This is a genomic window from Acidimicrobiales bacterium (assembly GCA_041394245.1).
Lineage (GTDB): Bacteria > Actinomycetota > Acidimicrobiia > Acidimicrobiales > Aldehydirespiratoraceae > JAJRXC01.
Window position 1 is genome coordinate 2,516,088 of the sequence record JAWKIR010000002.1, and the last position, 229,317, is coordinate 2,745,404.

At 68.0% G+C, this 229,317-nt stretch carries 219 protein-coding genes and 1 tRNA gene (2 of these 220 running past the window's edge); 135 read left to right on the top strand and 85 right to left on the bottom strand.

The window, feature by feature from the left end; genetic code table 11:
- The 4 genes from guaA to R2707_12575 all read left to right on the top strand — a co-directional run.
- Positions 1-786, top strand: partial view of a glutamine-hydrolyzing GMP synthase gene (guaA, locus tag R2707_12560; GenBank protein MEZ5245922.1) — the 3' portion only. The gene continues 768 nt to the left of window position 1, outside the view; 786 of the gene's 1,554 nt are visible here — the last part of the coding sequence; its start codon lies beyond the left edge, outside the window; its stop codon occupies positions 784-786.
- A 10-nt stretch (positions 787-796) separates the two neighbouring features.
- Entirely contained in the window at positions 797-1,384 is a 588-nt protein-coding gene (locus R2707_12565) for a hypothetical protein (protein ID MEZ5245923.1), read from the top strand.
- A 66-nt stretch (positions 1,385-1,450) separates the two neighbouring features.
- A complete protein-coding gene (locus R2707_12570) occupies positions 1,451-2,728 on the top strand; it encodes a neocarzinostatin apoprotein domain-containing protein (GenBank protein ID MEZ5245924.1) in 1,278 nt (425 codons plus the stop codon).
- A complete protein-coding gene (locus R2707_12575; protein ID MEZ5245925.1) occupies positions 2,725-4,047 on the top strand; it encodes a neocarzinostatin apoprotein domain-containing protein in 1,323 nt (440 codons plus the stop codon). The genes R2707_12570 and R2707_12575 overlap by 4 nt, the downstream gene beginning before the upstream one ends.
- Before the next feature lies 1 nt (position 4,048).
- On the opposite strand, the gene R2707_12580 is transcribed toward R2707_12575, so the two are convergent.
- On the bottom strand, positions 4,049-4,981 hold the full coding sequence (locus R2707_12580; protein ID MEZ5245926.1) for a TIGR03621 family F420-dependent LLM class oxidoreductase: 933 nt from the start codon (positions 4,979-4,981) through the stop codon (positions 4,049-4,051).
- A gap of 122 nt (positions 4,982-5,103) precedes the next feature.
- On the opposite strand from R2707_12580, the gene R2707_12585 reads away from it, so the two are divergent.
- The 8 genes from R2707_12585 to R2707_12620 all read left to right on the top strand — a co-directional run bounded on the left by R2707_12585 (position 5,104) and on the right by R2707_12620 (position 14,810).
- On the top strand, positions 5,104-6,243 hold the full coding sequence (locus tag R2707_12585; protein MEZ5245927.1) for a substrate-binding domain-containing protein: 1,140 nt from the start codon (positions 5,104-5,106) through the stop codon (positions 6,241-6,243).
- Positions 6,234-7,634 (top strand): phosphate ABC transporter permease subunit PstC, encoded by a 1,401-nt coding sequence (pstC, locus tag R2707_12590; protein MEZ5245928.1) that lies wholly within the window; start codon positions 6,234-6,236, stop codon positions 7,632-7,634. Before R2707_12585 ends, pstC begins: the two co-directional genes overlap by 10 nt.
- A complete protein-coding gene (gene pstA, locus R2707_12595) occupies positions 7,634-8,557 on the top strand; it encodes a phosphate ABC transporter permease PstA (protein MEZ5245929.1) in 924 nt (307 codons plus the stop codon). The genes pstC and pstA overlap by 1 nt, the downstream gene beginning before the upstream one ends.
- A 5-nt stretch (positions 8,558-8,562) precedes the next feature.
- The gene (gene pstB / locus R2707_12600) at positions 8,563-9,417 is read left to right on the top strand and encodes a phosphate ABC transporter ATP-binding protein PstB (GenBank protein ID MEZ5245930.1); all 855 of its coding nucleotides are present in this window, start codon (positions 8,563-8,565) and stop codon (positions 9,415-9,417) included.
- Positions 9,418-9,436: 19 nt separating this feature from the next.
- Positions 9,437-10,894 carry a phosphate signaling complex protein PhoU gene (phoU, locus tag R2707_12605; protein MEZ5245931.1) on the top strand — a complete coding sequence of 486 codons (1,458 nt, stop codon included), beginning with the start codon at positions 9,437-9,439 and terminating at the stop codon, positions 10,892-10,894.
- A gap of 23 nt (positions 10,895-10,917) precedes the next feature.
- Positions 10,918-11,589, top strand: a complete 672-nt coding sequence (locus R2707_12610) for a response regulator transcription factor (protein MEZ5245932.1) — start codon at positions 10,918-10,920, stop codon at positions 11,587-11,589.
- 101 nt (positions 11,590-11,690) lie between these two features.
- A complete protein-coding gene (pcrA, locus tag R2707_12615; protein MEZ5245933.1) occupies positions 11,691-13,925 on the top strand; it encodes a DNA helicase PcrA in 2,235 nt (744 codons plus the stop codon).
- A 120-nt stretch (positions 13,926-14,045) separates the two neighbouring features.
- A complete protein-coding gene (locus R2707_12620; GenBank protein MEZ5245934.1) occupies positions 14,046-14,810 on the top strand; it encodes a hypothetical protein in 765 nt (254 codons plus the stop codon).
- Positions 14,811-14,816: 6 nt separating this feature from the next.
- Here R2707_12620 and R2707_12625 read toward each other — a convergent pair whose 3' ends face one another.
- Positions 14,817-15,383 carry a hypothetical protein gene (locus tag R2707_12625; GenBank protein ID MEZ5245935.1) on the bottom strand — a complete coding sequence of 189 codons (567 nt, stop codon included), beginning with the start codon at positions 15,381-15,383 and terminating at the stop codon, positions 14,817-14,819.
- 125 nt (positions 15,384-15,508) lie between these two features.
- Here R2707_12625 and sucC point away from each other — a divergent pair, with 125 nt between their 5' ends.
- The 4 genes from sucC to R2707_12645 all read left to right on the top strand — a co-directional run bounded on the left by sucC (position 15,509) and on the right by R2707_12645 (position 19,716).
- Positions 15,509-16,648, top strand: a complete 1,140-nt coding sequence (gene sucC / locus R2707_12630; GenBank protein MEZ5245936.1) for an ADP-forming succinate--CoA ligase subunit beta — start codon at positions 15,509-15,511, stop codon at positions 16,646-16,648.
- An 11-nt stretch (positions 16,649-16,659) separates the two neighbouring features.
- Positions 16,660-17,544 carry a succinate--CoA ligase subunit alpha gene (sucD, locus tag R2707_12635; protein MEZ5245937.1) on the top strand — a complete coding sequence of 295 codons (885 nt, stop codon included), beginning with the start codon at positions 16,660-16,662 and terminating at the stop codon, positions 17,542-17,544.
- A gap of 115 nt (positions 17,545-17,659) precedes the next feature.
- Positions 17,660-18,745, top strand: a complete 1,086-nt coding sequence (locus R2707_12640; GenBank protein MEZ5245938.1) for an N-acetylmuramoyl-L-alanine amidase — start codon at positions 17,660-17,662, stop codon at positions 18,743-18,745.
- Entirely contained in the window at positions 18,742-19,716 is a 975-nt protein-coding gene (locus R2707_12645; GenBank protein ID MEZ5245939.1) for an N-acetylmuramoyl-L-alanine amidase, read from the top strand. The genes R2707_12640 and R2707_12645 overlap by 4 nt, the downstream gene beginning before the upstream one ends.
- A gap of 9 nt (positions 19,717-19,725) precedes the next feature.
- On the opposite strand, the gene R2707_12650 is transcribed toward R2707_12645, so the two are convergent.
- Positions 19,726-20,160 (bottom strand): hypothetical protein, encoded by a 435-nt coding sequence (locus tag R2707_12650; protein MEZ5245940.1) that lies wholly within the window; start codon positions 20,158-20,160, stop codon positions 19,726-19,728.
- 105 nt (positions 20,161-20,265) lie between these two features.
- On the opposite strand from R2707_12650, the gene purH reads away from it, so the two are divergent.
- From purH to R2707_12680, 6 genes are all read left to right on the top strand, one after another.
- Entirely contained in the window at positions 20,266-21,801 is a 1,536-nt protein-coding gene (gene purH, locus R2707_12655) for a bifunctional phosphoribosylaminoimidazolecarboxamide formyltransferase/IMP cyclohydrolase (GenBank protein MEZ5245941.1), read from the top strand.
- A 7-nt stretch (positions 21,802-21,808) separates the two neighbouring features.
- Entirely contained in the window at positions 21,809-22,531 is a 723-nt protein-coding gene (locus R2707_12660) for a lysophospholipid acyltransferase family protein (protein ID MEZ5245942.1), read from the top strand.
- Between the two features lie 71 nt (positions 22,532-22,602).
- Positions 22,603-23,454, top strand: a complete 852-nt coding sequence (locus R2707_12665) for a methylenetetrahydrofolate reductase (protein MEZ5245943.1) — start codon at positions 22,603-22,605, stop codon at positions 23,452-23,454.
- Between the two features lie 39 nt (positions 23,455-23,493).
- The gene (icd, locus tag R2707_12670; protein MEZ5245944.1) at positions 23,494-24,690 is read left to right on the top strand and encodes an NADP-dependent isocitrate dehydrogenase; all 1,197 of its coding nucleotides are present in this window, start codon (positions 23,494-23,496) and stop codon (positions 24,688-24,690) included.
- Positions 24,691-24,732: 42 nt separating this feature from the next.
- Positions 24,733-26,508 (top strand): ABC transporter ATP-binding protein, encoded by a 1,776-nt coding sequence (locus R2707_12675; protein ID MEZ5245945.1) that lies wholly within the window; start codon positions 24,733-24,735, stop codon positions 26,506-26,508.
- Positions 26,505-28,334: an ABC transporter ATP-binding protein gene (locus R2707_12680; GenBank protein ID MEZ5245946.1), complete on the top strand. Its 1,830-nt coding sequence runs from the start codon at positions 26,505-26,507 to the stop codon at positions 28,332-28,334. The genes R2707_12675 and R2707_12680 overlap by 4 nt, the downstream gene beginning before the upstream one ends.
- Here R2707_12680 and R2707_12685 read toward each other — a convergent pair.
- The gene (locus R2707_12685; GenBank protein MEZ5245947.1) at positions 28,280-29,515 is read right to left on the bottom strand and encodes a glycosyltransferase 87 family protein; all 1,236 of its coding nucleotides are present in this window, start codon (positions 29,513-29,515) and stop codon (positions 28,280-28,282) included. The two genes, R2707_12680 and R2707_12685, sit on opposite strands and share 55 nt — an antisense overlap.
- Positions 29,516-29,666: 151 nt before the next feature.
- Here R2707_12685 and R2707_12690 point away from each other — a divergent pair, with 151 nt between their 5' ends.
- Both R2707_12690 and R2707_12695 read left to right on the top strand, forming a co-directional pair.
- On the top strand, positions 29,667-30,653 hold the full coding sequence (locus R2707_12690; GenBank protein MEZ5245948.1) for a malate dehydrogenase: 987 nt from the start codon (positions 29,667-29,669) through the stop codon (positions 30,651-30,653).
- Between the two features lie 34 nt (positions 30,654-30,687).
- Positions 30,688-31,041, top strand: coding sequence for a helix-turn-helix transcriptional regulator (locus tag R2707_12695; GenBank protein ID MEZ5245949.1), 354 nt, complete (start codon positions 30,688-30,690; stop codon positions 31,039-31,041).
- Here R2707_12695 and R2707_12700 read toward each other — a convergent pair.
- Together R2707_12700 and R2707_12705 are read right to left on the bottom strand one after the other, a co-directional pair.
- Entirely contained in the window at positions 30,994-31,626 is a 633-nt protein-coding gene (locus tag R2707_12700) for an ATP-dependent Clp protease proteolytic subunit (GenBank protein ID MEZ5245950.1), read from the bottom strand. The two genes, R2707_12695 and R2707_12700, sit on opposite strands and share 48 nt — an antisense overlap.
- Positions 31,623-32,234 (bottom strand): ATP-dependent Clp protease proteolytic subunit, encoded by a 612-nt coding sequence (locus tag R2707_12705; protein MEZ5245951.1) that lies wholly within the window; start codon positions 32,232-32,234, stop codon positions 31,623-31,625. The genes R2707_12700 and R2707_12705 overlap by 4 nt, the downstream gene beginning before the upstream one ends.
- Positions 32,235-32,318: 84 nt before the next feature.
- On the opposite strand from R2707_12705, the gene R2707_12710 reads away from it, so the two are divergent.
- Entirely contained in the window at positions 32,319-33,158 is an 840-nt protein-coding gene (locus R2707_12710; protein MEZ5245952.1) for a DNA-formamidopyrimidine glycosylase family protein, read from the top strand.
- Here R2707_12710 and R2707_12715 read toward each other — a convergent pair.
- A complete protein-coding gene (locus tag R2707_12715) occupies positions 33,151-33,507 on the bottom strand; it encodes an SCP2 sterol-binding domain-containing protein (GenBank protein ID MEZ5245953.1) in 357 nt (118 codons plus the stop codon). The two genes, R2707_12710 and R2707_12715, sit on opposite strands and share 8 nt — an antisense overlap.
- Positions 33,508-33,545: 38 nt before the next feature.
- Between R2707_12715 and R2707_12720 the strand changes: the two genes are divergently transcribed.
- Positions 33,546-34,037: an RDD family protein gene (locus tag R2707_12720; protein ID MEZ5245954.1), complete on the top strand. Its 492-nt coding sequence runs from the start codon at positions 33,546-33,548 to the stop codon at positions 34,035-34,037.
- Positions 34,038-34,041: 4 nt separating this feature from the next.
- Complete coding sequence (locus R2707_12725; GenBank protein ID MEZ5245955.1) at positions 34,042-35,499, top strand: di-heme oxidoredictase family protein; 1,458 nt, start codon at positions 34,042-34,044, stop codon at positions 35,497-35,499.
- A gap of 16 nt (positions 35,500-35,515) precedes the next feature.
- Here the strand turns inward: R2707_12725 and R2707_12730 are convergent, their stop codons facing one another.
- Genes R2707_12730 through R2707_12740 form a run of 3 tightly spaced genes read right to left on the bottom strand, consistent with a single transcriptional unit; the run spans position 35,516 to position 38,299 of the window.
- The gene (locus R2707_12730; protein ID MEZ5245956.1) at positions 35,516-36,907 is read right to left on the bottom strand and encodes a hypothetical protein; all 1,392 of its coding nucleotides are present in this window, start codon (positions 36,905-36,907) and stop codon (positions 35,516-35,518) included.
- A gap of 57 nt (positions 36,908-36,964) precedes the next feature.
- Positions 36,965-37,480, bottom strand: coding sequence for a hypothetical protein (locus tag R2707_12735; GenBank protein ID MEZ5245957.1), 516 nt, complete (start codon positions 37,478-37,480; stop codon positions 36,965-36,967).
- A gap of 21 nt (positions 37,481-37,501) precedes the next feature.
- Positions 37,502-38,299: a thioesterase family protein gene (locus tag R2707_12740; protein ID MEZ5245958.1), complete on the bottom strand. Its 798-nt coding sequence runs from the start codon at positions 38,297-38,299 to the stop codon at positions 37,502-37,504.
- 44 nt (positions 38,300-38,343) lie between these two features.
- Between R2707_12740 and R2707_12745 the strand changes: the two genes are divergently transcribed.
- Positions 38,344-39,018, top strand: a complete 675-nt coding sequence (locus tag R2707_12745) for a hypothetical protein (GenBank protein MEZ5245959.1) — start codon at positions 38,344-38,346, stop codon at positions 39,016-39,018.
- Here the strand turns inward: R2707_12745 and R2707_12750 are convergent.
- Positions 39,015-39,920: a DUF368 domain-containing protein gene (locus R2707_12750; GenBank protein ID MEZ5245960.1), complete on the bottom strand. Its 906-nt coding sequence runs from the start codon at positions 39,918-39,920 to the stop codon at positions 39,015-39,017. The two genes, R2707_12745 and R2707_12750, sit on opposite strands and share 4 nt — an antisense overlap.
- Positions 39,921-39,949: 29 nt before the next feature.
- On the opposite strand from R2707_12750, the gene R2707_12755 reads away from it, so the two are divergent.
- From R2707_12755 to R2707_12770, 4 genes are all read left to right on the top strand, one after another.
- The gene (locus tag R2707_12755) at positions 39,950-40,846 is read left to right on the top strand and encodes an alpha/beta hydrolase (protein ID MEZ5245961.1); all 897 of its coding nucleotides are present in this window, start codon (positions 39,950-39,952) and stop codon (positions 40,844-40,846) included.
- A complete protein-coding gene (locus R2707_12760; protein ID MEZ5245962.1) occupies positions 40,834-41,346 on the top strand; it encodes a hypothetical protein in 513 nt (170 codons plus the stop codon). Before R2707_12755 ends, R2707_12760 begins: the two co-directional genes overlap by 13 nt.
- A gap of 417 nt (positions 41,347-41,763) precedes the next feature.
- Positions 41,764-45,567, top strand: coding sequence for an AAA family ATPase (locus R2707_12765; protein ID MEZ5245963.1), 3,804 nt, complete (start codon positions 41,764-41,766; stop codon positions 45,565-45,567).
- Between the two features lie 36 nt (positions 45,568-45,603).
- A complete protein-coding gene (locus tag R2707_12770; GenBank protein ID MEZ5245964.1) occupies positions 45,604-46,431 on the top strand; it encodes a hypothetical protein in 828 nt (275 codons plus the stop codon).
- Between the two features lie 12 nt (positions 46,432-46,443).
- Here the strand turns inward: R2707_12770 and R2707_12775 are convergent, their stop codons facing one another.
- The 4 genes from R2707_12775 to R2707_12790 form a co-directional block, all read right to left on the bottom strand.
- The gene (locus tag R2707_12775) at positions 46,444-47,205 is read right to left on the bottom strand and encodes a succinate dehydrogenase/fumarate reductase iron-sulfur subunit (protein MEZ5245965.1); all 762 of its coding nucleotides are present in this window, start codon (positions 47,203-47,205) and stop codon (positions 46,444-46,446) included.
- 5 nt (positions 47,206-47,210) lie between these two features.
- Positions 47,211-49,130 carry a fumarate reductase/succinate dehydrogenase flavoprotein subunit gene (locus tag R2707_12780; GenBank protein MEZ5245966.1) on the bottom strand — a complete coding sequence of 640 codons (1,920 nt, stop codon included), beginning with the start codon at positions 49,128-49,130 and terminating at the stop codon, positions 47,211-47,213.
- Positions 49,130-49,954 carry a succinate dehydrogenase cytochrome b subunit gene (locus tag R2707_12785; GenBank protein ID MEZ5245967.1) on the bottom strand — a complete coding sequence of 275 codons (825 nt, stop codon included), beginning with the start codon at positions 49,952-49,954 and terminating at the stop codon, positions 49,130-49,132. Before R2707_12785 ends, R2707_12780 begins: the two co-directional genes overlap by 1 nt.
- An 83-nt stretch (positions 49,955-50,037) precedes the next feature.
- Positions 50,038-52,143 carry a hypothetical protein gene (locus R2707_12790; GenBank protein ID MEZ5245968.1) on the bottom strand — a complete coding sequence of 702 codons (2,106 nt, stop codon included), beginning with the start codon at positions 52,141-52,143 and terminating at the stop codon, positions 50,038-50,040.
- Between the two features lie 69 nt (positions 52,144-52,212).
- On the opposite strand from R2707_12790, the gene R2707_12795 reads away from it, so the two are divergent.
- On the top strand, positions 52,213-53,631 hold the full coding sequence (locus tag R2707_12795) for a sigma 54-interacting transcriptional regulator (GenBank protein MEZ5245969.1): 1,419 nt from the start codon (positions 52,213-52,215) through the stop codon (positions 53,629-53,631).
- A 148-nt stretch (positions 53,632-53,779) separates the two neighbouring features.
- Here R2707_12795 and R2707_12800 read toward each other — a convergent pair whose 3' ends face one another.
- The 3 genes from R2707_12800 to R2707_12810 are packed head-to-tail and all read right to left on the bottom strand — an operon-like array spanning position 53,780 to position 56,460.
- Positions 53,780-54,988 (bottom strand): family 1 glycosylhydrolase, encoded by a 1,209-nt coding sequence (locus R2707_12800; protein ID MEZ5245970.1) that lies wholly within the window; start codon positions 54,986-54,988, stop codon positions 53,780-53,782.
- On the bottom strand, positions 54,969-55,808 hold the full coding sequence (locus R2707_12805) for a MaoC/PaaZ C-terminal domain-containing protein (protein ID MEZ5245971.1): 840 nt from the start codon (positions 55,806-55,808) through the stop codon (positions 54,969-54,971). Before R2707_12805 ends, R2707_12800 begins: the two co-directional genes overlap by 20 nt.
- Positions 55,809-55,854: 46 nt before the next feature.
- Positions 55,855-56,460 carry a helix-turn-helix domain-containing protein gene (locus R2707_12810; GenBank protein MEZ5245972.1) on the bottom strand — a complete coding sequence of 202 codons (606 nt, stop codon included), beginning with the start codon at positions 56,458-56,460 and terminating at the stop codon, positions 55,855-55,857.
- A gap of 114 nt (positions 56,461-56,574) precedes the next feature.
- Between R2707_12810 and R2707_12815 the strand changes: the two genes are divergently transcribed.
- The 6 genes from R2707_12815 (at position 56,575) to R2707_12840 (ending at position 65,749) form a co-directional block, all read left to right on the top strand.
- A complete protein-coding gene (locus R2707_12815) occupies positions 56,575-58,608 on the top strand; it encodes a hypothetical protein (GenBank protein MEZ5245973.1) in 2,034 nt (677 codons plus the stop codon).
- Positions 58,609-58,642: 34 nt separating this feature from the next.
- A complete protein-coding gene (locus R2707_12820) occupies positions 58,643-63,742 on the top strand; it encodes an EAL domain-containing protein (GenBank protein ID MEZ5245974.1) in 5,100 nt (1,699 codons plus the stop codon).
- A 115-nt stretch (positions 63,743-63,857) separates the two neighbouring features.
- Positions 63,858-64,145 carry a WhiB family transcriptional regulator gene (locus R2707_12825; GenBank protein MEZ5245975.1) on the top strand — a complete coding sequence of 96 codons (288 nt, stop codon included), beginning with the start codon at positions 63,858-63,860 and terminating at the stop codon, positions 64,143-64,145.
- Between the two features lie 61 nt (positions 64,146-64,206).
- Positions 64,207-64,380 carry a twin-arginine translocase TatA/TatE family subunit gene (locus R2707_12830; GenBank protein ID MEZ5245976.1) on the top strand — a complete coding sequence of 58 codons (174 nt, stop codon included), beginning with the start codon at positions 64,207-64,209 and terminating at the stop codon, positions 64,378-64,380.
- Positions 64,381-64,427: 47 nt separating this feature from the next.
- Entirely contained in the window at positions 64,428-64,913 is a 486-nt protein-coding gene (locus R2707_12835; GenBank protein ID MEZ5245977.1) for a sigma-70 family RNA polymerase sigma factor, read from the top strand.
- Positions 64,910-65,749, top strand: coding sequence for a zf-HC2 domain-containing protein (locus R2707_12840; protein MEZ5245978.1), 840 nt, complete (start codon positions 64,910-64,912; stop codon positions 65,747-65,749). The genes R2707_12835 and R2707_12840 overlap by 4 nt, the downstream gene beginning before the upstream one ends.
- Positions 65,750-65,753: 4 nt before the next feature.
- Here R2707_12840 and R2707_12845 read toward each other — a convergent pair whose 3' ends face one another.
- Positions 65,754-65,999, bottom strand: coding sequence for a WhiB family transcriptional regulator (locus tag R2707_12845; GenBank protein ID MEZ5245979.1), 246 nt, complete (start codon positions 65,997-65,999; stop codon positions 65,754-65,756).
- A gap of 276 nt (positions 66,000-66,275) precedes the next feature.
- On the opposite strand from R2707_12845, the gene R2707_12850 reads away from it, so the two are divergent.
- Genes R2707_12850 through R2707_12870 form a run of 5 tightly spaced genes read left to right on the top strand, consistent with a single transcriptional unit; the run spans position 66,276 to position 71,666 of the window.
- Positions 66,276-66,560, top strand: coding sequence for a hypothetical protein (locus R2707_12850; protein ID MEZ5245980.1), 285 nt, complete (start codon positions 66,276-66,278; stop codon positions 66,558-66,560).
- A 19-nt stretch (positions 66,561-66,579) separates the two neighbouring features.
- Entirely contained in the window at positions 66,580-67,515 is a 936-nt protein-coding gene (locus R2707_12855) for an ROK family protein (GenBank protein ID MEZ5245981.1), read from the top strand.
- Complete coding sequence (gene ppk1 / locus R2707_12860; GenBank protein ID MEZ5245982.1) at positions 67,512-69,599, top strand: polyphosphate kinase 1; 2,088 nt, start codon at positions 67,512-67,514, stop codon at positions 69,597-69,599. The genes R2707_12855 and ppk1 overlap by 4 nt, the downstream gene beginning before the upstream one ends.
- The gene (locus tag R2707_12865) at positions 69,592-70,047 is read left to right on the top strand and encodes an NUDIX hydrolase (protein MEZ5245983.1); all 456 of its coding nucleotides are present in this window, start codon (positions 69,592-69,594) and stop codon (positions 70,045-70,047) included. The genes ppk1 and R2707_12865 overlap by 8 nt, the downstream gene beginning before the upstream one ends.
- Positions 70,044-71,666, top strand: coding sequence for a hypothetical protein (locus tag R2707_12870; protein ID MEZ5245984.1), 1,623 nt, complete (start codon positions 70,044-70,046; stop codon positions 71,664-71,666). Before R2707_12865 ends, R2707_12870 begins: the two co-directional genes overlap by 4 nt.
- Here the strand turns inward: R2707_12870 and R2707_12875 are convergent.
- A complete protein-coding gene (locus R2707_12875) occupies positions 71,663-72,853 on the bottom strand; it encodes a zinc-dependent metalloprotease (protein ID MEZ5245985.1) in 1,191 nt (396 codons plus the stop codon). The two genes, R2707_12870 and R2707_12875, sit on opposite strands and share 4 nt — an antisense overlap.
- Before the next feature lie 67 nt (positions 72,854-72,920).
- Between R2707_12875 and R2707_12880 the strand changes: the two genes are divergently transcribed.
- Positions 72,921-73,982, top strand: coding sequence for an NAD-dependent epimerase/dehydratase family protein (locus R2707_12880; protein MEZ5245986.1), 1,062 nt, complete (start codon positions 72,921-72,923; stop codon positions 73,980-73,982).
- Here R2707_12880 and R2707_12885 read toward each other — a convergent pair.
- Complete coding sequence (locus R2707_12885) at positions 73,959-75,233, bottom strand: S1C family serine protease (GenBank protein MEZ5245987.1); 1,275 nt, start codon at positions 75,231-75,233, stop codon at positions 73,959-73,961. The genes R2707_12880 and R2707_12885 overlap by 24 nt on opposite strands.
- 91 nt (positions 75,234-75,324) lie before the next feature.
- On the opposite strand from R2707_12885, the gene R2707_12890 reads away from it, so the two are divergent.
- From R2707_12890 to R2707_12900, 3 genes are read left to right on the top strand one after another with little or no spacing between them, the layout of a single operon-like run.
- Positions 75,325-75,813, top strand: a complete 489-nt coding sequence (locus R2707_12890) for a molybdenum cofactor biosynthesis protein MoaE (protein ID MEZ5245988.1) — start codon at positions 75,325-75,327, stop codon at positions 75,811-75,813.
- Positions 75,810-76,019 (top strand): hypothetical protein, encoded by a 210-nt coding sequence (locus R2707_12895; protein MEZ5245989.1) that lies wholly within the window; start codon positions 75,810-75,812, stop codon positions 76,017-76,019. The genes R2707_12890 and R2707_12895 overlap by 4 nt, the downstream gene beginning before the upstream one ends.
- Positions 76,020-76,022: 3 nt before the next feature.
- Positions 76,023-77,036 carry a rod shape-determining protein gene (locus R2707_12900; GenBank protein ID MEZ5245990.1) on the top strand — a complete coding sequence of 338 codons (1,014 nt, stop codon included), beginning with the start codon at positions 76,023-76,025 and terminating at the stop codon, positions 77,034-77,036.
- Position 77,037: 1 nt separating this feature from the next.
- Here the strand turns inward: R2707_12900 and R2707_12905 are convergent, their stop codons facing one another.
- On the bottom strand, positions 77,038-77,643 hold the full coding sequence (locus R2707_12905; GenBank protein ID MEZ5245991.1) for a HEAT repeat domain-containing protein: 606 nt from the start codon (positions 77,641-77,643) through the stop codon (positions 77,038-77,040).
- Positions 77,644-77,755: 112 nt separating this feature from the next.
- On the opposite strand from R2707_12905, the gene R2707_12910 reads away from it, so the two are divergent.
- Positions 77,756-78,199 (top strand): hypothetical protein, encoded by a 444-nt coding sequence (locus R2707_12910; GenBank protein MEZ5245992.1) that lies wholly within the window; start codon positions 77,756-77,758, stop codon positions 78,197-78,199.
- A 20-nt stretch (positions 78,200-78,219) separates the two neighbouring features.
- Here R2707_12910 and R2707_12915 read toward each other — a convergent pair whose 3' ends face one another.
- Positions 78,220-78,612, bottom strand: a complete 393-nt coding sequence (locus tag R2707_12915; protein MEZ5245993.1) for a hypothetical protein — start codon at positions 78,610-78,612, stop codon at positions 78,220-78,222.
- On the opposite strand from R2707_12915, the gene R2707_12920 reads away from it, so the two are divergent.
- The 5 genes from R2707_12920 to R2707_12940 all read left to right on the top strand — a co-directional run bounded on the left by R2707_12920 (position 78,605) and on the right by R2707_12940 (position 87,315).
- On the top strand, positions 78,605-79,753 hold the full coding sequence (locus R2707_12920; protein MEZ5245994.1) for a S16 family serine protease: 1,149 nt from the start codon (positions 78,605-78,607) through the stop codon (positions 79,751-79,753). The genes R2707_12915 and R2707_12920 overlap by 8 nt on opposite strands.
- A 71-nt stretch (positions 79,754-79,824) precedes the next feature.
- On the top strand, positions 79,825-81,708 hold the full coding sequence (locus tag R2707_12925; GenBank protein MEZ5245995.1) for a hypothetical protein: 1,884 nt from the start codon (positions 79,825-79,827) through the stop codon (positions 81,706-81,708).
- A 61-nt stretch (positions 81,709-81,769) separates the two neighbouring features.
- Entirely contained in the window at positions 81,770-84,781 is a 3,012-nt protein-coding gene (locus tag R2707_12930) for a UPF0182 family protein (GenBank protein ID MEZ5245996.1), read from the top strand.
- A gap of 77 nt (positions 84,782-84,858) precedes the next feature.
- On the top strand, positions 84,859-86,460 hold the full coding sequence (locus R2707_12935; GenBank protein ID MEZ5245997.1) for an alpha-amylase family glycosyl hydrolase: 1,602 nt from the start codon (positions 84,859-84,861) through the stop codon (positions 86,458-86,460).
- Between the two features lie 225 nt (positions 86,461-86,685).
- Positions 86,686-87,315, top strand: a complete 630-nt coding sequence (locus tag R2707_12940; protein ID MEZ5245998.1) for a hypothetical protein — start codon at positions 86,686-86,688, stop codon at positions 87,313-87,315.
- A gap of 9 nt (positions 87,316-87,324) precedes the next feature.
- On the opposite strand, the gene R2707_12945 is transcribed toward R2707_12940, so the two are convergent.
- The 4 genes from R2707_12945 to R2707_12960 form a co-directional block, all read right to left on the bottom strand.
- Positions 87,325-88,830 (bottom strand): FMN-binding glutamate synthase family protein, encoded by a 1,506-nt coding sequence (locus tag R2707_12945; protein ID MEZ5245999.1) that lies wholly within the window; start codon positions 88,828-88,830, stop codon positions 87,325-87,327.
- Positions 88,831-88,868: 38 nt separating this feature from the next.
- Positions 88,869-89,621 carry a hypothetical protein gene (locus R2707_12950; protein MEZ5246000.1) on the bottom strand — a complete coding sequence of 251 codons (753 nt, stop codon included), beginning with the start codon at positions 89,619-89,621 and terminating at the stop codon, positions 88,869-88,871.
- 33 nt (positions 89,622-89,654) lie between these two features.
- Positions 89,655-89,957 carry a hypothetical protein gene (locus R2707_12955; protein ID MEZ5246001.1) on the bottom strand — a complete coding sequence of 101 codons (303 nt, stop codon included), beginning with the start codon at positions 89,955-89,957 and terminating at the stop codon, positions 89,655-89,657.
- Between the two features lie 65 nt (positions 89,958-90,022).
- Positions 90,023-90,538 (bottom strand): GNAT family N-acetyltransferase, encoded by a 516-nt coding sequence (locus R2707_12960; protein MEZ5246002.1) that lies wholly within the window; start codon positions 90,536-90,538, stop codon positions 90,023-90,025.
- A gap of 125 nt (positions 90,539-90,663) precedes the next feature.
- Here R2707_12960 and R2707_12965 point away from each other — a divergent pair, with 125 nt between their 5' ends.
- Together R2707_12965 and R2707_12970 are read left to right on the top strand one after the other, a co-directional pair.
- Positions 90,664-91,482 carry a TauD/TfdA family dioxygenase gene (locus R2707_12965; protein MEZ5246003.1) on the top strand — a complete coding sequence of 273 codons (819 nt, stop codon included), beginning with the start codon at positions 90,664-90,666 and terminating at the stop codon, positions 91,480-91,482.
- Between the two features lie 24 nt (positions 91,483-91,506).
- Positions 91,507-92,352 (top strand): sulfurtransferase, encoded by an 846-nt coding sequence (locus R2707_12970; GenBank protein ID MEZ5246004.1) that lies wholly within the window; start codon positions 91,507-91,509, stop codon positions 92,350-92,352.
- A 5-nt stretch (positions 92,353-92,357) separates the two neighbouring features.
- On the opposite strand, the gene R2707_12975 is transcribed toward R2707_12970, so the two are convergent.
- Positions 92,358-92,981 (bottom strand): nuclear transport factor 2 family protein, encoded by a 624-nt coding sequence (locus R2707_12975; protein ID MEZ5246005.1) that lies wholly within the window; start codon positions 92,979-92,981, stop codon positions 92,358-92,360.
- 70 nt (positions 92,982-93,051) lie between these two features.
- On the opposite strand from R2707_12975, the gene R2707_12980 reads away from it, so the two are divergent.
- Entirely contained in the window at positions 93,052-94,020 is a 969-nt protein-coding gene (locus tag R2707_12980) for a D-2-hydroxyacid dehydrogenase family protein (protein MEZ5246006.1), read from the top strand.
- A 19-nt stretch (positions 94,021-94,039) separates the two neighbouring features.
- On the opposite strand, the gene R2707_12985 is transcribed toward R2707_12980, so the two are convergent.
- Genes R2707_12985 through R2707_12995 form a run of 3 tightly spaced genes read right to left on the bottom strand, consistent with a single transcriptional unit; the run spans position 94,040 to position 97,258 of the window.
- Positions 94,040-95,137 carry an alcohol dehydrogenase catalytic domain-containing protein gene (locus tag R2707_12985; protein ID MEZ5246007.1) on the bottom strand — a complete coding sequence of 366 codons (1,098 nt, stop codon included), beginning with the start codon at positions 95,135-95,137 and terminating at the stop codon, positions 94,040-94,042.
- Positions 95,137-96,396 carry an amidohydrolase family protein gene (locus R2707_12990; GenBank protein MEZ5246008.1) on the bottom strand — a complete coding sequence of 420 codons (1,260 nt, stop codon included), beginning with the start codon at positions 96,394-96,396 and terminating at the stop codon, positions 95,137-95,139. Before R2707_12990 ends, R2707_12985 begins: the two co-directional genes overlap by 1 nt.
- 46 nt (positions 96,397-96,442) lie before the next feature.
- Positions 96,443-97,258: a class II aldolase/adducin family protein gene (locus tag R2707_12995; GenBank protein ID MEZ5246009.1), complete on the bottom strand. Its 816-nt coding sequence runs from the start codon at positions 97,256-97,258 to the stop codon at positions 96,443-96,445.
- Between the two features lie 65 nt (positions 97,259-97,323).
- On the opposite strand from R2707_12995, the gene R2707_13000 reads away from it, so the two are divergent.
- Both R2707_13000 and R2707_13005 read left to right on the top strand, forming a co-directional pair.
- Entirely contained in the window at positions 97,324-98,184 is an 861-nt protein-coding gene (locus R2707_13000) for a GntR family transcriptional regulator (protein MEZ5246010.1), read from the top strand.
- Positions 98,181-98,999 (top strand): phytanoyl-CoA dioxygenase family protein, encoded by an 819-nt coding sequence (locus R2707_13005; GenBank protein ID MEZ5246011.1) that lies wholly within the window; start codon positions 98,181-98,183, stop codon positions 98,997-98,999. Before R2707_13000 ends, R2707_13005 begins: the two co-directional genes overlap by 4 nt.
- Positions 99,000-99,011: 12 nt before the next feature.
- Here the strand turns inward: R2707_13005 and R2707_13010 are convergent, their stop codons facing one another.
- Together R2707_13010 and R2707_13015 are read right to left on the bottom strand one after the other, a co-directional pair.
- Entirely contained in the window at positions 99,012-100,676 is a 1,665-nt protein-coding gene (locus R2707_13010; GenBank protein MEZ5246012.1) for a class I adenylate-forming enzyme family protein, read from the bottom strand.
- An 88-nt stretch (positions 100,677-100,764) separates the two neighbouring features.
- Positions 100,765-101,517: an N-acyl homoserine lactonase family protein gene (locus R2707_13015; GenBank protein MEZ5246013.1), complete on the bottom strand. Its 753-nt coding sequence runs from the start codon at positions 101,515-101,517 to the stop codon at positions 100,765-100,767.
- A gap of 19 nt (positions 101,518-101,536) precedes the next feature.
- On the opposite strand from R2707_13015, the gene R2707_13020 reads away from it, so the two are divergent.
- Positions 101,537-101,842 (top strand): DUF1905 domain-containing protein, encoded by a 306-nt coding sequence (locus tag R2707_13020; GenBank protein MEZ5246014.1) that lies wholly within the window; start codon positions 101,537-101,539, stop codon positions 101,840-101,842.
- 34 nt (positions 101,843-101,876) lie between these two features.
- Here the strand turns inward: R2707_13020 and R2707_13025 are convergent, their stop codons facing one another.
- Positions 101,877-103,175 carry an acetyl-CoA hydrolase/transferase C-terminal domain-containing protein gene (locus R2707_13025; protein ID MEZ5246015.1) on the bottom strand — a complete coding sequence of 433 codons (1,299 nt, stop codon included), beginning with the start codon at positions 103,173-103,175 and terminating at the stop codon, positions 101,877-101,879.
- Positions 103,176-103,272: 97 nt separating this feature from the next.
- Between R2707_13025 and R2707_13030 the strand changes: the two genes are divergently transcribed.
- Positions 103,273-103,349: transfer RNA gene (locus R2707_13030), tRNA-Met, on the top strand.
- 129 nt (positions 103,350-103,478) lie between these two features.
- On the opposite strand, the gene R2707_13035 is transcribed toward R2707_13030, so the two are convergent.
- Both R2707_13035 and R2707_13040 read right to left on the bottom strand, forming a co-directional pair.
- Positions 103,479-104,408 carry a tyrosine-type recombinase/integrase gene (locus R2707_13035; protein MEZ5246016.1) on the bottom strand — a complete coding sequence of 310 codons (930 nt, stop codon included), beginning with the start codon at positions 104,406-104,408 and terminating at the stop codon, positions 103,479-103,481.
- 263 nt (positions 104,409-104,671) lie between these two features.
- On the bottom strand, positions 104,672-105,292 hold the full coding sequence (locus R2707_13040) for a TetR family transcriptional regulator (GenBank protein MEZ5246017.1): 621 nt from the start codon (positions 105,290-105,292) through the stop codon (positions 104,672-104,674).
- Between the two features lie 71 nt (positions 105,293-105,363).
- Between R2707_13040 and R2707_13045 the strand changes: the two genes are divergently transcribed.
- Positions 105,364-107,592, top strand: coding sequence for an MMPL family transporter (locus tag R2707_13045; protein MEZ5246018.1), 2,229 nt, complete (start codon positions 105,364-105,366; stop codon positions 107,590-107,592).
- Positions 107,589-107,912: a DUF1971 domain-containing protein gene (locus tag R2707_13050; protein MEZ5246019.1), complete on the top strand. Its 324-nt coding sequence runs from the start codon at positions 107,589-107,591 to the stop codon at positions 107,910-107,912. Before R2707_13045 ends, R2707_13050 begins: the two co-directional genes overlap by 4 nt.
- 7 nt (positions 107,913-107,919) lie before the next feature.
- On the opposite strand, the gene R2707_13055 is transcribed toward R2707_13050, so the two are convergent.
- The 5 genes from R2707_13055 to R2707_13075 are packed head-to-tail and all read right to left on the bottom strand — an operon-like array spanning position 107,920 to position 109,855.
- Complete coding sequence (locus R2707_13055; protein MEZ5246020.1) at positions 107,920-108,189, bottom strand: hypothetical protein; 270 nt, start codon at positions 108,187-108,189, stop codon at positions 107,920-107,922.
- Positions 108,179-108,598 carry a group III truncated hemoglobin gene (locus R2707_13060; GenBank protein ID MEZ5246021.1) on the bottom strand — a complete coding sequence of 140 codons (420 nt, stop codon included), beginning with the start codon at positions 108,596-108,598 and terminating at the stop codon, positions 108,179-108,181. The genes R2707_13055 and R2707_13060 overlap by 11 nt, the downstream gene beginning before the upstream one ends.
- A complete protein-coding gene (locus R2707_13065; protein ID MEZ5246022.1) occupies positions 108,595-108,963 on the bottom strand; it encodes a VOC family protein in 369 nt (122 codons plus the stop codon). Before R2707_13065 ends, R2707_13060 begins: the two co-directional genes overlap by 4 nt.
- Positions 108,960-109,430 carry a DUF4149 domain-containing protein gene (locus R2707_13070; GenBank protein ID MEZ5246023.1) on the bottom strand — a complete coding sequence of 157 codons (471 nt, stop codon included), beginning with the start codon at positions 109,428-109,430 and terminating at the stop codon, positions 108,960-108,962. The genes R2707_13065 and R2707_13070 overlap by 4 nt, the downstream gene beginning before the upstream one ends.
- Positions 109,427-109,855, bottom strand: a complete 429-nt coding sequence (locus R2707_13075; protein MEZ5246024.1) for a hypothetical protein — start codon at positions 109,853-109,855, stop codon at positions 109,427-109,429. Before R2707_13075 ends, R2707_13070 begins: the two co-directional genes overlap by 4 nt.
- Before the next feature lie 44 nt (positions 109,856-109,899).
- Between R2707_13075 and R2707_13080 the strand changes: the two genes are divergently transcribed.
- Genes R2707_13080 through R2707_13130 form a run of 11 tightly spaced genes read left to right on the top strand, consistent with a single transcriptional unit; the run spans position 109,900 to position 118,151 of the window.
- Entirely contained in the window at positions 109,900-110,313 is a 414-nt protein-coding gene (locus R2707_13080; GenBank protein MEZ5246025.1) for an Rrf2 family transcriptional regulator, read from the top strand.
- A complete protein-coding gene (locus tag R2707_13085) occupies positions 110,313-111,137 on the top strand; it encodes a YwiC-like family protein (protein ID MEZ5246026.1) in 825 nt (274 codons plus the stop codon). The genes R2707_13080 and R2707_13085 overlap by 1 nt, the downstream gene beginning before the upstream one ends.
- 23 nt (positions 111,138-111,160) lie before the next feature.
- Positions 111,161-111,886 (top strand): iron-sulfur cluster repair di-iron protein, encoded by a 726-nt coding sequence (ric, locus tag R2707_13090; GenBank protein MEZ5246027.1) that lies wholly within the window; start codon positions 111,161-111,163, stop codon positions 111,884-111,886.
- Complete coding sequence (locus tag R2707_13095; protein MEZ5246028.1) at positions 111,883-112,365, top strand: hypothetical protein; 483 nt, start codon at positions 111,883-111,885, stop codon at positions 112,363-112,365. The genes ric and R2707_13095 overlap by 4 nt, the downstream gene beginning before the upstream one ends.
- On the top strand, positions 112,362-113,474 hold the full coding sequence (locus R2707_13100; protein ID MEZ5246029.1) for a hypothetical protein: 1,113 nt from the start codon (positions 112,362-112,364) through the stop codon (positions 113,472-113,474). Before R2707_13095 ends, R2707_13100 begins: the two co-directional genes overlap by 4 nt.
- Entirely contained in the window at positions 113,474-115,726 is a 2,253-nt protein-coding gene (locus R2707_13105) for a molybdopterin oxidoreductase family protein (GenBank protein MEZ5246030.1), read from the top strand. The genes R2707_13100 and R2707_13105 overlap by 1 nt, the downstream gene beginning before the upstream one ends.
- Positions 115,723-116,331 carry a 4Fe-4S dicluster domain-containing protein gene (locus tag R2707_13110; GenBank protein MEZ5246031.1) on the top strand — a complete coding sequence of 203 codons (609 nt, stop codon included), beginning with the start codon at positions 115,723-115,725 and terminating at the stop codon, positions 116,329-116,331. The genes R2707_13105 and R2707_13110 overlap by 4 nt, the downstream gene beginning before the upstream one ends.
- 15 nt (positions 116,332-116,346) lie before the next feature.
- The gene (locus R2707_13115; GenBank protein MEZ5246032.1) at positions 116,347-116,868 is read left to right on the top strand and encodes a Rieske (2Fe-2S) protein; all 522 of its coding nucleotides are present in this window, start codon (positions 116,347-116,349) and stop codon (positions 116,866-116,868) included.
- Positions 116,865-117,074, top strand: a complete 210-nt coding sequence (locus R2707_13120) for a DUF6755 family protein (protein MEZ5246033.1) — start codon at positions 116,865-116,867, stop codon at positions 117,072-117,074. The genes R2707_13115 and R2707_13120 overlap by 4 nt, the downstream gene beginning before the upstream one ends.
- A 52-nt stretch (positions 117,075-117,126) precedes the next feature.
- Entirely contained in the window at positions 117,127-117,735 is a 609-nt protein-coding gene (locus R2707_13125) for an HPP family protein (protein ID MEZ5246034.1), read from the top strand.
- Positions 117,732-118,151: a group III truncated hemoglobin gene (locus tag R2707_13130; protein ID MEZ5246035.1), complete on the top strand. Its 420-nt coding sequence runs from the start codon at positions 117,732-117,734 to the stop codon at positions 118,149-118,151. The genes R2707_13125 and R2707_13130 overlap by 4 nt, the downstream gene beginning before the upstream one ends.
- Positions 118,152-118,334: 183 nt before the next feature.
- Here the strand turns inward: R2707_13130 and R2707_13135 are convergent, their stop codons facing one another.
- The 3 genes from R2707_13135 to R2707_13145 are packed head-to-tail and all read right to left on the bottom strand — an operon-like array spanning position 118,335 to position 120,099.
- Entirely contained in the window at positions 118,335-118,919 is a 585-nt protein-coding gene (locus R2707_13135) for a MarR family winged helix-turn-helix transcriptional regulator (GenBank protein ID MEZ5246036.1), read from the bottom strand.
- A 35-nt stretch (positions 118,920-118,954) separates the two neighbouring features.
- The gene (locus R2707_13140; protein ID MEZ5246037.1) at positions 118,955-119,536 is read right to left on the bottom strand and encodes a protoglobin domain-containing protein; all 582 of its coding nucleotides are present in this window, start codon (positions 119,534-119,536) and stop codon (positions 118,955-118,957) included.
- Entirely contained in the window at positions 119,533-120,099 is a 567-nt protein-coding gene (locus R2707_13145) for a TlpA disulfide reductase family protein (protein MEZ5246038.1), read from the bottom strand. The genes R2707_13140 and R2707_13145 overlap by 4 nt, the downstream gene beginning before the upstream one ends.
- A gap of 119 nt (positions 120,100-120,218) precedes the next feature.
- Here R2707_13145 and R2707_13150 point away from each other — a divergent pair, with 119 nt between their 5' ends.
- The 7 genes from R2707_13150 (at position 120,219) to tcmP (ending at position 129,474) form a co-directional block, all read left to right on the top strand.
- Positions 120,219-121,739: an alpha/beta hydrolase domain-containing protein gene (locus R2707_13150; GenBank protein ID MEZ5246039.1), complete on the top strand. Its 1,521-nt coding sequence runs from the start codon at positions 120,219-120,221 to the stop codon at positions 121,737-121,739.
- Between the two features lie 35 nt (positions 121,740-121,774).
- Positions 121,775-122,008, top strand: coding sequence for a hypothetical protein (locus R2707_13155; protein MEZ5246040.1), 234 nt, complete (start codon positions 121,775-121,777; stop codon positions 122,006-122,008).
- A gap of 346 nt (positions 122,009-122,354) precedes the next feature.
- Positions 122,355-125,054: a helicase C-terminal domain-containing protein gene (locus tag R2707_13160; GenBank protein ID MEZ5246041.1), complete on the top strand. Its 2,700-nt coding sequence runs from the start codon at positions 122,355-122,357 to the stop codon at positions 125,052-125,054.
- 817 nt (positions 125,055-125,871) lie between these two features.
- On the top strand, positions 125,872-126,357 hold the full coding sequence (locus tag R2707_13165) for a YbjN domain-containing protein (GenBank protein ID MEZ5246042.1): 486 nt from the start codon (positions 125,872-125,874) through the stop codon (positions 126,355-126,357).
- A gap of 558 nt (positions 126,358-126,915) precedes the next feature.
- Positions 126,916-127,098, top strand: a complete 183-nt coding sequence (locus tag R2707_13170) for a hypothetical protein (GenBank protein MEZ5246043.1) — start codon at positions 126,916-126,918, stop codon at positions 127,096-127,098.
- Between the two features lie 450 nt (positions 127,099-127,548).
- Positions 127,549-128,295, top strand: a complete 747-nt coding sequence (locus tag R2707_13175; protein MEZ5246044.1) for a phage Gp37/Gp68 family protein — start codon at positions 127,549-127,551, stop codon at positions 128,293-128,295.
- 12 nt (positions 128,296-128,307) lie between these two features.
- The gene (gene tcmP / locus R2707_13180; GenBank protein ID MEZ5246045.1) at positions 128,308-129,474 is read left to right on the top strand and encodes a three-Cys-motif partner protein TcmP; all 1,167 of its coding nucleotides are present in this window, start codon (positions 128,308-128,310) and stop codon (positions 129,472-129,474) included.
- Between the two features lie 359 nt (positions 129,475-129,833).
- On the opposite strand, the gene R2707_13185 is transcribed toward tcmP, so the two are convergent.
- Both R2707_13185 and R2707_13190 read right to left on the bottom strand, forming a co-directional pair.
- A complete protein-coding gene (locus tag R2707_13185) occupies positions 129,834-130,109 on the bottom strand; it encodes a tyrosine-type recombinase/integrase (GenBank protein MEZ5246046.1) in 276 nt (91 codons plus the stop codon).
- Positions 130,110-130,130: 21 nt separating this feature from the next.
- A complete protein-coding gene (locus R2707_13190) occupies positions 130,131-130,364 on the bottom strand; it encodes a hypothetical protein (protein ID MEZ5246047.1) in 234 nt (77 codons plus the stop codon).
- A gap of 343 nt (positions 130,365-130,707) precedes the next feature.
- Here R2707_13190 and R2707_13195 point away from each other — a divergent pair, with 343 nt between their 5' ends.
- Complete coding sequence (locus tag R2707_13195; protein ID MEZ5246048.1) at positions 130,708-131,502, top strand: methyltransferase domain-containing protein; 795 nt, start codon at positions 130,708-130,710, stop codon at positions 131,500-131,502.
- A gap of 26 nt (positions 131,503-131,528) precedes the next feature.
- Here the strand turns inward: R2707_13195 and R2707_13200 are convergent, their stop codons facing one another.
- A complete protein-coding gene (locus R2707_13200; GenBank protein MEZ5246049.1) occupies positions 131,529-132,383 on the bottom strand; it encodes a type II CAAX endopeptidase family protein in 855 nt (284 codons plus the stop codon).
- Between the two features lie 236 nt (positions 132,384-132,619).
- On the opposite strand from R2707_13200, the gene R2707_13205 reads away from it, so the two are divergent.
- Positions 132,620-133,756 (top strand): sensor histidine kinase, encoded by a 1,137-nt coding sequence (locus R2707_13205; GenBank protein ID MEZ5246050.1) that lies wholly within the window; start codon positions 132,620-132,622, stop codon positions 133,754-133,756.
- Complete coding sequence (locus tag R2707_13210; protein ID MEZ5246051.1) at positions 133,753-134,418, top strand: response regulator transcription factor; 666 nt, start codon at positions 133,753-133,755, stop codon at positions 134,416-134,418. Before R2707_13205 ends, R2707_13210 begins: the two co-directional genes overlap by 4 nt.
- Before the next feature lie 850 nt (positions 134,419-135,268).
- Here the strand turns inward: R2707_13210 and R2707_13215 are convergent.
- From R2707_13215 to R2707_13245, 7 genes are all read right to left on the bottom strand, one after another.
- On the bottom strand, positions 135,269-135,814 hold the full coding sequence (locus tag R2707_13215; GenBank protein ID MEZ5246052.1) for a hypothetical protein: 546 nt from the start codon (positions 135,812-135,814) through the stop codon (positions 135,269-135,271).
- Positions 135,811-137,325: a dynamin family protein gene (locus R2707_13220; protein MEZ5246053.1), complete on the bottom strand. Its 1,515-nt coding sequence runs from the start codon at positions 137,323-137,325 to the stop codon at positions 135,811-135,813. The genes R2707_13215 and R2707_13220 overlap by 4 nt, the downstream gene beginning before the upstream one ends.
- The gene (locus R2707_13225) at positions 137,325-139,151 is read right to left on the bottom strand and encodes a GTPase (protein ID MEZ5246054.1); all 1,827 of its coding nucleotides are present in this window, start codon (positions 139,149-139,151) and stop codon (positions 137,325-137,327) included. Before R2707_13225 ends, R2707_13220 begins: the two co-directional genes overlap by 1 nt.
- Positions 139,148-140,986 (bottom strand): Hsp70 family protein, encoded by a 1,839-nt coding sequence (locus tag R2707_13230; protein MEZ5246055.1) that lies wholly within the window; start codon positions 140,984-140,986, stop codon positions 139,148-139,150. The genes R2707_13225 and R2707_13230 overlap by 4 nt, the downstream gene beginning before the upstream one ends.
- Complete coding sequence (locus R2707_13235; GenBank protein ID MEZ5246056.1) at positions 140,979-143,669, bottom strand: hypothetical protein; 2,691 nt, start codon at positions 143,667-143,669, stop codon at positions 140,979-140,981. The genes R2707_13230 and R2707_13235 overlap by 8 nt, the downstream gene beginning before the upstream one ends.
- Before the next feature lie 112 nt (positions 143,670-143,781).
- Positions 143,782-146,088 carry a LuxR C-terminal-related transcriptional regulator gene (locus tag R2707_13240; protein MEZ5246057.1) on the bottom strand — a complete coding sequence of 769 codons (2,307 nt, stop codon included), beginning with the start codon at positions 146,086-146,088 and terminating at the stop codon, positions 143,782-143,784.
- A 611-nt stretch (positions 146,089-146,699) separates the two neighbouring features.
- Positions 146,700-147,209 (bottom strand): N-terminal phage integrase SAM-like domain-containing protein, encoded by a 510-nt coding sequence (locus R2707_13245; GenBank protein ID MEZ5246058.1) that lies wholly within the window; start codon positions 147,207-147,209, stop codon positions 146,700-146,702.
- A gap of 135 nt (positions 147,210-147,344) precedes the next feature.
- Here R2707_13245 and R2707_13250 point away from each other — a divergent pair, with 135 nt between their 5' ends.
- Complete coding sequence (locus tag R2707_13250; protein MEZ5246059.1) at positions 147,345-147,974, top strand: response regulator transcription factor; 630 nt, start codon at positions 147,345-147,347, stop codon at positions 147,972-147,974.
- A gap of 660 nt (positions 147,975-148,634) precedes the next feature.
- On the opposite strand, the gene R2707_13255 is transcribed toward R2707_13250, so the two are convergent.
- The 3 genes from R2707_13255 to R2707_13265 all read right to left on the bottom strand — a co-directional run bounded on the left by R2707_13255 (position 148,635) and on the right by R2707_13265 (position 150,537).
- Positions 148,635-148,781, bottom strand: coding sequence for a hypothetical protein (locus tag R2707_13255; GenBank protein MEZ5246060.1), 147 nt, complete (start codon positions 148,779-148,781; stop codon positions 148,635-148,637).
- Positions 148,782-148,987: 206 nt separating this feature from the next.
- A complete protein-coding gene (locus R2707_13260; protein MEZ5246061.1) occupies positions 148,988-149,905 on the bottom strand; it encodes an NUDIX domain-containing protein in 918 nt (305 codons plus the stop codon).
- On the bottom strand, positions 149,902-150,537 hold the full coding sequence (locus R2707_13265) for a TetR/AcrR family transcriptional regulator (protein MEZ5246062.1): 636 nt from the start codon (positions 150,535-150,537) through the stop codon (positions 149,902-149,904). Before R2707_13265 ends, R2707_13260 begins: the two co-directional genes overlap by 4 nt.
- A gap of 19 nt (positions 150,538-150,556) precedes the next feature.
- On the opposite strand from R2707_13265, the gene R2707_13270 reads away from it, so the two are divergent.
- Positions 150,557-151,012: a hypothetical protein gene (locus R2707_13270; protein MEZ5246063.1), complete on the top strand. Its 456-nt coding sequence runs from the start codon at positions 150,557-150,559 to the stop codon at positions 151,010-151,012.
- A gap of 1,092 nt (positions 151,013-152,104) precedes the next feature.
- Here the strand turns inward: R2707_13270 and R2707_13275 are convergent.
- Genes R2707_13275 through R2707_13285 form a run of 3 tightly spaced genes read right to left on the bottom strand, consistent with a single transcriptional unit; the run spans position 152,105 to position 156,141 of the window.
- Positions 152,105-154,591, bottom strand: a complete 2,487-nt coding sequence (locus R2707_13275) for an FtsX-like permease family protein (GenBank protein ID MEZ5246064.1) — start codon at positions 154,589-154,591, stop codon at positions 152,105-152,107.
- 28 nt (positions 154,592-154,619) lie between these two features.
- Complete coding sequence (locus R2707_13280; GenBank protein MEZ5246065.1) at positions 154,620-155,402, bottom strand: ABC transporter ATP-binding protein; 783 nt, start codon at positions 155,400-155,402, stop codon at positions 154,620-154,622.
- 43 nt (positions 155,403-155,445) lie between these two features.
- Positions 155,446-156,141 (bottom strand): DUF4386 family protein, encoded by a 696-nt coding sequence (locus R2707_13285; GenBank protein MEZ5246066.1) that lies wholly within the window; start codon positions 156,139-156,141, stop codon positions 155,446-155,448.
- 221 nt (positions 156,142-156,362) lie between these two features.
- On the opposite strand from R2707_13285, the gene R2707_13290 reads away from it, so the two are divergent.
- A complete protein-coding gene (locus tag R2707_13290; GenBank protein ID MEZ5246067.1) occupies positions 156,363-157,553 on the top strand; it encodes a histidine kinase in 1,191 nt (396 codons plus the stop codon).
- Complete coding sequence (locus R2707_13295) at positions 157,550-158,242, top strand: response regulator transcription factor (protein ID MEZ5246068.1); 693 nt, start codon at positions 157,550-157,552, stop codon at positions 158,240-158,242. Before R2707_13290 ends, R2707_13295 begins: the two co-directional genes overlap by 4 nt.
- 880 nt (positions 158,243-159,122) lie before the next feature.
- On the opposite strand, the gene R2707_13300 is transcribed toward R2707_13295, so the two are convergent.
- Both R2707_13300 and R2707_13305 read right to left on the bottom strand, forming a co-directional pair.
- Positions 159,123-159,908 carry a polyphosphate polymerase domain-containing protein gene (locus R2707_13300; protein MEZ5246069.1) on the bottom strand — a complete coding sequence of 262 codons (786 nt, stop codon included), beginning with the start codon at positions 159,906-159,908 and terminating at the stop codon, positions 159,123-159,125.
- Positions 159,905-160,513: a DUF4956 domain-containing protein gene (locus R2707_13305; protein MEZ5246070.1), complete on the bottom strand. Its 609-nt coding sequence runs from the start codon at positions 160,511-160,513 to the stop codon at positions 159,905-159,907. Before R2707_13305 ends, R2707_13300 begins: the two co-directional genes overlap by 4 nt.
- A 163-nt stretch (positions 160,514-160,676) precedes the next feature.
- Between R2707_13305 and R2707_13310 the strand changes: the two genes are divergently transcribed.
- The 10 genes from R2707_13310 to R2707_13355 all read left to right on the top strand — a co-directional run bounded on the left by R2707_13310 (position 160,677) and on the right by R2707_13355 (position 169,622).
- Positions 160,677-161,978, top strand: coding sequence for a CotH kinase family protein (locus R2707_13310; protein MEZ5246071.1), 1,302 nt, complete (start codon positions 160,677-160,679; stop codon positions 161,976-161,978).
- Positions 161,975-162,664 (top strand): response regulator transcription factor, encoded by a 690-nt coding sequence (locus R2707_13315; protein ID MEZ5246072.1) that lies wholly within the window; start codon positions 161,975-161,977, stop codon positions 162,662-162,664. The genes R2707_13310 and R2707_13315 overlap by 4 nt, the downstream gene beginning before the upstream one ends.
- Positions 162,661-164,067, top strand: a complete 1,407-nt coding sequence (locus R2707_13320) for a HAMP domain-containing sensor histidine kinase (GenBank protein MEZ5246073.1) — start codon at positions 162,661-162,663, stop codon at positions 164,065-164,067. The genes R2707_13315 and R2707_13320 overlap by 4 nt, the downstream gene beginning before the upstream one ends.
- A 115-nt stretch (positions 164,068-164,182) precedes the next feature.
- On the top strand, positions 164,183-165,253 hold the full coding sequence (locus R2707_13325; protein MEZ5246074.1) for a YHYH protein: 1,071 nt from the start codon (positions 164,183-164,185) through the stop codon (positions 165,251-165,253).
- A complete protein-coding gene (locus R2707_13330; GenBank protein MEZ5246075.1) occupies positions 165,250-165,855 on the top strand; it encodes a DUF305 domain-containing protein in 606 nt (201 codons plus the stop codon). The genes R2707_13325 and R2707_13330 overlap by 4 nt, the downstream gene beginning before the upstream one ends.
- Positions 165,856-166,013: 158 nt before the next feature.
- The gene (locus tag R2707_13335) at positions 166,014-166,616 is read left to right on the top strand and encodes a TetR/AcrR family transcriptional regulator (protein MEZ5246076.1); all 603 of its coding nucleotides are present in this window, start codon (positions 166,014-166,016) and stop codon (positions 166,614-166,616) included.
- Positions 166,603-167,298 (top strand): crotonase/enoyl-CoA hydratase family protein, encoded by a 696-nt coding sequence (locus tag R2707_13340; protein ID MEZ5246077.1) that lies wholly within the window; start codon positions 166,603-166,605, stop codon positions 167,296-167,298. The genes R2707_13335 and R2707_13340 overlap by 14 nt, the downstream gene beginning before the upstream one ends.
- Positions 167,295-167,720, top strand: coding sequence for a hypothetical protein (locus R2707_13345; GenBank protein MEZ5246078.1), 426 nt, complete (start codon positions 167,295-167,297; stop codon positions 167,718-167,720). Before R2707_13340 ends, R2707_13345 begins: the two co-directional genes overlap by 4 nt.
- 136 nt (positions 167,721-167,856) lie before the next feature.
- Positions 167,857-168,495 (top strand): TetR/AcrR family transcriptional regulator, encoded by a 639-nt coding sequence (locus tag R2707_13350; GenBank protein ID MEZ5246079.1) that lies wholly within the window; start codon positions 167,857-167,859, stop codon positions 168,493-168,495.
- Positions 168,492-169,622 carry a PHB depolymerase family esterase gene (locus tag R2707_13355; GenBank protein ID MEZ5246080.1) on the top strand — a complete coding sequence of 377 codons (1,131 nt, stop codon included), beginning with the start codon at positions 168,492-168,494 and terminating at the stop codon, positions 169,620-169,622. The genes R2707_13350 and R2707_13355 overlap by 4 nt, the downstream gene beginning before the upstream one ends.
- A 6-nt stretch (positions 169,623-169,628) precedes the next feature.
- Here the strand turns inward: R2707_13355 and R2707_13360 are convergent, their stop codons facing one another.
- The 3 genes from R2707_13360 to R2707_13370 all read right to left on the bottom strand — a co-directional run bounded on the left by R2707_13360 (position 169,629) and on the right by R2707_13370 (position 171,221).
- Entirely contained in the window at positions 169,629-170,150 is a 522-nt protein-coding gene (locus tag R2707_13360; GenBank protein MEZ5246081.1) for a patatin-like phospholipase family protein, read from the bottom strand.
- A gap of 250 nt (positions 170,151-170,400) precedes the next feature.
- Positions 170,401-170,889, bottom strand: coding sequence for an SRPBCC family protein (locus tag R2707_13365; GenBank protein MEZ5246082.1), 489 nt, complete (start codon positions 170,887-170,889; stop codon positions 170,401-170,403).
- Positions 170,886-171,221 carry a metalloregulator ArsR/SmtB family transcription factor gene (locus R2707_13370; GenBank protein ID MEZ5246083.1) on the bottom strand — a complete coding sequence of 112 codons (336 nt, stop codon included), beginning with the start codon at positions 171,219-171,221 and terminating at the stop codon, positions 170,886-170,888. The genes R2707_13365 and R2707_13370 overlap by 4 nt, the downstream gene beginning before the upstream one ends.
- 507 nt (positions 171,222-171,728) lie before the next feature.
- On the opposite strand from R2707_13370, the gene R2707_13375 reads away from it, so the two are divergent.
- From R2707_13375 to R2707_13470, 20 genes are all read left to right on the top strand, one after another.
- Positions 171,729-171,899 carry a hypothetical protein gene (locus tag R2707_13375; GenBank protein MEZ5246084.1) on the top strand — a complete coding sequence of 57 codons (171 nt, stop codon included), beginning with the start codon at positions 171,729-171,731 and terminating at the stop codon, positions 171,897-171,899.
- Positions 171,900-171,909: 10 nt separating this feature from the next.
- Positions 171,910-172,473 (top strand): dihydrofolate reductase family protein, encoded by a 564-nt coding sequence (locus tag R2707_13380; protein ID MEZ5246085.1) that lies wholly within the window; start codon positions 171,910-171,912, stop codon positions 172,471-172,473.
- A gap of 98 nt (positions 172,474-172,571) precedes the next feature.
- Positions 172,572-172,841 (top strand): MoaD/ThiS family protein, encoded by a 270-nt coding sequence (locus R2707_13385; GenBank protein MEZ5246086.1) that lies wholly within the window; start codon positions 172,572-172,574, stop codon positions 172,839-172,841.
- A gap of 2 nt (positions 172,842-172,843) precedes the next feature.
- On the top strand, positions 172,844-173,950 hold the full coding sequence (locus tag R2707_13390; GenBank protein MEZ5246087.1) for a hypothetical protein: 1,107 nt from the start codon (positions 172,844-172,846) through the stop codon (positions 173,948-173,950).
- A 95-nt stretch (positions 173,951-174,045) separates the two neighbouring features.
- Entirely contained in the window at positions 174,046-174,384 is a 339-nt protein-coding gene (locus tag R2707_13395; GenBank protein MEZ5246088.1) for a metalloregulator ArsR/SmtB family transcription factor, read from the top strand.
- Positions 174,381-174,845, top strand: a complete 465-nt coding sequence (locus R2707_13400) for an SRPBCC domain-containing protein (GenBank protein ID MEZ5246089.1) — start codon at positions 174,381-174,383, stop codon at positions 174,843-174,845. Before R2707_13395 ends, R2707_13400 begins: the two co-directional genes overlap by 4 nt.
- Before the next feature lies 1 nt (position 174,846).
- Positions 174,847-175,191 (top strand): hypothetical protein, encoded by a 345-nt coding sequence (locus R2707_13405; GenBank protein ID MEZ5246090.1) that lies wholly within the window; start codon positions 174,847-174,849, stop codon positions 175,189-175,191.
- Positions 175,188-175,886 carry a DUF2461 domain-containing protein gene (locus R2707_13410; protein MEZ5246091.1) on the top strand — a complete coding sequence of 233 codons (699 nt, stop codon included), beginning with the start codon at positions 175,188-175,190 and terminating at the stop codon, positions 175,884-175,886. Before R2707_13405 ends, R2707_13410 begins: the two co-directional genes overlap by 4 nt.
- A 172-nt stretch (positions 175,887-176,058) precedes the next feature.
- Complete coding sequence (locus tag R2707_13415; protein ID MEZ5246092.1) at positions 176,059-176,538, top strand: ASCH domain-containing protein; 480 nt, start codon at positions 176,059-176,061, stop codon at positions 176,536-176,538.
- A 152-nt stretch (positions 176,539-176,690) separates the two neighbouring features.
- On the top strand, positions 176,691-177,503 hold the full coding sequence (locus R2707_13420) for a methyltransferase domain-containing protein (protein ID MEZ5246093.1): 813 nt from the start codon (positions 176,691-176,693) through the stop codon (positions 177,501-177,503).
- Between the two features lie 133 nt (positions 177,504-177,636).
- A complete protein-coding gene (locus R2707_13425; GenBank protein MEZ5246094.1) occupies positions 177,637-178,953 on the top strand; it encodes a sensor histidine kinase in 1,317 nt (438 codons plus the stop codon).
- 88 nt (positions 178,954-179,041) lie between these two features.
- A complete protein-coding gene (locus tag R2707_13430) occupies positions 179,042-179,614 on the top strand; it encodes a response regulator transcription factor (GenBank protein MEZ5246095.1) in 573 nt (190 codons plus the stop codon).
- A 26-nt stretch (positions 179,615-179,640) separates the two neighbouring features.
- Positions 179,641-179,982 carry a hypothetical protein gene (locus tag R2707_13435; protein MEZ5246096.1) on the top strand — a complete coding sequence of 114 codons (342 nt, stop codon included), beginning with the start codon at positions 179,641-179,643 and terminating at the stop codon, positions 179,980-179,982.
- A complete protein-coding gene (locus R2707_13440; protein ID MEZ5246097.1) occupies positions 179,979-181,169 on the top strand; it encodes a glycosyltransferase in 1,191 nt (396 codons plus the stop codon). The genes R2707_13435 and R2707_13440 overlap by 4 nt, the downstream gene beginning before the upstream one ends.
- Positions 181,166-182,422, top strand: a complete 1,257-nt coding sequence (locus R2707_13445; protein MEZ5246098.1) for a glycosyltransferase family 4 protein — start codon at positions 181,166-181,168, stop codon at positions 182,420-182,422. The genes R2707_13440 and R2707_13445 overlap by 4 nt, the downstream gene beginning before the upstream one ends.
- The gene (locus tag R2707_13450; protein MEZ5246099.1) at positions 182,419-183,519 is read left to right on the top strand and encodes a glycosyltransferase family 4 protein; all 1,101 of its coding nucleotides are present in this window, start codon (positions 182,419-182,421) and stop codon (positions 183,517-183,519) included. Before R2707_13445 ends, R2707_13450 begins: the two co-directional genes overlap by 4 nt.
- Complete coding sequence (locus R2707_13455; protein ID MEZ5246100.1) at positions 183,516-185,270, top strand: ABC transporter ATP-binding protein; 1,755 nt, start codon at positions 183,516-183,518, stop codon at positions 185,268-185,270. The genes R2707_13450 and R2707_13455 overlap by 4 nt, the downstream gene beginning before the upstream one ends.
- On the top strand, positions 185,267-186,571 hold the full coding sequence (locus tag R2707_13460; GenBank protein ID MEZ5246101.1) for a phosphotransferase: 1,305 nt from the start codon (positions 185,267-185,269) through the stop codon (positions 186,569-186,571). The genes R2707_13455 and R2707_13460 overlap by 4 nt, the downstream gene beginning before the upstream one ends.
- Positions 186,568-187,557 carry a phosphotransferase gene (locus R2707_13465; protein MEZ5246102.1) on the top strand — a complete coding sequence of 330 codons (990 nt, stop codon included), beginning with the start codon at positions 186,568-186,570 and terminating at the stop codon, positions 187,555-187,557. Before R2707_13460 ends, R2707_13465 begins: the two co-directional genes overlap by 4 nt.
- Positions 187,558-187,588: 31 nt before the next feature.
- Positions 187,589-188,239, top strand: coding sequence for an HAD hydrolase-like protein (locus R2707_13470; protein ID MEZ5246103.1), 651 nt, complete (start codon positions 187,589-187,591; stop codon positions 188,237-188,239).
- Between the two features lie 32 nt (positions 188,240-188,271).
- Here R2707_13470 and R2707_13475 read toward each other — a convergent pair whose 3' ends face one another.
- From R2707_13475 to R2707_13515, 9 genes are all read right to left on the bottom strand, one after another.
- Entirely contained in the window at positions 188,272-190,455 is a 2,184-nt protein-coding gene (locus R2707_13475) for an EAL domain-containing protein (GenBank protein MEZ5246104.1), read from the bottom strand.
- Between the two features lie 132 nt (positions 190,456-190,587).
- Positions 190,588-191,223: a TetR/AcrR family transcriptional regulator gene (locus tag R2707_13480; GenBank protein ID MEZ5246105.1), complete on the bottom strand. Its 636-nt coding sequence runs from the start codon at positions 191,221-191,223 to the stop codon at positions 190,588-190,590.
- A complete protein-coding gene (locus R2707_13485) occupies positions 191,220-191,687 on the bottom strand; it encodes a VOC family protein (protein MEZ5246106.1) in 468 nt (155 codons plus the stop codon). The genes R2707_13480 and R2707_13485 overlap by 4 nt, the downstream gene beginning before the upstream one ends.
- A 108-nt stretch (positions 191,688-191,795) precedes the next feature.
- Complete coding sequence (locus R2707_13490; protein MEZ5246107.1) at positions 191,796-194,471, bottom strand: EAL domain-containing protein; 2,676 nt, start codon at positions 194,469-194,471, stop codon at positions 191,796-191,798.
- 61 nt (positions 194,472-194,532) lie between these two features.
- On the bottom strand, positions 194,533-195,165 hold the full coding sequence (locus tag R2707_13495) for a peroxiredoxin (GenBank protein ID MEZ5246108.1): 633 nt from the start codon (positions 195,163-195,165) through the stop codon (positions 194,533-194,535).
- Positions 195,166-195,301: 136 nt separating this feature from the next.
- Positions 195,302-195,787 carry an SRPBCC domain-containing protein gene (locus R2707_13500; GenBank protein MEZ5246109.1) on the bottom strand — a complete coding sequence of 162 codons (486 nt, stop codon included), beginning with the start codon at positions 195,785-195,787 and terminating at the stop codon, positions 195,302-195,304.
- Positions 195,784-196,161: a metalloregulator ArsR/SmtB family transcription factor gene (locus R2707_13505; protein MEZ5246110.1), complete on the bottom strand. Its 378-nt coding sequence runs from the start codon at positions 196,159-196,161 to the stop codon at positions 195,784-195,786. Before R2707_13505 ends, R2707_13500 begins: the two co-directional genes overlap by 4 nt.
- A 155-nt stretch (positions 196,162-196,316) precedes the next feature.
- Positions 196,317-197,243 (bottom strand): hypothetical protein, encoded by a 927-nt coding sequence (locus R2707_13510; GenBank protein ID MEZ5246111.1) that lies wholly within the window; start codon positions 197,241-197,243, stop codon positions 196,317-196,319.
- A 2-nt stretch (positions 197,244-197,245) separates the two neighbouring features.
- Positions 197,246-198,631: an MBOAT family O-acyltransferase gene (locus R2707_13515; GenBank protein MEZ5246112.1), complete on the bottom strand. Its 1,386-nt coding sequence runs from the start codon at positions 198,629-198,631 to the stop codon at positions 197,246-197,248.
- 125 nt (positions 198,632-198,756) lie between these two features.
- Here R2707_13515 and R2707_13520 point away from each other — a divergent pair, with 125 nt between their 5' ends.
- On the top strand, positions 198,757-199,569 hold the full coding sequence (locus R2707_13520; protein ID MEZ5246113.1) for a GGDEF domain-containing protein: 813 nt from the start codon (positions 198,757-198,759) through the stop codon (positions 199,567-199,569).
- A gap of 30 nt (positions 199,570-199,599) precedes the next feature.
- Here R2707_13520 and R2707_13525 read toward each other — a convergent pair whose 3' ends face one another.
- Positions 199,600-199,845 carry a metal-sensitive transcriptional regulator gene (locus R2707_13525; protein ID MEZ5246114.1) on the bottom strand — a complete coding sequence of 82 codons (246 nt, stop codon included), beginning with the start codon at positions 199,843-199,845 and terminating at the stop codon, positions 199,600-199,602.
- Positions 199,846-199,908: 63 nt separating this feature from the next.
- Between R2707_13525 and R2707_13530 the strand changes: the two genes are divergently transcribed.
- Genes R2707_13530 through R2707_13540 form a run of 3 tightly spaced genes read left to right on the top strand, consistent with a single transcriptional unit; the run spans position 199,909 to position 203,397 of the window.
- Positions 199,909-201,672 (top strand): solute carrier family 26 protein, encoded by a 1,764-nt coding sequence (locus R2707_13530; protein MEZ5246115.1) that lies wholly within the window; start codon positions 199,909-199,911, stop codon positions 201,670-201,672.
- On the top strand, positions 201,669-201,965 hold the full coding sequence (locus tag R2707_13535) for a rhodanese-like domain-containing protein (GenBank protein MEZ5246116.1): 297 nt from the start codon (positions 201,669-201,671) through the stop codon (positions 201,963-201,965). Before R2707_13530 ends, R2707_13535 begins: the two co-directional genes overlap by 4 nt.
- 52 nt (positions 201,966-202,017) lie before the next feature.
- Complete coding sequence (locus R2707_13540) at positions 202,018-203,397, top strand: rhodanese-like domain-containing protein (GenBank protein ID MEZ5246117.1); 1,380 nt, start codon at positions 202,018-202,020, stop codon at positions 203,395-203,397.
- A gap of 13 nt (positions 203,398-203,410) precedes the next feature.
- Here the strand turns inward: R2707_13540 and R2707_13545 are convergent, their stop codons facing one another.
- The 4 genes from R2707_13545 to R2707_13560 form a co-directional block, all read right to left on the bottom strand.
- A complete protein-coding gene (locus R2707_13545) occupies positions 203,411-204,016 on the bottom strand; it encodes a class I SAM-dependent methyltransferase (protein MEZ5246118.1) in 606 nt (201 codons plus the stop codon).
- The gene (locus R2707_13550; GenBank protein MEZ5246119.1) at positions 204,013-204,465 is read right to left on the bottom strand and encodes a rhodanese-like domain-containing protein; all 453 of its coding nucleotides are present in this window, start codon (positions 204,463-204,465) and stop codon (positions 204,013-204,015) included. The genes R2707_13545 and R2707_13550 overlap by 4 nt, the downstream gene beginning before the upstream one ends.
- Positions 204,466-204,547: 82 nt before the next feature.
- Positions 204,548-205,567 carry a potassium channel protein gene (locus tag R2707_13555; protein ID MEZ5246120.1) on the bottom strand — a complete coding sequence of 340 codons (1,020 nt, stop codon included), beginning with the start codon at positions 205,565-205,567 and terminating at the stop codon, positions 204,548-204,550.
- A gap of 25 nt (positions 205,568-205,592) precedes the next feature.
- Complete coding sequence (locus R2707_13560) at positions 205,593-207,344, bottom strand: adenylate/guanylate cyclase domain-containing protein (protein MEZ5246121.1); 1,752 nt, start codon at positions 207,342-207,344, stop codon at positions 205,593-205,595.
- Between the two features lie 66 nt (positions 207,345-207,410).
- Between R2707_13560 and R2707_13565 the strand changes: the two genes are divergently transcribed.
- From R2707_13565 to R2707_13580, 4 genes are all read left to right on the top strand, one after another.
- Complete coding sequence (locus R2707_13565; GenBank protein ID MEZ5246122.1) at positions 207,411-208,322, top strand: DUF4231 domain-containing protein; 912 nt, start codon at positions 207,411-207,413, stop codon at positions 208,320-208,322.
- A 12-nt stretch (positions 208,323-208,334) separates the two neighbouring features.
- Complete coding sequence (locus R2707_13570) at positions 208,335-209,534, top strand: toll/interleukin-1 receptor domain-containing protein (protein MEZ5246123.1); 1,200 nt, start codon at positions 208,335-208,337, stop codon at positions 209,532-209,534.
- A gap of 68 nt (positions 209,535-209,602) precedes the next feature.
- Positions 209,603-213,727: an Ig-like domain-containing protein gene (locus tag R2707_13575; protein ID MEZ5246124.1), complete on the top strand. Its 4,125-nt coding sequence runs from the start codon at positions 209,603-209,605 to the stop codon at positions 213,725-213,727.
- An 11-nt stretch (positions 213,728-213,738) separates the two neighbouring features.
- Positions 213,739-214,515, top strand: a complete 777-nt coding sequence (locus tag R2707_13580) for a hypothetical protein (protein ID MEZ5246125.1) — start codon at positions 213,739-213,741, stop codon at positions 214,513-214,515.
- Between the two features lie 15 nt (positions 214,516-214,530).
- Here R2707_13580 and R2707_13585 read toward each other — a convergent pair whose 3' ends face one another.
- Complete coding sequence (locus R2707_13585; GenBank protein MEZ5246126.1) at positions 214,531-215,691, bottom strand: patatin-like phospholipase family protein; 1,161 nt, start codon at positions 215,689-215,691, stop codon at positions 214,531-214,533.
- Between the two features lie 30 nt (positions 215,692-215,721).
- On the bottom strand, positions 215,722-216,141 hold the full coding sequence (locus R2707_13590) for a CBS domain-containing protein (protein MEZ5246127.1): 420 nt from the start codon (positions 216,139-216,141) through the stop codon (positions 215,722-215,724).
- A 124-nt stretch (positions 216,142-216,265) separates the two neighbouring features.
- Here R2707_13590 and R2707_13595 point away from each other — a divergent pair, with 124 nt between their 5' ends.
- The 3 genes from R2707_13595 (at position 216,266) to R2707_13605 (ending at position 218,693) form a co-directional block, all read left to right on the top strand.
- Complete coding sequence (locus R2707_13595; GenBank protein ID MEZ5246128.1) at positions 216,266-216,835, top strand: hypothetical protein; 570 nt, start codon at positions 216,266-216,268, stop codon at positions 216,833-216,835.
- A gap of 47 nt (positions 216,836-216,882) precedes the next feature.
- Positions 216,883-217,599, top strand: coding sequence for a hypothetical protein (locus tag R2707_13600; protein MEZ5246129.1), 717 nt, complete (start codon positions 216,883-216,885; stop codon positions 217,597-217,599).
- 173 nt (positions 217,600-217,772) lie between these two features.
- Complete coding sequence (locus tag R2707_13605) at positions 217,773-218,693, top strand: dihydrodipicolinate synthase family protein (GenBank protein MEZ5246130.1); 921 nt, start codon at positions 217,773-217,775, stop codon at positions 218,691-218,693.
- 8 nt (positions 218,694-218,701) lie between these two features.
- On the opposite strand, the gene R2707_13610 is transcribed toward R2707_13605, so the two are convergent.
- Both R2707_13610 and R2707_13615 read right to left on the bottom strand, forming a co-directional pair.
- Complete coding sequence (locus tag R2707_13610; GenBank protein MEZ5246131.1) at positions 218,702-219,478, bottom strand: SDR family NAD(P)-dependent oxidoreductase; 777 nt, start codon at positions 219,476-219,478, stop codon at positions 218,702-218,704.
- A gap of 13 nt (positions 219,479-219,491) precedes the next feature.
- Positions 219,492-220,601, bottom strand: a complete 1,110-nt coding sequence (locus R2707_13615) for an amidohydrolase family protein (GenBank protein ID MEZ5246132.1) — start codon at positions 220,599-220,601, stop codon at positions 219,492-219,494.
- A gap of 101 nt (positions 220,602-220,702) precedes the next feature.
- Here R2707_13615 and R2707_13620 point away from each other — a divergent pair, with 101 nt between their 5' ends.
- From R2707_13620 to R2707_13635, 4 genes are read left to right on the top strand one after another with little or no spacing between them, the layout of a single operon-like run.
- The gene (locus R2707_13620) at positions 220,703-221,866 is read left to right on the top strand and encodes a hypothetical protein (protein MEZ5246133.1); all 1,164 of its coding nucleotides are present in this window, start codon (positions 220,703-220,705) and stop codon (positions 221,864-221,866) included.
- Positions 221,863-222,276, top strand: coding sequence for an OB-fold domain-containing protein (locus R2707_13625; GenBank protein ID MEZ5246134.1), 414 nt, complete (start codon positions 221,863-221,865; stop codon positions 222,274-222,276). The genes R2707_13620 and R2707_13625 overlap by 4 nt, the downstream gene beginning before the upstream one ends.
- Complete coding sequence (locus R2707_13630) at positions 222,273-223,079, top strand: enoyl-CoA hydratase/isomerase family protein (protein MEZ5246135.1); 807 nt, start codon at positions 222,273-222,275, stop codon at positions 223,077-223,079. Before R2707_13625 ends, R2707_13630 begins: the two co-directional genes overlap by 4 nt.
- Positions 223,076-224,641 (top strand): AMP-binding protein, encoded by a 1,566-nt coding sequence (locus tag R2707_13635; protein ID MEZ5246136.1) that lies wholly within the window; start codon positions 223,076-223,078, stop codon positions 224,639-224,641. Before R2707_13630 ends, R2707_13635 begins: the two co-directional genes overlap by 4 nt.
- Here R2707_13635 and R2707_13640 read toward each other — a convergent pair.
- Positions 224,638-225,408 carry an FCD domain-containing protein gene (locus tag R2707_13640; GenBank protein MEZ5246137.1) on the bottom strand — a complete coding sequence of 257 codons (771 nt, stop codon included), beginning with the start codon at positions 225,406-225,408 and terminating at the stop codon, positions 224,638-224,640. The genes R2707_13635 and R2707_13640 overlap by 4 nt on opposite strands.
- A gap of 96 nt (positions 225,409-225,504) precedes the next feature.
- On the opposite strand from R2707_13640, the gene R2707_13645 reads away from it, so the two are divergent.
- Positions 225,505-226,449, top strand: coding sequence for a DUF808 domain-containing protein (locus R2707_13645; GenBank protein MEZ5246138.1), 945 nt, complete (start codon positions 225,505-225,507; stop codon positions 226,447-226,449).
- Positions 226,450-226,461: 12 nt separating this feature from the next.
- On the opposite strand, the gene R2707_13650 is transcribed toward R2707_13645, so the two are convergent.
- Positions 226,462-227,076, bottom strand: a complete 615-nt coding sequence (locus R2707_13650) for a hypothetical protein (protein MEZ5246139.1) — start codon at positions 227,074-227,076, stop codon at positions 226,462-226,464.
- A 71-nt stretch (positions 227,077-227,147) separates the two neighbouring features.
- On the opposite strand from R2707_13650, the gene hrpA reads away from it, so the two are divergent.
- A protein-coding gene (gene hrpA, locus R2707_13655) for an ATP-dependent RNA helicase HrpA (protein MEZ5246140.1) crosses the window boundary here: on the top strand, positions 227,148-229,317 show its 5' portion. It continues 1,544 nt past the right edge of the window; 2,170 of the gene's 3,714 nt are visible here — the first part of the coding sequence; its start codon is at positions 227,148-227,150; its stop codon lies beyond the right edge, outside the window.

Below are 229,317 nucleotides of genomic sequence, written 5' to 3' on the forward strand. Positions count from 1 at the left end.
ACCGGGCTGATGCGGCTCAACGAGGGCGACCAGGTCGTCGAGACCTTCGAACGCAACTTCGGTGTCGAGCTCATCCATGTCGAGGCCGGTGAGCGGTTCTTCGCCGCCCTCGCCGGGATCACCGAACCGGAAGCGAAGCGCAAGGCGATCGGCGAGCTGTTCATCCGGGTGTTCGAGGATGCCCAGTCGAAGGTCGAGGGCGCCGACTTCCTCGTGCAGGGAACCCTCTACCCCGACGTGATCGAGTCGGGTTCCGAGCACGCGTCGACGATCAAGAGCCACCACAACGTGGGCGGTCTCCCCGACGACATCGACTTCGAACTCGTCGAGCCGCTGCGGAGCCTCTTCAAGGACGAGGTCCGCCAGGTCGGCCGTGAGCTCGGTCTGCCCGACGAGATCGTCGAGCGTCAGCCGTTCCCCGGCCCGGGACTCGGCGTCCGGATCATCGGTGAGGTCACCCCCGACAAGGTGGCGACGCTCCAGCACGCCGACTTCATCGTGCGGGAAGAACTCCGCAACGCCGGGCTCGAGCGCGAGATCTGGCAGTCGTTCGCGGTGCTGCCCGACATCCGCAGCGTCGGTGTGATGGGCGACGAACGCACCTACGGCTACCCGATCATCATCCGTGCCGTCACCAGCGAGGACGCCATGACCGCCGACTGGGCGCGGATCCCCTACGACGTGCTCGAGACGATGAGCAGCCGGGTGATCAACGAGGTGCCCGGTGTGAACCGTGTGGCCTACGACATCACGTCGAAGCCACCCGGCACCATCGAATGGGAGTAGGCGAAAGGCAGTGGGCGAGTGGGGTGACTCCGTGGTGTTGACCGCGGCCGACGCATACCAGCGCGCCGCGGCGCTCTTCGGCGAGAAGATCGCCGCCCTCGCCGATCACGAGTGGGAAGCGCAGACGGGCGACGACTGGACCGTCGTCACGACCGTCGCGTGGGTGGTGGTGGGCGACTCCCACATCGCCTCGGCGGTGGCGGGCCAGTCACTGCGATTGGTCGGAGAGTTCGACGCCGCGGTGCTCGGCAACGCGCCGGTCGCCGCCTGGCGCGGCACTGCCGTCGCGGCGATCGCCGCGCTGCGCGAGCCCGGCGCACTCGAACGGGTCGTCGACCACCCCCAGGGGTCCTTGGCCGTCGCCGACCTGGTCGGTCAGCGCGTCACCGAGAACCTCGTGCGGGCCTGGGACATCGGCCGCGCCCTCGCTGCCCCCGTCGAGATCCCCGAGGATCTCGCCGAATGGTGTCTCGACTTCTGGGCCGCCCACGCCGACGCCGTGATCGCGGGTGGCGTGCTGCCCGAGCGACCGGTCGAGCCGGCGCCCGATGCCGATGCCGCAGCCCGGCTTCTCGCCCTCACCGGCCGGTCTGTCTGAACGGGCGACCGGCAACGGGTGCGGCGACGTGTCAGACTCGTCTGGTCGACTTGAGCGGGGGACGACATGGCGGACGAACAGCAGATCGACATCGACATCGATCTCGCGCCCCCATCGCGGCCGCGGGGAGGACGCCTGCTGGCGATCCTGGGCCTGCTGCTCCTCGTGGCGCTCGGCGGCTTCGCGATCGCCAACGCCGGCGGTTCGTCGCCCGACGGCACGACCGACCGGGCCGATCCCGACGATCCCGACGATCCCGACGATCCCGAGCCGGTGGCGGTCGATGCCGCCGGTCGCTACGACGGACTCGACTCCGTCCGTCTTCCCTTGGAGGTCACCCCCGACACCGATCTCGTCGACGGGTCGGAGGTCCGCGCACGCGGCGCGGGCTACACCCCGAACGCGACGGTGGCGATCGTCCAGTGCGCCGGAATCGTCGGCCCCGAGCGTGACGGTTCGGTCGACAACTGCGACCTGTCGAACTATCTCCTCGGGAATGCGGACGAGAACGGCTACGTCGACATGACGCTCATCGTCCGGCGCTACATCGGCACGGGCGAGGGGGAGATGGATTGCGCACTCAGCTCGGTCGATTGCGCGATCGCGATCGGCAACATCGACAACTACGACGAGTCCGGCGTCGCGAACGCATGGTTCGACGGCAATGTCGAAGGTGTGCGGTCCCCGGTGATCACGGTCACGCCGACCGTCGGTATCCGCGATGGTGACCAGCTCACGGTTGTCGGTGCGAACTTCGAGCCGAACGACGAGGTGCGTCTCGGTCAATGTGTGATCGGCGGCGCCCACTCGTTCTCCGGCTGCTTCTCCAGTGGCTACCTGATCGACACGGTGATGGCGGACGCGGACGGCGCGTTCACCGCCGTGGTCACCGCTCGGCGGGAGCTCGGGTCGGGAATCGACTGCTTCGACGATGTCTACGGATGCCGGCTGGCCGCGCACGGCACCACCGACGCACCCAACCCGGTCGGGCTGTTCTTCGACGGATCGACCCGGCCGGCATCCGGAGTCTCGCTGGTCCTCGATCCCGGCTTCGATCTGTTCGATGGCGCGTTCGTCACGGTCTCGATCGACGAGGTCGCCCGCGACGGCGAGCTGTTCCTCCAGCAATGCGTCGATCAGGGGGATCTCGGAGTGACGTGCGGACCCGAGATCACGACGACGGTCATCGACGGATCGGCGTCCACCACCTACGTGATCGAACAGTTCCTCGTGAACGGGGCCGGCGACAGTGTCGACTGCGCCGCCGACGGCCGGGTCTGCGAGTTCCGCGTGAGCGGGGTCCACGAACAGACGGTGCCGCTGCGATTCCGAGGTGAGCCATGAACCGCGGCCCGGTCGTCGAACGCGTGGTGTTGCTGGGAGCGTTGGCGCTCCTTCTCGGGGTCGGCGTGTGGCTCGTGACGGCGGGCGGGTCGAACGAGGCCTCGGCACCCGACGACACGGAAGCCGACGACACGGAAGCCGACGACACGGCACCCGACGACACGGCACCCGACGACACGGAAGCCGACGAGGTCCTGATCGACGAGGCCGGCCCGCTCGATGGCCTCGAGTCCCTGCGCCTTCCGATCACGGCCACCCCGGCCACCGATCTCGTCGACCAGCAGGATGTGGAGATCGCCGGCTCGGGCTTCACCGCCGGTGCGACCATCGCGATGGTCCAGTGCTGGCTGGGTGACGGCACCGGGTCCCGCGACGACTGCGACCTCGGAAACATCGCGATCGCGTCTGCCGACGACCAGGGTGCGTTCATCTCGTACATGACCGTCAACCAGCTGATCGACACCGCCAACGGGGTGCGCGATTGTGCGACGGGTGGTACCGATGCCGGCTGCCGGATCGGGGTGGGCAACACGCTCGATCTCGATGAATCGGGCGCGGTCGAGATCGTCTTCCGCGTCGCCGACGGCATCGCCCCGCCATCGATCGAGGCCACACCCACCTCCGGTCTCCGCGACGGCGATGCGATCTCGGTCAGCGGGGTCGGCTTCGATCCCGACAGTCAGGTGATGGTGACCCAGTGCCCGGTGGGCGGGCTCGACGACGCGAGCTGGGGATGCGTCAACCGCAATCCGGGCGAACTGGTCGACGTCGACGCGGCGGGGAGCTTCTCGATGACGGTGGCCGCCCAGCGCCAGCGCGTCTCCGAGGACGGCGCCCACGACTGTGCGCTCGAGGTCTACCGGTGCATGCTCGTGGTCCGGACCGTCGCACCACCTCCGGTCGCGGGCGACGGAGACGACCAGGTGGTCGAGTTGCTGGCTGCGGGACGCTCGCCCAACCCCATTCCTCTCGACTTCGATCCTGCCGAGCCACCGAGTCGGCCGCCGGAGTACACCGTCAGCCCGAGCCAGGATCTGGTCGCGGGGGCGGTGGTGCGGCTCGATGTCTTCGACATGCCGGTCGACGGTTCCTTCACGGTGCGCCAGTGCGCCGACGGGGGACCGCGCGGTCTGTTCTGTGAACCGCTCGGCAACGTCGACGTTGTCGATGGCACCGGTGGCGTGGATCTCGTGGTGGTGGAGACCCTGAGCCTGGCCGACGACACGATCGACTGCACGGAACCGGCCCGACGCTGCTATCTGACGCTCGACGGCGAACTCGCCGATGCCGTGCGCGGGCCGCTGCGCTTCGCAAGCTGACTCAGCGGCCCGCCAGGCGCTCGACCACGGGTGCCATCGTGTCGATGGCGTCTGCGCTCCAGCTGACGTAGGAGATGCCCCAACGGTCGCGCCAGCGCCGTATGTCGTTGCACATCTCGTCGACCGTGCCGACCAGGACGTGGGGCATCTCGGCGGCCTCCTCGGCGCTCAGGTGGAAGCCGGGGGCCATCGACTCGATCAACGACTGCCGATCGTCGCTCGGCAGCACCATGTGGATGCGCGTCTGGAGGACGAGGTCGTCGAACCGTGGGCCGGCGGCGTCGCGAACTGCGGCGACCTTGGCATCGGTTCGGCTCGGCGAGCCGCTGGCACCGGCGGACGCGTCGAGCGTGCCGGAGGCGAGCGAGAGGTTGATCCCGACGATGTCGGCCTCGCGTCCGGCGAGACCGAGGACTCGGGGCCCGCCGCCGGCGATCATGAGTGGGGGATGGGGACGCTGCACCGGTTTCGGCAGACCTTCGTGGGCGACGATGCGGTAGTGGCTGCCGTCGAACGAGAACTCGCCGTCGGCGAAGGACCGCTTCATCACCGAGATCGCCTCGGCGAGACGATCGATGCGCACGCCCGGGCGATCGAGGATGATGCCGGCCTTTTCGTAGTCGGTGATCTTCCAGCCCGCACCGATGCCCCACTCGAGTCGCCCACCGGAGAGCACATCGAGCGTCGCCAACTCCTTCGCGAGCACCGCCGGGTTGCGGAAGTCGTTGGCCAGCACGAGCGTGGCGAGTCGGATCCGCTCGGTCGCCATCGCCGCGGCGGTGAGCGCGACGACCGGGGCACACCCCTCGTCGAGATGGTCGCTGATGGCGACGGCGTCGTAGCCCAGGTCCTCGGCGCGGACGGCGAGGGCGACGAGCTCCGTGGGATCGGCGACGGCGCCCACGGAGACACCGAACCGGAAGGGGTGCGACATGGTCGGCACGCTAGTCAGCGGCTGGCGGCGGCCACCTCGTTTACCGACTGTTCAGCTTCATTGCCTGATCGGTTCACCGTTCGGCCCCTCGCCCGCAAAGCTGGCTTCGTACCGTGCCGAGCATGCACAACAACCCATACAAGCGACGCTCCCTGTTCGCCGTCACGTTGCTCGTTGTCCTCGGTGTCTTCGCTGCGGCCTGTGGCGATGACAGCGGCGCGACGGATTCCAGCGACACGACGATCGACGCCAACAGTTCGGGCGACACGAGTTCTGGCGACACGAACACCATGGATGACACTTCGATGGACGGTCTCGAGGGCGAGTATCTCGTCTCGGGTTCGTCGACCGTCTTCCCGATCGTGCAGCAGCAGGCGGAGGAGTTCGCGGCCCTCGCTCCCGGTGTCGCGATCACCGTGGAAGGCCCGGGCTCGGGCGACGGCGCGAAGAAGTTCTGCGCCGGCGAAGCACCGATCGCGAATGCCTCGCGGCTGTTCAAGGACGAAGAGATCGAGATCTGCGAGGCCAATGGCATCGAGTTCATCGAGATCCGGCGGGGCATCGACGGCATCTCGGTGATCACCTCGTCGACCAATGATGCGATCGAGTGTGTGTCGTTCAATGACCTGTATGCGTTGTTGTCCGAGGAAGCGTTCGGGTTCGAGAGTTGGGCCGACGCGAATGCGTTGACGTCGGGCTGGGGCGGTACGACGTTCCCGGACGCGCCGCTCGACGTGTTCGCGCCGGGTGAGGAGTCGGGCACGTACGACTCGTTCGGCGAGATCGTGATCGAGTCGGTGGCGAGCGGCAAGACCGGGCTCGATCCCGAAGCCCGCGAGTTCGTCGAGACCATCCGACCCGACTACGCCGCCAATGCCAACGACAACGTCATCATCGAAGGCATCGCCGCGAGTCAGTACTCCCTCGGATGGGTGGGCTACGCCTTCGCCCACGAGGCGGCCGAGGCCGGCGACGTCAACCTCTTGGCAGTCAGCGTCGAGGACGGCGGCGAGTGCGTCACACCGACGCCGGAGACGATCGCTGACGCTTCCTTCCCGATCGCCCGCTTCCTCTACACGTACGTCAACGCCGAGGCCGCGGCGACCGACCCGTCGGTCGCCGCCTTCGTCGACTACATGATGAGCGACGTCGGCCTCGAATCGGTGCGAGCGGTCGGCTATGTGGACCTCGCCGCGTCGGATCAGGTGCGAGCCCAGGCCGTGTGGAACAACCGTCTCGTGGGGGCGGGCCAGTGGGAGTAGTCACCACGCCTGCGCTGTCCCGTCGTGCGACCGCCGCGTTGAGTGAGCCGCTCGCGTTCATCCTCGTTGCGATGGGAATCGCGTTGGTGGAGTACTTCGTCGCCGGGCCGGTGACCGACTTCGGGCCCTCGAACTTCTGGCTCGCCTTCGTGATGATGGCGATCTGGAATGGCTGGGAGTTCGCCGGGGCGACGACTGCGATCGGAGCGCTCACTGGGCAGCACATCGCACTCACCGACGGTACTCCCGCGCCCGTTCTGACGATCGTCATCCGTCAACTCGGCCGCTTCGGCGTCCTCTACGGCCTACCGGTCCTCGCCCTCGACTTCAGCGTCGTGGTCGTGCTGGTCATCTGGTCCATCGTCGGGATCGTGGTGTGGCGAACTCCTGCCCATCGGGCGCCGTGGGACCTCCTGGCCGGCACGCTCGTGGTCGACGGGTTCGAACGCTCCACGTCGGTCATCGATTTGCCCGAGATCCACGGCGCCGACGATCTGCGCCTCGAACCCGGCCGGGCCCGCGGCAACCGCCGCGCCGCGCGTGCGATGTTCGCGGCCGGCCTCGCCTCGGTCGTCGTGAGTGTCCTCATCATCTGGAACATCTTCACCGAGGCCGCGAAGTTCGTTTCCGACAGCGAGTTCGAGTGGGGGATCCTTACCGAACGCGGATGGTTCCCCCGCGGGGGCGAGTTTGACCTCTCGACATTGTTCGTCGGGACCCTCTGGGTCACCGGCATCGCCATGCTGGTGGCCGGACCCGTCGGTCTCGGCGTGGCCTTCTACCTCTCCGAGTACGCGTCTCCCCGGGTCCGTCGATTCGTCAAGCCGCTGATCGAGACGCTGGCGAGCATCCCCAGCGTTGTGATCGGTCTCTTCGCCATCAGCTTCATCGCGCCGACGGTGCTGTCCCGAATCTTCGACGACATCGGCATCTTCTCCATCCTGGCCGCCGGCATCGGTGTCGGTGTCCTCACCGTGCCGATCATCGCCTCGATCTCCGAGGATGCGATGCGGGCGGTTCCCATGGAACTTCGCGAGGCGAGTTACGGCCTCGGCGGGCGGAAGGTCACGACTGCCCTCCGGGTGGTGTTCCCGGCTGCGCTCTCGGGCATCTCGGCGGCGGCGATCGTCGGGGTCTCACGAGCGGTCGGCGAGACGATGGTCGTGTTCATCGCCGGCGGTGGCAATGGCATCTTCAACACCGATCCGATCCAACCGGGTCAGACGATCACGGCGGCGATGGCGTCGCTCGGGGCGGGCACCGATCAGGTCGCCGGCTCGGGCCTCGCGTTCCAGAGCCTCTACTTCCTCGGCGCAGTGCTGTTCGTGATGACCATGTTGTTGAACATCCTCTCCGATGCCGTCGTCCGCCGCTTCCGGCAGGTCTACTGATGGCGGTCGCCCGTTCGTCCGTGGTCGATCTCGCCGACCTGAAAGCGAGGAAGGGCGCGGACATCAAGGGCCAGATATTCCTCGGCCTCCTTCTGATCTCGGTAGCTCTTGCCTTTGCCATGGTGGGAGCCGTCTTCTGGAATGTGATCGTCGAGGCCTGGGACGTCCTGTCCGGGCGCCTCTGGGACTTCGTCCGGTCGCCGTCGTCGTCCGATCCGGCTCAGGCCGGCGTTGCCCAGGGAATCCGCGGCAGTCTCCTGATCGCCGGGATCGTGATGCTGACCTTCCCGATCGGCATCGCAGGCGCGGTCTATCTCGAGGAGTACGCGAACGACACGATCGCGACCCGGCTGATCCAGGTGACCGTCCGAAATCTCGCCGGCGTTCCCTCGATCGTCTACGGCCTGCTCGGTCTGGCCGTCTTCGTGCAGGGACTTCGCGGACTGACGGGCGGCTCCTCCGTGGTCGCCGCCGGCATCACGCTCGCCGTGCTCGTGCTGCCCGTGGTGGTGATCACCTCGGCCGAGGCTGTCCGGGCGGTGCCGGCGTCGTTGCGCGAGGGAGCTTACGGGCTCGGGGCCACCCAGTGGGAAGTGATCCGCTCGCAGGTGATCCCGGCAGCGATGCCCGGCATCCTCACCGGCACGGTTCTCGCCATCGCCCGGGCCCTCGGCGAAGCGGCTCCGTTGCTCGTGATCGGGGCGGCGGGCTTCTACACGACCGGCAACAACGACTTTCTCGAACAACTCCAGGGCGCTTTCACCGCCCTGCCGATGAACATCGCCAATTTCTCTCGACTCCCGGCCCAGACCTGGCGCGGCCACGCTGCGGCCGCGAGTGTGGTGCTGCTGGCGATGGTCTTCCTGATCAATCTCGTGGCGATCGTCGCTCGAGCCCGAATCTCCAAGAAACTCGGACGCTGATGCACATGACCGAATCCGAAACCCGTCCCGTCACCCGGCTCGCGCCCGACCTCGAAGTCATCGCGGACGACACCGCGGTCGCCGACCACGTGTTCAGCGTCCGCGATCTCAGCGTCTTCTACGGCGATCTGCGTGCGGTGGCCGATGTCAACCTCGATGTCCGTGAGCGAGAGATCACGGCGTTCATCGGCCCTTCCGGGTGCGGGAAGTCGACGGTTCTGCGTTGCTTCAACCGCATGAACGACCTGATCGACATCGCCCGCGTCGAGGGCAGCGTGCTCTATCACGGCGTCGATCTCTACGACCCCAGAGTCGACCCTGTCGCAGTGAGGCGTCGGGTCGGCATGGTGTTCCAGAAGCCGAATCCGTTCCCAAAGTCGATCTACGACAATGTCGCGTACGGTCCCAAGGTCGCGGGACAAAAGGGCAACCTCGACGAGGTGGTCGAGAAATCCCTGCGAAGCGCCGGCTTGTGGGACGAGGTCAAGGACCGGTTGGGTGAATCGGCGCTCGGGATGTCGGGTGGCCAGCAACAACGGCTGTGTATCGCTCGTGCGATTGCGATCAACCCGGACGTCCTCTTGATGGACGAGCCCTGCTCCGCGCTCGATCCGATCGCCACCGGGCGAATCGAAGAGCTCATGAAGGAGATCCAGAACGACTACACGATCGTCATCGTGACCCACAACATGCAGCAGGCAGCGCGAGTGAGCGACCGTACCGCCTTCTTCACCGCCGAGCTGGATGAGGGCACCGGCCAGCGACGGGGCAAACTTGTCGAACTCGGCGAGACCGGCACCATCTTCTCGAACCCGACCGACGAGCGGACCGAGGCGTATGTGACCGGCCGGTTCGGCTGAGTGGTCGTTAGGAGACCCCGTGAACGAGATCCGCACCAGCCTGGACGAACGCCTCCACCTGATTGAGGACCGGCTGTTGGCGATGACAGAACTGGTCGCCGAGCGGGTCGGCACCGTCACCTCTGCCATGCTCGAAGGCGACGTGGACACGGCAGACACGCTCGTGGCTGCCGACGACGACATCGATCTGCTCTCCCTGCAGGTCGAAGAGGGCTGCATCGACACGCTCGTGCGAGAGCAGCCGGTCGCCACCGACTTGCGCTTCGTCGTCGCGGCGATGCACATGAACATGGACATCGAGCGCAGTGGCGACCTCGTGAGCAACATCGCGAAGGCGATCGGTCGTCTCCAGGGCGCACATCCCGACGATCATGTCCGCGACCTCGTTGCTCGGATGAGCTCGCAGGCCCAGCTGCTGCTGCGGCGCGCCGCAGAGGCGTTCCGCAGTCGCGACTCTCAGCTGGCCGGTTCCATCAACGAGCTCGACGATGTGCTCGACGATCTCCACTACCGCTACATCCAGCATGTGATCGCTGACGCGCGGCGCGGTGCGCTCGATCCTCAGCAGTCGCTGCAGCTTGCGCTCGTGGGACGCTTCTACGAACGGATCGGGGACCATGCCGAGAATCTCGGCGAACGAGTTCGCTACATCATCGACGGATGGCTCCCCGAGGCGCAGGCTGCCGAGCGCGCCCGCGCCCGCCAGGAGACAGGTGAGCAGCGGCCGACCCGCGGTTTGGCGGTGATCGATTCGATCGCGGCGGAGCGGCGAATCGATGCAATCCGCCGAGACTTCGTCGCCAACGTGTCGCACGAGCTCAAGACTCCCGTCGGGGCGATGTCGTTGCTGGCCGAGACGCTCGTGAACGAGGACGACCCGACAGATCGACTCCGACTCTCCGAGATGCTGCAGAAGGAAGCGCAGCGCGTCGAGGACATCATCGATGACCTCCTCGAGCTGACCAGGCTCGAGGAAGCCGCAACCGGTGAGGACGACATCGACGTCGACGAGCTCGTCCAGAGCGCCGTCGACAAAGTGAGGGCGTTCGCGGGCACGCACCGCGTGGAGGTCGCGACCGTCGGACTTCCCTCGGGTTTGCGGCTGCGGGGTGAGCGCCGACAACTCGTCCGGGCGCTCACCAATCTGCTCGACAACGGCGTCCGCTACTCCGAGGCCGATCAGCGCATCACGATCACCGTAGAGCCGCGCGAGGGTTCCGTTGCCATCATCGTGAAGGACGAAGGCGTCGGCATTCCCCGCGCCGAACTCGAGCGGGTGTTCGAACGGTTCTACCGCGTCGATCGGGCGCGCAGCCGCGAGACTGGTGGTACCGGGCTCGGCTTGGCCATCGTCAGGCATGTCGCGCAGAACCACGGCGGGCGGGTGCTGGTCGAGTCGAAGCCGGGCGAAGGATCCAGCTTCTCGATGCAGCTGCCGCTCGCGGGCGCGGATGCGGCCGACGCCGAGTCGACGTGAACCCGGGCATCAGCATTCTCGTGGTGGACGACGAACCGTCGTTTCGCGAGGGGCTGCGTCAAGCACTCAAGCAGGAGGGCTTCATCGTCCACCTCGCCGCAGACGGCGAGGAGGCGCTCGAGGTGTGGCGGGCTCACAAGCCCGACCTCGTCCTCCTCGACGTGATGTTGCCCAGGATGTCAGGAATCGACGTCTGCCGCGAGATCCGCTCCGTGGACGAGACGCCGGTGATCATGGTGTCGGCCCGCAACGAGGAGATCGATGCAGTGGTCGCGCTCGAAGTCGGCGCCGATGACTATGTGGCCAAGCCGTATCGGGTCCGGGAGCTCGTGGCCCGTATGCGTACCGTGCTGCGACGAGCGAGCGCGGCGGCGCCGGGAGTCGGCGGCGACGTCGTCGTGCTCGAGGCCGGGGAGCTGCGTCTCGACCGTGAGCGCCATGAGGTGACGGTCAAGGGTGAAGAAGTGCAGCTCCCGCTGAAAGAGTTCGAACTGCTCGCCCTGCTGATGGACAACAAAGGACTGGTGGTCACCCGTCAGACGCTCATCGACCGGGTGTGGGGCTACGACTACGTCGGCGACACGAAGACGCTCGACGTCCACATCAAGCGTCTCCGGGCCAAGGTCGAACCCAACCCCGACACCCCCGAGCTGATCGTCACCATCCGCGGCCTCGGCTACAAACTCGTCGCCTGAGAAAGTATCCGGGGGTCAGACACCCATACCTTCTCGTGTAGCGGGTGTCTGACACCGGTGTGGCGGGGCAGGGTGTCAGATGTCGTCGGTAGGGTGGCCGGGTGCCCGACTCGTCCCTCTTCGATGGCCTGAACCCGGCCCAGTTCGATGCCGTCGTCCACACCGGTGGGCCGCTGCTGGTCGTCGCCGGCGCGGGATCGGGCAAGACGCGTGTGCTCACCCATCGCATCGCCCACCTGATCGACGAGGGACTGTCGCCGTTCGAGATTCTCGCCATCACCTTCACCAACAAGGCCGCGGGGGAGATGAAGCACCGGGTCGGTGGGCTCGTCGGGCCTGTCGCCGAGCGGATGTGGGTCTCCACGTTCCACTCGGCCTGCGTTCGCATTCTGCGCCGCGATGTCGAGCGGCTCGGATTCCCGTCGCGGTTCTCGATCTACGACCAGGCCGACGCCGTACGCCTCGTGGGCTACGTCATCCGCGATCTCAACCTCGACCCGAAGCGGTTCCCGCCCCGCTCGGTCCACGCCGCCATCTCTGCGGCGAAGAACGACAACATCAGCGCGATGGTCTACGCCGAAGAGGCACAGCAGATCTTCGAGCGCAAGATCGCCGACGTCTACTTCGAATACCAGAAGCGTCTGCTGACGGCCGGGGCGATGGACTTCGATGATCTGCTGCAGCGGACGGTCGAGCTCTTCCGTACCCATCCCGACGTGCTCGACAGTTGGCGACGCCGGTTCGGCCACGTCCTCGTCGACGAGTACCAGGACACCAACCCGGTCCAGAACGATCTGGTGCTGATGCTCAGCGAGGAGCACCGTCAGGTGACCGTCGTGGGCGACAGTGACCAATCGATCTACCGGTTCCGCGGCGCCGACATCCGCAACATCCTCGAGTTCGAGGAGGCGTTCCCCGACGCGAGCGTGGTCGTGCTCGAGCAGAACTATCGCTCCACACAGTCGATCCTCGATGCTGCGAACGCGGTCATCGCCAAGAACATCGGCCGCAAGCCCAAGGACCTCTGGACCGACCAGGGGCCGGGCGAGAAGATCGTCCGCTACCACGCCGACGACGAGTCCGACGAGTCGCAATACGTCGCCAACGAGATCGCCCGGCTCCACGATCACGAGCAGGTCCGCTACGACGAGATCGCGGTCTTCTACCGAGCCAACGCCCAGTCCCGTGTGCTCGAGGAGTTCCTGCTGCGGGTCGGCATCCCCTACAAGGTCGTCGGCGGCACCCGTTTCTATGACCGTCGTGAGATCAAGGACGCCATCGCCTACCTGCGGGCCATCGTCAATCCCACCGACGAGGTGTCGGTCAAGCGGGTGATCAACGTCCCAAAGCGCGGAGTGGGCGATTCCTCCATCGGCAAGCTCGATGCGTGGGCCAACGCGACCGGCGAGTCCTTCGACCAGGCCGTGGTCCGATTCGACGAGGCCGGGGTCACCGGGCGAGCCGCCACGGGTCTCGAGAAGTTCCTCGTGCTGACCACCGAGATCCGCAAGCTCGATGCCGGTCCCGCCACGATCATCGAGGAGGCGCTCGATCGGTCGGGCTACCTCGAGGAGCTGCAGGCCGAGCGTTCGGTCGAGGCCGAAGGCCGGCTCGAGAACCTCTCGGAGCTCGTCGGTATGGCCCGCGACTACGAGACGGTCGACGAGTTCCTCGAGCAGATCTCGCTCGTCAGCGACACCGACGACACCGATGACGACGAGTCGACCGTGACGCTCATGACCCTCCACTCGGCCAAGGGGCTCGAGTACCCGTACGTGTTCATCATCGGGATGGAGGACGGCGTCTTCCCCCACATCCGTTCGCTCGGTGAACCCCACGAGCTCGAGGAAGAACGGCGTCTCGCCTACGTCGGGATCACCCGGGCGATGCAGAAGCTCTATCTCACCAACGCGTGGAGCCGGATGCTCCACGGGACGACGCAATACAACCCGCCGAGCCGGTTCCTCGACGAGATCCCGTCAGAGCTGGTCGAAGAGGTCGGCGGCTCGCGACTGCGCAGCCGACGCGACCGGAGTTCCTACGGAAGCAGCGGCACCAGCTACGGCGGCGATCGTCAGCGGATCGGCGCCGAGCGTGAGCGTGCGCACCGCGACCGAGTGGTCGAGCAGGCCATGGCCGCAGGCAGCGCACCGACACCGTCGGGGGCGGAAACCATGGGCCTGCGGATCGGCGACGATGTGCGTCACGCTCAGTGGGGCGAGGGGATCATCATCGACATCGAGGGATCGGGCGACAAGGCCGAGGCCAGCGTGCATTTCCCCAGCGTCGGCGAGAAGCGACTCCTGCTCTCGTGGGCTCCGCTCGAGAAACTCTGACGGCCTCGTAGGCTCCGGCGGAGGTTTTCTGGGGCTTTTGACTCATATCCGTTGATGACACACGACATCGGCCGACACGAAGAGTGACATGTCACTGTTCCCCGAGCGCTCGGCGCTGCGATGACGGGCGTACGCGCACCGTTGCCGGTCACCTCATCGACGATGGGGCGGCGTACCTTCCTCGGCCGCACGGCCCTGGCCGGTGCTGCGGTCTGGGCCGCGCCCACCGTGATCTCGATGGACCCGGTCGCGGCTGCGGTCGGATCCTGCTCCGGCGTCTCCGTCTGTGAGTTCTCGTCCGGACTCGAGGGATGGACGATCGACAACTCGTGGGGAAGCGGGGTCAACGGGCTCTGGAACCACAACACGGAGGCCTCACGAGACGGTGGGTCGCTGCACTACGGCCGAGGGACGAACGGCAACTTCCGCACCGGCAACAACCGCAACAGCGGTCGCGTCCTCTCGCCCGAGTTCGAGATCCCGAGCACGGGGCCGAACACCGTCAAGTTCACGGTGTGGCGCGAAGTGGAGAAGCAGGACCCCGGCTACGACCGGTTGCGCTTGCTCATCCTCGGCTCGTCCACGAACACGCTCTACCAGGTGTCGTCGATCGGAGACACGAGCGGCTTCGAGTCGTACACCATCACGATCCCGTCGTCGTTCAACGGTCAGACCGTGCGGTTCCAGTTCGATTTCGACACTCGTGACGGCCTCTACAACGACCACGAGGGGATCTATGTCGGGCGGTTCGAGGTGACGGCGTGCCCGCCTGCGGGTGCCGATGCGGGTGCGTCTCCCGGGTTGGCGCCCGCCGGCTTCTCGTCCTTCGCGCCGTCATCCGCCTCCTTGTCGACCGAGGCCGACGACCCCGTCCCGGCGCGCTGACCGCGACTATTCAGGGCAGCTCAGGTTCGGGCCATCGGGGGCCGGCTGCTCGGTGTCGGGATCGGCGAGTCGTGCGTCGACCTCTTCCTGGGTCTCGTTGAGGAAGACGATGACCTTGTCGTCGATCACCGCGACCGGTAGACGTTCGAGCCCGCATCCGAGTTCGTTGAATGTGACGGTGTCGCATTCGAAGTCGGTGCTCGAGACGAGCGTGAACGTGCGTCGCTCCGGGTTCCACACTGCAGAGCAGTCTCGCGGGTCGATTCCCCGGCGGGCTTCGAATGCCAGCCACCCGACTGCGGGATCGTCGCCGATGTGCTGGAGGAAGATGTCGCGAGCGCCTCTCGAACCGGCATCGGCGTAGAGGATCGGGCCCCGCGCCGCGATCTCCTCGCTGATGCGACCCGTGAACCCGGCGTCGAAACTCGTGTCGCCGAGCTGCACCGTCACGGTGTCGCTCGATTGCGCGACCCACACCACCATCGCCCCGAGGAGGAGGGCGATGACGACACCGGTGATGCCGACGAGCACTGCACTGCGGGCATTGATCTGGGGGCCTCTCGCGACGGGCATGATTCCTTGCTCCCAGCAGTGGGCGAATGTGGAGGGGACGGGCGGACCCGCCTAGTATCGCCGGTGTGCCGCCGCTGAGCCGCCTCGGCCGGTGATGGCACTTTTCGCGTCAGCAGGAGGAAGCGATGGATCTGTTCGAGCATCAGGGCAAGGAGTTCTTTGCCCAGTACGGCATGCCGGTCTCACCCGGTGAGGCCGCCTTCAGCGTCGACGAGGCGGTCGCCGCCGCCGAGCGCCTGGGAACCCCCGTGATGGTGAAGGCGCAGGTCCACACGGGCGGGCGGGGCAAAGCCGGTGGCGTGAAGTTCGCCGCCGACATCGACGCCGTGCGCGAGCACGCCGGCAACATCCTCGGCCTCGACATCAACGGCCACATCGTGCAGCGCCTCTGGATCGAGAAGGCCTCCGACATCGCCGAGGAGTACTACGCGAGCTTCACGCTCGATCGCTCGGCGAAGAAGCACCTCGGCATGCTCTCGAAGGAGGGCGGGGTCGAGATCGAGACCGTCGCCGAGGAGAACCCCGATGCGATCGCCAAGATCTGGATCGACCCGGTCGACGGCCTGACCGAGGCCGCCTGTCGCGAGTGGGTCGCCGCGGCCAACCTGCCGGACGCCGCGGTCGAAGGCACGGTCGACATCCTCCAGAAGCTCTACACCGCCTATACCGAAGGTGACGCCGACCTCGTCGAGATCAACCCGCTGATCCTCACCCCCGAGGGCAGGGTCCACGTGCTCGACGCCAAGGTGACCCTCGACGGCAACAGCGAGTTCCGTCACCCCGACTATGCGCAATACGACGCGACACAGCCGCGCGACGAGCGCGAGGAAGCGGCCCACGCGAAGGGGCTGCAATACGTGGGTCTCGAAGGATCCGTCGGCGTCATCGCCAACGGTGCCGGTCTCGCGATGAGCACGGTCGACGTGGTCAACCAGGTCGGCGGCAAGCCCGCCAACTTCCTCGACATCGGCGGCGGTGCCAATGCCGATGTCATGGCCGGCGCGCTCGAGGTGATCAACAACGACCCCAACGTGAAGTCCATCTTCATCAACATCTTCGGCGGCATCACCCGTGGTGAAGAGGTGGCCAACGGCATCCTCGAAGCCATGAAGCGGGTCGACATCGATTCGCCGATCGTGATCCGCCTCGACGGCACCAACGCCGACGAGGGCCGCGAGATCCTGCGCCCCAACCTGAACGACAAGTTGATGATGGAAGAGACCATGCTCGATGCAGCCCGCAAGGCTGTGGAACTGGCGAGCTGAGGAGACCCGAGATGAGCATTTTCGTAGACGAGAACACCAAGGTCATCTATCAGGGCCTCACCGGTTCCCAGGGCAGCTATTACGGCCGCCTCAACGCCGAGTACGGCACGCAGGTGGTCGCCGGCACGCATCCCACGAAAGCCGGCACCGACGTCGACGGCGTGCCGATCTTCGCCAGTGTCGCCGACGCCGTCGCAGCCACCGGCGCGACCGCCAGCTGCATCTTCATCCCGGCACCGGGCGTTCGAAGCGCAGTCATGGAAGCGGCCGAAGGGGGCGTCGAGTTCATCGTGGCCATCACCGAGGGCGTACCCGCCCACGACGAGGCGTACTTCTACAACGACCTCAAGCGGAACTTCCCCAACGTCCGCCTGCTCGGCCCGAACTGCCCCGGCATCATCAGCCCCGGCAAGTGCAACATCGGCATCACCGCCGGTCACATCGCGAAGGCGGGCGGCCCGGTCGGCATCGTGAGCCGCTCCGGCACGCTCACCTATCAGGCCCTCTACGAGCTGAAGCAGAAGGACATCGGTGTGACCACCTGTGTCGGCATCGGCGGCGATCCCGTCCCCGGCACCTCGTTCATCGACTGCCTCGAGGCCTTCGAGGCCGACCCCGAGACCAAGGCGGTCATGATGATCGGCGAGATCGGCGGATCGGCCGAGGAAGAAGCGGCCGAGTTCATCAAGAACCACATGACCAAGCCGGTGTCGTCCTACATCGCCGGCGTGACCGCTCCTCCCGGCAAGAAGATGGGCCATGCCGGCGCCATCGTGTCGGGCGGCAAGGGAACCGCGGCGGCGAAGATGGAAGCGCTCGCCGACGCAGGTGTGAAGGTCGGTCACAACCCGACCGAAGCCGGCGAACTCATGGCGGAGATCGTCGCCAATCTCTGACCGTTCACCGGTTCTGTGAGCTTGAGTGCCGCTGTACGCGGTGCTCAAGCTCACAGAACGGCGGTGGGAGGGGGAGTGGCACCACTTGGGTGCCGAAGACTGCAAGCGTGGAGGGGTGCGCCCCCTCCACGCTTTGCTTTGTGCCGTCGTGATGGTCGCCGTCGCCTGTGGAACCCGCTCCGTAGAGGTCGCCGACGAGACGACGATCGACGATCCGGCCGGCGGCGCCGCGTCCTCGACGACGTCCTCCACGACCCTTCCGTCGACCACGACCCTTGCGTCGACCACAACCGTGCCAACTCCCACGGGCGTGCCCACATCCACGACCACGACGACGACCCCGCCCTTCGTGCTCGACGAGGAGGGCGTACCGGTCAACGGCCAGAGCGACGGCGTCGTGATCACCACCACGGGCTGGGTCGTGCCGGTGCTGGATGACGACACCGACGGCTGGCGGGTCTGGACACCCTGTGGGCGTGAGGGCTTCGTGGGCGCCGGCGAGTTCGTCGCGGGTGCCGACGTCGTTCTCGATCCCGGTCACGGCGGGTCGGAGCCGGGGGCGGTCGGCCCGGGCGGGACTCGCGAGGCCGACATCAACCTCCAGGTCGCCCGGCGGGTTCGCGATGCCCTCGAGGCCGACGGCTACCGCGTGGTGATGACCCGCGACAGCGACGTCCGCGTCCCGATCGTCACCCGGGCCGAGATCGCGTTGGCGCTCGACCCGATCGCCAACATCTCGATCCACCACAACGCGGGCACCGAAGCGGTCAGCAGCGAGCCCGGCACGGAGATGTTCTTCCAGCTGGCCTCGCCCGAATCGAAGCGGCTCGCCGGCCTGCTCTACGAGGAGACCCGCGAGTTCCTCGATCCTCTCGGGTCGACCTGGTTCGCGCTCGAGGACGCCGGCGCGATGGGGCGTGAGAACCGCGACGGCGGCGACTACTACGGGGTGCTGCGGCGACCGGCCGGGGTGACCAGCGTGCTCGCCGAGTTCGCCTACATCACCAACCCGGTCGAGGAGGACCTGCTCAACCGGGCCGACGTGCAGGACGGGCTGGCGGAGGCGGTGCGGGCCGCCGTCGAGCGCTTCGTCGACACTGCGGATCCCGGCTCGGGGTTCACGCTCGACCCGCTCTTTCGCGGATACGGCCCGTCCGGTGCGGGGCGAACGACGAACTGCTCCGATCCGGCCCTCCAATGACCGCCCGCCCGATCGCACTCGCGGTCCTCGTTGCGCTCGGCGCCGGTTGCGTGAGCGGCGGCGCCGAGGTGGCCGAGCCCGTACCGACGCTCTTCGACGACGAGGTGGTGCCGTCGACATCGGCCCCGGCCGACGAGACCACCTCGTCGACCGCCTCCACCACGACGATCCCCGTGGTCGATCGGCTGCCCGCACTGGCCGAGGACGTGCCCGGCGCGATCGTGTCGGACGACGGGGTGGTGCTGCCGGTCACGGGTACCGACGGCGAGGTCTTCTTCCTGCTCGGGCCGTGCGGCGGCGAGCAGATCGAGCCGGTGTCGACGGCGACCCGCGTCGGCCCGCAGCACGTTGTGCTCGATCCCGGCGGGGGCGACGACGAGGCGGGTCGGGTGAACCTCGCGGTCGCTCGGCGCACCGCCGAGGAGCTCGCGGCCGACGGTGTGGCCGTGGTGCTGACCCGCACGAGCGATGCGCAACTCGGCGCGGGGACCCGGGGCGCGGTCGGGCCGGCCGTCGGCGCCGCGGTGCTGGTCTCCATCCAACGAGGCGACGGTTACGCCGTGACCGACGATCCGCGGCCGACGGTCTTCCATCGTGCCGACGACCCGGAGAGTCGTCGGCTCGCCGGGCTCATCCATCACGAGGTCGAGTTGTCGTTCGCCGATCTCGACGGCCCGTTCACCGCCCACGCCGAGCCGGGCGTGCGGCCGTTGCTCAACCAGCGTGGCGAGGACTTCTTCCGGGTGCTCCAGACCAGCCCCGGCGTCGCCGCGGCGAGGGTGGAGCTCCTGGGCCTCGACGAAAACGAAACGGCCCTCCTCTCTTCGGAGGAGGGCCGTGAATTCGAAGCTCGGGCCCTGGCCGATGCGATCGTGCGCTTCCTCGTCACGAACGAGGAAGGCGACGGGTTCGTCGACCCGGTCGAGACCATGCGAACCGCGCCGACGACAGATGCGCCGGGCGGCTGCTGACCCGGCAGATCAGAACTGCGTGGGCGGTGTGGCGTCGCCGCTGTCGGCTCCGGCCTCCATGACCGCGCCGACGGTCATCGCGATCGCGGCGAGCGTCGACAGCCAGAGGCCGATGCCGACATCGCCCCGCACGACGAATCCGATCGTGATGATCACGGCGAAGAGGCTCAGCACGATGTGGGCCTGGGCGTGGGTGAAGCCGAACGGGAGCGACGGCAGGTTGACGTTGCCGAACTGACGCGCGGCGACGCCCCCGCCGATGACCAGACCGATCAGGGCGGCGACGATGCCGAGCAGGCCGAAGAAGTCGGTGTCCCAGGCATTGGCTCCGAAGTCGAAGGCTCCCTCTCCGATGCTCACCCAGTCGAGGAACGTGCCCAAGAGGAGCACGGCCCCTCCACCCATGAGCATGATCGTGCTGGGTTTGATGTCGCTGCTGTCCATGTGTTTTCCTCCCGCGGTACACCTACGAATACAGGACCCTAGCTGCATGGCATCGATCACGCCGGGAACGTGTGATCCGTGGGCGCTTTGCTAGGTTCGGCCGTGATGTCGACCTCGCCAGAATCCCCGCGCCGTGCCCTGCTCTCCGTCTTCGACAAGGCGGGGATCACCGACCTCGCGGCCGGGCTCGTCGAGCTCGGCTGGGAGCTGATCTCGAGCGGTGGCACCGCCAAGGTGATCGCCGAGGCCGGTCTCCCCGTCACGGACGTGGCCGACCACACCGGCTCGCCGATCATGCTCGGGCATCGGGTCGTCACGCTGCATCCGCGGATCCACGGCGGCATCCTCGCCGACCGCGACGACCCGGAGCATCGGGCCGACCTCGAAGCCAACGACATCGACCCGATCGACCTCGTGGTCGTGAACCTCTATCCCTTCCGCGACGAGCCGGGCATCGAGATGATCGACATCGGCGGGCCCACGATGGTGCGGGCCGCGGCCAAGAACCACGCTCACGTCGGCATCGCCGTCGACCCCGCCGACTACGACGGCATCCTCGCCGAACTCCGAGCCGATGGATGGCTCTCCGCCGCGACCCGGCGACGCCTCGCCCGCGCCGCGTTCGCCCACACCGCGGCCTACGACGCCGCGATCGTCACGTGGATCGACGAGACCGAGGAGGAGCCCGAGACGCTGCCGCCCACGCTGCACCTCGCCCTCGAGCGGACCGATGTGCTCCGATACGGCGAGAATCCTCACCAGTCCGGCGCCCGCTATCGCACGATCGGCCAGACGAGCATGTGGGACGACGTCGTCCAGCACTCGGGCGTCGCCCTCAGCTACCTCAACCTCTTCGATGCCGACGCGGCCTGGCGTCTCGCCCACGATCTGGGTGACCAGCCTGCAGTCGCCATCATCAAGCACGCCAACCCGTGCGGCGTGGCGATCGGCGACGACCTGGCCCGCGCCTACCAGCAGGCCTTCGAGTGTGACAGCCGCAGTGCCTTCGGCGGCATCGTCGCGACCAACCGGGTCATCGACCTCGAGACGGTCGAGGCGATGGAGGCCGCAGCGCAGGCCGACGTGGTCATCGCCCCCGGTTATGCCGACGGTGTGATCGAACGTCTCATCGCCAAGCGCAAGAACACGCGATTGCTCACGGCGACACCGCCGACCGCGCCGCACGGACTCGAGCTGCGCCAGATCGGCGGCGGCTATCTGGTGCAGGACGCTCACCACTTCGCGTCGATGCCGAGCGACTGGCAGGTGGTCACCCGACGCCGACCGACCGAGCAGGAGATGGCCGACGCAGCCTTCGCGTGGCGGGTTTGCGGGCATGTCACCTCGAACGCGATCGTGCTCGCCAAGGACGGCGTCGCGTGGGGGATCGGCGCGGGGCAGCAGAATCGGGTCGAGTCCGGCGAGATCGCCGCATCGAAGGCCGACGGCCGGGCCAAGGACGGTGCCTGTGCGAGCGACGCCTTCTATCCCTTCCCCGACGGCATCGAGGCCGCAGCCGACGCGGGCGCGGCGATCATCGTGCAGCCGGGAGGGTCGGTCAACGACGACAAGACGATCGCCGCGGCCGACGCCCGCGGCGTGGCGATGGTGTTCACCGGCGAACGTCACTTCCTCCACTAGGGCGATCATGGCGGCGAACGACGACAAGGCGGGGCCGGCGGCCAAGGCCGAGAAGGAGCCGCGCAGCTTGGAGTGGGCGGTAAGGGTCGGGAAGCAGCGGTCCTCCCTGCGCTTCTATCGCGCCGTTCACCTGTTCATCCGGGTCGTCATCTTCCGGTGGGTGCGCACCGAGGTCCACGGGGCCGAGAACCTCGACCTCGACGGACCGGTCATCATCGCCCCGGTGCATCGTTCGAACCTCGATGCGCCGCTCGTGGCGGCCGCGGGTTCGCGGCGAATGCGAGCGCTCGGGAAGCAGTCGCTGTTCGTCAACCCGGTCAGCGCGTGGGTCTGCGCCGCCCTCGGTGCGATTCCGGTGCGTCGCGGCGAGGCCGATCGTGACGCGATGCGTTCGGCCCGTGCGATCCTGGATGCCGGCGAGATGATGATCGTGTTCCCCGAGGGGACCCGCCAGAGCGGCGATCGGGTCGCCGGGGTGTTCGACGGCATGTCGTACCTCGCCTCGAAGACGGGCGCGATGATCGTCCCCGTCGGCATCGGCGGAACGGAGAACGCCTTGCCCTCGGGAGCGAAGTTCCTGCATCGGTGCCGCACCGCGGTCGTGGTGGGCGAAGCGATTCCGGCGCCGGAAGGTCGGCTGAGTCGACCTGCGTTGGCCGCGTTCAGCGAGAACGTCGGTGCCCGTCTGCAGGACGTGTTCGACGAGGCCAACCGGCTCGTTTCGTCCTGAGGCGTTGCCGTTGTGTGAAAGGGCCGAACTTCCCATTCCCGTGCGCCTGCCAGGGCGTACTGTGGGGCCCCATGACCGCGATTCGTGATCTGCTCGATCGAGGCCGCACCCTCTCGTTCGAGTTCTTCCCCCCGAAGACCCACGAGGCCCAGGCGAAGCTGCGGGACACCGTCGATCTTCTCGAGAAGCTCGAACCCGATTTCGCGTCGGTCACCTATGGCGCCGGCGGCAGTACCCGAGATACAACGCGCGACACCGTGCTCGACCTCATCGAGCACCGGTCGTTCCCGGCGATGCCGCATCTCACCTGTGTCGGACACAGCTACGCCGAGGTGCTCGAGCTGATCGAAGACTACCAGGCGCACGGGGTCCACAACATGTTGGCGTTGGCCGGCGATCCGCCGGAGGACGGCAGCCCCAATCCCGGCGACTTTCGCTACGCCATCGAACTCGTCGAGACGCTGCGCGAGCACACCGACATGTGCGTCGGCGTGGCCGCGTTTCCCGAGGTCCACCCGCGATCGGCGTCCCGGGCCGACGACCGGGCCCGGCTCGCCGAGAAGCTCGACGCCGCCGACTTCGGCATCACCCAGTTCTTCTTCCACTGCGACGACTACTTCCGCATGATGGACGAACTCGCCGCGCTCGGTTGCGACACCCCGGTGCTTCCCGGGGTCATCCCGGTCGTGAATCCGGTCAGCGTCCGTCGTTTCGCAGGGATGAACGGCACGGCCGTCGACGAGGCGCTGTGGGCCCGCCTGGAGGCCGCGGCGGACGGCGACGAACGCATCGAGGTCGCGGTCGACGCGGCGGTCACACAGATCGAACGTCTGCTCGAAGGGGGCGCCCCCGGTGTGCACCTCTACACGCTGAACCAGCCGGACGCGACCATCAGGATCTGCGAGCGCATCGACCTCGGCTGAAGCCTCTCGGGTTCGGGTTTGCAGGGTAAGGTCAGCCGCATGGCTGACAAGATCACGATGCAAGACGACGGCACGCTGGCCGTTCCCGACAACCCGATCATCCCATTCATCGAGGGCGACGGAACCGGGGTCGACATCTGGCCGGCCGCCAAGCTGGTGCTCGACGCCGCGGCGGGCAAGTACGGCAAGACCATCGAGTGGAAAGAGGTCCTCGCCGGCGAGAAGGCCTTCAACGAGACGGGCGACTGGCTGCCGCAGGCGACCATCGACGACTTCAACGAGTACCTCATCGGCATCAAGGGTCCGCTCACCACCCCGATCGGCGGCGGGTTCCGGAGCCTCAACGTCGCGATCCGCCAGATCATGGATCTCTACGTCTGCCTGCGCCCGGTGCGCTGGTTCACGGGCGTGCCGTCGCCGGTGAAGGAGCCCCAGCTCGTCGACATGGTGATCTTCCGTGAGAACACCGAGGACATCTATGCCGGGCTCGAGGTCGAGGCCTTCACTCCCGAGGCCAAGAAGATGCGAGAGATGCTGCTCGATGCCTTCGGATGGGAGATCAAGGAGGATTCCGGCATCGGTGTGAAGCCGATCTCGAAATCCGGCTCGCAGCGCCTCCAGCGCGCCGCGATCGAATACGCCGTCAAGCGTGGCCGCACGCGTGTGCACTGGGTCCACAAGGGCAACATCATGAAGTTCACCGAGGGCGCGTTCCAGAAGTGGGGCTACGAGCTCGTGCGTGAAGAGTTCTCCGACGTCGCCGTCGGCTGGGACGACTGCGGCGGCGACCCCGGCGACAAGATCCTGGTGCAGGACGCCATCGCCGACATCGCCCTCCAGCAGGTGCTCACCCGGCCCTCCGAGTTCGACGTCATCGCCACGATGAACCTCAACGGCGACTATCTGTCCGACGCGCTCGCCGCCCAGGTCGGCGGCATCGGCATCGCACCCGGCGCCAACATCAACTACGTGACCGGCCACGGCGTGTTCGAGGCGACCCACGGCACCGCGCCGAAGTACGCGGGGCAGGACAAGGTGAATCCGTCCTCGGTCCTGCTCTCGGGTGTGATGATGTTCGAGCACCTGGGTTGGCAAGACGCCGCCGACGACATCATCCGTGCCGTCGAGGCCACGATCGGCGACAAGGTCGTCACCTACGACTTCGCCCGGCTGATGGACGGAGCCACCGAGGTCAAGTGCTCGGAGTTCGCGAGCGCCATCGTCGACCGCCTCTAGAAACCCGCGGGGGCTGCCCCGCAGGCCCGATACCGTGTCCGCGTGAGTGACCTCGTAGGGGCCCGCTCCGATGGGGGCGACGACGAACATCTGTGGCGACGGGGCGGTCGACTGATCGCCCGGTCGTTGCGCGCCCATCCGTGGCCCCATGCCGCGGCGATGCTCGGCGCACTGCTCTACGTGTTCGCCGCAGTCGGTGGCGCCTGGGTGCTGCGGGCGATCACCGACGATCTGATCATTCCGGCGTTCGAGGACGGCAGCGTCGACGGTGGTGACGTGTGGGCAGCGGTGATCGCCCTCGTGGGCATCTCGCTCTTTCGCGGTGGCACGGTGGTCATGCGCCGTCTGTTCCTGTCGATGGCGGAGAACCGCACCCAGCGGGACTGGCGCAGAGCCCTGCTCGGCCACTATCTCGAGGTGCCGCTTCGGTTCCATCGATCGAAGCCGACCGGTGAACTGTTGGCTCATGCCGACATCGACCTGGTGCAGGCGACGATGGTGCTCAAGCCGATGGCGTTCTCGGCGAGCGTCGTCCTGCTGGTCCTCGTGGCGCTCGTGAGCATCCTGATGATCCATTGGACGCTGGCCGTCATCGCCGCGGTGCTGTTCCCCGCCCTCGTGGTGCTGAGCCGCATCTACACCGCGAAGGTCGAGGGTCCGGCGGCGCTCGCCCAGCAACGGGTGGGTGAGGTCTCGGCGGTCGCGCACGAGAGCTTCGACGGCGCCCTCGTGGTGAAGACCCTCGGTCGCCAAGAGGATGAGGTGCAACGCCTGTACGAGGCGTCGGATCGGCTGCGTCAGGCCCGCATCCACGTGGGTCGCCTGCGGGCGAACTTCGAGCCGGTGATCGACGCCCTGCCCAACGCCGGCATCGTCCTGCTGATCCTCACCGGAACCTGGCTGATCTCGACCGGCGACGCCACCCCGGGTGACGTCGTGCTCGCGGCGACCCTGTTCGGCCTGTTGACCACGCCGTTGCGGGTCTTCGGGTTCTTCCTCGAGGAGATGCCGCGTTCGGTCGTGTCGCTCGAACGGGTCGATCGCGTCATGGCCTACCCGGTCGAGGCCCGCGGCGGCCGAGGCGGGCTGGCAGAGAAGCCGCTCGACGTGGTCGTCGACGGACTGTCGGTCCGCTACGGCCAGCACGAGATCCTGTCCGACGTCTCGTTCACGGTCGCCGCGGGGGAGACCCTCGCCGTCGTGGGGGCGACCGGGTCCGGCAAGACGACCCTGGTCGAGTCGATCGTCGGCCTGCTGGATCGTGAGCGGGGCAGCGTCCGTATCGGCGGCGTCGACGTCGAGGATCTGTCGCCGGAGGAGTTGGCGGCGCGTGTGGCGCTCGTGTTCCAGGAGGCGTTCCTGTTCGCCGAGTCGATCTCGGAGAACGTCGGCATGGGCCGTGCGTCGGCATCCGACGTCGCCGGTGCGCTCGCCATCGCCCGGGCGACGGAGTTCGTCGACGCGCTCCCGCAGGGCACCGACACCGTCGTCGGTGAACGGGGCCAGACCCTGTCCGGCGGACAGCGCCAGCGCGTCGCCCTGGCCCGGGCGCTCGCCCGCTCGCCGCGGCTGCTGCTGCTCGACGACGCCACCAGCGCGGTCGACCCGCTCGTCGAAGCCGAGATCCTCGACAATCTCCAACGCGAACTCGACACGACGCTGATCGTCGTCGCTCATCGGATCTCGACGATCAAGCTCGCCGACCGGATCGTCTATCTCGACAAGGGTCGCGTCGTGGCGACCGACACCCACGCGGCCCTGTTGCAGCGCGACGACTATCGGGCGCTCGTCACCGCCTACGAAGCGGAGGCGACATGAGCGCTCGCGGCCTGTCGCCGGAGTCGGAGGATCCCGTATCCCTGCTCGATGACGACGTCGTCCCCGACGTGTCGGCGTTCCAGGTGCTGCGGCGGGGTCTCGCCATCAGTCCGGAGCTGCGGACCGGGCTTCGCGTCACGGTCGTGCTCGCCCTGGTCGCCGCGCTCGGCCGGTTGGTCATCCCGATCACCATCCAGCAGGTGCTCGACCGCGGTGTGCTCAGCGACGAGGGCTATCGGCCCGGCTTCGTCTGGGCCGTGTCGGCCGGCGCGATGCTGATCGTGATCGGCGTGATGATCGCGAGTCGCATGGCCCAGATCCGATTGGTCATCGCGGCCGAGGCGGTCCTGCTCGGCCTGCGGACCCGGGCCTTCGACCACATCCACAAGCTGAGCCTCGCCGACCACAACGAGAGCCGGCGCGGCGTGCTCGTCAGCCGGGTGACCTCCGATGTCGAGTCGCTCGCCCAGTTCACCCAGTGGGGCGCGATCAGCTGGGTGATCAACTCGTCGATCATCACCGGCGCCCTGGCCGTGATGCTCGTCTACAACTGGCAGCTCACCCTCGTGGTCATCGTCTGCCATCTCCCGCTCCTGCCGTTCCTCAAGTGGGTGCAGAAGCGACAGTTCAACGCCTACAGCCTCGTACGCACCCGCGTGGCGGAGACCCTCGGCCAGACCTCGGAGGCCGTCACCGGGGCCCCCGTCATCCGCGCCTACGGCTACGACGGACCGGTGCGGGCCCGCCTCGACGACGCGATCGACAACCAGTACCGGTCGCAGATGCGGTCGGTGGTCTGGTTCGCGGGGTTGTTGCCGGTCGTCGACTTCTTCTCCTCACTGTCGCTGGCCGCGGCCGTCGGGGTCGGCGTGTGGTACTCCGACGTGGTCGACGTCGGGGTCGGTGAGCTCGTGGCGTTCCTCTTCCTCGTCAACCTCCTGTTGAACCCGATCGCCGAGCTGGGCGAGGTGCTCGACCAGACCCAGACGGCACTGGCGGGTTGGTGGAAGATCCTCCGCGTGCTCGACGTTCCGATCGCGGTCGAAGAACCCGAACTGGGCACCCACCTGCCGAGCGGACCTCTGGCGATCACCGTCGCCGGCGTCGGCTTCCGCTACCGGACGGGCGAGCAGGTGCTCTACGACGTCGATGTCGAGATCCCCGCCGAGACCAATGTCGCCATCGTGGGGGAGACCGGGAGCGGCAAGACCACGTTCGCCCGGCTGCTGGCTCGCCTCGCCGATCCGGTCGGAGGGGTGGTGACGATCGGTGGGCTCGACCTGCGATCGGTCGACCCGGCGTCTCGTCGCGCCGCGATCCGGATGGTCCCTCAGGACGGCTTCCTGTTCGACACCACGATCGAGGAGAACATCCGCTACGGACGCATCGGTGCGACACGCGACGAGGCCGAGGCCGCGATCGAGGCACTGGGACTCACCCAGTGGCTGTCGGGCCTGCCGCTCGGCATCGACACGCCGGTCGGCGAGCGCGGTGGTCGACTCTCGGTCGGTGAGCGGCAACTCATCGCTCTGGCCCGCGCCCAGGTCGCCGATCCCGGACTCCTCCTGCTCGACGAGGCGACCTCCGCGGTCGACCCCGAGACCGAGGAGGCCCTCGCGTCGGCCCTGGCGCGTCTCGCGATCGGGCGGACGACGATCTCCGTCGCTCATCGGCTGTCGACCGCCGAGCGGGCCGATCTCGTGCTCGTCTTCGACGCCGGTCGCATCGTCCAGAAGGGGCACCACGACGAACTCGTCGCGGTCGACGGGATCTACCGGGGACTCCACGAGTCCTGGATCGGCAACACGCGCAACTCCTCGGCCTGACGGGACCGGCGCAGGAGAGTCCACGCCGTCGCCGCGAACGCGGCCACGACGACGACCGCGAGCGGCGATCCGCCGGCCGCGGTCTTCGCGAGATGCACCATGCCGACGGCCCATGCGAGGGCGACGATCCTTCGGTCGATGCGGCCGCGGTCGAAGAGGACCAACACGGTGAACACGAGGAGCGAGCTGTCGTAGTAGATCGTGTGGGGGCCGATCAGGAGCAACCCGGCGGTCGTCACCGCGATCCGCTCGTCGAGCTCCAGAGCACTGCGCCACCAGGTCCACGCCAATGTCGCGACGACCGCTGCCGACACGAGGCCGCCGACGACGAGCGCCGTCTTCGACTCGGTGCCGAGTAGCGAGTGCAGGAAGCCGATGGGGGCGATCTCGTTGAGTGCGTTCACTTCGGCGTCGGCCTCGAGCAGCGGTCGGACCTCGCGCAGCCAGGTCGTCAGCCACGCGGGCCCGAAGAGAAGTGCGTTGACCGACCAGACGCCCACCGCGCCGACGCCGGCGGCACCCACGGCCCGCCAGTGGCGACCGAGGAAGAGCAGACCGATGATCGGAAGGGCGTACTGCGGTCGAAAGAGCAGTGCCGCGGCGGCGAGCCCCGCCACGAGCTCGCGGTCGGTGGCGAGGCTCCGCCAGATCAGGGCGACGAGGAAGAGCGTGCACGCGGTGTTCTGGCCGCCACCGATGCCGACGAAGACGGGATACGACGTGAGCGTCGCCGCGAGGGCGAGGGGGAAACGCCGGTCGATCACCGAGATCATGGGCCGGAGCAAGTGGAGCGCACCGACGAGCAGACCGACCATCACGAACGTGTGGACCACATAGGCGGCTCGGTACGGGAGCCGGGCCAGGACCGAGTACGCCCCGGCGACATGCGGGGCGTACGGGAACATGATGAACCCGTCCTCGTCGCCCAGGAGACCCTCCTGGGCGGCCGCCTGGGTGGTGGGATCCCACAGGTCGTCGATGTGGCCGTCGGCGACGATCGTGCCGGCGGAGTAGAACGCGGGGAAGTCGCCGCCGACCCGGCCCGATGCCGTGTCGGAACCGTCACCGCTGATGATGACGAAGACGAAGGCGGCGGCCAGCGCGAGGAGGAGCGCCTTCGGGTAGAGCGTCAGGCGGCGATCGAGATCGGCCGAATGCGGGCTCGGCGCGGGAGCAGTCATGGTCGCCACACCCCCCAATCGGCCGACCGACGGGTCTGGTTGAGGAACGCCTGGGGCGAGGGGGCGTCCGCGACGCCCGAATCGTCTGATCGGTCTCGATCTCGGCTACCGTTCTCGACGGTTTGCGTACCATCGCCTTCGGAGAAAAATCATGAACGAGCCCGTTCGCGTCGCCGTCACCGGCGCCGCCGGTCAGATCGGCTACAGCCTCCTCTTCCGCATCGCCAGTGGCTCGATGCTCGGCCCCGATCAGCCGGTCATTCTCCAGCTGCTCGAGATCCCGCCCGCCATGGGTGCACTCGAGGGCGTTGCCATGGAGCTCGACGACGGGGCCTTCCCGCTGCTGGCCGGCATCACCCAGAGCGACGACCCGAACGCTGCGTTCGACGGCGCCAACATCGCCATGCTCGTCGGTTCGCGGCCCCGTTCCAAGGGCATGGAGCGCAAGGACCTGCTCGAGGCCAACGGCGCCATCTTCACCGTCCAGGGCAAGGCCCTCAACGACAACGCGGCCGACGACATCAAGGTCCTCGTCGTGGGCAACCCGGCCAACACGAACTCGCTCATCGCGATGAACAACGCGCCCGACATCCCCGACGCCCGCTTCACCGCGATGACCCGCCTCGACCACAACCGGGCCAAGGCGCAGCTCGCCCAGAAGCTCGGTGTCACGGTCAACGACATCACCAACATGACCATCTGGGGCAACCACTCGGCCACCCAGTATCCCGACCTGTTCCACTGCAACGTCAACGGCAGCAACGCTGCGGAGGCAGTGGGCGACCAGGACTGGCTCGAGAACACCTTCATCCCGACCGTGCAGCAGCGCGGCGCGGCCATCATCGAGGCCCGTGGATTGTCGTCGGCGGCGTCCGCCGCGTCGGCCGCCGTCGATCACGTCCACGACTGGGTGCTCGGGTCCGCAGCGAACGATTGGGTCTCGATGGCGATCCCGTCCGACGGCAGCTATGGCGTGCCGGAGGGACTCATGTCGTCGTTCCCGGTCACCTGCAGCGGCGGCGAGTACTCGATCGTGCAGGGGCTCGACATCGACGAGTTCTCCCAGAGCCGGATCGACGCCACCGTCGCCGAGCTCGCCGAAGAGCGCGACACGGTGCGCGAGCTCGGTCTGATCTGAATCCCGCCCGCTCGCAGCGTTAGCATCGGGTTCCATGGCCGACTCGTCGAGTGCCGCGAACGAACCCGAAGCCGCGCCGCGTCACGACGCCGACATCCTCGAGTTCCCCGGTGGCGATCGCACCACGCGCCTGCGTGACGTGATCGGCGAGGTGCTGCGGGAGGAACGGCATCGTCAGGGGCGCACGCTCGCCGACGTCGCCGATGCCGCGGCGGTCTCGGTGCAGTACCTCTCCGAGGTCGAGCGAGGCCGCAAGGAGGTCTCCTCCGACGTGCTGCACGCGATCCACCAGGAGTTGGGGATCGATCTCGGCGAGTTGCTCGACCGTTCGACTCGGCGGCTACGCCCGCGGGCGCAGCACCGCGGTCCGGTCATGCTCGCCGCCTGAACCGACGAGGACCCGGTCGGCGATCCCATACGCGACCGCCGCTTCGCCGGCGAGGACCAGGGCCCGATCGGTGTCGGCGCGGACATCGTCGGCCGAGCGTCCGGTGTGGTGGGCGAGCAGCCCCTCGGCCTCGGCCCGCACGCGGGCCAACTCGGCCGCCTCCAGCGCGAGATCGCTCAGCGATCCGCGGCTGCCCTCGGCGTGGGGCTGGTGGAGCAGCACCCGGGCGTGCGGCAACAGTGCCCGCTTGCCCGGCGCGCCGGCGGCGAGGAGGATGGCAGCTGTCGATGTGGCCTGGCCCACGCAGAGCGTCGCCACATCGCAGGCGACGAACTGCATGGTGTCGTAGATCGCCATCATGGCGCTGAACGACCCGCCCGGTGAGTTGAGATAGAGGTTGATGTCGGCGGTGGCGTTGTCGGCTGCGAGATGGAGGAGCTGGGCGACGATCACATTGGCGACGCCATCATCGATCGGGGTGCCGACGAAGACGATGCGCTCCGAGAGGAGACGGCTGTAGATGTCGGACACGCGCTCGCCCCGAGCCGTCGACTCGACGACGGTGGGGATCGTGTAGGAGGTCATCGGCCACTCCCGACGAGTCCGACGCGCCGGGTCGGCCGGGCGGGCACGATCTCGGCGAGCGTCGTCACGACATGGTCGACGAAGCCGTAGTCGCGGGCCTCTTCGGCGGTGAACCAGCGGTCACGGCCGACGTCCTCGACCACCCGGTCGAGGGGGTGGCCCGTGTGGCGGGAGATGATGCGCCGCATCCGCTCGAGCGTCGCTTCGAGATTGGCCGCCTGGATCTCCACGTCGGCCGCCGACCCGCCCAGACCGGCCGACCCTTCATGCATCACGACCTGGGCGTTCGGAAGTGCGTAGCGCTTCCCGGGCGCGCCGGCGCAGAGCAGGATCTGTCCCATGCTCGCCGCGAAGCCGACCGCCACGGTGGCCACGTCGTTGGGGACGAGCTGCATCGTGTCGTAGATCGCGAGGCCGGCCAGGACGGAGCCTCCCGGTGAGTTGATGTGCAGGCAGATGTCGCTGGCGGGGTCGTCGTCGGCCAGAACGAGGAGCTGGGCGACCACGCGGTTGGCGCTGGCGTCGTCGACTGCTTCGCCGAGCACGATGATGCGCTGCTCCATGAGACGATCGCCCACGTTCGGCCCGGACGGGAGTGTGTGGTTCATGGGCCGAGTGTGGCGGCTCGCGACCGCCCCCGGAGCCGATTCTGCTGCAGGCAGAACCCGTCGGCGACGCATAGCCTGGCTCGCATGCCGGAGTTGCCGGAGATCAAGGCGCATGCCGAACGACTCGCCGAGAACTGGATGGGCGCGGAGCTCGTGGGGTTCCGCCCGCTGCATCTCACTGCGCTCAAGACCTATGCGCCTCGGCCCGAGGAGGCCTACGGGCTCATGCTCACCGGCACGGGGAATCGGGGCAAGTACCTCTACCTGCGTTTCGGCGAGCAGCTGACGTTCGTCGTCCATCTCATGCAGGGCGGGCGACTGCGGCCCGACGCGAAGAAGGCGAAGAAGCCCCGCGGTGGTATGGCCCGCTGGGAGTTCGCCGACGGCGGTGCGCTCCTGCTCACCGAAGCGGGGACCGAGCACAAGGCCGGGGTGTGGCTGGTGGAGGGAGACCCCGACGTCCAGCAGCCGGTCGACCATCTCGGGCCCGACGCCGACACGATCAGCCGCGAGCAACTCGTCGTCGCGCTGCACTCGGAGAACACCCGGGTGCACGGCTTCCTGCGCGACCAACGGCGCATCGCCGGCATCGGGCGGCTGCTGTCGAACGAGATCCTCTTCCACGCCAAGCTCTCGCCGTTCGCCATGACGAAGAAGCTGGCCGATGCCGACATCGATCGCTTGGAGGCGAGCATGAACGAGGTGATCGCGCGCCACCTCGAGTTCGAGCGCTCGCTCGACGACATCGGGAGGTCGGCCGATCGCCCCAGCGCCGTGCACCACCGGATCGGGTTGCCGTGCCGGGACTGCGACGACGAGGTGCGATCGGTCGAGTACCGGCGCTACACGGTCGCCTACTGCCCGACATGTCAGACGAACGGGAGAGAGCTCGCCGACAACACGACGAGCAAGTTCCTCAAATAGCAGCGCCGAGCAGTTCCGCGATCTCGTCGAGGGCGCCACGGTGCGAGATGAGCACGTCGAGATCGCCGCCGATCCTCAACGCACCGTCGAGAAAGGCGCGTTGGGCCGAAAGGCGACCGGCGTGGATCGCTGCCGCGGTCTCGAACGAACTGGTCAGCGTGACCGACGGGTCGGCTGCAGGCCCGGCCGCGACCCGGGCGACGCCGTCGGCGAACGCAACGTGCCACGAGATGGGCGAGGGGCCGGTGATGCGCTGTTCGATGGTGAGCCGGATGTCGGCGTCGATCGTGGCCCCGGCCGCAGCGCGGGTGAGGTCGTCGATCCACTCCTGAGATGCGAATGCAGCCACGTAGGCAGGCTAGAGGCTCTGCTCGTAGCCTCGGGTTCTTGCAGACGAGCGAGCGCCCCGCGGACCTCGGATGGCGCATCGCCGCCCGGGTGGTCGACATCGTGGTGTTCACCTGGTTGTTGGTCTTCGTGCTCGTGGAGATCGATCAACGCCTCCTCGGGGGCGATCCGCTCGGTCGCCGGTCGGCGCGGCTCGTGCTGGACTCGGCGCGGCCGATCATCCTGTTGCTGTTGCTCGTCGTCGTCTACGAGATCGTGCCGGCGGTCGCGTGGGGGGCCACGCCCGGCAAGGCGTTGTTGGGGCTCCGAGTCCGGCGCACGAGTGCGGCGGGGCCGCCGTGGTTGATGGCTCTCGGTCGGGCCGCGGTGCTGTATCTACCGGTCGTCTTCTTCGGCGCGTTCGGTTTCGTCGTGCCCCTCGTCCTGCTCATCAGCGTCGCCATCGCGGCCGACGGGAGGGGTCTGCACGACCGCCTGGTCGGTACCCTCATCGTCAGCATTCCCCGCGAGCCCGACCCAGAGAGGAGCTGACCCCGTGCGCACCGTGAAGACCCTTGCCGCCGTCGTCGGACTCGCCCTCGTACTCCTCGCGTGCGGCGACGACGGCGGCTCCGAGTCGTCGGTCGCCGTGGGTGCCGTCGTGCCCGGCCCCGATGGCCTGCGAACCATCCGCACCGGCGGCAACGGGACGGCCTTCGACGCCACCGAGCGGGCCTACAGTCTCACGTCGCGCAACATCAACCACTACGAACGGCAGGTCTTCGCCGACGGCAAGGTGATCTTCGAGGTCGACTGGACCCCCGTCGGCCCGCAGGGGTTCGGTGGGCTCGGGCCGAACTTCGACGCCACCGCGTGCTCGTCGTGCCACCTCGACGACGGTCGGTCGCCGGGTCCGGCGGCCGATGGCGTCCTGCCGATGGGACTCACGGTGAAGCTCCTCACCGACGACCCGGCCGCGATCAACGAGTTCGGCGCCGTCTTGTCGGCCCGCTCCGAGGACGGCCCCGGCGAGGCGGTGACCTCGGTTCGCTACGAAGAGGTCGTCGGTGAGTTCGACGATGGCACGCCCTACACGCTGCGACGGCCGGTCTATTCGGTCGACCTCACCGGCGAGGGGTCGTTGCCGGCCGACGCGGTCATCGGGATCCGGGTCGCGCCACAGCTGCCCGGGATGGGATTGCTCGAGCTGATTCCCGACTCCGAGCTCGCCGCGTTGGCCGACCCCGACGACCTCGACGGCGACGGCATCTCCGGCCGCCTCGGTACGGCCACCGACCTCCTGCGCGACGAACCGGCCGTCGGCCGATTCGGATGGACGGCCGGTCAGCCGACCGTCGAACAGCAGAGCGCCACCGCGCTCTTCCACGACATGGGCCTCACCTCGCGCTACTTCCCGACCGCTGACTGCGACGCGTGGGCGCCGTGCGTGCGCGTGGGGATGCCGCTCTCCACGGAATACAACGTCGAGGAATACGGCGACCCGAACTTCGGCGTGCAGGAGCCGGCCGGCGGAGAGGTCACCGACGAGCAGTTGCTCGACCTGGCGATCTACACCCAGACGCTGGCGGTGCCGGCACCCCGCGACCTCGGCGACCCCGAGGTGGAGCGGGGCTACGAGCTCTTCGGCACCACCGGTTGCACGTCGTGCCACGCCGGACCGTTCACCACCCGTGAAGGGCCTATCCAGGGCCTGAGCAACCAGGTCATCCAGCCCTACACGGATCTACTCCTGCACGATCTCGGTCTCGGCCTCGGTGATCAATCCCTCGACGGCACGCCCGTGCCGACGGAGTGGCGCACGCCCCCGCTGTGGGGCATCGGCCTGCTCGACACGGTGAGCGGTCACACCACCCTGCTGCACGACGGCCGGGCCCGTGGCTACGAGGAAGCGATCCTGTGGCACGACGGCGAGGCCGCCGCGAGTGCGGCGGCCTACCGTGCGTTGTCGGCTGCCGACCGGGCAGCCCTCGTGCGGTTCCTCGAGTCGCTCTGACGGGAGGGGCGCTGAATCAGCTGCTCGGGTCGGGCGGGGTCAACGCGTCGAGGTCGATCTGCATCGGCACGTCGATGGCCGGCCGGGGCGGGTCCGTCGCCGGATCGCCGGGCATGTTCTCGAAGTTCAGCTCGGGAGCCGGAACATCGCGATAGTCGACCGGCTCGAACGGTGCGAGATTGAAGAGGGCGATCAGCTCGTCGAGTGACGTGAGCACGGCGGTGTCCGGCCCGTCGCACGGGAGCACCGTCTGGGCATCGACCGGGTTCGTGCCGCCCGCGATCTCGTTGTTGCTGAAGCAGTTGCCCTGCGCACCGTTCTCGATGTCGTTGAGGGCCACGAGGATCTCGGCATCGAGGGTCGAACCGCTGATGATGTTGTCGCGCACGATGTTGTCCATCGCCGGGAAGTCACGACCGTTGCCGCTGGCGAAGATCGCGTCGATCCAGTCGATGGCGATCACACCGGCTCGGTTGTTGCCGACGATGGTGTTGCGCTCGACGATGTTGTTGGTGACACCGGCGAGGACGACGCCTGAACCCAGGCCGAGCTGGAACCCGGTGTTGCGGGAGGGCACCTCAGGGTTGTTGTTGTTCTCGATGAGGTTGCCGACGATGACGGTGCCGGCATTGGGAGCGAGTTCTTCGCCGTCCTGGCTGTTGGGGACCACACCGATCATGTTGTCGTGGAACCACGACGCGGCCACGGTGGTGCCCGTCGAGTTCGTACCCGAGTAGCCGAGCTGGCTGTTCTCTCCCTCGACCTTGTAGAGCAGGGCGTTGCAGGGGTTGCACTGGCCGATGTAGAAGCCGGAGTCATCACTCGCGCCGGCGTAGGCGTTGTCGATCTGGCCGTCGACGGCGTTGAAGGCGTACATGCCGTAGACGCCGATGTTGTGGGCGGTCACGTAGGAGGCGCGATAGCCCTCGACGAAGATGTCGCTGCCGTAGTCGCCGGTCCAGAAGAGGCCGTTGCCGGTGTAGTTGCGCACGGTCAGGTTCTCGATGGCCACACCGTTCGAGAAGACGATGATGCCGTTCTCCTCGCCGTGTTCGCCGTCGAGGATCACGCCGTTGCGATCCATGCCGCGGATCACGATGTTGTCGGTCTGGACGATGACCGCCTCGTTGTAGACGCCCTCGTCGATGAGGACCAGGTCGCCCGGCTCGGCGGCGTCGACGGCGTCCTGGATGGTGGCGTAGTCGCCGGGCACGCTGCGGATCGTGTAGCCGAGCTCGGGAGCCCCGGCCGTCGTGGTCGAGTCGACCGGGTCGTCGGGGGCCTCGGATGTGGTGGTCGTCGAGTCGGTCGTGTCGGTGGCCGTGTCGCCGTCGTCGCCGCAGGCTGCGGCAACCAGGCCGAGCAGGGCGAGCAGGCTGATCAGCTGTACAAGTGCGCGTCGCTTCATGGTCGCCGATGCTAGAGCTTTACGCTGTAAACCGCAGGTTTCGGCGATGACCTCGACTCAGCCCCCGCCGACGACGACGAAGCCGGTCTGCCCGCGGGTCGCCGTGCCGTGGATCGAGCAGTAGAAGGGGTAGTCCCCCTCGGCCGTCAGGATCAGCGCCTGGGGTGCCTCGAGCAGGGCTTCCTTGGTGATCTTCGGGAATGCCCCCTCGGCCGCGGCGGTGACGTCGTGGGTGTTGGCGCCACGGTTGACGAAGACGATCTGGGTCCCGGGATCGACCCGGAAGAAGCGTTCCTCGAACACGTTGTCGCGGATCTCGATCTCGACGGTTTCCTGGCCACGGAGATCGACGATGGTCGATGGCCGCGAGACGTCGGGGTTGACCGGCGGGAACACACTGTCCTCGGCGACATCGACGGTCTCGCCGTCGGCTTCGGTCGATGCGGTTGGGGTCGTGGTGTCGTCCTGGACGGTCACCGCGAACTCGAGGGGGTCATCGGCGGCGCATCCGAGGAGAGAGAGCGAGACCAGGCCGAGGGCGAGCACCTGGAGAGAACGGCGGGCGAACTGCATCGGCGAAATTCTACGGGCGGGTCAGCGGGTGATGGCCAGTTGGCGTGACTGGGCGAGCAGCCGGCCGTCGGCCGCCCAGATGTGGCAGTCCTCGTCGGCGAACCCGTCGGCGACGTGGTGCGTGTTGCACTCGGCGTAGACCCGGTCGTCGTCGGGCGGGTCGACCAGCGGCAGCGAGGCGCGGATGTGGACCGTCAGGTCGATCGTCGGCATCGCGGCGGGGCGGGTGAACCGGGGAAAGCCCGCAGGTGGGATGGCATCGGCGATGGCGACCAGTTCGATCGCATCGAGCGGTCGCGGCTTCGCGGCTCGGATCCACTGCCCGATGCGGGGCGATCCCTCGCCGCTGAAGAAGGGGGCATCGACGATCGGGCGACCCGACCAGTTGTGATGGACCGGTGGGGGTTCCCGGTCGAACGCGAGTTCATCGTCGTCGGCGTGCGCCGACAGCGGGTGTGACCATGTCTCGGTCGATTCCCACGGGACCGAGAACGCGGCGATCGAGGAGCAGACGACCCGATCGCGCTGTGTCATCGTCGCCTGCACACTCGACACGGATCGGCCCTGACGGAGCACGTCGACGGCGATCTCCACGTCGGCGAAATCGGGGCGGGCGAGATAGTGGGTCGTGATCGACCGCAGGCCACGGGCGGGGTCGTCGACCGACGTGGTCATCGCGCGGGCGATCAGCGCGGCCAGGTACCCACCATTCGGGCCGGCGACCACGTTCCACCGGTCGAGCAGGGTGGTGCCGTAGCGATGATCGCCGAGGGCGGTGACGGTCGTGTCGGCATCGAAGTCGGGGGTCGTCTCACTCACCGCGCCAGCCTGCCCGGGCGCGTTCGGTCTGCCACCCTGGGGAGATGTACGTGACCGAGGACGATGATCGAGACCGACCCGCCGATGCCGATGTCGACGTGTTCGATCTCGAGTTCGTGGCGACGGATCTCTCCCTCGCTGGCCTGTTGCGGCTCGACATCCGTCGGCCGGCGGGCGCCACGCGGTTCCTCGCCTCGGTGCTGCGCCCCGGAGAGGATCCCGTCACGGTCCTCGACTACGACCTTCCGCTGGCGACCGGTGCGTTCGAGTTCCGCGCACCGGGCGTGTGGGTCGAGGTCTGCTGCGAGGAGCCGCTCGACCACTGGACCATCGGGCTCGAGGCCTTCGGGTTGGCGATCCCCGCGGCCGAGGTAGTGACCCCGTCGTCGTTCGGTGACCGTGTCCCACTCGGCTTCGATCTCGACCTCGACACCGTCGCCGCGCCCGACGGTGATGCGAGTTCCTTCGCCATCGAGGTGCGGGTCCACGGCGATGTCCTGATCGCCGACCGCGCCTACGAGATCGAAGCCACCGGCACCCGTCGTCGTTCCGTAGCGGGTGTCAGACACCCGCTACGGGGCGGGGACCCGGAGATTCTGGGGGAACTGACGGTGGCGTGGCCGGTGCAGGACGGTCGCGCGAACATCGAACGTCGCGGCTGGTTCGGTGGGTCGCGGCCGGGTTGGACGCGTCTCGATTCCTCGGTTGATGACGCCTAGTGTGAGTAGCGCTTGCCCAAGCGGGCGATGGCGAGGACCGCGACCATCGCCACGGCGGCGAGCGCAACCGGTTGGAACCACTCGTCGGCGGCCGGCCACTCGAGCCCGGTGCCGTCGATCACCTGGGTCTGATCCTCCGAGATCACGCCCACCCCGTGGGGCCAGGGCCACAGCACTCGCAGCGAGCCGATCATCAGCCCGATCAGCGCCGCCATCACGGTGTTGAACGCCCGTTCCATCACCCAGCCGAGGACCGACGAGAACAGGGCGAGCCCGATCACACAGCCGATCGCGACCAGAGCGGCATTGGCGAAGTTGCGCTCGTCGATGGTGTTGATGACGGCGGCGTACATCCCGATCATGAGCAGGATGAACGACCCGGAGATGCCGGGCAGGATCATGGCGCAGATGGCCAGAGAGCCGGCGCCGAGGAACAGCAACGGCGAGGGATCGGCGATCGGGCCCTGCTGGAAGCCGAGGAGTGCGAACACGACGACGGCGACGCCGGCCATCAGCACCCACCCCTGTGGCGTGCGTTCGGTCAGCAGGCCGAGCGCCACCACGACCGAGGCGGCCACGAGGCCGAAGAACAGGCCGGCCATGTTCTCGGGATTGTCGTGCAGCTGCGTCTCGATCACCGAGGCGAGCGCGACGACGGCGGTGCCGATCCCGGCGCCGAGCGGCAGGAGGAAGAGGAAGTCGAGCTCCTTGATGCGGGTCCAGAAGCCTCGGACGTCGCCCTTCAGCAGGGTCCCCAGAGCCCGAGCGCCGTCTCGGATCGAGTCGATCAGCTTCTGGTAGATCCCGACGACCAGTGCGATCGTGCCGCCGGAGACCCCCGGCACCACGTCGGCAGCTCCCATCAGGAATCCGCGGGCGAACTGGGCGCCGATCTTTTGCATCACGGCTGCTGAGGGTACCGTCCAGCTCCATGACGGACGCGGCAGCGGTACCCGAGAATGCCGACGCCCTGCGAGGCCGTCTCGTCGACATCGGCGAGGTCCAGCTCTGGGTCGACGAGCAGGGCCCGACGGCGGGTGATCCGGTCGTGCTCATCGCCGGTGCGGACTCGCCGGGGTTCCGGTGGACGCCGGCCATCGTCGACCGACTCGTCGCCGACGGCCACCGGGTGATCCGCTTCGATCATCGCGACTGCGGACGCTCGACCCGGTTCGGGCCGAACGACGCGTATCTCCTCGACGACCTCACGGCCGACGTGGTCTCGCTCCTTGATGAACTCGAGATCGTCGATGCCCATGTCATCGGTCGTTCGATGGGCGGGATGATCGGCCAGTTGCTGGGCATCGATCATCCGGAGCGAGTCCGTTCGCTGACGATCTTCGGATCGAGTCCGGCGCCGGGCGACGAGCGGCTCGGTGGGCCCGACGACGGCTTCGTCGAGGCGATGACGACCCGCCTGTTCGCCGGCCCACCGAAGGACGAAGCCGGTCGCATCGAGTGGCTGGTCGAGCTCGACGAGTTCCTGAGCGGCTCGTTGTACCCGCTCGATCGGGAACGGCAGATCGCCCTGGCCAAGGCCGAGCTGATGACCGGATGGGTTCCCGAGACCGGGCATGGCGTGGCGGTCCATGCGAGCCCGGGCCGCCTCGAGCGGCTCGAGGCGATCACCGTGCCCACCCTCGTCGTGCACGGAACGGCAGATCCCGTGTTCCCCCCGGCGCACGGGCGGGCCCTGGCGACCGGCATCGATGGCGCCGTCCTGGTGGAGGTGGAGGGTCTCGGACACGAGGTTCCCGACGCCCTGATCGAGGAACTGTGGCCGGTCCTGCACCACCATCTCCGCGCCGCTGCGGCATGGCGGCAGTGACGCACCTCCTTCCTGATTGGCCCTGGCTCGCGGCGCTGATCCCGGTGTCGATCTACAGCGCGGGCGAGCCGGGCTTCGTCCCGCTCACGGTCGCGGTAGCGATCGCGTGGTTCGTGCTCCTCGTTCGGTCCTGGCGGCGGGGCGAGTCGCGTGAAATCGTGCTGCCGGCCATCGGACTCGTCGTGCTGGTCGCAGCCCGATCGATGGACCCCTCGATCGCGTTCACGCTGAGCGAATCGGCGATGTCGGCGGAGGCAGAGGCGGTGTTGAGCGAGGCTGCTCCGCGTGAACAGGGAGCCCAGTTCATCGGCCTCGTGCCGGTGTGGAGCATTCGGCCGACTTCCTGCGACGACGGCGCGGTCTTCTTCGTGACCGGGGCGCTGGGTTTCTGGAAGTCGGGATACGCGTACTCGACCACGCCGTTGCCGGAGGACCAGCACACCTGCCACTACACCCACCTGCGCGACAACTGGTACCGGGCCCGGCTGAACTACAACTGATCCGGACGGCCGAAAACGTCGAACGAGGCGCCCGGGGCGGGGGCGCCTCGTTCGTGAAGCAAGGTCCTCGCCACGCTCTCGTGTCTGGAATCTTCTCTCTCGGACGCTTCTCCTCGCACCTCCGTGGAGGTGTGTCGGGCGCGAGAAGCTCGTGGGAGCGGTTCCGTTCACTGTTGCGCGTGGGTTCGTGTGGCGTGTCCGGGCACGGCTCCGTGTCGGAGTGCTCCGTGCAGTAGGTGCGCCGTCCTTTCTTCAGGTCACAATTGCGTGTGACGATGGTCACCGTCGCGCCGTGTGTCCGAAAGGTCAAGGCCGACCTCGGGCAGTGGTGGATTGTGAACGAGTGAACGATCGTCTCGGCGCGAGATCGGCCACCCCGTTCCTCCCAGATCGGCGCCGCTGCCTAGTGTCACCGGTGTGGAGATCGAGTTGGTCGACGACGAGGCGACGCCGGCAGCGTTCGACGCCGTGGTGGGTTTCGTCGATCTCGCGGGGTTCACCGCCGCGACCGAACGACTCGGTCGGCTCGGCGCGCGGGGCACGGAGGAGCTGGGAGAGCTGATCAACGCGCTCTTCACCCCTGCGATCGACATCGTGCATCGCGTCGGTGGAGAGGTCGGCTGGTTCGCCGGCGACGCGATCGGCGTGCTGTTCGACCGTTCGACGACTCCAGATGGAGACGCGGTGGAGGCGCTGCTCGAAGTGTCTCGCGTGATCATGGGAATGACGCCCGTCGCCACGGCAGCCGGTGACCTCACCATGGCGGTGAAGATCGGTGCAGCCGCAGGCCCCGTGCGCTGGTGCACGGTCGTCGGTGATCAGAAGCTGAGTTGGTTCGCCGGGGAGGCGATCGATCGTGCGGCCGATGCCGAGCACTTCGCCGACCCCGGCGACCTCGTGGTCCATCAGACCGTGCTCGACGCAGTAGCGGGCCAGATGACGGACACCACGGTGCTTGCCCCCGAGTTCGCGCTGGTCGCCTCGACCTCGGCCCCGAGCCTTCGGGCGGCGACCGTGCACCCGCTTGTCGGGCGACGATCACTCGACCACCAGCCACCACGGGTCGCGCGCCTTGCCCGTTCCGGCGATGCCGGGTTCCTCGATCAGCATCGGCCGGTCACCTCGATGTTCGTGCGGATGCCCCAGCCCGCCCACGATCGGGCGACGTTGGCCGGCCTGCAGGAGATCCTCGGCGCCCACGGCGGCTACCTCTCGTCGGCGACCGAGGGGGACAAGGGAGCGGTCGCCCTCGCCCTGTTCGGGGTGCCCACCGCCGTCGCCGACCGTCAGCGGCGCGCCCTGGTCGCAGCGCTCGAGATTCGGGATCTCCTGCCGGGGGCGAGCATCGGGATCACGTCGGGTCGGGCCTACGCAGGGCGCGTCGGCAGCGACGCGCGCTGGGACTACTCGCTCGTCGGTGACAGCGTGAACACGGCTGCGAGGCTGATGCAGGCGGCCGGCTCGTCGGAGATCCTGGTCGACCACCCGACGCTCGACGGCGCCGGTGCCGGGGTGGTCGTGGTCGATCAGCGCTCGTTGGTGCTGAAGGGGAAGGCCGAACCGGAACCCACTGCGGTGGTCGGTGAGGTCTCGGCCACCGAGTTCGACGGCGCCGACCGCGGTGCGTTCGTCGGCCGTGATGCCGAAGCAGGTGTGCTGCTCGAGGTGTTGGCCCGATCAGGGATGGCTGTCGTGGTCGCGGACGCCGGGGCGGGGAAGAGCCGCCTGCTGCACCACGTCGTGAGCGAGTCGACGACCCATCCGCTGATTCTCCCGATGGAACCCGGTGACCGCAGTCGACCGTTCGCACTGTGGCGGCAGTTGTTGCCCGCGGTGGTCGGCGTCGAACCGTCGGAGGTGCTCGCGGCGCTGGAGCAGACGTTCGGAGCCGATCCGCGTGTCCCGCTCGCCGGGTTCCTCCTCGGTCGTTCGGTGGCGCTCGACTCGTCGTTCGCCTCGCTGGATGCCGACGATCGTGCCGAGGTCCTCGCCGGGTTCCTGGTCGAGGTGTTGCGGTCCCGGCCGGAACAACGGCCGATCCTGATCGAGGACCTCCACTGGGTCGACGACTCGTCACTGGACCTTCTCGTGCGGATGGTGGGTCGGCTGCCCGGCGCGAACGTGACCGTTCTCGCCACCAGCCGACCGGAGCCTCAGATCGAGGAGCTGGGCGACGATGCCGGCGTCCGCATGATCGCTCTCGGGCCTCTCGGACCTGGCGCGATGGCGGAGTTGGCCGCCGAGTTGTGGACGGACCTGCTCGGATCGCCGCCGTCGGCGGCCGTGGCTCGCGATCTCGTCGAACGATCGGCAGGCAACCCGCTGTTCTGCGAGCAGCTCGTCTCGTTCGCTCACGCGGCGGGTGTCGCGCCGGATGCTCCGGCCCTCCCGTCCGAGGGCGCGTTGCCGGTCACGCTCACCGATCTCCTGCTCGCCCGCCTCGATTCCCTGCCCGAACCGGCCGCGGTCGCGGCGAGCTACGCGGCAGTGTTCGGGAGCTCGTTCACCGTGGACGATCTGGTCGGCGCGTTCGGCGGACGCCCGGGGTCCGCACAGATTCTCGGCGGTGTCGAGATCCTGCGTGATCAGGGTGTCGTCGTCGGGCTCGGCTCCCATCGGTTCGCCCACTCTCTACTCGGCGAGGCCGCGTACGATCGGCTCAGTTTCGGCCTGCGCGGTGAACTGCACCTGCACGTCGTCGAGCGGCTCGAGGCGACGGGGAGCGACGACGTCGACGCTCTTGCCCGTCACACGGCATCGACGAACGACACCGATCGCCAACGGAAGTACTTCCGGCTCGCCGGCGACGCAGCGGCGGCGCAGTATGCCCACGAGGTTTCGCGCACCTGGTACACCGCGTTGCTCCCGTTGCTCGACGGCGCAGTGTTCGGTGAGATCGAGTTGGCGCTCGGCGAGGTCGAGTTCGTCGCGGGTGCGCTCGTCGACGCTCGTGACCACCTGCGGTCAGCGGTCGAACACCTTCCCGTCGAGGCTCGAGTGGGCGCCCAGGCGACGCTCGCCCGCGTCCTCGTCGGACTCGGCGAGCCGAGCGAGGGCTTCGACGTGCTCGAGCCGTTGATCGCCGACACCGAGGCGAGCGGCGACTGGGTCGGGCTCCGCGTGGTCATGGAGACCAAGGCCGATCTGGCCACGATGCTCGGTGACGTGGCCCGGGCGGAGGAGGTCGAGGCACTGCTCGACCGGCTACGGCGGTCCCTGGGAGGCGAACATCCGGCGGCGGCTCCGCTCGAGTTCCTCGTGCCGCTGCTCTGGATGCGTGGCGAGATCGAGGAGGCGGCGATCGAGTACGAGCGCCAGTTCGACGGTTTCGTCGAGCAGGGTGACCTCGTCAATGCAGGGATGAACGCTGCTGACCTGGCCGGTCTCGCCTTCGAGCGTCGCGATCTCGCAGCGACCTTCGACTGGATGGAACGGGCGCGTGACCTTCTCGAGCGGGCGGGGCACGCGCGGGCGCTGGTGCGATTCGTTCGTGGGAACGAGATCGTGGTCCGGCTCGCGCTCGGCGACACCGAGGGAGCCCGGGAGGTCGCCGAGGAGCGCCTGTACGACGCCATCGAACTCCAGGATCCGAACGCCGTCGGCGAGACACTCGCGCTCTTGTCCCGGCTCGTCCCGAACGGCCGCGTCGACCTGGCCCTGCGGGCGATCGCGGTGGGCAGTCGTGTCGCCAACAACGACCTCGTCGCCGACGCGTTCCATGCACTTGCCGTCGCCCATCTCGACGATGGTGCGCCGGAGGTCGCGGTGGATCTGCTCGGCGTCGTGCTGGGCCAGTTCGACGGCGCCGCGGAAGTGCAGGTCGAACTCGCCGAGGCGCAACTCCGGATCGGCGGGAGCGAGGCGAAACGAGCGATCGAGCGCCTGTCGACCCTCGCGACCGAGGCCGGACACCTCGGAGCGCTCGCTGCCGCGGCGCTGGCCACTGCGACCGGGGTCGGGCGGGGCGAGGCGATCGAACGGTGCCGAATCGAGCGCGACGCGTTTCCGTCGGCGGCGCTCGGTCGGGCGCTGCGAGGACTCGGCATCGAGGTGACGCCGCCTGCCCTGCCCCCTCCCAGTGTGGTCGTGCGGGGAGACGTCGCCGGCGTCGCCGCGGCCGTCGACTTCGCCGACCGGGAGGTCGCTGCGTTGCACGATTGGCCGACGACCGCCCGCACTGTGGTCGACGAGGCCTTGATCATCACGGAGGGTGTCGACTAGCGTCACCGCCGCGATCGGCGCGCGGAGGACTCACTCATGGAAAACGAACAGATGCTCGACTCCGGCAGGCGTGGTCGGACCCGGTGGGCACTGGCTGCGTTGGTGGTCGCCGCGACGCTGGCGGCGCTCACGATCCCCGCAGGGGCGTGGATTCGCGCCCGGTCCGACATCAGCATCGATGCCGAGGCTCTGGCGGTCTGCAGTTCCGAGGTAACGCTGTCGTCGACGTTGGCCCACCAGATCGACAGCTTCGAGTTCTTCTACCCCGACTTCGTCGGTGTGCCCGACGTGACGCCGTATCCCGGACTCGCCACCGAGTTCATCGAGCTCTACGGCTCGTCGGGCGATGCGTTGGCCCGGACCAACGCGGTGGTGACCGTCGAGGTGCCACGGATCTATCGCAGCCAGGACACCAGCGTCCGCTTCAGCGGTGAGGCCACGGTTCCGACCCCGGCCGGGTTCGACAACGGCGACACGCTCTACGCATCGGGCTTCGACTCCACGCTCAGCCCGGTTGCCGTGCCGCTGACCATCGGTGACCCCGTCTACGACTGTGCTCCCGAATACCTGCCGTGGGCCGTGTTGTCAGCCGGCAACACCGTGCAGGTCAACGCCTACCTGCCCCACACCATCCTCTTCGATGCGTCATCGGTCTCCCCCAAGTCGTTGACCGTGTCCAACGGTGCGCAGTCCGCGCCGGTCCAGTTCCTCGGCCAGATCGGTTCGATCGGCGTCGCCCGGGTCGATCTCAACGACGCCGGTCTCCGCTGCAACACCACCACCCTGGTGCTCTCGGGCGTCGATGCAGGCGGCTACGAGCACCTCGGCGAGATCAAGGTGTTCCCGAAGGGCCGCCGCTGCTGAGAGGCAGCGGCGCTACTGCGAAGCCAGTGAGCGGTTCTTGACCTTCGCCTTGACATAGTCGCGGTTCATGAAGGCGATGAAGTCGAGGCTGATCTCCTTCGGGCACGCCTCATGGCATTCGCCGTGGTTCGTGCAGGATCCGAAGAAGTCCTCCATGGTCTCGACCATGGCCTCGGTTCGCTTCCAACGCTCCGGCTGGCCCTGGGGCAAGACGTTGAGATGGGCGAGCTTCGCCGAGGTGAACAGCTGCGCCGCCGAGTTGGGGCAGGCCGCGACGCAGGCGCCGCAGCCGATGCATGCCGCCGCGTCCATCGACGTGTCGGCGACCTCCTTGGGGATCAGCGTCGCGTTGGCGTCCTGGGGCGTGCCCGTCGGCGCGGAGATGTAGCCGCCGGCCTCGACGATGCGGTCGAACGCCCGACGGTCGACCATCAGATCCTTGAGCACAGGGAACGCCGCGGCCTTCCACGGCTCGATGACGATCTCGTCGCCGTCGTTGAACTTGCGCATGTGGAGCTGGCACGTGGCCGTGGCCTTCTCGGGCCCGTGGGCCTGGCCGTTGATCATCACGCCACAGGTACCGCAGATGCCTTCACGACAGTCGTGGCCGAACGTGATCGGTTCGACGTCGTCGGCGATCAGACGCTCGTTGACCACATCGAGCATCTCGAGGAACGAAGCGTCCTCGGGGATGTCCTTCGCGTCGACATCGAGGAATGCCCCCTGCGAGTGGGGCCCGTCCTGACGCCAGATCTTCAGCTTGAGGTTCAGCATCTTGCTCACTTGTAGCTCCTCTGCGTCAGCTTGACGGTGTCGAACTGCAGGTCTTCCTTGTGGAGCGTCTGCGCCGTGTCGGGGCCGTTCCACTCCCAGGCGGCGACGTAGGCGAAGTTCTCGTCGTCGCGCAGCGCCTCACCCTCGGGGGTCTGCGATTCCTCTCGGAAATGACCGCCACAGCTCTCACGACGGTGCAGCGCGTCGCGCACCTTGAGCTCGGCGAACTCCATGAAGTCGTCGACGCGGTTGACCTTCTCGAGCATGGTGTTGATGCCGTCGGGGGAACCGAGCACCTTGACGTTCTTGCGGAACTCCTCGCGCAGCGCGGGGATCTCCGAGAGTGCCTTCTCGAGGCCGGCCTCGTTGCGGGCCATGCCGCAGTACTCCCAGACGATCTTGCCGAGCTCGCGGTGGTAGTGCTCGACGCCGTGGGTGCCCTTCTTCGCGGTCCACTGACGGGTCTTGTCGTCGATCGCGGCCACGGACTCGTTGAAGACCGGATCATCGGTCGGCACCGGTGTGTCGCCCAGCTTCGGGGCCAGGTAGTCGCCGATCGTGTAGGGGAGCACGAAGTAGCCGTCGGCCAGACCCTGCATGAGGGCCGACGCGCCCAGGCGGTTCGCGCCGTGATCCGAGAAGTTCGCCTCGCCGAGGGCGTAGAGCCCCGGCACGGTGGTCATCAGGTTGTAGTCGACCCAGAGGCCACCCATCGTGTAGTGGGTGGCGGGGTAGATGCGCATGGGGGTGGCGTAGGGGTCCTCACCCGTGATGCGCTCGTACATGTCGAAGAGGTTGCCGTAGCGCTCCTTCACGGCTTCGACACCGTCGCGTTCGATCGCGGCGGCGAAGTCGAGATAGACGCCGTTCTTGAGCGGACCGACACCGCGTCCCTCGTCGACCACCGTCTTCGCGTTGCGGCTGGCGACGTCGCGCGGGACGAGGTTGCCGAAGCTCGGGTACTTCTCCTCGAGGTAGTAGTAGCGCTCTTCCTCGGGGATGTCGGCGGCTCCACGGCTCTCGTCCATGCCCCGCGGCACCCAGATGCGGCCGTCGTTGCGCAGCGATTCCGACATCAGGGTCAGCTTCGACTGGAATTCGTCGGCGGCCGGGATGCAGGTCGGGTGGATCTGCGTGTAGCAGGGGTTGGCGAACAGGGCGCCCTTGCGGTGCGCTCGCCATGCGGCGGTGACGTTGGACGCCATCGCGTTGGTCGACAGGTAGTAGACGTTGCCGTAGCCGCCGGTCGCGAGCACGACCGCGTGGGCGCTGTGCCCGTGGACCTCGCCGGTGAGCATGTCGCGGGCGACGATGCCACAGGCCTCGCCGTCCTTCGTGACGATGTCGAGCACGTCGGAACGGTTGTAGAGCGTGACCTTGCCGGCCCGGATGTTGGCGGCCAGGGCCTGGTAGGCGCCGAGCAGCAGCTGCTGTCCGGTCTGGCCTCGGGCGTAGAAGGTCCGGCTGACCTGGGCGCCACCGAACGAGCGGTTGGCGAGCAGACCGCCGTATTCCCGGGCGAACGGGACGCCCTGCGCGACGCACTGGTCGATGATGTTGACCGACACCTGGGCCAGGCGGTGGACGTTGGCCTCACGTGAGCGGTAATCGCCGCCCTTGACCGTGTCGTAGAAGAGCCGGTGGACCGAGTCGCCGTCGTTGCGATAGTTCTTCGCAGCGTTGATGCCACCCTGGGCGGCGATCGAGTGGGCACGGCGGGGCGAGTCGTGGAAGGTGAAGACCTTCACGTTGTAGCCGAGCTCGGCGAGCGAGGCGGCGGCCGAGGCGCCGGCGAGGCCGGTGCCGACGACGATCACCTCGAACTTGCGCTTGTTCGCGGGGTTGACGAGCTTCACCGAGAACTTGTGGTTGTCCCACTTGTCGGCGATCGGGCCCTCGGGGATCTTCGCGTCGAGCATGACCATCACTCGCCTCCTTGGTCGGCGTGGGAATCGAGCACCGAGTTGCCGTCGGCATCGACGAACCCGATCGGGTCCGCGCGGTTGTCCTCGTCGATCACACCGCTCTGCACCGCGATCGGGAAGCTCAGGTTGCCGACCAGGATCAGCAGGGCGAGCCCCTGGGCGATGCCCTTGCGGAGGGCGTTGTACTTGGGGTTGTTGATCCCCAGGGTCTGGAACATCGACCAGGCGCCGTGGAAGATGTGAACGGCGAGGGCGACGTTGGCGACGATGTAGATGATCGCGATCGGCACGGCGCTCATCGAGCTGTAGACGTTGTGGTACGGGTCGCCGCGGACCCAGTCGTCGTCGACCCAGCCCCAGGTGAGATCGGCCAGGTGGAACAGGACGTAGAGCAAGATGATGGGCCCGGTCCAGCGCATGGTCCGGCTGGCGAAGTTCGCCGCGATGTAGTTGCGGCTGCCGACGTAGGCGCTGCCGGCCTTCTGGTTCATGCGGCTGAGCGACACGGCGCAGTGGATGTGGACGGCGAACATGCCGATCAGACCGAGTCGCATCACCCAGAGCAGGAACGTGCGGGGAGCGAGATGTCCACCGAGGTCACGAAGCGCTTCGGCGTATTCGTGGACCTGGCGCGGGCCCTCGTAGAGGTGCAGGTTGCCGATCATGTGGACGATGACGAACCCGAGCAGCCCGATGCCGGTGAGGGCCATGGCGTACTTCTTGCCGACGGCCGTCTGATAGATGTTCAGCGGCCAGGGGAGTGGTTTCGGACGCCTGCGGACCGGAGCGACGTCGTGTCGCGACGGAGATGTTGCCTGTGCCATGAAAACATGCACTTTCTGCTCACGGGAGTACCCGGGAACGGTACTTCCCCCGGACCCACTCGGCCTACTTCTGCTCGCGACGATCAGTGCACCGGTGCCTGGTACCGGTTCGTCACGGTGACGGCGTCGCTGGTGAGTTCGAGGTCGACGACCACCTGGGTCGCGCCGGCGGGCACCACCGCGCCGGCCCGCCCGATGAGAACGCAGTCGTCGGCCGCGATGGTGCCGGACCATTCCTGGCTGTGCTCGGCGACGAGTTCACCGTCGGCATCGGTTGCCCGCACCGTGGCCCGGACTCGGGCGTCGTCGATTGCGTCGCGCCGGTCGGACACGACGTGCACGGCGAGATCCAGCGTCTCCCCGCGGTGCACCACCGGTGGGAGCGGATCCGCCACGACGATGACCGGGCGACAGGCATCGACCATCGCCTGCCACGCCGGCTTGGGGCGACGGTCGTGGTCGAGCACGCCGAACCCCCCGGTCGGCGAGGTGTCGGCCAGGTAGAACTGGGCGAAGCCGCCGGTGGGTCGGTACTTGAGCCGGCGGAGGAGCTCGATGCTGGTCTTGACGACCTCGGCCTGCGCGATCCGTGTGAGCGCAGCCCATGCCGCGCCGTCGCGGACCCCCCGCGGGGAAACGAGGTGCTGCAACGCCTGCGTTCGTGCACCCGTCTCCGCACCGAGTCGTTCCCAGTCGATCGCGGGCCAGCGGTCGTCGGTGAGTACGGCGGCGTCGGGGTTCACCGAGGCGGCGCCGAACGCGGTGACGAATCGACCCATCCGCGGGAGACGGGCGACGGCGCCGGCGAGGTCGGCGGCCCGTCCGTCGGCCCAGCCGAACCAGAGGTGGCTGGTCGTGCCGTCGAGCGAGGGGAAGTGCGGCGGCACGGCAGTGTGGAGGACCACGGGGCGGCTGCCGTCGGTCCGGGTGAGGACGCGGCGGACCGAGCGATCGAGCACGTCGCGGTTCCACGAGGGGGCCTGCTGGCCGAGCACCGGCGGCGTGGCGGTCGGTACGTCGGGGCGACGGAACGGCTCGTCGTGGACGCACCACACGGCGACCGACGGGTGATGCGCGAGGAGGTCGACGGCCTCCCTCGCCTGGCGGACGGCCTGGCCACGGACTCCTCGTGCCATCACGCCCCGTAGCGGCAGTTCCTGCCAGATCAGCAGGCCGGCCTCGTCGGCCGCGTCGTAGAGCTCCGGCCGGGCGATGTGGGCGATCACCCGGATGAAGTCGAGGCCGGCCTCGATCGCCGCGCCGATGTCGCCCTCGATCTGCTGGCGGGTCGCGTCGCCGGGACGAGGGGTCGTCGGGAGCATCCCGGTGCCCTTGAGGAACAGAGGCTCGCCGTTGACCCGAACGACCCAGTTCCTCATCGTGATGGTGCGAAAGCCGATGCGCACCGAGCGGGAGTCGTCGACCTCGCCGTTGTTGACGAGGTCGCAGCGAAGGTCGTGCAGCGGCTGCGCGCCGAGGGCATGGGGCCACCAGATCGCCGGCGCGGGAACGTCGAAGGTCCACTCGACGCGGTTCTCGCCCACTGCGGCGGAGTGGGTCTGCTCGTGTTCGTGGCCGGCGACGCGGGTGCGCAGGGTCACCGTGCCGCCGTCGGGTGCGTCGAACACGCAGCGCATGGCCATCCGGGCCCGGCTGGGGTTGGCATCCAGGCAGACGGCGCGGAAGAACCGGATGGCGATCGGTCCGGTCTCGACGATGCGCACCGGGCCCCAGATCCCTCCGGGGTTGGCTCCCGTAGTACCGCCCAGTTCGGGATCCTGGAGCGCCCCCATCATTCCGGAACGATGGTCGGGGTCGCCGAAGCGACTGCAGTTGACGTCGACGCCCAGCACGTGCGGTGAACGATCGGCCAGAAGGTCGGTGACCTCGAAGCGGTGGGGCACGAAGTAGCCGTCGGTGTCGCCGACGTAGCCGCCGTCGAGCCAGACGTCGCCCTGTTGGGCGATGCCGTCGAAACAGAGGAAACGGCGTCGACCCGGCGGCGTGGGCGCGAGTTCGAACGAGGTCCGGTGCAGCACCGATCGGGCCGATTCGAGGCCCGCGACCTCGGACCAGTGGCCGGGGACCGGCACGGCCGTCCAGCCTCGATCGTCGAGTTCGGGTTCGTGGAACGTCCGCCGCAGCTCCTCCGTGGCCGGTGCCGCCCGCCATGCCCCCGACAGTTCCATCCGTTGGAGGGTAGCGGCCCGGCATCGCTGCTTGCCGAGGGGTCGGGGGGCCCGTGTAGGGTCGCCGCCATGTCGAGACCCGAGACCCTTGGTGCCCTTCGCGACAGCGGCTGGGAGTCCACACCGATCCGCAAGGAGATCCGCCGCAACGCGATCGCCCGGATCCGCTCCGGCGAACCACTCTTCCCCGAGGTGATCGGCTACGAGAACACCGTCACCCCCCAGCTCGAGAACGCGCTGTTGGCCGGCCACGACATCATCTTCCTCGGAGAGCGTGGTCAGGCGAAGACCCGGATGATCCGCGGGCTCACCGGTCTGCTCGACGAATGGATGCCCATCGTCGCGGGCTCGGAGATCAACGACGACCCGTACGCGCCGATCTCCAAGTACGCCCGCGACCTGATCGCCGAGATGGGCGACGACACCCCGATCGGCTGGGTGCACCGTGACGACCGTTTCGGCGAGAAGCTGGCCACGCCCGACACGGCGATCGCCGACCTGATCGGCGAGGTCGATCCGATCAAGATCGCGGAAGGCCGCTACCTCTCCGATGAACTCGTCCTGCACTACGGCCTGGTGCCCCGGACCAACCGCGGCATCTTCGCCATGAACGAGCTCCCCGATCTGGCCGAGCGCATCCAGGTCGGCCTGCTCAACGTGCTCGAGGAGCGCGACGTCCAGATCCGCGGCCACAAGGTGCGGCTCCCGCTCGACGTCATCCTCGTGGCGTCGGCCAATCCCGAGGACTACACCAACCGCGGTCGTCTGATCACACCGCTGAAGGACCGGTTCGGTTCGCAGATCCGCACCCACTACCCCCTCGACGTCGACACCGAGGTGGCGATCATCGAGCAGGAGGCCGACCTGGCCTCGGCCGACGGACTCGACGTCGTCGTGCCGTCGTTCATGACCGAGATCTGCGCCACAGTGAGTCATGTCGCACGCGCCAGTCAGCACATCAACCAGCGGTCGGGTGTGTCGGTTCGTCTGTCGATCTCCAACACCGAGGTGATGGTCGCCAACGCCGTGCGCCGGTCACTGCGTTCGGGGGCGACCGACGTCGTTCCTCGCATCGTCGATCTCGATGCGCTGCCGGCCTCGACCTCGGGCAAGATCGAGATCGAGACGCTCGACGAGGGTCGCGACGGCGAGATCCTGGCGAACCTCGTCCGCACCGCGGTGTTGACGGTGTTCAAGGACCGGGTCCCGCCCGACACCCATCGCGGTGTGGTCGACGCCTTCGATGGCGACGTGGTGCTCGACACCGGCGAAGACGTCACCGACGATGCCTACGCGGCGATGCTCGCGTCGGTCCCCGCGTTGCAGGCGCCGGTCGCGGCATTGCTGGCGGAGGAGGATCCCGGCGACGCCGAGTCGCCGGCCATGATCGCCAGCGCGATCGAGCTGGTGCTCGAAGGCCTTCACCTGTCGAAGCGGCTCAACAAGGACGGCGGTGGCGGCAAGTCGCAGTTCCGCAGCCGCAGCTGACGGCATCACGGGCGATCGGTACGCTCCGCCGAGATGACGGAGGTCATCCCGTGCGGCGGATAGCGCGGACTCGTCACCGTCTACAAGTCGTACGTGGCCGTCTACACGTCGTATTTGACCGTCGCCGGTAGGGATGCGGTGGGCACGGTCATCTCGCGACGTCGGCGAAGGTCGTCGCGGCCGGGCGGTGGGTCCGATCGCGACGGAGCAGACCTCTGCGCGCAGTGAAGCCCTTCTTCCACTCGTACCCGTCGATGCCGGCGTCGTGGAAGTAGCCGGCAAGTCCTTCCTCGGCGGCTTCCTGCACCACTTCGAGACTGCGGCCCACCTGATGGTCGTGCCAGGCGTCGTCGTCGGTCGGGATGCCGTGACCGGCGACCACGATGCGATGATCGGGCAGCGCATCGGCGGTCCGGTGGATCGCCTCGGCGAGTTCGCCGGGCTCCGGCACGAACCCGCTTGCGTCCCGACGGCCGTTGCGGGGCCACGCGTCGATGACGCCTTCGGCGGTCACCCCGATGGGGTGGTCGTGGACGATGCCGACGAAGTCGACGTCGGTCACGAAGGCGGGCACTTCCTTCGCTGCACGTCCGTCGATCTCGAGCATCCCCGTGGCGTGCGCCCGCAGCCACGAACCCCACAACAGTTCATCCCACCGTCGAGCCGCCTTCTTCGCCTCCGGAGTGATTCGTCCGTCGTTCTCGGCGAGCGCGTGGACCGGGTCGGCCCGCCATGCGGTCATGACCGGTTGGTCGCCGGAGGCGAGGAGACGCACAGCGTCGTGCGTCGCGAGCACTGCGCCCTCGGCTGCTTCGCGCATGGACCGGGCATCGATGCGCCCGGGCGGACGGCTTCCCAGGCCGTAGCCGCGTAGCGCCCACCCGATCGGGTCGTCGATCGGCACGAAGCCGTCGGCGAACTCGTCGAGCGCTTCGGCCACCCGATCGACGTGGCGGGCCCAGAATCGACCACGCGCCGTCGCGTCGCGATGGCCACCTTCGTCGTCGAGGTACCAGCCGGGAAGCGACGTGTGCTGGAGCGTCAGCCAGTTGCGCAAGCCGGCGTGGCGGGCGGCGGAGAGGATGTCGCGATACCGGTCGAGCGCGTCGTTGTCGAGCTTGCCCTCGACCGGCTCGATCCGCGCCCATTCGATGGTGATGCGCCAGTCGGTGCATCCGAGCGCGGCGAACTGCGCCACGTCGTCCTCGTAGTCGAGATGCAGGCCGTAGCCGTCGGCCGACGAGGGCGCGAGCTTGTCGCGCTCCCACTCCGACCAGTCGGCTGTCGGGGCCACGCCCTCGGCGGAAACCGACGACGACGTGACCCCCCAGCGGAACTCAGCGGTTGGTGAAGACACCGGCGTCGAAGACGACTCGATCGCCGACCCGGGTCTGGAACAACGTCTGATCACCGTCGTTCCACATGTGGACGTCGAGCTGCTCGCCGGGCATGACCGGCGACTTGAACCGCCCACCCATCGATCCGAATGCGTCGGGGTCACTGTCGCAGAGGCCGTGGAGCAGGGCCCGCCCGGTGAAGCCGAAGGTGCAGAGGCCGTGCAGGATCGGCTTGTCGAAGCCGGCCATCGCCGCGAACGACGGGTCGGAGTGGAGCGGGTTGCGGTCGCCGTTGAGGCGGTAGAGCAGCGCCTGGTCGTCGCGGGTCGTGTAGCTGATCACCTGGTCGGCGTCGCGGTCGGGGAGTTCCCAGGTGCTCGCCTCGCCGCGGTCGCCGCCCCAGCCGCCTTCACCGGAGATGAAGAGCCCGTTGCGGCTGGTCCACATCGGGTTGCCATCGGCATCGGTCACCGTCGACTCGAGGCGTACGAGCGCCGCCTTGCCCTTGTCGAGGATCTCGGCGACGCGGCCCTGACCGGTCGCGGTGCCCTCGGCGGGGACCGTCTGGTGGATCTCGATGAACTGCTCGCCGTGGAGCAGCGCGGCGAGGTTGAAATCGCCGAACGCCGGCATGCCACCCGAGCCCATCACGACGACCTGCGTCGGCAGTGCCTTCTGAGGCGTGTCCTTGGTGTTCTCGGTCGTGAACTCCAACTCGAACCCGGTCGGGTCGGTTGCGCCGGCACCGACGCCCAGCGCGTAGAGCAGGCTGTCTTTCGACGTCCACCGGATCTCCGACGGCTCACTGGTGTTTCCGACGGCATCTGGATTGATCGGCATTGCGTTGTCTCCTGTGGGTGAGATTCGTGGGTAGGGAAATCGTGGGTCAGTCGATCGGCGCGGCGAGCGTCGCCATCGCCATGGATGTGATGCGGTCTTCGAGGAGACCGTCGGGATTCTTCTCGGCGGTGGCCGTGGTGGAGATCAGGCCGATGGCACCGGCGACGAGGATGCGGGCCTGTTCGGCGGTGAGCTCGGTGCGCACCGCCCGGAGTTCGTCGATCCACTCGGTGCTCCAGGCCCGGAGCCGCCGCGTCATCGGGGAGCGGCGAGCCGAGGACAGGTGTTTGGCCTCGCTGGTCCACACCGAGATGAGGGCGGAGCGCTCGATCGCGACGCGTGCGTAGGCGCGAACGTAGCCCTCGAGCACCGAGATCGGGCTGCCACCGGTCGCCCGGGCAGTGAGGTTCGCCTCGTGGACCTCGTCGGCGGCGAGCTGGATCGCCTCGAGCAGGATCTCCTCCTTCGAGGAGAAGTGGCGATAGATCGCCGGCCCGCTGACGTCGACTGCGCTGCCGATGTCGTCCACACCGGTCGCTGGATAGCCGCGTTCGTGGAAGAGCTCGATCGCCGCTTCGAGGATCAGTTCGCGCCGATTCGACGGCCGCCGCGTCGGCGAGTCGGACTCGAGGGCACGGGCTGCGTCGGACATGGTTAGTGAACGTTAACAAGCCGACGGTCCGAGGAGCACGTCGACGCCCGTGGGTCGGTCTGCCCCCGGGCGGCGGGGAGGTGCGGCGAACCCCCGGCGAGTTAGGGTCGGGGCATGGTCCTTCGCCGCCGTCGCCAACGCCGTCAGCCGCCGCACTTCACCTACTCGCGGTGGGACGGATCGCAGACGGGTTTCCAGGTCGATGCCGACCATCTCTTCGACGAGTTGGCCGACGATCTCCTGTATCACGGCGACGTGAACAACGCCCTGCGTCAGATGATGCAGGGCGGGATGATGGACCGCGACGGACGCCAGATGCAGGGCATCCGGGAGATGCTCGACCGACTGCGTGAGCGTCGTCGCGAGATTCTCGACCAGCACGACCTCGGCGGGGTGTTCGACGAGATCGCCGACGCGCTCCGAGAGGTCGTGGAAGAGGAGCGCCGCGCCCTCGGCGACATGGTCGAGCAGGCCGCACAGTCCGGCGACCAACGTCGCCAGGAGCTGGCGAGCGATTCGGCGACGATGAAGAACATGGAGCTCGACATGCTCCCGCCGGACCTCGCCGGCCAGGTGAAGGGACTGCAGAACTACGAGTTCGAGAGCGCCGAGGCCCAACAGAAGTTCGAGGAACTGATGGATCAGTTGCGCGAACAGCTGATGCAGCAGCAGCTCGACCAGATGGCCGAGGGTGTCAACAACATGTCGCCGGAAGACCTCCAGCGCATGAAGGACATGATGGCCGAGCTCAACAACATGCTCGAGCAGCGTGCCAACGGCGAGGAGCCGGACTTCCAGAAGTTCATGGACGAGTTCGGCGACTTCTTCCCCGAGAATCCCCAGACGCTCGACGAGCTGCTCGAGGTCATGGCGCAGCGCATGGCCCAGGCCCAACAGATGATGAACTCGATGACGCCCGAGCAGCGTCAGCAGCTCCAGGAGCTGAGCAATCAGCTGATGGAGGACATGGATCTCAACTTCCAGATGCAGCAGCTCGCCGACAATCTGCGACAGCAGTTCCCGCAGATGGGGTGGGGCCAGTCCTACGACTTCCAGGGTCAGGACCCGCTCGACATGTCGCAGGCCATGGACATGATGGGCGAGCTGGGCGACATCGATCAGCTCGACAACCTCCTGCGAGGGGCCACCAACCCCGGAGCACTGGCCGAGGTCGACATCGACCGGGCTCGCGACCTGCTCGGCGACGAGTCGGCCGAATCACTCGAGCGGATGGCCGAGATCGCCCGCATGCTCGAGGAAGCCGGCCTGATCGAGAACAAGGAGGGCCGTTACGAGCTCACCCCGCGGGCGATCCGCAAGATCGGCAACGGCGCGCTCGAGGAGATCTTCAAGCACATGTCGGCCGACATGATGGGCAAGCACGAGCTCCACAAGGCCGGTCAGGGCCACGAACGCGAGTACGAGACCAAGTCCTACGAGTACGGCGATCCCTTCAACCTCCACATCGAGCAGACCCTGCGGAACTCGATCGCTCGCACGGGCGGCGGCACGCCGATCCGGCTGCATCCCGACGACTTCGAGATCGAGCGGACCGAACAGCAGGTGCGGTCGGCGACCGTGATCATGCTCGACATCTCGATGTCGATGGCCATGCGCGACAACTTCCTCCCTGCGAAGAAGGTCACGATGGCGCTCCACTCGCTGATCTCGAGCCAGTACCCGCGCGACTTCCTCGGCATGGTGTCGTTCTCCGAGGTCGCCCGCGAGTTCAACGCTGCGACCCTGCCCGAGCTGAGCTGGGACTACGTCTACGGCACCAACATGCAGCACAGCTTCCAGATCGCCCGGAAGATGCTCTCGCGCGAGACGGGCACCAAGCAGATCATCATGATCACCGATGGCGAACCCACGGCACACATCACGAAGTCGGGCCAGCCCTACTTCAACTATCCGCCGTCACAGGAGACTGTCGACCTGACGCTTGCCGAGGTCGCCAAGTGCACGCGTGACGACATCCGGATCAACACGTTCGTTCTCGACGTCACGCAGTACCTGCGTCACTTCGTCGAACAGATCTCGCGGATGAACGGTGGCCGGGCGTTCTTCACGACCAACGAGAATCTCGGCGACTACCTCCTGTACGACTTCGTCGACCACAAGCGGTCGATGGTCCGAGGCAGGCGGTGACGCCCTGAACGAGCACGGCAACGATCGTTCCGCGGTGTTCCACCGCAACCTCGCGTCGTCGATGAACACGGTCATCGCCCGACTGGCATCGGCCGGCATCGACGACTTCGACGAGGTGTTGCTCTCCGTGTTCGCGGAGGTCGGATCCGTCCTCGACGTGTTGGCGATCGGCGAGTCGACCGTCGACGACGCTGGAGTCGGATGGCGCGACGAGCGGCGCATGACCGCAGACGAGCTCGCCGAGGTGGCGGAGGTCCTGCGGCGGGCCCCGGATGCCGACGGCCCCTTCTCGATGCCGGCGCCCGGTGGCCGGGTGGTCGTGGCCGCGCCGGCGACGAGCAACGGCTTCTCGCGGTTCACCGGGGTCGTTCTCGCGGAGGGTGTCGAACCGTTGCTCGACGGTGTGCTGGCGCTCGAGCTGCTCAGCTCGGTTGCCGGTGCCGCTCGCCAGCGAGTGATGGCCGAGCGTGAGCTGCGGGCGAACTTCGAGCTTCAGGGATTCCTGAGCGATCTCTCGACCCGGGCGGCGGTCGAGGCGGCGGACGAGTCGACGCTCCAGGAGATCCTCGAGGAGGTCCGCGACCACCTCGGGCTGACCTCCGTCTCGACCCTGATCAGGGACCGTGACCAGTTCGTCCTCGTCGCGACGACCGACTTCCTCGGGACGACCCCGTTCTCCGCCGGCACGCGATCGGCGGCGACCATCGCCCATCTGCTCGAGCTGACGAACGCGGGCCACTTCGTGCGCGATCTCGCATCGTTCGACGACGGGCCCGATGCACTCAGCAAGACCTCCGGTGAGGTGCTGGTCGTGCCTCGTTTCGGCCCCGACGGTGTGGCCGGCATCGTCGTGTTCACCGACGTCGACGGTCGAGAATGGGCCCCGACCTTGATCGATGCCGCGAAGTCGGTCGCCCGCACCGTGCAGAAGCTCACGATGCGCATCGAGACCGAACGGGTACTCGAGCATCGCCGCTCGCTCGACCGGCTCCTTTCCGACGTGGCGGCGGTCGCCGCCAAGACCACGATCGACAATCTCGACGAGGTGGTCGCGGAGACGCTACGCATGGCACTCGTCTGCTTCGGCATCCGTGCCGTGAGCATGTGGGCGACCGGGGCCGAGCACAACGTCCGGATCATGGACCGCCAGACCGATGGGACGTTGAGCCGGTATCCGATCGTCGTTCCGATGTTGCCGGAGGAGCGGGCCGATCTCGTCGCTCGAGGCCACCGTTTCGTGAAGCTTCGCGATGTCCCGCTCGCCGCACCGCTCGACGCCACAGCGATCGATGGCGACTCGGTCGCGCTCGTCGTACCGATCGGGCCGGGGCCGACGGGTCTTCTCGTCTTCGAAGACCCTGACCGTTGGTGGTCCGATGAGGACGTGGTCGCGTGTCGCACGCTGGCCAACCTCGCCGACCAGACGCGCGCCCGACTACACGCCGACGCGCTCATGCGTTCCCGTCTGCGTGACGAGGCGTTCAGCGCGGCGGTCGCGACGGTCTCGGTCGGCATCGATCTCGAAAATGTCGACGAGCGGCTCGAAGACATCCTGCGTCTGTCGGTGGAGCACTTCGGTCTGGTCGAGGCCTCGATCTGGCGCCATTCAGCCGGTCGGCTCGTCTGCCGTTCGTCGGCGCGGTGCGACGGCGAGCCGTTCCCCGTCGGGTCGGAGGTCGCCGTTGCGGATCTCGGGCCGTTGACCTCGCGGGGCTGGGCGGTGGTCCGACTCGGCGACCTCGACCTGGGCGGATTGACGCGGCTCGACAGCGATGAAGCGCGTGCGCTGATCATCAGCTACCAGGACGGCGACGGGGTCGGCGGCGTGTTGGTTCTCACCGATCCGGCAGCCAGGTACTGGGACGAGCAGCAGATCGCCACAGCGCGCGGTGTTGCCGACACCATCGGTCATGTCCGCATGCGTCTGCGGGTCGCCCGTCGGCTCGCTCGACAGCAGGCGGTCGACGAGATCCTGGCCGCCGCGTCGCGCGATTTCGTCGACACGACGCTCGACGATGCCTCCCAGGCGATCGCGCCGGTGCTCGAGAAGCTCCGTGAGCGGTTCGGCTTGGCCGGAATCAGTCTCTTGCAGCTGCAACATCGGACGCTGCGCGTCGAGTGCACCTGCGAGGTGACCGACGACGGTCTGCGGCTTCTCGGCGACACGCTGCCGATTCCGCGTGACCACCCGGCGATCGCCCGCATGCTCGACCCGAACCGGCCGGCGGTCTGGCGACTCGGGCAGCTCTTCGATCTCTCGACGACGGCCGACCACTCGGCGGTCGTCATCCCGGCGGTCCGTGGTCGCGACCTGTTGATCGTGGTCGCTGCGCACCGAAAGGGGGCCGGCTTCGATGCCCAGACGATCGGCGCCCTCAGCTCACTGACCGGTCTGCTCGAGCAGTTGCGGCGGCGGCTGCTCTTGGAGACCCACGCCCGCCGCCGGGCCGAAGCGGATCAGCTCGTGGCCGAGATCGCTCGGCGTTTCGTCGAGCAGCCGCCCGATGACCACGAGACCGTCGTCGACGAGGCCCTGGCCCGGATCGGCAGGTTCTTCGCGTTACGGGCGGTTGCGCAACTGACCTTCGCCGGCGACGAGGTTGCCACCTGCGACCGGTGCTGGACCAGTTCCGACGCCGATGACCGGAGTCTCGAGGCCCTGCGCACACTCGCGGCCGATGACCCGGTCATGCAGCTCATCCGGGATGTCGACGAAGGGGCGGTCGTCGAGATCGGCGCCCGCGCGCCACTGCCGGATCTGCGGTCGAACACGTTGACGGCTCATCGAGTCCGCCGTGAGGTCGCGGGCTCCACCAGCCTGATCACCCTGTCGACGCGCGCCCCGCATCTCATCCCCGATCTCGACATCCAACAGGACGTCCTCGCCCGCGTCGCACCACTCATGGAGCAGCTCGCTCGCCGGGCCGAAGCCGACCTGGCGGTGTCGCGCCGGCTGCGCCACGAGGATCTGCTCCGTCGCTTCGCGACCCGCATGGTGACCACCAAGGCCGATTCGTCCGAGCGGCTCGACGACGCCTTCGACGAGCTGATGGCGGCGGTCGGCGTGGATCACGCCACCATCTGGCACTTCCATCCGACCGACGAGGGCTTCGAGGTCGCCGCCGTGCTCCAGATCGCCGGCGACGGCATCGGACCACTCCCCGAGCGCTACCAGCGGTTCGCGCTGCCGGCTGGTTTCACCGACCCGAGCCGCGCTCCGCACTTCTCCGCCGAAGCCTCCGCGTGGGACCTCGACTGCGCCCCGGAGGGGATGCGGCAGATGATCCGCGAATCACTGCCGCCGGGACCCCGCCAGATTGCCTATCTCCCGGCACCGGGCAGTGATCCGGCCGGCGAAGCCAGCTACCTCTCGGTGTCGCGACCGGGCACTGAGGCATTCCGAGCCGACGAACTCGAGTTCTTCCGGTCGGCCCATTCGATCCTCATCCAGCACGAGGCCCGCGTCGCCGCGGAGCGATGGTTCGGCGCAGCGTTCAACTCTGCTCCCGTGGGCATCATCCTCCGAGAGGCCGACATGACGATGATCCACTGCAACGCCGCCTATGCCGAACTCGTGGGTCGCCCCGTCGAAGAGCTCGTGGGCACCAACCTCCACCATGTGATGCCGGCCGACATGGCCGACGAACGCACCGGCGCGTTTGCCGACGGTCGGCACGGGATGCAGCAGGTCGAGTCGTCGTATCGTCGCCCCGACGGGACGATCCGATGGGCGTCGGTGCGCACGACACCGGTGGTGATCCCGGGTCGACGCGATCCACTCCTGCTCATCTACGCCGAGGACATCACCGAGCACCGACGCAGCCGGGAGATGCTCGAATACCAGGCCACGCACGACGAACTCACCGGGCTGCCGAACCGGCGCTCGCTGCTGGCGGAGATCGCGGCGGAGCTCGACCGTCCGGGCGACTGTGCGGTGCTCGTCCTCGACCTCGACCGCTTCAAGGTCATCAACGACTCGCTCGGGCACAGCGTCGGCGACCAGCTCCTCGTGACCTGTGCCGATCGCATCCGACTCTCGCTCCGACCCGGCGACTCGGTGAGCCGTCTGGGCGGCGACGAGTTCGCGATCCTCCTGCGTTCGCCCGCGGACCACCATTCGGCGGGGGTGGTCGCCGACCGGTTGCTGGCGCTCCTGCGCGAGCCGGTCGCGGTCGGTGAGGACGAGGTGTACCCCTCTGGTTCCATCGGCGTGGCGATCCCGGAACCCGGCGACACCGTCGAGGATCTCGTGCGTCACGCCGATGCCGCGATGTACCAGGCCAAGGGTTTGGGGCGAGATCGGTGGGAGGCGTTCGACAGCTCCATGCGCAAGGCCGTGGTCGATCGGATCCGGACCGAGTCGGACCTTCGCCGAGCGATCGACAACGGTCAGCTCGAGGTGCACTACCAGCCCGAGTTCCTCCTCGAGTCGGGGCAGATCGTCGGGACCGAGGCGTTGGTCCGATGGCGGCACCCCGAACGCGGGCTTCTCTCCGCAGGCTCCTTCATCGGCCTGGCCGAGGAGACCGGCCTGGTGGTCGACATCGGCCGATGGGTCCTGTCGGTCGCCACGCAGCAGGCCGCCGTCTGGATGGCCGCCGGTCACGAGGTGATCACCCGGGTCAATCTGTCGGCCCGACAGTTCCGTGGGGCCGTGGTTGCCGAGGTGGAGGCGGCCCTCGCCGAGGCCTCCCTCCCGGCACACCGTCTCTGTCTCGAGCTCACCGAGACCGCGATCATGGATGACGTGCAGGAGTCGGCTTCGATCCTCGCCCGCTTCCGTGAGCTCGGGGTACAGATCGCGATCGACGATTTCGGGACGGGCTTTTCGTCGCTCGCCTATCTCAAGCGCTTCCCGGTCGACATCTTGAAGGTCGACCGGACCTTCGTCGACGGGGTCGGCGTCGACCCCGACGACACCGCGATCGTCCGATCGGTCATCGGCCTCGCCCGCACGTTGCGACTCGAGGTCGTCGCGGAGGGCATCGAGGATGCTGCACAGGTCGGCGAGTTGCTCCGTCTCGGCTGCGACCGAGGGCAGGGATTCCATCTCGCCCGTCCCGCTCCGGCCGACGATGTCTCGCGGCTTTTGTCCGGTGGTTCAGCCGTCCCCGGGGATCCGGCGGTGGACTGAATTTCGGACGCGGCCTTTACAAGTGGCGAAACACAGTGCTGTAATTACACTCGTGGCAGCAGGCGGAGGGAATCCACGCTGGATTCCATCGAGCGCCACGGAGGATCCCATGGCCATGCATTCCGACATCGAGACCGAAGAAAAAGCCTGGCAGGACTACGCCAACTGCCTGGGTGTCGACCCCGACCTGTTCTTCCCCGAGCGTGGTGCGTCCACCCGCGAGGCCAAAGAAGTCTGCCGTGGCTGTGTGGTTCGAGAGGATTGCCTGGAATACGCCCTGCAGAACGGTGAGAAGTTCGGCATCTGGGGCGGCATGAGCGAGCGCGAACGGCGCCGCATCCGGCGTCAACGGGCGCTCGCCCGAGCCGCGGCGGCGGCCCAAGCCGGCAGCGTCACCGCCTGATCACGCGATTCTTCCCCAGCCCTCCTACGACTCGCTCGATCGAGGCGGTACTCTCGGGGTCATGGTTGCTTTCCTCCAGACCAACGAGTTGCTCATTGTCTTGGCCCTCGCAGTGCTGATCTTCGGAGGCGCCAAGCTTCCGAAGCTCGCTCGGTCGCTCGGACAGGCCCAAAACGAGTTCAAGCAGGGACTCGCGGAGGGTGCCAAGGACGACGACTCGACGCCCACCACCTGAATTCCGGTCACTTGACCGGGCCCGACCCGACCGATGCGGCGGGGACCGTGCCCACCTGGGATGAGGTCGCGCGCGGCCACACCCGATTCATGTACTCCGTCGCGTACCGACTCGCGGGGAACCATTCCGACGCCGAGGACGTTGTCCAGGAGTCGTTGCTGCGTGTGCAGCGCGGCCTCGCCAACTACACCCCCGGTTCGCTTGAAGGATGGCTCGCTCGCATCGTGACCAATGTCTTCCTCGATGAAACGCGGCGCCGCGCGCGGCGACCGCAGACGGCGCTTCCCGACGATCCCGACCGCGTCCTTGCAGGCGGTCCCGGAGCCGACGAGGCGCTCGCCATGCAGTCGCTGCCCGACCACCTCCAGACGGCTCTCGCCGGGCTGCAGGAAGAGTTTCGTGTCGCCGTCGTCCTGTGTGATGTCGCCGGCCTCAGCTATGGCGAGATCGCGGCACAGACCGGTGTGCCGGTGGGAACGGTTCGGTCTCGCGTCCATCGCGGGCGCATGCGGCTCCGGGAGGTGCTGTCGTGAACGAGGAGTGGCTCTCGGCCTACCTCGATGGGGAGCTCTCGACGGTCGAAGCACGCGAAGTCGAGGCCGCGCTCGCCGCCGACCCCGACGTGGCCGCCACCTGTGCCGATCTGGCTCGTATTCGATCGACGGTGCGCGACGCCGTCGTGGACATCCCCGTCGGCGCTCTCGAACGCATCGTCGCCTCCGTGGAAAGCGATGGGGCCCAGGGCAGCCAGGCGCCGGTCGGCGCTGCGGTCGTGGCGTTGCGTCGCCGTCGGGTGCCGACGTTCGCGGCGGCGGCCGCGGCCATGGCGATCATCGCCGGCGTGGTCGGAGGGCTCGGCGGGTCGACGACCGTCCCCGCGTTGGGTGACCTCATCGCCCGCCACGAGGTGGCGGCCGCGGTGCTCGACGGCGCGCCGATGCCCGCCGAGATGGACGACATGGAACCCATCTCGATGGATGAGGCAACCGTTGCGTCGCTTCCGATGCCCGCCGACTATTCGATGGAACAGGCCTTCGCCGAAGGGGACACGATCCATTTGGTGTATCGGAGCGGCCTCGGTGATCCGGTGTCGGTGTTTCGCCAGGACGGCGACGTCGACATGGACGCACTCGGCGACGGTTCGATGACGCACGGCGAGGAAGCCGACATGTGGAGTGCGGCGATCGACGGCTCGTATGTCGCGGTCGTCGACGGCGACGGCTACCTGTGGATCGTGGTCAGCCCGGCGCCGCCCGACGACATGATGGACGACATGATGGATGATCTGCCGACGCGGTCACCGGGTGTGAAGGAGCGACTGCGCGACGCAGCCGATGCAGTCGTCGACGCGTTCCGGATATGGGACTGATCGCTCAGACGGCGATCGGTGTGGTGGCGTCGCGGCGGGCCTTGAGGATGCGGCGCCGTTGGCGTTCGCTGGTGCCGCCCCACACGCCGTGATCGATCCGGTTGCGCAGCGCGTACTCGAGGCAGCGCTCCTGGACGGGGCAGCCGTCGCAGATCCGCCGGGCGATCTCGACACCCACACCGTCGGAAGGAAAGAACGTGTCCGGGGGGTGGGTGGCGCAATTTCCGCCTGCCATCCAGCTGGTGTCCATTCGAGTCTCCTTGGGCCGTGCCCTCGAGCACTTGCGCCCGATTGCCGATGCCCGCATTCGGTACGGGTAGTACGCCCAGATCTCGGGGAAAGTTCCCGTAAAGCTCCATTCGACGCGAAATGGCCACTCACTGAAGTCGTTCCAGCACGAAGCGTGTGATTTCGGTGCCGTCGGGCGGGAATCCGGCCCGCGAATGTGGCGGTTAGACTGCGACAGCACCGGACATCCGTCCCGTTCCCTACCCACGCTTCTATTGCACGAGCGCGAGGCACCGCAATGACCGACACCGCAGACATCGCAAACGACGAACCACCGATCGGCCAAGCGACCATCGTCTACCTCGGCCCCACGGCCCCCCACTGGGAGATCCGCGCCGTCTACGGCGAACGCGACGTCATGGACGGCTTCCGGGACCGGGTCAACGCCCGCCTGCTCCTCCTCCCGCCGCACGATCCGCAGTTCCGTCGCAATCGCGAACGCGTGAACCGCGACGGGGAACGTGGGCGGATCGTCGTCGAATGGGACCTCGGCTACCCGGAGGACGACGAGGCTGCCTCGTGATCGTGCGTCGGGCGACGTGATGCCACGCATCGGCATCGACCTCGGCGGAACCAAGATCATGGGCGTGCTCGTCGAGAACGGCCGAGTCGTCGGGACTGCGAAGAAGTCCACGCCCAAGGTCGGGACTCCGATCGACGTGCTGGATGCCATCGCTGCCGTCGTCGCCAAGGTCGACCCCGACGGACGTGCCGATGCCATCGGGGTCGGGGTCCCCGGGCCGGTCCGTCCGGGCACCGGCGTGCTGCCATTGGCCACCAACCTGCCGGGGTGGGACCACGAGGTCGACGTCGCTTCGGAGTTGCGCGAGCGGTGCTATGGGCGCCGGGTGGAGGTCGACAACGACGTCAACGTGGGCACCCTCGCCGAAGTCCGCTTCGGTGCCGCCAGCGGGGTCGCCGACGTCCTCGGGATCTTCATGGGGACCGGTGTCGGCGCCGGCCTCGTGCTCGACGGCACGCTGCGGCGAGGTCCGCGCGGTCTCGCCGGAGAGCTGGGCCACGCCATTGTCGCGTTCCGGGACTTCGGCAGCGATGGCATCGGCCACGGCGAGGTCGAGGACTATGCCGGGCGCGCCATGATGGAGCGCCGCGCCCGGGCGCGTCACGCAGCCGGCGAGTCGACGGCTCTCGTCGATCTCGCCGGAGACCGCAGAATGAAGTCGTCGACATGGGAGACCGCACTCGCCGACGGCGACCCGATGGCCGTCTCGATCGTCGCCGATGCGACCGACGCGCTGGCTGCCGCGATCGCCGGTGCGGTCGCGCTGGTCGACATCGAGCTGGTGGTGCTCGGCGGAGGAATGGCCGAGCGACTCGGTGAGCCCTTCCGCCGCGACCTCGAGCGACGGGTCGCCGATCGAGCGTTCGCCGATGCCGCGGTACCGGTCCGCGCCGCCACCCTCGGCGAAACGGGTGGGGCACTCGGCGCGGCGCTCCTCGTCGAGGCAGCAGTGTGACCGCGCCCGTCGGGTCGCTGCCGGTGGGCGGCTGGGACGACAACGACACCGCGTTCTTCAACCGCGAGCTGAGCTGGTTGGCCTTCAACGCCCGGGTGTTGGCCCTCGCGGCCGACGACGACGTCCCCCTTCTCGAACAGCTTGCGTTCGTGGCGATCTACACCAGCAACCTCGACGAGTTCTTCCAAGTGCGCGTGTCGGGCCTTCTCGACCAGGTCGCCGGCGACGTGCAGACACCGAGTCCCGACGGCCGGTCGCCGCGCGAACAGGTGGCTGCGATCAGGGAGGTGGTGACCGACCTCGGCGCCCGCCACGAAGAGGTCATCCTCCATCGGATGATGCCGCGCCTGCGCGCAGCAGGCATCGAGCTCCTCGAACACGCCGATCTCTCGCCGGCCGAGGCCGAGGAGATGGCCGAACGCTTCCGGACCCGCATCTTCCCCGTCCTCACCCCGCTCGCTGTCGATCCGGGCCACCCGTTCCCCTACATCTCCGACCTCTCGCTCAATCTCGCGGTGGTCGTCCGCGATCATGTCGACGGACGCGACCGCTTCGCCCGGGTCAAGGTGCCCAACACCTTGCCGAGATGGATGCAGGTCGGTGAGGCCGACCGCTACGTCTCGATCGAATCCGTCATCGCTGCGCACCTCGAGCAGCTCTTTCCCGGCCTGGAGGTCGTCGAGTCACACGTGTTCCGTGTGACCCGCAACGCCGACATCACCCTCGAGGAGTCAGAGGCCGACGACCTCCTCGCAGCCGTCGAGCTCGAGCTTCGTCGTCGCCGGTTCGGTCGCGCCGTCCGCCTCGAGGTCGCCGCGTCGATATCGGACGAGGTGCTCGACCTCCTGCAACGCGAGCTCGATCTCGACGGCTCGGAGGTGTATCCGACCGCGGCTCCACTCGACGCGACCGGCCTGTTCGAGATCGCGAGCCTCGACCGGCCGGAACTTCGTTGGCCGCCCTGGCAGGGCGTGGTCGAGCCCGAGCTCGAAGGCGACGAGGGGCCGGCCGACTTCTTCGCGGTCATGCGGGCCGGCGACGTGATGGTGCACCATCCGTACTCGTCGTTCGGCGCGTCGGTGGTCGAGTTCATCCGCCAGGCATCGCTCGATCCCGACGTTCTGGCGATCAAGCTCACGCTCTACCGCACCTCCGGCGAGAGCCCGATCATCGACGCACTCATCCGGGCATCGGAGCTCGGCAAACAGGTGGCGGTGCTGGTCGAGCTCAAGGCACGCTTCGACGAGGCCGCCAACATCGGCTGGGCCCGGCGGTTGGAGAAGGCCGGCGTGCATGTCGCCTACGGCATCGTCGGTCTCAAGATCCATTCGAAGATCTGCATGGTGGTGCGTGAGGAGGCCGACGGGATCCGTCGCTACTGCCACCTCGGCACCGGCAACTACAACCACCGGACGGCTCGCTTCTACGAAGACATCGGGGTGCTGACCGCCGACGTCGAGGTGGGCGAGGATCTTGCCGACCTGTTCAACGGGCTGACCGGCTACAGCCATGCCCACGAGTTCCGTCGGATCCTGGTCGCCCCACAACATCTCCGCAGCCGTCTCGGTGAGATGATCGACCGGGAGATCGAATCCGGTCGCGGCGCGATGACGCTCAAGATGAACAGCCTCGTCGACCCGAAGATGATCGAGAAGCTCTACGCCGCGTCGCAGGCGGGTGTCGACATCGATCTCGTGATCCGGGGGATCTGCTGTCTGCGTCCGGGCGTGCCCGGCTTGTCCGAGCGCATCCGGGTCCGCTCGCTGGTCGGACGCTTTCTCGAACACTCGCGCATCTATCGCTTCGCCAACGGCGCCGGACCGGGGCGGTCCGTGACCTACATCGGCAGCGCCGACCTCATGACCCGTAACCTCGATCGTCGGGTCGAGGTCCTGCTGGAGATCACCGACCCCATGACGGAGGGTCGACTCCACGAAACGCTCGACATCAACCTGGCCGACGACCGATTGGCCTGGACCCTCGACGGGTCCGGCACGTGGACGAGGCGTGAGGGTACGGTCGGGATCGATGCCCAGCAGCGACTCCAGCAGCTCGCCCGAGCCCGGCGAGCAGCCAGTGCCTGATCTCCTGACCCAGCTGACCGAATCGCATCCCGAGGTCAGCGTGTGGGCGGCCGGTGGCATCGTCCTGCGCGAGAACGACGGCGAACTCGAAGTGCTGGTCGTGCACCGACCCCACCGTGCGGACTGGTCGTTCCCCAAAGGCAAGATCGACGACGGCGAGAGTCTCGAGCAGACCGCGGTGCGCGAGGTGGAGGAGGAGACCGGGTATCGGTGTCGCCGAATGGATCGGTTGCCCATCGTTCGCTATGTCGACGGCAAGGACCGTGAGAAGCTCGTCGTCTACTGGACCATGGAGGTCGAGAGTGGCGCCTTCACCCCCAACGACGAGGTCGACACACTCGGGTGGTTCACCCCCGTCGCGGCCGCTGGTTTGTTGACCTACGACCACGACATCGAACTGCTCGACGCGATCCGCCCGCCGGAGCGGCAACTTAGACTGATGGCGTGAACGACTCCGGCTGGCGCCCACTCCGGCGGCCACAGCCCAAGGCCCGGGGCGCGGACGGCTTCGTCGTCACCCCCTTCGTTCGCCTCGCCCGGGTCCACGCGCTGTCCGCCGCATCGGATGGTGCGATCACGGCGGCACTCGCCGGATCGATCTTCTTCTCGATCAGCCCCGAGGAGTCCCGCGGTCGAGTGGCGCTGGCGCTGCTGCTGACGATGGCGCCCTTCGCGGTCGTCACCCCGCTCATCGGCCCGGCCATCGACCGGGTCGCCGGTGGTCGCCGGATGATGATCATCATGACGCTGGTCGGTCGGGTGGTCCTCGCCTTCTTCATGATCCGCCACTTCGACACACTGCTCCTCTTCCCCGAAGCATTCGGTGTGCTCGTGCTGCAGAAGGGGTACGCGGTCGCGAAGAGTGCCGTGGTGCCCCAGTTCGTCAAGAGCGAACAGGACTTCGTGGGCGCCAACAGCCGTCTCGCGCTGTTGAGTTCGATCGCGGGTCCGGTCGGGGCGGCGGTCGCCGGCGCCTTCAGCGTGGTCGGCGGCCCGGCCTTCGCTGCCGCCCTCGCCATGATCGGCTTCATCGTGGCGACGATCTTCGCGTTCCAGCTCCCGAAGATCGTGGTTGCCCCCGAGCCCGTCGAAGCTGCCGAACGCGCCGAACTGCGAGACGCCAAGATCCTCCTCGCGGCGACGTCGATGGCGGTCATACGCGGCGTCGTCGGCTTCGTGACGATGCTGCTGATGTTTGCGCTCCGCGGTGGCAAGGAGGCCCTCAACACTTCCGGCGACGGCGCCGCACTCGGAGGTGCGACCGCGACGGCGCGGGGGATCGACATCACCGGCGACCCGCGGGCGCCACTCTGGCACTTCGCGATCGTCGGGCTCCTCGCGGTGACGGGTTCGCTGTCGGCAGCGAAACTGGCGCCGGCGGCACGGCAGCGAATGGTGGAAGAACGGATATTGGCCGGCTCGCTCACCGGCATCGTCGCCGTCGCCCTGTTCGCAGCGCTCAACGGTTCGATCTTCGGGACGGCGCTGCTCGGCTTCATCGTGTCGTTCAGCACCGTCACCGGAAAGCTGGCCTTCGATGCCCTCGTCCAGCGCGACGCGCCCGATGCGAACTACGGCCGCTCGTTCGCCCGCTTCGAGGCGCGGTTCCAACTCGCCTTCGCCGTGGGGGCGTTCGTTCCCGTCCTCATCCGAATGAGTGTCACCGTCGGGGCGTTCCTCGTGGCCATCGCGGCGGCCGCTGCGCTCTTCTCCTACATCGCCGGCGGACCGGGACGCGGCGCGTTCTCGAGAAAGCGTCTGGGCGACTACGCCCGGTCACGGCTGGACAGTGCTCGTTCGGACAGTGCCGATCCGGACCGTGCACATCCGAACCGTGCGTTTTCCGACCGTGGGTTGACGGCTCCCGGCCGCGGTGACGAGGTCGACCCGACCGTGGAACTCACCGACGAGGACCTGCGGCCGTCGCAGCCGGCGCCCCCGGCGTCGGCCAGCGAGATCGCGGCACCCGACTACTGGGACGACACGACGCCGTACGTCTCTTCGATCGACGGTGTCGAGGTCGACCCGACTCCTCCGGCCGACGACGACGGAGACGACGACGTCTAGACCTCGGGAAGATCGATGCGAGCGAGCCACAGGCCGGGCGCATCGACCTCGTTCGGGGTGGGGAGATGGGCCGGGTCGGAGAAGAGTCGGTTCACCCCGTCGTCGCCTGCTCGCTCGGCGATGCCGGCAACGAAGTCGCGGCCCCGCTCGTAGTGGGTGCGATCGAGTTCGAGCCCGAGAATCCGCTCGACGAAGCGGTCGCTGGCATCGGCTTCGACCCGGCGGCGCCGCAGCGCCTCGGTCAGCATCGGGTACGAGCCGATCAACGGGCCGCCCGTCCGGTCCATGATGTGATCGACATACCCAGTGATCGCCGCGACGAGGGCGGTCAGTTCGGGCTGGAGCGCTTCCTGAGTCGAGGAACGCACTGCGCCGAGGATCGCATCCGGGTCGCCGAGGGTTGCCTGGAGATCGGCGAGCGCCTCCGGCCCGGCCGACAGATCGAGGCCGCCGAATGCCTCACCGAGGATCTCGGGGTCGCGCTCGAAGCCGCGAGCATGGCGGTGCAGGAGGTCGGTGAGTCGTGCGCGCACATGGGGCACGTTGAGTACGGCGTGGTGGGCGACCTCGTGCAGACAGACCCACAATCGGAGGTCGTCGCGGTCGAGTGACCAGTCGGTGCCGAACAGATCGAGGTTGCGCAGGAGGACGAGGATCGGGGCATCCGCTGGTCGCGGGACGGGGAGGGAATAGCCGCCGAGAGCGGTTCTGGCGAGATTGCCGACCATCGAGCCGGTCGTCATGCCGAGCATCATCGGACCCATCATCCGGGACAGCTGCGTCATCATCTCGGCCATGGGGTCGCCCGCGCCCAGATCGTCGGGCATGGACATCGTCGCCGTCATCCCGGCCGCCAGTTCCTCGAACAGCGGGCGATAGTCGTCGATCGTCTGATCGGCCCATTGCGACCGGTTGGTGACCGCGACCCGCAGCGGCCCGTGCTGGGCGACGGGCAGATCGGTCGCGTGCTGGACCTGGAGTTCGGCGACGCGGATGAGATTCTCGATCGCGATGCGATCCGTGGGGTCGATGTTGGGTTCGGACTCGCCGTCGTTGGCGATCGACCGAGCGAGCTGGCGGGCGGCGTCGGGCCCACCGCCGGCCTGGCCCTGGAGCATCTTCATCAGCTCACCGAGGAACGGGATGCCGCCGAACGGGTCGCCATCGGGTGGCAGATCGTCGCTCATGACGGCATGGTAGGTGCGTGATCGCGTCTTTACGCCCCGCCCCCTCGTTCCATCGCCGGATGCCACGATGACTCGCGTCGTCGTAACCGGCGCGGCGGGTGCCATCGGATCCCGGGTCGTGCGGCGCCTCGTTGCGGCCGGCGAGATCACCGAGGTGTTGGCCGTCGACCGTGTCGGTACCCCGGTGGCTGCCGACGTCGAGTCCAAGCGCGTCGACCTCGCCGCCGGTCCGCTCGACTCCATCTTCGCGGGCGCCGATGTGATCGTGCACCTCGCCTCGGCGACGACGCCGGGACAGCCGGAGCCCGTCGCCGAAGAGCTGGATCTGGCCATCACCCAGCGGGTGCTGGAGGCAGCCGGCGAGGCGGGGGTGCGCCAGGTCGTCGTGCTGTCCAGTGCGATGGTCTATGGCGCGTGGGCCGCGAATCCCGTCCCCATCACCGAGGACGCGCCCATTCGCCCCAATCCCGACTTCAGCTGGGCAGTGGGCCGGGCCGATGTCGAACAGCTCGCCGCCGAGTGGGGATCACGTCACCCCGGCGCCGCCGTCGCGATCCTGCGGCCGACGGCCATCGTGTCCGACGACGCACTCGGCGGTCTCGCTCGGGTGCTCCACTCAGCGCGGCTCGGGGTCGCGGCCGAGGGCGATCCGCCGGTGCAGTACCTCCACATCGACGACCTCGCCGCCGCGGTGGTGACCGCAGTGACGGGTCGCCTCGATGGCGTCGCCAACGTGGCTCCCGACGGATGGATTCCACCCGACGCGCTCTCGGACCTCGAAGGGCCGACACCGCGGGTGCGGGTGCCGGCCTGGGCGGCGCGCGCGCTCGCGGCCGCCCGCTGGCGCTTCGGTGTCTCGCCGGTGCCTCCGGGCGTCGTGCCCTACACCTCGCACAGCTGGGTCGTCTCGAACGACCGGATACGCGCCCTCGGGTGGCAGCCGACGCACACGAACGAGGAAGCATGGGTCGTCAGTCACGAGCCGGGGCCGCTCGATCGCATGCCGGCTCGTCGCCGTCAGGAGCTGGCGCTGGTCGTCTCGGTGGTCGCCCTGGTCGGTGCACTCGTGGGTGCGCTCCTGATTCTGCGGCGTGTGCGTCGCCGCTCAGGCGGCGGCATCGACGTGTGAGGCGAGTTCGACGTCGCAGTCGAACTCCTGCCCGGCTCGCCAGATCGTGATGTCGACCGTTTCGCCGGGCTCGTAGGAGCGCAGCGTCGCCACCATCGACGCCATGCTGTCGATCGTCCGGTCGTCGATCCCGGTGATCAGATCGTCGGCGACCATGCCGCAACCGGCGGCCGGGCCGTCGGCGTTCACGGCGGTGACGAGTGATCCGGGCCGATCGCCGTCGGTCACATCGGGATTTCGGGCCGTGACGCCCAGCCAGGGATGGGTTGCGCCGCCGGTGGCGATGATCTCGTCGGCGACCTCCCGGGCGAGCTCGATCGGAATGATCGCGGTGGGCGCCGTGTTGGCGGTGGCCGTCGTGATACCGACGATGTTGCCGTCGCGGTCGTAGGCCGGCGTGCCCGGGGCGATGTCGCCGATGCGGCCATCGAGCTCGACGATTCCCACGACGGGTCGGCCGCTGGCCATCTCCGAGGCCGACTGTTCGGCGACGACCCGCTGAAACGACCGGCTGCCATCGGTGTTCGACAAGGTGACCTCGTCGCCGGCGCGCACCAGGGCATCGCCGTGCGCGGCGGTCGGAGTCCGCCCGTCCACACGGATGACGGCGACGTCGGTGACCCCGTCGCGTCCGACCACGGTCCCCGCGGTGCTCGACCCTCCCCAGGTGACGAGTACGACGTCGTCGTCGCCGAGCGCCGTGTCGCTCGTGACCATGTAGCCGTCGCGGACCATCAGTGCACCGGCCAGCACCCCGCCGTCGGAGGACCGCACGACGATCAGATCCTCGAGGGTCTCCTCGAAACGCACGAGACGGGGATCATCGGGAGTCGTGGGGACCGTCGTCGCGACCACCGTTGTCGTGGGCACCGCGTCGACGGGTGCGGTCGTGAGGGTCGTCGTGGGTGCGGTCGACGGTGCGGACGGGTTCGTCGCGGCTGCCGCCGGAGTCGATTCCGCGGCGGGCGAAGTGAGCGCGCCGTCGAGGTCGGCGGGTTCCGACGCGCTGGCCAAGAGGACACGGTCGTCGTTCCCGGTGCCCGGGTCGGCCCGGCTCACCCAGACGAGACCGGACACCGCGAGGGCGCCGCCGATGACGGTGATGCCGGTTCGCATCCGACGGGCCCGACGGCGCGCGACCGCCCGCCGGGCATCGAGTGCGACCTCGGCCGGGTGTCGCCAGACACGGTCCTCGGGCGGCAGGGGGCGACGTCCGGCCGGCTCCTCAGCGTCGCGTTCCCCGTCACCCACGAGTGGTGAGCGTACCGACGACCTCGCTGCTGATGGTCGCGCCCCCGCCAACCGAGGTGGGCGTCGGCGCCGCCGGCCCTACCATTACGGCGTGCTCACACCACCTGAGGACCGCAGCGACTGGCTCGGTCTCACCGAAGACCCACTCCCGGTCGGCCGTGCCGCGGACTGGGCGGTCCTGCCGAGCTGTGGCGCGATGGTGCTCTTCAGCGGAACCGCTCGCGATCACGCCCCCGGGCGAGACGGCGTCGAGCAGCTCGAGTACGAGGCCTACGCCGAGCATGTGGTGCCGCGCCTGGCCGACATCGCGGCGAAGATGCGCGAGCAGTGGCCCACCCTCGGTCGGGTCGTTCTGCTCCATCGCGTCGGCCTGGTCGCCGTCGGCGAGTCCTCCGTGGTGGTCGTCGCGTCGTCCCCCCACCGGCCCGAAGCCTTCGCCGCCGCCCGTTTCGGAATCGACACGCTGAAGGCCTCGGTCCCGATCTGGAAGCGCGAGACCTGGAAGGACGGAGAGTCCTGGGGTCTCGAAGCGCAACACATCACCGACGTCGACGGGCCCGACGCGCAGGTGCCGCGATGAGCACCGCCGCCGTCTTCTTGATCGTCGCCACGCTCGCCGCGGTCGGCGGATCGTTGATGCTCTACTTCGGTCATCGCGTGCGTCAGCCGCGGATGCCGGACTTCCACGAACAGCTGCGGGCCATCGCGCCGCAGAATCCGAAGCGACCCGCGGAGCAACCGAGCGGTATCGTGCCGTTGGAGCATGCCCCCGACGAGGAGCGCTGAACACTGGCACGTGACCTTGCGATCGACCTGGGTACGGCGAACACACTCGTCTACGCCAGAGGAGAGGGCATCGTCTTGAACGAGCCCTCCGTGATCGCGCTCAACAGCCGCAACGGCGAAGTGTTGGCGATGGGTCACGAGGCGTGGCAGATGATCGGACGCACGCCGAGCTACATCGTCGCCGTGCGTCCGCTCCGCAAGGGGGCCATCACCGATTTCGACGTCACCCAGCGCATGATCCGGCTGCTGTTGCAGCGGGTCGGGGTCAGCCGCCTCAATCGCCCGCGGGTCGTGATCTGCGTGCCGTCGGCCATCACGGCGGTGGAGCGTCGAGCGGTGACCGAAGCCGCGAAGCGAGCGGGGGCTGCCGACGCGCGGCTCATCGAGCAGCCGGTGGCGGCGGCGATCGGCGCCGATCTTCCGATCAACGAGCCCATCGGCAACATGGTGATCGACATCGGCGGCGGCACCACCGAGACGGCGCTCATCTCCCTCGGCGGCGTGGTGGCCCTGGAAGCCGTGCGGGTCGGGTCCTTCGACATCGACAACGCCATCCAGGGTTACGTCCGTCGCGAGTACGGCATCGCCGTGGGCGAGCGCACCGCCGAGGAGATCAAGATCGTCCTGGGATCGGCGGATCCCACCGACAACGAGGTCAACGCCGAGGTCCGTGGGCGCGAGCTGATGAGTGGGCTCCCGAAGACCGTCATCCTCACGCCCGGCGAGATCCGTGAGGCGATCGACGAGCCGGTGACGGCGATGGTCGACTCGGTGCTGTCGTGTCTCGCGCAGGCCCCGCCGGAGCTCGCGCAGGATCTGATCGTGCAGGGCATCCATCTGGTCGGCGGCGGCGGAATGCTGAAGGGCATGGACTCCCGTCTGTCACGCGAGGCCGAGGTGCAGGTGCGACTCGTGGACTCGCCGCTCGAAGCGGTGGCGTATGGGGCCGGCCGCGTCATCGAGCACTACGAGTCGGTGCAGGCGATGTTCATGGAGGGCGGCGGGTCCCGCCGCTGACTCACGAGTCCTCGGGGCCGAGGAGTTCTTCGACCGCGTCGCGAACCTGTCGATCCTTGTCGGTCCGGGCTCGCGCCCAGGCCTCGTCGACCTCGGGCCCCTCGAAGGCAACCAGCGCGATGACGGCACGTCGGCGGATCGCCGGCTTGTCGGTGGTGGCATCGAGCAGGGCAGGAAGTCCTCGATCGTCGCCGATGGCGCCGAGGGCGGCGACGGCTGCCTCTCGGGCAAGCGGTTCGTGGTGATTTCGGGCGATGTCGATCAGTGCGTCCATCGCGGCCGGCGCGGGGTCGGCGCGCTCGCCGATCGCCCATGCGGCGGACTCGACCACCATCGGATGGGGGTCGTGCAGGAGCGACGCGATCGGCGGTGCCGGTCGTGACGCGGCGATCTCGAGACCGGCGATCCGCACGGCCGGATCGTCGTCGGTGAGCGTTCGGGCCAGCTCGTCGTCGGTCAGTTCGTCGAGGCGGGCGAGCGCGCGCACCGCGGCGATCCGGACGGTCCCGTCGGGGTCGCCGAGCCCGCGTCGCGCGGTCGTGGTGTCGCCGGTGTGGCCGGCCACTCCCACGGCTCTGCGCCGACCTGCGCCCGACGAGCTGTTCACGACGGTGACACTACCGGTCCGGACCCCGCCGCCGAGCCGCCGGAAACGCTCAAGAGACGCCGGACTCCTGCCGACGGGGTGAACGGCACCCATCCGCGAAGGAGTCGCTTCGATGTCCTACATCGTGATCCACGACGACACCAGCACCGTCCCCCACTACGCCGAGTTCGACGACGTGCAGGCCGCAGCGTCGTATCTCGAGGACCTGGTCACCCGGAACGGGGAGTCCAACGCTCGCCTCTTTGCGCTCGAGCCGGTCGAGTTCGCCGTGAAGTCCTACGTCCGGGTGGAGATCGGCGTCTCGTCGACGGATGCGCCCGCCGCGGTCGAGGATGTCGCCGTCGCACCGACCATGGTCGCCGAGGTGCCCGCGGCCGACGACGCCATCGATGAGATGGCGGACGTGAATGTCGACGACACGGTCGAGGACGACACGGTCGAGTATGTCGAAGCGGCGATGGCGCCGGTCGATGCGTTCTCGCCGGTCGCTCCCATGTCGGAGCACCTCGACGATCTCCCGGGTAGTGAGCCTCGACGGGGATTGTTCGGTCGCTAGGAGTCGATCGGGTGCCTCGGTCAGGCGATCGCCTGCTCGAGCAGGAATCCGGCCGCGAGCACGACGATGCCGATGGTGGCGGCCAGCAGCACACCGATCGTGATGATGATCACGGCGAGCACGATCGCCGCGCGGATGCGTTCCCAGACCCGTACGTAGGCCTTCCGTCCGACCACGGGCTTCTCGACCCCGCGGCGGACGAGTCCCAGTGCCCGCAGGGAATCGAGGACGATCGACGTGTCGTCGTCCTCGTCGAGACGAAGGGCCAGCAGCAGGCCGCTGCGGGCGGTGCGAGTTCCCGCGGTGCCGATACGGCGCTCCGTCATGGCAGGCTGAATCGCCCACGGCGGTCGACTGCCGAGGAACACTCCCGCCACGAGGACGAGCACGAGCACGATGGATGAGGTGAGCACGCCGACGCCGATGTTACCGCCCGCCGACGGGCCGGAGGCACGCGGCGACGCGCCGCCTGGTGGTGGCCGTCTGTTGTGGCGCATCGTCGCCGTGGTCCTCGCGGTCGGCGTGATCGCGCTGTTGGGCGCGCTGATCCCGGTGAAGAGCTTCGCTGCCGTCGTGCCGGGTCAGCGCTTCATCGATCAGGAGCTGGTCGCCCAGAAGCCCGGTTCGGCGCGGCCGACGGCTTCGCGCGTGTCGATCGATGCCGACGGAATCGACGAACCCGATGGCGCGATCCTCTTCACCACCGTCCAACTCGACACGAGCATCTCGATCGCCGACTGGCTCTACGGCGAGTACGACGACGACATCGATCTCCGACCGCGCAGCGACGTCCTGGGCGACCGCAGCGTCGAGGACAATCGCGAACGCAACCTCGAGATGATGCGCGTCTCGAAGGACGCCGCAATCGTCGCCGCGCTGCATCACCTCGGAATCGCGGTCTTCGAGGAAACGGGGCTCGGGATCGACACCGTGCGCGACGACGGACCGGCGCGAGGTTCGTTGGTCGCCGGCGACGTCATCATCGCCGTCGACGATGTGCCCATCACCGGCTTCGCGTCCCTGCAGGACCAGCTGGCCACGAAGTCGCCCGGCGAGTTGGGCGTCATCACGGTGGAGAACATCGACACGTTCGAGACGCGCGACGTCGAGCTGGCATGGGGCGAACATCCGGACCGACCCGGCGATGCCTACATCGGCGTGAACGTCGTCCCCCGCCAGGAGGAACTCCCGCTCCCGTTCGACATCGAGATCGACTCCGGGTCGATCGGAGGTCCGTCGGCCGGTCTCGCGTTCACCCTCACCATCCTGGATCTGCTGACCGCCGGCGAGCTGACCGGTGGTCTCGATGTGGCTGTGACCGGCACCATCACGGGCGATGGGATGGTGGGACCGATCGGCGGTGTCGGGCAGAAGGCGGCGGCCGCGCGCGAGGCCGGTGCCGCCGCGTTCATCGTGCCGGTGCAGAACGTGGACGAGGCCGAACCGCATGCCGGGTCGATGCCGATCATCGGCGTCGCGACCCTCGACGATGCGCTCGCGGCCCTGGCGTCCCTCGGCGGTGAGACGGAGAACCTGACGCTGGTCGCGAGCTGAGACGCTCGGGTCGAGCGGGGCGCGGTGGGGGATACCCACGCCGGGTCGCCGTCGCTCATAGCATCGGATCTGTGAATCCGCCTGCTGACGACCTCGACCCGTCGCGCCTGGAAGCTGCGACGTTCGATCTGGTTCGCCGCGGCTTCGACCCGACCGCAGTGCGCGCGGAGCTGCAGCGCGCCGCCCAGGAGATCCGTCGCCTCCGGCTCGACCGAGATGAGTTGGCCGGCCGGCTGGCGGAGTTCGACGGCGTGTCGTCGGAGCATCTCGAGGCTCATCGGGTCGCCGAGGCCCTCGGGGTCGAGGCGACGCAGGTGATCGAGGCGGCGCATCACGCCGCGAGAGAACGCGCCGAACGCGCCGAACGCGAGGCCGACGCAGTGCGCGACGAGGCGCTGGCCGCTGCGGAGCAGATGCGAGACGAGGCCAGCGCGGCACGGGAGGAACTCCTCGAAGCGGCTCGCCGCGAAGCGGAGCAAGTCATCGAAGAAGGTCGCGTCCGGGGCCGCGACATGGTGGCGGAGGCGCAAACGGTGCGCGAGCGGATGCTGCGTGACCTCGCCCGCAAACGTCAGACGGGGCGAGCCCAGGTCGAGCAGCTCCGGGCGGGCCGTGATCGTCTCCTCGAATCGTTGTCGGTGGCGCAGGGAAGCCTCGACACCGCAGTCGACGATCTCGTGCGCGCCGTGCCCGAGGCGCGGTCGGCGGCAGAGCGCGCCGGGCTTCGGGTGACCTCCGAACCGACCCCGACTCCCGAGGAACTCGAGGGAGAGATCGAGGCCGCCCGCCTGGTCGGCCACCCGCTCGTCGACGACATCCCCGATCCGGGTCCGGTCGAGGACGCGTTCACCACCGGTGAGATGGAGTCGCTGTCCCATCTCGACCTGCTCCAGGAGGAGCCCTCCGATTCCGGGGTGACCCGGACCGACGTCGAGATCGAGGAAGAAGGCCCGGCCGACGACGAGGTCCCGGCTGACGACGAGGTCCCGGCTGACGACGAGGTCCCGGCAGACGACGAAGCCGTTGAACTCTACGATGTCGAGGACGAGGACGAGGTCCCGTCCGACGACGAGGACGCAGAGCCCGAGCCCGAGCCCGAGCCCGAGCGCGAGCCGGAGCCGGAGCTGGAGCCTGAGCCGGAATCTGACGACGAACCGGAACCGTCCGGCGATGGTGCGGCTGTCGAGGACGTCTTCGCGAAGCTCCGCTCGGCTCAGGAGTCGATCGACGTCCCCGAACCCGCACCGGAGCCCGAGCCTGAGCCCGAGCCTGAGCCTGAGCCTGAGCCTGAGCCTGAGCCTGAGCCCGAGCCCGAGCCCGAGCCCGAGCCCGAGCCGGTGGGCCTCGATGTCGCTCGTGCCGGCGCTCGCAAGTCGGCCGCCGATGCGGCCGCGAAGGCGATGAAGAAGGTGCTGGTCGAAGAGCAGGGGACGCTGCTCGACGGTGTGCGGCGCAGCGGGGCCGCCGCGCTCGGTTTCGTGATCGATGATCCTGCGGGGCATCGCAGCACTTACGAGACCGCGGCCGCCGTGGCCCTCGAGGAACTGGCCGTGACCCTCGGGGGGTCGAAGCGGCTCAACCTGTCCGAAGCGTTCGACCACATCGATGCCATCGCTCTCGAGCCGGTGCTGCAGCGGTTGCGTGATGTCGCCGAGCGGGTCGACGATGCCGACGAGTTGTCCGACACGGTCCGTGCGCTCTACCGCGAGTCCCGAAACCGCCGACTCGACGAGGCGGCCGCCGCTGCGGCGGTGGCGGTCGACGGACTCGTGACGATCGCAACCCACAAGGGTCCGGTCGTGTGGATGATGGAGTCCGGCGGCCCCTGTGGACCGGATTGCGCCGACAACGCACTTGCCGGTGCGGTGACCGCCGGTGACGAGTTCCCCACCGGGGATCGGCATCCGCCCGCCCACACGACCTGCACCTGTTGGTTGGCCCCGGCCCCCGACTGACGAGGCGCGAATCCGCTCCTCGACTCCGTCTGTGGGTGGGCTGCCGATAGTGTGCTGACACATGCGCGCTGCTGATGATCTCCCCCGTCGCGAAAGCGGTCGTCTGAGCGGTCGCGGCCGCGTCGTCGCGGTGATCGCCGTCATCGTGGTGATGGTGCTCGTGGCGTCGCTGTCGGGGATCGCTGGCTTCTACACCGACTACCTGTGGTTCGATGCCCTCGACCGGGCGTCCGTCTGGCGGCAGGTTCTCGGCGCGAAGGTGGCCTTGACCCTGATCTTCGGCGGCGTGTTCTTCGTCTTCATGTGGCTCAACCTGTTCCTCACCGACCGGGCGGCACCGACCTTTCGTCCGGCCGGCCCGGAAGAGGAACTGCTGGCCCGCTACCACGATGTCGTGGCAGGTCGGAAGGGCCTCGTCCGCACCGGTGTGGCCGCCGTGTTCGCCCTGGTCGCGTCGGCCGGCGTCTCCGGTCGATGGGAGGACTGGCTGCTGTTCACCAACCGCCAGGACTTCGGCATCGACGACCCGCAGTTCGGCGTCGATCTCGGGTTCTATGTCTTCCAGTTGCCGTTTCTGAGCTTCGTGGTCGGCTGGGCGTTCGCCAGCTTCGTCATCATCTTCATCCTCACCGCGATCAGTCACTATCTCAACGGGTCGATCCGGGTCACCGCTGTCTCGGGAAGCCGGGCCACGCCGACGGTGAAGGTGCACCTCTCGGCCATCCTGGCCGTCCTCGCACTGATCAAGGCCGCCGACTACTGGCTCGACCGCTACGAGCTCACGGTCTCGAGCCGGGGCGTGGTCGACGGCGCGCTCTACACCGACGTCAACGCCCAGTTGCCGGCCATCTACCTCCTGATCGCGATCTCGCTCTCCGCAGTGGTGTTGCTCGTGATCAACCTGCGTCTGCGGGGATGGACCATGCCGGTCCTCGCGGTCGGTCTGTGGGCATTCACCGCCATCGTGGTCGGGGGCATCTACCCGGCGTTCGTGCAGCGATTCCAGGTCGAGCCCAACGAGACCACCCGCGAGGCCGAGTTCGTCGACCGCAACATCGCCGCCACGCAGTACGCGTTCGGACTCGACACCATCCAGCAACGTGAGTTCGACTACACCGACGAGCTGACCGCCGACCAGATCCGGGACAACGCCGTCACCGTGGCCAACGCCCGCCTTCTCGACCCGGTCGCCGTGCACCCCACGTTCGAGCGGGAGCAGACCGAGCGCGACTTCTACCGCTTCGTCGGTGTCGACACCGAGCCCGATGTCGCCAACGCCGGCACCGCGCTCGACACCGACCGCTATGTCATCGACGGTGAGTTGCGTCAGGTGATCGTCGGTGCGCGTGAGCTACAACTCGACAGCAACCTGAGCTGGGAACGAGAGCATGTGCGCCTCACCCACGGCTACGGCCTGGCCATGGCGACGGCCAACACCCCCACGTCCTCGGGAAGCCCCGACTTCGTGGTGTCGGGCCTGCCCACGGCGGTCGACGAGTCGCTGGAGTCGGTCATCGATCGGCCGCAGCTCTATCACGGCGAGGATCTCGCGGGCTACGCGCTCGTCGACACGACCGTCCCAGAGATCGATTATGTCGACAGCGAGACGGGCGCCGACGTTCCTTACGAGTACGACGGAACCGGCGGCGTCTCGATGGGATCGTTCATCCGTCAGGCGGCCTTCGCGCTGCGGTTCCGCCAGATCGATCCGCTGATCTCGAACTTCGTCGACGGCGACACTCGGATCATCTACAACCGCGACGTCCACAACCGGGTGGAGGCCCTCGCCCCGTTCCTGTCGTTCGACGCCGATGCATATCCCGTCATCGTCGATGGCAGCGTCTACTACGTCATCGACGGCTACACCACGTCCGACCGGTTCCCCTACAGCCAGAACAGCGAGAACGGCCGCCTGGCCGAAGGTGGGCTCGCCGGCTCGTCGTTCAACTATGTGCGCAACTCGGTGAAGGCCGTGGTCGATGCCTACGACGGCACGGTCTGGTTCTACGTGATGCCGGTCGAGGACCCGATCGTGCGGGCGTGGCAGAACGCCTTCCCGGAGCTCTTCTCGGATTTCGAGGAGATGCCCGACGAGTTGCGTGATCATCTGCGCTACCCGCAGGACCTGTTCCGGGTGCAGACCAACATGTATGCCAGATATCAGGTCGACGACGCCGAAGCGCTCATCATCGGCACCGAGGCGTGGGCCGTCGCCCAGGACCCCGGTCGATCGGTGCGCGCCGGTGGCACCTCGGAAACGTCGACCGACGAGTCGGGCGTGGTCACCACGAGCGAGAAGCGGGTCAACCCGTACTACTCCCTCCTGACGCTTCCCGGTGAGGACGATCCGTCGTTCGTCACGCTGCGCACCTTCGTCCCGTTCGCCGACGACGACGGGCGAAAGGAGCTCGAGGCGTTCATGGTCGGTGAAACCACCGCCGATGGGTCCTCGCGTCTCGTCAGCTACGAGGTGACCAGCGCGTCGGCTCCCGGTCCGGTACTCGTGGCGACCAGCGTCGCGCAGAACGACCAGATCGCGCAGCTCCTGACGCTGCTCAACGCCAGCGGTTCCACGGTCGAGTTCAGCGACGTCCTCCTGCTTCCGATCGACAACGGGATCCTGTGGGTGCGCTCGCTCTATGTCGCCGCCGAAGGCACGAGCGTGCCGACGCTCGAGAACGTGATCGTGTCGGTGGGCGAGGGCGAACAGCTCGCCATCGGCTCGACCCTCGAGGAGGCGCTCGAGAACCTCTTCCCGGGTGAGGAGTTCGGGGACCTGCTCGACGGCCCCGCCGGCGGCGCAGTGACGACGCCGACGACACCGACGACGCCGACGACGCCGACGACCACCACCGCGCCGCCCACCGACGAACTTCCCGCCACGCTGGAGGACCTCGTCATCGAGATCGGCGATCTCTGGCGCGAGTCGAACGATGCGCTCGCCCAGGATCCGCCCGACCGGGTGGCATCCGCCGAGGCGTTGGCGCGGATCGACGAACTCCTCGCCTACAGCCGCACACTGACCGGCACGGAACCGCCCGAGCCGGTCGACCCGGGCGAGGTCGACAGCTGAGCCTTCGGCGGCAGCTGCTCACCGACATCTACGGCTCGGCGGCCGACGATGCCGTCGTTGCCCGCCTCGAGGCGCTCGTGGCGGCCGCTCGGCGTTCACCCCGTCTGCCGCGATGGTCCGAACGAGATGCGTGGCTCATCTGTTATCCGGATCAGTTCGGGCCTTCCGGGATCGGCGGGGTCCGTCAGGTCGTCGGGGCGCTGGCCCCGGAGATCAACGGCGTGCACCTGCTGCCGTTCCACCCGTCGTCGAGCGACGGCGGGTTCAGCGTCGAGGACTACGCCGTCGTCGATCCCGCCGTCGGCACCTGGCGCGACATCGAAGCGCTGGCCTCCGACACTCGGCTCATGGCCGATGCGGTCATCAACCATGTCTCGGCGCAGGGCGCCTGGTTCCGTGCCCATCTCGCCGGCGATGCCGCCTTCGTCGACTTCTTCTTCGTCGTCCCCGACGGCGCCGACCTCTCCGCCGTCGCCCGGCCGCGTCCCGGGCCCCCGGTGACGCGTTTCGTTCGCAACGACGGCTCCGAGGCCGACTACTGGACGACCTTCAGCGCCGATCAGGTCGATCTCGACTATCGGTCGCCCGACGTCCTGCTCGCGGTCTGCGAGGCGGTCTTCCGCTTCGTTGCGGCCGGTGCCTCGGCGGTCCGGCTCGACGCCGTCGCGTTCTTGTGGAAGGACGCAGCGACCACCTCGATGCATCTTCCCCAGACCCACTCCGTCGTCGCGCTGCTGCGTGACTGCCTCGACGAGATCGATCCCGGGGTGGTGTTGATCACCGAGACCAATGTCCCGCACGCCGACAACGTCGCCTACCTCGGAACCCCCGAGCGGCCGGGAGCCCACGCCGTCTACCAGTTCACCCTCGCCCCGCTCGTGCTCCATGCGCTCCACACGGGCGACACCGATCCGCTGTGCCGCTGGATCACCGAGATCAGCCTGCCGCCGGGCACCACCGTCATGAACTTCCTCGCGAGCCACGACGGGGTCGGCGTTCGGCCGGCGAAGGGCTGGCTGACGGTCGATCAGGTCGCCGCCCTCGCGGGCCGATGTGTCGAAGCCGGAGGCCGGGTGAACGAGGCTGCGACGCCGGGCGGCTCCGAGCCCTATGAGCTCGCGGCGACATGGCGAAGCCTGTGCGAGGTCGGTGTGGGCGCGCCCTTCGATGCCGACGAGTTGGCGGCCCGTATCGTCGCGGGGCATTCGATCGCCCTCGCCCTCGTGGGGATCCCCCTGCTCTACGTGCATTCGCCCGCCGCGTCGCCCAACGCGTTCGACCGCGTCGACGCGTCGGGCGTGCCGAGGGACCTCAACCGTGGCCGTTTCCCCTCGCCGCAGGAGTACCTCGACGCGCTCGAGCGCGATCCGATCGGGAGTCGGGTGTGGCCACGATTGCGCGAGATGCTCGTGTGGCGTCGCGAACGTCGTGCCTTTCATCCCGAGGCCGAGCAAGAGCTGGTCGATGCTCCCGCAGGCGTCGTCGCGATCCGGCGCGGTACGGGGACCGACACCGCGCTCGTGGTCACCAACCTCACCGCTGCGGCCCGTTCGGTGCCGATCGGTCCGGGGTGGGAGCGCATGGATGACCGGACCCCGATCGGCCCGACGGTCGAGCTCGGGCCATGGGCGGTGCGGTGGTTGGCCCGGACCGAGGCCGGCACTGTGTCGGCGCCCTGACGCAACGAGCGTCACGCTGCTGACAACGCGGTGTCCTGGCGTCCGGCAGAGTGGGAAGTGTTCTGGGGCGGCGGTCCCGGGAACTCGGGTGTGGCGCGGCGGCTTCCACCCGAGCCCTCGTGCCATCGGGTCTCTCTTCGGAGGGACCCGATGTCGCGTCAGGGTGGCGGTATGACGTCCGATCCCCCGACTACCGTTGCCGCGAGTCAACCGGAGGTCCCCGCCATGCCCCGATCGTCATCTCGCCGTCGTTTCCTCGCACGACTGATCGCCGTCCTCGGCGTGGTCTCGTTGTTCGCTGCCGCGTGCGGCGACGACGGTGACGGCGGTGGTGACGGGAGTCCGGCCACGAACACCGCCGCGCCCGGCGACGCGACGACAACCACCACCGCGCCGGCGACCACGGCACCACCGCCCGAGTCGGGCGAACAGCTGGATCTCCAGCTCAACGTGGTCGAGTTCGGCGACGACGGGTTCGTCGAGATCATCAACACGGGTGCCGAACCGGTCACGCTCGCGGGCATCTACATCTGTGAGTTCCCCGACTACGCCGATCTCGGCGACGTCGCAGAGATCGCATCCCTCGAGGCTGGTGCAACCCTGCGCATCCCTGCGGCGGTCCTCGGCGGGCTGAGCAGCGAGGACGGCGAAGCGGCGCTCTACGCGGGCGACGACTTCACGTCGTCCGACGCCATGCTGTCCTATGTGCAGTGGGGCGTCGGCGAACACGAGCGGGCGTCCGTCGCCGTCGACGCCGGACTGTGGCCCTCGGTCGACGTGTTCGTCACGCCCGACCCGGCCTTCAACTCGATCGAGTCGGGTGGATTCGCGGCCGACCCCGAAGGTTGGAGCTGACGCCGCTGGTCAGCCGCTCAGCGCCGCAGCGAGCTGGGCGCGGCGGGCGTCGTCGAACCAGTCGGCGTTGAGCCCGAATGCCTCAGCCGCGTCGAGCATGTGACCGTCGGTGCCGCGGATGGCGATCTGGTCCAGCCGGATGAGGCTCGGGTGTTCGACGCCCATCGCGTGGCACAGCGAGCGGAGATCGTGGCGGAACGAACGCACATAGCCCGCGACGCGGACCGACTTGTTGGTGGGGTCGAGCCCTCGCGCCAGGCGTGCCTGCTGGGTGGCCACGCCGGTCGGGCAGTAGCCGGTGTGGCACTTCTGGGCCTGGATGCAGCCGACTGCCAACATGGCCTCTCGGGCGACGTTGACGAGGTCGACGCCCATCGCCATGGCGATGGCCGCGTCGGGAACGAAGCCGAGCTTGCCGGATCCGATGAAGGTGGTGTCGTGGTGGAGTCCGTGTCGGGCGAAGGCGTCGAACACGAGCGGGAAGCCGTCGCGGAACGGCAGCGCCACATGATCGGAGAAGACCAGCGGTGCGGCACCCGTGCCGCCCTCGCCACCGTCGACGGTGACGAAGTCGGGCCCGCTGCCGGTCTCGGCCATTGCCTCGGCGAGTTCGTCCCAGAATCGGGATTCGCCGACCGCGCTCTTGATCCCGACGGGCACGCCGGTGGCAGCAGCGATCCGTTCGACGAAGGCGATGAGACCGCGCACGTCGTCGAACTCGACGTGGCGGCTGGGGCTGTGGACGGTGATTCCCACCGGGACACCCCGGGCCGACGCGATCTCGTCGGTGACCTTCGCGCCGGGGAGCACGCCGCCCAGGCCCGGTTTGGCGCCCTGGCTCAGCTTCACCTCGATCGCCTTGACCGGAGCATCGGCCATCGACGCGAGCAATGCGTCGATCGAGAATCGGCCGTCGTGGCCACGGGCACCGAACATGCCCGTCCCGATCTGGAAGACCAGGTCACCGCCGTTGCGGTGATGGGAGCTGATCCCACCCTCGCCGGTGTTGTGGAGGCAGCCGGCCATCCCCGCTCCCTTGTTGAGCGCCTCGATGGCGGGTCCGGAGAGCGAGCCGAAGCTCATGGCCGAGATGTTGATGATCGACTCGGGGCGGAAGGCGCCCGGCCGACCGGTCCGTGCGCCGAGCACCTTGGCGCCGGCGAGATCGTCCAGTCGGTCGTCGGCCGAGGGCGCGAGCGGGAATGCCGCGTGGCGGAAGAACGGATATCCGGGAGCATCGAGGCTGTTGTCGGTGCCGAAACCGAAATAGGAGTTCTCGCCCTTGGCGCTGGCGTAGACCCATCGGCGCTGGTCGCGGCTGAACGGTCGTTCCTCGTCGTTGTCGGTGACGATGTACTGCCGGAGTTCGGGCCCGATCCGTTCGAGGATGTAGCGGAGATGGCCGATGACCGGGTAGTTGCGCAGGATGGCGTGGTGCTTCTGGGTGAGGTCGTAGACGACGATCATGCCGAAACCGACGGCCACCACCAGCACGACCCACAGCCACCACGACATTCCCGCAACCTAGTGCCGGCTGCCGGCCCCAACGGGTTTCAGTCGAGATCCGCGAGTGCCTCGCGCAGCGCGGCCACCGCTGCGGCTCCTGCCTCTTCGGCGGCGGCCAGCTCGGCTCGAGCCTGCCGGAGTTCGTCTCTGGCGATGTCGAGCACTTCGGCGCCGTTGCCGTCGTCGAAACTCGCGGGCGTGACGGCAAGGACGTCGTCGGCGGTTCCGTCGGTCGCGGCTTCGGCCGCGGCCAGATGCTCGAGCGACGCGTCTCGGTGCGCCTGCGCGGCGGTCACGTCGGCACCGGCGCGGCCTGCCGCGGTGATGGCGGTGTCGAGTTCGCCGATCATGCTCCGGCCGATACCGACGCCGGCCTCGACGCGGTCGGTGCCAACGGTCAGATGAGCCTGTGGCAGGACCACGAGGTACACGCGATGGTCCGGCGCGATCGTGGCGCAGAGCGTCGTCACGGTCACGCGGTCGGTCGCGGTCGACAGTTCCCGATCGAGTGCGGTCAACCTCGCCTCGGTGTCGCCCACGATGGCGGCGATGGCTGCGTCGTGTGCTTCCGTCACGGCGGCGACGCCGTCGATCGATGCCCGGGTCCGGGCCAGGCTGTCGAGGCGCTGACCGACGGCGGCCTGGCAGCGTTCGCGGAGCTCGGCGAACCGTTGCTCGTCCGTCCTCGACGCGCCCCGCTCCGGTGTCGTGTCGTCCTGCGCCGTTGCGGGAGTCGCCACGGCGAGTGCGAGACAGCCGGTCAGGGCGGCAGTGATCAGTCGTGCGACGTGTCGGTTCATCGGTTTCTCCTTTGTGGGGTCGTGAGGATGCGGTCAGTCGTCATCGCCGGTCCGGGCCAGGTGCTGGGCATCATCGTCGGCGTCGAGATCGTCGGCGATCCCGTCGATCTGGGTGACGAGATCCGCGAGCAGGCCGTCGACCGCGTCGAGGGCCGAGTCGGCATCGAGTGTCTCGGTCGCCTGAGGGGGCGGTGTGGTGCTGGTGGGCACCGGGACCGTCGTGGTCGCGGTGACGCTCGGTGAGGGTGCGGAGTCGCGGCACGAGGTGGCCACGAGTGTGGCGACGACCACCACGGTGGCGAGGCGGGTGCGGCGGCGAACTCTGGCGGCGACCATGACCTCGATCGTGGACGGGACTCACCAAGGACCGACGAGGAAGATGTGAGGAAGTCGTGAACGGATCAGCGGGTGCGCTGGATCTCCCAGACGTTCTGCATCTGCCCGTGGACGAGGCGTTCCTCGGCCAAGCGGAAGCCGAGCTTGTGCAGCGTGGCCTCGCTTCCTTCGTTGGCGGGATGGGTCACGGCGTGGATGAGATCGCCCGGGTAGCGGTCCCACGCGTCCAACAGGATCACGTGGCCCGCCTCGGTGGCGTAGCCCTCGCGCCAGAAGCGCCGGGCGATCGTGAAGCCGAAGTCCACCGACGCGCCCTCGACCCCGAAGAGGTGTTGCAGGCCCGCCTCGCCGATCAATCCACCGGTCTCGGCGTCGCGGATGGCCCACAGCCCCCAGCCTTCCGCTCGCCAGCAACGGGCGGCCGCGGCGAGCGCCGACTTCGTCTGCTCGCGGGACCGGGTGCCGCCGTCGACGAATTCCATGACGGCCTCGTCGTCGTAGAGCGCGCTGATCTCGTCGAGATCCGCGATGCCCAACGGCATGAGGACGGTGCGACGGGTTCGCAGCGAAGGTGCGCTCACCCCCTGATCGTGTCACCCTTGGACGGCGAACGGGAGGGGAATCGCCGACTTCCGCGTGAATCGCAAGTCGGCGGGTGTTCCCTGAGCGGCATCTCGCGCCCGGTCCAGGCGTCCAGGAGACACACATGACACTCGAGATCACCCCACTGAACGGCTACTTCGGCGCCGAGGTGTCCGGTGTCGACATGGCCGATGTCGACGACGCGACTCGCGACGAACTCCGCGCGGCATGGCTCCGACACAAGGTGCTGGTGTTGCGCGATCAGCAGATCTCGATCGAGCAACACATCGCGTTCGGCCGACTGTTCGGCGATCTCGAGATCCATCCGTTCACCGAGGGGATCGAGGGGTATCCCGAGATCGTGATGCTCGAGGCCGGTGGCGATAGCGGGAAGCGGTTCGTCGCGGCAGGGTGGCACTCCGACGTCACGTGGCGGGCCGAGCCGTCGATGGGTTCGATCCTGCGGGGACGGGTGATTCCCGACGTCGGCGGCGACACCTGTTTCGCCGATGCGACCGCGGCCTACGAGCGCCTGCCCCAAGACATCAAGGACGTGGTCGACGATGCCTTCGCGATCCACGACTACGCGCGCGTCTTCGCGTCGCGGGTGGCGCCCGAGGAGAAGGAGGAGATCAACGCGAAGTACCCGCCGCAGCGACATCCGGTGATCCGCACCCATCCGGAGACCGGCGCCCGCGGCATCTACACGAACACCGGATTCACCTCGCACATCGAGGGGATGAGTCCGGAGGAGTCGGAACGGATCCTGCGTCGTCTCGAACGTCAGATCATGGATCCGAGCGTTCAGATCCGGGTGAAGTGGCGGCCCGACACCTTCGTCATGTGGGACAACCGTGCGGTGCAACATGCCGCGACGACCGACTTCTTCCCGGCGCACCGGGTGATGGAGCGGGTGACCGTGATCGGCGACCGGCCCTTCTGACGAAGTGGCGTAACGTCGACGTTCATGAACTTCGGCCCGATCGTCAGTTCCGAGTGGCTCGACCAGCATCTTCACGCCGAAGGGCAGGTGGTGGTGGACCTGCGCTGGTCGGTGGCCGACGGACCGAAGCGGGCCGACTACGAGCGCGGCCACATCCCCGGGGCGGTGTTCGCCGACCTCGACGTGGACCTTTCCGGTGCCGCCTCGGACGCGGCGGGCCGTCACCCGCTGCCGACGCCCCTGCATTTCGGCGAGGCGATGTCGCGCCTCGGCATCGGTGACCGCACCCGCGTCGTCGTCTACGACGATGCCGGCGGCCTCGTCGCCGCTCGGCTCTGGTGGATGCTGGATGTGCTCGGTCGAGAGGTGGCGGTGCTCGACGGGGGGATCCAGGCATGGTCGGGGAAGCTGTCGAAGGCGAAGCCCGGTCCGGCCGACGCCGCGTTCACCCCGCGGCCCTGGCCCGACCGGGTCCGGGTGTCTCCCGACGAGGTCGCTGCCGCGCTCGGCGGTGATCTCGTGCTGATCGATGCCCGTTCGGCCGAGCGCTACGCCGACGGCAGCGAGATCGACCCGCGGCCGGGCCACATCCCCGGCGCGCAGAGCGTGCCGGCCGGGTCGAACCTCGAGGACGGCTACTGGAGGTCACCTCGGGCGTTGCGCGAGCTCTACGAGGCCGTGGATGCCGACGGCGACAACGTCGTCGCGTATTGCGGGAGCGGCGTGACCGCGTGTGCCGACCTGTTGGGCCGGCGCTTGGCGGGACTTCCCGACGGTCGGCTCTATCCGGGCTCGTGGTCCCAGTGGGGCGCCGACGAGGACCGGCCGGCGAGCACCGGCCCGATGCCGCTCGGTCCGACGCCCGCCTAGGCCGATCACCGCACGCGGATCCGTGGGTCGGGCGAACCGCGACGCATGGTCGCGAGGAACTCCTCGAGCGGCGCGGGAGCGGCGACCTGTGGTTCATCGTCGCCCGGCGGGTGGGCCCAGAACTCCTCCCACGACGGGAACAGGTCGTGGAAGGCGCCGTCGTAACGTTCGCGGTCGGGCCATCGCATCTTCTCGGGCCCGATCGGCGGCCGGTTCAGATCGGTCGCGTACCAGTAGCACGGGAGGCGTCGGCGGAAGAACCAGCGACCCTCGATGCGTTCGTAGTCGTCCCAGTAGAGCATCTGCATGATGACCCACTCGTCGCCGGTCTCGTGCTCGTTCTTCGAGTACACGACCCCGTGGGCATGGTCGGGGTCGTCGAACTCGATGACATGGTTCCCGATGTGATGCGCCGTGCCGGTGAACTGCAACCGCAGCGTGTCGTCGAGCCATCGCTTGAGATGGGCGCGTCCGGTCTGATCGCGGCTCACCCGGATGTCGGGCGCGAAGAGGTTGACGTGGGCGTCGAGGTCGCGCATGTCGAGCGACAGGGCGTACTTCGCGACGAGTTGGCGGATCTCGTCGAGTGACTCCAGACGGTCGATGCGTGCTTCGAGATCAGTGGCCATGTCGGCTCCTTCGTCGGTCTTCGGGTTCGCTGGGGTTCGTTCTACGATCATGCGGGGAAGGGAGAAGGCGATGACCGAGACGGATCACCTTCGTGTCGTGGTGCTCGACGACTACCAGCGGGTGGCGGAGGTCATGGGTGCGTGGGCGACGATCCCCGCCGAGGTGGAGGTGATCACGATCGATCGCCATCTCGCGGAGCTCGACGACCTCGTCGCTGCCGTCGGAGATGCCGACGTGGTGGTCGCCATGCGGGAGCGGACCCCGCTCACGGCCGCGTTCTTCGAGGCCGTGCCGAACCTGCGCCTCGTCGTGACCACGGGGCCGTCGAACGCGGTGATCGATGTCGGCGCCGCGAACCGGCACGGCGTCGAGGTGCGGGGCACCGGCGGCTACCTGTCGACCACCGCGGAGCACACCTGGGCGCTCATCCTCGCGTTGCTGCGCCACATCCCGGCCTCGGACCGGGCGGTGCGGGAGGGGGGCTGGCAGCACACGTTGGGGACCGAGCTGGCCGGTCGGGTGCTCGGGGTGGTCGGTCTGGGGCGCCTCGGTACCGCGGTGACCCGCGTCGCCCATGCGTTCGACATGGATGTGATCGCGTGGAGTCCGAACCTCGACCCGGCGACGGCCGAGGGTCTCGGCGTCCGTCCCGTCTCCCGAGATGAGCTCTTCGCCACCGCCGATGTCGTGACGATCCACATGGTGCTGTCGGAACGATCCCGCGGGCTCGTCGGTGCCCACGAGATCGGACTCATGAAGCCGACCGCCGTGCTCGTCAACAGCTCGCGCGGTCCGCTGGTCGACGAGGACGCGCTCGTCGACGCACTCGAGGCGGGACGCATCGCGGGCGCTGCGCTCGACGTGTTCCACACCGAGCCGTTGCCGGCCGACCATCCGTTGCGGCGGCTCGACAACACGGTGCTCACGCCCCACACCGGCTACGTGAGCGACGGGCTCTATCGCCTCTTCTACGACGAGATCGTGGAGGACATCGCAGCGTGGTGCCGGGGCGAACCGCTGCGCGTCGTCGTGCCCTGACCGATCCGGTCGCGGGGCATCACCCGGCGGCATCGACGCCGACGTAGATCCGATCGGGGTGACCGCCCGACAGCACGCCGACGGCCTGTGCGGCATCGTCGAGCCCGAACACGTGGGTGCGCAGGGCACCCAGCTCGGGGTCGTCGGCGAGGAGCTCCAGCGCGCGATGGTAGGCGGGCCAACCCGCCGAGCGGGCCCCCTGGATCCGGATCGCCCGGAGGACGATCTGATCGACATCGAGCTGTGCGGCCTGGCCGTGCTTCAGCCCGCCGAGGACGATGGTGCCGCCGTCGGCGACACAGCCCACGGCCTGGCCGACAGGTTCGACGGCGCCTGCGCTCGTGTCGACGACGACGTCGACCCCGCGGCCGTCGGTGGCGTCGAGCACGACCGAAACGAGATCCTCGCGGGTGACATCGACGGTGCGATCGGCGCCGAGCGTGGTGGCCCGGTCGAGGCGCACCTCGTCGTGTCCGGTGCCCGACACGAGCACGAGGCCGGCCCCGGCCGCCCGGGTCGAGACGACCGAAGCGAGCCCCCGCTGGCCGGCGCCGAGGATCAGCACGGATTGGCCGGAGGCGAGTCCGGATCGGCGGACGCTCCACTCGTAGGCGGTACCGAGGGCGTTGAACAGCGTGGCGGTGCCCGGGTCGAGATGGTCGGGCACTGGGTGCACCACCGACAGGGGGTGCAGCGCCATGAGCTCCGACCATCCGCCCCACAGCGCGGGCTCGGCCGACATGGGGACGAACCCGTAGGCGAAGGGGCGGGTGGGCCAGCCCCGACACGACACGTACTCGCCCGTCAGGCAGGCCTGACAGCTCCCGCACGGGATGTTGGGCTCGATCGCGACGCGGTCACCGGCCGACACGCCCCAACGGGCCGCGGTGGCGTCGCCGATCTCCTCGATCGTGCCGACGACCTCGTGGCCCGGAATCATGGGACCGGCCGGCCACTGGGAGCCGGTGAACGAGCCGTCGAACTGCTCGACGTCGGTGCCGCAGAGGCCGCAGGCCTCGACGCGCAGCCACGCCCATTCGCTGCTGGGAAGCGATGGCCGCTCGATGCTGCGGACCTCGATGGCGCCGGGCCCGGTGAGTACCGCGGCGCGGACCATCACCAGGACTCGGGATCGTTCACGACGGATGCGGGCACGGGATGGCGGTAGAGCTCCGAGGCGTTCTCCCAGGTGATCCGGCGACGGTCCGCTTCGGGAAGGTCGCCGATCTCGCGTTCGACGATCTCCTGGGTCCGCGGCCAGGTGGAATCGCAGTGGGGGTAGTCGGACTCCAGGAGGATGTGGTCGACCCCGATGATGTCGCGCTGGCGGAACGCCGACGGATCCTCGACGGCGCAGAAGTAGAAGTTGCGCCGGAACACTTCCGACGGGGTGAGGTCCGATGTCCACGTGCCGTACATGTCGTGGTAGCCGAGCATGTGGTCGAGTCGGTCGATGAGCCCCGCCACCCATCCGATGCCGCCTTCGGAGAGACAGATCTTCAGGTCGGGGTAGCGGACCGGCGCCAATGAGTAGAGCCAGTCGACCGCGGCATGGATCGCGTAGGCGAAGAACAGGACGCCGACGACGTCGGGCGGGGCGTCGTCGGAGGTGGACGGCGATGCGCCGGCCGAGCCGATGTGGAGGTTGATGACCGTCTCGGTCTCGGCGCAGGCCTGCAGGAACGGCTCCCAGTAGCCGGAGTGGATGCTGGGGAAACCGAGCTTGTCGGGGGCCTCGGAGAAGGTCACGGCCTTGAACCCGCGTTCGGCGTTCTCACGGATCATGTCGGCGGCGACGTGGGGGTCGAGCAACCACGGAATCTGGCAGGGGATGATGCGGTCGGGGTAGGGCCCCGCCCACGACTCGAGGTGCCAGTCGTTCCAGGCCCGCACCGATGCCATCGCCAACTCGGGATCGTTGGTGACCGTCTGGAGGCGTTGCCCCGCGAAGCCGGGAAGGAACGAGGGGAAGTTGACCGAGGCGTAGACGCCGTTGAGGTCCATGTCGGCGACCCGGGCGTGGATGTCCCAGGCGCCGCGTCGCATCTCGTCGAAGCGGGTGGGTTCGAAGCCGTACTCCGAGACGGGGCGTCCGACCACCGCGTTGAACCCGACGTTGGGCAGCTCGGTGCCGTCGTAGATCCAGGTCTGGCGGCCGTCGTCGGTTTCGACCACGCGCGGGGCGCGGTCGACGAGGTGGGCCGGGATGCGGCCCTCGAAGGTGTCGGGCGGTTCGACGACATGGTCGTCGGCCGAGATCACGAGGTGGCGCCGCGGTGCCCGTTCGGGTTCGGGGAGGAAGGTGACCTGGCGGTCGTCTCCGGTCCCGGCCTGGGTGAAGCTCAGGTCCTGGGCGAGGTCGTCGAGGCTGCGCATGGCGATGGTTCCGATCGGCTGTGGGGTCGTGAGACTGGGGTGGCGTTCATTCGAGCACGTCGGGCTCGTCGCGGATGAGCTGACGGGCGATGCCGTCGAAGTAGAGGTCGGCGCCGCGTTCCATCAGCGAGACCTTCATGCCGGCGACGAGACCGGGGGCGAGGGGAAGGGCTGTGCCACCGGCGCGCTGCACGTCGAAGGACATGCGACAGGCGCGGTCGATGCTGGCGGCGCGATAGGTCGCCTGTTCGAGGGTGGCGCCGGTGACGATGACGCCGTGGCTGGCGAGGATGACGATGCTGGCATCGCCGATGCGTTCGGCCAGATCGGTGCCGAGTTCGGCGGAGTCGATCTCGCCGGTGTATTCGGCCACGAGTCCGAGATCGCCGTCGAACATGCTCGCGGTCTGGTGGACCAGCTCGGGCAGCACCCCCATCGCGGCGAGAACACAGACGTGGTACGGATGGTTGTGAATGACGACCCGCGCATCGGGACGGACACGATGCAGCTCGGTGTGGATGTGGATCGCCGGGGTGACATCCCACTTCCCGCTGACCACGTGGCCGTCCTCGTCGACCTCGCAGATGTCGCTCGCGGCGATCTCTCGCCACCAGAGCCCCCACGGATTGACCAGCATCGTGTCGGTGCCCTCACGCTGCCAGGTGATGTGGCCGTTGAGGTTCTCGGCGAAGCCCTCCCGGGCCAGCCAGCGGAAGGCGATCGCCAGCTTCTGTTCGTCGGTCAGGTCGCGCCCGATCCCGGGGCTGATGCTCGGCGACCAGACGGCGTAGCCGCCCTCGCGGTCGGCCGGTGCCGAGGCCGAGGCGGTACTGTCGTCATCACGGGTGACAGAAGATGGCATCTTCTATATGATTTGCCTTCGGCGGTGGACCTGTCAACCCGGACCGGACGAACCCAAAGGTGTACATGAACAGCAAAGACCCCGGGGCGGCGGCCGGGACGGCCTCAGGATCGGATCCGTTGCTCGCCGTTCCGTCGATCCGTGGGCCACGGGCGGCCGACGGACGGTACCGGGCACCCCATGTGGCGGATCTCGTCGTGGGCGAGCTGCGGCGGCGTATTCTCGACGGTGAGCTGCGAGATGGCGACGAGCTCCCGCGTCAGGAGGACCTCCTCCAGGAGTTCGGTGTCTCGAAGCCGTCGATGCGCGAGGCGCTGCGCATCCTCGAGTCCGAGGGGCTGCTGTCGGTGCGGCGCGGCAAGGTCGGCGGAGCGGTGGTGCACCGGCCCGACGAACAGAACGCGGCCTACACGCTCGGCACGGTCCTGCGCACGATGGGAGTGCCGGTCGACGACGTGTCGATGGCGTTGAATCTGCTCGAACCACAGTGTGTGGCGCTCTGCGCGAGTCGGCCGGATCGAGCCGAGACCGTCGTGCCCCGCCTTCGCGAGGTGCACGAGGCCGCGGCCGCGTGCATCGACGACATGCGCCAGTTCACGCTGGCCTCGCGCAAGTTCCACGAGGAGATCGTCAACCTCTGCGGGAGCCCGACCATGACACTGCTGGTCGGCGCGCTCGAGGCGGTCTGGTCGGCCCATGCCGACGCGTGGGCGGAGCTCCAGGTCGTCGATGGCGACAAGCCCGAGATCGACTATCGCCATCAGGGCCTCGACGACCATGCCCGCCTGCTCGACCTCATCGAGGCCGGCGATGTCGGCGGTGCCGTGGCCGAGGCACATCGGCATCTGGCCTGGTCACCGGTCTACACGATCGACGAGACGCGCTCCGTGTTCCCCCGCGTCGTGTCGGATCGGGCGCAATCGTGAGCTCCTCGGCGACCACAGATGTGGCTGCGATCGCCGAGCGAATCACCGATCAGGGGTGGGCCATCGTCCCCGACGTGATCGATGCCGACGCGGTGGCCGCGCTCAGCGCGACCGTCGACGCGACCATGGCCGCCGACGACACCCCGTTCGGCGTCAACACGTTTCTCGGTGAGCGCACTCGTCGGGTCTTCAACCTCCTGTCCCACGATCCCGCCTACGCGGCGGTGCCGACCGACCCCACCGTCTTGCCGATCGTCGAGGCGGTGCTCGACCACGAGTTGCTGCTGTCATCGCTCACGGCGATCGAGACCCATCCGGGTCAGGGGCCACAACCGCTCCATGCCGACGACGGGTCGATCCCGCTGCCTCGGCCGCATCCGCCCCTCGCCGTGATCGCACTGTGGGCCCTGTCGGACTTCACCGAGGAGAACGGCGCCACCCGCTTCGTTCCGGGAACGCATCTCGAGAGCCGCCGCCCCCGGCCCGGCGAAGAGGCCACAACCGTCTCCGCGGAGATGTCGGCCGGGAGCGTGCTGATCTACAACGGTTCGCTCTGGCACGGCGGTGGCGCCAACCTCTCCGAAGGGCGCCGCCAGTTCATCGTCTGCAACTATTGCGCCGGTTGGGTTCGCCAGGAGGAGAGTCAGCTGCTCGGGCTCGACCGCGACTATGTCGCCACCCTTCCGCCGCGGATGCGCCGGCTCGTCGGCTACGGGGTCTACAAGGGACTCATCGGCCATGTGGCCGGAGACGATCCGGGCTCGTGGGTCGACGACGACGTCGAGACCGACCTCGTCTGGAAGCGGATGCGCTGACCGTCGCGACGGTCAGCCGAAGCGCCGAGCGACGTCGTCGGCGATCTCGCCCTTGGCGATCTTGCCGCCGCTCGATCGGGGGAGTGCGTCGAGCACGACGAGTGCTTCGGGTCTGATCTCCTTCGACGTGCCACGCTCGGCGAGGTGTTGGAGCAGTTCCTCGAGCGTGAGCGTCTCGCCGTCGTGGAGTTCGACATAGACGCACACGCGCTCGCCGAACACCTCGTCGGGAATCGCCACCGCCGCGCTCAAACCGACGCGGGGGTGGGTGTTGACCTCGTCCTCCACCTGTGACGCGGAGATGTTCTTGCCGCCACGGATGATGAAGTCGGAGATGCGCCCGGTGACGGTGAGGTAGCCGTCGGCATCGATGGCGCACAGGTCGCCCATCAGCATCCAGCCGTCGGCGGTGAACAGCTGGGCGTTGGCTTCGGCGTCGAGATAGCCGAGGCAGGTCGCCGGTCCGCGGCAGGCCGGCCGACCTTCGCCGGGCATTCCGAGTTCCTCCACCCCGTCGGCGTCGAACAGGCGGACGTGCATCTCGGGCACGATCCGACCCGCCGTCCGGAGCCGTTGTTCGAGCGTCTCGCCGAGGCGGGTGCCCGACAGCAGGCCGGTCTCGTTCGAGCCGTAGAACTGGAGCACGGTGCAGCCGCTGCGTCGCTCGAACTCGGCGGCGCGGTGTTCGGGCACGGCCTCGCCCCCGGTGAACATCGAACGCAGCGAGCTCAGGTCGTGGGTGTCGAATCCCTGCTCGTTGAGCATCATCAGGAACTGGGTGCTGACACAGCCGAGGACGCTCACGCGGTGTTGCTCGATGAGATCGAGGGTGCGGGCGGCGTCGAACCCTCGGCTGATCACCGTCGGGGTGCCGAGCACGATCGGCGTGTAGTGCGCGGTCCAGAGCCCGAAGCCGAACGGCGCGGGAAGCAGCGACATGAGGATGTCGTCGGTTCCGATGTCGCCGTTGCGCGCCGCGACCTTGTGGAAGTAGAGCCAGCGGTTCTGGAAGTGGAGCACGCATTTCGGGAGGCCGGTCGTGCCCGATGTCGAGTTGATGAAGGAGAGGTCGTCGGGGCCGATGCGTCGATCGTCGAGATCGCCGGGATGCGGCGGTTCGACGGCGACACCGTTGACGGTGATGTCGCCATCGGGGTCGGCTTCGAAGACGGGGACCTCGATGTGGGCGTCGATCGTGATGCCGAGGCCCTCGATCTCCGAGCGGAACGCCGACGCGGGAGCGCCGCCGTGTTCGGCGAGGGTCATCAGGATCGGGGCCTGGGTGAGACCGAGCAGGTGGGCGACCTCCCGGCTGTTGGCCCGCGCCCCGAGGCCGACCGTCACGATGCCGGCCTTCTCGAGCCCGAGGTAGGCGGCATGGACGGTCGCGGTGTCGGGGATGAGCACGCCGATGCGGGTGCCGGGTTCGATCCCGAGATCGACGATCGCGGCGGCGATCCGGTCGCTCGCCCGGTCGAGCGCGGACCAGCTGAGGGTGCCGTCGTCGGCGATGTAGGCCGCGTCGTCGGGTCGTTCTGCGGCGTGGCGGCGCAGGTGGTCGACGAGGGTCACGTCACCCCACCAGCCGTCGGCGCGGTAGGAACGGGCAGCGTCGGGATCGACCGCGTTGCGGAACTGTGGTTCGCCCTCGCGTGATCCGGTGAAAGATTGAATCATTCAGATGATACTTGCACGGGGTTGGGGTGAAGGAAAGACTGCCGAGCGGTGCCGTGGCCCCGCCGACCCACCCGCTCGTGAACGGTCGTCACACCAGTCGTTCGGGGAGCGAGGCGAACACCTCGGCATCGTGACCCGGGATGAGCGTGGCCCCGGCCGTTCGCAACGAGCGCAGGAGCTGGATGCTCTCGGCCTGGCGCTCGGCGTCGTGCCCGATCGGCGGGAGCGGGGCGCCGTCGAGCGTCTCGGCGAAGTAGGCGCAGTCGGCGCACAGCACGATTTCCCGATCGGCCAGCCGGACACGTAGCGACTGATGGCCCGGGGTGTGTCCCGGGGTCGGGATGCAGACGACGCGCCCGTCGCCGAACACGTCGTGTTCGCCGTCGAGCGTCACGATGTCGTGGCCGAGGTCGTAGTCGGTCGGGTTGAACGTGTTGGCGGCTGCGAGGTCGGGGTCGAGGCCCGCGGCCCACTCGTCGCGTTGCACCAACACCCTGGCGTTCGGGAGCTGGGCGAGCCCGCCGGCATGGTCGAAGTGCAGGTGCGACAGGATCACGATGTTGATGTCGTCCGGGTCGACGTCGCGCTCGCGGAGCCGGCTGGCCACCATGTCGTGCGCGCCCACGCCGAGTCCGAAGAACAGCTCGACGACCTCGCGGGCCGGGCCGGGCGTGGTGAGATCGGTGTGCATCGCACAGTCGAACAGGGCGAGATCGTCGCCGTGGCGGATCAGCCACGCCGGCACCGGAAGCTCCACTGCGGAGTCGTCGGCGCCGGTCTCGAACATCGAGCGGCCGGCGGTGAGGGTGCCGCACGACAGCGGCTCGATGGTCATGTCCATGCCCACTACCGTCGCACGGATGGACGCCACGTTCGACTTCGAGGCTGAGCTCTTCGAATGGGACGCCCGCGACGACTCGTCGTGGGTGTTCGCCACCGTGCCGGCCGACATCTCCGAGGACGTGCGCGACATGGGGCTGCCCCGCAAGGGTTTCGGCTCCGTGCGGGTCAGGGTCCGCCTCGGCACGAGCGAGTGGCGCACGTCGATCTTCCCGGACTCGAAGTCGGGGTGCTACGTCCTGCCGGTCAAGAAGGCAGTGCGGACGAAGGAGATGGTCGGCATCGGCGACATCGTCGATGTCGAGATCGACATTGCTCCTGAGTGAGCGAGCCCCCGAGCGATCGGCGTCGGGATCGGGGTCAGGCGGGCCACCGCTGGCCGGCTTCTTCGAGCTCGGCGCGAAAGTCCGGATGCGCGATCGCGGCGAGGGCACGGGCCCGCTCCCGCACCGTCTTCCCGGCGAGCTCGGCGACGCCGAATTCGGTGATGACCACGTCGACCTGGTGGCGAGGAGTGGTCACGATGCTGCCTGCCGCCGCCATGCCGGCGATGCGCGAGATGACGACGCCGTCGCGCGTCGTCGTCGACGGCAGGCAGATCAGGGAACGGTCGCTCAGCTCCAACCCGGCGCCGGCGATGAAGTCCTCGTGGCCGCCGATGCCGGAGAACTGGGCGCCGCCGATCGTGTCGGCGATCACCTGGCCGGCGAGGTCGATGCTCATGGCGCCGTTGATCGTGATCATCTCTCGATTGCGGCTGATGCTCTCCGGTGAGTTGACGATGTCGACCGGCAGGAAGCGGACCGCGTCGTTGCCGTCGAGCCACTCGTAGAGCTCGGGGGCGCCGGCCGCGAAGGTGGTGACGGCGAACCCGTCGAACTCGCCCTTGTGGTCGTTGGTGACCTTGCCCGCCTTGCACAGGCGCATGAGGCCGGTGGTGAACATCTCGGAATGGATGCCGTAGCCGCCGCCGGACCCCTCGGCGAGGAGGGTGGCGACCGTGTTGGGGATCCCGCCGATGCCGGTCTGGAGCGTGGCGCCGTCGGGCACGAAGTCGGCCGCGTAGGCGGCGATCGCCTGCTCGACCTCGGTGGCCGGCGCGTCGGCCAGCTCGAACGGGGTGGCGTCGCCCTCGATGACCAGGTCGACGTCGTCGACGTGCAGCGCATGGCGGTGCTCCGGGGGAAGCCCGATGGTGCGGGGGAAGTGGGGGCTCGTCTCGACGATGCACAGGCGGGCGGGATCGGCGGCCGCCCGTTTCAACTCCTCCACCGACGCACCGGCGTGGAGCGAGAGGCTCATCCAGCCGTCGCCGTCGGGCGGGGTGGCGGCGGTGGCCATGACCCGGGGGGCGATCTGCTCGAGCGTGGGCGCGAACCGTCGGAAGTCGGCGGGCACGAAGTCGACCTTCGCGCCGGCCGCGATCAGGAAGCGCTCGGCCGGCCCGAAGAAGCCACTCTGCAGCGCCACGTTGGCGCGGGTGAACAGCTCGTAGAGGTCGGGGAGTAGGGCCCCGAACACGAGGAGATCGTCCCAGTCGTCCCTCGTCCCGAGGGCGTGGAGGAACTGCCCCGGCACGCCGGGCCCGAGCGGCACCGCGAGCGTGTCGGTCGGACGGATCACGTCGATGGCGGCGGCGGGCGAGAGCGTCTTCGTCATGTGACAGCAGTATCCCAACCGTGGGGTGGTCGGGAGGGGCTTTGGCCCCTTTCGGCGGAGGTTGTCGCGCGTCGGGGTGGCCGGTAGCTTCGTCAGTCGCGGGGTGGAGCAGTCTGGTAGCTCGTCGGGCTCATAACCCGAAGGTCGCAGGTTCAAATCCTGCCCCCGCCACCACCCGAAATGCCCGGAAACAAACGGTTTCCGGGCATTTCTCGTTGTCGAGCTGAGTGTTCGATCTACCGGGGTGTCTACCGGTGGAAGCCGCGATCGCTGTGTTTGCTGGGTTGGTGTCGGTGGATGGATCTACCGGCTGGCGTCGATGAGGTCGGCGAACTGGGCGGCGGCTGCGGCGCCCATGCCGGGGAGCAGGTGTTGGTAGGTGTGCATTGTGAAGCCGGGGTGGGCGTGGCCGAGGCGTTCGGAGACGACCTTGATTGGGACGCCGGCGGCGACGAGGAGCGAGGCGTGCGTGTGTCGAAGATCGTGAAATCTGATTCGGGGAAGTCCAGCCTCGACGCTCGAGCGGGTGAAGAGCTGCGAGAACGATTCGGGCGACGGTGCCCGGTGGCGGGTGTTCAGGAACATGGGAGTGTCTGGCTCGATGGCTGCGCCCTCCTGGGTCAGCCGTTGTCTCCACTGGGCGAGGACTTGCGTGGTGTTGGTGTCGAGGTCGATGGATCGGCGGCTCGTTCGCGTTTTGACGGGCGCTTCGACCGTGCGCCCTGCGGCGACCTGCCTGGTCCGGCTGATCGACAGGCTCGCATTGGCTGTGTCGAAATCGCGCCATTGGAGCCCGGCGAGTTCGCCGCGGCGGATACCGGTGTAGGCAGTCAGGTGCAGGGCCGTGTAGAGCCGCTTTTCGGCCACGTGAGCGAGGAATGCGGCGAGTTGATTCGCGTCCCAGATTGCGGGGACGGTCGAGCGTCGGCCTGGTCGTGGTGGCCGGGCATGGGTGGCGGGGTTGGTGTCGATGAGGCGTCGGTCGACGGCGAGGTCGAGTGCGTTGGAGATGGTTCGGTGGATCTCCAACACGGTCTTGGCGGCGAGGCCTTCCTTGCGTCGTCCGCCGTGGCGAAGAAGGTGCTGGGAGAGGGCGTCAAGGTCTTCGGGTCGGATCTGGTCGAGCGGGATGTCTCCGATGCGTGGTGCGATGTTCTTGTCGATCATCCACTGGTAGCGGGACCTGGTCGCGTGGGACAGGAGCGGCTTGGAGTCGATCCAGGTCGTGGCCATGAACTGGCTGAGGGTTCCGGGCCGGCGGCGCGGTGGGCGGGCTTGGTCAACCCGGACCTTGATGGCCTCGGCAGCGGATCGGGAGATACCAGCTGGATGCCAGCTGCGCCGCTCGGTGCCGGTGAGTGGGTCGCGGCCTTTGTAGTCGACGACGTAGAAGTTCTGGTGCGTTGCACGATGTAGGACATCGGCATCCATCGGCTCTTCGGGTCATCAACCCGACGGGCTATGGGTGACCGGCTGCCTTGTGAGCTGCAGCGCAGCTACCTGGTGGCGGAGCGCTGACCTGACTGTTCGTCGAGCCCGCGCGCGAGGTGGTCGAAGGCACCACTGATGATCTGGGGCAGGGGGCTCGTTTGTCCGCGGTGGAGCCAGTGTTGGAGTGAGGCTCGCATGGCGGCGAGTGCTGCGGCGGCGAGCAGCCTTGGATTGGGGTCGTCGAGGTTTGCCTGGGACCGTTGGGCGAGGGTGACTGCGAGCGTGTCTTCCCAGCCTGCTTGGAGTTGGAGGCTGCGGGCGTAGACCGATGGTGTGGTGGCCATGATGGTGAAGCGGCGGAGCAGCTCCTTGCGTTGCGATTCGTAGTCGGCGGCGACGATCGCGAATGCTGCTCCGAGGGCCTGCCACGGGGGTTCGGTCGATGGCCGGTGGCCGAGTTCGGTGATGATCCGGTCGAGTCGTTGGCTGTAGTCGGCGAGGACGACGTCTTCTTTGGTCGAGAAGTAGGAGAAGAAGGTTCGCGGTGCGATGTCGACGGCCCGGGCGATGTCGTCGATGGTCGTGGCGTCGAACCCGTTGGTTTCGAACAGGTCGATGGCTGCGGTCTCGATGGCGCGGCGGCGTTCGTTTCGTTTGCGTTCACGTAGTCCGAGCGTTTCTGGCATTGCAGCATCTTGACAGATCGGTACAGTAGGCGCAATATTGCAGTGAGTGCAAAAACTAACGGAGGTGTCTGATGTCGAACTGGCTGTATCGCTTGGGGCGCTTCGCCGCATCGCATCGGGGACTGGTGCTGGTGGTGTGGTTGGCCGCAGCAGTGACGATCGTCGCGGTGGATCGCATCGCGGGCGGCGAGACGGTGGACAACTTCGAGGTCCCCGGTGTCGAATCTCAGCAGGCGATCGATCTGTTGAAAGATCAGTTTCCTGAGCGGTCGGGTGCCACGGCGATGGTCGTGTTCCACACCGACCAAGGCGATTTCTCGGGTGCGGACGCCGCCGCTGCGGTTGCGGCGACGGTCGAGCAAGTTCGGGAGCTCGATCATGTTGTTGCCGTGACCGACCCGTTGGGCAGCCAGCGGTCGATCTCGCCCGATGGGGCTACGGCGTTTGCGTCGGTGCAGTTCGATGCCTCCACCGCCGAACTCGGACGTGAGGCGCTCGACGCGCTCATCGACACCGCCGGCCCGGCCGAGGCTGCGGGCCTGCAGGTCGAGTACGGCGGTGAACTCCCGACGGTGTTGAAGGAGCGGACCACCGGTCCGGCCGAGATGATCGGGATCATCGCGGCACTGGTGATCTTGTTCGTCACCTTCCGAAGCGTCTACTCGACCGTGCTGCCCCTCGGCGTGGCCGTGCTTGGCCTGGCGGTGGGGCTCTCGATCGTCGGCCTGCTGGGAGCTGTCATCGACATCCCGTCGGTGGCGCCGCGGTTGGGCACGATGATCGGACTCGGGGTTGGTATCGACTACGCCCTGTTCGTGTTGAGCCGACACCGTGACCAGCTCGACGCAGGCATGGATGTCGAGGAGTCGATCGGGCGCACGAACGCCACTGCGGGGCAGGCTGTTGTGGTTGCCGGTGGGACGGTCGTCGTCGCGATCCTCGGACTGCAGCTGGCCGGTATCCCGTTCGTGGCCGCGCTCGGCTACTCGGCGTCGCTGGTGGTCGCTATCGCTGTGCTGGTTGCAGTGACCTTGCTGCCGGCTCTGTTGGCTCTGGCCGGCCGACGGGTGCTGCCTCGTTCGCATCGCCTGGCCGGGCGGGCCGATGCTGTCGGCGGCAGCGACCACTCCGAAGTCGTTGCGGGGGGTCATGGTGGGTGGGTGCGTTGGGCGCACTGGGTGGCGCATCATCCTTGGCGGTCATCGATCGCGGCGACGCTGGTGCTGTTGGTGTTGTCGATCCCGGTGTTGGACATGCGTCTCGGGCAGGCCGACGCCGGCACTGACCCGGTGACCACAACACATCGGCGGGCCTATGACCTGTTGGCGGCCGGGTTCGGGGACGGGTTCAACGGGCCGCTGCTGGTGGTCGTCGACCTGACCTCGACAAGCGACCCCACGGTGCTCGACCAGGTGGCTGCTGCGCTGGCCGCTGACCCGGGTGTCAGGGCCGTGTCTCCGCCCGAAGTCAACGAAACCGGCAACACGGCGCTGCTCACCGCCATCCCCACCACCAAGCCGCAAGACGAAGCCACCAGCGATCTCGTGCACCGGCTTCGCGAAGAAGCACTGCCGGCGGCAACCGATGCCACCGGGGCGGACGCGCTCGTGGGTGGCCCCACGGCGGGGTTCATTGACCAGTCCGACAAGATCGCGGCCCGGCTGCCCTGGTTCATCGCCGCCGTCGTGTCGTTGTCGTTCCTGTTGTTGATGACGGTCTTCCGCTCGATCCTGGTCCCACTCAAGGCGGCACTGTTGAATCTGTTGTCGATCGGAGCCGCCTACGGCGTGGTGGTCGCGGTGTTCCAGTGGGGCTGGGGCCGCAGTCTGATCGGCCTCGACGAAGCGGTGCCCATCGCGTCGTTCGTGCCGATGATGATGTTCGCCATCCTGTTCGGCTTGTCGATGGACTACGAGGTCTTCATCCTGTCCCGCATCCGCGAGGAGTACCACCGTGGTCACTCCAACATCGACAGTGTGGTCGAAGGCCTCGGCGCCACCGCGAAGGTTATCACCGCCGCCGCCCTCATCATGATCAGTGTCTTCCTCGGGTTCGTCGTCTCCGATGATCCGGTGGTCAAGATGATGGGCGTGGGTCTCGCGACCGCCGTCGCCGTCGACGCGACCATCGTCCGTATGGTGCTGGTTCCGTCGACGATGGCGCTGGTCGGTGATCCGAACTGGTGGCTGCCCGACTGGCTCGACAGGATCCTGCCGACCCTCGACATCGAGGGTGACGCCGACCTCACCGGCACCCGAACCGCCACCGCACGAACCGCAGACACAGGAGAAGCGCCATGACTGATCGAATCCCTGACGGGTTTGTCCTCGCCCGCACCACCGACGTGTTCGACAACGACACCGTCCCGGCCGGTCTGTTGAAGGCCCACCGGGTGGCCGACAGCGTCTGGGGTCGCCTCGTCGTCCATGCCGGATCGGTGCGCTTCGTGTTCGAAGACGAGCCCGATGCGGCGGCCGTGTTGAAGGCTGGCGAGACACTGGTGATTCCGCCAGCGCGGCTGCATCACGTGGAACTCGACGGGCCCGCCACGTTCGCCGTCGAGTTCCATCGGCGGCCCGCCGACGCGAACGTCGTGCTGGAGAGCACAGGTTTGGCGTAGGTGTCGGTCAGTCGGGGACCGACCTGGCGAGCAGGCCGATGAGTTCGGCCAGCGTCATGGCCGGATCGAGGTCTTCGGCGTCGATGGGTGACAGGCTGCGTTCGCCGTACTCCTCGGCGAGCAGCTCGACGAGATCGAACAGGGCCAGTTCATCAGCGAAGCCGCAGTCGGCGAGGGTCACGCCGGCGAGGTCGTCGGTGGCGAGGTGGCCGGCGAGGAGAGCGACCATGTCGTCGGGGTCGACGTGGTCGTGATGGCTGTGGGTTTCAGCGACCAACCGGACCATCCTCGAGTCGGTCGCCCGTGTCTCGGTCGACGCCGAGTTGGGTGGCGTGCACCCGGGCCACGTTGTGCGCCAGGGTCTTGGCTCGTTCGGTGTGTGGTCCGGCCCAGGCGGAGTCGAGGGTGCGTTCGAACAGGGAGAGCCATCGGGCGAAATGGGCACCGGTGAGCGGCGAGAGGGCGTGGGCTTCGGCGTGGCGGGCGTAGGGGTTGCCCTGGTAGCCATCTATTCCCAAGAGGGCCCGGGCCCAAAAGGCGGTGAGTTTGGGGAGGTGGGTGTCCCAGTCGACGCCGACGACATCGTTGAAGACGGGACCGAGGAGGTCATCGGTGTTGACGTCTCGGTAGAAGCGGCGAACCATGTCGGCGATCTGGTCGAGGGTGTCGAGGTCGGGTCGGGTCACGGGGTGGGGCTCCAGAGTTCGATGCGGGTGCCTTCGGGATCGTTGAGTTCGACGTAGCTGCTGTTCCAGCGGGCGGCGATTGCCGTGACCGCGAGCCCGGCTGCGACGGGGGTGCTGCGTGTTGTTGCGAGGTCGGCCACTTGCCAGCTGAGGGTGATGCCGGCGCCGTGACTCGGGGCGATGCTGGTTTGGGAGGCGTCGGTGAGGCTGAGGTGCGCTGAGCCGCTGAGGTGGACCTCGACGAACCACTCGGTGGTGTGGGTGACGGTGAGGTCGAGCGTGTCTCGGTAGAAGGCGACGGTGTCGGTCCATCGTTCGCAGTAGAGGATCGTGTTGGTGCGAACGATCGCGAGCGCCGGGGTCACGCGGTGATTTCCTCGGCGGGGAGCTTCGCCGATACCGCTGGGCGCACAGGAAGGGGTGTCCATGTGCCGAGCAGGCCGAGGGCGGCGACCTTGGTGACCTCGGCGATCCCGTAGAGGGTGTGCAGGTGAGATGGCGGGGGTTCGGTGCCTGCGATGATCGACGCGACTCGCTCGTCGAGCGCGGGAATCAGCCAAGCCGACTGCAGAACCACGATCACGGTGACGACGCCAGCGGCAACGAGGGCCCGTTCGGAGGGGCGGCGGCCGGCGCCGACTGCCTGCCACAGGACGATCGCGAGGCAGGCGACGAGTGTCCATTCGAGATAGGCGAGGGCGTGAAACGTGGCGCGGCCCACATCGAGCGCGACCGGGCGGGTGAGGGAATCGGCGGTGAACTTCACCGGCGTGGCCAGGAACGACACACCGATGACGATCCCCATCCACACCCACGCCAGCAGACGGATCACCGTGTCGCCGCCGCCAGGAGTCCCGGCGCGACAGCCGCGGTCACGGCGGGGTGGTGCAACGGCTGCAGTGCCAGCACTGCATCGCTGCCGGGGGTGACCTGATACGCGGTACCGGGCACGAGCACGACGAGCGCACCGGTAGTCAGGCACCGGCTCGAGCCGGAGGCGGCGACGACCGTGGCTGTGCCGGCCTCGACGGTGAGCGTCGACCACGCCGCGGGCGCCAACTCGTGGCCGGATCGATCGTGACCGTCGAGCAGCGTCGGTGGACCGGCTGCGACGAGCCCGACCGGGAGTTGTGCCCGGTCGCACAGCGGGCAGTCCGCTGTCCCGTCGGGTCGGCGTTGGGGAGGTGGTGGGTGGCCGCAGTCGAGGCGTAGCCAGGTGCCGTGGTCCAGGTCGGTGGGTTCGAGATGGCGTTGCATGAAATGGGGCTTGCTCCAACGAGTCTTCCGGGTAGTCTTATACTATGCGACTGGAAGTTACGCGCAAGAGCGATCTGGCAGTTCGTGCTCTACGGGTCCTCGCTGAGGCGTCGGCGCGGATGAAGGGCCCGGCGTTGGCCGATGCGGTGGGCTCGACGTCGGGGTTCGTGTCCCAGGTGCTGAATCCGCTGGTGCGGAACGGGTGGGTGCAGTCGGATCCTGGACCGTCGGGCGGCTACGCATTGGCGGCGGATCTCGGCTCGTTGTCGGTGCTGGCGGTGATCGAGGCGATCGAGGGTCCGACCGATTCGGGGCGTTGCGTGCTCGCGGACCGGGCGTGCAACGAAGCCGGAACCTGCGCGCTACACGTCCCCTGGTTGCGGGCCCGAGCCCAGCTACTGGGTGAGCTGGACTCCACCTCGGTGGCCGAGGCCTCACTGGTGACGGAGGCGACGTGATGGACACCGTTGACGCACGCACAACGGCTCCCGACGACGCGGCACGGCCGAGCGGCCTGTGGCGCCAGGTGGCCGTGCCGTCCGAGCACGGTGGCTGGTCCCTCACCGCCGAGCCGGCCGTGTTGGGCCTGATCGTCGCCTGGTCCTGGTCCGGCTTTGCGTTGGGGGTAGCGGCGATGCTCGCCTTCGTCGCCCGCACGCCTGTGAAGCTGGTGTTGGTGGACCGGTGGCGTCACCGTTGGTTGGACCGCAGCCGCCTCGCCGCCCGCATCGCCACCGCAGAACTCCTGGCGATCGCCGCGCTCGGCATCTGGGCAGCAGTCGCCGCGACGAACGGCTGGTTCTGGGTACCGCTCGCCATGGCCGCCCCGCTGGTCGCGATCGAGCTCTGGTTCGACATGCGGTCGCGGAGCCGCCGGCTCGTGCCAGAACTGGCCGGCACAATCGGAATCGGCTCGACCGTGGCTGCGATCGTGCTCGCCGCCGGCGAATCGACGACTCTGGCCATCGGGTTGTGGGTGGTGGTGTCGGCCCGCGCCGCCGCAGCGATCCCGTACGCCCGCACCCAGGTGTTCCGAGCCCACAACCGGCCGATCGAGCGCTGGCACAGCGACCTCGCTCAGTTCTTGGCGTTCGCAGCGACAGTGGCGGCGTGGTCTCTCGACGCGATCCCGGTTGCCCCCATGCTGGCGGTTGCCGCCATCGCGGTGTTCAACGTCGCTGCGATTCGCCGTCCGGTGAAGCGGGCGGTGGTGATTGGACTGCAACAGATGACTTTCGGCATTGCCGTCGTCGCTGTCACCGCGATCGCCGTCCTCACATGACCCGCCCGATAGGAGACCCCAATATGCCCACGCTCGACCCGAACACCGCGCTCGCCGAACTCGTCACCGCCAACCCCAGCTTGGCTAGGCACCTGGACCGGCTCGGCCTTGACTACTGCTGCGGCGGAAACCGTCGGCTGGCCGATGCCGTCGACTCCGCCGGTCTCGGCCTCGACGACGTCCTCAGCGACCTCGGCGGTCAACTCGCCGATGCGGGTCCCCTGCCCGAGGAGTCGGACTGGTCGACGATGTCGCCCGCCGAGCTGGTTGATCATCTCGAAGCCACCCACCACGCCTACCTGCGTGAAGCGCTGCCGCGACTGACCGCGTTGGCGGACAAGGTCGCCTCAGTCCACGGCAGTCGGCACCCTGAGCTGGTCGAGGTGCAACGGCTCGTTGCCGAACTGCGAGCCGATCTCGAGCCGCACCTCCTCAAGGAGGAACGCGTGCTCTTCCCCATGATCCGCGAACTCGCCACCGCGACCAGCGCTCCGGCATTCCATTGCGGAACCCTGAACAACCCGATCCAGGTAATGAGCGCCGAGCACGACATGGCCGGCGATCTCCTCGCCCAGCTCCGGGCCGCCACCGGCGACTACACCTTGCCCGGCGACGCATGCGCCAGCTACCAGGCCCTCTACTCGGGGCTGGCCGAACTCGAGGCCGACACCCATCTCCACGTCCACAAGGAGAACAACGTGCTGTTCCCCGCAGTGCTTGACGCAGAGCAGCAGCTCGCTACGCGATGAGCGATCTCGGCGGCGACCCGGCCTGCTGGGCCCACCTGTTCGACGAAGGCGACGACGACAGCGGCATCGATGGTCTGCCGGACGGGGCGTTGACGGTGGACCTCGGGGCCGCACGCGTCGGCGGTGGCGGGGTGATCTGGAGCCTCCCGCATGGTGGGGACCTCGACGCGAATCTCGTTCGCCTGGATCCGGACGGGGCTATTGGCGAGCACGTCAACAATGATGTCGACGTGTTGATGTTCGTGCAGTCCGGGGCCGGCCAGGTCTACATCGGTGAGACGCGCCGCGACGTTGCCTCTGACCATCTCGTGCTCATCCCCCGCGGGGCCCGGCGTTCGATCACCGCTGGGTCGTCGGGAATCACCTACCTCAGCGTGCACCGCCGCCGTAGCCCGCTCGGCATCGGCCGCTCCGGGACCAAACACTCGACCGAGGAGCCGGAACTGCAGCCTCGGGTGCGCGAAAGTGGGCAGCAATGACCGCTGCTTCCCCCAAGGCGCCTGCCGAATCCCAACGTCATCGGACCCGCCTGTCGTTTCTCGATGACGAGGTCGACGGGGCCTCAGTGGTGTGGGGGCTCGGCGCCGTGTCCCTCCTGCTGGTCGGGGTCTACTTCGGGTCCGGGGGCATGCGCTGGTTCGATGCCGCGTTGTCGGGCTACCTGCTCGGCGTGCTGTTGGCGACCTTCGCGGTGGTGTACCGGTACCGGGTGTGGTTGCAGCGCCCGCCGACGAAGCTGCTGAACCAGCGGGGCTGGCAGGCCCTCACGAGACGCGGGAAGCGGGCGTCGAACACTGCCGCCCTTGGCGGTTTGGTGGCGACCAACTTGGCTGGGCAGGGATTCATCCGGCGCCGCTCGACCAGTCGGTGGATGGCGCACCAGTTGGTGTTCTGGGGCTGCATCCTCGCTGGCTTGGTGACGTTCCCGTTGACGTTCGGGTGGCTGCACTTCGAATCGGTGGGTCAAGATTCTGAGCAGTACCGGGCGTATGTGTTCGATATCGGCACCATGGACTTCGGTTCCCGCAGTTTCATCGGGTTCCTGGTCTTCCATCTGCTCAACATCTCCGCTGTTTTGGTGATCGCCGGTGTGGTGGTGTTCCTGTACCGGCGACTCAATGATCCCGGTGCGATCGCGGTCGAACGGGCCGGCGACTTCGCGGCGCTGGCCGGGCTGTTCGCCGTTTCGATCACCGGACTGTTTCTCACCGCATCGAGCCTGTGGCTCGAGGGCCGCGGCTATGTCTTCTTGAACACCGTGCACGCCCTCACGGTCATCCTCGGGCTCATGTACATCCCGTTCGGCAAGCTCTTCCACATCTTCCAACGCCCGGCCAACCTCGGCGTGCACTTCTACCGACGAGAAGCCGAAGCCGGCGAAGCCCAGACCTGCCGCAGCTGCGGCGAGGGTTTCGCCTCGCAGCTACAAATGAGTGACCTCAAGATGGTTCTTCCCCAGGTCGGGTTCGACTACACCATCGATGCCACGACCGACGTTGCCGCCGGGAACTGGCAGGACACATGCCCCCGCTGCCGACGCAAGAACGTGGCCTTGGCCCAAACAAGACGAGTGGACGGATTCGGCTGATGGCACAACCCCCGCTGAGCGAACAGCAACTGATCGAACGCTACGGCCCACATCTCAACCAGGCGCCACCGGGCGGGTGGGACGCCGGACTCAAGATCGACAAGGTCGTGGACACGCACTGCTGTTTCTGTGGGCAGCAGTGCGGTATCAAGCTCAAGGTGGCCGACAACCAGGTCGTTGGCTTCGAGCCCCGCTACGAGTTCCCGTTCAACCAGGGCAAGCTCTGCCCCAAAGGTGTCAAGCGCTACCTGCAGGGAGGCCACCCCGACCGGCTACTCGAACCCCTCGAACGCGACGCTTCGGCTGCCGGCGGGTTCCGGCCGGTGACGTGGGACCATGCGCTCGACCGCACAGTGGCCGAGATCCGCCGCATCGGCGAGCAGTTCGGTCCCGACGCGTTCGCCATGTTGTCAGGCGTGTCGTTGACGAACGAGAAGTCGTACCTGATCGGCAAGTTCGCCCGCCTTGCCCTCGGTACCGCGAACCTCGACTACAACGGCCGGCTCTGCATGGTGTCCGCCGGCGCCGCGTCGAAGCGAGCACTTGGGGTGGATCGAGCCCCCAACCCGTGGAGTGACATCCCACTCGCCGACGTGATCATCGTTGCCGGCGCCAACGTGGCCGAGTGTGCCCCGATCACCACCAGCTACATCTGGCGGGCCCGTGATCGCGGAGCCAAACTCATCGTCGCTGACCCGCGGGTCACCCCGCTGGCCCGCACCGCCGACGTGTTCCTCGGGCTGCGACCCGGCACCGACTCGGCGTTGTACGGCTCGATTCTGCATGTGCTGATCGAGAACGACTGGCTCGACCACGCCTACATCGACGCTCACACCAACGGCTTCGCGGAGGCAGCCGCAGCGGTGGCCGACCACACCCCCCAGTGGGCTGAAGGCGTCACTGGTGTCCCGGCCGATCGGATCATCGAGGCCGCCCGACTTTGGGGGACGTCGGCGACTGGCATGTTGTTGCACGCCCGGGGCATCGAACACCAGTCCAAGGGCGTCGAGAACGTGAACGCCTGCATCAATCTCGGTTTGGCCACCGGGAAGTACGGGCGACCGGGGTGCGGGGTCTGCACGATCACCGGGCAGGGCAACGGCCAGGGCGGCCGCGAACACGGCCACAAGTGCGACCAGCTGCCCGGCAACCGCGACATCACCAACCCCGAACACCGCGCCCACGTCGCGAACGTTTGGGGCTGCGACGTTGACGAGATCCCTGGTAAGGGCATCACCGCCCAGGAAATCATGGAAGCGATCCACGACGGTGAAATCAAAGGTCTGCTGTCGATCTGTTTCAACCCGCTTGTGTCGCTTCCTGACACGAAGTTCACACGCGAAGCGCTCGACAAGCTCGAGTACTACGCCGTCATCGACTTCTTCTTGTCCGAAACCGCGCACCACGCCGACATCGTCCTGCCCGGCAGCCTGCACGAAGAAGACGAAGGCACCGTCACGACCGTCGAGGGTCGCTGCGTCAAGATCAACGCCGCAGTCGACCCGCCCGGTCAGGCCCGCAAGGACTGGGAGATTCTGCTCGACATCGCGGAACGGCTCGGGAAAGGCCACTACTTCCACTATTCCGACACCGAAGAGATCTTCGATGAGATGTGCCGGGCATCGGCGGGCGGCAGCGCCGACTACGCCGGCATGACCTGGGACCGGATCGTCGACGAACAGGGCATCTTCTGGCCGTGCCCCGAACCCGGGCACACCGGCACGCCACGCCTCTTCGAAGGCGGCGAGTTCTTCCACCCCGACGGCAAGGCCAAGTTCTTCCCGATCCGGTACCGGGACCCGGCAGAAGTCGTCGACGACGACTATCCCGTGTGGCTCACCACTGGCCGGGTCGTGTCGCAGTACCTGTCAGGCACCCAGACCCGTCGCATCGCCCAACTCGTCGACCAATACCCCGAACCGCTCTGTGAGATCCACCCCCGACTGGCAGCCGAACTCTGCGTCGAGTCCGGCGATCGGGTCACGGTCACGTCCCGTCGAGGCTCGATCACCGCGCCCGCCAAGGTGGTCGAGACGATCCGGCCCGACACCGTATTCATCCCCTACCACTGGCCCGGCGACAAGGCCGCCAACACCCTCACCAACCGAGCGCTCGACCCCATCTCCAAGATCCCCGAATACAAGGTGTCCGCCGTGCGAGTCGAAAAGGCCGATGGCGCGACCGCTGTCGCCATCACCGATAGCCGAGACACCCGGCTGCACGACGGCGAGACACCGGAGGCGACACGATGATCGGCGGCCAGGTCTTTGTCATCGACCAGAGCCGCTGCATTGGTTGCGAGGCGTGCGTTCATGCGTGTGAGGAGTGCGGCACCCACCGAGGCACGTCGCTGATCCACCTCGAACAGATCGATCCCGGTGTATCCACCCAAACCGCGCCGATGGTGTGCATGCAATGCGAAGACCCGACGTGCGCCAAGGTCTGCCCCGCCGACGCCATCAAACAGAACGAAGCCGGCGTCGTCCAGTCAGCTCTCAAGCCCCGCTGCATTGGGTGCTCGAACTGTGTCCTGGCCTGCCCGTTCGGCGTGCCTCGCTACTTCCCCGAGCCGGACCAGATGATGAAGTGCGACATGTGTTTCGACCGCACCTCACAGGGCTTGGCCCCGATGTGCGCCTCAGTCTGCCCATCAGAAGCCCTCTGGTACGGCACACCCGAGCAATTCGCCGAGCGACGACCAGGACAACTCATCAACGACTTCCAATTCGGAAACCAAAACGTCCGAACCCATGTCGCCACCGTCGTCAACGACCGCAACGAAGGCCCCCTCGACGTGGCAACCATGACCGTGCGCGAGCGATGGCAGGACGACCCCTTCGGCCTCGGCGCCGGGTAGATCCAGGAGACATCGATGACCACAACACAGCAACCCGAATCGGCCGGCGGTGACGACGGCACCCCCGTCTGGTTGAACAACTTTCCCCACACCTCTGCAGGTGAAGATGCCGTCACCCGCCGAGCCTTCACCCGCTACTTGATCGCCGGATCCGGTGTCTTCGCAGCCTCCACCCTCGGCGCCGCAGCGTGGACCTCACTGCGAGACCTCGACACCGGGACGCCCACTGCAATCATCGACCTCGACCAGGTACCTGAAGGCGGCGCCCACCTGTTCCGCTACCCCGGACCCGACGATCCCGCGATGTTGATCCACTTACCGGGCGGCGAACTCGTTGCCTACAGCCAAAAATGCACCCACCTGGGCTGCGTCGTGTTCTACGAGCCAGAAGACACCGAACTCGTGTGCCCCTGCCACGAAGGTATCTTCGAGGCCTCCACCGGCGACCCAATTGCAGGGCCACCCGAACGAGCACTGCCCGCCATCGGTCTTGAAGTCCGCGACGGCACCGTGTGGGCACTGGGTATCAAGCGATGACACCGGTCAACACCGGCGACAGCAAACGAACCAGCGCCGTGTTCGTCTACGTCGTGCTCATCCTCGCGCTCCAGATTTTCCTCCTCGTCGTCTCGCTGGAGGCGTTCCAGGCAGACGACGAGGCACTGGCCTGGCCCGCCGCTGCGCTGTCCGTCGGCTTGTTCGCCACGACCCTCGGGTTCGCCCGACTGCTGCACCGTGACTGACCCCGGACGCTCAGGCCCCGAACCTGACCGACCCGGTCCGATCGGTGGCGACATGGCCGCCATCGTGTGGGGCCTTGCGCAACGTATGCGGATCCCCGCGCTCACCAAACGCCACGACGACACCAACATCATGGGCCTGTTCGCCGGTGTGAACGGCTTGATCGCGATTGCCATCATGTCTGCTGTCGCCTGGGCGACCGGACAGCCATTCATTTTCCCGTCGCTCGGCCCCACCGCGTTCCTGCTCTTCTACACGCCAACCAACCCCGCAGCCTCGCCCCGCAACACCATCATCGGCCACGCCGTCGGCGCCGCGGCCGGCTACCTCGCACTCGTCATCTTCGGGCTCACCAACGACCCACCCGCCCTAGCTTCGGAGGTGACCGGCGGACGTATCGGTGCCGCCGCGGTCAGCCTCGCCCTCACCAGCGCCGTCATGGTCTGGCTCAAAGCGCCCCACCCGCCAGCCGGTGCGACCACTCTCATTGTCTCGCTGGGAATCCTGCGCGAAATCGACCAGCTCGCCATCCTGATGCTCGCCGTCATCCTGCTCACGGTCCAGGGTCTGGTCATCAACCGGCTCGCCGGCATCGACTACCCGACCTGGCGAGTCAACCCCGCACCAGCCACATCTCGCCGACAGACAGACAAACGACCATGACCAGAACGAAGCCCCACGAGCACCGCAGACGCGACCTCGACAACCGTACAGAGATCGCTGAGTTCGTCACCCGCTTCTACCGCGAGATCGCCCAAGACGACCGCTTCCACCTCTACTTCGAGACACTCGCCCACGTCGACTGGCATGCCCACACCCTCGACCTCACCGACTTCTGGGCCGGCCTGCTGCTCGGCGAACCGCACGACCCGGCCGACGACGTCATCGAAGCCCACCGCTGGCTCCATGACGCGGAGCCCTTCGACACAGCCCTGTTCGATCGGTGGCTGGAGATCTTCGACACCACGCTCGACGAAGGCTGGAGCGGCCCAGCGGCCACGACGGCTCGACGCCGCGGACACGGGATCGCGTGGGCCATGGCCAAACGCCTCACCGGACACGCCAACCGCCAACCGTGATGGACAAAGATCGACCCGCACCCGGACACGGCTCACCTGACTCGTCACCGCTCGGCCGCCGACCAGCGCCTCGACACGAGCGGCCCGCGCATCCGCAAGTGGCCGCAGCGCTCCTGATGTGCGGGATCGTGCTCTTACTCGTCCTGGTGTCGGTGATGGAGGTTCGCTGAGCCGACGGACGACTCAACCAGGCACCACTGATTCGTGTTCGGGGCAGTCGACCCGCAACTCGCTGTCGGGGAGCCGGCAGTCCAGCAGGAGACAACGAGCCGGCGACGCCTGTTGTGGCGGTTGGAAGTGGCGGCACGTGAGGCAGCTGCGGTTGATGGTGATGACTCCCGCGGCCTGGAGTCGGGCGATCTCGCCGAGCAGGACCCGCAGCGTGGTGGAGCGGTCGGTTGTTGATCCGGCCTCGGCGGCAAGGAGTGGGGCGAGCTCGGTGGCGATGGCGGCGGCCACGTCCTTGCCGCGGTCGGTCAGTGTGACCAGGGTGCTGCGCAGGTCGTTGGGGTCGCGGTGGCGCTCGACGAGGCCACGGGAGTCGAGCGTCGCCAGCGCGTCGCTCACCGTTGGCTGGGACACGTCGAGTTCGGCTGCGAGATCACCGACCCGGCGGGCGCGGTCGTCGGCGAGGATCTCGAGCACGCTGAGACCCAACGCCGAGAGCGCATGGCGAGTGGCGGCGTGTTGGCGAGCGGCCCGCAATGCCCGGCCCAACCGCTCCACGGCGGCGAGGACCTTTCGATCGAGGTCAGTTGCGGTGGCCATGGGTCCATTGTCGCCCGAACGCCGGGACTGGGCGTTCACCACCGGGAGGGTTCGTAGGGCTGGGACCACAAGGTGACCGTCAGGGTGACGGCTTTGAACCATGCCGTGTGCATCGCGTCGACCTCGTCTTCGGGTGCGTCGCCGTCGGCGAGAAACTGGCGAACAGTAGCGGTGATGGGCCAGATGAAGGCGATCAGGTAGCGCAGTGGGATGTGGGTCTGGTCCGACTCGACGGCGTCGGTGTCGCCCATGAGGTCGGTGTGTCGTCGGGCGATCTCGTGCTGGTAGTCGAGCCATGACTGGTCCCATGGTCGGCTGCAGAGGTCGCGGATCCACTGTCCGAACCTGAGCCGGACCGCAGCAAGGTAGTCGCCGGAGGGCTGACTGTCGGCGCCGTTGAACGAGGCCACAAGGTGGGAGTGTGAGCCGACATAGCCGTACCAGAGGTCGAGGATCTGCTCGATCTGGGGCTCGAGAACTGCGCCCGCCTGTGCGAGCGCGGTGGCGTCGTTATCGGTCCACAGGAGGGTCGACAACAGCAGGTCCAGGTCTGCTTTGGTGACCGGGGAGGTGGGAAGGTCGGCGTCGTAGGTGTAGCCCGCGATGTTGGTGGTCATTGGTTGTTCTCCTTGTTGGGTGCGAGACATCCCTGGTCGGGGTCGCAGGTCGTGGTCGGTGAGGTAGCGGGTTCGTCGATGAGGCGGCCGAGTGTGGCGCCTAGGGCGAGGTCGTCGAGGTGGCCGAACGCGTTGAGCCGGATCTGGCCCGCCCGGTCGATCGCGATCAGGCTCGGGGTACCGCGGAGCCCGTAGCGGGCCATGGTGACCGGCGTGCCACCCGGTTGGTCGTGGGCGTCGACACCGACCGGGAAGCTGATGCGGTACTCGTGCAAGAACGCCTCCAACGACACCGGCGTCATCGCGTCGTGGTGCTCGAAGACCGTGTGGAGGCCGAGCACGGTGACCTCAGCTCCGAAGGCGCTCTCGATCCGCTGTGCTTGGGGGAGTCCGTGGCTCACACAGCCCGGACACAGCATCTGGAACGTCTCAATCACGACCACCTGCCCTCGAAGATCATCGAGGGAGATGGCGGACCTGGTGTTGAACCACGTCGACACCTCCAACGGCGGAGCGGTCTGGCGGGGAGCGTCCAGGCGCCCCGTGTCGAAGGTCGATTCCATTGGGTGATCCATATGTATCCTATGTATAGGATACCTATGGATATGTCAAGCGAGCGTCGTTGCCCGAGGGTTGCTCGACGAGCTGAACCGGCGCCTCGTCAGCCACATAGGGTGGAGGCATGGCCATCAAGCTCGCGGTTCTCGTGTTCGTTGTGTGCGTCAGCGGGCTTGCGTCGTGCGCGAGCGGGGACTCGGACTCCGACGCGGTCCCGATACCCACCTCCGCTTCAGGAGAACCCGGCGACACCTCCACGACGTCGTCCTCGATACCGTCGACGACGAGTCAGCCGGCGGCTCCGGCGTCTGATGCCACCCTCTCCGGCCCGATCGCCGCCGGCAGCAGGGGAGGGCCGGGCACCGCGACGCCGGTCGACTTGGCGGCAGCAGGGTATGTGGAGGAGGAGTTCTTTCTCAGCGGCGAGGCCACGTCGTTCGTGCCGAGCGGTGAGCTGCTCATCGATGGCAAGTGGGATGTCGTTGCCGATGAAGCGGCACCGTTCACGACCCGGATGCTCGTCCGCCGGCCCGACGACGCGACCGTGTTCAGCGGGACGGTCCTCGTCGAGTGGTTCAATGTGTCGTCGAACGTCGACGTCGATGTCGACTTCGGCTTCGCGTCCGACGAGATCCTTCGTAGCGGCGACGTGTGGGTGGGCGTGTCGGCCCAGCAGGTCGGCATCACCAGTACTGAGGGCGGCGACTTCGGTGTCGATGCTCTCGGCCTCAGGGCGTGGGATCCCGAGCGGTATGGCGACCTGGAACACCCTGGCGATGCCTACTCGTACGACATCTTCAGCCAGGCCGGACACGCGCTCCGCAACCCGCGCGGCACCGACCCGCTGGCCGGCTACGACGTCGAGCAGATCCTCGCCATGGGCGAATCCCAATCGGCCTTCCGGCTCCTCACCTACGTCAACGCCGTTCACCCGTTGGCCGAGGCATACGACGGCTTCCTCATCCACAGTCGAGATGGTGGCGGCGCGCCGCTCGTCGCGGGAGACGACCTTGTCCCATCGGTGTCGCAGGTGCGGACCGACCTCGATGTGCCGGTGCTTCAACTTGTTACGGAAACCGACCTGTTCGGGCTCCGACCCGGCTCTGCGTTCCCCGACGCTCGACAGGCAGACACCGACACGGTGCGGACGTGGGAGATGGCGGGCACCGCCCACGCGGATGCCCACTATCTCGCGTCGCTGTACGCCCAGGGCACGCAGAACTTCGACTCCTTCCTCGATCTCACCGCGGTCATCCCGGTCGCCAACAGCGGGCCACAGCGCTGGATTGTCAACGCCGCCCTGAACCACCTGCGAGCGTGGGCGGCCGAGGGCGCGCCACCGCCATCAGCCGATCCCATCGAGACGAACGGCGGCGCCATCGTGCGCGACGAGCACGGCAATGCGCTTGGAGGGATCCGAACTCCGGCTGTCGAGGTCCCGACCGCGACACTCACCGGCGAAGGAACCTCCCTGATCGGGTCGACTACGCCGCTGACGCCAGACGTGCTCGCGGAGCTCTATCCAACCCCGGCTGACTACCTCACGGCGTACGAAGACGCACTCGAGGAGAGCATCTCGAACGGCTTCATCCTGGAGATCGACGCCGAGGCGATCCTCGACGAAGCGTTGCTACCCGACTCATGAGAGCGATCGCGATTCAGGACCATGCGATTTGTCAGATGAACACCCTGACGGTGGTCACCGACTACGGGCCGCGCGACCTCTGTTTCGGATCCGCCGGGTTCGACGGTGGCTACGAGGCTCTGGCGACCGACGCGGTGACCATCCAGGCGGTCAGGATAGAGATGCCAGTTGCGTCGCTCGCGGACTTTGTCGCGTTCAGGCGCGCGGCTGGGCGCCCCAAGGACGTGGTCGTGTTGCCCGCCCGCGAAGCACGACTGAGCGAGCAGTGAGAAGCGCGATGCCACGCTCCGTGGGGGTCCTACATGCATCCCCATCGCGGGCTCGCTTGGCCTCCATGCAACACAGATGCAACAGCACATCGGCAAACAACGGGGAACAACGGTCGCGGGCGGGCAGCAGATCCAGCGCCAGAATCCTTGACCTGCCAGGCAAAACCCCGGGAATCGTTGATCTGACAGGGGTTGTGAAAAACAGTCTCAGAGGGCTCATAACCCGAAGGTCGCAGGTTCAAATCCTGCCCCCGCCACCACAAAAGCCCTGGTCACAGCACTGCTGAGGCCAGGGCTTCGTCGTACCCGGCGATCGAGGTAGCGGACAGGTAACACTCGCCAAAGCGTGGACCTGCTCGAGCGGCCAAGCGGTGGCGAAGAAGATCACTCTCCGCGCGCCTTGGCCGATGAGCTGGCCGCGTTGCATCAATATCGAGCGCTGACCGGGGAGCCGCCCACTACCGTCATCTGTAGGCGGCTCGCGAGCCGGGCATCGAATCAAGATCAAGCGATTCGCAGCCGATCCACTGGTTCGGAGAGGAGATGTATGGCAGTCAACTTCGGAGCGATCAAGGCAGCGCAAGCTGCGAACAAGTTGATCGATCCGCGCGACATCTTCAACGCGCTGCCGTCGAAGCCGGTCGAGATGAGTTTCCTGCGTGGTCCCCAGGACCAGGTCTTGGACAAGTGGTTCGCCCGCAGGAACCAGCGGGACTTGGTGGTCAAGCTCAACACGGGTGGTGGCAAGACCCTTGTGGGCCTTCTCATTGCACGTAGTTCTCTGGCCGAGGGCAAGGGCCCGGTGGCGTATCTCGTGCCCGACCGCTACCTCGTCGACCAGGTGCTGGCGGAGGCAGGTCGACTTGGCATCGAAGCAACGGGCGATACGGGCTTCGCCTACGCACAGGGTCGAGCGATCCTCGTCGAGACGTTCCAGAAGCTCTTCAACGGCAAGTCGGTGTTCGGTGTCGCCGGGAGTGCGGGGCGTTCGCCGTCCGCGCCGCGACCGCACACCGTCATCATTGACGACGCGCACGCGTGCCTGAACAAGGCCGAGCAGGCGTTCCGGCTTTCTATCCCTGCGTCCAACGACGCGTACAGGGCAATGCTCGAGCTGTTCGGCGATGAGTTGGAGTCTCAAGCTCCGGCGGCCTACATAGCGCTCACGTCCCAGCAGAGTTCCGGTATCCAGCAGGTCCCGTACTGGGCGTGGGCGAACAAGAAGCGCGAGGTCCTGGAGCTACTCGCAAGCATCTCCAACACTGAGGAGATTCAGTTCTCTTGGCCACTGCTCGCCGACGTGCTCCCCATCTCGCGAGCGGTCTTCACGGCAGAGGCGCTCGAGATCGAGGCGCCCTGCCCGCCGGCGTCAGTGGTGGTCGGTTTCGACGAGGCGGAGCGCCGGATCTACCTCACGGCGACGCTCGCTGACGACGGCATTCTGGTGAGTGACCTCGATGCTGACCCAGAGGCCATGGCCGACCCAATCACCCCCGCCAGCGCGGGCGACATCGGCGACCGCCTGATTCTCGTGCCGCAACAGACTCATCCTGAGGCGAGTGAGGACGAGGTTCGTGATCTCATCCTCGGGCTAGCCGGCGACCGCAATGTCGTCGTGATCGTGCCGAGCTACCGTCGGGCGGCCTACTGGAAGCCCTACGCGAAGGCGGTCCTCGACAAGGACACGCTGACCGCAGGCATCGAGCAGATGCGCAACGACCCGGAGCTAGGGCTAGTCGTGCTCGTCAACCGGTACGACGGTGTTGACCTGCCGGGCGACGCCTGCCACGTGCTGGTGATTGATGGGCTTCCCGAGGCAATGAGCGGCTCGGAGCGCATCGACCAGGCACAGCTCACGGGCTCGGAGCTGCTCGTCGCTCGACAGGTCCAACGCCTTGAGCAAGGGATGGGTCGCGCTACCCGCTCGAACGACGACCACTGCGTGGTGTTTCTCCTTGGACGACGCCTCGCCGAGCGTCTCTACAGCCCGGAGGCACGCGAGTGTTTCTCGCCGGCTACGCGCGCGCAGATCGAACTCTCCGAGCAGGTAGCAACACAGCTCGGAGGGACGGCGCTGGACACCTTGCGCGAAGCAGCGCTCCAGTGCCTCAACCGTGACCCGGAGTGGCTCACGATCAGCCGTACCGTCCTCGCGCCGCTCCGATACCCGCCCGCTCGAGTGAGTGAGATCGCGATCGCGAGTCGCGAGGCCTTCAATCATGCCGCAGCAGGCGACTTCACTGCTGCGGTTGCGTCCAGCCAGCGAGCGATCGATGTAGCGCCGTCCGACTCGGACCGCGGGTACCTCATGCAGCAGCAAGGTGCATACCAGCATCATCTTGACCCCTCGATCGCTCAGCAGACCCAGAAGGCCGCCAACAGGCGGAACCGAAATGTTCTGCGCCCGATGGGAGGCGTCGAGTACGAAAGGCTGTCCGCGCCGACGATGGAACAGGGCGCAGCCGCTTCCTCGTACCTCCAGGCTCGCTATCCAACGGGCAACGACGTCGTCATTGGACTCAACGCGTTGATCGATGACCTGGGGTGGGGGAACAAGTCCGATGTCTTCGAGCAAGCGTGGTCTGATCTTGCGGACCACCTCGGCTTCGGCGGTCAACGTCCCGAGCGGGACACGGGTAGCGGCCCAGACGGCCTTTGGGCGCTCACCGGTGGATCGTTTCACGTCATCGAGGCGAAGAACCAGGTGGATGAGGCCAACCCCGTGTACAAGAAGCACGCCGAGCAGCTGTCGAACGCGATGGACTGGTTTCGCGGCATCTACGGCACCAATACTCGCTGCACGCCGGTGCTCATTCATCCGCGCGCGGCCTTCGATCGAAAGGCGGCGATCCCAACCGGCTGCCAAGTGGTTACGGCCGAGAGGCTGGCCTCGCTGCGGGACAACCTTCGAACGCTGACGGTCGGACTCTCGGCGAGCAACGTATTCCGGGATGGCGCGGCGACAGGGCGGCTGCTCGCGACTCTAGGGTTGACGCCCAACGACTTCCTCAAGCGCTACACGTCTAACGGCTTCAAGGGATCCTGAACGGTCTGACCCTGATGGATTGCCTCGGTTCAGCTACGACCCGAGCTGAGATGGGGGCTCGATGAGCGGCAGAATGGGGGTCGTGCGCGTGTCGATCGTGGGGTTCAACCTCCCTGGCCGGGACTTCTGCCGGCCTGACGGGTCGCCGATGGCCAACGTCCACGTTGGCGTGCACCTCCGACGCGAACCCGATGAGCTGACCCGGGCAGACGCCGCAGCGGTTCGCTGGGACATCGACGTAGCTCCGTAGCCTCCAAGGTCGTCGAGTCTTCGAGGGATCGTGCGACGAAGGCGTTCGCACGGGACCTGCCCTCAACATGGACTACAGGCTCGGGCCCGAACGAGGGGCGTTGGGTCAGCTGTCGAGTGATTACCGACCCGTTGCCGACGCTGGTCCCACGGTCGAGCACTTGGGGCTGTAGACGGCAACGTCTACAACAGCTACAACAGCATGGGTATCGGCGATCGAAGACGCTCGCACAGCGGCCGTGCCAGCCGCGCGGGCGCAGGTCCGGCCGGCAGTCCGATGCGCTCACGCCGATGGCCGGGAGACCCGATGAGACGTGGCAGTGGACGGCGACGGAAGGGGATCCGGTCTGGCGTCTGGCCTGACCGGACGGGGCCGAGGCTGGACTGGCCCGGGTCCTGACGTGTTGCGCCGAATCGCTGCTGCTGCCGATCACATGCTGGTTCGAAGCGTGGAGGATGGTCCGCAAGTGGACTGCCAGCGGACGGTGAGTGCGCTGATAACAGAGCTCGTCATGGTGAAGGGAGCTTCGGCACGGCGCCGGGGCCTTCCCACAACGGAGGCAGGATAATGCAGTCCCCCCTCACCATCGAGACGGTGACCAACACGGTCGAGATGCTCGACCTCAGCTACTGGGTATCGCCGGACTCGGCCGGTGTGCTGGTCCCGTTCGGTCCGACCGACGAGCACGCCGGCTACGACGTGATCTTGGAGATCGACGGCAACGTGCTGTCGTCCCGGATCGTCCCGAAGGATCTGGAGGAGCTGGCCGTGGCTGATCCCGGGGCCGTGCTGGCGATCTGCAACCTGTGGAACAGGGCGCACCGCTGGCCGACAGCGGTGTTTGAGGCGGTACCCCGGCCGTTCCTGCTCGGGAACCTGAACCAGCACTTCGCAGTCGCGCCGACGCCGGAGCAGCTCCTGGCTTCGATCGAGTTGCCCCTGGCGACGGGTGCGGCGTTCGTTCGGTTCCTCGTCCGGCTCGTCGGGCAAGGCGGTCTGGCGCTCGATGACGAGGCGCTTTCGTCGCTGCTCGACATCGACGACGCCGCCTGACAAGGGGCTCCGAAAAGCTCACAGAAAACTCACGGACCAGCGGGAAGCAGAGGGGGGCAGCGGGGAACACCGGGCACCGTCACAAGCGGTTGAGCAGCAATTTCGCGTGTTTCTCCTGGTCATGCGAGATGGCCCAACGTTCTCATGACCCGAAGGTCGGAGGTTCAAATCCTGCCCCCGCCACTATTTTCCCTGGTCAGAGGCCTGCACTTCGGTGCGGGCCTCTTTCGCGTGCACTTGGGCTGTGAGATCTCACCCAGATCTCCCACGTCCTCGACGATCGACGAACCGCATCGCCGCTGGTCAGCGCCGTGGAGGTCGTCTGGTGACCTTCGGGTTGGTTGCCCGACGAGGCTGGTGTTTCGGAGACTTCGCAGCCTCTGGTGCTGGGCGTCGGCGTCGGGCAAGGAGTCGCGAGTGTGGTTGGGGGCCGGCAATGGGTCGTCAGCCGGTTGGGCGGGTCCAGGTGAGTTCGTAGCGGCCGAAAGCAGGTCTGCGAACGGGCCCCCGGCGGTTCGGTCATCTTTAGGTGCCGCATCTCGGTCGAGGCAACGGGCGGTGATCGTGGCGAGCTTCGCGTTGGTGCCGCTGCTGCGGGCCCGGCTCGGACGCGCCGTCACCGACGAGTACCGCAACGACGCGCTCACCGAGCTCACCATCGTGTTGCTCGACGCGCCGACCGTCGGCGCCCACCTCGCCCGCCGGCTGTCAACCGGGCCCACAAGGCGGTCCGCCGAGTAACCCAACGCGGTGTCGTGCACCTTGTCGAGATCGCCCCGACCGGCCCGATATCCTCACGCGCTGCAGTGACGTTCCGACGAGCCCGTCGAGCGAGCCGACCTCGCCCACTTCCACGCCGCGGTCACCGCCGTGATGTCGCCCTCCCAGCTCCGCCAGCACTGGCTCCGCCGGGTGCTGGACGCGTCGGCGCCGGCATGCAGCGCGGAGCAGCGTAAGCTCGCGTCCCGCGCGACGGCGCGGATCCAACCGTCGGTCGATGGGTACCTCCACGTCGCATAAACGCACCCCAGTGGGCAGGAGATCGCGACGCCGAGGGTCGAAGTTGCTGCATCAGCTCGCCATCCACGAGTTGGAGTAGACGCCCGACCAAGCTTGCGAAGCAGCGTGGCCGTCTAAGCGCCGGCTACACTATCGAACATCTGTTCGTCTCACCGAGAAGGGGGTGTGTCGATGGCACAGGCATCGTCGATCGAGTGGACCGAGACAACGTGGAACCCAACGACCGGATGTGACCGAACCTCGCCCGGCTGCGACAACTGCTACGCACTGACGCTGGCCAAGCGACTCAAAGCGATGGGAAGCGAGCGGTATCAGAACGACGGCGACCCTCGCACCAGCGGCCCAGGCTTCCGAGTGACGTTGCACGACGATCTGCTCGATGCGCCCCACGGCTGGCGCCATCCACGCCTCGTTTTCGTCAACTCGATGAGTGACCTGTTCCACGACGACGTCGAGATCGACTTCATCAAGGCTGTCTTCGACGTCATGTCGGAAACACCGCGCCACACCTACCAGGTGCTGACCAAGCGGTCGAAGCGCCTTCGCAAGATCAGCGACCAGCTCGACTGGCCGGACAACGTGTGGATGGGGGTGAGCGTTGAGAACGCGCGATACCGCTTCAGGCTCGATGACCTTCGAGAGGTCCCCGCCGCAGTCCGCTTCGTCTCCGCCGAGCCGCTGCTCGGACCGCTCGGCCCCGTCGATCTCAGTGGGATCGACTGGGTCATCGCCGGCGGCGAGTCCGGTCCACGTGCCCGACCGATGGACATCGCCTGGGGACGCGACCTACGCGACCAGTGCCTCGAAGCAGGAGTCAGCTTCTTCTTCAAACAGTGGGGCGGGCGCACACCGAAAGCGGGTGGCCGAGAGTTGGACGGCCGCACGTGGGACGACATGCCCCAGCGGGCAGCGGTGTAGGCGCACATCCGGATGACGGCATCGTCAGGGTTCTTCGAGCAGCGCAACGCCCAGGCTGTCCTCAAGCACGGCCTGCTGACCCGCTACGCCTACTACTTCGGCGGACGGGCAGGGTCCGCCACGAAGGGCCGCGTCGCGTTCATCGACGGCTACGCCGGTGCGGGCCGCTACGAGGACGGCAACCCGGGGTCGCCGTTGTTGCTCGCCACGCAAGCCGAACGAACCAAGCTGTTCGGACGGGACGTGAAGCTGGCTTTCGCCGAGCAAGACGCCGAACGCCGCAGCCGTCTCGAAGCGACCCTGCGCGCCGAGAACGTCAGTGTCGATCAACTGATCGACGGAAGCCTGGAAGGCTCCATCGAGGCGTTGCTCGACCGCTACGCAGGGCGGGCGGTGCTGCTCTTCGTTGACCCCTTCGGTCTCGGCCTCACTCGGGGGACCTTGGAGCGGGTCTTGCGTCGCCGTGCGCCAACGCAGCCCATCGACGTGCTCTACCACTTCAGCCTGTCGACCGTCGCTCGCATGGGTCGAGCCGGACTTGCGGGCCCGACCGCAGAGACGAACGCCGCCCAGGTTGATGCTGCGCTCGGCGCGATCCAATGGCGTGGTGATTTCGAGGCAGCCGATCAATCGGGCGAGCCGACCGCTGCGGCGATCACGGTGGCGAACCGTTTCGGTCGTTCTGTACACCAGGCGACGGGCATGCGGTGCACCGGCGTGCAGGTTCGACAGAGGCCCGGTCAGCTTCCCAAGTACCTGTTGATGCTGTTCTCGGCGAACGCCGAGGCGCACTGGGACTTCGCCGACCAAGCATCGAGCGCGTACGTCGATTGGCTTCACTTCTGCGACCGAGCCGACTACGAGGCAAACCTCGACCACCGCGAAGCCCAGGGTTTGATCGAGTTGTTCCCCGCGCCGCAACCAACACGAGATGACGTCGATGACGCCTTGGCAGGCGAGGCCGAGCGCTACCTCACATCCCATCTACTCGAAATGCTCACCCGTCGAGGCCAGCTCCGCCCCCTCGACGAGGTCGAGAATGTGTACGGAACGATGCTCGGCCGCGCCCGAGCCAAGCATCTCCGGGCTGCGGTCAAGCGTCTGCACGGCGACGGCCGCATCGACGACGACGGCAAGGGCGACTTCTGGAAGCGCACCATCACGCTGATCGGCCATTGAGCCGCCCTCGCCCGGGTCGCCAGGGCGTTGGATCGGCATCTGGTTTACCGTCCGAGGTGCCCGACACGCTCACCGACGCTGTCCAGGTCGCCTGAACCGGGCTCCGAAAAGCTCACAGAAATCTCACGGACCAGCGGGAACCAGTGGGGAACACCGGGCAATGCCACCGGGGCCCGAGAGGGCTCGTCAGCTGGGCAAACGCCCGAATCCGCTGGTCAAGCGCTTGAGGCCTGAGGTAGTTCCAGTGTGCTCATAACCCGAAGGTCGCAGGTTCAAATCCTGCCCCCGCCACCAAATCTCGTGTGAAGGCCCAGGTCAGCGACCTGGGCCTTCTTCGTTGGTCGGCGCTTCTACCGTGTTCAGGCCGACTTCTTCCGGGTCTTCCACCGGGTGTCGCCGGTAGAAGGGTCGACGAGGGCGGCGAAGAGGTGGGCGGCGTCGGCTTGCATGCCGGGCAGGACGTGTTGGTAGGTCTCGATCGTGAACGCGGTCGCCGCATGACCGAGCCGTTCGGACACGACCTTGACCGGCACCCCTTCCTTGATCAGCAGGGTGGCGTGGGTGTGGCGCGGGTCGTGGAACCGGATCACCGGCAGCCCGGCGTTGGGGGCGACGCGTTCGAATGCCTGGGAGATCGAGTGGGGATGTACCGGCCGTCAGGCTCGATCGACGAATGCGAGTCGGCGCAGCTTCGCTTCGAAGGCGCTGACCTCGGACCGGTCGGCACGCAACGCCACCACAGTCTTCAAGGCGGCGACGGGTAGCAACACGGCCATCAGCACTCGGACCGGTAGCCAGACGCCGTCGACTGCGAGGAGGAGCACGAGCATGCTGACGATGCTGATGGCGCTGGACATGGCGGTCAGCTTGGGATTCCGGTAGCCGTGCATGTCACTCCTAGCGGTCAGCGGCCGGAGATGACGCCGATGACAACGGTACAACGGCTCGCGACTCGAAGAGCGTCAGCGAGAGGCGATGGCCGTGAGGAGGCTTGGCCAGCGACCGGCCTCGCATCGCAGCTTGTCGTCGCTGCCGACGAAACCGAACTCCTCACGCGCGGGCATGCCAGGCCCTGACGAATTGGAAGGATCCGTCGATGGCTTCTCGTGAGGTCGCTCACCGAAGGAGGCAGTTGCCTCGCAGCACGAATCGCTGCGTCCATTGAACCCGGTTCCGACTGTCGGCATCCGACAACGGTGAGTACGGTTGGGTCGACAATCGAGGAGGCCGGCGATGGAGCCAGTCGAAGGTGCCCGCACGTTCCAAACGACCGGTGGCGCCTACGACGCCTTCATGGGTCGCTACTCCCGGGCGTTGGCGCCGGCGTTCGCCGACCGTCTTCACCTCACACCGGGCAATACGGCGCTCGACGTCGGTTGCGGGCCTGGCGCGTTGACGGGCGTGCTGGTCGAGCGCCTGGGTGCGGCGGCGGTGCTGGCGTGTGACCCGTCGCCGGGTTTCGTCGACGAGTGCGCTGCCCGACATCCGGGAGTGGAGGTGCGGGCGGGCCGCGCCGAGGCTGTTCCGTTCTCGGATGGACGCGTCGATGTCGCTGCTGCCCAGTTGGTGCTGCATTTCGTGACCGACCCGGCCGCAGCTGCGGGCGAGCTGGTGCGGGTGGTACGACCGGGCGGGACCATCGGAGCCTGCGTGTGGGACTTCCACGACGGGATGGAGATGTTGCGGGCGTTCTGGGACGCCGCGCTCGAGCTCGACGCCGATGCGCCCGACGAGGCCCGCACGCTCCGTTTCGGTCGCCCGGGTGAGATTGCCGAGCTCTTCGCTGAAGCGGGCTTGAACGACATCGAGGAATCAACGCTGGAGGTTCGCAGCGAGTACCGGGACTTCGACGAGCTCTGGGCCGGGTTCCTGGCCGGCATCGGCCCGGCGGGCGCGTACGCCGCTGCACTCGCCCCGCCGGTTCGGGCCGAACTCGGCGACCGTCTCCGTCGCCGCCTCGGGAATCCGCCTGCGGCGTTCGGTCTCACCGCGGTGGCCCGCGTGGCCACCGCGACGAGACCCGAGTGAGCCGAATGTCTTGATGATCGGCGTGCTCACGCGACACGAACCGTTCGCGCTGGTGCGGTCCAGCTGGCGTGGTTCCAGATGATGGTTGCGGCGATGGCGATCGTGGCGACGGTGAGGACGCCACCTTCGCCGACGATGGCCGCGGTGAGGACGGGGCGGTTGGTGACGAGGGTCGGGGCTTCGAGCAGGCAGGTGTTGGCGGCGGCGTGGGCGATGAGTACCGGCCAGAGGCTGTTGCTGCGGGTGCGGAGCCAGCCGAACAGGATGCCGGCGCCGCTGATCACGGCGACGACGCCCGGTACCACGATCCAGCGACTCCCGGCGCTGTCATAGCCGTTGGTGAGCGTGAGGAGCGGAATGTGGAACAGCCCATGGATGATGCCGACGATGAGCGCGGCTCGTCGCGGGCTGAGGGCCGCTGTCAGCTCGCCGTAGAGGAAGCCCCGCCAGCCGACCTCTTCGCCGAGCAGGAGCACGGTCATGATCGCGAGGCTGAACGGCGCGTCGAGCACGTAGAGGCCGAGTTCGTGGAAGGTCACGATGCCGGTGCCCCGGGCGATGGCGAATGGGATGGCGATGGTGAGGGCGGGCGCCGCTACGGCGATCGGCCAGAACCGGAAGCCTCCTCGCCGCAGGCCGAGGACCGGCAGGCGGGCGGATCGGTGGCGGAGTTTGGCTGCCGCTGCGAGGGCACCGACCACGGTTGCCGGGACGAGCAACGTCAACAGGGCAACGGGCCCGGGGTTCTCGGCGGTGCCGGGAAAAGCGATTGCGAGAAGGGTCGCTGCCAGGTAGCACCCGACGACGTAGGTCGCCATGGTGCTGGTCCGGCTCTTGCGGTTGTCCAGTGTCGGGAGGGGTGGCGTGTGTTGGATGGTCATGTCGTTCCTCTGATCGGTCGGGGAGCGAACCCGGGGCTTGTCGCTGGTTCGAGCATGCGCGTTGCGTCGGTCGCCGTCGTCCCCGGCAGGGTTGGACTCGTCGACCCCTGGTCCGTCTCGGGGTTGAACGGAGATACCGGATCTTCAGCCCCTGGGCTGACGCATGGTGTCGGGGCCGGTCGTAGGGTTGGCTGATGAGCCACCGGTGGACCCGTGGAGTTCGGAGGTTCTCCTCGGTGCCGAACGGCGTGGCCGACGTTGCTCTGGTAGTGGTGGTGGGATCGATTGCCGTGGTGGCGACGCTTCGTCAAGACGTCACGTCACCCCTGCACGACCCGACCGCCTTCGACGCGAGCCTGGCGTTCGCTACTGCGGTGCCGTTGGCGTTCCGACGCGGTTTCCCGACTTCTGCGGTGGTCGTGACGTGCGTCCTGGCGTGGACCCTGGTGGCGTCTGGCGCTCCCGAAGGGGCGGTTCCGTTCGTGTTGTTCGGTGTGTTGTTCCACGCCGGATCGAGCGAGCCGCTCAGGAGATCACTGTGGGCATTGGCCGCCGCGGCGGCCACCTTGGCGGGGCTGGTCTTGGTGGATGCTCCCGGGCTGAGCCCGTCTCAGGCTGCGCTGTTCGGGGCGGTCTACGGACTGGTGTGGATGACCGGCGTCAACGCACGGGGCCGCCGGCTCGCCGGCGAGTTGGCATCCCGCCGGGCAGCGGAGCTCGATGCACTCCACGCCCGCCGGGCATTGGCCGAGCAGCGACTCGAGATCGCCCGCGAACTCCACGATGTGGTTGCCCATTCGATGTCGGTGATCGCGGTGCAGACCGGTGTGGCCCTCCATTTCCTCGACGACGATCCGACCCAGACCCGCGAAGCGCTGATGGCGGTTAGCGCGACGTCCCGATCGACTCTCGACGAGTTGCGACAGATCGTCGGTGTCCTACGTGACGATCACGGTCAAGCCTTCGCTGTGCCCTCGCCGTCATTGGTCGATGTCGCCGCACTCGTGGATCGTGTGCATGCCCTCGGTGTGCCGGCGCACCTCCAGATCGATGACCCCGTCCCATCGGTGGCCGAGGTCGTTGGCGTGACCGTCTTCCGGCTCGTGCAGGAAGCGCTCACGAACACCATGACGCACGCCGGACCGGTCACCGACGTCAGCATCGACATCCACCGTCGATCGGACTTGCTCGTCGTTGCGATCACCGACGACGGCACGGGTCCCACCGAGCCGGTCATCGACGCTCGTCCGAGCGGCCATGGCCTGTCCGGGATGCGTGAACGCGTCGACCGCTCCGGCGGCACCATGACGGCTGGGCTGCTCGATCCGACCGGCTACTCGGTGACTGCGACGTTCCCCATCGGCGCCGGATGATCTCCATCGTCGTTGCCGACGACCAGACACTGGTCCGTCGCGGCTTCGTCTCGATCCTCGATTCGATTGCCGACATGACCGTCGTTGCCGACGCTGCCGATGGAGGTCAGGCAGTCGCCGCGGCCCGACGACGCCGGCCCGACGTGATGCTGATGGACGTCCAGATGCCGGGTATCGACGGCATCGAAGCTACCCGCCGGATCACCGCCGACCCGAACCTGCACCGCACGCGGATCATCATCCTCACCACCTTCGATCTCGACGAGTACGTCCACGATGCACTCCGAGCTGGCGCGAGTGGCTTCCTGCTCAAGGACACGCTCCCGGACGATCTCATCCGAGCCGTTCGCGTGGTCGCAGCGGGCGATGCGTTGATCGCACCGAGCATCACACGTCGGCTGATCGAGCAGTTCTCGGTGACGTCGGCTACGCCGGCGGGTTCCGATGAGCGGCTCTCGGCGCTCACCCAGCGCGAGCGTGAAGTGCTCCAACTCGTCGCCCAGGGTCTCTCCAACCACGAGATCGCCGACACCCTCCACCTGGGTACTGCGACCATCAAGACCCACATCGGACGTCTTCTCATGAAGCTCGTTGCCCGCGACCGCGCCCAGCTCGTCGTCACCGCCTACGAGACCCGACTCGTCGAGCCCAAACCCCGCTGAAGGCGGGCCGCAATGCCGGCTCCGGAGCGGTTTGGTGCAGGGCCTGTCGCCGGCTGAGCTCGTCGCCGCCATGGCCGAGATCGGACAGCGCGTCGCAGCGCTCCACTCCCGACCGAGGCGCTGAGCCAGGACGACGTTGCCGGTCGGCTGGAGATCACCCAGAGCGCGGTGTCCAAGCTCGAGCACGCCGAGGACGTGCATGTCGACGTTGCGGGACTACCTCGAAGCGCTCGGCGCTCGGCTCGAGCTCGTGGCGGTGATCGATGACGAGGACCGCTGCGTGCCCGTTCACCTGGGCAAGGAACCGGCGACCTGATTGTGCCTGCTCACGGTCCGTGGTCGAGCCGGGTTGTCCCGGCGTCGTCCGTCATCTACCAGGCATCTACCGGGACAGCGGTAGGCAGGGGGAAACAGCGGGGAGCAGGAGTGGCCCGAAAGCAGCACTTGAGCTGCGGAAACGTCCTCTGACCTGCGGATAGCTCTTCGGGTTCAAGAGGGCTCATAACCCGAAGGTCGCAGGTTCAAATCCTGCCCCCGCCACCAAGTGAAGAACCAGCTCAGAGGCCCTTTCCGGGAGACCGGGAAGGGCTTCTGGCGTTGCCAACGGCACTCAGCGCGAACAGGGCGCGAACAGATTGCTCTGCGGGCCGGAACCCGATGGTCGCTTCCTCGGCGCTCCGGTACGGGTACCCGTCGCAGTCGGAGCGTCGTCCGGCGCGCCGGGTCGGTGGACCCGCCGAGTTGAATCGCGACGGCGAGGATGACGAAGAGTTGCCGTCCAGCGTCTGGGCCGCGGGGTCGGACGGCGCGAGTTGCAGCGTGCCCGAAGGCGGATCGGTCCGGCCCGGAGTCATGGGACGCAGGGCGGTTGTGTGGGCTGTCCCTTCGTGAGCGACGCGCTGAAAGCGTGGAGACCGTCCTCGTCCGACTCTGTCGGCCCTGTCGCCTGCCACGCTCCCCTCATGGTCAGCTCATCGCCGGTCCAGGTCGTGCTGACGCCGACAGGGATCCAGGGGAGTTCCTCCGTCTCTGGGCGTAGTCGTAGGTCGTCGATGGTGCCGTTGCGGTCGGCGTCGCCGGTCACTGTGTAGGCGGTTACCTGTGTTCCGAGGCAGATCGTGGCAGACCCTTCGAGGTTTGGCCCGTCCTCGTCGGGTGAGCGTGAAAGTGTGATGGAGGTTTGGGCGATGGCATCGTCTGGTAGGGCGACGTCGCCGGACCAGGTTCCGGTCAGGGTCGAGCGGCCGCCGATGCTCACGTCCCAGGGTGTCGTGATCCAACGCAGGCCGAGGTCTGCGCCGAAGGCCACGATGAGCAGGCCAGCGACGAAGCCGGCGAACAGCATGATCCGCCGTGGTCGTAGTCGCAGCCCTGCCGCACCGCCAGAGGTGGTCATGAGCCAGGTGACTCGCGATCGGGATGGGTGCTTGCTGCCGAGACAGCATCCATCGCCGGGTCCGCCCGCACGAGGCCTTCGGCTGAACGGCTGACGACGCGAGCGACGTGAGCGCCCTCGGGTGGGACGAACGGGTTCTCCGAAATTGATCGCCATCGCGTGACCAACAGGCGTGCTTGTGCACTGACGGCGTACTGGTCGGCGCGGCCGTCGAGACCGAGGCGTGCACGTCGGTCGGTTCCTGCTGCACCGAGCAGCCGTTCGGCTTCCTCGATGAGATTCGCATCGAAGCCGAGGTCGGCTCCCCTGATGCCGGCTAGCACGGAGGCCTCATCGAGCTCGTGGCATCCGGACACGAGCGCCTCGATCCGGCCCAACAAGTCGCGTCGGTCGCCGGTCCCCGATCGCGCAACGAGAGCGTCGAGCGCGATGAGCGCAGATCGGGCGCGCAACAGATCGCTGCGTTCCTTGACGTCCCTCGTGAGGATCTTCCGCAGCGCGTTGAGCCCGGACTTGCTGACGAGCTGCATTGCCAGCGCAGCAGCTGACTGCGGCTCGGTCCGGAGCAGGTCGATGGCGGTTCTGACACCCCAGAGCCCGAGTGCGTCGAGGAGTTGTTGACGCTCCAGTGCGTTGGCAGCCGTCGGGGCGGTAGCTGTGGACCACGTGGTGGCGTCGAGGAGCAGGTCGTCGACCACGCTGCGGTCGCTCGACGCGAGGTTGCGGAGGGTCTGGACCTGCAGCTCGGTCAGCTCGCCGGCGCCGAGGGCCGGGAGCGCCGCCACAGGGGACACGGTGTTGCAGAGACGCCGAATGCGGATGTCGGCCGCAAGCCGCGCAGCGACCCGACCGGCTGTGTCGAGGGCGTCGAGCCGAGCGGCACCGATCTCGTCTGCTCGTGCGAGCACTCCGATGCAGTGCAGCGGTGATGGCAGCGACAAGCCGTCAGCGGCGAACGCCTCCAGGAAGTTGAGGTCAGTCGGGTGTTTGTTCTGCAGGACGTAGAGGGCGATGTCGGCGATGCCGGGCTGAACGTCGTCGGGGAGGATCGCTCGTTCGGTTCTTCCGATCACGCCCGGTGTCGGCGAATCGATCCCGGGTGTGTCCACGAGCGTGAGGTCCGCGAGCAGCGGAGTCGGCCAATGGACATTGACGTGATCGATCTCGTCGGTCGTGCCCGGCAGCTCGAAGTCGAGCGCGTGTGCAGAGGCCCGGAATGCGATCGGCACGCGTCCGCCGTCGCGCATCACCGCCTCGATGCTGGGTGCGTGGTCGTGTTGGTACCAGGTCACGACCTTGGTGCACTCTCCGGCGTCCGTCGGGGCGATGTGCTGGCCGACCAGAGCATTGAGCAGCGTCGACTTCCCCGACTTCATGCGCCCGACGATGGCGACTCGCAGCGGCTCGGCGAGCCTCCTCCCGATCGCGGCCGCCTCGTCTCCCACGGCGGTGCCGGCGTGCGCGAGGGCCACTCGGTCGATGAGGCCGGTGAGGTCGGCAATGAGATCCATTACCCTGCCCTTCCCCTACGGGCGGCGCTCGGCCACCCCGCTTGGAACTGTTCGGCGTCGTGTTGGAGCCGTTCCAGCGTGTGCCATTCGGCGTCGAGGTCGGCCCGGGTCTGGTCGGCGTCGCGCGTTTCGCCGTGGATCGCGCCGGCGGCGGCGGTCGCGGCAGCAGTGAGGCTTCGCTGGAGCTCCTCGATCCGAGCGAGAAACCCTGAGCGCAGCCCGTTCTGGGCTTCGCGAACAGCGTCCCGCGTCTGCTTCACCTGTTGGAATGTCAGCTCGTCGAAGGCGCGCCGGACGTGCGCCTTGGCCTGTGCTCGGCGCGCTGCGACCTGACGGGTCCGGTCGTCCCGGACTGCCTTTCCACCGAGCCCGATCCCGGCGACGAATGCGAGCGGGCTGAGGATGGTGAGACCGAGCGCGGTGCCGACGAATCCGAACACCATCATTCCCCCGTAGCTGCCGCGGAGGGCGACGAGACCCTTGTCGAGCACTCCGGATCGGGCGAGGTCCAGATCGGCAAGCTCCAACCCGTTCGCCCGCAGACGTTCGCCCCCTTCCGGCGCCCGCCCTGCGCTGGGCGACACGTCGACATCGGCCTCTGCGAAGTGATCGACCACCTTTTCGGCGAGCCGGGCGAGACCGCCTTCGATGAAGTCGACGTGCTCGCACAGATCGTCTGCGACCCGAGCGTTGACTCGACGTGCGATGTCGTCCCATCCGGTCGCGGGGTCGCCTGCGTCGATCTCCGCGTCGGCCCACGCTTGGGTCCGCCGGAGGCGCTGTCGGAGATCGAACTCCGCCTCCGACGCCAACACCGCCGACCCTTCCGCCAGCACCGCCTGCCAGCGAGTCGCTGCGCTTCGCAGCTGCTGAACCCGCGCGATCGCGTCGGACCGGGACGCCTCCATCGCCCGGGCGTCGTCGAGGTCTCCGAGCGCGGCTCGCTCCGACTCGACTTCCTCACGCAGCTGTGCCACCACGTCGTCGATCTCGGCGCAGACCCGAACGTGGCGCGGAGACGCACCGACCGTCGCGGCGATCGCTCGAACGAGTTCGGGGTATCCGGACATTCGGTTGAGCTCGACATCGTTGCGTGCGACGGCGGCAGCACGCAGTTCGGATGCGACACCGAGGACTGGAACCGCGCCGAGGCCGCGTTGGCCGAGATGTCGGCGATTGCGGGCGATGAGAGTCGTGGCATGGCGAGTGAGTTCGCACTTCGACGCGACGACGATCAGGTGATGGTTGACCGAGTGGAAGGCAGCGATCGAGTCGAGCTCGAACAGCGTCAACTCCCGCGTGCCATCCACGACGAAGATGACCGCCACAGACTCCCTGGCGCTCGCGATGGCTGCGCGTTCGCTGGGAGACCCGTGCCCGCCCAGCCCGGGCATGTCGAGGAGTGCGAGCCCGGAGCGCAGGAGGGGCTGGGGTGCGGTGTAGGTCAGCCCGAGCGCGCCAGGCGGTGGCTGCTGCATCGCTCGTGTCGCGTCGTCGAGGAGCACTGGGAGGGTGTGGTCGGCCGTCGCTGCGGCGGACTCCCGGGCCTGATCCGTGGTCGTGAGGTGTGCCGATATTGTCGCTCCGAATCTGACGAGGCACGGGAGTTCGCTGTCGCGATCGGCCGCCGCGAGACACAGATCGACCCCGAGCAGCGCGTTGACGAGGGTGCTCTTGCCGACCTTGTAACCGCCGACGACCAGAATGCGCCGGTCCAGGGCGGTGTCGGCGAGGTGACGTCGAACCCGCGTGGCGAGGTCGTCGCGGTCACGCAACATTGCCGCGGCTGCGGCGCGTTCGACGAGCGCCGACAGCTGAGGACTCATGGCAGGTCCACGCAGGCGAACGAACTGGGGTCGATGATGTTGTAGTCCGCGTCGGCCACGATGCCGCACAGTCGTGTCGCAGCTTCGTCGTCGGTGCCGGCCTTGGGTGGCACGGAGAATCGGGGAATTCGTGCGTTGTAGAAGATGCCGGGAAAGAACCCGAAGTCAGGGGCGTTCAGACCGGCCGACGCTGAGGGCTGGGTGTCGTAGTGGAAGTTGGCGCCCACGCCTTCGAGGGACAGCTCTGGCGGCGCGGTGCCTGTGAGATGCCACTGCACGACGACGCCGCCCGTGTCAGCATCGACCTCCACGGCGTCGAACACGACGGTGAGGGGTCCTGCTGCAGCTTCGAGGATCACGGTGGAGGAAGCGGTGACCGTGCCGCCGGTTGGCGGCGTAGCCGTCGAAGAGACGGCCACCCCGGCGCTCGTGGCGGTGGGGCTCGTTGCCGGAGCGGCGGTGGCCGTGGACGTCTGGGTTTCCCGCGACGAGACGGCTGGCTCCGTCGGGGTCGATGGAGCCAACGACGAGGTTGCTTCGTCGGAGGTTGTCGACCGATCGTTCGCTCCGTTCGACCGTGTCGCTGCGAAGCCGCCGATGACAGTGAGGGCCACGACACCGGCGGCGGCCCATCGCCAGCCACGTCGAGTGTTGCGTTGCGGGCCGACCGGCCCCTGTTCGTCCGTTGCAGCTGTCGCTCCCGAGGGTGCGGCCAGGGTCGCTGGCCCACCTGTGGCTTGAACGGTGGAGGTGCGGCGCGCGAAGCCTTGTGCAGCAGCCAGCGCGGCCCCGCTCGCGATCGAGTGCTTCGGATGCGTGTCGATCGACACCGGCCTACCGAGCGTTTCGGTCACGAGCCGGCTCACGACGGGCATCTGCGACGAACCGCCGACGAGGAGCACGGTGTGCAGATCGTCGAGCTCGACGCCCGCCGACGCCAGAGTGCGGTGGACGGTGACGATCGTGTCGTGCAACACCGGCGCCACCATCTCGTCGAGTTCGCGGCGGGTGATCCTGACCTCGGTCGTCAGATGCGGGAACACCACGGGGACCACTGCGTCGAGGTCGGTCGAGAGTGCCTCCTTGGCGGTTGCGCAATCGTCGCGCAATCGTCGCATCGCGGCCAGGTTGCCGACGTCGGTCGGGTCGAGGTCGTCGAGCGACCCGCCCAGGCTGGCTCGCACATGGCTGAGTACCGCAGCGTCGATGTCGATCCCGCCGAACCTGTCGAGCCCGTCCGGCCGGCCGATGACTTCGCATGATGTACCGTCGACACGCACGACGGCGGTGTCGAACGTGCCGCCGCCGAAGTCGTAGACGGCGATGGTGGCGCCGCTTGGCAACTCCCGCGTCGACGCGTAGAACAGCGCTGCCGCGGCAGGCTCGGCCAGCAGCAACGGTTCGTCGACGCCTGCGATTCCCGCAGCTTCGACCATGACATCGGTCTTGTACGGACCCCAACGAGCCGGATGTGTGAGTGCGACGCGATCCGGCGGGCGGCCGAGTTGAGCCGTCGCGACGCTGAGGACTCGTTCGATGAGGCGCGCCGTGAGCGATGCGGGCGTCCATGGCGCGCCGGCCAGCAAGACCGGTTCCGGATCGCCGATTCGTCGCTTGAACTCGCGTGCCAGGCGCACCGGATCGGTCGCCCCCCGCGCGAGCGCAGCGCGGCCGACGACCACCTGGCCTCCCGAATCGGCCAACACGACCGACGGCATCGTTGTCGACCGGCCATCGACGTCGAGGAGCGATGTCTGGCCCCCCGAACACGCGGCAGCTGATGTGTAGGTCGTGCCGACGTCGATACCGAGAGCCACCAAGGAGTCTTCACTCATCGACGAACTCTCCGAGGTCGAAGTGCCCCTCGGGATCGAACGGCTCGTCGGCCGGGAGCGCCTCGCCAAACTCGAACTGCTCATCGATCAGCTCGACGGCGAACTCCTCCGCTTCCAGCTCGGGCTCGACCTCCGCCTCTCCCACTACGTCGGCATCGAGCAGCTCGCCGCCTGCGGCATCGGCGGCCTCGTCGTGCAGGGGCTGTGCCGCGTCGTCGGCTTCGACAGCGCCATCTTGTGCTTCGTCATCCGGTTCGATCTCGCCGACCGCGTCGCCCATCGGTGCTTCGTCCCCGATGGCGTCGTCGAACACGTCCACCTCGATGTCGTCGAGACCCTGATCGCCATTGATCGCCTCTTCGACGATCGCTGCTTCAGCATCGAGGAGGTCGGCACCTGCGGCCTCCTCATCGACGACCTCGTCAGCCTCGGGCTGCTCGGCAACTGGTTGCGGGGCCTCGGCAGCGCCGCCCAGCTCGGCGGCTTCGTCGATGTCAGGGTCGATCACGACCTTGCCTTGCTGGTCGTGTACCTCGTCCGGGGCAGCCGCGGGCTCACCGAGCCCGAAACCAGCGGGCCGGAGCGCGTGCCCACCACCGAACCCGCCCGCGCCGGTGATGCGGCCCAGGTCGGTGATCGCGTCGTGGGTACCACCGGTATGGGTGTCGAGCGGGTCCAGGCCGTGCTGCACCTCGTACAGGTCGGTGAGCCCGTCGCCGTCGGTGTCGGGCCGGAGCGCGTCGGTACCCAATCCCCGCTCGGCTGAATCGCTCAATCCGTCGCCGTCTGAGTCGCTTAAGTCCATGTTGATGGCGTGCTCGATGCCGGACCGGGCAACGAAGGTGCGCCCGCCACCCTCCACGGGCTCGATGTTGTCGATGAACGAAGGCCGCTCGAGACCATTGCGCCGTATCGTTCCGAGCCCGGGTGGTGGCTGCAGGACCGGCGCCGCAGGTTCGACACCGCCATCGCCCGCGCGGTCACCATCGCTACCGGCACCGGCTGGTGCAACGTCGAGACCGACAGGGTCGACCGGGTCCGGTTCCGCCGCGTCTTCGGCTTCCACGGGCACGTCGTCGATTGCCCTGGTCGGCGATGACCATCCCGTCGTCGCGCCTGGAGCCTGAACCGAGGTTTCCGGCGAGAACGAGGTCGGAGGTGAGGCACTGCTCGCACCGAGCCGGTCTGGGCCGGTGCCGGCATCAAAGTTGCTTGGCCGTGGCCGGCCCCCTGCCGGCAGGTTCTCGCTGATCGCCTCGAGACCATCCGTCACACCCGACAGAGTGTTATCGAGCACCGCGTGGGCCCGGCCGCGAGCCTCAACCTCGTGCTGGTGCTTCAAGATCCACAACTCGTTCCCGCCGTCCAGCGCATGCAGGGCAAGCCCGTCGTCGAGGACATCGCCGACCTCCATCATCGGCTCGACGTTCCCGCCCTCGTTCGCTTCGCCGTCCGGGTCGTCGACCATCTCGGCTGGTTGGGGGGCGTCGTGGACGATGACGGGGGTGATCTCGTCGGCGATGCCGTCGAGGTCGGTGTCGACTTCGAGGGTGTCGGGTTCGCCGTCGCCGTCGGTGTCGACGAGGCGGTGGGCCATGTCGGGTTGGCCGTCGCCGTCGGAGTCGATGAGGACGCGTTCGCCGTCCTGCCAGGCGTCGATGTGGCCGTCGCCGTCGAGGTCGGCGACCCCGGCGTCGGGGTCGACCCATCCGTCGGCGACTCCGTCGCCGTCGACGTCGAGCACCTCGCCGCGGGCGGCAGCATCGATCGGTTGGATGGCAGCGGTGTCGGGCTGTGCGACGCCCCCGGTCTGGAGCCGGCTTGCTCCCGGTCCGAACGATGTGATCGGCGAACCGGCGTCAGCAACGGAAGTCGACAGACTCGCCGCCGCAGAGCTGGTCAGAACCGTCGGAACACCACCGAACCGTCCGAGGTCGGATCCGATGCGGGTCATGCTTCCAGAGTTCTCGAACGAACTCGCGTCCTCCAGGTAGTCGCCCGTTCCGTCGCCGTCGCTGTCGCCGGTGAGTGGATTGAACCCGTGTCCGACCTCGTAGCCGTCGGACAGCCCATCGCGGTCGCTGTCGGCCTGCATCGCGTCCGTCCCACGGGCGATCTCGTCGGCATCGTTGAGACCGTCACCGTCCGAGTCCGCTGACGTCGCCGAGGTTCCGGTGCCGTACACCTCGCGGAGGTCCCCGAGTCCGTCGCCGTCGCTGTCTCCCGACAGCGGATTGCTGCCGATGTCATGCACCTCGACGCCGTCGGTGAGGCCGTCACCGTCGCTGTCGGCGTTGTTCGCGTTCGTGCCGGCACGCAGTTCGGCCCGGTCGTCGAGCCCGTCACCGTCGGTGTCGTAGTTCAACGCATCCGAACCCGTCGCGCGTTCGATCGCATCGCTGAGGCCGTCACCGTCTCCGTCACCGGAGAACGGATCACTCTCGGTGTCGAGGCGGACATCGAGCGAGTCTCCGGAACCGATGACGATGCCCTCGGAATAGAACTGCTTCTCGCTGACCTCTTCGCCGTCGAGCAGGCCGTCGCCGTCGGTATCGGCATTGTGGAGATTGGTGCCGATGCGACGTTCCGCCGCGTCGCTCAAGCCGTCGCCGTCCGAATCGCGGTTCCAGTCGGCCCATTCCTCGTCGCCGCTGATGTGGGTGTCTCCGCGCCTGTCGACCATCTCGATGCTCCATCCTTCTGACTCGGCCGCCGAACCGCGCCCGACCTGCGCACGCGATCTCTGGAGGTGACCATCGCGCACGCGAGCCGTCAGGTCATGAGCAATCGACTACTCACGATCCACTGCGGTCGGTGCCCATGACAGCACCCAGACCACCCCGGCCGGCGACGCCGAGCTTGGTGTAGACACGGCCGAGAAGGTTGTCGACGGTCCGCACCGAGACGCCGAGCGCCTCGGCGATCTGTCGGCTCGAGTCACCGGCTGCGGCTCGGGATGCGACATCGCGTTCGCGTGCCGTGAGGACGACCGTCGGTCCGAGTCCGCTGAGGATCGGGGTCGCGGGGTTGCCGCAGCGCTCTCGAGCGGATGCTGCAGCGGCGCTGCAGCGACGCGTGGAGTCGACGAAGCCGTCATGGCGATACTGCGTTGCGGCGTCGACCCAGGCCTCGGCGGCGTTCAGATCCATGCCGAGCTCAGCGAACGTCAGGGCCGCCTGCTCCAACCGTCGTGCGTCGCGGGCCTTCCTGCCAGCCGCGTGGTCGGCAATCGGTGGTGCGAGCATCGACTCCCACGATGAACACAGGGATATCAGACGGTCGGCATTGCGCCCTATCGCACCGAGGCGCAGGAGTTCGTACCGGTTGATCGCCTCGAACGTGATGTGATCATCCTCGGCGGCACGACTGGCCAGCGCAGCCAGTTTTGATCTCGCTCCGAGTAGGTCGCCTCGCGCGACCGCCGCCCAGGCGAGCGACCGCTCGAAGTCGTTACGAGCGACCCCGGGAGGCGGCTCGGCAGCGGTCAGGGACTCGTCGAGGTGGGTCGCGTCTCCGCCAGTGAGCGCGAGTGCCTCGAGGTTGAGGGCAGTCACCCAGCCCCGCCAGAGCTGATGGTGCGGCTCCCGGAGTGCAGCAGCGAACTCGGTGCACGCTGAGCGACCGTGACCTCGTGCCAGATGGACGCGACCCCGCATCGCGCACGTCCAGAACCCTTCGTCGGGCGAGGCAGCGACCAGCAACCCTTCGAGCTCGGTGGTGCGGCCCGCGGCAAGCAGCGCCGAGAACAGCGTCACCGCGGCCCAACGGTACGCATCGCCGTGGCCGTCACCTGCGGAGAGTGCATCCGACAGCCATTCGTATGCATTGGTCACGGCGTCTTGGCAGCGGCCCTCTGCAAGCAGACCGCTGGTGAGCGGGCCAGCAGCGCGAAGCCTGACGGAGATGTCGGGATGGTCGGCCAGAGGAGTGGCGGTCGACCTCGCCGCGTGCCATCGACCGACGAAGGCTTGCGCGGCACTCCACGCTGCCACGAGGTCTCCGTGCTGTTCGTCAGCGGACGACTGTTCAAGGATGTCGGCCACGATCGTTTCGTTGCGGTCGACGAACGGCTGGTCGGCAATTCGCAGAGCGCTGCGCAGGGCCTGGTGACGAACCGCGAGCGTCATCGTCGGATCGACGATGATCGGTTCGAGGGCGGACAGAGCCTTGGGGCGGTCTCCGAGTACGGCGGCGCTCAGGCCCACGAGAAGGCTGCTCTCGACTGTCGGATCGAAGGTCCATGCTGCCTCGCTCAGCCTGGATGCGAGATCGGCGTCTCCGTGATCGAGCGCGAGCTCTGCCCCGTGGAGGAGCACTGCAGGGTCTCGGTCGATCAGTCCGCCCGTCATCGCGTGCAGCGTCCACTCGATCCGGCGCACGGCGAGGTCGTCTGAATCGTCTGCGCCGGTCGCCGCGACGAGTTTGGCGCTGATCCGGTGCCGCTCGAAGGTGCCGATCGCGGCGGCAACGATCTCCCCAACGATCGGGCGCCGAATGAGCAGGAGACCGTGGCGCTCGGTGACGACTCGGGCGGCTTCCAAGCCGGTGATCTGATCATCGGTTGCGAGGGTGCGAGCGACGCTCACGGGCAGGGGGCCAGCGATCGCGAGCAGATCGAGTAGCGCCCGGTGGTCGGCAGGAAGGTCGGGCAGGATGCGACCGAGGATGTCGCTGGCGCTGGGCTCGTCCAGCGTCAACCGTCCGTTCCAACTCGATCCCAGGTCCGATCTGACGAGATCACCAGATTCGACCGCGCTCTCTACGAGAACGCGCACGAGCAGTGGGAGCCCCTCTGTCGCTTCGTACAAGCGTCGTTGCGAACCGACGTCCATAAGGCCGGTGACGGAGTCGACCATGCCGTCGACCGCCTCCCGATCGAGCGGCCCCAGCCGGATGGTGACGCAAGACTCCGATGCCAACAGCGCCCGCAGCGGCGCCGGCGACCGGCCATCTCGGAGACAGAACGTGAACGGGGTCGCGCCCGCCAAAGCGACCTCCGCCAGCAGGCCCGCCGTCGAATCGTCGAGCCACTGGGCATCTTCGACGACGACTGCGCCCCCTGTTCGAACGAGCGCCTCGAAGGCTCGGGCGAGTGCGGTCACATCGTCACCGTGAGCGCCATCGCCTGTGATGCGGTCCGCCAGGAGAGGCGCCAACGCGCCCAACGGGATTGACTGAGTCGATATCGCCCCGCGGACGACCCGCCGATCGGGGTGGCCCGAGTAGAGCTCTGCCGCCACCCGGCTCTTGCCGACACCGAGCTCGCCAACGAGCACGACTGCCCGACCAGCTGCGTGCGCCTCGCGAACGCGCCGAATCTCGTTCTCCCGCCCCGCTAACGCCCAAGCCGACACCCGTGCCATGGTACGCGCGTCAAATCGCCATCGGCGGCTGCGGGGACAACTCGTGTTGGCAGGGCCGTCCTTGCCGCCGAGACAGCCGGGTTCGGTCGGGCCCGCCGCCGTCGCTATCGCCGAACTCGTCCGAACGCTTGCCGCCGCACTCGCCGCCTGAGCGCAGCCTCGACCCACCGACGTCAGCCTCGAAGTAGAGGTTCGTCGGGGAGAACCTTGGCCTCGATCCCAGAGTTCGAAGTCCACCGTCCGCCCGCCGGCGCCGCGAACAACTCGCGAACACGACGAGCACCAAATCTCGTGTGAAGTCCCAGGTCAGCGACCTGGGCCTTCGTCGTTGGTCGGGGCTTCTACCGTGTTCAGGCCGACTTCTTCCGGGTCTTCCACCGGGTGTCGCCGGTAGAAGGATCGACGAGGGCGGCCAGCCAGAACGCCGGGAACAGCCGGTGCCCGACCGCGGCCCGCAGGAAGACTGCGACCTGGTCAGCGGTCCAGGCTTGGGCTTCGTGTTTCGGGATCGACCGCAACCGAGGGGCATGAGCGACGAGGGCGATGTTGCGGCTCAGCATGCCTCGCCTCACCGCAGCAGCGAGCGCGCCGCGGATGATCAGGTGGATCTCGAGCACCGTCTTCGGCGACAGCGGCTTGATGCCGGGGTCGGTGGGGCGGAGTTTGGAGTCGTAGAGCCGCTCGAGATCCGCGGCCTTCAACCGTCGGATCGGGGTCCGGCCGAGGGTGGGGAGGATGTGGCGTTCGATCTTGCGCCGATAGCTGTGCCAGGTCGACTCCGCGAGCGTGTTGGCCTTGCCCGGCAGCCACTGCTCGGTCAGGTAGGCGCCGAACGTGAGCGAGCGGGTCGAGTCGTTCACACCCTCGGCTTCTGCAGCGAGCCGTTGCGCGAGTTATTCGGCTGCGGCACGGTCGGGTCCGGCGGGGTGCCAGGTCCGCTTCTCCTTCCCGGTGACGGGGGGGCGAGGCCTTCGTAGATGACGGCGTAGAACTGGGTGCCCTTCTTTGCGACAATCCTGGAGAGCGCCGACGACATCGAAGTGGTCGGCGAAGCCGAGAACGGAGCCGAGTCCCTTGCGATCGCTGCGACGACCCACCCGGACGTCGTACTGATGGACATCCGCATGCCCATCATGGACGGCCTCGAAGCGACACGACGCATCTCGAGCGATCCCGGACTCAGCCGAACCCGAATCGTGATCTTGACGACGTTTCACCTCGACGACTATGTCCACGAAGCGCTGCGTGCGGGTGCCAGCGGATTCCTCCTGAAGGACACGCTGCCTGCCGATCTCATGCAGGCTGTGAGGATCGTCGCCGGCGGTGAAGCCCTGCTCGCACCGAATATCACCCGTCGACTCATCGAGGAGTTCGTCACCCTTCCCGAGGCCCTTCTCGCCAAGCCCCAACCGCTCGCCCAGCTCACCGACCGAGAGAACGAGGTCCTCGCGCACATCGCGGCCGGAAGCTCCAACGCGGAGATCGCAGAGAGGCTGTTCATCAGCCAGGCCACGATCAAGACCCACGTCAGCCGTCTCCTTACGAAACTCGATGCCCGCGACCGTGCCCAACTCGTCATGATCGCCTACGAGACCGGGGCGGTGCAGCGAGGGATCGCGCCGTGAGCAGTGCCGCCGTCTCGTCTCGGCATCAGAGCGTTCGCAGCATCGGCCGCATCGTCGCAACCTCCGGATTCACGGCATTGGGCGTCCTCCATGTTGCGTGGGGTCGGGGATCGTCCTTCCCCTTCCCGGATCGCGAGCAGCTCGCGGACGCTGTCGTGGGGCGTCGCGCAGTTCCCGATGCCGCCGCGTGCCATGGCGTTGCCGGCTGTCTCTTCGCCGCAGCCGCGCTCGCCGCTGATCCTCGTATTGGGCCGAGGAACATGCGCGCGATCGGGCGAATGGGCGTCGTCGCCGTCCTGACCGCGCGGGGAGTCCTCGGGCTGCTCGGCCGCACCGACATGGTCTCTCCGGGCAGTTCGGGACAGCGCTTCCGACGCCTCGACCGACGTGTCTTCTCGCCTCTTTGTCTCGCGCTGGCCCTGGCTACAGCGGCAGTCGGTGTGCGGCGCGAACGGGGCGATTCGGCGTGAACCTCAGCGCTCGACACGGCGATCGTCGCGTCCGGGCGACCCGGCGGTCGGCGACAAGCCTCGGCCTTGACAGGCGTGCCAAGCTGGCGGCCGGTCAACGTATCGGATCCGTCGGGGTCGGCGGGCCGCCTCCTCGGCCCTTGGTCGCGGTCGTTCAACGGCCTCGAAAAGCTCACAGAGAACTCACGGATCAGCGGGAAACAGTGGGGAGCAGCGGGGAACACCGGGCAACGCCGGCGGGGCTCGGGACCGCCTGGTAGTCGAGCCACTCGTGCGGGGTGCCCTTGACGGCGCCGTAGTAGAAGTTGAATCCATCGATGTAGACGACCGTCGCCATGGTGAGTCGATCATCGGAGCCGCATCGGTCACTGCTCCCGAGATGCGAGGCCGCCTGACCGGCTCGGTCTGCTCAACGCCATCGAAGCCTTCATCAGCGACGAGCTCGGTGGGGTCGTGACCCGCCCGCTCCTCGTCACGCTCACCACCGCAGTGAAGCGCTGAACCCTCAACCGTTCCGATCTCTGGCAGGGTCCCGTCCCGTTGTCAGGCTCGGGTTTCGACCGCAGCGATGGCCGGGTTGCGCAACGCGGGGTCGGCGAGGTCGAGACCCGCGAGATCGGCCCGCTCGAACCATCGGATCGATGTGTGTTCGCCGGGTGCGTTGTTGGTCGGGTTTCCCTGCCAGCGACCGGTCGTGAACAGGACGAGTTCGACGTCGTGGGCGACGAGCGTGTCGAGGTGGGTGAGGTCTTCAGCGACGACGTCGATGTCGAGTTCTTCGGCTGCCTCGCGACACGCGGTGTCGACGGGCGATTCACCGGGTTCGACGTGACCGCCGATGACGTCCCAGGTGTTGGGATACCACTGCCGGTCGGGGTGGCGGTGGCCGAGGAGGACTCGGCCGTCGGCAATGAGGAGCACCCCCACGCAGACCGCCCGGGTGGTGCCTGTGAAGGGGAGGCGTTCCAGCGTCGTGCGTTGGTTGGAGGCGATCGTGGCGGTCAGGGCGAGTTCGTTGGCGACGAGGTGGCAGCGGGCAGGCCGGGAGCCGAGCTCGGTCCAGGCGTAGGGCCCGAGGTTGGAGGTTCGGGGGTGCACGATCGTGAGGTGGGGCCTGGTCTCGGTGGGTGCGAACGGAGGAGCGAGGAGTTCGTGACGGAGCCGGTTCCAGGAGTCGGATGGAACGCCAAACTCGGCGAAGACACCGTTCTGGCCGTCGTCGCCGTCGGTGACGAACCGGGCGGCGCTCAGCGTGAAAGGCGACACGCCTACCGCGGCAGACCGTGCCCGTGCCATGAGGAGTTCGAGGTCCGTGTACTCCTCGGGGTAGACGAGGGTGACGTGGGGATCGACGCCGGCGGCCATCGTCGGATCGAACCGTCGCCGGTATGTCGCAAGATCACCGACGACGTTCTCGTCGAAGGTCAGTGTGAGGTGGATCCTGGTGTCGCCGTCATTCATGGTCCGGTCTTTGGTGTCGGGCTGCGAGCGTTCAGGAGGAGTTGAGCGAACTGGCTGGCGATGCGGGTGTGGTCGACTCGGTCGGGTTCGAGCGAGGCTGCGATGAGTGTGCCGTGTGCGGTCGTCATGATCAGCTGCGCCATGGCTTCGGGTTCGATCCAGGCGGGGAGGCTGGTGTTGGCCTGCTGCCGGCTGATCTCGCGAGCGAGGACCTGTTCGATGTTGTGGAGGAGCGCGACGAGTGGGGCGCGGATCATCGCGCCCGTGGCGGCGCTGGTCACGGTTTGTAGATAGGCGCCGGCGGCGGTGCGGTTGTCGGACAGGACCTGGTTCAGCAATTGGATCGAGCGCAGCAGCTTCGTGATGGCATCTGAGTCGGATTCGAGCTCGGCAAGTACGGGCTGGAGGATCGTTCCGGCCATGGCCAGCATCGCTTCGTCGACCAACTGCTGCTTTGATCCGAAGTAGTAGGTGATGGCTGCGAGATTCGCGCCCGCAGCATCTGCGATCGATCGGGAGGTGAGCGGCTCGACGCCGGCTTTGCTCAGGAGTCTCTGGGTCGCCTCGAGCAGGCGTTGCCTGACTTGGGCGTCGTCGCTTGTTTCAGCTGCCCTGCGTTGACCTCCATTCATACAAATGTATGATACTGGAATGACGAGTCCAGCGGTGGGTGCCCAGATGGCGGGGCAGGTATCGCGGGCCGGCGACCGCTGGAACCTGGCGGCGATCGCCGCTGCGTTCGCGTTCGCGCTGGCCATCTCGCTCCTGCCGCTGGTCAGCGAGAGCTCCGACAGCGCCCAGTTCGAGCCCGAGTCCATAGCGGAGGGCGAAAGCGTCGGTGCTGGCCCTGAGGTGGTGAGCGAGTCGACGAGGAGGTCGCTCCTGGAGACTGAAGGGGCGCGCATCGTCGCAATCGCGCTCGTCCCGGCGCTTGTCGCTGCTGTGCCGATGCTGTGTCGACCTGCGGGCGTCCGGCGAAAGGCGAGGCTGGTGGCCAGCCTGGTCCTCGGCGTGGTCGCGGTTCTCGGGGCCGCGTCGGTTGGACTCTTCGTTGTGCCGACGCTGATCATGATGGTGGTCGCCACCTCGAGGAGTCCGGGTGACTGATCTGGGCGGGATCGCCGACGCCATTCGCGTGCGCCACCATGAACTCGTGGACACAATGCGTCACCGGTCGACTGCGGAATTCCTGGCGCCATCGCTGCTCCCTGACTGAAGTCGACTGACGATCGTCTGCCATCTCCGCAACGGAGCGGAGGCGTCGCGCTGGATGACAGAGCACACGCTTGCTGGAGAAGCGACTGCCTTCTATCCAGGCGCGCGAGCGGAGCAACGACCATCGACGCTTGTGCGTTGCCGATGCGCCTGCGGTGGTTGAGGAGTCGGCGACCGAGATCTGGTATCGCGAACACCTCGATCTCGGGGAGCTGGCGATTCGGGACCGATGTGATCGACGCCGCCGTTCGTGTCGATGATGCTGGTCAAGTCGACGTGGAGGAAGGTCCCCCAACGTCCGCGGTCGCCTGCACGTTCGTGGGTCCCAGCGCTGAGATCCTTGCGGCGCTGCTCGGCCGCAGGTCGCTCGAACCCCTCACCATTGAAGGTGACTCCAGCGCGGCCGTCGACTTCGCCGCAGCATTTCCGCCACCGGAGGGGTGCGGGGAACGCGGTCCGACAACCTGTCGGAGTGGCGGGGATCCCTATCACCGCCGTGAGGTTCGCTCGCTCGACCCCTGATCCACCTCACCGTGCTGGCGGCGTCATCCAGACGCGTCACTGTCCTCTCCGTCGATGGGCTGATCGCCGTGAGGTCGCCGACTGCAATGGGTCGGGCGTTGTTCCAGCGGGTTCGGTGTGGTCCGAGCCGATCACGGCCCCCTCTCGTTCGCCGATGCTTGCGCCAGCCGAGGTATCGAGCGACATAGGAACGAATCAATTCCTAATCAGGGCGGATTCGACGGGAGGGCCGAACACCCGCAGGCGTCAAGCGCTCGCCAGGAGGGATGCGACTGTCGTGGATCGGGCAAGCACGCGCGTCTGCAACGAGGACAAGCGGACACGAGGAGCGGCCGGCACCACGCGCGCTACTGGCACCTCGGCAAGCAAATCCCGGCCGACACCACGTTCGCCGGCAAGACCGGGCACACGACCGGGCACGGACCTGGTCAGACCACATCCGTGCCCGGTCTGGGCTGTTCGTCAGTCGGCGCGGATGGCGTCGAGGACCTTGCGCCTGGCGGCTCGGTGGGCGGGGAGGGCGGCGGCGGCGGTGCCGGCGAGGATCGCTCCGATCGCCGTGCCGACCAGGGGCCCGATCGGGAGGACCGGATCGGCAAAGCCGTCGTCGGTCAACGTCCTCAGCAGGGCCCAGGTCCCACCGATGCCGAGGGCGGCACCGATCGCCGTGCCGAACAGGGCGATGACGATCGCCTCCAACCGGATCGAGCGGCGCAGCTGGCTGCGGCTCATGCCGACCGCCCGCAACACACCCAGCTCACGAGTGCGTTCGTGCACTGACAGTCCGATCGTGGTGGCGATGCCGAGCACGGCGATCACGATCGCCAAGCCGAGGAAGCCGAGCACGATCGTGAGCAAGGTGTCGAACGTGCCGGCGATGGCGTCGGAGAGCTCCGACACCGACTCGACCGTGGCGGTCGGCATCTGGTCGGTGATCGCCTCGACCGCTGCGATCGAGTCGTCGTCGCCGGCGTCGATGAAGAGGAGCTGGTCGAGACCGATGCCGTGCGCGGCGACGAGGTCGTACGGGGCGATGACCGGTTCGAGCGCGGCGCCCTCGTCGAGGACGACACCGATCGGGAGTTGCTCCGACGTGCCGTCGGCGAACGTGATGTCGATCGTGTCGCCGACGGACCAACCCTGGTCGGCGGCGAGCTGATCGCCGACCGCCAACGAGGTGGCGTCGATCGCACCGTCGACCACCTCGACGTCGAGGAAGCCATCGGCGGCGGCCAGGTCGAGGCCCGTCACGGCGGTGGTGTCACCATCGATCGAGACGTCGGCGGTCTGCATCGGGAGGACGTCGACGCCGTCGATGTCGGCGAGGGCGGCGGCGAGTTCGGTCGGCATGCCCGGGCTCATCCCGAGTGGACGCACGATCCGGTCGGCGACGAACACCTCCTCCACGTCGCCGCGCACCGTCTCCGACGCGGTGCTCGCGAACATGGCGGCACCGGCGACCAGCATCACGCCGATCGTGAGCGCCGACGCCGTGGCGGCTGACCGCTTCGAGTTGCGCCGGGCGTTCGCGGCGGCGAGTCGACCACTCGCACCGAACCAGCCGAGCGGCACGGCGAGGGCCGCGACGACCGGGCGGACGAGCACGGGGCCGAGTGCCAGTGCACCGACGAAGGCGAGCGCCATGCCGTAGCCGACCGTCTTGGCGTTCCCGTCGGAACCGCCGACGAGCAGGAGCACGACACCGGCGACGGCGGCGACGAGGCCGACGACCGTGCGACGGATGGGGACACCCGCTGGTTCGGTCGACGCCTCGCGCATCGCCTCGACCGGGGCAACCGAGGCGCCACGACGAGCGGGCAGCAGGGCGGAGCCGATCGTCACGCCGACGCCGGTCGCCATCGACCAGACGATCGTCCGGGTGGCGATGACGAGATCGGAGTCGGGGAACTCGAGACCGAAGGTTGCGAACAGCTCGGTCAGACCGGCGGCGACCCCGATGCCGGCGACGACGCCCGCTGCAGCGGCGACCACTCCGAGCACGGCGGCCTCGATCACGACCGATCCGAGGACCTGACGGCGGCCGGCTCCGATCGCCCGCACCAGCGCGAGCTCCTTCGTCCGCTGCGCGATCGTCACCGTGAAGGTGTTGGCGATCGTGAACGCTCCGACGAACAGGGCGATGAAGCCGAACACCAGCAGGATCGTGCGGATGAGGTCGACGGCGCGGTCGACGTCGGCCTGCTGCTCGTCGATCATGCCCTGGCCGGTGACGATGCTCTGGTCGGGCAGCACGAGCGAGGCGCTGGCGGCCAGCGCGTCGGGCGTGACCGAACCGTCGCCGCGGGCGATCACCCAGTCGGTCTGGCCCAACTCGGTGATGCGGCCTTCGGCGTCGGCGTCGGTGAAGTGGACGAACCCGGTGCTACCGAACGCCGAACCACCAGACAGCTGGGTGAGGCCGACGACGGTGAACGTCTCGCGGCCGCGCACGGTCAACAGGTCGACCGGGTCACCGATCGCGACGTCGGCCAGGTCGGCGGTGTTGTCGCCGAGTGCGACCTCACCGGGGGCCGACGGTGCACGACCGTCGACGACCTCGTACAACGCGAGTACATCGTCGTCGATCCAGTTCAACCCGACGCTCTGCATCACGTCGATCGTCGAACCGTCGGCGCCGATCACCTCGGTGTAGCCCTCCGCATAGGGAGCGGCGGCAGCGACGCCCGGGAGCCCGGCGATCGTGTCGAGCGTGTCGAGGGGGATCTCGGCGCGGGCGGTGAGCGGGTCGTCGGGGTCGAGGCGGTGACCGCGTACGACCACGTCGACGCCGTCGGCGACGCCCTCGATCGCGGTGCCGTACGACGCCGACATGGTGTCGGCGAGGATCATCGTCCCCGCCGTGAAGGCGACGCCGAGGACGATGGCGACCGCCGTGGTGATGAATCGCAGCTTCTTGGCGAGCAGCGATCGGATGGAGAGGCGCAACATGGCGTGTCCCTTCGTGGAGGTCGGCGGGTCAGTACTCGAACCGCTTCATGCGGTCGAGCACCGAGTCGGGCGTGGGCGAGAACATCTCGTCGACGATGCGACCGTCGGCGAGGAAGACGATCCGGTCGGCGTACGACGCGGCGATTGGATCGTGGGTGACCATCACGACGGTCTGGTCGAGCTCGCGCACCGCGGTGCGCAGGAACGACAGGACCTCGGCGCCGGCGCGGCTGTCGAGGTTGCCGGTCGGCTCGTCACCGAACACGATCTCGGGTCGGCTGACGAGCGCACGGGCCACGGCGACGCGCTGCTGCTGGCCACCCGACAGCTCGGTCGGGCGATGGCGGAGACGCTCCCCCATGCCGACGGTCGACACGACGTGGTCGAGCCAGTCGGCGTCGACCCTGCGGCCGGCGAGATCGAGCGGCAGCAGGATGTTCTCCCGGGCCGTCAGGGTCGGCACCAGGTTGAACGACTGGAAGATGAAGCCGATCTTGTCGCGACGCATGCGGGTCAGCTGCTTGTCGTTCAGCGACGACAGCTCGACGCCGCCGATGGCGACCGAGCCGGACGTCAGCGTGTCGAGGCCGGCGACGGTCTGCATGAGGGTCGACTTGCCCGACCCGGACGGGCCCATGATGGCGGTGAAGCGGTTGCGCTCGAAGCCGACGGTCACGCCGGCGAGAGCGTGGACGGCGGCGTCGCCGCGGCCGTAGGTCTTGACCGCGTCGGTCGCACTCGCAGCGAAGCCGTCGGGGGCAGTCGCGATCCGGGGCGGGGCGAAGGTCGTGGGTTCGGTGGTGATGGTCATGGCGGACTCCTGTGTGTCGTGGGTGGTTCGTGGGTTGGTGAGGTCAGGTGGTGCGGTTGCGGAGGAGGGCGGCGCCGATCCAGACGAACCAGGCGATCGAGCCGAGGCCGAACACCATCTCGGCGGCTTCGAAGCCGGGGGCGAGGGTGGCCAGGCCGGCCACTGCCGTCGCCACGCCGAGCCAGTTCAGGGCCTTCGGGAGGGTGCCCGAGGCGAGGGCGGCCAGGCTGATCAGGCCGATCCACAGTCCGCCGAGCAGCTCGTTGCCGCCGCCGAGGCCGTTGGTGACGGCGTCGATCGACGACCACACGGCGGGGGCGTCACCCGGGTGCGAGCCGGCCAGGTCGGCGACGACCTCGATCCCGATGTTCTCGATCATCCCGGTGGCGAACATCAGGCCCGCCCAGATCAACCCGAAGGCGGTGGCCGTCGTGGCCAGCATCGGCGTGGCCGGTGCGAGTCGCCGGTGGAGGGCGAGCGCGAGCGGCACCAGGGCGATGCCGAACACGAGGAAGATGACGAGGTACCAGACGAACAGCGAGCCCTGGTGGGCGACGAGGAAGTCGACCGACTCGGCCGGGCTCGGATCGCCCGTCGTGTAGTCGGACATGCCCGTGGCGAACATGACGATGCCGAACACGAAGGTGAGGGCGGCGACGACGGCGGCGGCGCCACCGATGCGGCTGCTCCGGTCGTCGGTGGAGGTGGTCGTGACGGGCTGACGGGTAGTGATGCTCATGGTGCGGTGCTTTCTGTGGGCGTGGGTCGGTGTCGAGTGCATCGGGGCTCCTTTGGAAACGAGTCGGACGTGCTGTCCGATCGACGACCACTCTCCTCGTCGACCCCCGTCGCGGTCGTCCCTCCCCGGGGCGGTCGCGAACCGTGCCCCGTGGGGTGACGCCGGGTCCCCCCACGGGGGGACGACCGCCCGACGGACGACCGGTACTGTCGACCCACGTGATGACGTCGTTCGCTCCCGACCGCACCCCGAATCGCGCCCCGATCTGGTTCGTGGCCGACGCCTGCGGGGCGCTGACACTCGGGTTCGTCACGGTCGTCCAGATGACCCGGCCCGATGCCGTCGACGAGTTCGGCGCCGTCGGCTTCCCCGGCTGGTTCCTCGTCATGGCGCCGGCCGCGCTGATCGTCGTCCGGCGTCTCGCCCCACTCACCGTGCTCGCGGCAGCGATCGGCATCTACCTCGTCGCCGCCTTCGACTACGGCGAGGGCAACGGGACGCTCGCACTGGTACCGCTCGCGTACACGGTGGCGCTCACCCGACCGCCACGGGTGTCCGCGACGATCCTCGCGATCGGGTTGCTCGCCGTGTGGCCGATCACCTTCTACGGGCCCGGGGAGATCGACGCGTTCGACGGCGGCGCCCGATTCGTGTTCGTCATGTTCTTCCTGATCGGCTGGGCGTTCGGGAGTCAGGTCCGTGCATCGCACGAACGCCAGGCGGCCCTCGCCGAACACGCCGCGGCGACCCAGGCGGCGGTCGATGCCGTCGCTCGCCAGGCGGTCGCGGAGGAGCGCAACCGGATCGCTCGCGAGCTGCACGACGCCGTCGGCCACAGCGTGAACGTGATGGTGATGCAGGCCGGCGCCGCCCGCCTCGCCACCCAGGACGAACGGGCCGTCGCGTCGCTGCGCGAGATCGAGCGGGTCGGACGGCTCGCACTCGGTGACCTCGACCGCATGCTCGGCCTCCTGCACGCCACCGACGACGCCGCACCGCTCGAACCCGCCTACGGCCTGGCCGACATCGGCCGACTCGTCGAGGGCATCCGAGCCGCCGGCGCCGACATCGAGTTCGTGGACGGGTGCCCGCCCGAACTCGACCGGACCGTCGAGCACACCACCAGCGCCACTGCGTACCGCATCGTTCAGGAGGCACTGACCAACGCCGTCAAGCACGCCGGCCCGGCCCACATCGAGGTCACACTCCGGTGCGACGACCGGGAGCTGATCGTGCAGGTGATCGACGACGGGCGCGGCGCCGCCGCCACGGCGACGGGCGGTGGTGGGCGCGGACTGATCGGGATGCGCGAGCGCGTTGAACTGTTGGGCGGCCGACTCACGACCGGGCCGCGGGCCGGCGGCGGCTACCGCGTCGAGGCACACATCCCGCGGGCAGAGGACGACCGATGACCGTCCGAGTGCTGATCGTCGACGACGACGTCCTGGTCCGCGCCGGCTTGCGGATGATGATCGAGACCCAGGACGACCTCGAGGTCGTCGGTGAGGCGGGCGACGGCAACGCCGCGATCGAACTCGCCGGGTCGTTGGAGCCCGACGTCGTCCTGATGGACATCCGCATGCCGGGCATGGACGGGCTGGAGGCGACGAGGCGGATCGTCGGCGAGTTGGCCACCGACGCCGACAAGCCGGATGGGACTCGGGTACTCGTCCTCACCACGTTCGAACTCGACGAGTACGTGTACGACGCGGTTCGCGCCGGCGCCAGCGGGTTCCTGCTCAAGCGAACCCCGCCCGAAGACTTGCTCGCCGGGATCCGCGTCGTCGCCGGCGGAGACGCGCTACTGGCGCCGTCGGTGACACGCCGGCTGATGCGCGAGTTCTCGCGAGCGACCGCAGACGGGCCGACTCCGACCGACGTCAGCAACCGCGAACTCGACCGGCTCACCGACCGCGAACGCGAGGTGCTGGTACTGATCGCGCAGGGCCTGTCGAACAAGGAGATCGCTGCCGAGCTGATCGTCGGCGAGAGCACGGTGAAGACCCACGTCAAACGGATCCTGATGAAGCTCGCGTTGCGCGACCGTGTCCACGCCGTGGTCTACGCCTACGAAACCGGCCTCCTCGAACCCGGCGGCTGAAGCGGACCGTCGCCACCTCGCACCCCGCCGGGTTACGTGCTGCAGGTGACGGGCGAGGTGGTCTGTACCCAAGTTCGGCGGGCGTCGCGATGTCGTCGCCGGAGCGGTGCTCGGCGTCGAGAACGTGCCGGATGTCTCGCGAACGGCCACGAGCGTTGGCCCGATGTCATCCGCACCGTCGTCGAACCAGCCGAGTCCGCCGTCATCGCAGGGCATGCAGCAGGAAGTCACATGATTGAAGGGGGCGGAGTCGGGTTCGTCCCGCCGCTGATCACACCGGACAGCTACGACCGTCTTGATGCAGTCAGCACAGAGGACGCCTTTGCCGCCGCACGCACACTCGCCCGAGTCGAGGGCGTCTGGACTGGTCCGAGCGGCGGAGCCAGCATCCTTGCCGCAACCCGTCTTGCACAGGAGCTCGGCCCTGGACACCGTGTCGTGACGCTTCAGCCGGACTCCGGGCTCAAGTACTTGAGCGGCGATCTCTATCGGTGAAACTCCCTGCGTAGGTGCCAGTTCGGCGGGTTGGCGAGGAGAGTCCGGGTCATGGTCGGCCCGTCCATGCATCTGCGCCTGCGCGTCGGCGGCGACTGCGTGCGTCGGTTTCGGTGTCGCTCGCCCGCTCGAGCCCGGTGAACAGGTCCAGCACCTCGGTTGTCTCGAAGACTCGGTAGCGCTGTCGGCCGACGTTGCGTTGCCGCAGCACTGCGGCTCCGGGACTCTTGGAGGGCGTGGGTAAGTGGCGTGGTCCGATCTGGTCCGCGGCGTGGACGCCGTGGGGGTGAACTACGGACGTGGTGACCATCTTTGGTCCGGTGCTGCGTCGCAAGATGACGCAGACGGCCGGGTTCCGCCGCCTGCTCGGACGGCTGGGCTCTGCTCAGGTGATCCCGAGCGAGGGAGTCGATGGCGTCCGCCAGTGGCGGGCAATGAGGGTGTGCCACTTGTTGGCGGGCAGTTCCGGGCGGGTTGCGGCGAGACCCGTGCAGTACTTGCTGATACTGGTGGGTCGTCGGTGGTGCTCCCAGAGCCAGCGGTCGGCTGCGCTGGGCGGCCCCGTCGTCTTTGTCTCGATGACGATCGCATCGAGCATGGCCTCGTTGCAGTCATCGACGGCGAGGTCGGTACATTGCAGCCCGCGGTCGAGCGTCAGGCGCGTGCGGGTTCCGGGGTCGATGAGTGTGGAGCGTACGTACTCGGTGCACAGTGTTGGTCGTAGTGCTGCGGCGAGACCCTGCGCGCCGGTGGCCTGCTCCACGAAGTCGTCCCCTTCGCTCGTGATGGCCGCGTGGTCGGTCCGGCGGTACGGAATCCTGGCCTTCACGTTGTGTCCTCGGCGACCCTTGGCCTTGACCTCCAGGAAGCAGGGACCGGTCTCGCCGTAGGTTCGGCTTCGGATCTTGTACCGATGCCGCCGCCCCTGCACCGCGGCCCGGAAGAGCTCGAGGGACTCGGTGTCGAAGTAGGTCGAGCGATACAGGGAGGACTGGCGGCCGTCGATCTGCAAGACACGAACGCTCGGGGCCACAGCTGTGATCAGTTGCACGAGGGTCGCTTCATCGACGAGGTACTTGCGGTCCACTCGGGTCTGCAGCTCGGCGAGCTGATTGGTCGCTTGCAACGAGATGGGGTCGAGCGTCGTGAGGGCGTGTTCAATCGCGCTCATCGGTTCGACAGGTCCGGGCAGAGCTCCGGGTGTCCGGATGGGAGATCACTTCCCGGGAGAGCGTCTGCCAGCTTGAAGCAGACCTCCACGATGGTGGTGTCGCGAACGAGGTCGAGCCTCTTGATACGGAGTCGCGTGACCTCGGCGCCGAGCAACCGCTGGAGGTGCTCGGTAGCGGCCCGCTCGTTCGGGTACGCCCTGTCGAGGGTGATCGTCTGGGTTCGATGGCTCCCGAACAGCCGGGGGTGGTCGGCGACGAACAGCGCGAGGAGGATGGTGCCCATCAGCGCAGGAGTCACCCACGCGGGCGACACGCCGATGCCGCCGAGAAGCCCGATCGCGAGCGCGGTGAAGTAGTAGGCGATGTCCTCCTGAGCGAGCTCGGTGGAACGGAGCCGGATGATCGACAGCACGCCGAAGAGTCCGAGGCCCAGGCCCGCGCTAACCTCGGCGGTGGCGAGCGCCGTGGCAACGGCCATGACCCCCACGTTGAGGCCGAGTATTGCGACCACCATGTCTCGTCGACGGTGGCGGGGAAAGTAGAGGCCGAACACCAGGGCGGTGATGGCGACGAGATCGGCGGTGACCAGTGCTGCAGGAGTCATGGCGACCATGGAAGCCGTGGAGTCGGTGAACATCCTGTGAGCGGAATTCGGATCTCGTGTGACGCCGATTCACAGGCAACTCACAAGCCGTTCGTACGGTTTCCGGAACCCGAGGCGATTCGGTGGTGGCCAATCCCCACTCGATTGTCGACAGGAGCACCCCGTGACCACCATCGCCGATGCGCCTCACTCGGTCCCGCATCGCAGCCTGCTCCGGCTTCGAACCGCTCGACGGCTCTCTTCGGTGATCGCAGCGACTGCCGCTGTTCTGTCCCTCTCGTCGGCGTGTTCGGCCGGTTCGGCAGAGGCGTCGAACGACGCGATCGACCTGTTCGACGCCGGCGTCGTCCACACCGTCAGCGTCGACTTCGACGAGGCCGCCTATGACGCGATGATCGACACGTTCACCTCGACCGGTGACAAGGACTGGATCTCGGCGACCGTGGTGATCGACGGCGTCGAACACCAGAATGTCGGCCTGCGGTTGAAGGGAAACTCGTCACTGTTCGGCTTGACTGCCGCCACCGCCGGCAGTCCCGAGGAGCTTCCGTGGCTGATCCGCCTCGACAAGTTCGTCGACGGCGAGGATCACCAGGGCTACGAGGAGATCGTGATCCGTTCCAACTCGACCGAGACCGCGCTGAACGAAGCCGTCGCCCAGGAACTGCTCGCTGCAACAGGGCTCGCATCGCAGCGTCCGATCGAGACCGCGCTCACGGTGAACGGATCCGAGACCGTGCTCCGCCTCACCGTCGAGCACCCTGACAGCGAATGGTACGAGGACCACTTCGACGACGAGAACGGCCTGCTGTACAAGGCCGACAGTGAGGGCGACTACAGCTACCGCGGCGACGACGCAGATGCCTATGGCGAGGCCTTTGATCAGGAGGTCGGCGAGGACGACATGGAGCCGTTGATCGACTTCCTCGACTTCATCAACAACTCCGACGACGCGACCTTCGCCGCGGAGCTCGCCGACCGGCTCGACATCGAAGCCTTCGCCACCTACCTGGCGTTCCAGGACCTCATCGGCAACGCCGACGACATCAACGGCCGCGGCAACAACTCCTACCTCCAGTACGACACCGCGACCAACCGGTTCACTGTCGTCTCGTGGGACCTGAACCTTGCGTTCGCCACGGCGAACGTCACCGGAGCAGGCGCCAGTGCCGGGGAAGGGCGACCGGGGGGCGGGCCACCGGGTGGCGGTCGACCGGGCGGCGGCGGTCCAGGCGATCAGCCGAACGTGCTGGTCGACCGGTTCATGGCGGACGAGCACTTCGCGAGCATGTACGAGGCGAAGACCGGACATCTCACCGAGCTCTTGTTCTCCAGCGGTACCGTCGACGAGGTGATCGCAGCGTGGACCGACGTCCTACTCAACGGCGCCTCCGACCTCGTGCCGGCGGCAACGGTCGCCGGCGATGCTGAAGCGATCATCGCTTACGTCGACGTGATGCGATGAGCGATCCGGTCTCCAGAGTCCTCGTGGTCGATGACGAGGCGAACATCCGCTTCCTCGTCGAGTCGGCGCTGCAGCTCGCCGGCATGGAAACTGCCGGGGCCGGCGACGGTCGAGCCGGACTGAACCTGGCTGCCGACCTGCGCCCAGACCTGATCGTGCTCGACGTCATGATGCCTGAGCTCGATGGCTTCGAGGTGCTGCGGCGACTGCGCGACGCAGGAAACCGGGCGCCGGTGATCTTCCTCACTGCGCGCGACTCGATCGACGATCGCGTGCGGGGTCTCACCGCCGGTGGCGACGACTACATGGTCAAACCCTTCGCCGTCGCGGAACTGGTGGCACGGGTGCAGCTGCGCCTGCAGCAGGCCGGCGCGGCCGCCCGGCAGACGGTGCTGCGATGCGCCGACCTCGAGCTGGACATCGAGGCACATCGTGTGAGCAGGGCGAACGCTGTTGTCGAGCTCTCACCGACCGAGTACAAGCTGCTGCACTACCTCCTCGTCAACAGCGGCCGCGTGCTCACGCGGGCCCAGATCCTCGACCATGTCTGGGAGTACGACTTCGGCGGCGAATCGTCGGTGGTCGACACCTACATCAGCTACCTGCGACGCAAGGTCGACATCGCCGACACGAAGTTGATCCACACGATTCGTGGCGTCGGGTTCTGCCTGCGAGCAGAGGGGTGAAGCTCCGGACTCGGGTTCTGCTCGGCTTCACGCTGATCTTCGTCGTCGTGGTCGCCGTGGCCGTGTTCACGGTGAACGCGCAGAGGAGTCAACTGTACGACCAGGTCGATGATCGCCTGAACGCGACGCCCTTGCCAGCGGAGACGCGGGCTCGGCCGGCGCCCGGGACGCCTCGTGTCGACGGCGAGCCACTTGCCGACGGGCTGGGCCGCGCCGAAGCCCGACCGGTCGACGACCAGAGCATCTCTGACCTCTATGTCGCAGTGATCACCGCCGACAACACCGTCCGCCCGGTCATCCGCGGTCAGCTCCTCGTCGACGTTCCCGACCTCCAGACGCTCGTCGACGATCGACCGGCGGGCGGCACGATCGTCACGACCAGTGGGATCGACGGCACCTCCACTTTTCGTGTGCTCTACCTCGCCGGCACCGAAGTGTCGTTCGAGACGGTCGTGGCGCTGCCCCTCGACGACGTCGACGACACCGTTCGTCAGTTGACCCTCATCTTCGCCGGTGCCGCGGGCCTGATCCTGGTTGTCCTGAGCCTGATCGCCTCGTGGCTGAACCGATTCGGTCTGCGGCCGATCAGCGCAATGACCGATGTCGCCCAGGCGATCTCCGCAGGAGAGCGGGACCGGCGCGCCGATCCGGCGAACGACGCAACCGAGGCCGGTCGGCTCGGCCATGCGCTCAATCTCATGCTCGACGAGCGCGATGCCGGCGAGGAGCGACTGCGCCGGTTCGTCTCCGATGCATCGCACGAGCTGAGGACGCCGCTGACGTCGATCCGCGGATACCTCGATCTGTACCAGGCCGGCGGGTTTCGACAGCCTGGTCAGCTCGACGATGCGCTCCGCCGGCTGCAGGTCGAAGCCGAGCGGATGCACCTGCTCGTGGAGGATCTGCTCGTCCTGTCGACCTCCGACGAGGAGCGACCCCTGGACATCTCGGCCTTTCGGCTCGACGAGATGATCGTGGACGTCGTCGCGTTGGCTCTCGGCGGACAACCGGATCGTCACATCGAGGCCGACGTCTCCGAAGCCCGCGAGATCGAGGCCGACCGCCTGCGACTGCACCAGGCGATCGCCGTCCTCGTCGACAACGCCCTACGCCACACGCCCGACGACGCCGCGGTCCGGGTCGCAGCGCGCTCTACCGGTCGACGAGTCGAGATCTCGGTGACCGACGACGGTCCCGGCCTTACCCCTGAGGAGGCCGCCACGGCCTTTGACCGGTTCAGTCGAGGTGATCCGTCGCGGACACGCCGCACCGGTGGGGCAGGTCTCGGTCTGTCGATCGCACGGGCGATCGTCCAGGCCCACGGCGGCGAGATCCTCGTCTCGACAACCCCTGGCGCAGGGGCAACCTTCACCATCGTGCTGCCGGCCAACGGGCAGCCCTGAGGGTCGGGCGCGTCGGCCGCGGTTCGACCCGTCGAGCCTCGGGGCGCTCCGGACTCACAGACGACTCACAGGCAGCCGCCATCGAGCCCACAATCGGCATTCCTACGGTGCTGGCATGATGCACCGACACACCGAACGTTCCGCCCCCACCACCTCCAGCACCTCGATCTCCGCCGCCGCTCGATTGGCAATCGCGGCCTGTTGTGTGCTGCTCCCCCTCTCGGCTTGCGGGGGAAACGAACCAGGCGACGGTGACTCGGCGACCGAGGCCGAGACCGACGGCGAGCCGGGGACCGAATCGGAGAGTCCGGCGGAGACCACGACGGCGCCCGATTCCGTCGGTACCGTCGAGGGTTGCGACGAGGTCGCCGCGTTGTTCGTCACCCGGGGTTCGGCCAATCCCGACCTCGACGCCCCGGAGGTCGACGCCAACTGTGCGGGCGACGACATCGTCGTCACGAGCAACGGCATCCCGGACTACACCTACATCGAGACATCGCCGGGGCAGCCGACCGACCGCGATCACACCTTCACGATCCCGGCGACGCCGACACGTGCCGACGAGGTGACCGACGTACCGGCCCTCGGAACCGCCGGCGTCACCCTCGGCGGCATTCCGATCTTCGGGCCGACCGAAGGTACGGGCGGCGACGTCGAGTCGCTCCCGGGGATCTTGTCCGACTGCGGGAGCCACAACGGACCCTCGGGCTTCCACATCCACCTGATCCTCACGTCGTCGGAGACCGACTGCCTCTTCACTCCCGACGAGGTCGCCGCGCAGCCCCAGTTGGTCGGCTACGCCTTCGACGGGTTCCCCATCTACACCGGAGCCGACCAGTACACCTCGTCGTGGCAGCTGACCGACGAGTCGCTCTTCGCAACCGACACGTGGGCCGCACACAGCTACGTCGAGGGGTCCGGAGACCTCGATCAGTGCAACGGACGCACCGATGACGACGGCTCCTACGCCTACTACACCACTGCCACCTTCCCCTACATCCTCGGTTGCTTCGCCGGCGTCGTCGACCTCGACACCGCACGTGGAGACGATGGTGCCGACGGCGGCGACCGGCCCGAGCGCCCCGAGGGTGATGATGAGCGCCCCGAGCGGCCCGAAGCCGACGGGGACCGGCCCGAACGCCCCGAAGGGCAAGATGACGCGCCCGACGGTGGGGCGGGTGCATGACGCATCGCATCTCGCGGCGCGGGCTCCTGGTGGCGACGGGCGCCGGACTCGTCGGCATGGCCGGTGGCAACGCGTTGGCGTCGTCGGGTTCGACGACCGGCGAGCCGAACGAGGCCGACATCGGGTTCTGTGTCGACATGAGCACGCATCACGTCCAGGCGGTGGCGATGTGCCAACGGGTGCTGGGGCGGGACACGGGAGACCCCGTCCAGGCGGCTGCGTCGGAGGTCCTGCAGACCCAGAGCATCGAGGTCGGCATGATGCGGGCGTGGCTGACCGACTGGGGATCGTCGACCACCGCTCCGGACACCGTGATGGCCTGGATGGGTATGGGCCTCGGCGACGGCATCCCGGCCGAAGGGATGTCAGGTCTCGCGAGCGATGATGACATGCGAGCGCTCGCCCTCGCCGATGGCCGTGAACGGGGCCGGATGTGGCTCGAACTCATGCGGGCACATCATGTCGGCGGCGTTCACATGGCCACTGCGGCGATCGACCTCGCCGGCCTCGAGAAGGTCCGCCGCCTCGCTCGCACTCAGGCTGAGGTCCAAACCTACGAAATCGAGCAGTACGACCTCCTCCTCGCAGTCGAGTACGCCTGATGACGATGCTCGCATGCGACGCGATACCTGCCGTTTCGTAGGGCGTGGTCCCACCAAGAGCCGCGATGGAAGCACGTGGCCGGTCCCTCGACCGTCGGGTACGTCTCACCACCCGTCAACTTGACCACTCTAGAGTAAGACTCTAGAGTGATGCTCTAATGACGACCCGAGAGCGGATCCTGAACGAAGCGACGAGACAGTTGCTGGAGCTGGGGTACAGCGCGTTCACGATGGTGTCGGTGCGTGATGCTCTGGGGTTGTCGAGCGGGAGCATGTTTCATGCGTTCGAGTCGAAACCGGCGCTGGTCGCGGAGATCTACGTCGAGGGAATGCGGCGCTACCAGAGCACCGCGATCGAGGCGCTGACATCGACGCCCGATCCCGTCGCGGCTGTCGAGTCCTTGGTCGAGACGCACCTCTGTTGGGTACGTGACAACCGGGAACTGGCCCGGTTCCTGTTCTCGACCCAGCCCGATGAGGTGATCGACGCCGCGGCGCCGACGTTGACGGACGCGAACACCGTCTTCTTCAGCGCCGTCGAGAGCGTCCTCGACGCCGCGGTGGAAGCCGGGGTCATGGCGCCGCTCCCACCTGGAGTGGGCCATTCGGTGCTGATGGGGGCCGTGCAGGAGTACTGCCGGCAGTGGACCCGTGGCACGACAACAGTCGATCCGGGCGATCTGGTCGGCGTCTACCAACGGGTTGCCGTCGCGGCGATGCGAGCGACCCTGGAACCGGAGCACTCCAATGTCAGAGTCTGACCTGGTCACCTATTCGTGCCGCGACGGCATCGCGCTGGTGACGATGGACGACGGCCGCGTCAACGTCATGACTGCGCCCATGATCGCCCGTCTCGCCGGGGCGTTCAGGCAGGCCGAGGCCGACGCTGCGGTCATGGTGCTGACCGGCCGGGCCGACGTGTTCTCCGCTGGGTACGACATGGCCATGTTCGACGAGCCGATCGAGACGATCGCCGCCACACTCCAGGCCGGCGGCGAGCTGATCGCACAGATGTTGGCGCACCCCTACCCGGTGGTCGCTGCGTGTACCGGTCATGCGATCGCGCAGGGCGCATTCACGCTGTTGGCGTGCGATGTGCGGATCGGCGTCACGGGCAACGGCAAGATCGGGCTCAACGAGGTGGCAATCGGACTCACCATCCCTCACTACGGCGTCGAACTCGCCCGTCATCAACTCTCCTCGGCATGGTTCGACCATGCGGCGCTCACCGGCACGTTGTACGAACCAGAGCAAGCGCGCTCAGCCGGGTTCTTCCACGAACTCGTCGAAGCGAGCCGGCTCGACGCGGCCGCGCTCGATCACGCGTACAGGCTGCGCAACATCGACATGGCGGCCCACGCCCGGACCAAGGAGCGCGTTCGCAAACCGGCGCTCGACGCCATTCGTGCCGGGCTCGCCCACGAGTTCGTGGCCGTCCGATGACTGCATCGGCCGCCCGCGCGGAGCAGCGCCTCGTTGCCGCCGGCATCGTGTTCGCGGTCGCGAGCACGATGCACGCTGTCGACCACCTCCGACGTGGTCAAGGGAGCATCACCGATTCGCTCTACTGGTTGGGAAACTTTGGACTGGTCCTTCAGGTCGCGACCATCACCCTCGTACTGACGCGCCACCGCGTCGCCCCCATCGCCGCGTTGGCGACCGGCTCGAGCCTCGCCGTCGGCTTCACCGCTGCTCACTGGCTGCCGGAATGGGGTCCGATCAGCGACCCGATCTGGGAAGTCGACACGGCGGTGTGGTTCTCGATCGTTGCCGCGTCGAGCGAGATTCTCGGAGCGATCGTCCTGGCAGCTACCGCGCTCGCCGTCGTTCGGCATCGCGGATTGGAATCCTTCGCCGCGACCTGAGCAGCAGCGGTCCGGGCAACTCCCGTGGCCCGGTGGGCGGAGTCATTGGATGTGGCGGTCGACGGATGGGGGCCCTCGAGTCTCCTGGCAGCGTGCCGACTGGTTCCCCTGGCAACTGCGACCTAGAGTCTCACTTGTGCCACGCTCCGACACAGCGCCGCCCCAAGCCGCGCCGCGACGCGCCGACTTCGTCCGCCGTCGCCGCGAGGTGATCGACACCTTCCTCGACCTCGTGCTCGCGGGAGATCCGTCGCCGGATGTGGCGTCCATCGCCGGCGGGGCCGGAGTGTCGCGGGCGTCGGTGTTCCGCTACTTCGAGACGCTCGAGGAGCTGCGCACCGAGGCGATGGGCCGGGTGCTCGAACGATTCGCCGACCTCTTCGAGATCGAAGCGCCATCGTCGACGGGCACCGATGCTCGGGTCGCCGCCTTCGTCGATTCCCGTCTGCGATTCCACGCGCGGCTCCACCCGCTGGCGCTGCTCCAACGGCACCACGCCGTCGACAGTGGCAACGCAGCAGCCCTCGTCGACGCGAGTCGCAACCTGCTGGCCGATCAGGTCAGGTCGTACTTCGGGCGCGAACTCGGACACCTCAGCCGCGCGCGCCAAGACGACGCGGTGGTCACCATCGCGGTGCTGACCTCGGTCGAGTCCTGGCACCAGTCACACCACAGTCACGGCCGGAGCCAGGCCCAGATCCGCCGAGCATGGATCTCGGCGATCGCCGCGGTGTTCGCCGGAGTCGGCGCACATCCGCATGGAGAACCCACATGACCACGATCAACGTCCGCCTCCGTCGAACGCGGCGGCGCCGATCAGGCGCGCTGCTCGCGGTCGTGCTCCTGGCCGCCGCGTGCAGCGATGGTGACGACGTCGCGAACGAGCCCGCCTCGACGACGACCACGTCGACCACCAACTCCCCGACGACCACTCCCTCCACGACCACTCCCTCCACGACCACTGCCCGAGTCGACGCCGACGAGGCCGACCCCGTGGTCGACTGCACGTCGGTCCCTCGTGGGATGAGCGAGTTCGTGCTCGAGGCCGGTGGAGCCGAGCACGACGTGCGGTTGTACGTCCCATCGACCTACGACGGCACCTCCGAGCTTCCGCTCGTCATGGACTTCCACGGGTTCGGCTCGAATGGCCGGCAGCAGGCCGCCCTGACCGGCTACGAGGAGCTGGCCGAGGACGAGGGCTTCGTCGTCGTCCACCCGACCGCCGTGCCCGCGAGTGGCGACGAGCAACGCCGCAACTCGTGGGAGACGGTCGAACTCGACGATCCGGCCAAGGACGACATCGCCTTCACCGAGGAGCTCATCGACCTGCTCGTCGAGGACTACTGCGTCGACGCGACCCGGGTGTACGCAACGGGTATGTCCGGCGGCGGCCTGTTCACCAGTCAGCTCGTGTGCGAGATGTCCGATCGTCTCGCGGCCGCCGTTTCCGTCGCCGCCATCTCGTATCCGGAGTCCTGCGACCCCGTCCGACCCGTGCCGTTCATTGCCATCCACGGCACCGACGACCCGACCGTCCCGTTCGACGGTGACCTGACCGGCACCCGGTTCGAAGGCGAGGCGTTCACGCAGCTGCTGTTCTCGGAACCCATGCCCGAGCAGTTCGGCAGGTTCGCGGTGGCGATGGGATGCAACCCCGAGGGTGAACGGGTGCAGGAGTCGACCGACATCGCCACGACGACCTACCGCGGCTGCGACGACGATGTGCCGCTCGTGTTCTACGAGGTCATCGGGGGTGGCCATGCATGGCCGAGCTCACCGCTGGCCGAGCCGGACTCGCCGGTGGTGGCGCAGCTGACCGCGCTGCAGGGTTACACCACCTTCGAGATCAACGCCACGACCGACGCCTGGGCCTTCTTCGAGCAGCACGCCCTGGAAGGCTGATCCGGGTCAGCTCAGCAGCGCCTCGATGAGGGGGAGCGCGGCGGTGCCGTCCTCGATGCCGAGCTCGACCCCCCGGGCGCGGAACGCGGCGTTCATCAGGTTCCGGGCGCCGATCTCGGCGGCGAACGCCTCGCCGGGCACGATGGCCTCGACGCGGCGTCCGCTCGACACGAGGAGGTCGATCTCTCGTTCGAGCGCGCGGATCGCGGCGGGATCACCGGCCCGGAGCGGGCCGACGAAGATGGCTGCCTCGACGTCGGAATCCAGCACGATGTCGAGGTTCGAGCTGCTCCAGAGGCCGCCGTCGGTGAAGCGGGAGCCGTCGAGCGTGATCGGCGGGAACACCCCCGGGATCGCGCACGACGACGCGACAGCCGGGGCGAGGTCCACGCCGTCCTCGGCCGTCCAGACCCTGCGCTCACCGCTGCCACAGTCGACCGCCGTGATCCGCAGATCACCGGCCGGCCACTCGGGGCCGCCCCGGTCTCCTTGCGTCGAGCCACCGCTGGAGCCGGGACCAGTCGGCACGTGATTGGGTCCTGCGTACCGAATCGCGGTCGCTGCGCTGGTCATGGCTGCGTTGTCTTGTGTTCGTTGCCGTCGACGCACAGGTCACGGTCGCGTAGGCCGGTACCGAGAGGTAGGCAGTGAGCCCGTGTGCGCTCGCCCGGGGGTTGGTAGTGGCGGCAGGTGAGGCAGCTCCGGCTGACCGTGATGATCCCGGTGTCCTGGACTCGGTCGAGATGTCGGCCGCGACGGTGTGGCCCTCGCTACGCCGTCAGCTGCCCTGGAGGTGTTCGACGAGTTGGTCGACGACAGTGCCCCAGCCGTCGTGGAAGCCCATCTCGGCGTGCTGCTCGGCGTCGCCCGGGTTCTGGTGCACGGCGATCGCCCGGTAGGTGCAGCCGCCGTTGCCGTTGTCGGTGAGCTCCAGGATGGCCGTGAAGGGCATGTCGCCAGGCTGGGGCCGGTAACCGGTGGTGAGCGCGCTGGTCCACACGAGGCGCTCGTTGGGGATGATCTCGAGGTAGCAGCCGGTCTCGTCCATCATCTGGTTGCCGTCGGGATCGTTCATGACGGTGCGGAACCCGCCACCAGGTCGGAGGTCGACCTCGCACAGGGTGATCGAGTAGGGCCGGGGCGCGAACCACTGCTGCAGCGAGGACGGGTCGGTCCAGGCCGCGAACACCGCCTGGGCGGTGACGGGGACGTCGCGGATGAGCTCGAGGTCGAGTTCGGGGTTGATGGGGTACGGGGTGAAGGTCACGGGGACTCCTGCTGGTTGATGAGGAACTGGTCGAGTTGGTCGAGGCGCTGCTGCCACATCCGGCGTTGACCGGTGAGCCAGCCCTCGGCCGCATCGAGCCCTGACGGCGCGAGCCGGTAGGTACGGGTTCGCCCTCGCTTCTGCGACGTCACCAGACCGGCCCCCTGCAGCACCGTGAGATGTTGGAGGAGCGACGGCAACGCCATGGCGAACGGTTGTGCCAGCTCCGAGGTGGACGCCGGACCCGCCACGAGTCGTTCGATCACCTGACGACGGGTCGGGTCGGCAAGAGCCTTGAAGACCTGGTCGACCTGATCCGAACGCTTCGGCATGGAGCTGAGTGTCGCTTGCGCAAATGGTTAGGTCAATACCTAAATGTTATTCTTCCGATCGCCGCGGTCGACCGACGAAACACGGAGGCCCGGGAGCGGTTGCCGCGCCTAGGTTCGGGATGTGCTGTCGGCCGGTGAAGTGGTGATCGTGTCGGGTCCACCCGGTTCGGGGAAGTCCACGGTGGCTGCGGCGTTGGCGGAGCCGGCCGAACGGGGCGCGCACCTCGAGTCGGACTGGTTCTTCCGCTGGATCCGCTCGGATCGTCTCGCGCCTGAGCGCCCGTGCCGTGCGGGTGCGGTATCTGGTGGTGCGGGCCGAACGGGAGACCGCATTGGCGCGGGTCCGGGAGCGCGACGGGGTGGATGATCGGTGGCCGGTTTCGGTCAGCGGCGTGCTCGGCCGGTGGTCGGGTCGTGGTGCTTCGGAATCGACGAGGCGAGTGGGAGCTGCCGGGCGGTCGACTGGACGCAAACGACGACTCGCCGGAGGCGGCGTTGCGGCGAGAGATGAGGCACAGCGACGAGCACGTCGACGTCGCCGAGTTCGACCTCGACGCTCTCCGCGCGGAGCCCATCCCCGAGGGCTACCTGCGGGCGATCGAGCTGGCGACCACGGCGCTCGGCCGGATGGACGGTCGCGTCACCGATCCGTTCGCGGGGCGGTCGCCGCGTCGTTAGTCTCGGCTTGGTGGGACTCCTGACCTTCGGCCTGAACGTCACATTGGATGGCTGCGTCGATCATGAGGAGGGAGTCGTCGACGACGAGACGCACGCGTTCTTCACGCGACTGATGGACGACAGCGGAGCGATGCTCTGGGGCCGCGTCACCTACGAGCTGATGGAGAGCCACTGGCCCGCAGTCGCCCGCGGCGACGTGGACGCGCCGCCGGCGATTCGCGACTGGGCGGTCAGCCTGGAGGCCAAACCCAAGTACGTCGTGTCGTCGACTCGATCCGAGTTCCCGTGGACCAACAGCCACCACCTGACCGGCGATCTGCGGGCCGGGGTGCAGGCGCTCAAGGACGCTGCGCCGGCCGGCGTGCTCGTCGGGAGCGGCATGCTCGCCACCGAGCTGGACCGACTGGATCTCATCGACGAGTACCGGTTCCTCGTCCACCCGATGATCGCCGGACACGGCCCGACCCTGTACCAGCGCGGGTTGCCGGGCACGCGACGGCTCGAGCTCGTCTCGGCGAATCCGCTCCGCTGTGGTGCGGTCGCCCTCCACTACCGACGCGCCCCATCGACGTAAGCGGCTCGTTGCGGCTCCGAGTCAGCTCGCTTGTCCGACCACCTCCGTCGGCGGCGAGTAGGGACGCGCCAGGCCGGGGTCCGTCGTAGGGTGTCGCGGTGCCCCGCGTGGTGTTCACCCGGAATCTCCAGCGCCACGTTCCGTGCCCGCCGACGACCGTCGACGGCACGACGGTGGCCGAGGTGCTCGGCGCCGTCTTCGCCGCGAACGACCGCCTGCGCGGGTACGTCGTCGACGAACGGGGGGCGCTCCGCAAGCACATGGTCGTCTTCGTCGACGGCGCGCCGCTCATCGACCGGTCGACGCTGTCGGACGCGGTGGACACCGATGGCGAGGTCTACGTCATGCAAGCACTCTCCGGAGGTTGAGGATGGGTCCGTTCGTTCATGTTGCGACCCGCAAGGGCTTGTTCGTCGTCGAGGGTGCCGGCGACAGCGCGGCGATCGTCGCCGAGCACTTCGTCGGCGACAACGTGGCCTTGACCGCCACCGACCCCCGTGACGGTGCCTGGTACGCCGTGCTCGACCACGGTCATTTCGGCATCAAGCTCCATCGGTCCGACGACGCGGGAGGTCGCTGGGTCGAGGTCGGCGTGCCCGAGTACCCGGAGAAGCCCGAGGGGTTCGTCGACGTCGACATGTGGGGGAACGAGCGGGAGTGGACGCTGGCCAACATCTGGGCGCTCGAGCCGGCGCTCGACCGCGACGGTGCGCTGTGGGCGGGCACGATCCCGGGTGGGCTGTTCCGGTCGCTCGACCGGGGCGAGTCGTGGGAGCTCGTCGAGTCGCTGTGGTCTGTCGAATCGCGTCCGCGCTGGGGCGGCGCCGGTGCCGACCAGCCGGCCCTCCACTCGATCTGCGTCGACCCCCGCGACCCCAGAACCGTGACCATCGCAGTGTCGAGCGGCGGCGTGTGGCGATCGACCGATGTCGGCGCGAGCTGGACGTCGCACACCCGTGGCATGGTCGCCGGCTACGTGCCGCCCGAGCAGGCCGAGTGGCCCGAGCACCAGGACGCCCACCACATCGAGCAGTGCCCGAGCGCCCCCGAGCACTTCTGGTGCCAGCACCACATGGGCATCTGGCGCTCGACCGACGACCTGGCCAACTGGACGCAGGTCTTCGCCGAACCCGTCGCCTCGTCGTTCGGGTTCGCCGTCGCCGTCCATCCCGACGACCCGGGCACGGCCTGGTTCGTGCCGGCGCACTCCGACGAGAAGCGGGCGCCGATCGACGGTCGGGTGATCGTGACGCGCACGCGCGACGGGGGCGAGACGTTCGAGGTCCTCACCGAAGGGCTGCCTCAACACCACGCCTTCGACCTCGTCCTGCGGCACGCGCTCGACGTCTCGGCCGACGGCGACCACCTTGCGTTCGGTTCCAGCACCGGCAACCTCTGGGTCACCGATGACCAGGGCGACCATTGGCACACGGTGGCGAACCACCTCCCGCCCGTCTACTCCGTGCGCTACGTCTGACCGCGAACATCGACAGGCCCGTCGCGCCGAGCCGGGTGCCGCCTCGACGTCTCGGACCCTTGACTATATAGAAAAACATCTATATAAAGGCCCCCATGAGGGCCGACCCGATCGACGAACCGACGGTGGCGGCGGAGGACAGGGCGTTCAAGGCGCTCGGTCACCGCGATCGCCGGACGATCCTGCGGCTGATCGCCGACGGTGAGACACCGGTCGGCGAGATCGTGGAGCGAAGCGAGCTCGATCAGCCCGTGGTGAGCCAGCACCTGAAGGTGCTGCGGACGGCCGGTCTCGTCACCGTTCGCGTCGACCACAACCGACGGCTCTACTCGGTCGACTTCGGACGGTTCGCGGAACTCCGCCGATTTCTCGACCAGTTCTGGCACGACAAACTCGCCGCGCTCAAGCACGCCGCCGAAGGAGACGACCGATGATCGGACTCGCCGAAGCCTCCATCCACATCGATGCACCGCAACGGGCGGTGTTCGACCTCTTCACCACCGAGGAGGGGCTTCGTTCCTGGATGGCCAAGGAGGCGGTCGTCGATCTCCGTCCCGGTGGCCGATGGCGGTGGGTCCACGACAACGACATCGTGGCCTCCGGCGAATACGTCGAGATCGACCCCTACCGGCGGGTGTCGTTCACCTACGGCTGGGAGTCGGGCCCCTATGCCGACATGGGACCGGGCTCGACCACGGTCGACGTTCGGTTCGAGCCGAGCGGATCGGGGACCGAGGTGACAGTGACGCACACCGCAGTGCCCGAGGAGTTCCGGACCGCCCACGGCGCCGGCTGGGCGTATTTCCTCGGTCTCCTGGCCGACGTCGCCCGGGGCCGGAGCACCCCGACGCCCCGGCTCCCCGCCTCGGAGATCGATCATCGAGAGGACCACTGACATGGCGACAACCGGAACACGTGACCCCGGACACGAGCAGTTCTGGGAGCTGGCCGAACCCCACCTCGCCAGCGGCCGACTCGTCGAGGGCACGATGATGGGTCACCAGTGCCTGCGCACCGCGGCCACCAACGGGTTCGTCGCCACCGTCGCCCGGACGAGCGGCCACGTGGTGGTGAAGCTCCCGAAGACCCGTGTCGCCGAACTGATCGATCAGGGGATCGGCCGACCGTTCGCGCCCGCCGGCAGGGTCTTCCGGGAGTGGGTCGAGCTCCCCGGGGTCGACGAGCGCACCTGGGAGCCGCTCCTCGCCGAGTCGATCGCGTTCGTCGACGGTGCATCATGACGATGGCCGAAGGGGAACCCTTCACCGGCTTCGGGCCCGATCTCGTGGCGTTCCTGGCCGGGCTCGAGGCCGACAACAGCAAGGCGTACTTCGATGCCCACCGGAAGGTCTACGACGATCAGGTCCGCCGGCCCCTCCAGCAGCTGTGCCTCGCAGTCGGTGACCGGCTTGCGGCCGGGCCGGTGCCGGATCTCCGATACGAGCCGAAGGTCGGTCGCTCGATGTTCCGCATCAACCGCGACCTGCGGTTCAGCAAGGACCCCACGCCCTACCACCCGCACCTCGACCTGGCCTGGTGGCACGGCGATCACCCGAAAACGAGTCCGGCGTTCATCATGCGGATCCGCCACGACGAGGTGCTGACCGGCGTCGGTGTGTTCGCGCTGACCGACCACCGTCTCGATCGGTATCGCGCTGCGGTCGTCGGCGAACCCGGACGGGAGCTGGACCGCATCGTCGCCGCCATCACCGCAGCCGTCCCGGACGCGTCGCTGAGCGAGCCCGGCCGCAAGCGGGTACCGAAGGGTTTCGACGCCGAACATCCGCGGGCTCGCTACCTCCTGCACGACGGCCTGCACCTCAGCGGGGTGGAACCACTTCCTTCCACGGTCACGAGCGCGGCGTTCGCCGATCACGTCGTGGAGCGCCTCGGTCGGTACGTCGAGCTCCACCGCTGGCTCGTCGCCCACACCTGACGCTCGGGTGTCAGCTCCCGCTGACGCACACTCGCGGATCCTGCGTCCGCCGCCGACCACCACGACGGGGCGCACGTCGTCCCCTTGAATCTTCAGCAGAATTCCTGGAAGGGTCGTGGCCGCGGGATCGTCGACCGGATCCCTGCCCGTCGATGAGAGAGGTGGGTGATCAGTGTCCGACGCAGAGCTCCCCGGCCCGGTGGCGAGGTTCTGGGCCGAGTTCCTCACACAGACCGGGCGGCCCGACCACACGCCGCTCTACGACAGCTTTCACTTCGACGACAACGAGACCGACGCGGACGAGCTGGCCGAGCTCGTCCTCAGTGGCACGAAAGGGGCGACGGCCTCGCTGAAGTGGGAGTACGAGGGCGACGCCACCCGCGCGCCGATGCCGGGGGATCTGAGCATCGTGACCAACTGGGCGGGCTCGCCGCTTTGCGTCATCGAGACGACGGAGGTCGAGATCACGGCGTTCGACGAGGTGACCGAAGAGTTCGCCGCGGCCGAGGGGGAAGGCGATCGGTCGCTGCGACACTGGCGAGCCGTGCACGAGCGGTGCTTCGGGCGCGTGTGTGAGCGCCTCGGACGTGAGCCCTCGGCCGAGATGGAAGTCGTGTGCGAGCGATTCCGGGTGGTCTTTCGCGCGACCTGATCGCCGACGTCGACGCACGGATGGGAGACGCACCGGCGACAGTCGGAGCCGAATGCCCTCGTCGACCGAGCCACGAGTATTCACTCTCCGCGACCGCGGCGGAGCGGGAACATCGGGTGGCGTGGGGTTGCGTGCACGACGAGACTCTGGCGATGGCGAACGAACTCGAAGTTCACTACGGCCGACACGGCGGACTGGTCTCGGACATTCTCGCCGGGCTCTCCGCCGCGGGGTACGACATCGACTCGCTCGACCCGACGGCACTGTCGGGCGCCGACGAGTTTCATCTCGGCGGACGGCTCGCGACGCTCGCGCTGATCGACTCGATGCGCCCGAGCGTGCCAGGTTCGGTGCTCGACGTCGGGTGTGGGATCGGCGGGCCGGCGCGCACGATCGCGAACGAGCTCGGCGCAACGGTCCTGGGCATCGATCTCACCCCATCATTCGTCGAAGCAGCGACCGAACTCACCGCCCGAGTCGGCCTCGACGACCGGGTGTCGTTCGAAGTCGGCGACGCGCTCGCCCTCGACCTGCCCGACGAGCAGTTCGATCTCGTCACGCTCTTCCACGTCGGAATGAACATCGCCGACAAACCCCGCCTCTTCGCCGAACTGGCTCGCGTCCTGCGGCCGAGTGGCCACGTGCTGGTGTACGACATCATGCGAATCGCTCCTGGGAGTCTCGTCCTGCCGATGCCGTGGGCATCGTCGGACGATCACCAGCACCTCGGTGAGGTGGACGACTATCTCGGCGCACTCCGGGCGGCCGGCCTCACGCCCGGGGAACCGGTCGACCATCGACCGATCGTGAGCACCGCGCTGCAACGTGCCGCCGACGCACCACCGCCGGTGAACCTGTCGAACCTGATGGGGCCCGACTTCGTCGAGATGTTCACGAACTTGCGGACCGCGATGGCGGCAGGTCTCGTGGCACCGATACAGATCGTCGCGTCCAAGCGGGATTGAACCACTCCCGATCGCGCCGGCCGGGCCGACCGCCGATGCGGTAGCTGCCTCGCAAGTGATCCCTGCGCTGGTTTAGGAGCCTTTTGAGGTTCTGCTAGGGCCCTTGCGGTACGAGCTCGTCCATGGTGGACGGATGTCCCGTCCGATCGCCGCTCGCGGCGCACTCCGTTGGCTCGCTCGTCTCCACAGCCCATTCGTCCAGGTCGCGATCGCCGGGGCGGCGGGGATGGTCGTGATCGGTGTGGGGAGTCTGGTCGCGTCGCACCGCGCCGGTGAGGCGGAGGCGATGAACGACGTACGGTCCCGGACCGAGTCTCTGGCGAGGACGGTGCTCGAGCCGAACCTGTCCGCCGCGCTCCTCGACGGGGACCCGACCGCCATCGAACGACTCGACGCCATCGTGGACGAGCGAGTGCTCGATGGTTCGACGTTGCGGGTCAAGCTCTGGGACGCGAACGGTCTGGTGGTGTATTCCGACGAGCACCGACTCATCGGCGAGCGCTATGACCTCGACGACGACAAGAACGCCTCGCTGCGCAGCGGCCAGGTGGTGTCCGAGGTCAGCTCACTCGACGGTCCCGAAAATCGCTTCGAGACCGCAGGTCAGGCGCTCGAGGTCTACTTGCCGGTGAAGGGCCCGAACGGCGAATCCCTCCTCTTCGAGTCGTACTACGCGATGTCCGCCGTCGACGCCTCGAGCGCGCGCATCCGCGCCGAGTTCGCGCCGATCGTGATCGGCTCGCTGCTGGTGATGCAGGCCATGCACTTCGGCCTGGCCTGGGGTCTGAACCGGCGCCTCCGCCGAGGCCAGGCTGAGCGGGAGCGCCTGCTGCACCGGGCAATCGAGTCCTCGATGCTCGAACGCCGCCGCATCGCGGCCGACCTGCACGACGGGGTGGTCCAGGATCTCGCCGGAACCTCCTTCGCCATCTCGGCCGCCGCCGAGACCGCATCGCACACGTCCCCGGAGTTGGCGAGGGATCTGCGGTCCGCCTCGCTCGGAACGCGACGCAGTCTGCAGTCGCTGCGCTCCCTGCTCGTCGACATCTACCCGCCCAACCTCACGTCGCAGGGGCTCGAGGCCGCCCTGGTCGATCTGCTGGCGCCGGCTTCGGCGATGGGGATCCACACCGACCTGGTGGTCACGGGCGAGGTCGACCGATCGATCGAGACGACCGGCCTCGTGTATCGAGTGATCCAGGAGGCGACGAGAAACGTGTTCCGCCATGCGGAGGCCGGCACGATCGCCGTCTCGGTGACGGTCGATGACGATTCGACCGTTGCGACCGTGGTCGACGACGGCCGTGGATTCGAAGCGGACACCGGCTCGCCGGCCGGACACCTCGGCCTACGGGTCCTCACCGACCTGGTGGACGATGCCGGAGCCCGCCTAGAGGTGGACTCGACGCCCGGCGCAGGGACCTCGATCCGTCTGGAGGTGCCGGCGTGATCCGAGTCCTGCTCGTCGACGACCACGTGATGATCCGTGCGGGGCTGGAGCGCCTCCTCGAACAGGACCCCGGTGTCGAGGTCGTGGGGTGGCCGATCGAGGGCCTGCCGCGCTGGCGCTCGACTCGGCGTTGGAGCCCGATGTCGTCGTCATGGACATCTCGATGCCCGGAATGGACGGGATCGAGACGACCCGCCGCCTCGTCGGCCACCGCGCCGGCGCCTGTGTGGTGATGCTGACCGCCCACGTCGATCGCGGTCGGGTCCTCGACGCCCTCGATGCGGGTGCCGTGGGCTTCCTGGCGAAGGACGCCGAACCCGCCGCCCTGCTCGCGGGGATACACGCCGCGGCCAACGGGGACGCGCCGGTGGATCCCCGAGCGGCGCGGGCGATGATCGATGCCCGAGCGGGCCGTGTCGGGCCGGCGCTCACCGACCGCGAGGCCGAGGTGTTGGCGCTCGTCGCCCAAGGCGAAGCCAACAAGGCGATCGCTCGCCGACTGAGCATCAGCGAGAAGACCGTGAAGGCCCACCTCACGCGCGTGTTCGCCGCCCTCGGCGTCACCGATCGGACCCAAGCCGCCCTGTGGGCTGTCGACAACGGCTTCAGCGAGTCGGCGGATCGCGATGCGGTCCTAGGACCAAGGTCCACTACCCGATGAGACGCCTACTCGCTCACGATCGAGACATGCAGATCTCGCCTGCCGGTCACCGGCGCCGAAACACCCTGGTCCCGGCCGACCCCCATGGTCTGAGCGAGGCCGTGCTCGTGACCGACGACTGCGACACGGTGCTGGAGGTCGTCGGCGGGCCTCCCTGCGCCACCCTCGACGTGTTCGTCGCCGGCCGGTGCATCGGTTCGCTCACACTCGACCACCTCGGCGCCGGTTCCGTTTCCGTAGGAGAGACGGCCTCGGCCGGCGGCCACGGCTGGGTTCCGGTCGTCCTCCGCCACGGGGACTGCACGCTGCTGAGAGGGTTCCTCGGCGCCGATCGCCACCTCGGCCCGTCGCCGGCAGGTCGGTCATGACCCGCTTCCTGCTCTACAGCCACGACACCTACGGTCTGGGCCATCTTCGACGGAGCACACTGCTCGCCGACGCCATCGTTGGCGCCGATCCGCAGAACGAGGTGCTCCTCGCCACCGGTTCACCCCAGGCGCAGGCCTTCTCGTTGCCTTCCCGGGTCGATTCGCTCAAGCTGCCGTCGGCGACCAAGGACGGCGCAGGAGCGTATGCCCCGCGGGAGCTCGGCGGGTCGATCAGAAAGCTGGTCGATCTGCGATCCGCGCTGCTCATGGCGGCAGTCGACAAGTACGCACCCGAGGTGATCGTCGTCGATCATGCGCCCTTGGGGATGGCGGGCGAGCTCGTTCCGCTCCTCGACCGCCACGCCAAGCGGCGCGGCGGTCCCCGGCTGGTCCTCGGTCTCCGGGACATCATCGACGATCCCGAGAAGGTCGATCACGACTGGCAGCGCGCCGGGGTCTGGGAACGGCTGGACTGCTATGACGACATCCTCGTCTACGGCGACCCTCGGATCCTCACGACCGCGACCGAGCTCGACCTCCCGTCCCGGGTCGACGCGGCCGTCACCTACACGGGCTACGTGGCGCCGGTGATGCCGGTGCCGGTGACACAGGACGAACCGTTCCTGCTGGTCACCCCCGGTGGTGGCGGCGACGGTCAGGCCATGCTCCGCTGCTACCTCGACGCCGTCGAGGCCGGCGCGACCGCCGGGCTGCGATCTGTGATCGTCTCGGGACCGCTGATGTCGTCGATGCTTCGCGACGAGCTCGTCGACCGAGCTCGTCGATCACCGTCGGTCGAGATCTCGAGCTTCAGCGACGACATGCGGGCGCTCATCGCCTCGGCGGCTGGCGTCGTCTCGATGGCGGGCTACAACACGGTGGTCGAGGAGCTTTCGGCCGATGTGCCCGCGCTCTTGGTCCCGCGTTGTCGCCCCCGTCTCGAGCAGCACATCCGGGCCTGTCGCATCGCCCCGCACACCCGCATGCAGCACTGTCCGATCGAGAAGCTCGACGTCGATGCGATCGGACAGTTCGCCGCCCGGGCGTCGCAACCGCGTCACGCCAGGCGCCAGGGGATCCCGATCCGGCTCGACGGGGCCGCGACCGCCGCCGACCTCCTCGGGCGTCCCCACCGCACCCATTGCTCGCCCTCGCCGACCCTCGAACCTGCCGGAGCATTGCCATGATCGACCAGATGGTCCACCCCTCGCTGTCGCACCTGGAGACGACCCGCCTCCATGTCGGCTACGTACTCAAGCAGTACCCGAGGTTGTCGGAGACGTTCATCCTCAACGAGATCCTCGGCGTCGAAGGGACCGGCGCGAAGGTCTCGGTGTTCTCGCTGCGACCGCCGACGGAGGGACGGTTCCATCCCGATCTCGCTTCGGTCGAGGCCGACGTCCACTATCTGGCGGCCCCCGACAAGGCGGTGTTCCTCGATGCGATCCGCGCCCTGCCCGACCTCTGCGCGGACCGGCTCGTCGACGTCCTCGCCTTCGTGGACCTCCTGCCCGCTGACCGGCGGGCTCGGCTCGTCCTCGACGCGATCGCCGTGGCCCGCGAGGTCCGCCGCTCGGGGGTGGAACACTTGCACGCCCACTTCCTCACGGTGGCCGCGCACACCGCCCACCTCGTCCATCTCCTCACCGGCGTCCCCTACACGGTCACCGCCCACGCCAAGGACATCTACCGCCACGACGTGAACTGGGAGATTGCAGCCCGAGTCGGGTCCCGCGCCGCCGCGGTCGTCACCGTGTGCGATGCGAACCTGAGTTACCTGCGCGGTCGGCTCGATGGCTCGGGGACCCGACTCGTTCGGATCTACAACGGTCTCGGACCGCAGGCCGCGCCGGCGCCGTTGGCGGCTCGAACGAACGGGCTCGTGCTCGGCGTCGGCCGAATGGTGGAGAAGAAGGGCTTCGACGTGTTGCTCGACGCGTTCGCCGAGGTGGCCGCGACCCGCCGCGACGCTCGCTGTGTGCTGGTCGGCGATGGCGACTGCCGTGCCGCGCTGGAGGCACAGGCTCGGCGTCTCGGCATCGCCGACCGCGTCACCTTCACCGGGGCCCAACCGCAGCAGGTCGTGGGCGACTGGTTGCGTCGCGCCCATGTCATGGTGGCGCCCTGCCGGGTCGGCGAGGACGGCAACCAGGACGCGCTTCCGACCGTGCTCCTCGAATCGCTCGGCGCGGGGTTGCCCTCGGTGTCGACGCCCGTGGCCGGCATCACCGAGATCATCGAGCACGGCATCGAAGGCCTGATCGTGCCTCGCGACGATGTCGAGGCGACCGCCGCGGCCATCGTCGATCTGTTCGACGACTCTGAACGGTGGCGGACCATGTCCGATGCCGGACCCCGCAAACTCGCAGCACGGTTCGACCGCTCCCGGACGATCGCCGAACTCGTCGGTGTGATGGATCCCATCGGAGCGACGCGGTGACCCGGTTCGACATCATCCAGGTCAGCGCCGACCGGGGAATCGCCCCGGGCTCGACCAAGGGCGCGGCCCAGCACCTCCGGGGCATCGCCGGAGGTCTCCACCGCCGGGGTCATCGGGTCACGACCTACACGCCCCGACGCGCCGAAGGGCGGTTTCCCACGGCGTTGCTGCCGCTCGAGGACCTCGCCCGGATCGGTCATCACGCCGGTGGGGACGACCGGAGAATCGTGTACGAACGCTACTCACTCGGTCACAGCGGTGGACTCGAGCTGGCTCGCCGGCTCGGGATCCCGTTCGTCCTCGAGGTGAACGCACCGCTGGTCGACGAGGCGACGGGCCATCGCCCCGACACGCTCGGGCCGACCGACGCCCGGGTGGAAGCCGAGCTTCTCGACGCCGCCGATCTCGTCATCACGGTGTCCACGGCCCTGGCCGAGTGGGCCGACGCCCGGCGTGCCGGCCCGACGATCGTCGTGGCGAACGGCTACGAGCCGGCGTGGTTCGAGCGGCCGGCGACGCCGGGCACGCCGCGCTTCCCGCTCGTGTTCATCGGCCACCCGAAGCCCTGGCACGGCGCCGACCGGCTCGTGGACCTTCTCGCGGCACTGGCCCGGATCGACCGTCGCCCCGACCTGCTGGTCATCGGTGGCGGTCCGGGTGCCGACACCCTGCGCACCGCCGCCCGTGACGCAGGGGTCGGTGCCCAACTCACCATCACCGGGCCACTCCCGCCCGACGAGGCTTCGGCGATGCTGCAACACGGGGGCATCGGACTCGCCCCGTATCGGCGCCAGGACTCGTTCTACTTCTGTCCGCTCAAGATCATCGACTATCTCGCCGCCGGCCTCGCCGTCGTCGCCACCGATCAGGGAGACATCGGCGAGCTGGTCGGCACCGCCGGACTCGTGGTCCCTCCCGATGACGACCACCGACTCGTCGATGCGGTCGTCGCCCTGCTCGACGATCCGGCCGCGCGTGCCGTCTGTGGTGTCCACGGCCGCAGTCGGGCGATGACCTCCATGACGTGGGACCACGTCGCCGAGCGGACAGAAGCAGCGATGCTCACCCATCTCTCCCCGTTCACGGTCGACGCATGAGGTTCTCGCGCTCCCGTTCGACGGTGGCGGTCGACCCGTCCGATCTGCGCAGGGCGCTACGGGCGTTCGCCCCCGCGCTCGGAGGGCAGCGGCTCCGCATCGCCACCACGATGCTGCTCGCGCTGGCGGTGAGCGGGCTCGAGATCCTCAAGCCGTGGCCCATCACCTGGGTGATCGACGCGTTGACCGTCCCCGCGTCCGCCACCGGCGCGGCGGTTGACCCGGGCCCGGTGTCCCTGGCCCCGATCGTCGCCTTCGCGGCCCTGGCGTTGGCGATACCGGCGTTGCTCGGAGTCGCCATGGAGCGCCTCGACCTGGGCGTTGCGCAGGTCAGCCGCAAGGCCACCGTGAGGATCCGCAGCGACGTGTTCGAACACATCCAACGGCTCGAGCTCTCCCAACACCAACAGCACTACAGCGGTGATCTCATCGTCCGCCTCATGGGCGACGTGAACATGATCCGGGACCTGCTCTTCCCCAGCTGGGTCAATGTCGTCTCCCGGGGCTCGGTCCTGATCGGCGGCTCGATCGTGTTCGCGATGGTCGACTGGCGCCTGTTCGCCGTCGCCCTGATCCCGCTCCCACTGCTGTGGGTGTCGCTGGAGCGGACCTCGTCGGCGGTCAAGTCGGCCGCCGGCAAGTCCCGCCGCAAGGAAGGTGCAATCGCATCCACCGCGGCGGAGTCGATCCGTCAGGTCGGGCTCATCAAGGCGTTCGCAGCCGAGGGACGTACCTCCGACGCCTTCCGGAGCAATGCCCGCAGCGCAGAGCGGGCCACGATGGCTGCGGCCCGGCACTCGGCCCGCATGGTGCGGCTCACCGAGATCCTGACCGGCGGCGGCGTCGCCCTGGTCCTGGTCATGGGCGCGACCCGCGTCCGGGCCGGGCTGCTCACGCCCGGCGAGCTGGTCCTGGCGCTCTCGTACACCTCGATGATCTACAAGCCGATCCGCAAGCTGACCGGCGAGGGCGCACGGATCGCGAAGGCAACCGCGTGCGCGCTGCGGGTCCTCGACCTCCTCGAACAGCCGATCGAGGACTCGGTCACGGGCCAACCGGTGGCGACGCTCGACGGCGACATCGAGTTCATCAATGTCGGCCACGCCTACCACGACGGCCGGGCCTCGTTGACCGACTTCAGCGCACACATCTCGGCCGGACTGCTCACGGCGATCATCGGCGAGAACGGGACCGGGAAGTCGACGCTGTTGTCGTTGCTACTCCGTCTTCACCGGCCGACCGCGGGCGAGATCCGCATCGGGGGTACCCCGGTCGAGGAACTGCAGCTCGGCGGCTATCGCGAACAGATCGCGTACGTTCCCCAGGAGCTCGCCCTCTTCGGTGGCACCATCCGCGACAACATCGCGTTCGGTCAGCCGTCGGCCACGGACGAGGCCATCCACGCCGCGGCCTCCGCCGCGCTGCTCACGCCGGTGCTCGAGCAACTGCCCGACGGCATCGACACGCTCCTCGACGAGGACGGTTCGTCCCTCTCCGGAGGGCAGGCCCGACGGGTGATGCTGGCTCGGGCCGCGGTGCGGGACGCGTCGATCCTCGTGCTCGACGAGCCGCTCACCGGCCTCGACCCCGACGCGCGCGACACCGTGGCCCGAGCCATCAAGAACATCGCGGCTGGTCGCACCACGCTCGTCATCCATCACGGCGACCTCGACGAACTCGATCCCGACGCCTGCCTCCGACTCAGCCACCGCCCGAGACCGCAGCCGCACCTCGAGGCCGTCTACCGATGACCACCACCACCTCTCCTCCAGTCGCGCCGCCGCGTCCGGGTTTACCGCGACCGGTCACCGCACTCCTCGACACGACCGCCGCGACCCGAATCCTCTCCGATGCCGGCCTTGTCATCACCCGAGCCGAACCGCACTACCTGCGGCACAAGCCGGGCGAGACCACGATCGTCGGCTACCGATTCGCCACTCCCGATCTCGCCACGCCGGCGCTCGGCTACGCACACTGGTGCGCATCCGCGACCCGAGCCGGGGAGGTGCATGCCAAGGCACTGACGCTGCACCCTCGCCCGTCCGCTGTCGGCGTGTCGGTCGTGCGAGTCGATGACCACACCGTCTTCTACGGCTTTCCCAACGACGCCCGGCTGCGCCGACTCCGGTGGCTCACCACACCACGAAAGCTGAAGCGCGTCTTCGCGGCACTGGCACCTGCGGACGGCGAGATCTCGAAGGAGCGCTCGGTGAGCACCGTGCTCAAGTACAAGCCGGAACGGCGACTCGTGACCCGGGTCGACCTTGCCACCGCCGATGGTCCGGTCCAGTCGTTGCTCGTGCGCTACACAACGGGACGCGACGCCCCACGGCTGGCCGCCATCGCCGAGGCGCTGCGGGCCAACGGCGTGTCGACGCCGAGGCCGCGATTACAGCTCGACGACGGACGGGTCGGCGTCGACGACTTCATCGACGGCGTGGAGCTGCGGACATGGCTCGTCCACCGGGAATCCGTCGCCGACCAGCTGGCCGAGTCGCTCCACGGCTTCCACTCCACCGCCGTGCCGGCCCGCACGCCGGTCCGCACCGAGACCGACGACGGCACGAACGCCGTCAACGGGTTGTCGGCGCTGGCGCTCTGGGATCGCGACCTCGCGAGGATGGCGCAGGGCCTGTCGGAGGAGCTCGCTCGCCGGCGGCCCGCGTCGGTTGGACCGACCGGCCTGATCCACGGCGACCTCCACGACAAGAACATCCTGATCGACCACGGTCGGCCCTGGTTCATCGACCTCGAGCGAACCGCGGTCGGCTCGCCGGCCAGCGATCTCGGGCGGCTCCGCGCCCACGCGATCTCGCTCGACATCCGTCAGCCTGGCTGGTCGCCGGGCGCCGTCGCGCACGCCGAGGACGTCATCGCGGCCTACCGTTCCCGGTCGGGTCGCGTGTCGGCTTCGATCGACGATGCCTCCCTTGCGTGGCACTGCGCCGTCGCCCTCGTGGACCAGGCGCTCCTCGTCGTCCGCCACGTCGAAGCAGGGTGGCAGGCCAACGCGACCGCGCTTCTCGACGCCGCGACGGACGCGCTCCGATGAGCGGATGGTCGGCGGTGTGGCCGACGGCGTTCCCTCGGGCGAGCGGACCCTGGACACTTCGCGACGGGGACCGGTGGGGGACCCTCGATCCCGAGACGGGTCGGGCCGTCGAGGCCGACCCGGCCGCCGATGAGCGGCTCCCCGGACTGGACGCTGCGCTCCGGGTCGGGGACCTGCGCGGGTACCGGGCCGGCCGGCGGGCGGTCGTGGCCTCGCCTGCGAGCTTCGTCAAGGTGGTCAGGCCCAGCCGGGTCGACGCGTTGGTCAAACGGCACGACCTGCTGGGTGCAGGCCGCCGGTGCTTCTCGGTCCCGGCGGTGATCGCGGCGACCGCCGACGGCCGGGTCGAGTTGTCCGTCGCGGCCGGACGGTCGCTTCACCACGCGCTTCGCGCCGAGCCGGTGAGACCGCTCGACGACGTCGGTCCGCTGATCGCATCGCTCCACGACCTGCCTGCGCCGGATTGGCTGCCGAACAGGCCCCCCGACGACCCCGGCACTTGGATCGCGATCAGCCGCCGTTCTCCGACCCCGCACCTTGCGGCCATCGAACGGACGGCCCGGGCACTCCCGCCGATCGTCGCGACGGGCGAGACACTTGTCCACGGCGACCTCCACGACAAGAACATCTTCCTGGCCACGAAAGGCGCAGGCGATGCTCCGGGCCACGCGCTGATCGATCTCGACAGTCTCGGCCGCGGCGCCGCGGAGGACGACATCGCCAACCTCGCGGTGCATCTCGAGCTCCGGAACCTCCAGGGTCAGGCTGGGGTGGCGTTCGGCGCCCGTTCGCGGTCGTTGTACGAGAGCTACGAACGGCTGCGCCCGCTCGATGTGGAACGACTCCGTGTCGTCGAGCAGCACACGTGGTTCCGTCTTGCCTGCATCTACCAGTACCGATGGGGGAGTCGTCACCTCGTACCCGAGCTCCTCCGTGCCGTCGGCTACTCCAGGGCGAGGACCCCGCGGTCATGGCGTCGCCGCTGATCGCGAACGCGTGCCGATGTACATTCGGCCCATGACGACGGCGGTACTCCTGGATCTCGACGGCACGATCACCGATCCGGCCCAGGGGATCTTCAACTCGGTCGTGCACGCGCTGGATCGGCTGGGCAAGGACCCGCTCGGCGCTCGCGAGCTTCGGTCGTTCATCGGTCCGCCGCTCCGGCAGTCGTTCGCCCGCGTCGGGGTATCCGAGGCCGAGATCCCGGCTGCGATCGCGGCCTACCGCGAGCACTTCGCCACCGACGGCCTGTTCGAGAACGAGCTCTATCCCGGTATCGAGATCGTGTTGGGCCAGATCGCCGAAGGTACCGATGCGGTCGCAGTGGCGACGTCGAAGCCGACCGTGTTCGCCGCCCGAATCCTCGAGCACTTCGCGCTCGACGGATACTTCGATGCCATCGTGGGCGCAGAGCTCGACGGCCGGCGCTCGGCCAAAGCCGAGGTCATCAGCGAGGCGCTGCGACAGCTGGACGCGAACCCCGCCGATTGCGTCATGGTCGGTGACCGCGAGCACGATGTCATCGGCGCCGCCGCGCACGGGATCCCGTGTGTCGGAGTCGCGTGGGGCTACGCCGAGCCGGGCGAACTGGCGGCGGCCGGTGCCCACTCGGTCATCGAGCACCTCTCGGATCTTCCCGCCGCGATCGTCAACGCTCGGTCGTAGCGTTGTCGCCGGTCTGGTCGACGGCGTTCAGGTCATGCTCGCGCCGGTTCGAGTTCCATGAGTTGTGGCGTGAGGAGCGCGGGGAGCGCGGGACGACCGGTGAGGTAGCCCTGGATGTGGGTGATGCCGGAGGCGTGGAGTGAGATCAGCTGCTGTTCGGTCTCGACGCCCTCACAGACCACCGGGGCGTCGAGGATGCTGGCGATGGAGACGATGGCTTGCATGATCGCGCAGGAGTCGGTCTCGTCGCCGCCTGCCTGTTCGCGCATGGCGGAGAGCGTGAGGAGCAAAGAGCGGTCGATCTTGATGATGTCGAACGGGACCGAGATGAGTTGACCGAGGTTGGAGTAGCCGGATCCGAAGTCGTCGATCGAGATCCTCAATCCGGCATCCCGGAGGCGCTGGATTCGCTGTTGCGCGACGCCGGTGTGGTCGAGGGCGGCCGATTCGGTGATCTCGGCGACGAGGCGGTTGGTGGGCACGTTCCAGCGGCGGGCAGTCTCGAGAACACCGGCAACGAAGGCCGGCTCGGCGAGTTGGCGGGCGGAGACGTTGAACGAGACCGTGATGTCGGGGTCGACACCGGCCTCGATCCAGGCGGCGAGCTGGCGGCAGACCTCGTCGAGGACCCACTTGCCGATGCCGCAGATCTCTCCGGTGACCTCGGCGATGGGGATGAACTCGTCCGGTCCGATGGCGCCGAGGTGAGGAGAGGTCCAGCGGAGCAGGGCTTCCAGACTGACGATCGTCTGGTCCTCGGCGGTGACGATGGGCTGATAGACGAGGCTGAACTCGCGGTCGTAGTCCGCCTCCCGAAGGGCTCGGGTGATCTGGTTGTGGCGCGTGGTCGTGGATTCGAGTTCGGCTTCGTAGATCACGACCGTGTCGCCGCCCTGTCGCTTGGCCTCGTAGAGCGCGATGTCGGCTCGCCCGATCAGCGCCTCGGCGTGATCGCGGTCGTCGGTGAGCGCGACGCCGATGCTGGTACGGACGTGTTCGAGGCGGGCCCCGATCTGGAACGGTTCGTCGAGCGTGTCGAGGAGATGCTGGGCAGCGAGCCGGGCCGCGGCTTCGCCGGCGATGGACGGCAGGATGATGGCGAACTCGTCGCCGCCCATGCGCAGGATGGTCTGACCGGGCTGGATCGCGTTGGTGAGGCGGGCCGCGACCTGGGTGAGCAGTGCATCGCCGACCGGGTGGCCGAGACTGTCGTTGATGGTCTTGAACCCGTCGATGTCGAGCGTCATCAGCGCCATCGGTTGTCCCGTGTGTTCCATGGCGCTTCGGGCATCGCCGAGGCGGGGCTGCAGCACGCGGCGGTTGGGAAGCCCCGTGAGTGCATCGGTGCTGGCCTGGTGTTCGAGCTTGAGCCGCAGACGTGTCTCGATGGTGATGTCGCGGACCGTGATCACCCGGCCCCTCACGAGTTCGTCGGTGATCAGGTCCGAGACCCGGAGATCGAACCATCCGGAGTCGCCGTCGCGCTTGGTGAGTTCGAACGGCGCAGCCTGGCCCGTGCCGGTCTGGTGGAGATGGTTCCGCAACGCGGACCGCTGATCGGCGGGGGCCAGGCCGATCAGGTCCTCGGCGCGTTCGGCGACGGGGTCGAGGAGCTGGGCGGCCGACGCCGACCGATAGTTGATCGTCCCGGACGGGCTGATGACGAACATCGTGTCGGGAGAGTCGTCCAACAGGGTCCGCAGACGTTGTCCTTCGCGACGTTCCGCTTCGGCGAGGATCGCGCCTGGGTCGACCGGAACCGCGCCCGCAGGGCGAGCCACCCTGCCGCCACGAGTGCCCCGATCGCGCCGAGAACCGCACCCGCCGCGGTTCGTTCCGCGTTCCGCGTTGTCGGCAGCGCGCCGGGTGGCCGCCGCGAGCAGGTCTCGGAGTTCATCGTGATCGTGCGGAGCAGGGTGCTCGCCGTCGGTGCCACCCAGCAGCATGAACCCGCAGCCACCGATCTCGGCGATCAGCTCCTCGGCCCGCTCGATCTGCCCGCGTTCCAACCCGTGCAGAGCCAAGCCGTGGTCGCCGGTGAGTACCGCCACCGAGTCAGAGATGAGGGACACGTCGGGCTCGCCACCCAATGTCATGATCGCGTCGGCATGGGCCACCGTGGTCGCCGCCATCTGCAGCTCCATGGCTGCGCCCACCGCTCGACGCTCCCGGACGGCTTGTGCAGTGGAGACGGCTGCGGCGACAACCGCCGCCATGAGACAGAGGCTGATCCCGACACCCAGGAGCGGGGAGTAGCGATCCCTGATTGATCTCACGGCCAGAACGGGCCATTGTCCCCATCCGTGCCGGCCCGAAGGTCATTCCCGAGCGATCCGGGACGACGCGGCTCAGCTGCGTGGGTCGGGTGGCGCGTGTTCCAGGACGCATTCGAGGTAGCGACGCAGATGGCCGATCGCTTCGATCGCGACGGCAGGATCGTCCGCCGCCTTCGACAGCACGAAGGCGCCCTGGAGCACGGTTTGCGTGTGGCGGGCCAGGCTTGCAGCGGTGATGCCGGCGGCTGCAGCGTTGCGCGGGAGCGCCGCGGCGAGGTCGGCTTCGAGGGTCTCGGCGTGGCCGAAGATGCTCGCCGCGCAGGCGTCGCGCACGGCCGGGCTCGTCTCGAAGACCTCCTGGGCCATGGTGCCCACCAGGCATGTGTACTCGGCCGGATCGCCCGAGATCAGCCCGGCCCGAAACGACAGATAGCCGAAGACGCGGTCGGCCGGATGGTCGTGGTCGTGGTACGGCGCGGCAGCGAACAGCGCGCCGGTCGTCGTCGTCCAGTGCTCGGCGGCCGCGACCGCGAGCGCTTCCTTGGACGCGAAGTGGTGGAAGAAGGCGCCCTTGGTCACGCCGGCCGCCGCGCAGAGATCGTCGACGGTCGTGGCGTGCAGCCCCTGTGCCCTGATGACGTCAACCGCAGCGTCGAGCAGCGCGGCCTTCGCTTCGCCGTACCCCAGCCGCCGGGCGGCAGCCGTCACGCGGATGTCCCGTCGGCAGCCGCCCGCATCGCAGCCACGTCGAGTTTGCGCATCTGCAGCATTGCCTCCATCGCCCGGGCTGCTCGTTCGGGGTCGGGGTCACCGAGGATCTCGCCGAGTTCGTCGGGAACGATCTGCCACGACAGTCCGAAGCGGTCCTTCAGCCACCCGCACATGCTTTCCTCGCCGCCCTCGGTCAGCGCATCCCAGTAGTGGTCGACCTCGGCCTGGCCGCCGCACGGAACCACCAGCGACACCGCCTCGGTGAACGGGAACTGAGGGCCGCCGTTGAGCGCCTGGAACGGGCGACCCAGGAGCGTGAAGTGGATCATGAGCGGCGCGCCGTCGGGGCCGGGGCTCACGTTGTCGATCCGCGAATCTGCGAACAGTGAGACGTAGAACTCGGCGGCTTCGAGACCGTTGCCGTCGAACCAGAGACATGTCGAGATCTGGGTGGGTGCCATCTCGATACCATACCAACCAGTCGGTATGTCTTCCTGTCCTGGGGCGGGGGCTCTGGGAGGGATGGTCGCAGTACTGGCCCACGAACCGCGACGACGGGCCGTGATCACCTATGCCTTGCGCGGTGAGTGGTCGAGGTCGGTGCGGCGGGCCGCGTTGCCGGTCTCGAGTAGATCAGGCGGTACCGGTCGGCCGTAGAGATACCCCTGGAGCTCGTCGGCACCGAGTCCGCGCAGTCGCGCCGCCTGCTCGGCGGTCTCGATTCCCTCGGCGGTCACCGTCGCGCCGAGGAGATGGCCGGTGTCGACGATCAGCTTGGAGAGCGAGTGGGACGACTCGTCGATCGTGAAACTCCGGTCGATCTTGAGAAAGTCGATCGGCAGGGTCTTGAGCTGAGCGAGCGACGTGTAGCCGGTACCGAAGTCGTCGATCGCAGTGCGTACGCCGCGTGCTCGGAGCTGCTGGAGCTTGTGGGCGGCGGATCCGAGGTCTTCGAGCAATGCGCTCTCCGTCACCTCGATGATGATGCGCGTCGGGTCGATGCCGAACTCATCGAGCGGGCCGAGCACGTTGTGGACCACCTCCGAGTTGGCGAGATGGCGGCCCGAGATGTTGATCGCCACTGGAACGTCGACGAACGCATCAGCGGCGTCCCAGGCCACGATCTGACGGGCGACGCGGGCGACGACCCACTGATCGACCGCAACGATGAGATCGCTTCGCTCGGCCAGAGGGATGAAATCGTCCGGCGGCACCGTCCCGTGGCCCTCGCGCTCCCATCGAACGAGTGCCTCGAGGGCGACCATCGCACCCGTCTCCGGGTCGACGATCGGCTGGTAGTGCAGGACGAGGTCATCGTCGATGATCGCGGTGCGGAGTGCCTGCTCGAGGTCGGCTCGGTGCGCGGTCGCCTGCCGTAGGTCCTCGTCGCACAGCTCGATCCGACCCCGACCCAGCGCCTTGGCTCGGTAGACGGCGGCATCGGCATCACGTAGGAGGTCCTCCGCGTCGAGGGTGTCGATGGTCCGCAGGGCAATGCCGATACTCACGCCGATCGTCACCTCCGACCCGATGACATTGGTCGGCTTGGCGACAGCCTGGATGAGCCGCGACGCGATCGCTCGGGCTTCGGCGGCGTCGCGGACCGGCTCGGCGACGACGAGGAACTCGTCGCCTCCGAGTCGACCGACGTGGTCGCCGCTACGGGCGGCCTGCTGGAGACGTTGCGCCGCCTCGCGAAGCACGACGTCGCCGGCCAGGTGACCGTGGACATCGTTGATCTGCTTGAAGCCGTCGAGATCGATGAAGAACGCAGCGACCAATGTGTCACTGCGACTCGTGCGAGCGAGGGCCTTCTCGAGCTGGTGAATCGACGCGTTGCGATTCGGCAGCCGGGTGAGGCCGTCGTGGGTGGCCTCGTGGGTCATCTGGAGCCTGAACTCCTCGCGTTCGCGCAGTGACACGGCGAGCGTTTCCACGGCCGTCTGCAGCGACGCACCGAGGGCACCAGGGGCCCGTTCGGCGAGCGATGGGTGGGTGAGATCACCGTCGGCGAGTGCAAGCGCCTGTCGTTCGGCGAGCGCAAGCTGACCCGAGGCTTGGTTGATGGCTCGAATCGCTTCCCTGACCTCCACCGGCCCCTTCTCGGCCATCGGCTCCGCCTCTCCGTCACCCTCGCTGATCCGCCGGGCCGCGGTGGCGAGGCGACGGATCGGCCGCGCGACGACCTGAGCGACAACCAGGGCGACCAGCAAGCCGACGACCGTGATACCGGCGAGCTCCAGAATCGACCGGTCGACGACGTCTGCCGCGGCGTTCTGAGCCGACTCGCTTGCCGCGATGGCGTCGGCCCCGGCGCTCGCGACCAGCGCGAGGTGGAGATCGGTGGCGACGATCGAGCTCTGGTAGGTCGCAGCGATCGCATCGAGATCCAGGAGTGCAGCCGCGAGCGCGTCGTCATCGGCCGCGCCGAGAATGCTCGCGGTGACGAGGCCATTCACGTCCCGACGGAAGTCGGCGAGGGCGGGCGAAGCGGTCAACGCCGCGAGCGCGGATGCGGTCGACGTTCCCTCAGGTGCCACACGGGCCACCGTGTCGATGGCCTCCTGCCAGACCTGCTCGAGCGCAGCGACCGCCGCGATCTCACCGGCGCGGCCCGAGGGATCGAGGAACATCGACCCGAAGTAGTGATTGATCTGGCTCGCCGTGGCCTGACGGGCTGCCGTCGCGGCTTCCAGTGCCCGGACCGAGTCGATGAGACCTCGGCCGGCGTCGGCCGAGCTCGCCAGCCCGATCGTCAGGTCGAACACGCCGTCGGTCTGCTCGGCGGCCAGCGCCTCGAGCTCCTGGTAGCGGCCGCTGGCTTCGTCGAACGGCGTGCCTCCCGCTATCTCGGCCCGGAGGTCGACGAGCTGGTCGGCGAGCCCCTCGATCGTGACTTCTCCGATCAGCCCGTCTACCGCGGCGGTGGCCGCGTCGGCCGCACCCGCGATGTCGATGCCGACCAGGTCCTCGATGCTCCCGACGTCGAGCCCGAGGTCGACGACGGCGAGCTGGGTGGTGACCCAGTTGCGTTCCTCGAGAAGTCGGGTGCGCAGCCGAGCGAGGTCGACCGCTTGGCGCACCGCTTGATCGACCTCGGCGATGGCGGACGCCTGTGTCTGCGCCCGATCGACTTCCCGGACAACCAGCCATCCGGCGCCCACCGCGGGGACGAGCGCCACGATGGAGGCGATCACGCCGAGGCGGTAGAACCCCCGGGGGATACGGAAGGGCGCGAAGTTCACACCTCAGCGTCGGTCGGTCGGGCGGCGCGATGAGGATTCGCAGCCGCCCGCAACGACGGGTTCAGGACGTCGGGGCGTCCGCGTAGCGCAGGTACGGCTTGATCTCTTCCACGTTCTGAAAGGTCGCCTTCGCATCCTCGGTCGACATGCCGGGCGAGACGATCACCCGGTCGCCGGGGCGCCAGTCGGCCGGGGTCGCGATGGCGTCGCGGTCGGTGGCCTGGAGGGCATCGATTACTCGCACGATCTCGTCGAAGTTGCGGCCGACCGACTTCGGGTAGGTGAGGATCAGGCGCAGCTTGTCGGTGGGGTCGATGATGAACACGGACCGCACGGTCGAGGTGTCGCCCGCGCCGGGGTGGATCATGTCGTAGAGCTCGGCGACCTTGCGGTCAGGGTCGGCCACGATCGGGAAGTTGAGCGCGGTGCCGCTCACCTCGCCGATGTCGGGGGCCCACTTGTTGTGATCCTCGATCGGGTCGACTGACAGGGCCATCGCCTTCGTGTTGCGCTTGGCGAACTCGCCGTGGAGTGCGGCCGTGCGGCCGAGCTCGGTGGTGCACACCGGCGTGAAGTCGGCCGGGTGGCTGAAGAACACCGCCCAGGAATCCTTCTTCCAGTCGTGAAACGAGATCATTCCGTCGGTGGTGTCGGCGGTGAAGTCGGGGGCGGTGTCGCCCAAGTGCAGACTCATGGCTGTTCCTCTCGTTCGAGCGTCGGCGGATCCGACCCTCGCAGATGTCGGGACCATCGGACAAGCGGTCGCGCCTCGGGCCTCTCGCCCGGGTCCTCGTGTGTGATCCTTCCACACATGCGCCGGGGGCGGTCGGTCAGCCCCGAAGTTCGGCGAGCCGTGCCGCCAGCTTGTCGATCGCCATCGTCCAGCCCTGGCCCCCCGGCGAATCAGCGGGCACGCCGATGTGGGTCATCGTCATCCGGGTGCGGTCGCCGAGGTCTTCCAGCTCGACCACGACGGTGGTCTCCATGGGGGTGCCGGCCGGCATGCCCATCTGTTCCGCCGTCATGGCGGTGCCGGCCGCGTCGGCCATGGACTCCGTGTACACGAGGCGGGTCTTCGGCTCGATCTCGCGGAACTCGCCGACGAAGAACATCTGCATCGCCCCGCCAGGGGTGTCCATCTCCATCGCGATCCGGCGGCGACCGCCGATCTTCAGGTCCATCTCGGCTGTCGGGATCGTCGCGCCCATCGGGCCGTACCAGGCGGCGAAATGGTCGGCTTCGGTCCACATCGCCCAGATCAGGTCGATCGGTGCATCGAACGTGCGCTCGATCTCGACGCTCTTGGTGTCACTCATCGGGTGTTCGGTCCTTCTTGTTCGAGGGTCTGTTCCAGGGTCGTGCGGACGTAGTCGTCCATTCGGTCGAAGCGGTCGTCCCAGATGTGTCGGTACCGTTCGGTCCAGTCGGCGACCGCGGCCAAGGGCTCGGCGGCGATCGTGCAGGGCCGGAACTGCGCCCGCCGACCTCGGGTGACGAGCCCGGCGTGCTCGAGCACCTTGATGTGCTTGGAGATCGCGGGAAGGGTCAGGTCGAAGGGCTCAGCCAGCTCGTTGACGCTCGCCTCGCCCTCCGAGAGGCGAGCGAGGATCGCCCGCCGGGTCGAGTTGGCCAGCGCCGCGAAGGTCTCGTCGAGTCGCCGGTCGTCCAGCAACGCCGTTGCATCGGCCACGGGTCCACCCTTCTCCGGATCGCGCCCTTCGTATTTAACCGATATGGAAACTAATGTCGGGAGGCGTCGAAGTCAACCCGTCCGTGGGGTCGTCGATGCGCATCACGCGTGCGACGTCGTCGACCGATCACGATGTTCCGTTCCGGATCGACGGCCTACGGGGTCGCAGTCTCCTGCAGCGCAGCGCCGATGAACTCGGTGAATCCGGCGGTGCCGCGCCCGTTGAAATGGGCGGAGTCGGCGAACCACTCGTCGGGAGCCGCGAGTTCGCGACCGTTGATCAGCGCGACGCCGAGGGAGTCGGCCATCTCCGCCACCGCTTCCAGGGCCCGGCGCTCCGAATCCGGGTTGGCGCAGCCGGGGAGCACGGCCGGGCACCCGCCGGGCTCGAGCAGGAGCACGACCCTGCTGCCGCGCCGCTGCGCCTCGTTCACGATCTCGGCCAGCGCGGTTTCGTTGTCGGCACTGAAACCGGGGAAGGGTGCTCCGTCGCTCAGGTCCTCCGCCGTTCGGCGCTGCTGGTTGCGATAGATGGTGAGGTGCCCGCGCTCGGTGTAGGAGGTCGCGTCGACCGATTCGGACAGGAGCCCGACGAGGTCGCGCAGCTGGCTGCGTCTCCACCAGAACTCCGAGCGGCCGAGAATCGAGCCTCGCTGTCCTTCGTGTGCCACGAGTGCGTCGAAGCCGGTGGCGAGGACATCGTCGTCCTCGTCGTCAGGGGCGCCCCAGATCGACAGACCGATGACGATCGTGTCGGGCTCCAGAGGCCAGAGACTGTGGTCCAGCCACCGCTGCATCCCGATGGGAGTGCTGTAGGGCCCCGCCGCGTTGAAGGCCGAGACGCCGAATTCGGCGAGGAGCTGATCGGGATCGATGCCGGCTTCGGTCACCGACGACCCCAGGAAGAGCACATCGATCTCGTCGCCGACGAGGCGTTCCGCGTACTCCGATTTCACCTCGAGACCGACGCTCGGCCACGGATCGGGGCTCGGCAATGACGACGCCAGGATGCGCAGCGCGATCTCGGCGCACACGAGGGGGGCGAGGAGGCCGAGGATCCAGGGGGAGTGGCGAGTCGTCATGGTCAGAACTGGAAGTAGAGGAATGGTTCGGCGCTGGTCGCGGTCGCGACGAGCACGGCGGCGGCGGCCGTGCCGTACGCGAAGCCGCGGGCGAAGCTGCCCGGCGCCGACTGCAGCACGGCCCCGGACCGAAGCCGGCCGTCGATCACCGTCATCAGGCCGGCGGCAACAGCGACCGTGGCGACGGCGGACACCGAGAGCGTGCCGCGGCTCCAGTCGGCCGATCCCAACGCCTCGAGGATCGCCACCGCGTCACCGAACGACGCGGCCCGGAACGGGATCCAGGTCAGGGAGACCAATGCGAACGTGAACGGGACCCAGAGCGCCGAACGGCGGTGTTCCGGGCTTCCGTTCCGTTCGAGGAGGAGATAGGTGCCGTGGAGCGCTCCCCACGCCACGAAGGTCCACGCGGCGCCGTGCCACAGCCCCCCGAGCAGCATGGTCAGGAGCAGGTTGCGCTGCGTGATCCGCGGGCCGCACCGGTTGCCGCCGAGGGGGATGTAGAGATAGTCGCGGAGCCAGTCGGACAACGAGATGTGCCACCGCCGCCAGAACTCCGTGATGCTCTTCGAGCGGTACGGCTCGGTGAAGTTCACCATCAGCTCGACACCGAGGAGGCGCGACGTGCCGCGCGCGATGTTCGAGTAGCCGGCGAAGTCACCATAGATCTGGACCGAGAATCCGACGATGCCGACGAGCGCGCCGAGCGAGGTCGCCTGCGAGGGATCGGCGTAGACCGCGTTCACGTGGGGTGCGACCATGTCGGCGAGCACGGCCTTCTGGACGAGCCCCAGCATGATGAGTCGCAGACCGCTCGCGAGCTGATGCCCGGGAACCCGACCGGGGAGCGCCGCGAGCTGAGGCAGGAGCCGCGACGCCCGCTCGATCGGCCCGGCGACCAGTTGCGGGAAGTACGCGACATAGAGGGCGAAGGTGGGGAGGTGCGTCTCGGGCTCTGCTCGCCGACGGTAGATGTCGATCGTGTAGGACAGCGTCTGGAACGTGTAGAAGCTGATGCCGACCGGGAGCAGGATCTCGAGCGTCCATCCGGAACCTTCGAGCCCGATCCGTTCCAGCAGCTGTCGGCCCGAGTCGACGAAGAACCCGGCGTACTTGAAGAAGCCGAGGATCCCGAGATTGGCGCCCATGCTGACCCACAGCAGGGTCCTTCGCTGCCGATCGTCGTCGGTTCGACCGAGACGGGTGGCGACCACGAAGTCGACCGCGGTCGAGATCCAGACGAGCACGAGGAAGCGCACGTCCCACGCGCCGTAGAAGACATACGACGCGGCGAGCAGTACCCACACCCGTCGGGCCGCGGGCACCGCCCAGTACACGAGCAGCACGACCGGCACGAAAACGAGGTAGGCGACGGAGACGAAGTTCACGATGCGCCGGGCCGACTGCTCACATGCTTTTCATCGGCACGCCGCCTCGACGGCTTAGTGGCTCCCGGCCGGTCGCCATTCGGCCTTCCCTCATTCTGTGTCGCCGGACGTCGACACTGAGGCGCATGGACGTACCGCCGCGCCCAGAACGACGACCGCCCGCGCCCGCGGTCGGGCGTCGGTCGCCCGCGGACACCCCGGATGCCGCAGCGTTCGCGCTCGGCCGGCCGGAGGAGTGGGTGCTGGGACAGGTGCGGCGGCGGGGAACGGTGGGGTTCGTGGCGATGATGACCGCGTTCTCCGTGGTCAGCTCGGTGGTGTTGGTGACGGCTGCGATGCTCACCTTCCTCGGCGCGGACGCCGAGTACCTCGTCCCCAGCGTTGGCATGGCTGCCGCAGTGCCGGCCCTGGTCGCGCCGCCCGCCCTGTTCTTCAGTGTTCGCCTCGTGGCCCGCTTGGACGACGCGGGTCGCCTGCTTCGCCACACGGCGCGGACCGATCCTCTGACGGGTGTCTCGAATCGTCGCGGGTTCTTCGACGCCCTGGACGAACTCCGCGTTTCCAGCCGGGTTGCGGAGATCGCGATGGTCGACGTCGACGACTTCAAGAAGCTGAACGATCGCCACGGACACGCGGGCGGAGACCGGGCCCTGTGCCGCGTGGCGGAGTGGCTCGTGGAGCTCGTCGGCGACACCGGCACGGTCGCTCGCATCGGGGGTGACGAGTTCGCTTATGTGGCGTCGCCCGATCCGGCGCGACGACTGCCGACTCGGCAGGAGTTCGATCTCGACGGAATGGCGTACAGCATCACCATCGGACGCGCGGTGCGTTCGGCGGACGAGGACCCCGACGAGGCGCTCGTGCGCGCCGACGCCGACCTGTACCGGCGCAAGGACGAGTGGGGCGGTGCCAGCGTCCGCCACGGCCAGGACTCGTGATCGCCCGAGGCGGTCCGATGGCGCCGAGCTTCAGCTCAACTTGAGGAAGAGCTTCTCGAGGCGGTCGACATCGGTGTCGGTGTCGGCACTGGCCAGCGCGGCAGACATCAGCTTGAAGCCGACCCGGTCGAGTGCGCCCTTGGCCGCAGCGAGCTGCGTCACGATGTCCTGGCATTCGGCCTGTTCGCCGACGAGACGCTGGAGCCCCCGTATCTGGCCTTCGAGTCGGGCAAGGCGCTTGATGACGTCGTCGGTGGTCTCGGCGGGGAACTGCATCCCCGGATCATACCCCTACGGGTACGGGTTGCATCCTCGGTCAAATGTCCGTACATTTAGGCCATGTCCCTCCGGAAGTTGCTGCCGATACTGACGTGGGCGCCTCGCTACGAAGGCCGCGACCTCCGCAGTGACCTGACCGCGGGCCTCACCGTCGGCGCGATGCTGGTGCCGCAGGCGATGGCGTATGCGTTGCTCGCCGGTCTTCCCCCCGAAGTCGGCCTCTATGCCGCGACGATCCCGGTGATCGTCTACGCGCTGTTCGGCACCTCCCGTCAGCTCGCCGTTGGCCCGGTCGCGATCGTCTCCCTGCTCACCGCCTCGGCGTTGGCTCCTCTGGTGGAGGAGGGGACGGCCGGCTATCTCGGCGCCGCAGCACTCCTGGCGGTCATGGTCGGCATCGTCCACATCGTCCTCGGCGCCGGTCGACTCGGCTTCCTGGTGAACTTCCTGTCGCATTCGGTGCTCGTCGGGTTCACGGCTGCGGCCGCGATCATCATCGGCTTCTCCCAGGCCAAGCACATCTTCGGCATCTCGACCGCACGCAAGGACCAGTTCTACGAAACGGTCCTGGAGTTCTTCGACAATGTGGGCGACACCAACTCGACCACGTTGATCCTCGGCGGGACGGCGCTCCTCTCGTTGTTCCTCTTCAAGCGCTTCGCCCCCCGGGTGCCCGCGGCCCTGGTCGTCGTGGTCGGGTCGATCCTGGCAGTCGAACTCTTCGACCTCGAGGCGCGAGGGGTCAAGGTCGTCGGTGACATCCCCGATTCGCTGCCCGCCTTCGGGCTCCCCGACTTCAGTGGATCGCTCGTCGCCGATCTGGCGGCCGCTGCGATGGTCATCACGCTGGTGGGGTTCATGGAGTCGATCGCCGTGGCCAAGGTGTACGCCCGTCGTCACCGCTACGACGTCGACGCCAACCGCGAATTGATCGGGCTCGGTGCCGCCAACGTGGCCGCCGGATTCTTCGGTGGCTATCCGGTCACGGGCGGGTTCTCCCGCACTGCGGTCAACGACACGGCGGGGGCCCGCACGCCGTTGGCGTCGTTGATCACCGCCGGCATCGTCCTCGCGACGATCGCGTTCCTCACGCCGTTCTTCGCGTCGCTGCCCGACGCAGCATTGGGTGCGATCATCATCATGGCGGTCATCGGCCTCGTCGATGTCGGCGAGATGCGCCATATCGCCCGGGTCAAGAAGACCGATCTGATCGGGCTCGCTGTCGCCTTCGTGGCGACGCTGGCCCTCGGGATCGAAGTCGGCATTCTCGTCGCCGTCGTCGCATCGATGCTGGTCGTGTTCGCTCGCATGTCGATGCCGCACAGCGCGGTGCTCGGCCATGTCGCCGGGACAACGAGCTATCGCAATGTCGAGCGCTTCCCGGAAGCGCGGACCGTCGACGGGATCCACATCGTGCGCGTCGACGCGGCGCTCTCGTTCGTGAACGCGCTCAACGTCAAGAAGCTCCTGCTCGGCGCGGCGGATGCGATGACGGACGCGCCACGGGTCCTCGTGCTCGACGCGTCGGGCATCAACGATCTCGACGCAACCGGGGCCGAGATGCTCGACGAACTCCTCGTCGAGATGGACGACCGCGGGGTCGGTTTCCATCTCTGCGATGTCAAGGGACCGGTTCGCGATGTCCTTCGCAACGCCGGTCTGTGGGAACGGTTGGGGGATCGCGTCCACACCTCGACCAACGACGCCGTCGCCGCGATCGTGGCGGACCGCCCGGGTCCGGCCGACCAACGCACCCACGGCATCGACGAACGTGAAACCGCCGGCGTCCCTGCCGGCACTGACCAGGAAAGCAGCGTGAGATGACCTACACCGATGAACCGGTGAACGACTTCCGACAGGTGGTGGGAACGAGCGGCCAACTCATCGACGTGCGCGAGCCGTCGGAGTTCTCGGAAGGAACCCTTCCCGGAGCGACCAACATCCCACTCGGTGAACTTCCGAGCAGGCTCGGTGAGCTCGACACCGAGCGCCGCGTGGTGCTGCTCTGCCGTAGCGGCGGCCGCAGTGCGAACGCCGCGGCGTTCCTGGCCAACGCCGGATTCGCCGACGTCGTCAATCTCGCCGGCGGCATGCTCGCCGTCGACCCGTCGCACTAGATACCCCATAGGGTATAATGATCCCATCGGCAACCTCGAAAGGAACCCGACCATGAAGTTCGTCCAGTACTACCTCGACTGCCTCTCACAGGCGTCGTACCTCATCGGCGACGAGACCACCGGGCGTGCCGTGGTGGTCGACCCCCGACGCGACATCGACGAGTACGTCAGAGATGCCCAGGCTGCGGGCCTCACGATCGAGCTGGTCGTCGAGACCCACTTCCACGCCGACTTCCTCTCCGGCCACCTCGAGCTGGCGAACGCGACCGGTGCCGAGATCGCCTTCTCGTCCGTGGCGGAGACCGAGTTCCCCTCCCGCAAGCTGGAGGACGGTGAGCGCCTCTCGTTGGGTGAGGTCGAACTCGAGTTCCTGCACACTCCCGGCCACACACCCGAATCGTTGAGCATCGTCGTGTACGAACACGCCGACGACGAGACGCCGTTCGGCGTCCTCACCGGCGACACGCTGTTCATCGGCGACGTCGGTCGCCCCGACCTCCTGGCGTCGATCGGCTTCACCCGCGACGAGCTCGCCGACAAGCTCTACGACAGCCTGCACGAGAAGCTGCTGCCGCTACCCGACGCGACCCGGGTCTACCCGGCCCACGGCGCCGGCTCGGCCTGCGGCAAGAACCTGTCGACCGAGACGTCGTCGACGATGGGCGAACAACGCAGGAGCAACTACGCGCTCCTCGCACCCGACCGGCAGACGTTCATCGATCTCGTCACCGAGGGACAACCCCCCGCCCCCGACTACTTCATCTACGACGCCGTGCTCAACCGTGAGGACCGGCCGCTGCTCGACGAGACCGCCCGCCCGGCCGCACTCGACCTCGCCGCATTCGACGAGTTCCGCGACGGCGGCGCGATGGTCATCGACGGTCGCGATCCGGAGGACTTCGGGCTCGGCCACCTCGTCGGCTCGGTCAATGTCGGCCTCAACGGTCGCTACGCGGAGTTCGCCGGTTCGGTCGTGCCGTCCGATGTCGACATCCTCCTGGTCGTCGACGACGGCTTCGAACTCGAAGCCAAGAACCGGCTGGCCCGGATCGGGTTCGATCGGGTCGTCGGCTACCTCGAGCACCCACTCGAGGTCATGGCGAACAATCCCGACCGGGTCCAGCGTGCGTCGCGGATGACCGCCGTCGAGTTCGAGGCCCGCAAGGCCGACATCGAGGGGCTGCAGCTCGTGGACATCCGGAACCCCGGCGAGTTCGCGCTGGGCTCGATCGAGGGTGCGCTGACCCTTCCCGTTGGGCAGCTCCCCGCCCGGCTCCACGAACTCGACCCGGATCGTCCGACGGTCGTGTTCTGCGCCGGGGGCTATCGGTCCTCGGTCGGCGCCAGCGTGTTGCGTCAGGCCGGGTTCGCCGACGTCTCCGACATCCTCGGTGGCTACGGCGCGTGGCTCGAGTTGTTGCCGTCGGCGTAGGCCTGGGCTGCGGTCAGCGACGCGCGACGACCTGGACGACGGCGCCGTCGCCGGTGTGGCCCGAGCCTTCGACGACCCGCCGAACGATCTCCCGGCCGACCTCGAAGGTGAGGTCGATCAGCTCTTCGCGAAGCCCTTCGAGCGTCATCGTGAGCTCCGGGACGGGTGGACCGCCGGTTCCCCGTCCGATCTGGTCCGGGGTGTAGGCCTCGAGGACGAGCACGCCTCCCGGTCGCAGCGCGACGGCGATGCCTGCATGAATGCGCCGACGGATGTCGGGAGGAGTGTGGGCGAAGATCGACACGATGATGTCCCACCGTTCGGTCCCGAGGTCGAAGTCGGCCAGGTCGGCGACGACGGTGGTGAGGTCGACGCCGCGCTCGTCGGCGAGGCGGGCCGCCTTGCTCATGCCGGCCCGAGTGAGGTCGACCGAGGTCACCCGGTGACCGAGGGACGCGAGGTACACGCCGTTGCGGCCTTCACCGTCGGCGAGACACAGCACGTCGCCGGGGGCGACGTCGGCCACTGACTCGACCAGGAAGTCGTTGGGCTCGGTGCCGTACACGAAGTCGTCGCCGCCGTAGCGGCCCTCCCACATCTCGGCCGGTGTCGAGCTCACTGGGTGACCGTGGGCAGGCCCGCGTCGAGCCACGACATGATGCCGCCGTCGACGTCGGCAACATCGCTGAACCCGAGTTCCTCCATGATCGCGACGGTCTGGCCGCTGCGGTTCCCCGAGCGGCAGTAGACGAGGTACGGCACGTCGGGATCGAGCTCGGCGATCCGGTCGGCGAAGTCGTCCAGGTAGAAGTCGATCATGCGGGCACCTTCGAGGTGGCCCTCGGCGAACTCCTCGGGCGTGCGCACGTCGAGGATGATCAGGCCGTCGGGCGCGCTGTTCTGGAGGTCGACGCCTTCCTGCACCGAGACGAGACGCACCCCTCGGCCATCACCCTGTCCGGACGCACCGTCGCCGGAAGAGCTGTCTCCCGAGGAGCTGCCGCAGCCGGCGGCGACGAGCAGTGCGAGCCCGAGGGGGAGGAGGATCAGTCGCAGGGTTCGAGTCATCCCTCGTACCCTGATCGCCGTGTTCGGGCGGTGCCAAGTCGTCGGCGTCGGCGTTGTGTCGACGTGGCGTGGGTGCCCGATCTCAACCGGGGCGTCCGCTGCGACCCTGGATGCCGGCGACCGACTGACGGTCGCCCAGCACGATGATGATGTCGCCGGTGCCGAGCACCCCCTCGAAGCTCCGGGGACTCGAGAAGTCGTGGCCTCCGGTCGGACGATGGGCGACCACCACGACCCCGTGTCGGGACTCGGTCTCCACGACGGTGCAACCGACCAGCGGTGAGCCTTCGAGGATCTCGACCTCGGTGAGTTCGACCTGGTCCGACTCTGTCGAGAACACCTGGTCGAGATAGGCGCTCGTGTTCGGCCGCAACGCGGCGGTGGCGAGTCGAGCCCCTGCCATCTCGTAGGGCTCGACCACGGTGTGGAGGTGCATCGCTCGCAGCTTGTGGGCATTGGCCGTCTCGTTGGCCCGACTGACGATCCTCACGTCGGCATTGAGCTGCTGGGCCGAGACGGCGAGGAAGAGGTTGGATGCATCCGAGGAGAGTCCGGCGACGAGGGCTTCGGCGTGCCCGATCCCCGCTCGGCGCAGCACGTCGTCGGAGGTGGCGTCGCCGACGATGCTCGGATGGGGACAATCGGCGAGCTTGTCGACCGACGTGTCGATCACGACGATCTCGCCGCCGAGCCCGTGAGCTCGGCGTGCCACGGCCTGACCGACCCGGCCGTAGCCGCAGATGATGACGTGGCCCCGCAGGGCCGAGATCTGTCGTTGCATTCGTCTCTCCCGGAACACGCCAGCTCGTTGGTCGACCATGGTCTCGATCATCACCCCGGCCGCGAACACCGCGGCGCTCGCCCCGACGAGTACCAACCCGAGGGTGAACCAGCGGTAGGCGGCCGTCGGGTCGCCGTCGGACGTGATCTCCCCGAACCCCACCGTCGTCACGGTGATGCCCGTCTGGTAGATCGCGTCGGCGAAGGTGAGGCCGAGGATCATGTAGCCGACGGTGCCGACCGTGAGCACGAGAACGAGGAGGCCGACGGCCCACTGTCTGCGCTGCGATTCCGTGGGTCCGCCCCGTCCGACGCTGGTCACGCCCGGAAGACTCCCACAGGTGGCCTCAGCGGCGCAGCACGTACATCGGGAACGCGCCGTAGTCCTTGGCCGTCGGGACGTGCCCGACGTATTCGAGCCGGGCGCCGTCGATCCCGTCGAGTGCCACCAGCGCCGCGAAGTGTTCGGTCACGTACACCTCGCCGGGAGGGGTGCCCGGTTCGATCCTGGCGGCCCGGGTGACGTGGGTGCCGTAGTAGGTCGGCTCGTCGTTCACGTAGTCGTAGCCGTCGAACACCGGTCCGGCATGGCCGCCGATGCGGGCGGTGAGCCCGGGCATGCCGAGGGGCTCGCGCATCGCGCGGAGCTCCTCCTGGAGCGCCAGCGCGAGGCGGGCGGCGTCGGACGCCCGGTCCATGACCAGATAGATCGCGTCGCCCCAGGTGTTGCGATAGTCGACGGCCCCGCCGAACGTGTCGATGACACGGGCGAGGCGGGCCATGACCTTCTCGAAGAAGGCAGGAAGCTCGTCCTCGCCGAGCGCGCTGAAGCCCTTGACGTCGGCGAACAGCATCGCCTTGATGGTCCGTGGCCGCGACCCGTCGACAGGGGCGGGATTCGGGTCCGTCGTGACGGGTGTCAGGCGATCGCGGGGGAGGTCGATGACCGTGGTGGCGTGACCGGTCCGGGCCCAGCGGGCGACGGCCGCCCCGGTACCCGCCTCGCCGTCGTTCTCGACGCCGTCCCAGAGCGCGATCTGGAACGCCTCGGAGCCGAGATGCTCGGCCCTCGCCAGTGCGAAACCCATGGCGAGCTGGTCGGCATACCCGAACATCGTCTCGTCGGGCAGGGCCACGGTGGTCTCGGTGACGATGCTGCTCGCCGCCGCGAGTGCCGCGTCGAAACGCGTCAGCCAGCCCGGTCCGCCCGGACGGACCGACCTCGCGACGAACGCCTCGACCGGGCAGGGGAGGACGGCGTGGACCTCGATCCCCAACCCGAGTGCTGCCTCGACGACGAGGAGGTCGGAACCGCAGGCCAGCGAACCGTGCACCGCACCCACGTTGCGCTCGCGCAACTCGTCGGCGATGCGTTCGCGCAGCTCGTCCTCGGGCCCTGACGCGAACATGTGTCCCGAGTAGTGGGCGACCGACGGCACCGGCAATGCGTCGAGCAGCCCGAGGTCCATGTCGGCCTCGCGGGCCACCAGGGCGAGCTGGCGTTTGGTCGTCGATCGCATCGACCAGTCGGCGCCCATCGCGGCGGCGGCCGCGAGGGCATGGGCGGCGTCGTCGCCTCGACCGAGTAGGAGCAGCGCTTCGGCCCGGGTCGCCGTCGACCAGTAGTCGCCGTCGCCGTTGTCATCACCGAGGACCGAGAGCGCCCTGGCCGCGTGGGTCTGTGAGGCGTCGTGGTCACCGGCGATCAGCAGCATGGTTGCGGCGTTGACGAGGGCGTAGCTGCTCGTTGCGTCGATCGCGACATACGCGGCGGCGGCCTCACGGGCGAGCGTGCGCCGGCTGCTTCCGGTGGCCGCGAGCGCTCTGTCCTTCACGAGCCGGGCCTGCAGGGCGAGCACGTCGTCGCGCAGCGCCGGTGGCGCCCCCGCCGCCCGGTCGACGAGGCGGGCATCGTCGAGCAGCTGTTGCGCACGATCGGGTGCACCGCAGCGGGCCAGGGCGAGCCCGGTGAGCCAGACGGTCTCGACGTCGGCGCCATCGGGTTCGTCGCCGATGCTGCGATGACCCATGTCGGCGGCAGCCAGGAACTCGCCGCGGGCCATCAGCCCTCGAATCTGTTCGGCGACGGCATCGGTCATCGAGCGATGGTAGATCGTTCGGCTCGGAGAGTCCGCGGTTGACCCGCTGGGCTACCGTGTGCCGCCATGAGCGAGGTGCCCCATTCCGGGTTCGGCGATGCCGATCTTCCTGCCCTCTTCGGCGCGGCCGACGCCGCGGCGATCGTGGGTCAGCGCACGTTCCTCGGTCAGACCCGACTGCAGCTCGGGATGCTACTGCTGGGAGCGACGGCCGGCGTCTCCGTGCAGGTCTTCGACATTCCCGAACTCGCCTACGTGGGCGTCGCCGCCTACATCGTGCTCGTCATCATGAGGGTCAACCTCAAGCTCACGTCGATGGATCGGGTCTGGTACGAGAACCGCCTGATCGCGGAGTCGGTGCGGAGTCTTGCGTGGCGCTACGCCGTCGGCGGGGCGCCGTTCGGACATGAGCCGTCCAGCGACGACGACGAGGTCGCCGACCCCGACGACGTGTTGCGCACGCGTATCGCCGGTCTGCTCGGCGACGTTTCCCACGTCCCCATTCCCGACCCGAGGAAGGGGACCGAACAGATCACTCGACCCATGCGTGAACTCCGCGCTGCGCCACTCGACGTCCGCCGCAGGGTCTATGACGACAATCGACTCACCGGGCAGCTGATCTGGTACGCCGACAAGGCGAAGGCCAACGCCCGGAAGCAGGCGAGGGTCGACACCGTGTTCGTCGTGGCCAGCGGGGCCGCGGTGTTCTTCGGTCTGCTCCAGGCGCTCGGCACCATCGACGTGAATCTGCTCGGGTTGGCCGGCATGCTCGCCGCGGTCGTGACCACCTGGGCTGCCACGAACAAGTTCTCGGAGCAGGCGCGTGGTTACGCGATGGCCGCCCACCAACTGACCCTGGCCCGCACGATCATCGATCACCAGCAATCCGAACAGCAGTGGGCCGTCTTCGTGAACGACTCCGAGGACGCCATCTCCCGCGAACACACGAGCTGGCGAGTCGCCCGGGCGCAGAAGTAGGTTCGGCCGTTCATGGGCGGAGTGTTCATCAGCTACCGACGAGCCGACTCGCAAGGCACGACCGGGCGTTTGGCCGATCGGTTGCAGCAGATCCTCGGGCGCGATGCGCCGCTGTTCTACGACATCGATTCGATCCGACCGGGCGAGGACTTCCAGCGGGTCATCGAGGAGACACTCGCCCAGTGCGATGTCACCCTCGTGATGATCGGGCCCCAGTGGACGACCCTGGCCGATGCGGACGGACGGCGCCGTCTCGACGATCCCGCTGATCTGGTGCGGCTCGAGGTCGAGGAATCGCTGAAGTCGTCGACGACGACGGTCATCCCGGTGCTAGTCGATGGGGCGACCATGCCGGGCCCGAGCGAGCTGCCGGAGTCGATCCGGTCGCTTTCGTCGGTGCATGCGGCGGAGTTGACGCCGCGGGGATTCGCGAACGACACCGACGTTCTTGCACAGCGCATCCGGGACCAGCTCACCTTCGAACGGCCGACGTCGGTGCTCCTGAGTGCAGCGTCGGTGTTGGTGCTGTTCGTCGCTGTGGCGCTGGTGCTCGCCCTCGGCGGCCTCGGCGAGCCGTCGCTCGATGCGCCGGTCGGTTCCGGGGATGTCGGCATCAACGGGGCGATCCTCTCGGCCGACACCGGCGTGGTCGACGTCGACCTCGGTTCTCCCGTGCCCATCTCGGTCGACGGCGTTGCCGGAGCGACCGAAGCACAGTTGCGGTTCTCGGTCGCCTCGATCCCACTGGGCTCCACGGAATGGGGCCCCATCGACGGCGGGGCCGCGCTCGTGGCGGCCGACGTCACCGAGTTCACGACGTCTGGCGTCGTCACCGCAGAGGTTCGCGTCCGCGATGGCGACGAACTGATCGTCGCCACTCGGGCATTCGAGGCGGCGGTGGAGAACCCGTGGTATCGCACGGCGATGGGTCTGGCGACCGTCCTGCTGGCGCTGGCCGGTTTCGCCTATCTGGAATCCGGCCTTCGTTCCCTGCGTGCGGGACAGCCCTCGATCAGTGGCTACGTCAGCTGTGCGTCGGGTGGCGTCATGTTGGCGGCGGGTCTGGTGTTCGGCAATGCCGTGTTCCGCTCGGTCCATGTCGGGCTTCCGACACTGATCCTGACTGCGGCGGCCGTCGCAGTCGCGTCGCTGATCCTGGCGTACCTCGTGGTGACCGCCGCTCGACCCCACCAGTTCGCCCGAGCCCGCTGACCGCCGACTGAGCGGCGTTTGGTCACCCTTTGTGGTCGACGGGTGCCGCAACGTACACTCGCAGCTGGATGGAGTCGAAGTTGGCGCGGCGGACGCGCCCGCGGCGGGCGCGGGTGGTACTGGCACTCGGCTTCTTCGCGCTCTCCGCCGCATTCCTCGCCGGCGGCGGCACGCCGTCGGATGCTGCGCCCGTGTGCGACAAGACCTGGACCGCTGCCACCGGCGGGGCATGGGCGACGGCCGCGAACTGGTCGCCGGCCGGGGTCCCCACCGGCGCCCAACACGCCTGTCTACCCGACCTCGGCGGCCCCTATACCGTCACGACCGGCTCGGCGTCGGTCTCCGGTGTGACCGTCGGGACCGACACGACGCTGGTCATCCAGGGCACGGCGGCCAACGCCACCTTCCAGGTGGGCCCAGGCGGCGAGATGATCGTCGACGGCACCCTGCGACTGGAGACGCTGGCCAACGGCTATTCGTTCCTGAACGTCGGGAGCGCCAGTGTCGTGAACAACGGCACGATCGAGATCGCCTCGGGAGGATCCGGCAGTCACTTCCTCTACGGCGGCACGGTGACGAACAACGGGACCATGGTCATCGACGCGAACCTCTCGACGACGGCCGGGAGTGGCGTGTTCGTCAACACGGGCTCGATCGTCGTCTCGGCCGGTGTCACGTGGAGCAACAACACCTACGACCTCGTGCTCGACGGGGGTTCCGTGAGCGGCGCCGGCGCCGTCGTCGCCGGCCGCCCGACGAACTGGAACGCCGGCGGGCTCACCGCCGATGTCTCGATCGTGAACGCGCCGCTGGTCGTCGCCGGCACCGGTTCGGGCACCGTGTCGATCCGCGGTTCGGGTTCGATCCGCGGCACCATCGGTGCGACACAGACGGTGGTGGTGGAGGGGACCTCGGGAAACACTTCGGTCGGTCTCTCCGGTGCCCTGGTCAACGAGGGCACGCTCCGACTCCGAACGACCGGTGGGGGCTACGCGTTCGTGAACGTGTCGGGCCAGTCGCTGGTCAACGCCCCTGGTGGCAATGTCGAGGTGGGTCCGTCGTCGGGTGGTGGGGCGCATTACCTCTATGGCGGGTCGGTGACCAACAGCGGGTCGATGTCGATCGATGCGGATCTGTTGACGAATGCGTCGTCGGGGACGTTCACCAATTCGGGGACGATCGACATCGGTTCGGGGGTGACGTGGTCGGAGAACACGTATGCGTTCGAGCACGCGGGGGGAACGATCACCGGTGGTGGTGTGCTGCGGGTCGATGCTGCGTTCACGTGGTCGGCGGGTTCGATCGGGACCGAGGTTCGTGCGGTGTCGTCGGCGGTGTCGGTGGCGGGTGTGGGTTCGGGTGAGTTGCTGATCGAGTCGACGTCGAGTCTGTCGGGCACGATCGGGTCGGGTCAGTCGGTGGTGGTGCAGGGCACGAACGGCAACACGTCGGTCGGGGTCGACACGAGCCTGGTGAACAACGGGTTGTTGCGGTTGGAGACGGTCGGGGCGGGGTATTCGTTCGTGAACGTGTCGGGTGCGTCGTTGGTGAACAACGGGGACGTCGAGGTGGGTCCGTCGTCGGGGAGTGGGGCGCATTACTTCTATGGCGGGTCGGTGGCGAACAACGGCACCTTCGCGGTGGGTGAGGATCTGTTGACGAATGCGTCGTCGGGGACGTTCACCAACACGGGGACGATCGATGTGGCGTCGGGTGTGACGTGGACGGAGAACACCTACGCCTTCGTTTCCGCCAACGGGGCTGGCACCGGTCCGGGTCGCGTCGCGGTCGGCGGCAGCCGCAGCATCGTCGGGTCGGGCGCGTACAGCGAAGCGCTCACTGCCACCAGCAACGTGATCGATCCCGATCGCGTGCTCTCGTTCGGCGAAGCCACCTTCGGCCCCGGCACCGACATCCTCATCGAGATCGATGCCCTCGGATCCGATCTGCTCGACATCAACGGCCCGGCCGCCCTGGCCGGCGACGTGATCGTGGACTTCGGCGGCTACGTGCCGGCCCACTGCGATGAGTGGAAGGTCGTGGAGTGGAACTCCTCCAGCGGCGCTTTCGCCAACATCACGATCCTGCCGGGCACCACGATCGGCGGTGTCGACATCATCTCGACCGTCGGTCCGACCGGCCTCATCATATCGGCCGAGCTCTCCGGTGGAGGCCCGCCCTGTGTGCCCAACTCACCGCCCGTCGCAATCGACGACGCCGAGTCGACGCCGTTCCAGACGGCAGTGGTGGTGGATGTCACGGCCAACGACAGCGATCCCGACGGCGACCCCCTGACGGTCGTGTCGGTGTCGGTGCCGTCGAACGGCACTGCGGTCGACAATCTCGACGGCACGGTCACCTACACCCCGGACCCCGGCTTCTCGGGCCCTGACTCGTTCACCTACACGATCGAGGATCCCTTCGGTGCCGCCGACGTCGCGACGGTCTCGGTGACGGTCGGTCCGCCGCCGCCCAACACCCCGCCGACCGCGGTCGACGACGCGGTGTCGACGCCGTTCGCAACCCCGGTGACCGTCGATGTCCTCGGCAACGATTCCGACCCCGAAGGTGATCCCATCACCGTGACCGCAGTCGGCGCCGCGACCAACGGCACCGTTGTCGACAACGGTGGCGGTTCGGTCACCTACACGCCCGATCCCGGTTTCAGTGGCGTCGACGCGTTCACCTACACCATCGAGGACACCTCGGGGGCGCCGTCGTCGGGCTCCGTGATCGTCAGCGTGGATCCGCCCAACACGCCACCCGTCGCAGTCGCCGACGGGGCCGTCACCGGGTTCGAAACCCCTGTCTCCATCGCGGTGTTGGCGAACGACATCGACCCCGACGGCGACCCGATCGTGATCGTCGCGGTGGGCGCGGCGACGAACGGATCGGCCGTCGACAACGGCGGTGGCACGGTCACCTACACCCCGGACCCCGGCTTCTCGGGTCCGGATTCGTTCACCTACACGATCGAGGATCCCTTCGGGGCGACGGCATCGGCGACGGTCACGATCGCCGTCAGCGCCGGCCCGCCTCCCAACAATCCACCGATCGCGGTGGCCGATTCGACCTCGACCGCCTACGAAACGAGCGTGTCCCTCGACGTGCTCGGCAACGACTCCGACCCCGACGGCGATCCGATCACGGTCGTCGCGGTCGGCGCCGCGGCCAACGGCGTCGTCGTGGCCGGCGGCGGTGGGTCGGTGACCTACACCCCGAACGCCGGGTTCTCGGGTGCCGATTCGTTCACCTACACGATCGAGGATTCGGCGGGGGCCACCGCGTCGGCGACCGTGGCGGTCACCGTGGCTACCCCGCCGACCACGACCACCACGACCACGACAACCACCACCACGACCACGACAACGACCACCACCACGACAACGACAACCACCACGACCACGACCACCGTGCCTCCCCCAACGACAACGACGACCGTGCCGCCCGTCACCACGACGTCGGTTGCTCCTCCGAGTGTGTCGCCGACCGGCAATCTGGCGCCGCTGCCGGTCCAGGACCGCGGTGTGACCTCGGTCGGGGTGGCGATCACACTGCCGATCCTCGGCAATGATTCCGATCCCGACGGCGATGAGCTCACGCTGGTGAGCGTCGGTCAGCCGGCCAACGGCACCGTGGTCCTCAACGCCGACGGCAGCGTGTCCTACACCCCCGACCCGGGCTTCTCCGGTACCGACACGTTCACCTACCTGGTCGTCGACGCGTCGGGTTCGACGGCGACGGGAACGGTGGTTGTCCAGGTGGCGGCAGCTGATGAGGCCGGACCGGCCGACGATGACGTCGCCCTTCCGCCGGCCGAGGTGCTCGGCGCGAGCGAGATCTCCATGGCCGGCGTCTTCGTCGGTCAACCCTTGACGCTCAGTGTGGCGCCGGGATCATGCAGCTCCGATGTCGAGATCTCCATCGACGGCGTGGTCGCGGCGACGGCGCCGGCCGACGGCTCACCGATCGCGCTGCCCACCGACGGCGTCGACATCGGCATCCACGATGCCCAGGTGACCTGCGCAGTCACGGGTGAGGTGCTCACCTCGACCACGTTCAACTCGGTCCGTCAGCGTCAGGGGGGCGGAGGTGGTGCCCAGAACGCCGCCTCCGTCATGGTGAGCGCACTGTTCGTCCTGATCGGTATGAGCCTGTTCGTCTCGGAGAGTCACACGAGGACGAGCCGATGAGAGGAAGTCACGTGGGCCGGTGTCGAAGTCTTGCGGGGATCATCGTCGCCCTTGTGGTGGTTTCGCTGTGGGGGGCCACGCCCCTCGGAGCACAGGAGGACGGTGAGGTGACGGTCGAGTACCTGCTCGACGGTCGATCCATCGAGGAGGCCGACTCGTTCGATCCGCACGAGTTCACGCCCCGTTCGGTCGGCGAGTTCGTCGCCACGGTGACCAACGGCACCGACGAGACGGTGTCGATCAGTTCGGCCCGGCTGCGGGGCCGGATGCTGGGCATGACGTTCCTCTCGTACGACACGCTGGTTCTGGTCGACGTCCCTGCGGGCGAGACGGTCACCTTCAGCGTGCCGGTCGACCTCTACGACGTCGACGACCAGGCGGTCGGCTTCCTACGGGCCGACATCTCGCTGCTCGATGCCGATCGTGAACCGATCGTCACCACGGGCTTCGCCGTCGATGTCAGGGGCCGGACACTCTCGGCCATGGGGATCTTCGCCGTCGTGATCCTGGTGATCGCCGTCGTGTCGACCGCCGCCAACGTCTGGTCGCTTCTGCGCCGGACGCTGCCGGAGAATCGCTACATCCGCGGCGTACGGTTCGCAGTCAGCGGCTTCTCGATCGGCCTCCTGATCGCGGTCGGCTTCTCGATTCTGCGCATCTTCCCGCTGCCGGGCACGGGCTGGCTGCCACTGGTGTTCATCCCCACCATCGCTGCGTTCGCGTTCGGCTACGTGCTGCCCACGCTCCGTTACGGCCGTGTCGAGCGTCCGGTGCCCGATCCGGCCTGACGGCGGCGGAAGGGTTCAGTTCGCCGGGAGGTCGAACCCGGTCGGGAGGTGCGCATCGATCACGTCGCGGTCGGCGGCGAGGCGCCCGATCTCGTAGAGGGGCCGAGCATTGTCGCCGCGGTCCATCTCGCGCAGCTGTTTCACGATGCCGGCGAGATCGTGGCGACCCAGGGCCTCGATCTCGCCGGTCTCGAGTGCGAGGTCGTAGCGCAGGTAGGTGAGCAGCGGCGTTCCACCGAGGTACTCGCCGCCGAGGTCGCCGATCTCGGAATCGATGGTTCGGGCATTGGGCGCCGTGGCCAGGAACTGCATGAGCAACTGGTTCAGGTCGTTGCTGTCGTTCATGAGCATCGCCGGAACCTCGCCGGCCCAGCTCCACATCTTCGACGAGAGCACCTGTTCGGGAGTCCGGTTCACCTCCCACGCCCCGGTGCCCACCGAGACGAGGAGCAGCTGATCCGCGCCGGTGGGCCAACGGAACCCGTAGCCGGCGGCCGTCGCGACCAGGAGCAGCTGCAGCGACGGGTTGACCGCGGTGCTCACGGCGCCGTCGATGAACGCGGCATTCTCGCCATCGGCGAGCTCGATGCCGACCGGTCGGAAGAAGGTCGGTGCCGCGGTGCTCGCCCGGGTGGCGTCGCGGAGTCGCACCTGGGCGTTCTCGTTCCCGTACACGCCGTCGGGATGATTGTGGAGCGGCCAGACGCTCCAGGTGTCGGCTCGCTTCGCGACGATGCAGAGGCCGGTTCGCACCTCGGGATCGCCCAGCCGGATGTCGCCGAACCCCACCGCGAGTTCCCGTTCGAGCACTTCCTCGCTGTAGCGGGCGGCCAGGAGATCGCGGAGCCCGGCCCGGCGGCCGAAAACGGCCGGACCGAGTTCGAAGTAGATGTCTCGGACCTCGGCCACCTCGCGTCCGGTGGCCAGGCCCGCTGCGAGGATCGATCCGGTGCTGGTGCCCCCGATGAGGTCGAAATAGTCGCTGAGGACGAGATCGGGTCGGCCGTGACGTTCCCGCAAGACCTCCTCGAGTCGTTCGAGGTAGGCGATCGTCAGTGTGCCCCGAATGCCGCCGCCATCGAGGGCGAGGATGCGCTTCGGACCGGGTGCGGTCAGCCTGGCCCGCACCGTGCCCTGGGGCACCGTTTCGTCGAGGGTTCCGTCGCCGTCGGCCACGGCGCTCACGCTACTCGGAGGCCGGGCCTGTCACAGAAGCTCGGCCAACTGGCGGATCAGGTCACTGCTCGTGACGATCCCTTCGAGCGCGCCGTCGTCGTTCACCACCACGACCGAATGGGTGTCGCCGGTGGACATGTGGTTCGCGACCTTGCGGACCGATTCGCCGTTGCGGACGGTGATCAGGTCGGTCGACATCGCGTCCTCGAGCGTGAACTGATGGTCGAGCATCGTCCGCAGCATGCGATCGTCGTTGCTGTCGACGTCGTACACCAGTCGCAGGATGTCCGTCGACGAGATCATCCCGACCGGGGTGTCGCCGTCGACGACCGGGACGTGGTGGTACTCGCCCTTCTGGAGAAGGGCGTAGACGTCGGACAGTGGCTGTCCGAGGTGGACGGTGTCCGGCTCGCGGGTCATGACGTCGGTCAGTGAGGGCTTGTGCTTCATGTCGACACCCTTCCCCGGCACGGCGGTCGGTGACAGGGCCGAAGGTCCCTGCGGGTGGCGGCGTTTCGGGGGGTCGTGCCAGGATCGGACGCACGAGGTCGGTCGCCGGGACGGGGATGCAGGGATGAAGATCGTGCAGGTCGGCAGGTCGCTGGGCGCCATGCTGGCTGCGCCGGTTCGTCTCCGGCGCAACCCTGCGCACGCACCGGTCGATGCGTCGCACTATGTCGTGCCGACGTTGGCGCCCACGCGCGAAGCGACGACCGTCGAGGCTGCCGACGTGCCCGTGGCCCGGACCCCGGCCGGCCGCTGGCGGGAATGGCCGCCGATGGTGCTGCGCGACTGTGACGAGCCGCTGCCCGAGGGTGCACCCGATCTCCGCGGGGTGTGGCAGGCCTACAAGGGCCCGATGAAGGGTCACATCGAACGGATCGAACAGGCCGGCGACCGGGTCGTGATCACGGCCGCCGGTGTCATCCACGACATGTTCGCCAACGGCACGATCGCCGGAGGAGTGCACGACGAGGGTGTGGGGGGTGCCGAGATCCACGTCGTGGCCCGCTACGACGAGGGCCGGCTCGATCTGTATCTCAATGGCAGGCGTCGAGTGGTCACTCGCTACCTCGACGGCGCAGATCTGGTCTGGCGTTGGGGTCCCTACACGAGTCGTCTCCGCCGGATCGTAGGCCCGTAGCCCTCGAACGAGTCCTGGCGAAACAGGCACGACCATAGAGTGCTCGGATGCCTCGCTACGCAACGTTGAACAACGAGTACCTCGCCACCTGGTTCACACGCGAGGACCCGGGCGGGCCGATGTGGGCCCTCAACCTGATGAAGTACCGCGAGCGCGCCGACTACGAGGACGGTCGGGAAACGACACTCTCGGGGGCCGAGGCCGACGACCTCTATGCCCCGCACGAACAGCTGAAGGCCGTGGGCTCGAAGGTGGTGCTCGTGGCTCCCGTGCGGCATCAGCTGGTCGGCGACGGCACCGTCTGGGACCGGATCGCCATCGCCCAATACGCCACCCGGATGGCCATGATCGAGATGAACATGCGCGACGACTTCCAGGACGCACACGTACACAAGGAGGCGGGGATGGACACCACCATCGTCATGGCGACGTTCCCGGTCGACGGCGACCCGGTCCCGCCCCAGGAGTCGGGCGAGGGTTCGGGCCGACTCATGCTCCTGCAGGTCGTGGCCGACGCCGCGCATCCGGACGTTGCCGCAGACATCGAGTCGACCCGTGTCGGTCGGTTCCGGGTGGAGGATCGCTTCCTCGGCGACCACCGCACCTTCGCCGAGGCTCGGTTCGACCTGATCAGCGAAGCGACGGCGGACGAGTTGGCGGCGAGTGGGACCGTCCACGACGAGGCGAACTATGTGGTCGTCGCCGACCCGGTCATCGACGAGGTGGCCCGGTCGCTCAGCGATCCGACGCGGGTGCTCTTCTGATGGAGGTCCTTCGCACACCCGACGCGCGGCACGTCCGGCTCGACGGTGGCGAATGACCGAAGCGGGCGCCAAATCTTCGGTCGGCCGGCGGCAAGGTGATCGGGACGGGGGTGTGCAACCATCCAGAGCGCCGGCGCCGCCGCCCGGGAACCAGTCATGAACGAGGACGAGCCATGAGCATCGAAACGAGAGCCGCAAGCACCTTCGTCATCAGCATCACGCCCTTCACCCAGGCCGGAGACCTCGACGAGGCGGGACTGCGTGCACATCTGCAGCGTCTCGGCCGGAGCGGGATCGGCGTCTATGTAGCCGGGAGCGGGAGCGGTGAGGGCTACACGCTCACGCTCGACGAACGTCGACGGGTGATGGAGATCGCCGGCGAGGAGCTCTCCGGCGTCGTGCCGGTGCGAGTGATGGGTGTCGAGCCGCGAACTGCCGCCGAAGCGATCGAGCTGGGGCGCGTCACCGCCGAGGTCGGCCTCGACGCGATGCAGCTCTACTCACTCGACATGGGACACGGCTATCGCCCCCGTTCCGCCGAGCTCGAGACCTACCTCAACGAGGCGCTCGATGCCGTGACCTGTCCGGTCGTGATCTCGACCCATCAATCGGTCGGCTATCGGTATCCGGTCGACCTGCTGGCGTCGACGGTGCAGCGCTACGACCACGTGATCGGCCTCAACATCACCACCCCCGACATCGGATACCTCGCCGCGGTCATCGAGGCGGTCGACGGTGCGGTCGATGTGCACGTCGGTGGACCGATGCACGCGCTCACCGCGCTCGGGCTCGGCGCCCAGGGCTACCTCAGCTCGGAGGGCAACATCGCCCCGAAGCTGTGCATGTCGCTCGTCGATGCCCACACGCAGGGTCGCGGCGCTGCGGTGTCGGAGGCCTTCACCCGGATCCTGCGCCTGTTCCGGGCCACCCAGGCCGCGGGCGGCATCGTCGGTACGAAGGCCGCGCTGCGCCGACTCGGGGCGGCCGGCGGATGGCCTCGCTCACCACGGCTCACCGGCGATGACACGACGGTCGACGCGCTCGTCGCGGTGATCGCGGATCTCGACCTGGTCGCGAGCGAGGGCCTCGACTGAGTGGTCGATCAGCCGAGTGACCGGCCGCCGTCGATCGTCACCACCTCGGCCGTGATGTAGCTCGCGGCCGACGAGGCCAGGAACGCCACCAGTCGCGCGACCTCGTCGGCCCGTCCGGTGCGCTTGAGGGGGATGGCCGAGCCGTAGGCGGCAAGCGCGGTCTCGACGTCGTTCGGGTCGACCGGAAGGGAGGCCCTTGCCGCCTTCGTATCGGTGATGGGGCCGGGGGCGACGGCGTTGACGCGAACGGTCGGGCCGAGGTCGAGGGCGAGGGATCTCGTGAGCGAGACCACGCCGCCCTTCGACGCGGCATAGGCCGCCATGCCCGGCCGCGGCTGGACGGCCGACACCGAGGCGATGTTGACGATCGCGCCGCCCCGCTCGACCATCTCGCGCGCGCAGGCTTGCGCGGTCGTGAAGGTGGCACGCAGATTGAGGCCGATCACCGCGTCCCACTCTTCGACCCCCATCTCGAGCGTCGAATGGTGCGGGAAGATGCCGGCGCCGTTGACGAGCACATCGATGCGGCCGAAGCCGTCGAGCGCTCCGGCGACGATCGCCGCCGGAGCGGCCGAATCGGTCAGATCGACCGGGACGGCGATCGAACCGGGAAGCGACGCGGCGACCTCGTCGAGGGCGGCCGCGTCGCGGTCGACGAGAACCAGCGACGCCCCGAGCTCTGCGAACCGGCGAGCGCACGCGGCTCCGATGCCGTTGGCCGCACCCGTGACCACGGCGACCTTGCCGTCGAAGGACAGCAACTCCGCGAACGTCGGTTCGGTCATGGGCGTGGGTCCGTCAGCGTCCGAATCCGAAGATCCGCTGGGCGTTGCCGCAGAGGATCGCGTGCTTCTCGTCGATCGGCACGTCGGCGAACGATGCCTTGATCGACTTCCACGAGTAGGGCCAGTCCGACGTGATGTGTGGGTAGTCGTTGGACCACATCATCCGGTCGGCGCCGATGCGGTGGCGGTTCGCGATCGCGTAGTTGTCGTTGATGAACGTCGCCGGGAAGTGCTTGGCCATGTACTCGCTCGGGAGCATCGGAAGGTTCTGGTCGCGCAGCGACGAGTCCTTGTGGCGGAGATAGTTGTCGTCGGCCTGTTCCGAGAAGTAGGGAAGCCATCCGCAGTCGGTCTCGATCATCGGGATCGTGAGCTCGGGGAACCGGTCGAGCACGCCGCAGAAGATGAACTGCAGGATCCGCTGGGGAGCGTCGTTGAAGTGCACGGTGCCGGGGAGGCCCTGTGCGGTGAGCGGCCGTGGCATCCGGTTGCTGAGCATGACGTGGATGGCGAGGGGTAGGCCGCTCTCCTGAACGCGGCCCCACACGGCATCGTCCTCGGGTTCGATGTCGAGGGTCCCGTTCGGGTAGCAGGTGAGCAGGAGGCCGACGAACCCCGGCATCTGCAGCACCCGCTCCAGCTCCGCCACGGTCGATTCGACGCCTCGGCTCGGCAGCATCGCCATGCCACCGAGGCGGGCCGGATCGTGGCTCGCGAACTCCGAGACGAAGTCGTTGTAGGCGCGCACCAGTTCGAGGTGGAGTTCGTCGGTCGGTGCCGCGGAGATCCACTGCCAGATGCCGCTCGGGAAGAGCACCTCGGCGTCGATGCCGTCGGCCATCATCTCCTCGACCCGGGCCTTCGGGTCGTAGCTACCCGGGTTGAGGTCCTCGAACCGGCACCATTTGCCCATCTGGTCGGGGTCCTTGCCGGCGCAGGCGCCCCAGCCGAAGGGGCGGGTGGCGGGCGCGCCCTCCATCACCCAGGCGTCGCCCTCGTCGAAGGACTCGATGCGGGGCACCTGATCGACGAACTTCGACGCGACCCGGCTCGTCCAGAGGTCGCCCGGCTCGTTGAAGTGCCCGTCGGCCGAGATGAGCTTGTAGGTGGGCGGGGTGGTCATGGCTGACTCCAGGGTCGAGGGGTTTGCGTACAACATCAAATTATTAGAAGATTCGATGACGCACAATCGGAACCGGCAGAATGACGACAGAGGGGGTGCGCATGCGAGAGAACACCGCGTATCGCAAGGCGGCGATCACCGGGGTCGGATTCACCGATTTCTCGAAGGCGTCCGGGCGCTCCGTCCTCTCCCTCGCTGCGGAGGCCTGTCGCGACGCGATCGCCGATGCCGGCCTCGCCCCTTCCGACATCGACGGCGTCGTCACCTATCAGTACCTGAACGACTCGGTGCCGGCGCAGGCGGTGGCCGCAGTGCTCGGGTTCGGCGACCTGCGCCACATCCTCGACTCGGGCCTCGCCGGTCAGGCCCCCTGCTATCTGGCCGCCCACGCGGCGACGATGATCTCGACCGGAGTCGCCCGCAACATCGTCGTCTATCGGGCCCTCAACGGTCGGAGCGGGCAACGGGTCGGCAGCGCCCGGGCTCCCGGTGATGCCGCCGATCTGCGCCACGATGCGGGGCTCGTGGCCTACCCGCAGACCATCGCGATGTGGGCGCGTCGCTACATGATCGACACCGGCGCGACCGAGGACGACCTCGCCGCCGTCGCCATCGCCCAGCGGGAATGGGCGGCCCACAACGACCGGGCGTTCCGTCGAACCCCGTTGACCATCGACGAGCACCGTGCCGCACCGATGGTCGCCGACCCCCTCCGCTCCGTCGACTGCACCACGGAGGTCGACGGTGCCTGCGCCATCGTCCTCACCAGCGACGAGCAGGCCGCCGACGCGCCCCACCCCGCAGTCGGCATCGAGTCGGCGGCCTATGTCCTCGGCCGCGGCGGTGGTCTCGACATGGCCGACTCTTCGAGCTGGCCCGATCTCAGCCGCAACCACACCTCGCTGCTGGCCGACCGCTTGTGGTCGGGCGCCGGGCTCGGCCCCGCCGACATGGATTTCGCCCAGATCTACGACTGCTTCTCGAGCGTCGTGCTGTTCGGGCTCGAAGGCCTCGGCTTCGCGGGCCGCGGTGAGGCCGGTGAGTTCGTCCGGGCCGGCCACACGGCCCCCGGTGGCCGCCTCCCCGTCAACACCAACGGCGGCCTCCTCAACGAGGGCTACCTTCACGGCATGAACACGCTGGCCGAAGCGGTCTTGCAGCTGCAGGGCCGCGGCGGCGCGCGTCAGGTGCCCGGCGCCGAGACGGGCGTGGTGACCTCCGGCGCGTTGCAGGACGGTTCGGCCCTCGTACTGGTGCGACGATGAGCGACGCCGACTTCTTCCGTTCGGGGATCGACGAGGGTCGCCTGCTCGTGCGTCGCTGTCGTGCGTGTGACCGTGCCGCGTACCCGCCGATGCCGGGCTGCCCACACTGCGGGCACCCGGAGGGCGAGATCGTCGAAGCGTCCGGCGAGGGCACCCTGTACTCCTGGACCGTCTGCCATGTCGCGTTCGACCCCGCCTTCGCCGACGACGTGCCCTATGTGGTGGGGCTGATCGACCTGCCCGAAGGGGCCCGGGTGGTCGCCCGTCTGGAGATCGCGGCCGACGGACTCGTGGGTGATGCGCCGGTGCGGGTCGAGTTCCCTTCGGGGGCTGACGGCTCGCGCCGACTCCGGTTCGTCGCGGCGCTACCGGACGGCCCGGCTGCACCCGAGAGAGAGGTGTCGACATGACCGACGACGTCCGCGTCGGCGTACGCGACGTGGAGACCGGCGACGACCGTGTCGTGCGGGTGTTCACCTTCCAGCGGCCCGCGCAGCGAAACCCGATCGACCTCGCGACGCTGCGGGAACTGGATCCGTTGCTCGCCGCGGCAGTCGACGACGAGCGGGTTCGGGCCGTCGTCCTGACCGGCGACGGCCCCGCGTTCTCCGCCGGTGGCGACCTCCGCGGCTACCTGAGCCTCTACGAGGACCCGCCCGCGTTTCGCGACTATCTCGTACGGTTCGCCGCGGTGTGCACCCGCCTGGAAACGGTCGACGTGATCACCATCGCGATGGTCAATGGTGCGTGTGTGGCCGGCGGGCTCGAGATCGCGCTCGCGTGCGACCTCATGATCGCGGCCGACACCGCCACCATCGCCGACGGTCACCTGGTGTTCGGTCAGCTCCCGGGTGCCGGCGGGAGTCAGCGGCTCTGCCGGGCGATCGGCCTCCAGAAGGCGAAGGAGCTGCTGCTCACCGGGCGAACCATCGATGCCCACGAGGCGGCGGCGATCGGCCTGGTCGCCGAAGTGGTCCCGGCGGACGACCTGGAGCAGCGGGTGATCGAGATCGCCGCGGCGGCGGCCGGGCACAGTCGCCTCGGGGTCAAGCGCATGAAGGAGCTCATCGTGGTGTCGCAGGACGAGGACCGCGCGACGGCGCTACAGGCGGAGATGGATCTCGTGGTCGACTACGCGACGTCGTCGCACGACGCGACCGAGGGACTGCACGCGTTCCTCGAACGTCGCCCGCCTCGGTGGCAGGGCCGATGACCGATCCGCGCCCGGGCTGGGACGACACGACCCTCTGGGGCGCGTTCGCGACGCATGCGGCCGCCGCACCCGATGCGCGTGCGGTGGTCGACCGCGATGGCGAACGCACCGTCACCAACGGTGACCTGCTGGCCGACGCGAATGCGCTGGCCGCGAGGTTCGAGGCGGATGGGCTCGTGGCCGGCGACGTCGTCTCGGTGCAGCTGCCCAACCGCTACGAGGCTGCGGTGGTGGCCCTCGCCTCGCTGCGGCTCGGCCTCGTGCTCAACACGTTGCTCCCGAACTATCGGGCCAAGGAGCTCGGCCACATCTTCGCGACGGCGTCTCCGTCGGCCGTCGTCATCCCTGCGGTGTATCGCGACTTCGATCACCGGGAGTTGATCGAGTCCGTCAGCGGATCGCTGCCTCCCGATGTCAGGGTTCTCGTGGTCGACGGCGACGAGATGATCGACGACGTGCGTCGCGATGCCGCCGCCGGACGGGTTCCCACGGCGCCGTTGCCGAACGCCGGCGGTCATTCGGAATTGATCTTCAGCTCGGGTACCGAGGCCGCACCGAAGGGCATCCTCCACAGCGAGCAGACGACCAACAGTGGCGTGCGGGCGCTGCACGACTTCCTCGGGCTCGACGCCGAGACGGTCGTGTGGATGCCGTCGCCGGTCGGCCACTCGACCGGCTTCAACTTCGGGTTGCGCTTCGCGCTGTACCACGGGGTGCCGCTCGTCCTCCAGGACCGCTGGGACGCCGATGTCGCCATCTCGCTGGTGCGCCGCTTCGGAGCGTCCTACACGCTGGCGGCCACGACCTTCCTCCAGGATCTTGTCGGTGAGCTGCAACGGCGGGACGAGACACTGCCGGAACTCACCCATTTCGCGTGTGGCGGAGCAGCAGTGCCACCGGAGCTGGTGTCGGCCGCCGGTGAACGCGGCATCGGGGTGCTGCGGCTCTACGGCTCGACCGAGGCCCTCGTCGTGTCGTGCAACCGGCCCGACCTCCCACTCGACACTCGTCGCGACACCGACGGGATGCCGCTCCCCGGAGTGACGGTGCGAACCAGAACCGCCGACGGTGCGCCGTGCGGGCCGGGCGAGCCGGGTGAGATCGAGGTGCAGAGTCCGCAGAACGCGCTCGGCTACTTCCACGACCCGCAACGGACCGCAGCGACGTTCCTCGACGGGAACTGGGTGCGCAGCGGTGACCTCGGCGTGCTGGGCCCGGACGGTTCGGTCTCGATCGTGGGTCGCACGAAGGAGATCATCATCCGCGGCGGTCTCAACATCGCGCCGCGTGAGATCGAGGAGATGATCCTCGACTTCGACGAGGTGGAGCGCTGCGCCGTGGTCGGGCTCGACGACCCGCGGCTCGGCGAGAAGGCGTGCGCCTTCGTGACCCTGCGCGACGGCGCCCGACTCGACTTCGAACTGATGATCGATCGCTTGCGGGCCGCCGGGTTGGCCGCCTACAAGCTCCCGGAAGGACTCGAGATCCTCGACGAGTTGCCGGCGACCGCCTCGGGAAAGATCCGCAAACACGTGCTTCGGGAGCGGTACTCGCCTCGTTAGCGGTCGCGCAGCGGGGTCGCCGAGACGGTGATGCCGCGGCCGAGGAGACTGTGGCGCTGCGGGTCGGCCTGGTGGTGGTGGGCGGCCCGTTCGGCTCCCTCACCGTCGCCCGCGACGATGGCGTCGAGGATTCGTCGATGTTCGTCGAGCGAGTCGTTGCGCATGTCGGTCTCGGGGAGGGCACCGAAGTCGATCTCCTCGCCCGCGGCGGCGACCTGTCCCGACCACAGCGACTCGAGCGCACCGACCAGCACCACGAGTGGCTGGCTTCCGCAGCGGGCGACGAGTTCCTCGTGGAAGCGTCGCGCGAGCATCGCGAACCTCGGCGGATCGTCGACCGCCTCGACCGACTCGCCATGGATCGCCTCGAGGGCGGGGATCACCTCGGTGGCGCGATCCGCCCGTTCGGCGCAGGCCCGCACACACAGCGGACCCAGCTGTGCCATCGCGGCGACCAGCTCGTCGACCTCGACGTGTCGAGACTCGAGCACCAGGCCGACCGTGTAGGCGACCGTCTCCGCACGGGGGAGCTGCACGATCGAACCTCCCACCTTGCCTCGTCGGACCGTGATCAGGCCCTCGGTCTCGAGCACTCGTAGCCCCTCGCGCACCGACGGGAGGCTGACCCCGTACTGAGCGACCAACTCGTCCTGGATGGGCAGGAGGTCGCCGTCGGAGAACTCGCCACCGAGGATCCGCCGGCGCAGGTCGTTGGCGACTTCCTCGGCGAGACGAGGCGGACGGCGCTGGCGGGCGGCGGACGACATCGACTGAACGTACCCGACCCGACCGCCCGAGTTCGCGCCAGGCGCTAGCCTGCAGCTTCGTTTCCGCGGCGAACGCCGTGGCGAGATGGGGTGCACATGGCCGGCGGCCTGGTCGGATTGTTGGACGACGTGGCGGCGCTGGCGAAGCTCGCTGCGGCGTCGATCGACGACGTGGGCGCGGCCGCCGGAAAGGCCAGCGTCAAGGCCGCCGGTGTGGTGGTCGACGACACCGCCGTCACGCCGACCTACGTCCACGGTCTCGCCGCCGAACGCGAACTCCCGATCATCAAGAAGATCGCCACCGGTTCGATTCGCAACAAGGTGCTCTTCATCCTCCCGGCGGCGTTGTTCCTCAGCGAGGTCGCGCCGACGCTCGTCGAGATCATCCTCATGTGCGGCGGCGCGTACCTCTGCTACGAGGGCGCCCACAAGATCGTGCACGCATTCCGTCACGACGACGGCGAACACGACGTGCCTGCGGCGGTCCAAGGTCCCGATGCCGAGCAGGCGACCATCGCGGGCGCGATTCGGACCGACTTCATCCTGTCGGCGGAGATCATGGTGATCGCACTCAAGGAGGTCATCGACGAGGCGCTGCTGGCACGGGCCATCATCCTGGTGATCGTCGCAGCGTTGATCACCGTTGCCGTCTACGGCGTCGTCGCCGTGATCGTGAAGATGGACGACATCGGGCTGTCGTTGGCCCAACGCCCTTCGACGACCTCGCAACGGGTCGGTCGTGCCCTCGTGACCGGGATGCCCAAGCTGCTCACTGCGCTGTCCGTGATCGGCACGGCGGCGATGTTGTGGGTGGGTGGGCACATCCTCCTCGTCGGCACCGAGGAGCTGGGGTGGCACTGGCCCTACGACCGGGTCCACGATGCCGAACACCGGGTCGCCGATGTCGGTTCGGTCGGCGGGGTGCTCGAGTGGTTCGTCAACACCGGGATCTCGGCCGTGGTCGGTATCGCCGTCGGTCTGGTGATCGCCACAGTGGTGGCGCAGCTACCGGCGCGAACCGGCGACGCCGACGCGCACTGAACGCCCCGGGCGTCAGACCGGTGGCCCGCCCGGCGGCGGGGGGAGGCTCGAGGTCCGTTCCGCGGCGCGGCGAAGGTCGCGGTCGCGTACCCAGCCGACGATCGCGAGGATCACGCCCACGAAGGCGGCGATCACACCGAGTCCGCCCGTACCCACTCCCAGCCATTCGACGAGAGTGACGTCCCGTAGTGATCGGGTGACCAGCGCATTCGTCGGTCGAGTCGGCGTCAGCGAGATCACGTAGACGCCTTCGGTCCGGGCATCGAACACGGCGACGCCCCGAAAGCTGGTGCCGTTGCGTTCCACGGTTTCGTTGCCGGAGGGCCTCGCAACCACGATCTCGCCGTTCGGACCGCTGATCTGCAATTCGTCGATTCCGACACTCACGGACTGGCTGAAGCTGACGACGCCGACCGAACGGCTCGAACCGGTCTGCAGTGAGATCAGATACGTGCCGGGGTCGAGCTTCTCCTCGAAGGTGCCCGGAACGGCGTGGGTGTCGGCCGTCAGCAGGCGACCGAGGAACCCCCACGTCACGATGGTGCCCACGGCCACGGCGACGATGCCGAGCGCAACCAGCCACAGGCCGAGTCGCTTCATTCGGGTGCCGCCTCGCATGCTCGCCACGGCGTGAGCATAAGGGGCCCGATGTCCTGCGCCCGGTTGTGACGCACGGACCCGAGGACCACACTGCACGGATGGACTCCGTCGATCCCGCCGCGGCGCCGATCACGGTCACCTATCCGGCCGATCTGCCGATCGCCGAACGACGCGAAGAACTGCTCGCCGCGATCCGCGACAACCAGGTGGTCGTCGTCGCCGGTGAGACCGGGTCGGGCAAGAGCACCCAGTTGCCGAAGATGTGCATCGAACTCGGCCTGCACGAAACCGGCTGGATCGGCCACACCCAACCCCGCCGCATCGCCGCCCGGTCGATCGCCGAACGGGTGGCCGAGGAGCTCGGCGACGAGGTCGGCGGCCTCGTCGGCTACAAGGTCCGTTTCACCGACAAGGTGTCGAAGAAGACGGCCATCAAAGCGATGACCGACGGCATCCTCCTGGCCGAGATGCAGCACGACCGGGAGCTGTCGGCCTACTCCACGATCATCGTGGACGAGGCCCACGAGCGAAGTCTCAACATCGACTTCCTGCTCGGGTACCTCCGCCGATTGCTCCCGACCCGACCCGACCTCAAGGTCATCATCACCTCGGCCACGATCGACACGGCGAGGTTCTCGCAACACTTCGACGATGCGCCGATCATCGAGGTGTCGGGGAGGACCTACCCCGTGGAGATCCGCTACCGGCCGCCGGAAGACGACGACACCGGGGAGGCGCTCACCCAGGCGGAAGCGATCGTCGATGCCGTCGACGAGCTCGCGCGCGAGGGCTCGGGCGACGTCCTGGTCTTCTGCAGCGGCGAACGCGAGATCCGCGAAACGAGCGAGGCGTTGGCCGATGCCCGCCTGCGCAACACCGAGGTCGTCCCGCTGTTCGGGCGCCTCTCGGCCGCCGAGCAGCACCGCGTGTTCGACCGGTCGCGGCGCGACGGTCGTCGCATCGTGGTGGCGACGAACGTGGCCGAGACCTCGCTGACCGTGCCCGGCATCCGCTACGTGGTCGACTGCGGCACCGCCCGGATCAGCCGCTACAGCAGTCGCACGAAGGTCCAACGGCTCCCGATCGAGGACGTCTCACAGGCGAGCGCCAACCAACGCTCAGGCCGGTGCGGCCGGGTGGCGCCCGGCATCGCGATCCGGCTCTACTCGGAGGAGAACTTCGCCAACCGCCCCGAGTTCACCGAACCCGAGATCACGCGGACGAACCTCGCGTCGGTCATCCTCCAGATGGCATCGCTCGGGCTCGGCGACATCGAGACGTTCCCCTTCGTCGACCCACCCGAGCTCCGCAACATCCGCGACGGCATCGCGCTGCTCGAAGAACTCGATGCGGTGCGGCCCGAATTCGAGGGCACGACGAAATGGCTGACCCCGATCGGACGACAGCTCGCGAGGATGCCGATCGACCCGCGCTTCGGGCGCATGGTGATCGCCGGCGCCGAGAGCGGTTGTCTACGCGAGGTGATGATCATCACCGCAGCGATGTCGGTCCAGGATCCCCGCGAGCGTCCGAGCGAGAAACGAGACACCGCGGCCGAGTTCCACGCTCGCTTCAACGAGCCCGGATCCGACTTCCTCACCTGGCTGAACCTGTGGGACCACCTCGAGACCGAGCGGCGCGACCGCTCGGGCAGCGCCTTCCGGAGAATGTGCAAGAAGGAATTCCTCAACCACAATCGCATCCGCGAGTGGTGGGACATCGTGCGTCAGCTGGAGCGCACCGCGAAGTCACAGCGGTGGACCGTCAACCGCGAGCGGGCGAAGCCCGACATCGTCCACCAGTGTCTGCTGACGGGTCTGCTCTCCCACATCGGCCTGAAGGACTCCAACGGCAACGAGTACCTCGGGGGCCGCAACGCCCGATTCGTGATCAGCCGCAACTCCGCACTGGGGAAGAAGCCGCCGAACTGGGTGATGGCCGGTGAACTGATCGAGACCAATCGGCTGTGGGCCCACAGTGCCGCTCGGATCCAGCCGGAGTGGGCCGAGCGAGCCGGCGAGCACGTGATCACGCGGACCTACGCGGAACCGGAATGGGATGCCGAGAAGGGTTCGGCGATGACCATCGAACGGGCCACCCTCTACGGCGTTCCCCTCGTGGCCGGCCGCCGGGTGCACTATCGACGGGTCGACCCGGCGGTTGCCCGGGAACTGTTCATCCACCACGCCCTGATCGAGGGAGAGTGGCAGACCCACCACGCCTTCTTCGCCCAGAACGAGAGCGTGCTCGAAGAGGTGCGCAAGATGG

Excerpts from the sequence above, each read along its gene's own strand:
- R2707_12570 (MEZ5245924.1), top strand. The coding sequence starts at position 1,451 with ATGGCGGACGAACAGCAGATCGACATCGACATCGATCTCGCGCCCCCA.
- R2707_12575 (MEZ5245925.1), top strand. The coding sequence starts at position 2,725 with ATGAACCGCGGCCCGGTCGTCGAACGCGTGGTGTTGCTGGGAGCGTTG.
- R2707_12580 (MEZ5245926.1), bottom strand. The coding sequence starts at position 4,981 with ATGTCGCACCCCTTCCGGTTCGGTGTCTCCGTGGGCGCCGTCGCCGAT.
- R2707_12585 (MEZ5245927.1), top strand. The coding sequence starts at position 5,104 with ATGCACAACAACCCATACAAGCGACGCTCCCTGTTCGCCGTCACGTTG.
- pstA (MEZ5245929.1), top strand. The coding sequence starts at position 7,634 with ATGGCGGTCGCCCGTTCGTCCGTGGTCGATCTCGCCGACCTGAAAGCG.
- pstB (MEZ5245930.1), top strand. The coding sequence starts at position 8,563 with ATGACCGAATCCGAAACCCGTCCCGTCACCCGGCTCGCGCCCGACCTC.
- R2707_12620 (MEZ5245934.1), top strand. The coding sequence starts at position 14,046 with ATGACGGGCGTACGCGCACCGTTGCCGGTCACCTCATCGACGATGGGG.
- R2707_12625 (MEZ5245935.1), bottom strand. The coding sequence starts at position 15,383 with ATGCCCGTCGCGAGAGGCCCCCAGATCAATGCCCGCAGTGCAGTGCTC.
- sucC (MEZ5245936.1), top strand. The coding sequence starts at position 15,509 with ATGGATCTGTTCGAGCATCAGGGCAAGGAGTTCTTTGCCCAGTACGGC.
- sucD (MEZ5245937.1), top strand. The coding sequence starts at position 16,660 with ATGAGCATTTTCGTAGACGAGAACACCAAGGTCATCTATCAGGGCCTC.
- R2707_12645 (MEZ5245939.1), top strand. The coding sequence starts at position 18,742 with ATGACCGCCCGCCCGATCGCACTCGCGGTCCTCGTTGCGCTCGGCGCC.
- R2707_12650 (MEZ5245940.1), bottom strand. The coding sequence starts at position 20,160 with ATGGACAGCAGCGACATCAAACCCAGCACGATCATGCTCATGGGTGGA.
- purH (MEZ5245941.1), top strand. The coding sequence starts at position 20,266 with ATGTCGACCTCGCCAGAATCCCCGCGCCGTGCCCTGCTCTCCGTCTTC.
- R2707_12660 (MEZ5245942.1), top strand. The coding sequence starts at position 21,809 with ATGGCGGCGAACGACGACAAGGCGGGGCCGGCGGCCAAGGCCGAGAAG.
- R2707_12665 (MEZ5245943.1), top strand. The coding sequence starts at position 22,603 with ATGACCGCGATTCGTGATCTGCTCGATCGAGGCCGCACCCTCTCGTTC.
- icd (MEZ5245944.1), top strand. The coding sequence starts at position 23,494 with ATGGCTGACAAGATCACGATGCAAGACGACGGCACGCTGGCCGTTCCC.
- R2707_12680 (MEZ5245946.1), top strand. The coding sequence starts at position 26,505 with ATGAGCGCTCGCGGCCTGTCGCCGGAGTCGGAGGATCCCGTATCCCTG.
- R2707_12685 (MEZ5245947.1), bottom strand. The coding sequence starts at position 29,515 with ATGACTGCTCCCGCGCCGAGCCCGCATTCGGCCGATCTCGATCGCCGC.
- R2707_12690 (MEZ5245948.1), top strand. The coding sequence starts at position 29,667 with ATGAACGAGCCCGTTCGCGTCGCCGTCACCGGCGCCGCCGGTCAGATC.
- R2707_12695 (MEZ5245949.1), top strand. The coding sequence starts at position 30,688 with ATGGCCGACTCGTCGAGTGCCGCGAACGAACCCGAAGCCGCGCCGCGT.
- R2707_12700 (MEZ5245950.1), bottom strand. The coding sequence starts at position 31,626 with ATGACCTCCTACACGATCCCCACCGTCGTCGAGTCGACGGCTCGGGGC.
- R2707_12705 (MEZ5245951.1), bottom strand. The coding sequence starts at position 32,234 with ATGAACCACACACTCCCGTCCGGGCCGAACGTGGGCGATCGTCTCATG.
- R2707_12710 (MEZ5245952.1), top strand. The coding sequence starts at position 32,319 with ATGCCGGAGTTGCCGGAGATCAAGGCGCATGCCGAACGACTCGCCGAG.
- R2707_12730 (MEZ5245956.1), bottom strand. The coding sequence starts at position 36,907 with ATGAAGCGACGCGCACTTGTACAGCTGATCAGCCTGCTCGCCCTGCTC.
- R2707_12735 (MEZ5245957.1), bottom strand. The coding sequence starts at position 37,480 with ATGCAGTTCGCCCGCCGTTCTCTCCAGGTGCTCGCCCTCGGCCTGGTC.
- R2707_12745 (MEZ5245959.1), top strand. The coding sequence starts at position 38,344 with ATGTACGTGACCGAGGACGATGATCGAGACCGACCCGCCGATGCCGAT.
- R2707_12750 (MEZ5245960.1), bottom strand. The coding sequence starts at position 39,920 with ATGCAAAAGATCGGCGCCCAGTTCGCCCGCGGATTCCTGATGGGAGCT.
- R2707_12755 (MEZ5245961.1), top strand. The coding sequence starts at position 39,950 with ATGACGGACGCGGCAGCGGTACCCGAGAATGCCGACGCCCTGCGAGGC.
- R2707_12760 (MEZ5245962.1), top strand. The coding sequence starts at position 40,834 with ATGGCGGCAGTGACGCACCTCCTTCCTGATTGGCCCTGGCTCGCGGCG.
- R2707_12770 (MEZ5245964.1), top strand. The coding sequence starts at position 45,604 with ATGGAAAACGAACAGATGCTCGACTCCGGCAGGCGTGGTCGGACCCGG.
- R2707_12775 (MEZ5245965.1), bottom strand. The coding sequence starts at position 47,205 with ATGCTGAACCTCAAGCTGAAGATCTGGCGTCAGGACGGGCCCCACTCG.
- R2707_12780 (MEZ5245966.1), bottom strand. The coding sequence starts at position 49,130 with ATGGTCATGCTCGACGCGAAGATCCCCGAGGGCCCGATCGCCGACAAG.
- R2707_12785 (MEZ5245967.1), bottom strand. The coding sequence starts at position 49,954 with ATGGCACAGGCAACATCTCCGTCGCGACACGACGTCGCTCCGGTCCGC.
- R2707_12790 (MEZ5245968.1), bottom strand. The coding sequence starts at position 52,143 with ATGGAACTGTCGGGGGCATGGCGGGCGGCACCGGCCACGGAGGAGCTG.
- R2707_12795 (MEZ5245969.1), top strand. The coding sequence starts at position 52,213 with ATGTCGAGACCCGAGACCCTTGGTGCCCTTCGCGACAGCGGCTGGGAG.
- R2707_12805 (MEZ5245971.1), bottom strand. The coding sequence starts at position 55,808 with ATGCCGATCAATCCAGATGCCGTCGGAAACACCAGTGAGCCGTCGGAG.
- R2707_12810 (MEZ5245972.1), bottom strand. The coding sequence starts at position 56,460 with ATGTCCGACGCAGCCCGTGCCCTCGAGTCCGACTCGCCGACGCGGCGG.
- R2707_12815 (MEZ5245973.1), top strand. The coding sequence starts at position 56,575 with ATGGTCCTTCGCCGCCGTCGCCAACGCCGTCAGCCGCCGCACTTCACC.
- R2707_12825 (MEZ5245975.1), top strand. The coding sequence starts at position 63,858 with ATGCATTCCGACATCGAGACCGAAGAAAAAGCCTGGCAGGACTACGCC.
- R2707_12830 (MEZ5245976.1), top strand. The coding sequence starts at position 64,207 with ATGGTTGCTTTCCTCCAGACCAACGAGTTGCTCATTGTCTTGGCCCTC.
- R2707_12845 (MEZ5245979.1), bottom strand. The coding sequence starts at position 65,999 with ATGGACACCAGCTGGATGGCAGGCGGAAATTGCGCCACCCACCCCCCG.
- R2707_12850 (MEZ5245980.1), top strand. The coding sequence starts at position 66,276 with ATGACCGACACCGCAGACATCGCAAACGACGAACCACCGATCGGCCAA.
- R2707_12855 (MEZ5245981.1), top strand. The coding sequence starts at position 66,580 with ATGCCACGCATCGGCATCGACCTCGGCGGAACCAAGATCATGGGCGTG.
- R2707_12875 (MEZ5245985.1), bottom strand. The coding sequence starts at position 72,853 with ATGAGCGACGATCTGCCACCCGATGGCGACCCGTTCGGCGGCATCCCG.
- R2707_12880 (MEZ5245986.1), top strand. The coding sequence starts at position 72,921 with ATGACTCGCGTCGTCGTAACCGGCGCGGCGGGTGCCATCGGATCCCGG.
- R2707_12895 (MEZ5245989.1), top strand. The coding sequence starts at position 75,810 with ATGAGCACCGCCGCCGTCTTCTTGATCGTCGCCACGCTCGCCGCGGTC.
- R2707_12910 (MEZ5245992.1), top strand. The coding sequence starts at position 77,756 with ATGTCCTACATCGTGATCCACGACGACACCAGCACCGTCCCCCACTAC.
- R2707_12930 (MEZ5245996.1), top strand. The coding sequence starts at position 81,770 with ATGCGCGCTGCTGATGATCTCCCCCGTCGCGAAAGCGGTCGTCTGAGC.
- R2707_12940 (MEZ5245998.1), top strand. The coding sequence starts at position 86,686 with ATGCCCCGATCGTCATCTCGCCGTCGTTTCCTCGCACGACTGATCGCC.
- R2707_12945 (MEZ5245999.1), bottom strand. The coding sequence starts at position 88,830 with ATGTCGTGGTGGCTGTGGGTCGTGCTGGTGGTGGCCGTCGGTTTCGGC.
- R2707_12950 (MEZ5246000.1), bottom strand. The coding sequence starts at position 89,621 with ATGAACCGACACGTCGCACGACTGATCACTGCCGCCCTGACCGGCTGT.
- R2707_12955 (MEZ5246001.1), bottom strand. The coding sequence starts at position 89,957 with ATGGTCGCCGCCAGAGTTCGCCGCCGCACCCGCCTCGCCACCGTGGTG.
- R2707_12965 (MEZ5246003.1), top strand. The coding sequence starts at position 90,664 with ATGACACTCGAGATCACCCCACTGAACGGCTACTTCGGCGCCGAGGTG.
- R2707_12970 (MEZ5246004.1), top strand. The coding sequence starts at position 91,507 with ATGAACTTCGGCCCGATCGTCAGTTCCGAGTGGCTCGACCAGCATCTT.
- R2707_12975 (MEZ5246005.1), bottom strand. The coding sequence starts at position 92,981 with ATGGCCACTGATCTCGAAGCACGCATCGACCGTCTGGAGTCACTCGAC.
- R2707_12980 (MEZ5246006.1), top strand. The coding sequence starts at position 93,052 with ATGACCGAGACGGATCACCTTCGTGTCGTGGTGCTCGACGACTACCAG.
- R2707_12985 (MEZ5246007.1), bottom strand. The coding sequence starts at position 95,137 with ATGGTCCGCGCCGCGGTACTCACCGGGCCCGGCGCCATCGAGGTCCGC.
- R2707_12990 (MEZ5246008.1), bottom strand. The coding sequence starts at position 96,396 with ATGCGCAGCCTCGACGACCTCGCCCAGGACCTGAGCTTCACCCAGGCC.
- R2707_12995 (MEZ5246009.1), bottom strand. The coding sequence starts at position 97,258 with ATGCCATCTTCTGTCACCCGTGATGACGACAGTACCGCCTCGGCCTCG.
- R2707_13000 (MEZ5246010.1), top strand. The coding sequence starts at position 97,324 with ATGAACAGCAAAGACCCCGGGGCGGCGGCCGGGACGGCCTCAGGATCG.
- R2707_13010 (MEZ5246012.1), bottom strand. The coding sequence starts at position 100,676 with ATGATTCAATCTTTCACCGGATCACGCGAGGGCGAACCACAGTTCCGC.
- R2707_13015 (MEZ5246013.1), bottom strand. The coding sequence starts at position 101,517 with ATGGACATGACCATCGAGCCGCTGTCGTGCGGCACCCTCACCGCCGGC.
- R2707_13020 (MEZ5246014.1), top strand. The coding sequence starts at position 101,537 with ATGGACGCCACGTTCGACTTCGAGGCTGAGCTCTTCGAATGGGACGCC.
- R2707_13025 (MEZ5246015.1), bottom strand. The coding sequence starts at position 103,175 with ATGACGAAGACGCTCTCGCCCGCCGCCGCCATCGACGTGATCCGTCCG.
- R2707_13035 (MEZ5246016.1), bottom strand. The coding sequence starts at position 104,408 with ATGGCCACGACCTGGATCGACTCCAAGCCGCTCCTGTCCCACGCGACC.
- R2707_13040 (MEZ5246017.1), bottom strand. The coding sequence starts at position 105,292 with ATGCCAGAAACGCTCGGACTACGTGAACGCAAACGAAACGAACGCCGC.
- R2707_13045 (MEZ5246018.1), top strand. The coding sequence starts at position 105,364 with ATGTCGAACTGGCTGTATCGCTTGGGGCGCTTCGCCGCATCGCATCGG.
- R2707_13050 (MEZ5246019.1), top strand. The coding sequence starts at position 107,589 with ATGACTGATCGAATCCCTGACGGGTTTGTCCTCGCCCGCACCACCGAC.
- R2707_13075 (MEZ5246024.1), bottom strand. The coding sequence starts at position 109,855 with ATGCAACGCCATCTCGAACCCACCGACCTGGACCACGGCACCTGGCTA.
- R2707_13080 (MEZ5246025.1), top strand. The coding sequence starts at position 109,900 with ATGCGACTGGAAGTTACGCGCAAGAGCGATCTGGCAGTTCGTGCTCTA.
- R2707_13085 (MEZ5246026.1), top strand. The coding sequence starts at position 110,313 with ATGGACACCGTTGACGCACGCACAACGGCTCCCGACGACGCGGCACGG.
- ric (MEZ5246027.1), top strand. The coding sequence starts at position 111,161 with ATGCCCACGCTCGACCCGAACACCGCGCTCGCCGAACTCGTCACCGCC.
- R2707_13095 (MEZ5246028.1), top strand. The coding sequence starts at position 111,883 with ATGAGCGATCTCGGCGGCGACCCGGCCTGCTGGGCCCACCTGTTCGAC.
- R2707_13100 (MEZ5246029.1), top strand. The coding sequence starts at position 112,362 with ATGACCGCTGCTTCCCCCAAGGCGCCTGCCGAATCCCAACGTCATCGG.
- R2707_13105 (MEZ5246030.1), top strand. The coding sequence starts at position 113,474 with ATGGCACAACCCCCGCTGAGCGAACAGCAACTGATCGAACGCTACGGC.
- R2707_13110 (MEZ5246031.1), top strand. The coding sequence starts at position 115,723 with ATGATCGGCGGCCAGGTCTTTGTCATCGACCAGAGCCGCTGCATTGGT.
- R2707_13115 (MEZ5246032.1), top strand. The coding sequence starts at position 116,347 with ATGACCACAACACAGCAACCCGAATCGGCCGGCGGTGACGACGGCACC.
- R2707_13120 (MEZ5246033.1), top strand. The coding sequence starts at position 116,865 with ATGACACCGGTCAACACCGGCGACAGCAAACGAACCAGCGCCGTGTTC.
- R2707_13125 (MEZ5246034.1), top strand. The coding sequence starts at position 117,127 with ATGGCCGCCATCGTGTGGGGCCTTGCGCAACGTATGCGGATCCCCGCG.
- R2707_13130 (MEZ5246035.1), top strand. The coding sequence starts at position 117,732 with ATGACCAGAACGAAGCCCCACGAGCACCGCAGACGCGACCTCGACAAC.
- R2707_13135 (MEZ5246036.1), bottom strand. The coding sequence starts at position 118,919 with ATGGCCACCGCAACTGACCTCGATCGAAAGGTCCTCGCCGCCGTGGAG.
- R2707_13140 (MEZ5246037.1), bottom strand. The coding sequence starts at position 119,536 with ATGACCACCAACATCGCGGGCTACACCTACGACGCCGACCTTCCCACC.
- R2707_13145 (MEZ5246038.1), bottom strand. The coding sequence starts at position 120,099 with ATGGAATCGACCTTCGACACGGGGCGCCTGGACGCTCCCCGCCAGACC.
- R2707_13150 (MEZ5246039.1), top strand. The coding sequence starts at position 120,219 with ATGGCCATCAAGCTCGCGGTTCTCGTGTTCGTTGTGTGCGTCAGCGGG.
- R2707_13155 (MEZ5246040.1), top strand. The coding sequence starts at position 121,775 with ATGAACACCCTGACGGTGGTCACCGACTACGGGCCGCGCGACCTCTGT.
- R2707_13165 (MEZ5246042.1), top strand. The coding sequence starts at position 125,872 with ATGCAGTCCCCCCTCACCATCGAGACGGTGACCAACACGGTCGAGATG.
- R2707_13175 (MEZ5246044.1), top strand. The coding sequence starts at position 127,549 with ATGGCACAGGCATCGTCGATCGAGTGGACCGAGACAACGTGGAACCCA.
- tcmP (MEZ5246045.1), top strand. The coding sequence starts at position 128,308 with ATGACGGCATCGTCAGGGTTCTTCGAGCAGCGCAACGCCCAGGCTGTC.
- R2707_13190 (MEZ5246047.1), bottom strand. The coding sequence starts at position 130,364 with ATGCACGGCTACCGGAATCCCAAGCTGACCGCCATGTCCAGCGCCATC.
- R2707_13195 (MEZ5246048.1), top strand. The coding sequence starts at position 130,708 with ATGGAGCCAGTCGAAGGTGCCCGCACGTTCCAAACGACCGGTGGCGCC.
- R2707_13200 (MEZ5246049.1), bottom strand. The coding sequence starts at position 132,383 with ATGACCATCCAACACACGCCACCCCTCCCGACACTGGACAACCGCAAG.
- R2707_13210 (MEZ5246051.1), top strand. The coding sequence starts at position 133,753 with ATGATCTCCATCGTCGTTGCCGACGACCAGACACTGGTCCGTCGCGGC.
- R2707_13215 (MEZ5246052.1), bottom strand. The coding sequence starts at position 135,814 with ATGACCACCTCTGGCGGTGCGGCAGGGCTGCGACTACGACCACGGCGG.
- R2707_13220 (MEZ5246053.1), bottom strand. The coding sequence starts at position 137,325 with ATGGATCTCATTGCCGACCTCACCGGCCTCATCGACCGAGTGGCCCTC.
- R2707_13225 (MEZ5246054.1), bottom strand. The coding sequence starts at position 139,151 with ATGAGTCCTCAGCTGTCGGCGCTCGTCGAACGCGCCGCAGCCGCGGCA.
- R2707_13230 (MEZ5246055.1), bottom strand. The coding sequence starts at position 140,986 with ATGAGTGAAGACTCCTTGGTGGCTCTCGGTATCGACGTCGGCACGACC.
- R2707_13235 (MEZ5246056.1), bottom strand. The coding sequence starts at position 143,669 with ATGGTCGACAGGCGCGGAGACACCCACATCAGCGGCGACGAGGAATGG.
- R2707_13255 (MEZ5246060.1), bottom strand. The coding sequence starts at position 148,781 with ATGGCGACGGTCGTCTACATCGATGGATTCAACTTCTACTACGGCGCC.
- R2707_13260 (MEZ5246061.1), bottom strand. The coding sequence starts at position 149,905 with ATGAATGACGGCGACACCAGGATCCACCTCACACTGACCTTCGACGAG.
- R2707_13265 (MEZ5246062.1), bottom strand. The coding sequence starts at position 150,537 with ATGAATGGAGGTCAACGCAGGGCAGCTGAAACAAGCGACGACGCCCAA.
- R2707_13270 (MEZ5246063.1), top strand. The coding sequence starts at position 150,557 with ATGACGAGTCCAGCGGTGGGTGCCCAGATGGCGGGGCAGGTATCGCGG.
- R2707_13275 (MEZ5246064.1), bottom strand. The coding sequence starts at position 154,591 with ATGTTGCGCCTCTCCATCCGATCGCTGCTCGCCAAGAAGCTGCGATTC.
- R2707_13280 (MEZ5246065.1), bottom strand. The coding sequence starts at position 155,402 with ATGACCATCACCACCGAACCCACGACCTTCGCCCCGCCCCGGATCGCG.
- R2707_13285 (MEZ5246066.1), bottom strand. The coding sequence starts at position 156,141 with ATGAGCATCACTACCCGTCAGCCCGTCACGACCACCTCCACCGACGAC.
- R2707_13290 (MEZ5246067.1), top strand. The coding sequence starts at position 156,363 with ATGACGTCGTTCGCTCCCGACCGCACCCCGAATCGCGCCCCGATCTGG.
- R2707_13295 (MEZ5246068.1), top strand. The coding sequence starts at position 157,550 with ATGACCGTCCGAGTGCTGATCGTCGACGACGACGTCCTGGTCCGCGCC.
- R2707_13300 (MEZ5246069.1), bottom strand. The coding sequence starts at position 159,908 with ATGAGCGCGATTGAACACGCCCTCACGACGCTCGACCCCATCTCGTTG.
- R2707_13305 (MEZ5246070.1), bottom strand. The coding sequence starts at position 160,513 with ATGACTCCTGCAGCACTGGTCACCGCCGATCTCGTCGCCATCACCGCC.
- R2707_13315 (MEZ5246072.1), top strand. The coding sequence starts at position 161,975 with ATGAGCGATCCGGTCTCCAGAGTCCTCGTGGTCGATGACGAGGCGAAC.
- R2707_13325 (MEZ5246074.1), top strand. The coding sequence starts at position 164,183 with ATGATGCACCGACACACCGAACGTTCCGCCCCCACCACCTCCAGCACC.
- R2707_13330 (MEZ5246075.1), top strand. The coding sequence starts at position 165,250 with ATGACGCATCGCATCTCGCGGCGCGGGCTCCTGGTGGCGACGGGCGCC.
- R2707_13335 (MEZ5246076.1), top strand. The coding sequence starts at position 166,014 with ATGACGACCCGAGAGCGGATCCTGAACGAAGCGACGAGACAGTTGCTG.
- R2707_13340 (MEZ5246077.1), top strand. The coding sequence starts at position 166,603 with ATGTCAGAGTCTGACCTGGTCACCTATTCGTGCCGCGACGGCATCGCG.
- R2707_13345 (MEZ5246078.1), top strand. The coding sequence starts at position 167,295 with ATGACTGCATCGGCCGCCCGCGCGGAGCAGCGCCTCGTTGCCGCCGGC.
- R2707_13355 (MEZ5246080.1), top strand. The coding sequence starts at position 168,492 with ATGACCACGATCAACGTCCGCCTCCGTCGAACGCGGCGGCGCCGATCA.
- R2707_13370 (MEZ5246083.1), bottom strand. The coding sequence starts at position 171,221 with ATGCCGAAGCGTTCGGATCAGGTCGACCAGGTCTTCAAGGCTCTTGCC.
- R2707_13375 (MEZ5246084.1), top strand. The coding sequence starts at position 171,729 with ATGAGGCACAGCGACGAGCACGTCGACGTCGCCGAGTTCGACCTCGAC.
- R2707_13390 (MEZ5246087.1), top strand. The coding sequence starts at position 172,844 with ATGGGTCCGTTCGTTCATGTTGCGACCCGCAAGGGCTTGTTCGTCGTC.
- R2707_13395 (MEZ5246088.1), top strand. The coding sequence starts at position 174,046 with ATGAGGGCCGACCCGATCGACGAACCGACGGTGGCGGCGGAGGACAGG.
- R2707_13400 (MEZ5246089.1), top strand. The coding sequence starts at position 174,381 with ATGATCGGACTCGCCGAAGCCTCCATCCACATCGATGCACCGCAACGG.
- R2707_13405 (MEZ5246090.1), top strand. The coding sequence starts at position 174,847 with ATGGCGACAACCGGAACACGTGACCCCGGACACGAGCAGTTCTGGGAG.
- R2707_13410 (MEZ5246091.1), top strand. The coding sequence starts at position 175,188 with ATGACGATGGCCGAAGGGGAACCCTTCACCGGCTTCGGGCCCGATCTC.
- R2707_13420 (MEZ5246093.1), top strand. The coding sequence starts at position 176,691 with ATGGCGAACGAACTCGAAGTTCACTACGGCCGACACGGCGGACTGGTC.
- R2707_13425 (MEZ5246094.1), top strand. The coding sequence starts at position 177,637 with ATGTCCCGTCCGATCGCCGCTCGCGGCGCACTCCGTTGGCTCGCTCGT.
- R2707_13435 (MEZ5246096.1), top strand. The coding sequence starts at position 179,641 with ATGCAGATCTCGCCTGCCGGTCACCGGCGCCGAAACACCCTGGTCCCG.
- R2707_13440 (MEZ5246097.1), top strand. The coding sequence starts at position 179,979 with ATGACCCGCTTCCTGCTCTACAGCCACGACACCTACGGTCTGGGCCAT.
- R2707_13445 (MEZ5246098.1), top strand. The coding sequence starts at position 181,166 with ATGATCGACCAGATGGTCCACCCCTCGCTGTCGCACCTGGAGACGACC.
- R2707_13455 (MEZ5246100.1), top strand. The coding sequence starts at position 183,516 with ATGAGGTTCTCGCGCTCCCGTTCGACGGTGGCGGTCGACCCGTCCGAT.
- R2707_13460 (MEZ5246101.1), top strand. The coding sequence starts at position 185,267 with ATGACCACCACCACCTCTCCTCCAGTCGCGCCGCCGCGTCCGGGTTTA.
- R2707_13465 (MEZ5246102.1), top strand. The coding sequence starts at position 186,568 with ATGAGCGGATGGTCGGCGGTGTGGCCGACGGCGTTCCCTCGGGCGAGC.
- R2707_13470 (MEZ5246103.1), top strand. The coding sequence starts at position 187,589 with ATGACGACGGCGGTACTCCTGGATCTCGACGGCACGATCACCGATCCG.
- R2707_13475 (MEZ5246104.1), bottom strand. The coding sequence starts at position 190,455 with ATGGCGGCGGTTGTCGCCGCAGCCGTCTCCACTGCACAAGCCGTCCGG.
- R2707_13485 (MEZ5246106.1), bottom strand. The coding sequence starts at position 191,687 with ATGGCACCCACCCAGATCTCGACATGTCTCTGGTTCGACGGCAACGGT.
- R2707_13495 (MEZ5246108.1), bottom strand. The coding sequence starts at position 195,165 with ATGAGTCTGCACTTGGGCGACACCGCCCCCGACTTCACCGCCGACACC.
- R2707_13500 (MEZ5246109.1), bottom strand. The coding sequence starts at position 195,787 with ATGAGTGACACCAAGAGCGTCGAGATCGAGCGCACGTTCGATGCACCG.
- R2707_13510 (MEZ5246111.1), bottom strand. The coding sequence starts at position 197,243 with ATGACGACTCGCCACTCCCCCTGGATCCTCGGCCTCCTCGCCCCCCTC.
- R2707_13520 (MEZ5246113.1), top strand. The coding sequence starts at position 198,757 with ATGGACGTACCGCCGCGCCCAGAACGACGACCGCCCGCGCCCGCGGTC.
- R2707_13525 (MEZ5246114.1), bottom strand. The coding sequence starts at position 199,845 with ATGCAGTTCCCCGCCGAGACCACCGACGACGTCATCAAGCGCCTTGCC.
- R2707_13530 (MEZ5246115.1), top strand. The coding sequence starts at position 199,909 with ATGTCCCTCCGGAAGTTGCTGCCGATACTGACGTGGGCGCCTCGCTAC.
- R2707_13535 (MEZ5246116.1), top strand. The coding sequence starts at position 201,669 with ATGACCTACACCGATGAACCGGTGAACGACTTCCGACAGGTGGTGGGA.
- R2707_13540 (MEZ5246117.1), top strand. The coding sequence starts at position 202,018 with ATGAAGTTCGTCCAGTACTACCTCGACTGCCTCTCACAGGCGTCGTAC.
- R2707_13550 (MEZ5246119.1), bottom strand. The coding sequence starts at position 204,465 with ATGACTCGAACCCTGCGACTGATCCTCCTCCCCCTCGGGCTCGCACTG.
- R2707_13560 (MEZ5246121.1), bottom strand. The coding sequence starts at position 207,344 with ATGACCGATGCCGTCGCCGAACAGATTCGAGGGCTGATGGCCCGCGGC.
- R2707_13565 (MEZ5246122.1), top strand. The coding sequence starts at position 207,411 with ATGAGCGAGGTGCCCCATTCCGGGTTCGGCGATGCCGATCTTCCTGCC.
- R2707_13570 (MEZ5246123.1), top strand. The coding sequence starts at position 208,335 with ATGGGCGGAGTGTTCATCAGCTACCGACGAGCCGACTCGCAAGGCACG.
- R2707_13575 (MEZ5246124.1), top strand. The coding sequence starts at position 209,603 with ATGGAGTCGAAGTTGGCGCGGCGGACGCGCCCGCGGCGGGCGCGGGTG.
- R2707_13590 (MEZ5246127.1), bottom strand. The coding sequence starts at position 216,141 with ATGAAGCACAAGCCCTCACTGACCGACGTCATGACCCGCGAGCCGGAC.
- R2707_13595 (MEZ5246128.1), top strand. The coding sequence starts at position 216,266 with ATGAAGATCGTGCAGGTCGGCAGGTCGCTGGGCGCCATGCTGGCTGCG.
- R2707_13600 (MEZ5246129.1), top strand. The coding sequence starts at position 216,883 with ATGCCTCGCTACGCAACGTTGAACAACGAGTACCTCGCCACCTGGTTC.
- R2707_13605 (MEZ5246130.1), top strand. The coding sequence starts at position 217,773 with ATGAGCATCGAAACGAGAGCCGCAAGCACCTTCGTCATCAGCATCACG.
- R2707_13610 (MEZ5246131.1), bottom strand. The coding sequence starts at position 219,478 with ATGACCGAACCGACGTTCGCGGAGTTGCTGTCCTTCGACGGCAAGGTC.
- R2707_13615 (MEZ5246132.1), bottom strand. The coding sequence starts at position 220,601 with ATGACCACCCCGCCCACCTACAAGCTCATCTCGGCCGACGGGCACTTC.
- R2707_13620 (MEZ5246133.1), top strand. The coding sequence starts at position 220,703 with ATGCGAGAGAACACCGCGTATCGCAAGGCGGCGATCACCGGGGTCGGA.
- R2707_13625 (MEZ5246134.1), top strand. The coding sequence starts at position 221,863 with ATGAGCGACGCCGACTTCTTCCGTTCGGGGATCGACGAGGGTCGCCTG.
- R2707_13630 (MEZ5246135.1), top strand. The coding sequence starts at position 222,273 with ATGACCGACGACGTCCGCGTCGGCGTACGCGACGTGGAGACCGGCGAC.
- R2707_13635 (MEZ5246136.1), top strand. The coding sequence starts at position 223,076 with ATGACCGATCCGCGCCCGGGCTGGGACGACACGACCCTCTGGGGCGCG.
- R2707_13640 (MEZ5246137.1), bottom strand. The coding sequence starts at position 225,408 with ATGTCGTCCGCCGCCCGCCAGCGCCGTCCGCCTCGTCTCGCCGAGGAA.
- R2707_13645 (MEZ5246138.1), top strand. The coding sequence starts at position 225,505 with ATGGCCGGCGGCCTGGTCGGATTGTTGGACGACGTGGCGGCGCTGGCG.